The organism is Pseudomonas sp. NPDC086566, assembly GCF_050280885.1.
GTDB classification, from domain to species: domain Bacteria; phylum Pseudomonadota; class Gammaproteobacteria; order Pseudomonadales; family Pseudomonadaceae; genus Aquipseudomonas; species Aquipseudomonas vlassakiae.
Genome location: NZ_JBNNWD010000001.1, coordinates 1 through 227,194 on the forward strand (window position 1 = coordinate 1; position 227,194 = coordinate 227,194).

The 227,194-nt window shown below is 63.2% G+C and carries 198 protein-coding genes, 6 tRNA genes and 4 pseudogenes; 97 read left to right on the forward strand and 111 right to left on the reverse strand.

All coding sequences use genetic code 11. The annotated features are described in order from the left end of the window. Positions 1–86: 86 nt before the first annotated feature. From ACQKPS_RS00005 to ACQKPS_RS00025, 5 genes are all read right to left on the reverse strand, one after another. Positions 87–1,370 carry an arsenic transporter gene (locus tag ACQKPS_RS00005; RefSeq protein ID WP_254480696.1) on the reverse strand — a complete coding sequence of 428 codons (1,284 nt, stop codon included), beginning with the start codon at positions 1,368–1,370 and terminating at the stop codon, positions 87–89. A gap of 11 nt (positions 1,371–1,381) precedes the next feature. Further along, on the reverse strand, positions 1,382–1,876 hold the full coding sequence (locus tag ACQKPS_RS00010; protein ID WP_427602026.1) for an RES family NAD+ phosphorylase: 495 nt from the start codon (positions 1,874–1,876) through the stop codon (positions 1,382–1,384). Beyond that, positions 1,858–2,334 carry a type II RES/Xre toxin-antitoxin system antitoxin gene (parS, locus tag ACQKPS_RS00015; protein ID WP_254480694.1) on the reverse strand — a complete coding sequence of 159 codons (477 nt, stop codon included), beginning with the start codon at positions 2,332–2,334 and terminating at the stop codon, positions 1,858–1,860. Before parS ends, ACQKPS_RS00010 begins: the two co-directional genes overlap by 19 nt. 76 nt (positions 2,335–2,410) lie before the next feature. Beyond that, positions 2,411–3,502: a pyridoxal phosphate-dependent aminotransferase gene (locus tag ACQKPS_RS00020; RefSeq protein WP_427602028.1), complete on the reverse strand. Its 1,092-nt coding sequence runs from the start codon at positions 3,500–3,502 to the stop codon at positions 2,411–2,413. A gap of 97 nt (positions 3,503–3,599) precedes the next feature. Further along, positions 3,600–4,175 carry a biliverdin-producing heme oxygenase gene (locus ACQKPS_RS00025; RefSeq protein ID WP_427602030.1) on the reverse strand — a complete coding sequence of 192 codons (576 nt, stop codon included), beginning with the start codon at positions 4,173–4,175 and terminating at the stop codon, positions 3,600–3,602. Between the two features lie 140 nt (positions 4,176–4,315). On the opposite strand from ACQKPS_RS00025, the gene ACQKPS_RS00030 reads away from it, so the two are divergent. Further along, positions 4,316–4,855 carry a histidine phosphatase family protein gene (locus tag ACQKPS_RS00030; protein WP_254480691.1) on the forward strand — a complete coding sequence of 180 codons (540 nt, stop codon included), beginning with the start codon at positions 4,316–4,318 and terminating at the stop codon, positions 4,853–4,855. A gap of 19 nt (positions 4,856–4,874) precedes the next feature. Here ACQKPS_RS00030 and ACQKPS_RS00035 read toward each other — a convergent pair whose 3' ends face one another. The 4 genes and pseudogenes from ACQKPS_RS00035 to ACQKPS_RS00050 form a co-directional block, all read right to left on the reverse strand. Continuing rightward, complete coding sequence (locus ACQKPS_RS00035; protein ID WP_176506190.1) at positions 4,875–5,660, reverse strand: sulfite exporter TauE/SafE family protein; 786 nt, start codon at positions 5,658–5,660, stop codon at positions 4,875–4,877. A gap of 238 nt (positions 5,661–5,898) precedes the next feature. Continuing rightward, positions 5,899–6,639 carry a methyl-accepting chemotaxis protein gene (locus ACQKPS_RS00040; protein ID WP_371263233.1) on the reverse strand — a complete coding sequence of 247 codons (741 nt, stop codon included), beginning with the start codon at positions 6,637–6,639 and terminating at the stop codon, positions 5,899–5,901. A gap of 117 nt (positions 6,640–6,756) precedes the next feature. Next, a pseudogene (gene mcpA / locus ACQKPS_RS00045) lies at positions 6,757–7,785 on the reverse strand (methyl-accepting chemotaxis protein McpA); the annotation flags it as partial. A gap of 144 nt (positions 7,786–7,929) precedes the next feature. After that, positions 7,930–8,808, reverse strand: a complete 879-nt coding sequence (locus tag ACQKPS_RS00050; RefSeq protein ID WP_427602033.1) for a LysR family transcriptional regulator — start codon at positions 8,806–8,808, stop codon at positions 7,930–7,932. 98 nt (positions 8,809–8,906) lie between these two features. Between ACQKPS_RS00050 and ACQKPS_RS00055 the strand changes: the two genes are divergently transcribed. After that, entirely contained in the window at positions 8,907–9,335 is a 429-nt protein-coding gene (locus tag ACQKPS_RS00055; protein WP_176507431.1) for a PACE efflux transporter, read from the forward strand. Between the two features lie 15 nt (positions 9,336–9,350). Here the strand turns inward: ACQKPS_RS00055 and ACQKPS_RS00060 are convergent, their stop codons facing one another. The 6 genes from ACQKPS_RS00060 to ACQKPS_RS00085 all read right to left on the reverse strand — a co-directional run bounded on the left by ACQKPS_RS00060 (position 9,351) and on the right by ACQKPS_RS00085 (position 15,213). Then, positions 9,351–10,415 (reverse strand): hypothetical protein, encoded by a 1,065-nt coding sequence (locus ACQKPS_RS00060; RefSeq protein ID WP_427602035.1) that lies wholly within the window; start codon positions 10,413–10,415, stop codon positions 9,351–9,353. Positions 10,416–10,501: 86 nt separating this feature from the next. After that, complete coding sequence (locus tag ACQKPS_RS00065; RefSeq protein ID WP_427602037.1) at positions 10,502–11,182, reverse strand: GntR family transcriptional regulator; 681 nt, start codon at positions 11,180–11,182, stop codon at positions 10,502–10,504. Between the two features lie 16 nt (positions 11,183–11,198). Beyond that, the gene (locus ACQKPS_RS00070) at positions 11,199–11,903 is read right to left on the reverse strand and encodes a FadR/GntR family transcriptional regulator (RefSeq protein WP_254480686.1); all 705 of its coding nucleotides are present in this window, start codon (positions 11,901–11,903) and stop codon (positions 11,199–11,201) included. Between the two features lie 44 nt (positions 11,904–11,947). Then, complete coding sequence (locus ACQKPS_RS00075) at positions 11,948–13,258, reverse strand: C4-dicarboxylate transporter DctA (RefSeq protein ID WP_283724003.1); 1,311 nt, start codon at positions 13,256–13,258, stop codon at positions 11,948–11,950. Positions 13,259–13,552: 294 nt separating this feature from the next. Further along, a complete protein-coding gene (locus tag ACQKPS_RS00080) occupies positions 13,553–14,044 on the reverse strand; it encodes an Lrp/AsnC family transcriptional regulator (RefSeq protein WP_427602040.1) in 492 nt (163 codons plus the stop codon). Positions 14,045–14,148: 104 nt separating this feature from the next. After that, on the reverse strand, positions 14,149–15,213 hold the full coding sequence (locus ACQKPS_RS00085) for an ornithine cyclodeaminase (protein WP_427602042.1): 1,065 nt from the start codon (positions 15,211–15,213) through the stop codon (positions 14,149–14,151). Positions 15,214–15,955: 742 nt separating this feature from the next. On the opposite strand from ACQKPS_RS00085, the gene ACQKPS_RS00090 reads away from it, so the two are divergent. Next, on the forward strand, positions 15,956–18,076 hold the full coding sequence (locus ACQKPS_RS00090) for a phosphatidylinositol-specific phospholipase C domain-containing protein (protein ID WP_427602044.1): 2,121 nt from the start codon (positions 15,956–15,958) through the stop codon (positions 18,074–18,076). A 128-nt stretch (positions 18,077–18,204) separates the two neighbouring features. Here the strand turns inward: ACQKPS_RS00090 and folD are convergent, their stop codons facing one another. Beyond that, positions 18,205–19,059 carry a bifunctional methylenetetrahydrofolate dehydrogenase/methenyltetrahydrofolate cyclohydrolase FolD gene (folD, locus tag ACQKPS_RS00095; protein WP_427602046.1) on the reverse strand — a complete coding sequence of 285 codons (855 nt, stop codon included), beginning with the start codon at positions 19,057–19,059 and terminating at the stop codon, positions 18,205–18,207. Between the two features lie 270 nt (positions 19,060–19,329). Between folD and ACQKPS_RS00100 the strand changes: the two genes are divergently transcribed. From ACQKPS_RS00100 to ACQKPS_RS00150, 11 genes are all read left to right on the forward strand, one after another. Beyond that, positions 19,330–19,406 (forward strand) — tRNA-Arg (locus tag ACQKPS_RS00100). 43 nt (positions 19,407–19,449) lie between these two features. Beyond that, a tRNA-His gene (locus tag ACQKPS_RS00105) sits at positions 19,450–19,525 on the forward strand. Positions 19,526–19,582: 57 nt separating this feature from the next. Beyond that, a tRNA-Leu gene (locus ACQKPS_RS00110) sits at positions 19,583–19,667 on the forward strand. 36 nt (positions 19,668–19,703) lie between these two features. Further along, positions 19,704–19,779 (forward strand) — tRNA-His (locus tag ACQKPS_RS00115). Between the two features lie 261 nt (positions 19,780–20,040). Then, positions 20,041–20,340, forward strand: a complete 300-nt coding sequence (locus tag ACQKPS_RS00120) for a DUF6388 family protein (protein ID WP_060507988.1) — start codon at positions 20,041–20,043, stop codon at positions 20,338–20,340. A gap of 248 nt (positions 20,341–20,588) precedes the next feature. Beyond that, positions 20,589–21,902 carry a trigger factor gene (gene tig / locus ACQKPS_RS00125; RefSeq protein WP_254480680.1) on the forward strand — a complete coding sequence of 438 codons (1,314 nt, stop codon included), beginning with the start codon at positions 20,589–20,591 and terminating at the stop codon, positions 21,900–21,902. 91 nt (positions 21,903–21,993) lie between these two features. Continuing rightward, the gene (clpP, locus tag ACQKPS_RS00130; RefSeq protein WP_003259400.1) at positions 21,994–22,635 is read left to right on the forward strand and encodes an ATP-dependent Clp endopeptidase proteolytic subunit ClpP; all 642 of its coding nucleotides are present in this window, start codon (positions 21,994–21,996) and stop codon (positions 22,633–22,635) included. A gap of 108 nt (positions 22,636–22,743) precedes the next feature. After that, positions 22,744–24,027, forward strand: a complete 1,284-nt coding sequence (gene clpX / locus ACQKPS_RS00135; protein WP_054883550.1) for an ATP-dependent Clp protease ATP-binding subunit ClpX — start codon at positions 22,744–22,746, stop codon at positions 24,025–24,027. Positions 24,028–24,192: 165 nt separating this feature from the next. Further along, complete coding sequence (gene lon, locus ACQKPS_RS00140) at positions 24,193–26,589, forward strand: endopeptidase La (protein ID WP_427602049.1); 2,397 nt, start codon at positions 24,193–24,195, stop codon at positions 26,587–26,589. 151 nt (positions 26,590–26,740) lie between these two features. Then, positions 26,741–27,013, forward strand: a complete 273-nt coding sequence (gene hupB, locus ACQKPS_RS00145; protein WP_003250246.1) for a nucleoid-associated protein HU-beta — start codon at positions 26,741–26,743, stop codon at positions 27,011–27,013. Between the two features lie 181 nt (positions 27,014–27,194). After that, a complete protein-coding gene (locus tag ACQKPS_RS00150; protein WP_427602051.1) occupies positions 27,195–29,066 on the forward strand; it encodes a SurA N-terminal domain-containing protein in 1,872 nt (623 codons plus the stop codon). An 89-nt stretch (positions 29,067–29,155) separates the two neighbouring features. On the opposite strand, the gene ACQKPS_RS00155 is transcribed toward ACQKPS_RS00150, so the two are convergent. Beyond that, positions 29,156–30,196: a patatin-like phospholipase family protein gene (locus ACQKPS_RS00155; RefSeq protein ID WP_254480677.1), complete on the reverse strand. Its 1,041-nt coding sequence runs from the start codon at positions 30,194–30,196 to the stop codon at positions 29,156–29,158. A gap of 165 nt (positions 30,197–30,361) precedes the next feature. Here ACQKPS_RS00155 and ACQKPS_RS00160 point away from each other — a divergent pair, with 165 nt between their 5' ends. From ACQKPS_RS00160 to ACQKPS_RS00170, 3 genes are all read left to right on the forward strand, one after another. Next, a complete protein-coding gene (locus ACQKPS_RS00160; RefSeq protein ID WP_054883555.1) occupies positions 30,362–30,640 on the forward strand; it encodes a hypothetical protein in 279 nt (92 codons plus the stop codon). A gap of 14 nt (positions 30,641–30,654) precedes the next feature. Further along, positions 30,655–31,422 (forward strand): CHAD domain-containing protein, encoded by a 768-nt coding sequence (locus ACQKPS_RS00165; protein ID WP_254480676.1) that lies wholly within the window; start codon positions 30,655–30,657, stop codon positions 31,420–31,422. A gap of 87 nt (positions 31,423–31,509) precedes the next feature. Beyond that, positions 31,510–32,307, forward strand: coding sequence for an acyl-CoA thioesterase (locus ACQKPS_RS00170; protein ID WP_254480675.1), 798 nt, complete (start codon positions 31,510–31,512; stop codon positions 32,305–32,307). Positions 32,308–32,310: 3 nt separating this feature from the next. On the opposite strand, the gene ACQKPS_RS00175 is transcribed toward ACQKPS_RS00170, so the two are convergent. From ACQKPS_RS00175 to ACQKPS_RS00185, 3 genes are all read right to left on the reverse strand, one after another. Next, positions 32,311–32,679, reverse strand: coding sequence for an Mpo1-like protein (locus ACQKPS_RS00175; protein ID WP_254480674.1), 369 nt, complete (start codon positions 32,677–32,679; stop codon positions 32,311–32,313). A gap of 87 nt (positions 32,680–32,766) precedes the next feature. Beyond that, on the reverse strand, positions 32,767–34,245 hold the full coding sequence (locus ACQKPS_RS00180; RefSeq protein ID WP_254480673.1) for a methyl-accepting chemotaxis protein: 1,479 nt from the start codon (positions 34,243–34,245) through the stop codon (positions 32,767–32,769). An 88-nt stretch (positions 34,246–34,333) separates the two neighbouring features. Beyond that, positions 34,334–35,131, reverse strand: coding sequence for a TatD family hydrolase (locus tag ACQKPS_RS00185; protein WP_254480672.1), 798 nt, complete (start codon positions 35,129–35,131; stop codon positions 34,334–34,336). Positions 35,132–35,289: 158 nt separating this feature from the next. Here ACQKPS_RS00185 and ACQKPS_RS00190 point away from each other — a divergent pair, with 158 nt between their 5' ends. From ACQKPS_RS00190 to greB, 3 genes are all read left to right on the forward strand, one after another. Further along, positions 35,290–36,696, forward strand: a complete 1,407-nt coding sequence (locus ACQKPS_RS00190; RefSeq protein ID WP_254480671.1) for a transglycosylase SLT domain-containing protein — start codon at positions 35,290–35,292, stop codon at positions 36,694–36,696. Positions 36,697–36,901: 205 nt separating this feature from the next. Further along, positions 36,902–37,210: a hypothetical protein gene (locus ACQKPS_RS00195; protein WP_054883562.1), complete on the forward strand. Its 309-nt coding sequence runs from the start codon at positions 36,902–36,904 to the stop codon at positions 37,208–37,210. An 11-nt stretch (positions 37,211–37,221) separates the two neighbouring features. Further along, positions 37,222–37,695: a transcription elongation factor GreB gene (gene greB, locus ACQKPS_RS00200; protein ID WP_254480670.1), complete on the forward strand. Its 474-nt coding sequence runs from the start codon at positions 37,222–37,224 to the stop codon at positions 37,693–37,695. 62 nt (positions 37,696–37,757) lie between these two features. Here greB and ACQKPS_RS00205 read toward each other — a convergent pair whose 3' ends face one another. Both ACQKPS_RS00205 and ACQKPS_RS00210 read right to left on the reverse strand, forming a co-directional pair. Next, on the reverse strand, positions 37,758–40,265 hold the full coding sequence (locus ACQKPS_RS00205) for an ABC transporter permease (protein ID WP_254480669.1): 2,508 nt from the start codon (positions 40,263–40,265) through the stop codon (positions 37,758–37,760). After that, complete coding sequence (locus tag ACQKPS_RS00210; RefSeq protein WP_254480668.1) at positions 40,265–40,948, reverse strand: ABC transporter ATP-binding protein; 684 nt, start codon at positions 40,946–40,948, stop codon at positions 40,265–40,267. Before ACQKPS_RS00210 ends, ACQKPS_RS00205 begins: the two co-directional genes overlap by 1 nt. 10 nt (positions 40,949–40,958) lie before the next feature. Here ACQKPS_RS00210 and ACQKPS_RS00215 point away from each other — a divergent pair, with 10 nt between their 5' ends. From ACQKPS_RS00215 to ACQKPS_RS00225, 3 genes are all read left to right on the forward strand, one after another. Further along, positions 40,959–41,564 (forward strand): arylesterase, encoded by a 606-nt coding sequence (locus ACQKPS_RS00215; RefSeq protein WP_254480667.1) that lies wholly within the window; start codon positions 40,959–40,961, stop codon positions 41,562–41,564. Between the two features lie 58 nt (positions 41,565–41,622). After that, entirely contained in the window at positions 41,623–41,913 is a 291-nt protein-coding gene (locus tag ACQKPS_RS00220) for a hypothetical protein (protein ID WP_254480666.1), read from the forward strand. 122 nt (positions 41,914–42,035) lie between these two features. After that, positions 42,036–43,013: a L,D-transpeptidase family protein gene (locus ACQKPS_RS00225; protein ID WP_254480665.1), complete on the forward strand. Its 978-nt coding sequence runs from the start codon at positions 42,036–42,038 to the stop codon at positions 43,011–43,013. A 138-nt stretch (positions 43,014–43,151) separates the two neighbouring features. Here ACQKPS_RS00225 and oprI read toward each other — a convergent pair whose 3' ends face one another. Continuing rightward, on the reverse strand, positions 43,152–43,403 hold the full coding sequence (gene oprI, locus ACQKPS_RS00230; protein ID WP_003259780.1) for an outer membrane lipoprotei OprI: 252 nt from the start codon (positions 43,401–43,403) through the stop codon (positions 43,152–43,154). A 520-nt stretch (positions 43,404–43,923) separates the two neighbouring features. Here oprI and ACQKPS_RS00235 point away from each other — a divergent pair. Next, the gene (locus ACQKPS_RS00235) at positions 43,924–44,205 is read left to right on the forward strand and encodes a GNAT family N-acetyltransferase (protein ID WP_008095521.1); all 282 of its coding nucleotides are present in this window, start codon (positions 43,924–43,926) and stop codon (positions 44,203–44,205) included. Positions 44,206–44,269: 64 nt separating this feature from the next. On the opposite strand, the gene ACQKPS_RS00240 is transcribed toward ACQKPS_RS00235, so the two are convergent. Next, on the reverse strand, positions 44,270–45,346 hold the full coding sequence (locus tag ACQKPS_RS00240; RefSeq protein ID WP_254480664.1) for a 3-deoxy-7-phosphoheptulonate synthase: 1,077 nt from the start codon (positions 45,344–45,346) through the stop codon (positions 44,270–44,272). A gap of 202 nt (positions 45,347–45,548) precedes the next feature. Between ACQKPS_RS00240 and ACQKPS_RS00245 the strand changes: the two genes are divergently transcribed. The 3 genes from ACQKPS_RS00245 to cysB all read left to right on the forward strand — a co-directional run bounded on the left by ACQKPS_RS00245 (position 45,549) and on the right by cysB (position 48,201). Further along, on the forward strand, positions 45,549–46,496 hold the full coding sequence (locus tag ACQKPS_RS00245) for a putative 2-dehydropantoate 2-reductase (protein ID WP_254480663.1): 948 nt from the start codon (positions 45,549–45,551) through the stop codon (positions 46,494–46,496). 103 nt (positions 46,497–46,599) lie between these two features. After that, the gene (locus ACQKPS_RS00250) at positions 46,600–47,097 is read left to right on the forward strand and encodes a universal stress protein (RefSeq protein WP_054883571.1); all 498 of its coding nucleotides are present in this window, start codon (positions 46,600–46,602) and stop codon (positions 47,095–47,097) included. Between the two features lie 129 nt (positions 47,098–47,226). Further along, a complete protein-coding gene (gene cysB, locus ACQKPS_RS00255; RefSeq protein ID WP_027593928.1) occupies positions 47,227–48,201 on the forward strand; it encodes an HTH-type transcriptional regulator CysB in 975 nt (324 codons plus the stop codon). Between the two features lie 54 nt (positions 48,202–48,255). Here cysB and ACQKPS_RS00260 read toward each other — a convergent pair whose 3' ends face one another. From ACQKPS_RS00260 to ACQKPS_RS00280, 5 genes are all read right to left on the reverse strand, one after another. Further along, the gene (locus ACQKPS_RS00260; RefSeq protein ID WP_254480662.1) at positions 48,256–48,990 is read right to left on the reverse strand and encodes a phosphoadenylyl-sulfate reductase; all 735 of its coding nucleotides are present in this window, start codon (positions 48,988–48,990) and stop codon (positions 48,256–48,258) included. Between the two features lie 90 nt (positions 48,991–49,080). Further along, a complete protein-coding gene (pabB, locus tag ACQKPS_RS00265) occupies positions 49,081–50,424 on the reverse strand; it encodes an aminodeoxychorismate synthase component I (RefSeq protein WP_254480661.1) in 1,344 nt (447 codons plus the stop codon). Positions 50,425–50,581: 157 nt separating this feature from the next. Next, positions 50,582–51,562 (reverse strand): alpha-L-glutamate ligase-like protein, encoded by a 981-nt coding sequence (locus ACQKPS_RS00270; RefSeq protein WP_254480660.1) that lies wholly within the window; start codon positions 51,560–51,562, stop codon positions 50,582–50,584. Continuing rightward, positions 51,562–53,097, reverse strand: coding sequence for an inactive transglutaminase family protein (locus ACQKPS_RS00275; protein ID WP_186600904.1), 1,536 nt, complete (start codon positions 53,095–53,097; stop codon positions 51,562–51,564). Before ACQKPS_RS00275 ends, ACQKPS_RS00270 begins: the two co-directional genes overlap by 1 nt. Positions 53,098–53,102: 5 nt before the next feature. Next, positions 53,103–53,639, reverse strand: a complete 537-nt coding sequence (locus ACQKPS_RS00280; RefSeq protein ID WP_054883576.1) for an ATP-dependent zinc protease family protein — start codon at positions 53,637–53,639, stop codon at positions 53,103–53,105. Positions 53,640–53,938: 299 nt separating this feature from the next. Between ACQKPS_RS00280 and ACQKPS_RS00285 the strand changes: the two genes are divergently transcribed. The 6 genes from ACQKPS_RS00285 to prpD all read left to right on the forward strand — a co-directional run bounded on the left by ACQKPS_RS00285 (position 53,939) and on the right by prpD (position 62,258). Beyond that, entirely contained in the window at positions 53,939–54,655 is a 717-nt protein-coding gene (locus ACQKPS_RS00285; RefSeq protein ID WP_254480659.1) for a GntR family transcriptional regulator, read from the forward strand. Next, complete coding sequence (gene prpB, locus ACQKPS_RS00290; RefSeq protein WP_254480658.1) at positions 54,652–55,542, forward strand: methylisocitrate lyase; 891 nt, start codon at positions 54,652–54,654, stop codon at positions 55,540–55,542. Before ACQKPS_RS00285 ends, prpB begins: the two co-directional genes overlap by 4 nt. Before the next feature lie 62 nt (positions 55,543–55,604). Then, positions 55,605–56,732 carry a bifunctional 2-methylcitrate synthase/citrate synthase gene (gene prpC / locus ACQKPS_RS00295; protein WP_283724025.1) on the forward strand — a complete coding sequence of 376 codons (1,128 nt, stop codon included), beginning with the start codon at positions 55,605–55,607 and terminating at the stop codon, positions 56,730–56,732. Between the two features lie 80 nt (positions 56,733–56,812). Then, positions 56,813–59,401 (forward strand): Fe/S-dependent 2-methylisocitrate dehydratase AcnD, encoded by a 2,589-nt coding sequence (gene acnD / locus ACQKPS_RS00300; RefSeq protein WP_427602063.1) that lies wholly within the window; start codon positions 56,813–56,815, stop codon positions 59,399–59,401. Positions 59,402–59,414: 13 nt separating this feature from the next. Continuing rightward, a complete protein-coding gene (prpF, locus tag ACQKPS_RS00305) occupies positions 59,415–60,605 on the forward strand; it encodes a 2-methylaconitate cis-trans isomerase PrpF (RefSeq protein WP_254480655.1) in 1,191 nt (396 codons plus the stop codon). A 168-nt stretch (positions 60,606–60,773) separates the two neighbouring features. Continuing rightward, positions 60,774–62,258 (forward strand): 2-methylcitrate dehydratase, encoded by a 1,485-nt coding sequence (prpD, locus tag ACQKPS_RS00310; RefSeq protein WP_427602066.1) that lies wholly within the window; start codon positions 60,774–60,776, stop codon positions 62,256–62,258. A 113-nt stretch (positions 62,259–62,371) separates the two neighbouring features. Here prpD and acnB read toward each other — a convergent pair whose 3' ends face one another. Beyond that, positions 62,372–64,981, reverse strand: coding sequence for a bifunctional aconitate hydratase 2/2-methylisocitrate dehydratase (acnB, locus tag ACQKPS_RS00315; RefSeq protein WP_254485596.1), 2,610 nt, complete (start codon positions 64,979–64,981; stop codon positions 62,372–62,374). 405 nt (positions 64,982–65,386) lie between these two features. On the opposite strand from acnB, the gene ACQKPS_RS00320 reads away from it, so the two are divergent. After that, positions 65,387–65,854 (forward strand): DUF1289 domain-containing protein, encoded by a 468-nt coding sequence (locus ACQKPS_RS00320; RefSeq protein WP_254480653.1) that lies wholly within the window; start codon positions 65,387–65,389, stop codon positions 65,852–65,854. A 73-nt stretch (positions 65,855–65,927) separates the two neighbouring features. Next, a complete protein-coding gene (locus ACQKPS_RS00325; protein ID WP_427602068.1) occupies positions 65,928–66,578 on the forward strand; it encodes a hypothetical protein in 651 nt (216 codons plus the stop codon). Positions 66,579–66,613: 35 nt separating this feature from the next. Here the strand turns inward: ACQKPS_RS00325 and queD are convergent, their stop codons facing one another. Further along, entirely contained in the window at positions 66,614–66,970 is a 357-nt protein-coding gene (gene queD, locus ACQKPS_RS00330) for a 6-carboxytetrahydropterin synthase QueD (RefSeq protein WP_003250327.1), read from the reverse strand. A 53-nt stretch (positions 66,971–67,023) separates the two neighbouring features. Then, positions 67,024–68,103 (reverse strand): patatin-like phospholipase family protein, encoded by a 1,080-nt coding sequence (locus ACQKPS_RS00335; protein WP_313203145.1) that lies wholly within the window; start codon positions 68,101–68,103, stop codon positions 67,024–67,026. A 152-nt stretch (positions 68,104–68,255) separates the two neighbouring features. Between ACQKPS_RS00335 and ACQKPS_RS00340 the strand changes: the two genes are divergently transcribed. From ACQKPS_RS00340 to ACQKPS_RS00360, 5 genes are all read left to right on the forward strand, one after another. Further along, positions 68,256–68,564: a PepSY domain-containing protein gene (locus tag ACQKPS_RS00340; RefSeq protein WP_254480650.1), complete on the forward strand. Its 309-nt coding sequence runs from the start codon at positions 68,256–68,258 to the stop codon at positions 68,562–68,564. Then, complete coding sequence (locus tag ACQKPS_RS00345) at positions 68,564–68,878, forward strand: PepSY domain-containing protein (protein WP_313203146.1); 315 nt, start codon at positions 68,564–68,566, stop codon at positions 68,876–68,878. Before ACQKPS_RS00340 ends, ACQKPS_RS00345 begins: the two co-directional genes overlap by 1 nt. A gap of 1 nt (position 68,879) precedes the next feature. Further along, entirely contained in the window at positions 68,880–69,548 is a 669-nt protein-coding gene (locus tag ACQKPS_RS00350; RefSeq protein ID WP_254480648.1) for a response regulator transcription factor, read from the forward strand. Further along, complete coding sequence (locus tag ACQKPS_RS00355; RefSeq protein WP_427602072.1) at positions 69,545–70,864, forward strand: sensor histidine kinase; 1,320 nt, start codon at positions 69,545–69,547, stop codon at positions 70,862–70,864. Before ACQKPS_RS00350 ends, ACQKPS_RS00355 begins: the two co-directional genes overlap by 4 nt. A gap of 131 nt (positions 70,865–70,995) precedes the next feature. After that, entirely contained in the window at positions 70,996–72,153 is a 1,158-nt protein-coding gene (locus ACQKPS_RS00360) for an HPP family protein (RefSeq protein WP_427602074.1), read from the forward strand. Here the strand turns inward: ACQKPS_RS00360 and ACQKPS_RS00365 are convergent. Further along, entirely contained in the window at positions 72,127–72,993 is an 867-nt protein-coding gene (locus tag ACQKPS_RS00365) for a LysR family transcriptional regulator (RefSeq protein WP_254480645.1), read from the reverse strand. The genes ACQKPS_RS00360 and ACQKPS_RS00365 overlap by 27 nt on opposite strands. Positions 72,994–73,173: 180 nt before the next feature. On the opposite strand from ACQKPS_RS00365, the gene ACQKPS_RS00370 reads away from it, so the two are divergent. Continuing rightward, entirely contained in the window at positions 73,174–75,063 is a 1,890-nt protein-coding gene (locus ACQKPS_RS00370) for a propionyl-CoA synthetase (protein WP_427602872.1), read from the forward strand. A 93-nt stretch (positions 75,064–75,156) separates the two neighbouring features. On the opposite strand, the gene zapE is transcribed toward ACQKPS_RS00370, so the two are convergent. Next, positions 75,157–76,245, reverse strand: a complete 1,089-nt coding sequence (gene zapE, locus ACQKPS_RS00375) for a cell division protein ZapE (RefSeq protein WP_427602076.1) — start codon at positions 76,243–76,245, stop codon at positions 75,157–75,159. A gap of 106 nt (positions 76,246–76,351) precedes the next feature. Next, positions 76,352–76,594: a hypothetical protein gene (locus tag ACQKPS_RS00380; RefSeq protein ID WP_427602078.1), complete on the reverse strand. Its 243-nt coding sequence runs from the start codon at positions 76,592–76,594 to the stop codon at positions 76,352–76,354. 269 nt (positions 76,595–76,863) lie between these two features. Between ACQKPS_RS00380 and ACQKPS_RS00385 the strand changes: the two genes are divergently transcribed. After that, positions 76,864–76,938 (forward strand) — tRNA-Gln (locus tag ACQKPS_RS00385). A 172-nt stretch (positions 76,939–77,110) separates the two neighbouring features. Here the strand turns inward: ACQKPS_RS00385 and ACQKPS_RS00390 are convergent. Genes ACQKPS_RS00390 through ACQKPS_RS00400 form a run of 3 tightly spaced genes read right to left on the reverse strand, consistent with a single transcriptional unit; the run spans position 77,111 to position 82,238 of the window. Further along, positions 77,111–79,498, reverse strand: coding sequence for a response regulator (locus ACQKPS_RS00390; RefSeq protein ID WP_427602080.1), 2,388 nt, complete (start codon positions 79,496–79,498; stop codon positions 77,111–77,113). Positions 79,499–79,511: 13 nt separating this feature from the next. Beyond that, the gene (locus ACQKPS_RS00395) at positions 79,512–79,973 is read right to left on the reverse strand and encodes a response regulator (RefSeq protein ID WP_427602082.1); all 462 of its coding nucleotides are present in this window, start codon (positions 79,971–79,973) and stop codon (positions 79,512–79,514) included. Positions 79,974–79,988: 15 nt separating this feature from the next. Next, complete coding sequence (locus ACQKPS_RS00400; protein WP_427602084.1) at positions 79,989–82,238, reverse strand: ATP-binding protein; 2,250 nt, start codon at positions 82,236–82,238, stop codon at positions 79,989–79,991. Positions 82,239–82,508: 270 nt separating this feature from the next. On the opposite strand from ACQKPS_RS00400, the gene ACQKPS_RS00405 reads away from it, so the two are divergent. From ACQKPS_RS00405 to ACQKPS_RS00435, 7 genes are all read left to right on the forward strand, one after another. Then, entirely contained in the window at positions 82,509–83,036 is a 528-nt protein-coding gene (locus ACQKPS_RS00405) for a Csu type fimbrial protein (RefSeq protein ID WP_054886266.1), read from the forward strand. An 18-nt stretch (positions 83,037–83,054) separates the two neighbouring features. Further along, positions 83,055–83,591 carry a Csu type fimbrial protein gene (locus ACQKPS_RS00410; RefSeq protein WP_254485594.1) on the forward strand — a complete coding sequence of 179 codons (537 nt, stop codon included), beginning with the start codon at positions 83,055–83,057 and terminating at the stop codon, positions 83,589–83,591. A gap of 19 nt (positions 83,592–83,610) precedes the next feature. Continuing rightward, positions 83,611–84,144, forward strand: coding sequence for a Csu type fimbrial protein (locus tag ACQKPS_RS00415; RefSeq protein ID WP_054886267.1), 534 nt, complete (start codon positions 83,611–83,613; stop codon positions 84,142–84,144). Positions 84,145–84,159: 15 nt separating this feature from the next. Beyond that, positions 84,160–84,663, forward strand: a complete 504-nt coding sequence (locus ACQKPS_RS00420) for a Csu type fimbrial protein (RefSeq protein ID WP_313203173.1) — start codon at positions 84,160–84,162, stop codon at positions 84,661–84,663. A 39-nt stretch (positions 84,664–84,702) separates the two neighbouring features. Further along, positions 84,703–85,479 carry a fimbrial biogenesis chaperone gene (locus tag ACQKPS_RS00425; RefSeq protein ID WP_254480639.1) on the forward strand — a complete coding sequence of 259 codons (777 nt, stop codon included), beginning with the start codon at positions 84,703–84,705 and terminating at the stop codon, positions 85,477–85,479. Between the two features lie 165 nt (positions 85,480–85,644). After that, positions 85,645–87,885, forward strand: coding sequence for a fimbria/pilus outer membrane usher protein (locus ACQKPS_RS00430; RefSeq protein ID WP_254485592.1), 2,241 nt, complete (start codon positions 85,645–85,647; stop codon positions 87,883–87,885). Continuing rightward, positions 87,882–88,841: a Csu type fimbrial protein gene (locus ACQKPS_RS00435; RefSeq protein WP_254480638.1), complete on the forward strand. Its 960-nt coding sequence runs from the start codon at positions 87,882–87,884 to the stop codon at positions 88,839–88,841. Before ACQKPS_RS00430 ends, ACQKPS_RS00435 begins: the two co-directional genes overlap by 4 nt. 119 nt (positions 88,842–88,960) lie before the next feature. Here ACQKPS_RS00435 and ACQKPS_RS00440 read toward each other — a convergent pair whose 3' ends face one another. Further along, positions 88,961–90,109 (reverse strand): M14 family metallopeptidase, encoded by a 1,149-nt coding sequence (locus ACQKPS_RS00440; RefSeq protein WP_427602088.1) that lies wholly within the window; start codon positions 90,107–90,109, stop codon positions 88,961–88,963. Between the two features lie 254 nt (positions 90,110–90,363). Here ACQKPS_RS00440 and ACQKPS_RS00445 point away from each other — a divergent pair, with 254 nt between their 5' ends. Continuing rightward, positions 90,364–91,614: a Bcr/CflA family efflux MFS transporter gene (locus tag ACQKPS_RS00445; protein ID WP_254480636.1), complete on the forward strand. Its 1,251-nt coding sequence runs from the start codon at positions 90,364–90,366 to the stop codon at positions 91,612–91,614. Here ACQKPS_RS00445 and ACQKPS_RS00450 read toward each other — a convergent pair. After that, the gene (locus ACQKPS_RS00450; protein ID WP_254480635.1) at positions 91,558–92,073 is read right to left on the reverse strand and encodes a DUF4880 domain-containing protein; all 516 of its coding nucleotides are present in this window, start codon (positions 92,071–92,073) and stop codon (positions 91,558–91,560) included. The two genes, ACQKPS_RS00445 and ACQKPS_RS00450, sit on opposite strands and share 57 nt — an antisense overlap. A gap of 430 nt (positions 92,074–92,503) precedes the next feature. Continuing rightward, positions 92,504–92,815: a DUF6124 family protein gene (locus tag ACQKPS_RS00455; RefSeq protein WP_254480634.1), complete on the reverse strand. Its 312-nt coding sequence runs from the start codon at positions 92,813–92,815 to the stop codon at positions 92,504–92,506. An 87-nt stretch (positions 92,816–92,902) separates the two neighbouring features. Between ACQKPS_RS00455 and ACQKPS_RS00460 the strand changes: the two genes are divergently transcribed. After that, the gene (locus ACQKPS_RS00460; protein ID WP_254480633.1) at positions 92,903–93,610 is read left to right on the forward strand and encodes a LexA family transcriptional regulator; all 708 of its coding nucleotides are present in this window, start codon (positions 92,903–92,905) and stop codon (positions 93,608–93,610) included. A 33-nt stretch (positions 93,611–93,643) separates the two neighbouring features. Here the strand turns inward: ACQKPS_RS00460 and ACQKPS_RS00465 are convergent, their stop codons facing one another. Genes ACQKPS_RS00465 through ACQKPS_RS00480 form a run of 4 tightly spaced genes read right to left on the reverse strand, consistent with a single transcriptional unit; the run spans position 93,644 to position 99,202 of the window. Then, positions 93,644–95,596, reverse strand: a complete 1,953-nt coding sequence (locus tag ACQKPS_RS00465; RefSeq protein WP_427602091.1) for an acetyl/propionyl/methylcrotonyl-CoA carboxylase subunit alpha — start codon at positions 95,594–95,596, stop codon at positions 93,644–93,646. Continuing rightward, complete coding sequence (locus ACQKPS_RS00470; RefSeq protein WP_283724042.1) at positions 95,593–96,408, reverse strand: gamma-carboxygeranoyl-CoA hydratase; 816 nt, start codon at positions 96,406–96,408, stop codon at positions 95,593–95,595. The genes ACQKPS_RS00465 and ACQKPS_RS00470 overlap by 4 nt, the downstream gene beginning before the upstream one ends. Before the next feature lie 3 nt (positions 96,409–96,411). Next, on the reverse strand, positions 96,412–98,019 hold the full coding sequence (locus ACQKPS_RS00475) for a carboxyl transferase domain-containing protein (protein ID WP_054886279.1): 1,608 nt from the start codon (positions 98,017–98,019) through the stop codon (positions 96,412–96,414). 19 nt (positions 98,020–98,038) lie between these two features. Next, the gene (locus ACQKPS_RS00480; RefSeq protein ID WP_254480629.1) at positions 98,039–99,202 is read right to left on the reverse strand and encodes an isovaleryl-CoA dehydrogenase; all 1,164 of its coding nucleotides are present in this window, start codon (positions 99,200–99,202) and stop codon (positions 98,039–98,041) included. Between the two features lie 237 nt (positions 99,203–99,439). Here ACQKPS_RS00480 and ACQKPS_RS00485 point away from each other — a divergent pair, with 237 nt between their 5' ends. Beyond that, positions 99,440–101,122, forward strand: coding sequence for an AMP-binding protein (locus tag ACQKPS_RS00485; protein WP_254480628.1), 1,683 nt, complete (start codon positions 99,440–99,442; stop codon positions 101,120–101,122). Between the two features lie 54 nt (positions 101,123–101,176). Here ACQKPS_RS00485 and ACQKPS_RS00490 read toward each other — a convergent pair whose 3' ends face one another. Beyond that, on the reverse strand, positions 101,177–101,413 hold the full coding sequence (locus ACQKPS_RS00490) for a hypothetical protein (protein ID WP_254480627.1): 237 nt from the start codon (positions 101,411–101,413) through the stop codon (positions 101,177–101,179). A 96-nt stretch (positions 101,414–101,509) separates the two neighbouring features. Next, positions 101,510–101,671, reverse strand: coding sequence for a hypothetical protein (locus ACQKPS_RS00495; RefSeq protein WP_254480626.1), 162 nt, complete (start codon positions 101,669–101,671; stop codon positions 101,510–101,512). A 152-nt stretch (positions 101,672–101,823) separates the two neighbouring features. Between ACQKPS_RS00495 and ACQKPS_RS00500 the strand changes: the two genes are divergently transcribed. From ACQKPS_RS00500 to glgB, 3 genes are read left to right on the forward strand one after another with little or no spacing between them, the layout of a single operon-like run. After that, entirely contained in the window at positions 101,824–103,842 is a 2,019-nt protein-coding gene (locus tag ACQKPS_RS00500; protein ID WP_427602095.1) for an alpha-1,4-glucan--maltose-1-phosphate maltosyltransferase, read from the forward strand. Between the two features lie 15 nt (positions 103,843–103,857). Then, complete coding sequence (gene treS, locus ACQKPS_RS00505; RefSeq protein WP_254480624.1) at positions 103,858–107,175, forward strand: maltose alpha-D-glucosyltransferase; 3,318 nt, start codon at positions 103,858–103,860, stop codon at positions 107,173–107,175. Next, entirely contained in the window at positions 107,176–109,386 is a 2,211-nt protein-coding gene (gene glgB / locus ACQKPS_RS00510) for a 1,4-alpha-glucan branching protein GlgB (RefSeq protein ID WP_254480623.1), read from the forward strand. It abuts the gene before it with no gap. Positions 109,387–109,441: 55 nt separating this feature from the next. Here the strand turns inward: glgB and ACQKPS_RS00515 are convergent, their stop codons facing one another. From ACQKPS_RS00515 to ACQKPS_RS00555, 9 genes are all read right to left on the reverse strand, one after another. After that, the gene (locus tag ACQKPS_RS00515; RefSeq protein WP_427602098.1) at positions 109,442–110,521 is read right to left on the reverse strand and encodes an autotransporter outer membrane beta-barrel domain-containing protein; all 1,080 of its coding nucleotides are present in this window, start codon (positions 110,519–110,521) and stop codon (positions 109,442–109,444) included. Positions 110,522–110,839: 318 nt separating this feature from the next. After that, the gene (locus tag ACQKPS_RS00520; protein ID WP_427602100.1) at positions 110,840–111,634 is read right to left on the reverse strand and encodes an endonuclease/exonuclease/phosphatase family protein; all 795 of its coding nucleotides are present in this window, start codon (positions 111,632–111,634) and stop codon (positions 110,840–110,842) included. A gap of 53 nt (positions 111,635–111,687) precedes the next feature. Beyond that, positions 111,688–113,841 (reverse strand): glycogen debranching protein GlgX, encoded by a 2,154-nt coding sequence (glgX, locus tag ACQKPS_RS00525; RefSeq protein WP_254480620.1) that lies wholly within the window; start codon positions 113,839–113,841, stop codon positions 111,688–111,690. A 150-nt stretch (positions 113,842–113,991) separates the two neighbouring features. Next, the gene (locus tag ACQKPS_RS00530; RefSeq protein WP_254480619.1) at positions 113,992–114,261 is read right to left on the reverse strand and encodes a DUF2934 domain-containing protein; all 270 of its coding nucleotides are present in this window, start codon (positions 114,259–114,261) and stop codon (positions 113,992–113,994) included. 14 nt (positions 114,262–114,275) lie between these two features. Continuing rightward, entirely contained in the window at positions 114,276–117,050 is a 2,775-nt protein-coding gene (locus ACQKPS_RS00535) for a malto-oligosyltrehalose synthase (RefSeq protein WP_427602102.1), read from the reverse strand. Beyond that, positions 117,047–119,116 (reverse strand): 4-alpha-glucanotransferase, encoded by a 2,070-nt coding sequence (malQ, locus tag ACQKPS_RS00540; RefSeq protein WP_427602104.1) that lies wholly within the window; start codon positions 119,114–119,116, stop codon positions 117,047–117,049. Before malQ ends, ACQKPS_RS00535 begins: the two co-directional genes overlap by 4 nt. Next, positions 119,113–120,855 (reverse strand): malto-oligosyltrehalose trehalohydrolase, encoded by a 1,743-nt coding sequence (gene treZ, locus ACQKPS_RS00545; protein ID WP_254480616.1) that lies wholly within the window; start codon positions 120,853–120,855, stop codon positions 119,113–119,115. The genes malQ and treZ overlap by 4 nt, the downstream gene beginning before the upstream one ends. Positions 120,856–120,868: 13 nt before the next feature. Continuing rightward, complete coding sequence (gene glgA, locus ACQKPS_RS00550; protein WP_313316713.1) at positions 120,869–122,428, reverse strand: glycogen synthase GlgA; 1,560 nt, start codon at positions 122,426–122,428, stop codon at positions 120,869–120,871. A 520-nt stretch (positions 122,429–122,948) separates the two neighbouring features. Next, the gene (locus ACQKPS_RS00555; protein ID WP_254480614.1) at positions 122,949–123,119 is read right to left on the reverse strand and encodes a DUF6026 family protein; all 171 of its coding nucleotides are present in this window, start codon (positions 123,117–123,119) and stop codon (positions 122,949–122,951) included. Between the two features lie 203 nt (positions 123,120–123,322). Between ACQKPS_RS00555 and gnd the strand changes: the two genes are divergently transcribed. From gnd to ACQKPS_RS00575, 4 genes are all read left to right on the forward strand, one after another. Continuing rightward, positions 123,323–124,303, forward strand: a complete 981-nt coding sequence (gnd, locus tag ACQKPS_RS00560) for a phosphogluconate dehydrogenase (NAD(+)-dependent, decarboxylating) (protein WP_254480613.1) — start codon at positions 123,323–123,325, stop codon at positions 124,301–124,303. Further along, on the forward strand, positions 124,303–125,808 hold the full coding sequence (gene zwf / locus ACQKPS_RS00565) for a glucose-6-phosphate dehydrogenase (RefSeq protein WP_254480612.1): 1,506 nt from the start codon (positions 124,303–124,305) through the stop codon (positions 125,806–125,808). Before gnd ends, zwf begins: the two co-directional genes overlap by 1 nt. A gap of 81 nt (positions 125,809–125,889) precedes the next feature. Further along, positions 125,890–127,686, forward strand: coding sequence for a glycoside hydrolase family 15 protein (locus ACQKPS_RS00570; RefSeq protein ID WP_254480611.1), 1,797 nt, complete (start codon positions 125,890–125,892; stop codon positions 127,684–127,686). Positions 127,687–127,780: 94 nt separating this feature from the next. Further along, positions 127,781–128,401 carry a TetR/AcrR family transcriptional regulator gene (locus ACQKPS_RS00575; protein WP_254480610.1) on the forward strand — a complete coding sequence of 207 codons (621 nt, stop codon included), beginning with the start codon at positions 127,781–127,783 and terminating at the stop codon, positions 128,399–128,401. A gap of 129 nt (positions 128,402–128,530) precedes the next feature. Here ACQKPS_RS00575 and preA read toward each other — a convergent pair whose 3' ends face one another. From preA to hydA, 3 genes are all read right to left on the reverse strand, one after another. Further along, the gene (gene preA, locus ACQKPS_RS00580; RefSeq protein WP_254480609.1) at positions 128,531–129,805 is read right to left on the reverse strand and encodes an NAD-dependent dihydropyrimidine dehydrogenase subunit PreA; all 1,275 of its coding nucleotides are present in this window, start codon (positions 129,803–129,805) and stop codon (positions 128,531–128,533) included. Further along, complete coding sequence (locus ACQKPS_RS00585; RefSeq protein ID WP_254480608.1) at positions 129,806–131,173, reverse strand: NAD(P)-dependent oxidoreductase; 1,368 nt, start codon at positions 131,171–131,173, stop codon at positions 129,806–129,808. It abuts the gene before it with no gap. Between the two features lie 94 nt (positions 131,174–131,267). Beyond that, complete coding sequence (gene hydA, locus ACQKPS_RS00590) at positions 131,268–132,707, reverse strand: dihydropyrimidinase (protein ID WP_254480607.1); 1,440 nt, start codon at positions 132,705–132,707, stop codon at positions 131,268–131,270. A 618-nt stretch (positions 132,708–133,325) separates the two neighbouring features. Between hydA and ACQKPS_RS00595 the strand changes: the two genes are divergently transcribed. Both ACQKPS_RS00595 and ACQKPS_RS00600 read left to right on the forward strand, forming a co-directional pair. After that, on the forward strand, positions 133,326–134,825 hold the full coding sequence (locus tag ACQKPS_RS00595) for an NCS1 family nucleobase:cation symporter-1 (RefSeq protein WP_254480606.1): 1,500 nt from the start codon (positions 133,326–133,328) through the stop codon (positions 134,823–134,825). 11 nt (positions 134,826–134,836) lie between these two features. Further along, a complete protein-coding gene (locus tag ACQKPS_RS00600; RefSeq protein ID WP_283724060.1) occupies positions 134,837–136,120 on the forward strand; it encodes a Zn-dependent hydrolase in 1,284 nt (427 codons plus the stop codon). Positions 136,121–136,159: 39 nt separating this feature from the next. Here the strand turns inward: ACQKPS_RS00600 and ACQKPS_RS00605 are convergent, their stop codons facing one another. From ACQKPS_RS00605 to ACQKPS_RS00615, 3 genes are all read right to left on the reverse strand, one after another. Continuing rightward, entirely contained in the window at positions 136,160–137,122 is a 963-nt protein-coding gene (locus ACQKPS_RS00605; RefSeq protein WP_427602110.1) for a ribonuclease Z, read from the reverse strand. 60 nt (positions 137,123–137,182) lie between these two features. Next, complete coding sequence (locus ACQKPS_RS00610; protein ID WP_254480603.1) at positions 137,183–137,746, reverse strand: lipocalin family protein; 564 nt, start codon at positions 137,744–137,746, stop codon at positions 137,183–137,185. Between the two features lie 391 nt (positions 137,747–138,137). Then, entirely contained in the window at positions 138,138–138,773 is a 636-nt protein-coding gene (locus ACQKPS_RS00615; RefSeq protein WP_254480602.1) for a dihydrofolate reductase family protein, read from the reverse strand. Between the two features lie 161 nt (positions 138,774–138,934). Between ACQKPS_RS00615 and ACQKPS_RS00620 the strand changes: the two genes are divergently transcribed. Beyond that, positions 138,935–139,747 carry a crotonase/enoyl-CoA hydratase family protein gene (locus ACQKPS_RS00620; RefSeq protein ID WP_427602113.1) on the forward strand — a complete coding sequence of 271 codons (813 nt, stop codon included), beginning with the start codon at positions 138,935–138,937 and terminating at the stop codon, positions 139,745–139,747. Between the two features lie 36 nt (positions 139,748–139,783). After that, complete coding sequence (gene nudC / locus ACQKPS_RS00625; protein WP_254480600.1) at positions 139,784–140,614, forward strand: NAD(+) diphosphatase; 831 nt, start codon at positions 139,784–139,786, stop codon at positions 140,612–140,614. On the opposite strand, the gene ACQKPS_RS00630 is transcribed toward nudC, so the two are convergent. From ACQKPS_RS00630 to ACQKPS_RS00650, 5 genes are all read right to left on the reverse strand, one after another. Next, positions 140,582–141,361 (reverse strand): TSUP family transporter, encoded by a 780-nt coding sequence (locus ACQKPS_RS00630; RefSeq protein WP_254480599.1) that lies wholly within the window; start codon positions 141,359–141,361, stop codon positions 140,582–140,584. The genes nudC and ACQKPS_RS00630 overlap by 33 nt on opposite strands. 155 nt (positions 141,362–141,516) lie before the next feature. Continuing rightward, positions 141,517–142,347, reverse strand: a complete 831-nt coding sequence (locus ACQKPS_RS00635) for an alpha/beta fold hydrolase (RefSeq protein WP_254480598.1) — start codon at positions 142,345–142,347, stop codon at positions 141,517–141,519. Positions 142,348–142,477: 130 nt separating this feature from the next. After that, entirely contained in the window at positions 142,478–143,830 is a 1,353-nt protein-coding gene (locus tag ACQKPS_RS00640) for a glutamine synthetase family protein (RefSeq protein ID WP_427602116.1), read from the reverse strand. A gap of 9 nt (positions 143,831–143,839) precedes the next feature. Further along, positions 143,840–144,391 (reverse strand): helix-turn-helix domain-containing protein, encoded by a 552-nt coding sequence (locus ACQKPS_RS00645; RefSeq protein WP_254480595.1) that lies wholly within the window; start codon positions 144,389–144,391, stop codon positions 143,840–143,842. Continuing rightward, complete coding sequence (locus ACQKPS_RS00650) at positions 144,384–145,673, reverse strand: NAD(P)/FAD-dependent oxidoreductase (protein ID WP_427602118.1); 1,290 nt, start codon at positions 145,671–145,673, stop codon at positions 144,384–144,386. Before ACQKPS_RS00650 ends, ACQKPS_RS00645 begins: the two co-directional genes overlap by 8 nt. Before the next feature lie 132 nt (positions 145,674–145,805). Here ACQKPS_RS00650 and ACQKPS_RS00655 point away from each other — a divergent pair, with 132 nt between their 5' ends. The 3 genes from ACQKPS_RS00655 to ACQKPS_RS00665 all read left to right on the forward strand — a co-directional run bounded on the left by ACQKPS_RS00655 (position 145,806) and on the right by ACQKPS_RS00665 (position 148,993). After that, positions 145,806–146,693, forward strand: coding sequence for a LysR substrate-binding domain-containing protein (locus ACQKPS_RS00655; RefSeq protein WP_427602120.1), 888 nt, complete (start codon positions 145,806–145,808; stop codon positions 146,691–146,693). A gap of 93 nt (positions 146,694–146,786) precedes the next feature. Next, positions 146,787–147,896 carry an agmatine deiminase gene (gene aguA / locus ACQKPS_RS00660; RefSeq protein WP_427602122.1) on the forward strand — a complete coding sequence of 370 codons (1,110 nt, stop codon included), beginning with the start codon at positions 146,787–146,789 and terminating at the stop codon, positions 147,894–147,896. Beyond that, positions 147,896–148,993 carry an extracellular solute-binding protein gene (locus ACQKPS_RS00665; protein ID WP_427602124.1) on the forward strand — a complete coding sequence of 366 codons (1,098 nt, stop codon included), beginning with the start codon at positions 147,896–147,898 and terminating at the stop codon, positions 148,991–148,993. Before aguA ends, ACQKPS_RS00665 begins: the two co-directional genes overlap by 1 nt. Before the next feature lie 128 nt (positions 148,994–149,121). On the opposite strand, the gene ACQKPS_RS00670 is transcribed toward ACQKPS_RS00665, so the two are convergent. From ACQKPS_RS00670 to ACQKPS_RS00705, 8 genes are all read right to left on the reverse strand, one after another. Beyond that, positions 149,122–151,080: a DNA topoisomerase III gene (locus ACQKPS_RS00670; protein ID WP_427602125.1), complete on the reverse strand. Its 1,959-nt coding sequence runs from the start codon at positions 151,078–151,080 to the stop codon at positions 149,122–149,124. A gap of 168 nt (positions 151,081–151,248) precedes the next feature. Continuing rightward, complete coding sequence (locus tag ACQKPS_RS00675; RefSeq protein WP_054886827.1) at positions 151,249–151,677, reverse strand: GNAT family N-acetyltransferase; 429 nt, start codon at positions 151,675–151,677, stop codon at positions 151,249–151,251. Then, positions 151,670–152,836, reverse strand: a complete 1,167-nt coding sequence (locus tag ACQKPS_RS00680; RefSeq protein ID WP_054886826.1) for a cupin domain-containing protein — start codon at positions 152,834–152,836, stop codon at positions 151,670–151,672. Before ACQKPS_RS00680 ends, ACQKPS_RS00675 begins: the two co-directional genes overlap by 8 nt. 81 nt (positions 152,837–152,917) lie before the next feature. After that, positions 152,918–154,288 carry an adenylosuccinate lyase gene (gene purB / locus ACQKPS_RS00685; protein ID WP_254480586.1) on the reverse strand — a complete coding sequence of 457 codons (1,371 nt, stop codon included), beginning with the start codon at positions 154,286–154,288 and terminating at the stop codon, positions 152,918–152,920. A 217-nt stretch (positions 154,289–154,505) separates the two neighbouring features. After that, a complete protein-coding gene (gene hflD / locus ACQKPS_RS00690) occupies positions 154,506–155,132 on the reverse strand; it encodes a high frequency lysogenization protein HflD (protein ID WP_027919723.1) in 627 nt (208 codons plus the stop codon). After that, a complete protein-coding gene (mnmA, locus tag ACQKPS_RS00695) occupies positions 155,129–156,253 on the reverse strand; it encodes a tRNA 2-thiouridine(34) synthase MnmA (protein WP_427602129.1) in 1,125 nt (374 codons plus the stop codon). The genes hflD and mnmA overlap by 4 nt, the downstream gene beginning before the upstream one ends. Positions 156,254–156,312: 59 nt before the next feature. After that, entirely contained in the window at positions 156,313–156,753 is a 441-nt protein-coding gene (locus ACQKPS_RS00700; protein ID WP_254480582.1) for an NUDIX hydrolase, read from the reverse strand. 120 nt (positions 156,754–156,873) lie between these two features. After that, positions 156,874–159,099 carry an NADP-dependent isocitrate dehydrogenase gene (locus ACQKPS_RS00705; protein WP_427602131.1) on the reverse strand — a complete coding sequence of 742 codons (2,226 nt, stop codon included), beginning with the start codon at positions 159,097–159,099 and terminating at the stop codon, positions 156,874–156,876. A gap of 466 nt (positions 159,100–159,565) precedes the next feature. Here ACQKPS_RS00705 and icd point away from each other — a divergent pair, with 466 nt between their 5' ends. Next, on the forward strand, positions 159,566–160,822 hold the full coding sequence (icd, locus tag ACQKPS_RS00710) for an NADP-dependent isocitrate dehydrogenase (protein WP_254480580.1): 1,257 nt from the start codon (positions 159,566–159,568) through the stop codon (positions 160,820–160,822). Positions 160,823–160,889: 67 nt separating this feature from the next. Here the strand turns inward: icd and cspD are convergent, their stop codons facing one another. Further along, a complete protein-coding gene (gene cspD, locus ACQKPS_RS00715; protein ID WP_427602133.1) occupies positions 160,890–161,141 on the reverse strand; it encodes a cold shock domain-containing protein CspD in 252 nt (83 codons plus the stop codon). Between the two features lie 229 nt (positions 161,142–161,370). On the opposite strand from cspD, the gene clpS reads away from it, so the two are divergent. Together clpS and clpA are read left to right on the forward strand one after the other, a co-directional pair. Next, positions 161,371–161,733 carry an ATP-dependent Clp protease adapter ClpS gene (clpS, locus tag ACQKPS_RS00720; protein WP_016488124.1) on the forward strand — a complete coding sequence of 121 codons (363 nt, stop codon included), beginning with the start codon at positions 161,371–161,373 and terminating at the stop codon, positions 161,731–161,733. 30 nt (positions 161,734–161,763) lie between these two features. Next, complete coding sequence (clpA, locus tag ACQKPS_RS00725) at positions 161,764–164,034, forward strand: ATP-dependent Clp protease ATP-binding subunit ClpA (RefSeq protein WP_427602136.1); 2,271 nt, start codon at positions 161,764–161,766, stop codon at positions 164,032–164,034. Between the two features lie 86 nt (positions 164,035–164,120). Here clpA and infA read toward each other — a convergent pair whose 3' ends face one another. The 3 genes from infA to aat form a co-directional block, all read right to left on the reverse strand. Next, positions 164,121–164,339 carry a translation initiation factor IF-1 gene (infA, locus tag ACQKPS_RS00730; RefSeq protein ID WP_002553999.1) on the reverse strand — a complete coding sequence of 73 codons (219 nt, stop codon included), beginning with the start codon at positions 164,337–164,339 and terminating at the stop codon, positions 164,121–164,123. 100 nt (positions 164,340–164,439) lie between these two features. After that, positions 164,440–165,147, reverse strand: a complete 708-nt coding sequence (locus ACQKPS_RS00735; protein WP_254480576.1) for an arginyltransferase — start codon at positions 165,145–165,147, stop codon at positions 164,440–164,442. 56 nt (positions 165,148–165,203) lie between these two features. Then, positions 165,204–165,884: a leucyl/phenylalanyl-tRNA--protein transferase gene (gene aat, locus ACQKPS_RS00740; protein ID WP_254480574.1), complete on the reverse strand. Its 681-nt coding sequence runs from the start codon at positions 165,882–165,884 to the stop codon at positions 165,204–165,206. Between the two features lie 302 nt (positions 165,885–166,186). Between aat and ACQKPS_RS00745 the strand changes: the two genes are divergently transcribed. The 6 genes from ACQKPS_RS00745 (at position 166,187) to cysG (ending at position 173,870) form a co-directional block, all read left to right on the forward strand. Next, a complete protein-coding gene (locus tag ACQKPS_RS00745) occupies positions 166,187–168,772 on the forward strand; it encodes a DNA translocase FtsK 4TM domain-containing protein (RefSeq protein ID WP_427602875.1) in 2,586 nt (861 codons plus the stop codon). 62 nt (positions 168,773–168,834) lie between these two features. Next, entirely contained in the window at positions 168,835–169,458 is a 624-nt protein-coding gene (lolA, locus tag ACQKPS_RS00750) for an outer membrane lipoprotein chaperone LolA (RefSeq protein WP_254480571.1), read from the forward strand. A gap of 12 nt (positions 169,459–169,470) precedes the next feature. Further along, entirely contained in the window at positions 169,471–170,796 is a 1,326-nt protein-coding gene (locus tag ACQKPS_RS00755) for a replication-associated recombination protein A (RefSeq protein WP_254480569.1), read from the forward strand. After that, positions 170,793–171,167: a fluoride efflux transporter CrcB gene (gene crcB, locus ACQKPS_RS00760; protein WP_176508846.1), complete on the forward strand. Its 375-nt coding sequence runs from the start codon at positions 170,793–170,795 to the stop codon at positions 171,165–171,167. The genes ACQKPS_RS00755 and crcB overlap by 4 nt, the downstream gene beginning before the upstream one ends. Before the next feature lie 30 nt (positions 171,168–171,197). Continuing rightward, on the forward strand, positions 171,198–172,478 hold the full coding sequence (gene serS, locus ACQKPS_RS00765; protein ID WP_254480568.1) for a serine--tRNA ligase: 1,281 nt from the start codon (positions 171,198–171,200) through the stop codon (positions 172,476–172,478). After that, positions 172,479–173,870 carry a siroheme synthase CysG gene (cysG, locus tag ACQKPS_RS00770; protein WP_254480566.1) on the forward strand — a complete coding sequence of 464 codons (1,392 nt, stop codon included), beginning with the start codon at positions 172,479–172,481 and terminating at the stop codon, positions 173,868–173,870. A gap of 33 nt (positions 173,871–173,903) precedes the next feature. Here cysG and ACQKPS_RS00775 read toward each other — a convergent pair whose 3' ends face one another. The 8 genes from ACQKPS_RS00775 to ACQKPS_RS00810 form a co-directional block, all read right to left on the reverse strand. Next, the gene (locus tag ACQKPS_RS00775; RefSeq protein ID WP_254480564.1) at positions 173,904–174,863 is read right to left on the reverse strand and encodes a glutathione S-transferase family protein; all 960 of its coding nucleotides are present in this window, start codon (positions 174,861–174,863) and stop codon (positions 173,904–173,906) included. A gap of 93 nt (positions 174,864–174,956) precedes the next feature. Further along, complete coding sequence (locus ACQKPS_RS00780) at positions 174,957–175,943, reverse strand: glycosyl transferase family protein (RefSeq protein WP_427602877.1); 987 nt, start codon at positions 175,941–175,943, stop codon at positions 174,957–174,959. A gap of 14 nt (positions 175,944–175,957) precedes the next feature. Continuing rightward, entirely contained in the window at positions 175,958–176,293 is a 336-nt protein-coding gene (locus ACQKPS_RS00785) for a TusE/DsrC/DsvC family sulfur relay protein (RefSeq protein ID WP_254480562.1), read from the reverse strand. Then, entirely contained in the window at positions 176,290–176,586 is a 297-nt protein-coding gene (tusB, locus tag ACQKPS_RS00790; protein ID WP_254480560.1) for a sulfurtransferase complex subunit TusB, read from the reverse strand. Before tusB ends, ACQKPS_RS00785 begins: the two co-directional genes overlap by 4 nt. Then, a complete protein-coding gene (gene tusC / locus ACQKPS_RS00795) occupies positions 176,586–176,945 on the reverse strand; it encodes a sulfurtransferase complex subunit TusC (protein WP_054886805.1) in 360 nt (119 codons plus the stop codon). The genes tusB and tusC overlap by 1 nt, the downstream gene beginning before the upstream one ends. 1 nt (position 176,946) lies before the next feature. Then, positions 176,947–177,339: a sulfurtransferase complex subunit TusD gene (gene tusD, locus ACQKPS_RS00800; protein WP_254480558.1), complete on the reverse strand. Its 393-nt coding sequence runs from the start codon at positions 177,337–177,339 to the stop codon at positions 176,947–176,949. Positions 177,340–177,426: 87 nt separating this feature from the next. Then, complete coding sequence (locus ACQKPS_RS00805) at positions 177,427–178,806, reverse strand: nucleobase:cation symporter-2 family protein (RefSeq protein ID WP_054886803.1); 1,380 nt, start codon at positions 178,804–178,806, stop codon at positions 177,427–177,429. A gap of 196 nt (positions 178,807–179,002) precedes the next feature. Then, positions 179,003–179,674, reverse strand: coding sequence for a Bax inhibitor-1/YccA family protein (locus ACQKPS_RS00810; protein ID WP_027919754.1), 672 nt, complete (start codon positions 179,672–179,674; stop codon positions 179,003–179,005). Between the two features lie 132 nt (positions 179,675–179,806). Here ACQKPS_RS00810 and ACQKPS_RS00815 point away from each other — a divergent pair. Then, positions 179,807–179,894 (forward strand) — tRNA-Ser (locus tag ACQKPS_RS00815). 111 nt (positions 179,895–180,005) lie between these two features. Here the strand turns inward: ACQKPS_RS00815 and ACQKPS_RS00820 are convergent. After that, a complete protein-coding gene (locus ACQKPS_RS00820; protein ID WP_427602142.1) occupies positions 180,006–180,203 on the reverse strand; it encodes a hypothetical protein in 198 nt (65 codons plus the stop codon). A gap of 146 nt (positions 180,204–180,349) precedes the next feature. Here ACQKPS_RS00820 and ACQKPS_RS00825 point away from each other — a divergent pair. Further along, positions 180,350–180,433: pseudogene (locus ACQKPS_RS00825) on the forward strand (DUF4113 domain-containing protein); the annotation flags it as partial. 330 nt (positions 180,434–180,763) lie between these two features. Here the strand turns inward: ACQKPS_RS00825 and ACQKPS_RS00830 are convergent. Both ACQKPS_RS00830 and ACQKPS_RS00835 read right to left on the reverse strand, forming a co-directional pair. Further along, complete coding sequence (locus ACQKPS_RS00830) at positions 180,764–181,489, reverse strand: TorF family putative porin (protein WP_283724083.1); 726 nt, start codon at positions 181,487–181,489, stop codon at positions 180,764–180,766. Between the two features lie 118 nt (positions 181,490–181,607). Next, on the reverse strand, positions 181,608–183,329 hold the full coding sequence (locus ACQKPS_RS00835) for an amidohydrolase (RefSeq protein WP_427602144.1): 1,722 nt from the start codon (positions 183,327–183,329) through the stop codon (positions 181,608–181,610). A 243-nt stretch (positions 183,330–183,572) separates the two neighbouring features. Here ACQKPS_RS00835 and ACQKPS_RS00840 point away from each other — a divergent pair, with 243 nt between their 5' ends. The 4 genes from ACQKPS_RS00840 to ACQKPS_RS00855 all read left to right on the forward strand — a co-directional run bounded on the left by ACQKPS_RS00840 (position 183,573) and on the right by ACQKPS_RS00855 (position 188,296). Beyond that, complete coding sequence (locus ACQKPS_RS00840; protein WP_254480552.1) at positions 183,573–184,484, forward strand: LysR family transcriptional regulator; 912 nt, start codon at positions 183,573–183,575, stop codon at positions 184,482–184,484. A 239-nt stretch (positions 184,485–184,723) separates the two neighbouring features. Continuing rightward, positions 184,724–185,794 carry a C45 family autoproteolytic acyltransferase/hydolase gene (locus ACQKPS_RS00845; RefSeq protein ID WP_427602147.1) on the forward strand — a complete coding sequence of 357 codons (1,071 nt, stop codon included), beginning with the start codon at positions 184,724–184,726 and terminating at the stop codon, positions 185,792–185,794. Between the two features lie 122 nt (positions 185,795–185,916). Beyond that, positions 185,917–187,209, forward strand: coding sequence for an MFS transporter (locus tag ACQKPS_RS00850; RefSeq protein ID WP_427602148.1), 1,293 nt, complete (start codon positions 185,917–185,919; stop codon positions 187,207–187,209). An 862-nt stretch (positions 187,210–188,071) separates the two neighbouring features. Beyond that, entirely contained in the window at positions 188,072–188,296 is a 225-nt protein-coding gene (locus ACQKPS_RS00855; RefSeq protein ID WP_254480548.1) for a DUF2188 domain-containing protein, read from the forward strand. A 121-nt stretch (positions 188,297–188,417) separates the two neighbouring features. Here ACQKPS_RS00855 and ACQKPS_RS00860 read toward each other — a convergent pair whose 3' ends face one another. Then, complete coding sequence (locus ACQKPS_RS00860; RefSeq protein WP_427602150.1) at positions 188,418–189,110, reverse strand: DUF421 domain-containing protein; 693 nt, start codon at positions 189,108–189,110, stop codon at positions 188,418–188,420. A 469-nt stretch (positions 189,111–189,579) separates the two neighbouring features. Here ACQKPS_RS00860 and ACQKPS_RS00865 point away from each other — a divergent pair. From ACQKPS_RS00865 to ACQKPS_RS00895, 7 genes and pseudogenes are all read left to right on the forward strand, one after another. Further along, positions 189,580–189,770: pseudogene (locus tag ACQKPS_RS00865) on the forward strand (hypothetical protein); the annotation flags it as partial. Positions 189,771–189,912: 142 nt separating this feature from the next. Continuing rightward, a complete protein-coding gene (locus tag ACQKPS_RS00870; RefSeq protein ID WP_427602152.1) occupies positions 189,913–192,957 on the forward strand; it encodes a beta strand repeat-containing protein in 3,045 nt (1,014 codons plus the stop codon). 647 nt (positions 192,958–193,604) lie between these two features. After that, positions 193,605–194,198 (forward strand): hypothetical protein, encoded by a 594-nt coding sequence (locus ACQKPS_RS00875; RefSeq protein WP_427602154.1) that lies wholly within the window; start codon positions 193,605–193,607, stop codon positions 194,196–194,198. Next, positions 194,198–194,623, forward strand: a complete 426-nt coding sequence (locus tag ACQKPS_RS00880) for a phage holin family protein (RefSeq protein ID WP_427602156.1) — start codon at positions 194,198–194,200, stop codon at positions 194,621–194,623. Before ACQKPS_RS00875 ends, ACQKPS_RS00880 begins: the two co-directional genes overlap by 1 nt. Next, entirely contained in the window at positions 194,620–195,426 is an 807-nt protein-coding gene (locus ACQKPS_RS00885; RefSeq protein WP_427602158.1) for a DUF3618 domain-containing protein, read from the forward strand. The genes ACQKPS_RS00880 and ACQKPS_RS00885 overlap by 4 nt, the downstream gene beginning before the upstream one ends. Before the next feature lie 94 nt (positions 195,427–195,520). Continuing rightward, the gene (locus ACQKPS_RS00890; protein ID WP_427602160.1) at positions 195,521–196,246 is read left to right on the forward strand and encodes a DUF72 domain-containing protein; all 726 of its coding nucleotides are present in this window, start codon (positions 195,521–195,523) and stop codon (positions 196,244–196,246) included. 67 nt (positions 196,247–196,313) lie between these two features. Continuing rightward, positions 196,314–196,823, forward strand: coding sequence for a hypothetical protein (locus tag ACQKPS_RS00895; RefSeq protein WP_427602162.1), 510 nt, complete (start codon positions 196,314–196,316; stop codon positions 196,821–196,823). 22 nt (positions 196,824–196,845) lie between these two features. Here ACQKPS_RS00895 and ACQKPS_RS00900 read toward each other — a convergent pair whose 3' ends face one another. The 7 genes from ACQKPS_RS00900 to ACQKPS_RS00930 all read right to left on the reverse strand — a co-directional run bounded on the left by ACQKPS_RS00900 (position 196,846) and on the right by ACQKPS_RS00930 (position 203,575). Continuing rightward, on the reverse strand, positions 196,846–198,063 hold the full coding sequence (locus ACQKPS_RS00900; protein ID WP_427602163.1) for an amidohydrolase family protein: 1,218 nt from the start codon (positions 198,061–198,063) through the stop codon (positions 196,846–196,848). 126 nt (positions 198,064–198,189) lie between these two features. Continuing rightward, positions 198,190–198,375, reverse strand: coding sequence for a hypothetical protein (locus tag ACQKPS_RS00905; protein WP_313201238.1), 186 nt, complete (start codon positions 198,373–198,375; stop codon positions 198,190–198,192). 318 nt (positions 198,376–198,693) lie between these two features. Further along, the gene (locus tag ACQKPS_RS00910; protein WP_254480533.1) at positions 198,694–199,467 is read right to left on the reverse strand and encodes an AraC family transcriptional regulator; all 774 of its coding nucleotides are present in this window, start codon (positions 199,465–199,467) and stop codon (positions 198,694–198,696) included. A gap of 31 nt (positions 199,468–199,498) precedes the next feature. Continuing rightward, a complete protein-coding gene (locus tag ACQKPS_RS00915) occupies positions 199,499–200,731 on the reverse strand; it encodes an MFS transporter (RefSeq protein ID WP_427602166.1) in 1,233 nt (410 codons plus the stop codon). 190 nt (positions 200,732–200,921) lie between these two features. Beyond that, on the reverse strand, positions 200,922–201,653 hold the full coding sequence (locus tag ACQKPS_RS00920; protein WP_427602168.1) for a zeta toxin family protein: 732 nt from the start codon (positions 201,651–201,653) through the stop codon (positions 200,922–200,924). Further along, positions 201,650–201,919, reverse strand: coding sequence for a hypothetical protein (locus ACQKPS_RS00925; protein ID WP_427602170.1), 270 nt, complete (start codon positions 201,917–201,919; stop codon positions 201,650–201,652). Before ACQKPS_RS00925 ends, ACQKPS_RS00920 begins: the two co-directional genes overlap by 4 nt. 204 nt (positions 201,920–202,123) lie before the next feature. Next, complete coding sequence (locus ACQKPS_RS00930; protein WP_313201242.1) at positions 202,124–203,575, reverse strand: alpha/beta hydrolase; 1,452 nt, start codon at positions 203,573–203,575, stop codon at positions 202,124–202,126. An 80-nt stretch (positions 203,576–203,655) separates the two neighbouring features. Between ACQKPS_RS00930 and ACQKPS_RS00935 the strand changes: the two genes are divergently transcribed. After that, on the forward strand, positions 203,656–204,129 hold the full coding sequence (locus ACQKPS_RS00935) for a sn-glycerol-3-phosphate transporter (protein WP_313201243.1): 474 nt from the start codon (positions 203,656–203,658) through the stop codon (positions 204,127–204,129). A 41-nt stretch (positions 204,130–204,170) separates the two neighbouring features. On the opposite strand, the gene ACQKPS_RS00940 is transcribed toward ACQKPS_RS00935, so the two are convergent. The 4 genes from ACQKPS_RS00940 to ACQKPS_RS00955 all read right to left on the reverse strand — a co-directional run bounded on the left by ACQKPS_RS00940 (position 204,171) and on the right by ACQKPS_RS00955 (position 208,571). Continuing rightward, positions 204,171–205,340, reverse strand: coding sequence for an MFS transporter (locus ACQKPS_RS00940; protein WP_313201244.1), 1,170 nt, complete (start codon positions 205,338–205,340; stop codon positions 204,171–204,173). A gap of 63 nt (positions 205,341–205,403) precedes the next feature. Next, on the reverse strand, positions 205,404–206,207 hold the full coding sequence (gene dkgB, locus ACQKPS_RS00945) for a 2,5-didehydrogluconate reductase DkgB (RefSeq protein WP_427602173.1): 804 nt from the start codon (positions 206,205–206,207) through the stop codon (positions 205,404–205,406). Between the two features lie 233 nt (positions 206,208–206,440). Continuing rightward, positions 206,441–206,935 carry a DUF934 domain-containing protein gene (locus ACQKPS_RS00950; RefSeq protein ID WP_254480521.1) on the reverse strand — a complete coding sequence of 165 codons (495 nt, stop codon included), beginning with the start codon at positions 206,933–206,935 and terminating at the stop codon, positions 206,441–206,443. Beyond that, positions 206,919–208,571, reverse strand: coding sequence for a nitrite/sulfite reductase (locus tag ACQKPS_RS00955; RefSeq protein ID WP_254480519.1), 1,653 nt, complete (start codon positions 208,569–208,571; stop codon positions 206,919–206,921). The genes ACQKPS_RS00950 and ACQKPS_RS00955 overlap by 17 nt, the downstream gene beginning before the upstream one ends. Before the next feature lie 214 nt (positions 208,572–208,785). Here ACQKPS_RS00955 and ACQKPS_RS00960 point away from each other — a divergent pair, with 214 nt between their 5' ends. Beyond that, a complete protein-coding gene (locus tag ACQKPS_RS00960) occupies positions 208,786–209,862 on the forward strand; it encodes an ABC transporter substrate-binding protein (RefSeq protein ID WP_254480518.1) in 1,077 nt (358 codons plus the stop codon). A gap of 278 nt (positions 209,863–210,140) precedes the next feature. Here the strand turns inward: ACQKPS_RS00960 and ACQKPS_RS00965 are convergent, their stop codons facing one another. Then, positions 210,141–210,359 (reverse strand): DUF2970 domain-containing protein, encoded by a 219-nt coding sequence (locus tag ACQKPS_RS00965; RefSeq protein ID WP_254480517.1) that lies wholly within the window; start codon positions 210,357–210,359, stop codon positions 210,141–210,143. A gap of 179 nt (positions 210,360–210,538) precedes the next feature. On the opposite strand from ACQKPS_RS00965, the gene pssA reads away from it, so the two are divergent. From pssA to ACQKPS_RS00980, 3 genes are all read left to right on the forward strand, one after another. Next, positions 210,539–211,867 carry a CDP-diacylglycerol--serine O-phosphatidyltransferase gene (gene pssA, locus ACQKPS_RS00970; protein WP_427602176.1) on the forward strand — a complete coding sequence of 443 codons (1,329 nt, stop codon included), beginning with the start codon at positions 210,539–210,541 and terminating at the stop codon, positions 211,865–211,867. 79 nt (positions 211,868–211,946) lie between these two features. Then, positions 211,947–214,493 carry a bifunctional diguanylate cyclase/phosphodiesterase gene (locus ACQKPS_RS00975; RefSeq protein ID WP_427602179.1) on the forward strand — a complete coding sequence of 849 codons (2,547 nt, stop codon included), beginning with the start codon at positions 211,947–211,949 and terminating at the stop codon, positions 214,491–214,493. 107 nt (positions 214,494–214,600) lie between these two features. Next, positions 214,601–215,767: a GGDEF domain-containing protein gene (locus tag ACQKPS_RS00980; RefSeq protein ID WP_427602181.1), complete on the forward strand. Its 1,167-nt coding sequence runs from the start codon at positions 214,601–214,603 to the stop codon at positions 215,765–215,767. A gap of 28 nt (positions 215,768–215,795) precedes the next feature. Here the strand turns inward: ACQKPS_RS00980 and ppnN are convergent, their stop codons facing one another. Beyond that, entirely contained in the window at positions 215,796–217,169 is a 1,374-nt protein-coding gene (gene ppnN / locus ACQKPS_RS00985) for a nucleotide 5'-monophosphate nucleosidase PpnN (RefSeq protein WP_254480513.1), read from the reverse strand. A 63-nt stretch (positions 217,170–217,232) separates the two neighbouring features. Beyond that, entirely contained in the window at positions 217,233–218,294 is a 1,062-nt protein-coding gene (locus ACQKPS_RS00990) for a YeiH family protein (protein WP_254480511.1), read from the reverse strand. Between the two features lie 110 nt (positions 218,295–218,404). On the opposite strand from ACQKPS_RS00990, the gene ACQKPS_RS00995 reads away from it, so the two are divergent. Continuing rightward, a complete protein-coding gene (locus tag ACQKPS_RS00995; RefSeq protein ID WP_254480510.1) occupies positions 218,405–219,298 on the forward strand; it encodes a LysR family transcriptional regulator in 894 nt (297 codons plus the stop codon). An 8-nt stretch (positions 219,299–219,306) separates the two neighbouring features. Here the strand turns inward: ACQKPS_RS00995 and ACQKPS_RS01000 are convergent. Further along, positions 219,307–219,675, reverse strand: a pseudogene (locus ACQKPS_RS01000) (helix-turn-helix transcriptional regulator); the annotation flags it as partial. A 74-nt stretch (positions 219,676–219,749) separates the two neighbouring features. Next, positions 219,750–220,436, reverse strand: coding sequence for a hydrolase (locus ACQKPS_RS01005; protein ID WP_254480509.1), 687 nt, complete (start codon positions 220,434–220,436; stop codon positions 219,750–219,752). A gap of 206 nt (positions 220,437–220,642) precedes the next feature. Here ACQKPS_RS01005 and ACQKPS_RS01010 point away from each other — a divergent pair, with 206 nt between their 5' ends. Further along, entirely contained in the window at positions 220,643–221,104 is a 462-nt protein-coding gene (locus ACQKPS_RS01010; protein WP_254480508.1) for a RidA family protein, read from the forward strand. A gap of 24 nt (positions 221,105–221,128) precedes the next feature. On the opposite strand, the gene ACQKPS_RS01015 is transcribed toward ACQKPS_RS01010, so the two are convergent. The 3 genes from ACQKPS_RS01015 to ACQKPS_RS01025 all read right to left on the reverse strand — a co-directional run bounded on the left by ACQKPS_RS01015 (position 221,129) and on the right by ACQKPS_RS01025 (position 224,034). Beyond that, positions 221,129–222,112: a LysR family transcriptional regulator gene (locus ACQKPS_RS01015; RefSeq protein WP_427602185.1), complete on the reverse strand. Its 984-nt coding sequence runs from the start codon at positions 222,110–222,112 to the stop codon at positions 221,129–221,131. Positions 222,113–222,187: 75 nt separating this feature from the next. Next, complete coding sequence (pncB, locus tag ACQKPS_RS01020; protein WP_427602187.1) at positions 222,188–223,387, reverse strand: nicotinate phosphoribosyltransferase; 1,200 nt, start codon at positions 223,385–223,387, stop codon at positions 222,188–222,190. After that, entirely contained in the window at positions 223,384–224,034 is a 651-nt protein-coding gene (locus ACQKPS_RS01025; protein WP_427602189.1) for a nicotinamidase, read from the reverse strand. The genes pncB and ACQKPS_RS01025 overlap by 4 nt, the downstream gene beginning before the upstream one ends. Before the next feature lie 137 nt (positions 224,035–224,171). Between ACQKPS_RS01025 and ACQKPS_RS01030 the strand changes: the two genes are divergently transcribed. Next, positions 224,172–224,873, forward strand: coding sequence for an NrtR DNA-binding winged helix domain-containing protein (locus ACQKPS_RS01030; protein ID WP_283723067.1), 702 nt, complete (start codon positions 224,172–224,174; stop codon positions 224,871–224,873). A gap of 21 nt (positions 224,874–224,894) precedes the next feature. On the opposite strand, the gene ACQKPS_RS01035 is transcribed toward ACQKPS_RS01030, so the two are convergent. Then, positions 224,895–225,488 carry a helix-turn-helix domain-containing protein gene (locus tag ACQKPS_RS01035; protein ID WP_176509009.1) on the reverse strand — a complete coding sequence of 198 codons (594 nt, stop codon included), beginning with the start codon at positions 225,486–225,488 and terminating at the stop codon, positions 224,895–224,897. Positions 225,489–225,833: 345 nt separating this feature from the next. Between ACQKPS_RS01035 and glnT the strand changes: the two genes are divergently transcribed. Then, complete coding sequence (gene glnT, locus ACQKPS_RS01040; protein ID WP_254480502.1) at positions 225,834–227,168, forward strand: type III glutamate--ammonia ligase; 1,335 nt, start codon at positions 225,834–225,836, stop codon at positions 227,166–227,168. The last annotated feature ends 26 nt before the right edge of the window (positions 227,169–227,194 follow it).

Sequence of the window (227,194 nt, forward strand, 5' to 3'; positions counted from 1 at the left end):
AAGTTGGGGGTTTTTTTATCGCGGGGTTGCAATGTGGTTGTTTTGGTCCTTTCGCGCGGGGGGCTCCACCCCCCCCCCCGGCGATATCAAATGCTCAACCGCACTGCCAGCGCCGCCAAGGTCACCAGCAGCACCGGCACCGTCAGCAACACGCCGACCTTGAAGTAGTACCCCCAGCCAATCGTCACCCCCTTGCGCGCCAGCACATGCAGCCAGAGCAAGGTCGCCAGGCTGCCGATCGGGGTAATCTTCGGCCCCAGGTCGCAGCCGATCACGTTGGCGTAGATCATCGCCTCGCGGACCACGCCGTGCGCCTCGCTGGCGTGGATCGACAGTGCGCCGATCAGCACGCTGGGCAGGTTGTTCATCACCGAGGACAGCAGCGCGGCAATCAGCCCGGTTCCCAGTGACGCCGCCCACAGGCCATGCCCGGCCAGGCCATTGAGCACGTGGGTCAGCGAGTCGGTCAGGCCGGCATTGCGCAACCCGTAGACCACCAGGTACATGCCCAGCGAGAACACCACGATGTGCCACGGCGCCTCGCGCAGCACGCGGCGGGTCATGATGACGTGGCCGCGCGCGGCTACCGCGAACAGCACCAGCGCCCCGGCAGCGGACACGGCGCTGACCGGAATGCCGAGCGGCTCCAGCACGAACAACCCGGCCAGCAGGCCTACAAGTACTACCCAGCCGACGCGAAAGGTAGCGCGATCGCGGATGGCCAGGGCTGGTAGCTTGAGGTCTTCGGCAGTGTATCGGGCCGGTATGTCGCGGCGAAAATACAACCAAAGCACCACCAGCGTGGCCGCTACCGCCACCAGGTTCACCGGCACCATCACCGAAGCGTAGGCATTGAAACCGAGGCCGAAGTAGTCCGCTGAAACAATGTTCACCAGGTTAGATACGACCAACGGCAGGCTGGCGGTATCGGCAATGAAACCGGCGCCCATGACGAAGGCGAGGGTCGCTGCGGGGGAAAAACGCAGGGCCAGCAGCATCGACATGACGATCGGGGTGAGGATCAGCGCAGCCCCGTCATTGGCGAACAATGCTGACACCGCAGCCCCCAGCAGCACCATGAAGGCGAACAGCCGACGCCCGTCACCACGCGCCCAGCGCGCCACGTGGAGTGCAGCCCACTCGAAGAACCCCGCTTCGTCCAGCAGCAAGCTGATGACGATCAGGGCAATGAAGGTGGCGGTGGCATTCCAGATGATCGCCCACACGATGGGGATGTCGTGCAGCGAGACTACCCCGAACAGCAGCGCCAGCACGGCGCCGAGGCTGGCGCTCCAGCCGACGCCGAGGCCCTTGGGCTGCCAGATGACGAGGGTCAGGGTGAACAGGAAGATCAGTGCGGCTGGGAGCATGAGTAGGGGATTCAATGATTGGGTGAGCCGACCTGGAACATCCGCGGGTCGTACATGAAATCGTACATTTCAACGACCTGGATCTGACTCACCGCTGGGTGGCTGGGGTTGATCACGATATTGCGCTCCAACGGCAGGATGGCAGACGGGATGATCAGCCCAAGGTGGCTGTTCGACTTCAACCAGGCTGTGCCGAATGCCATGCTTGGGCGGTCGGCAGGCAGGCTGGCCCAGCCCTCGGGGAGGCCCGTTGCATCGACCTGGAGGTACAGCGAGGTATCTGCAGGGAGCTCGAAGCAGGTGATCTTCAAGGGGACGGTGGGTTCGCCCGCCGCATGGACAAAGGTTTCCAGGCAACAGATTGCCGGCGTCATGCCCATGTACACGGCGGGCACGTCCTGATCGTTCCAGCGCCCGCCTTCGATGGCCGCGCCCTTGCCACTCAAGTCAGTGGCGCGTTTTGCCTTTGCGATTCGCCACCCCCGCATCAGGCAACCCCACCCCATTCCAGGGCCTGCAGTACCCGGCGCACCTGCTTGGCTCCGATTTCGGTTTCGCAGAGCAGGATCGGAGCGACATCACCCAGGGCTTTGTTCGGCTTCGATAGCCACTGTGCTGCAGCGTCGCGGCTCTCGAAAACCTCCTCGGCCTGATGGGACACCGAGGCGATGCGGTCCAGGCGTTCGGAGGCGACGGTATCGAGCACCTCGTGCTCCCGAACACGCCGCTCCAGCGTGGAGATCGAGGCATTGAGCAGCAATGCCAGACTGGGTTCTTCGAGGTTGAAGGTGTAGCGCACGGCACGGAAGAGGTGGGCAGAAAAGCCGCGCTTGATCTGCACCAGTCGCTCCGATTCCCTGAGGGCATAGCGGCTGGCGCTGAATGCCCAGAATTCGTCGATGCCAGAACTGCGCACATCTTCCTTGGCTTTTTCGTGGCGCCGTTGGGCGATTGAAATGCTCATCACGCCTCCGTCAATTGACTGGTTTTTTTCGTCAAATGAAGTATAGGCCCGTCGGGCACTCCATTGCATCTACCTTTCAGCCGGTGGTTACCCTGGCAAAGGCGTGCCGAAAGTGCAGCATGTCCTGCTCGTCGCCGACACTGACCCGCACCCAGTTCGGCCAGCTCGGCCACACCCGGCCCACCAGCACGCCGTGCTTGGCCAACCGATCCACCACCGGCTGTGCCGGCCCGCGCATGTCGATCATGAAGCAGTTGGTCTGCGACGCCGTGCAGCGCCAGCCGCGCTCGCCCAGCCAGGCAATGGTGTGGTCGCGCAGGCGGGCGTTCTCGGCCTTGCGCTGGGGCACCAGCTGCGGGTCGTTGAGGCTCGCCAACCCGGCCAGCAAGGTCGATGCAGCGGCCACGTTGTCGCCGTCATACACCTCCAGGCGCTTCAGCAAGGGCGCCTGGCCGATGGCCAGACCCAGGCGCGCCCCGGCCATGCCGTAGAGCTTGGAGAAGGTCTGCAATACCAGCAGCTGCGGGTGCTCCTTGACCAGGCTGATGCAGCTCTGGGCATCGCTGAAATGGATGTAGGCCTCGTCCACCAACACCACGCTCTCGGCCGGGGTGTGCTTGAGCAGGCGTTCGATATCGCGCCGCGGGGTGAGCGTGCCGGTGGGGTTGTTGGGGTTGCACAGGTAGATCAGCCCGGGGGCGCTGTCGGCCGCCAGCATGGCGTCGATATCATGGGCATGGCGCGCATCCAGGGCCACTGCGTGCACGGCGCTGCCATGGCCTTTAGCGGCCTCGGCGGCCGCTTCGTAGGAAGGTTCGGCGAGCACCAGGCTGCGCGGGCCGGTGAAGGCCATCACGGCGTGCTGCAGGGCCAGCTTCGAACCACAGAACACCTGGACTTGTGACGAGGCCAGGCCATGCTCGGCAGCGAAGGTGTCGATCAGGCGGTACTGCGCCTTGTACGGGTAACGCCCGCATTGCTCGATGCCATCACGCATGGCCTGGCGGGCAGCGGGGCTCGGGCCCCACGGGCTTTCGTTGTAGTTGATGCGTACCGGGTCTTGATTGGTGCCCGGCGCAGCGGGGGCTTCGCCAGCCCAGCCCAGTTGGCCGAGCAACGGCAGGGCCATCCCCAGGCCCACCAACGAGCGACGTGTCATATCGGTCATGTAGCGACTTCCTTGTTGTCATTGGATACAGCAAGGAACGAGAACCGACGCTGCAAATTAACGGTGGCAAAACGCCGAATAGCGCCAATGGCAGGCTCTAATTCAAGACATCGCAGTCGCCGAGCCACGCTTCGAAGCGGGTAAAGGTATCGATGGCGGCCTGGACCGTGATGGCCTGTTCTGCAGCCGGTGCCCGGTCAAGCCGCTCCAGAAAGCTTCGCCAGTAGCTGCCGGTCCGTTCGCCGTACACGTCGAGAAAGGCTGCACCGCTGTCGTGGCCGATGCCCAGGCGCTCGGCCATTGCCCGCTTGAGCACCTGGCCACCCAGAGTCGAGCCCTCCAGCACGTACATCACGCCCAGCGCGCTGGCCTCGTCGTGGATGGTCGGCAATGCCTGGCACAGCGGCAGGGCGCCGATATCGGCTTCACTCAGGCCCAGCGCCAGCAAGTCGCGGGTCAAGGTTGCGGCCTTGTGGCGTTCCGGGCCCTGATACTCGCTCAGGTGCTGTTCCAGGGGGGCATGAAAACCGTAATAGGCCTGCAGCAGGCGCCGATAGTCAGTGATATCGAAGCAGGGGCTGAAGAATGGCAGGCGCGCCTCCAGCGTCTTGTGGCAGTCACGGGTACCTTCGCGCAGGGCGAGCAGCAAAGGGCTGGGTGTAGTGGTGGGCATCGATCTGGCTCTGGTGGCATTTCGCCTAGGTAGGAGTGGCGATGCTAACTCGACGTTCCGCCCTGGCGTGACTTTGTTGCGGTAAAAAAGTGGCGGGCATGTTAAACCAGTCGGCCTGACTTTTAGCGAAGAACGCCTTGGTGAAAGCCGTACGCCTGTCCTTGATCTGCCACGCCCTGACCCCGGCCCAGAAAAGCGGGCGCCTGGCGCTGCCCGACGACGGCATTTTGCCTTTGGCCCTCGAGTCCTTGACGACTACCCCCGGCATGCAGCTGCTGGCTGCGCCTGAGCGGCGCACGCAGGAAACGGCGCTGTGCCTCTCATCGCAGGTGCAGAGCGAACCGGCATTGGCCGATTGCGCCCTTGGCCACTGGCAGGGTCTGCCTCTCAAACAGTTGCAGGCCGAGCACCCTCAGGCATTGGCGCTGTGGCTCGACGACCCGCTCAGCGCGCCCCATGGCGGAGAGTCGTTTGCGCAGGTATGCGAGCGTGTAAAGGCATGGTTGATGGCCTTCGACAGGCCGGGTGAGTGGCTGGCGGTGACTCACCCCTGGGTGATCCGCGCTGCACTGGTAGCGGTGCTGGAATGCCCGCTGGCTGCTGCGCAGCGGATCGATGTGCTGCCGTTGGCGAGGGTCGAGTTGAGCTTTACCGGGCAATGGCGCTTGCGTCTGGATTGAGCAAGCGCCGGTTGCCAGGTCAGAACACCAGCTTGTAGCCGATCAGCAGCAACATCGTCGCCAGGCAAGGACGCAGCACGCGATCAGAGATGCGCCCGGTGAGGTGGCTGCCAAGGTAGATGCCTGGTAGCGAGCCCAGCAGCAGGTAACCCAGCAGCGACCAGTCCATGTTGCCCATGCCGGCGTGGCCGATACCGGCAACCAAGGTCAGGGGGACGGCATGGGCGATTTCGGTGCCAACCAGGCGACGGGTGGCCAGGAACGGGTAGAGCAGGAACAGCGCCACGGTACCCAGGGCGCCGGCACCGATCGAGGTCAGGGTCACCATGACGCCCAGCAGTACGCCGGTCAGCACAGTGAGAACGTTCAGGCTGCGGTCGCTGAGGTGATAGTGGTCACCCGCGTGACGGCTGGCGAACGCTTGCAGGCGCGACTTGAACAGGATTGCCAGGGCGGTGAGGATCAGGACCACCGCCAGGCCCTGCTTGATGATGGCGTTCAGCGCCGTGGTGTCGGTGTGCAGGGTGCTGAGGAACCACAGGGTCAGCGCTGCCGCCGGTACGCTACCGAGGCTGAGCAGGCCGGTGATCTTCCAGTCGATGTTCTTTTGCCGGGCATGCACCCAGACGCCACTGCCCTTGGTGATCGCCGCATACAGCAGGTCGGTGCCCACGGCAGTCGCCGGGTTGATGCCGAACCACAGCAGGATCGGGGTCATCAGTGAACCACCGCCGACGCCGGTCATGCCGACGATGAAACCCACAACCAGTCCGGCAATGGTGAAACCGAAAGAACCTACATCCATACGCTACTCGACTGCCCAGCTTTGCCCGTTATCGGATGGGTGCCAGCATATAGGGAGTTTTTATAGCCAAATAGACTTGTTCGTTATTAGGTTATAACCACGTGTTTTTATCACTGCGCGCATCTTTGTGGGAGCGGGCCTGTCGGGGCGCCGAACCGCCGCGAAGCAGGCGACCCGTCGGATGGAACCGGCTTCGCCGGTGTTCGCGCGCCCGCCCGCTCCCACAGGGGTAAGGGCATCAGATGCGGAAGCTGCCCACCAGCTGCTTCAGGCGCCCGGCCTGCTGAGCGAGCGCATCGCAATGCTGCAGGGTCTGGTTGAGGTTTTGCACCCCTTGCTGGTTCAGCGCGTTGATCTGCGTGATGTCCAGGTTCAGGCTCTCGACCACCGCAGTCTGCTCCTCGGTAGCGGTGGCCACCGATTGGTTCATGCCGTCGATTTCACCGATGCGCTCGGTGACGCTGGCCAGGCGTTCACCGGCCTGGTTGGCCACCTGCACGGTCTGTTCGCTCGATACCTGGCTGGTATTCATGGTGTGCACCGCCTCACGCGAGCCCACCTGCAGGCTGGTGATCATGCGGTGGATTTCCTCGGCCGATTCCTGGGTGCGGTGTGCCAGGTTGCGTACCTCGTCGGCGACCACGGCAAAGCCGCGGCCGGCCTCACCAGCGCGGGCGGCTTCGATGGCGGCGTTGAGCGCCAGCAGGTTGGTCTGCTGGGAAATGCCCTTGATCACGTCGAGAATCTTGCCGATCTCATCGGTGCTGGCATTGAGGGTTTCGATCTGCTGGCACGATTCACTGATGCGCTGGGAAAGCGCAGTCATGGCGCTGATCGCCTGCTCGACCACTTCACGGCCGCCGTGGGCCTGCTCGCTGGCACCGCTGGCGTGTTGCGAGGCGTCGGCCGCATTGCGGGCGATTTCCTGGGTGGCGGCGCCCAGCTGGTTGATGGCCGCGGCCACGCTGTTGGTGCGCATGCTCTGTTCTTCTGAGCCGATGATCGAGGCGTTGGAGGCGTCGACGACTTTCTCCGACAGGTCGTGCACCAGGCGGGTGGCCGAAGAGACCTCGCTGATCGAGGTGTGGATACGCTCGACGAAGCGGTTGAACGAGCTGGCCAGTTCACCGAATTCGTCCTTGTGCTGGACCTCGAGACGCCGGGTCAGGTCGCCTTCACCTTCGGCGATGTCCCGCATGGCGCGGCCCATGGTGGTCAGCGGGCGCATCAGTACCGGGATCAGCAGGCCCAGCAGCACGGCGATGGCGACCACGGCGATGAGCATGGCGATGATCGCTGACGTTCGGAACTGGCTGAGCGCTGCGTAGGCTTTGTCCTTGTCGATCGACAGGCCGATGTACCACTGCGCCGATGGCAGGCCGGCCACCGGGGCGAACGAGATCAGCCGTTCCTCACCGTTGAGGGTGACGTCCTGCATGCCAGCGGCCACCCGCAGGCCGCTGCCGGGGTAGATGTCCTTGAGGTTCTTCATCAGCTGGTCTTTGTCCGGGCTGACGATCACCTGGCCACTGCTGTCGGCGAGGAAGGCGTGGCCGATGCCACCGAAGTCGACCGAGTTGATGATCTCGACCAGGGTGTCGAGGGTCAGGTCACCGCCGACCACCCCGATCAGTTCGCCGTTACGCTTGCTTTTTACCGGTACCGCGATGGTTACCATGAGGCCACCGACTGCGCCCTGGTAGGGGGCGGTGAGTACGGTCTGGCCGGCGCTGGCCGCGCTGCTGTACCACGGCCGCTGGCGGGGGTCGTAGCCGGCCGGCATCTGTGTGTCAGGGCGCTGGGTGAATGCGCCGTTGGCCTGGCCCAGATAGGTGAAAAGGAAATTTCGCGTATAGGAAGGCTGCTCGATCAGCCCGCCGAGGGTCGCTCCTGCCCCTTGTTCGGCGATGTCCTGCGCCAGGTTTTCCAGCACCAGGATACGCCCGCTCATCCAGTTCTGCACGCTGCTGGCGGTCAGCGCGCCAGACTGTTGCACGGACGATTCGATGTTCTGGCGAAGGGTGTTGCGTTGCAGGTAATCGTTGTAGAGCGTGAACAGTGCAAAGGCCAGCACCACGACACCGCAGGCGCTGAGAAGGATCTTGTGGCGAAATTTCAGGTTCATGTTTCGAGACCTTGAGCCAAGGATGGGAAGGGCGCCGCGTGCTTGTGGCGAAAAGGCGAGTCCTGTCCTACGTGTTATCGGCGCGCTTGGTAAAAGGTTGAAACAATTAGCTATTTGCCTGGCACGCCGACGACGGACGGTGGGCTAGCCAACGGTCAGCAGCTCGATCAGCAGGCGAGCGCCCTGGCGCAATGGGTGCTGCTTGCGCCAGAAAACATGTATCGGCAGCTGCAGTTCGTTGCGGGTATTGCCAAATTGCAGGCGCACCAGGCGCCCGGCCGCGACCAGCGGCGCGACCCGGGCCAGTGGCAGGTCGCCCCAGCCAAGGCCGGCTTCGACCATCTGCAGGGCCAGGTCGAAACTGTCGGTGGACCAGTGCGTGGCGCCGATCAACGGGCGTGGGTCAAGCAGTGGCAGGTCGCGGCTGCGGACCAGGATCTGGCGCACATTGACCAGGTCTTCGAGGTTGTGGATACGGCCTTCGATCAGGGCCGGGTGGGTGGGCGACAAGGTGGCCACCAGCGTTTCCATGCCGATGTGCTGGAAACTGCGCCGGGCATCGACCTGCAGGCCGGCAAAGGCCAGGCACAGGTCGACGCGCCCGCTGTCGAGCAACTGCAGGGCTTCTTCCTGGGGAGCGCTGAGCAACTGGATATCGAGCAACGGGTAGCGGGCGCCGAGGCTGGCCACGGCGGCCAGCAACGGACGGTGGTCGATATCCGGTACCACGGCGAGGGTGAGGCTGCTTTCCAGGCCCTGGGACAGTTCCAGCGCGTGCACCTGCAGCAAGCCCAGTTGCTCGGCGATCAGCCGTGCATGGGGCTCGAGTGCCAACGCCTGGGCGGTGGCGCGGACCTCGCGTGAGCCGCGCTCGAACAGGGTGTAGCCCAGTTCGGCTTCGAGGTTGCCAATGGCCATGCTCACCGCCGAGGGCACCCGGTGCAGGGCGCGGGCAGCGGCGGAAAACGATCCGCGGTCGAGCACGGCGAGAAACAGCTGGATGTTGTCGCTGGAAAAGTTCATGGCAGCCTCCTGTCAGTCAATCTGAAGGCTGCTGACTTTTCCTGTCAAGCCAGGTGAATCATCCTTGCGCTCTCGCAATTCGACACATGAGGTAACCCGTGCAGGGCGTCAAACGCAAACTGGTCTACGTGACCGCCTATGAACTCATCGGCCTGTGCATGTCGACGCTGGGGCTGGCCTACCTGTCGGACACCCAGGCTTCGCACACCGGGCCGCTGGCGGTGATGATCACCACCATCGCCATGCTCTGGAACCTGATCTACAACAGCCTGTTCGAGTACTGGGAGAGCCGCCAGGCCACCCGTGGGCGCAGCGTGGCGCGGCGGGTGGCGCATGCCATCGGTTTTCAGCTGACCTTGGTGGTGTACCTGATTCCGCTGATTGCCTGGTGGCTGGACATGAGCCTGGTGGAGGCGTTGCTGGTGGACCTGGCGTTCATCATTCTGATCCCTTGCTACACCTTCGCCTACAACTGGGCGTTCGACCGGATCTTTGGTTTGCCGACTTCGGCCATGGCCGCCGCCTGAGGCCGGCGCAGGAGACTAAGGCAGGCGTATCAGCAAGGGTTCCTGTGGTGCCGGCGCTTGTCGCTGTTCCGACTGCTGCTGCATCGACGGCTGTGGCATGGTGGCCAGCAGGCTGTCCTCGACCTGCCCCGACAGGTAGTACACCCCCGCCAGGGCGCCGCTCTGGCGGTTCTCCATCAGCTCCTGCCATTCCTGGTTGAGCGCGACATTGAGGATGACCCGCAGTTGCTCGACCATCTGCGGCTGGTCACGGGTGTGGGACATGATGCCGTAGCCGGTCGCCGCGATCGAGATCATCGCGCCGGCCACCTTGCCCACGGCACTGGCGACGGCACTGGCGATGCCGCGAGGGGCCAGGGTGGCGCCGAGCTTCTCACTGGCATTGGTCGCCACGGAGGACAAGCTCACATCGGTTTTCCCCGGGCCTTTGGCGGCCTGCTTGTGCAAGTGCTCGCGCAACGCCAGCCAGGCCGGTTGCTGCTCGAGCGGCTTGGCCCGCAGCAATTGATAGAGCGAGGCATTGCGCGCGGGTGGCGGCCCCAGGTTGATCGCCGGAATGCGGTTCAGGCGCTGACTGAACTGCTCGGGCGGCGCATGGTAGCGCTGGATGATCGCTGGCAGTTGCTGGCCGAACAGTTGCAAGTACAGCTCGCAGGCACGATCGCGGATGCCCTCTGGGTTGATTTGTTCGGCCACGGGTTCGATCACCCGCTCGTGGTACTGCTCCTGCAGGTACAACGCCAGGCGCTTCTCTGCAGGCTCGCTGCCTTCGCCGCTGTCGAGCTTGTACCAGGCCACCTTCATGGTCAGCCATTGCTGGGTCCAGTAACCGGTGAACCAAGGGATGAAGTCGTTTTCGGTACGTTGCTGAACCTGTTCCTTCCATACCCGCATCGAGCGTCGTGCATAGTCATTGGCCGAGCCGGCCGCGCCGACCGAGGCCTCGATCAGCTCCTGGTCGATGCGCTGCCAGCTGGCGGGGTCGAGTACCGCTGGCGGGGGCGGGGCCGGCGGGTGTTTGCCTGCGCAGCCGGCGATAGCCAGCAAGAGGCACAGCAGTACCAGCAATCGTCGGCTCACTCGGCTGCCTCCCGGGGTAGAGGCGGGGTGGTCATCCGAGTATAGGGCGCTGCTCAGGGGGCTGCCGTGCAGCCTATCGGCCGTGGTCAGCCGAGGTCGAGCTTGTCTTCCAGACGGTCGAGATGATCATGCATCAACGCCAGCGCCGCCTGCGCATCACCGGCTTCCACGGCATCGATGATCGCGGCATGTTCCTCCCAGGCGCAGTGGTCGCAGCAAGGCGATTCATAGCGGGCGATGATCAGCGAAGTCATGGGTACCAGGCCGTTGAGGAAGCGCGCCAGCGGCGCATTGTCCGCCACCTGGGCGAGCTTGAGGTGAAACTCGCCACCCAGGCGGATGGCGGCGCAGCGCTCACCGCTTTCGTGGTGCTGGCGCTCGCGCTCGACCAGTTGGCGCAGCTGGCGAACCTGCCCTGGCCGTGCGCGTTGCGCGGCCAGGCTGATCAGGGTGGTTTCGGCCAGGCGCCGGGCACTGAGCACCTGGCGCGCCTGCTCCGGGTCTGGCGCTGCCAAGTGGGCAGTGTGGCTGGGGCGCTGCACCACCACTTGCTGGTCCGACAGGCGCCCGAGCACCCGGCGGATAACCGTGCGGCTGACGCCAAAGGCATTCCCCAGGGCCTGTTCGGGCAACAGGCTGCCAGGCGGCAGGCGCTGTTCGAGGATCGCGTCGAACAGGCGCGGGTAGATCTGCTCGGCCGACAGGCGAGTTTCGCCAGCGGCGAGCAGGGCAGGCAGGCGGGGGGCGGCGTGGGCGCAGGCGGTCATGGTCGCTCTCCAAGGGTCATTGGCCGGGCTGGTCGTCCGGGATATTGAGTTGAATGCCCATGCGCAGGCCTTCGGCGAGTATGTGCTGGCGCATCTGGGCGCTGGCCTGGGCACTGTTGCGTTCGCGGATGGCGCGTACCACGGCTTCGTTTTCCTTGAGCCGCGCGGCCAGGTGCTCGGGCGAATTGCGCAGCATGCTGGCGCTCTGCTTGAGGGCGTTGCCGGTCTGCTGCACCACGCTCTGGAAGATCGGGTTGGTGGTCAGGGCGAACAGCGCCTCATGGAACGCGATGTAAGCCTTGGCCCCGGCCTCGCTGTCATCGGCTTCCAGGGCTTCGCGCATGTCCATCAGGGTCAGGCGCAGTTGGCCGATGTCCTGGCTGTTGGCCGATTGCGCGACCAGCCCGACGATGAACGGTTCGAGGGTGTAGCGCAGCTCCAGCACATCGGCAAGGCTCGCCGCTGCGGCGCTTTCGCTGGTCGGGTCGTGGGGCGCTGCCTCGGCATCCAGCACCAGCACGCCCTTGCCTGGCAGTGCCCGCACCAGGCCCAGGGTCTCCAGCACAGTCACCGCTTCGCGCAGGCTGGGGCGGCTGATGCCCAGTTGCTCGGCCAGTTCGCGCTGGCCGGGCAGCATGTCGCCGGAGCGCCACTGGCCACGGGCCAGGGCCTGGCGCAGTTTTTCCACCACTGAGTTGACGACGGTCGATGAGCTGATCACGGTTCGCTCCTGGAAGGGCCGGCAACAGCGCCGGCCACGTTCGCTCAGAATTCCTGTTGATGGGGGTTGGCTGGCTTGCGTGGCGCAGGGGCGAAGCCGGGTTTGCCATCGAGCACGTTATGCGCACGTTCCAGGTCGATGTCCTTTTCCCAGCGGGCAATGGCGACGGTGGCCACGCAGTTGCCGATCAGGTTGGTCAGCGCCCGGCCAATACCCATGAACCAGTCCACCGCCAGTACCAGCACCAGGCCCACCACCGGGATCGCCGGCACGGCGGTCAGGGTGGCGGCGAGGATTACCAGCGCCGAGCCTGGGATGCCGTGAGCGCCCTTGGAGGTCACCAGCGACACCAGCAAAATGGTCAGCAGGTCGGTCATCTCCAGCGGTGTACCGGTGGCGTTGGCAATGAACACGATGGCCAGGGTCAGGTAGATGGAAAAACCGTCGAGGTTGAACGAGTAGCCGGTGGGGATGACCAGGCCGACGGTGGAACTGCCGATGCCCAGGTGTTCCAGCTTGCGCATGATCTGCGGCAGCACGGCGTCGGACGAAGCGGTGCCGAGGACGATGGTCAGCTCTTCACGCAGGTACTTGATGAACGGCAACAGCTTAAGGCCCGACACGCGCATCACCGTACCCAGCACAATCAGCACGAAGCCGGCGCAGGTCAGGTAGAACAATGCCACCAGGCCGCCCAGGTGCTGCAGTGATTCCAGGCCGTACTTGCTGGTGGTGAAGGCGATGGCGCCGAACACGCCGATCGGCGCCAGGCGCACGATCATGCCCATGATGCGGAAGATGACGTGGCTCAGTTCGTTGATCAGCCGCGAGATGCCGGCGGCCGAGTCGCCCACCAGGTTCAGGGCACTGCCGAACAGCACCGAGAACAGCAATACCTGGAGGATGTTGTTGTCGGCGAAGGCACCCACCACCGAAGTCGGGATCAGGTCCATGAAGAACGCCGTGGCGCCATGGATGTGCTGGCCGCGCTCGGCCAGGCTGCTGGCGTCGGCGCTGGACAGCTGGTCGAGGTGGATGTTGGCGCCGCTACCGATGCCGCTGGTGAAGGCGAACACCAGGCCAATGACCAGGGCGATGGTGGTCAGCACTTCGAAGTAGATCACCGATTTCAGGCCGATGCGGCCGACCTTCTTCAGGTCACCGGCGCCGGAAATGCCGCTGACCACCACGCAGAACACGATCAGGCCGATGAGCATCTTGATCAGCTTGATGAAGCCGTCGCCGAGGGGTTTGAGCTGCAGGGAAAGGTCGGGGAAGCTGAGGCCGCAGGCAATGCCGAGAGCAAGGCCGAGCACTACTTGCAGGAAGATCGAACGCGAGCACCATTTGAGCATGGGAGGGATCTCAGATCGGTGTCCTTGCTTCGGTGCCGCACGGGGCGAAAGAGCGCAGGACTTAATTATTGTGGTCTTACCGGTATGTTCAGCGCGGGGTCATAAAAGCGCGAAAAATCCGAGTTTGCAAGCGATTTTGGCCTTACCGGTCTGACCAGTTGTGGGGCATTTGCGCTGGCCGGGCTCTAGTTCGGTGCATCGGGGGTTACAGCAGCCGCTTCGAGGAGGCTGAAACAGGGCGCTGGCCAGCGCGAGGGGGATGATTGCAATCTGCTTGCCAGCCATTGCGGCCGGTTACAGGGGCAGTGGCGGGGCCATGTACTTGACGGCCGCCAGCTCCGGGTGCGCCACCAGCTTGTCGATGTGCAGTGCATCGTCGTTCATCCAGCTTTCGCTGAGCACCCGATAGTGCTCCATGTCGCGGCAGCGCAGGCGCAGGCTGTAGTCGAAATGACCGCTGATCAGTTGGCATTCATAAACCTGCGGGCAGGCCAGCATGGTGGCTTCGAAGGCTTTTTGCGCGGCGCGCCCGCTCTGGTTGGACAGCGCTACCAGCACCAGCAGCGACAGGCCAGGGGCGAGCTTCTGCAGGTCGATGATGGCGCCATAGCCGCGGATCACGCCGCGTCGCTCCAGTTTGCGCACCCGCTCCAGGCACGGTCGCGGGGTGAGGTGGACCAGGTTCGAGAGCTTTTCGAAGGTGATGCGGCCGTCGTGTCGCAGCACATCGATGATGGCTTCGTCGATGCGGTCCAGTGGTTGGGCATTGGCGTCCTTGGTGTCCATGCGCAGGGCTTCTTTCGGAAGAGGGCACGAACAGGGTAGGCGTAAACCGGGCCCGCTGCGCGGCGCTTTGGCGACATAGGGCGGCGCAGCAGCCTCAGGGGGGATCAGGCGCAGGCAGTGTCGGACTTGTGCGTCGGGCGTGCGCCAACCACGCGCGGTTGCAACAGTGAGTAGAGGTCCTTCGCGTTGTCCAGTTGCGGGACCAGCGCGATGTCCTGGCCAATACCCAGCATGCGCGCAGTGTCCAGCACATAACGCAGGGCCGAGTAGTCTTCCAGGGCAAATCCGACCGAGTCAAAGAGCGTGACCTGTTCGCCATGTTCGCGACCTTGAGCGCGCCCGGCGAGCACCTGCCAGAACTCGACCACAGGCGAATCCTCGGGCATCTGCTGAATCTCGCCTTCAACACGGCTCTGCGGTTCGTATTCGACGATCACTCGTGCCTGTTCGACGATGTCACGGTGCAACTCGGTCTTGCCAGGGCAGTCGCCGCCCACGGCGTTCAGGTGCATGCCCGGCTCGATCATCTTCGGGGTAAGGATGGTCGCATAGGCCTTGTCTGCCGTGACCGTGGTGACGATATCGGCGCCACGTACCGCTTCGGCGACGGAGTGGGCGATGCTCAGCTTCAGGCCGGGGCGGCAGGCCAGGTTGGCGACCAGCTTGGCCGAGGCCGCCGGGTCGATGTCATACAGGCGGATCTCGTCGATGCCCAGCAGGGTATTGAAGGCGATGGCCTGGAACTCGCTTTGCGAGCCGTTGCCGATCAGGGCCATGCAGCGGCTGTCCTCCCGCGCCAGGTAGCGAGCTGCCAGTGCCGAGGTGGCGGCAGTACGGATCGCCGTGGTCAGGGTCATCTCGCTGAGCAGCAAGGGGGTACCGGTGGCGACATCGGCCAGGGTGCCGAAAGCCATCACCGTGGGCAGGCCCTGGTGCGTGTTCTTCGGGTGGCCGTTGACGTACTTGAAGGCGTACAGGTTGGCATCGGACACCGGCATCAGCTCGATGACCCCGTCGGGCGAATGGTTGGCCACCCGGGCGCACTTCTCGAAGGCCTGCCAGCGCAGGTAGTCCTGGCGAATGTATTCGGCCATCTCTACCAGGCAAGTGGCCAGGCCTTTGCGGTTGACCAGGCGGGCGAGGTCTTGGACATCGATATAGCGGGTCATGACGGGTCTCCTTGCGGCGACGCTTCCAGAGTGGGGGCTGGATTCATTGTGCGGCGAGCAGGGCGGGAAAGCTGGCTGTCCTGGGGCATGGTGACAGCGACTCTGGCTGATTTCGAGGCAGCGGCAGCCGAATCGGCTGTGGGGGCCTGTACCGGCGTTGTCGCCGGCAAGCCAGTACCCACAAGTACGGCAACTCCTTTGTCCAAGGGAGTTGCAGGACCGAGACTGAGTGATGGGTGCAAGCGCAACATCATTGTGTGCATGTATGGCGCTCACGGCTTTGTTTGATGCGGCGTTTGCGGCATCTGTTTTTGTAAAGTACCTGATATTTTTGCTAGTTGTGCTGAGTCTGTGGACTTGGCAGATTGAAAGTGCCCGATGCTCAAGCGGTGGTTGTCCGAATCGGGAAATGCCCACGTTCGCTGAATACGTCCGTCTTCACGTCGCGATTCTTTCTTGCTGTGCCTTTGTTCTCTGCGGCGCTTCAGGGTGGTCAGGTAGACAAGAACAGATCAAAAGGAGCTCTAGGGTGAACGCGATGAATATATATAGACTTGTAATCGGTCGGTGCGAATGGGTCCGGCACCGCTTGCAGAAGCTCATTATGAAGGCAAGCGCTACCCGATATCTGGCGCCAGGGTGGATGGTGCTGGTAATGCTGTGTTCGAGCTGTGCCATGGCGACGCCGCCCAGTAGCAATGAGGTCCAGTCCGGTATCAATGGTGCACAGCCAGGTACGGTAGTGGATAAGTCACGCCCGTTCAGTCAATACCAATGGCTGACTTCGCACAACGCCTTTGTTACCCGTACCTGGACCGGTGCCCCGAGTCAGGATCTTTCAATTGCACAGCAGTTGGCGCGAGGCGTCAGAGGGCTCATGCTGGATACCTATAACGATCCGGTTAAGTTATGCCATCCCGCCAATGACTGTAGGTCAGATTTGAGCGATGTGCTGAGTACCATAACGTCGTTCCTTGACGCGAACCCGGAGGCCGTCATAACCGTTTTCTTTGAAGATTACGCAACGCGGGAGGCTATGCAGAAAGCGTTCAATAGGGTTCCGGCCATGAAAAAATACGTTTTCAATCCCAAGGCACGTTGGTCTGGTCGATCTGAGTGGCCGTCCTTACAAGAGATGATTAGCAGCAATCAGAGGCTCATTCTCATCACGCAAGAGGAAAAGAACGCCGGCGTGTATGCAGATAATGTGTACATGTTCAAGGACTCCTCTGTCACCGTCGAAAACACTTGGTCCCTAGGTAAAACGATTTTTGATCACGACCTAAGTTGCAAGAGTCGTTATGATTACCAGCCATTGAGTATGACAAAGTCCCAAAATGTCGACATCAGGGGTTGGTCGCTGCTTTTCGTGATGAATCACTATCATGATTCGACCTTAAGCACCCACAGTGCTGATGACAATGAAATGGGCGGCAGGGTAGGTCTGGCAGACAGGGTTAATAAGCAATGCAAACCGGCAGCCGGGCGGGATCCCAATTATATTGCGCTCGACTTTGTCGAGCAGGGCGATGCTCTGGAGTATGTCGAGGCGCAAAACAATGGGCGCCTTATTGCCTATGAGGGTAATAATCAGAGTCAGTCAATTGTTTGTACCTTTTCAACCGCATTTGATCGCACGATTAATCTGCAATCAAGTGATGAGGCCCGGCTCGGATGTGAAAATGATGAGATGCGATCCATTTCACTGTCAGGGGTAAAAAAAGGAACTCGTCTCACATTCTATGATAGCCCCAGTGGTGACTTGCAGGATGACTACACGATTATTGATATCAAGCGAGATATTGGTCGCACCAAGGTTATCAACATCAATTCCTTCGAGCAGTTGTTTGAGGAAAATGATGATTATCGGATTGTCTGGGTAAAAAATAACGGCCTGGATGGTTGGGTGAGTCGGATCAAGGTGGAAAACAAGGTTTCGCCCAGTAACCCGGATGCAGCACTTGTCTTATATGAAGCGTCCAATGGTGGTCAGAACAATCTCTGTACCATCAAGCTGGACCGCAGTTACCATTTCAATTTCCCTGGTGATCAAAAGTGTGATAACGACGAAGCGATCTCGGGGCGCTTGCTCAAGGCGAAGAAAGGTACGGTCATCCAGCTCTATGGCAACTGGCATGCAGTCAAGTGTGACCAGGGTTGTTCCACGATATCGGTGCTGCAGGATGTTGATACGCCTATCACGATCCCCAACTTTGAATACAGTTGGACCAGCCCGGACCGCAAGGTGCAGGTCGTGCGTTCGGGCGGATCGCAGCAACTCAATGGCAAGATATCTTCGGCTCGCGTAACCCTTAATGCCTTTGCCGGCCAGAATCTTGTACCCGAAATCCCGACCGCGGCTGCAGACGGGTATTGGGGGACCTGGGGGTCGACTGGCACCTGTCCCGCAGGAAAATCCGTCTGGGGGTTCAAACTGAAAAGTGAGCCCAGTAGAGGTACTGGAGATGACACGGCCTTGAATGCCGTCGAGATGTATTGCTCCAGGGATAGTTCGACGCCCATCAGAAGTAAAGAAGGGCCTTGGGGTAGCGAGGTTAAAGGCCCTGTCTATTGCGGGGTCAGTGACGGGCCTGTGACTGGATTCCAGATTCGCATCGAAGCGCCACTTAGTGGTGGTAATGCTGATGATACTGCAGCCGGTAATGTCCGTCTGATCTGCAAGAACGGCAAGGTACTGAAGCTGGAGCCCTCGGCTCAATGGGGGACATGGAGCCCGATCTACTCTTGCCCGCCTGGTCAGGCTGCGAACGGCTTCAAGACCCGTGTCGAGGATCCTCTCAATGGGGATGACACGGCCCTCAATGGTATGCGCCTGCAGTGCGGGGAGGATAAGACCCAGTAGATGAAGCGGCATGAACGCGTGCCTGTCGGCAGGCCTGCGCGCGTTACCCTTGCGAAGGGGGGGCGGCGGCGCGCAAGTCAAATGAAAACGGCACCTCTTCAGAGGTGCCGTTTTCATGTCACGCGGTATTACTTGTGCAGCTCTTCCGCCGCATACAGCGTGTTTTCCAGCAGGCAGGCGCGGGTCATCGGCCCGACACCACCCGGCACCGGCGTGATCCAGCCGGCGCGGGGCAGGGCGGTCTCGTAGACCACGTCGCCGACCAGCTTGCCATCTTCCTGGCGGTTGATGCCGACGTCGATGACGATCGCGCCTTCCTTGATCCATTCCCCCTTGACCAGGCCTGGCTTGCCTGCGGCCACGACCACCAGGTCGGCACGCCCGACGTGGCCGGCCAGGTCCTTGGTGAAGCGGTGGCAGACGGTCACGGTGCAACCACCCAGCAGCAGCTCCATGGCCATCGGGCGGCCAACGATGTTGGAAGCACCGACGATGACCGCGTTCATGCCGTACAGGTCCTGCCCGGTGCTTTCCAGCAGGGTCATGATGCCTTTTGGCGTGCACGGGCGCAGCAGCGGGATACGCTGGGCCAGGCGGCCGATGTTGTAAGGGTGGAAGCCGTCGACGTCTTTGTCGGGGCGGATGCGCTCGAGCAGCAGCGAGGCGTCCAGGTGGGCCGGCAGCGGCAGCTGCAGCAGGATACCGTCGACGGCCGGGTCGTCGTTGAGGCGGTCGATCAGCTCGGTCAGCGCTTCTTGCGTGGTTTCGCTGGGCAGGTCGAATGCCTGGGAAATGAAGCCGACCTCTTCGCAGTCCTTGCGCTTGTGCGAGACGTAGACTTGGGAGGCGGGGTCGGTGCCGACCAGGATCACTGCCAGGCCCGGCGTGCGCAGGCCTTGCTGGCGACGCTCCTCGACACGTTGAGCGATCTGCTTGCGCAGGTTGGCGGCGATCGCCTTGCCATCGATTAGGTGTGCAGTCATAGACGCGTGATTAACCATCGAGAAAGGAACAATAAAGAGGGCGCATTCTCGCACGAGTCCGCCCAAGGGCAAAGGCGGGTGGTCGGGCAAATCCCCTAACCCCTTAAATAATTTAAATTTTTCCGAGAAAGGTGTTGACGATGCATAAGCTCGCCTATAAGATTCGCCGCACTTGTCGGGCACAGCCTAGCACTGGTTGGCGAGGTCGGGCAGAATGAGTGGTTTGGCAGTTATCTGTTAACGGCTTGTTCGGTTAGGCTTCACGCTTAAGCGCCCGTAGCTCAGCTGGATAGAGCATCCGCCTTCTAAGCGGATGGTCGCAGGTTCGAGTCCTGCCGGGTGCGCCATTTAGGCAGCTTGGGCAAGCAAGTAAAGCTGTAGTGCAATATGGTGGGCGTAGCTCAGTTGGTAGAGCGCCGGATTGTGATTCCGGTTGTCGTGGGTTCGATTCCCATCGTCCACCCCATATTCGACGAAGGCGCCGTTGATTGAATGATCTGGCGCCTTTGTTTTTAAGCGTTACGCGGACGTGGTGAAATTGGTAGACACACTGGATTTAGGTTCCAGCGGCGCAAGCTGTAAGAGTTCGAGTCTCTTCGTCCGCACCATGCTTCTGTAAGGTTGTATCGCAACACCGCAATATGGTGGGCGTAGCTCAGTTGGTAGAGCGCCGGATTGTGATTCCGGTTGTCGTGGGTTCGATTCCCATCGTCCACCCCATATTTTTCGAAGGCGCCTTGATCGTGAGATCAGGCGCCTTTGTTGTTTCTGGGGTTATGCCTTGTGGGATTTGGCGCCTGTCAGGCCGAGCGCCGCCCGCGCGGCGCTCGGCCTGACAGGCACTGCAAGGGTTAAGCCAGGAACTTCGCAGCCATAACTCAATCTCCCCCTTGCAATCCTCTGGTGGCACCCCAATAAAAGCTGTTAGATTTCAGCCGGTTGAAACACCGGCCCGTTTTGGCCGGCAGAGGAATACCCCTGATGATTGCAAAAGAAGCCCGCCAGGCCCTGGCGCTGCAGCGCTTCGCTGAAGCCAATCCGCAATTGCTCGAGGAAATCCGCGAGCTGGATGCGCGTGAGCAGGCTCAGCAGATCGAGTGGGCATTCGAGGATGCTGCCGATGAGCAGGGGCTTCAGCCCTGGGAGCTGGCGTTGCAGCTGATTGCCGAAAGTCCTGAGCAACTGCAGGCCATGCGCCTGGAGACCCATCGCGAAGTGGCCGAGGCGTTGGGCATGGAGTGGGAGGAGTACTGCCAGTTCAACGAGATCGATCCTGAATAAGCAGGTCGCTTTCAAGCTGGCGGTTGTTTGACAAGGTATTTCGGTTGTGTGCGACCCATTGGGTGGTATGCGGCCCTCTATATAAGAGGCTCGGCACTTCACTGTGCGGGCCATGCAAGTTAATCGACCGGCGTGGTTTCCCGTCGTCCCGGGTGGGGTGACTTCTGGTGCGTGACTCACTAGAATGTTGGCCCTTGATTCTGGAGTCGGGCTATCGCCGGCTAACGTCTGTGCAACGAGGAATATCCATGCAAGTTTCTGTTGAAAACACTTCCGCTCTCGAGCGCCGCATGACCATCGCCGTTCCGGCCGAGCGCGTCGAGAACGAAGTCAACAAGCGTCTGCAACAGACTGCCAAGCGCGCCAAGGTCGCGGGCTTCCGCCCAGGCAAAGTGCCGATGAGCGTGATCCGTCAGCGTTTCGAAGCCGATGCCCGTCAAGAGGCCTTCGGTGACCTGGTCCAGGCTTCCTTCTACGAAGCCATCGTCGAGCAGAAGCTGAACCCTGCTGGCGCTCCGGCCGTCGAGCCGAAGTCCTTCGAGAAGGGCAAAGACCTGGAATTCGTTGCCGTCTTCGAAGTGTTCCCGGAGTTCACCGTTGCCGGCTTCGAGTCGATCAACGTCGAGCGCCTGAGCGCCGAGGTGGCTGACGCCGACCTGGACAACATGCTGGAAGTCCTGCGCAAGCAGAACACCCGTTTCGAGGCTGTCGAGCGCGCTGCGCAGAACGACGACCAGGTCAACATCGATTTCGTCGGCAAGGTCGACGGTGAAGCGTTCGCTGGCGGTTCCGCCAAAGGCACTCAGCTGGTACTGGGTTCCGGCCGCATGATCCCTGGCTTCGAAGATGGCCTGGTTGGCGCCAAAGCGGGTGAAGAGCGTGTTGTCAACGTGACCTTCCCTGAGGACTATCAGAACCTGGACCTGGCTGGCAAGGCCGCCGAGTTCACCATCACCGTCAACAGCGTATCGGCCCCTGTGCTGCCAGAGCTGAACGAAGAGTTCTTCGCCCAGTTCGGCATCAAAGAATCGACCCTGGAAGGCTTCCGCAGCGAAGTTCGCAAGAACATGGAACGTGAACTGCGTCAGGCGATCAAGACCAAGGTCAAGAACCAGGTCATGGACGGTCTGCTGGCCGCCAACCCGATCGAAGTGCCGAAGGCCCTGCTGGAAAATGAAGTCAACCGTCTGCGCGTGCAGGCTGTTCAGCAGTTCGGTGGCAACATCAAGCCTGAGCAACTGCCGGCCGAGCTGTTCGAAGAGCAAGCCAAGCGCCGCGTGGTGCTGGGCCTGATCGTCGCTGAAGTGGTCAAGCAGTTCGAGCTGAAGCCGGACGAAGGCAAGGTTCGCGAAATGATCGAAGAAATGGCCTCGGCTTACCAGGAGCCTGAGCAAGTCATTTCCTGGTACTACAAGAACGACCAGCAACTGAACGAAGTCCGTTCGGTTGTGCTGGAAGAACAAGTTGTAGATACTGTTCTGCAGAAAGCGACTGTGACCGACAAGTCGGTCTCGTACGAAGATGCCGTTAAGCCAGCACAGGCTCCTGCCGCCGCTGAGTAACAGGCTTCTCTCGTAGGAAACCCCCACAAGCCAGCCTTCGAGCTGGCTTGTGCGTTATCAAGCCATGACTATTTGGGAGTGAGCGCAGGACATGTCCCGCAATTCTTATATTCAGCAGAGCTCTGACATCCAGGCCGCAGGCGGCCTGGTCCCGATGGTTATCGAGCAGTCCGCCCGTGGCGAACGTGCCTACGACATCTACTCGCGCCTGTTGAAGGAGCGAGTAATCTTCCTGGTTGGCCCGGTAGAGGATTACATGGCCAACCTGGTTGTGGCGCAGCTGCTGTTCCTTGAGGCGGAAAACCCGGACAAGGATATCCATCTGTACATCAACTCCCCTGGTGGTTCGGTGACTGCTGGCATGTCGATCTACGACACCATGCAGTTCATCAAGCCGGACGTCTCGACCATCTGCATCGGCCAGGCCTGCAGCATGGGTGCGTTCCTGCTGGCCGCAGGTGCCAAGGGCAAGCGTCACTGCCTGCCGAACTCGCGCGTGATGATTCACCAGCCACTGGGCGGTTTCCAGGGGCAGGCCACCGATATCGAGATTCACGCCCAGGAAATCCTCAATATCAAGGCGCGCCTGAACGAGCTGCTGGCCTACCACACCGGCCAGGACCTCGAGACCATCAAGCGTGACACCGAACGTGACAATTTCATGAGCGCCTCGCGCGCGGCCGAGTACGGCCTGATCGACTCGGTATACGACAAGCGGCAACTGGCCTCCTGAACCCAGGTGCCAGAGCAGGTAGGTGCGCAAAGCACCTACCTGCGGACTTGAAAAAGCCCGCAATTGCCTTCATCTTGTGTTGCAAGCCTACCGGATTGGATCGATCGAATGACTGACACCCGTAACGGCGAGGACAGCGGCAAATTGCTTTATTGCTCCTTCTGCGGCAAAAGCCAGCACGAAGTGCGCAAACTGATTGCCGGGCCCTCGGTATTTATCTGCGACGAGTGCGTCGACCTGTGCAACGACATCATCCGTGAGGAGGTGCAGGAAGCCCAGGCCGAGAGCAGCGCGCACAAATTACCTTCGCCGAAAGAAATCAGCGGCATCCTGGACCAGTACGTCATCGGTCAGGAGCGCGCGAAGAAGGTGCTCTCGGTAGCGGTGTACAACCACTACAAGCGCCTGAACCAGCGTGACAAGAAGGGCGACGAAGTCGAACTCGGCAAAAGCAACATCCTGCTCATCGGGCCTACCGGCTCGGGCAAGACCCTGCTCGCCGAAACCCTTGCGCGACTGTTGAACGTTCCGTTCACCATCGCTGACGCCACCACCCTGACCGAAGCCGGTTATGTGGGTGAGGACGTCGAGAACATCATTCAGAAACTGCTGCAGAAGTGCGACTACGACGTGGAAAAGGCCCAGATGGGCATCGTCTACATCGACGAGATCGACAAGATCTCGCGCAAGTCGGACAACCCGTCCATTACCCGTGACGTTTCGGGTGAAGGCGTGCAGCAGGCGCTGCTGAAGCTGATCGAGGGCACCGTTGCTTCGGTTCCGCCGCAGGGCGGCCGCAAGCACCCGCAACAGGAATTCCTGCAGGTTGATACCCGCAACATCCTGTTCATCTGCGGTGGCGCCTTCTCCGGCCTGGAAAAGGTCATCCAGAACCGCTCCACCAAGGGTGGCATCGGTTTTGGCGCCGAAGTACGCAGCAAGGAAGAGGGCAAGAAGGTCGGCGAATCGCTGCGCGAAGTCGAGCCGGACGATCTGGTCAAGTTTGGCCTGATCCCCGAGTTCGTGGGGCGCCTGCCGGTTCTGGCGACCCTCGACGAGCTGGACGAGGCTGCACTGATGCAGATCCTCACCGAGCCGAAGAATGCCCTGACCAAGCAGTACGCCAAGCTGTTCGAGATGGAAAGCGTGGACCTCGAGTTCCGCACCGACGCCCTCAAGGCCGTAGCACGCAAGGCCCTGGAGCGTAAGACTGGCGCCCGTGGCCTGCGTTCGATCCTCGAAGGCGTGCTGCTCGACACCATGTACGAGATTCCTTCGCAGAAGGATGTCAGCAAGGTGGTGATCGACGAGAGCGTCATCGAAGGCACCTCGCAGCCGCTGATGATCTACGAAAACAGCGAGCCGCAAGCCAAGGCCGCACCCGACGCCTGATTTCAGGCGAACACCGGGTGATGACCGCAAAGCAAGAAGGGGCCTACGGGCCCCTTTCTGCTTTTCCTATGCAAGCGCTTGTAATTTCCCAAGCGTGCCCCCACATTAGGTCCAAGCATCATTTCCACCGGTTTCCGGCCATAAGGCCGCTGTAGAGGCGAAATCATGAAGACCACCCTCGACTTGCCTCTTTTGCCATTGCGCGATGTCGTCGTCTATCCGCACATGGTCATCCCACTGTTCGTGGGGCGTGAGAAGTCTATCGAAGCCCTTGAGGCCGCGATGACGGGCGAGAAGCAGATCCTGCTGCTGGCCCAGAAAAACCCTGCCGATGACGATCCAGGCGAAGACGCCCTGTATCGGGTCGGTACCGTCGCGACCGTATTGCAACTGCTGAAGCTGCCCGATGGCACTGTCAAGGTGTTGGTTGAGGGCGAGCAGCGCGGTGCGGTCGAGCGCTTCACCGAAGTGGAAGGGCACATCCGTGCCGAAGTTTCCCTGATCGATGAAACCGACGCCGCCGAGCGCGAGTCGGAAGTCTTCGTGCGCACGCTGCTCTCGCAATTCGAGCAGTATGTGCAATTGGGCAAGAAAGTCCCCGCCGAAGTGCTGTCGTCGCTGAACAGCATCGAAGAGCCTGGTCGCCTGGTCGATACCATGGCCGCGCACATGGCGCTGAAGATCGAGCAAAAGCAGGAGATCCTCGAGATTGTCGACCTGGCGGCCCGGGTCGAGCACGTGTTGGCCCTGCTGGATGCCGAAATCGACCTGCTGCAGGTCGAGAAGCGTATCCGCGGCCGGGTCAAGAAACAGATGGAGCGCAGCCAGCGCGAGTACTACCTGAATGAGCAGATGAAGGCCATTCAGAAGGAACTTGGCGACGGTGACGAAGGCCACAACGAAGTCGAAGAGCTGAAAAAGCGCATCGAAGGCGCTGGCCTGCCAAAAGACGCCCTGACCAAGGCCCAGGCCGAGCTGAACAAGCTCAAGCAGATGTCGCCGATGTCCGCCGAGGCCACCGTGGTGCGCTCGTACCTCGACTGGCTCGTGCAGGTGCCTTGGAAGGCCCAGAGCAAGGTGCGCCTGGACCTGGCCAAGGCCGAAGAGATCCTCGACGCCGACCACTATGGCCTGGAAGAGGTCAAAGAGCGGATTCTCGAGTACCTCGCCGTGCAGAAGCGGGTGAAGAAGATCCGCGGCCCGGTGCTGTGCCTGGTCGGCCCGCCTGGCGTGGGCAAGACCTCGCTGGCCGAGTCGATCGCTGCCGCGACCAACCGCAAGTTCGTGCGCATGGCCCTGGGTGGCGTGCGTGACGAGGCCGAGATTCGTGGTCACCGCCGTACCTACATCGGTTCGATGCCTGGCCGCCTGATCCAGAAGATGACCAAGGTAGGGGTGCGCAACCCGCTGTTCCTGCTCGACGAGATCGACAAGATGGGCAGCGACATGCGTGGCGACCCGGCCTCGGCGCTGCTGGAAGTGCTCGACCCCGAGCAGAATCACAATTTCAACGACCACTACCTGGAAGTCGATTACGACCTCTCGGACGTGATGTTCCTGTGCACCTCGAACTCGATGAACATTCCGCCGGCGCTGCTGGACCGGATGGAAGTCATCCGCCTGCCGGGCTACACCGAGGACGAGAAGATCAACATCGCGGTCAAGTACCTGACGCCCAAGCAGGTCAAGGCCAACGGCTTGAAGGTCGAAGAGCTGGAGATCGACGTCTCGGCGATCCGCGACATCATCCGCTACTACACCCGCGAAGCAGGTGTGCGTGGCCTCGAGCGCCAGATCGCCAAGGTCTGCCGCAAGGTGGTCAAGGAACATACCGGGCAGAAGCAGGTCAAGGTCAAGGTCACCAGTGAACAGCTCGAGCACCTGCTCGGCGTACGCAAGTTCCGCTACGGCCTGGCCGAGCAGCAGGACCAGATCGGCCAGGTCACCGGCCTTGCCTGGACCCAGGTGGGCGGCGAATTGCTGACCATCGAGTCGGTGGTGATCCCTGGCAAGGGCCAGCTGATCAAGACCGGCTCGCTGGGCGATGTCATGGTCGAGTCGATCACTGCCGCGCAGACCGTGGTCCGCAGCCGTGCCCGCAGCCTGGGGATTGCCGCCGACTTCCACGAGAAGCACGACGTGCATATCCACATGCCCGAGGGCGCCACGCCGAAGGACGGCCCGAGCGCGGGTATCGGCATGTGTACCGCGCTGGTATCGGCGTTGACGCAGATTCCGGTGCGCGCAGACGTAGCCATGACCGGCGAAATCACCCTGCGTGGCCAGGTCCTGGCCATTGGCGGGTTGAAGGAAAAACTGCTGGCAGCACACCGGGGCGGGATCAAGACGGTGATCATTCCCGAGGAGAATGTTCGCGATTTGAAGGAAATTCCGGAAAATATCAAACAGGATCTGCAGATCAAACCGGTCAAATGGATTGACGAAGTCCTGCAAATTGCGCTGCAATACGCCCCGGAGCCCTTGCCAGATGTGGCTCCGGAGATTGTCGCGAAAGATGACAAACGCGACGGCGATGCTAAGGAAAGAATCAGCACGCATTAGTAGTTTTTGGCTGGGGGGCTTTCCTTGACAGTTTTTTCGACGCCTTGCTATAAAGCGGCACGCTATTGTCAAACGGCCTCCTGGTTCAGGTTTCATCAGCTTTCATTACATACTTAGAAACAAACTCAATAGAGAAATAAGGGGACTTAGAGTGAACAAGTCGGAACTGATTGACGCTATCGCCGCATCTGCAGACATCCCGAAAGCTGTAGCCGGCCGTGCGCTGGATGCAGTCATCGAATCCGTCACCGGCGCCCTGAAGCAAGGTGACGATGTGGTACTGGTTGGCTTCGGTACCTTCTCGGTCAAGGAGCGCGCCGAGCGCACCGGCCGTAACCCTCAGACCGGTAAGGCGATCAAGATCGAAGCCGCCAAGGTTCCAGGCTTCAAGGCTGGCAAAGGCCTGAAAGACGCCGTCAACTAAGTCGTCTTTCAATCGGACCAGGCCTGGCCAGGTCCGAGCGCGCTGATGGCGGGCCGCAAACGTTCCCGCCTGACACGTTTGCTAAGAAAAGGCGCATCCTCGGATGCGCCTTTCTTTTATCAGGATTCTACCCACGCTCCGCGGTTGTCGACGCAGTGGTACAGCCGTTTCTGGGGGACGCATGCTGCAAAATATCAGGGACAATTCACAAGGTTGGATTGCCAAGACCATCATCGGCCTCATCGTCGTGTTGATGGCGTTGACCGGTTTCGAAGCCATTTTCAAGGCCGCCACCCACAGCCAGGACGCGGCCAAGGTAAACGGCCACACCATCAGCCAGAACGAGCTGAGCCAGGCCGCCGACATGCAGCGCCGTCAGTTGATGCAACAGCTGGGCAAGGATTTCGACCCCGCGCTGCTGGATGACAAATTGCTGCGCGAGTCTGCGCTCAAAGGCCTGATCGATCGCAAACTGCTGCTGCAGGGGGCCGAAGACGCCAAGTTCGCCTTCTCCGAAGCCGCGCTGGATCAAGTGATCCTGCAGACGCCGGAATTCCAGGTCGATGGCAAGTTCAGCGCCGATCGTTTCGACCAGGTCATCCGCCAGATGGGCTATGGCCGCATGCAGTTTCGCGACATGCTCGCGGAAGAGATGCTGATCGGCCAGCTGCGTACCGGTATTGCCGGCAGCAGCTTCGTCACCGACCAGCAGGTCGACGCCTTTGCCCGCCTGGAAAACCAGACTCGCGATTTCGCTTCTCTGACCTTCAAGGCCGACCCGGCCGCGGTCAAGGTCAGCGATGACGAGGTCAAGGCGCATTACGACCAGCACGCCAAAGAGTTCATGACCCCGGACCAGGTGGTCATCGACTACATCGAGCTGAAGAAGTCGGCGTTCTTCGACCAGGTCAAGGTCACCGACGACGAACTCAAGGCCCAGTACGAGAAGGAAGTCGCCAACCTCGCCGAGCAGCGCCATGCCGCGCATATCCTCATCGAGGTCAACGACAAGGTCACCGACGCCCAGGCCAAGGCCAAGGCCGAAGAGATCGAGCAGCGCCTGGCCAAGGGCGAAGATTTCGCCAAGCTGGCCAAGGAGTTCTCCCAGGACCCAGGTTCTGCCAGCAATGGCGGTGATCTGGGCTTCGCAGGCCCTGGCGTGTATGACCCGGCCTTCGAAGATGCGCTGTACAAGCTCAACGACGGTCAGGTATCGGCCCCGGTACGTACCGAGTTCGGCTACCACCTGATCAAGCTGCTGGGCAAGCAGGCGCCGGAAGTACCGAGCTTCGCCAGCCTGAAGGACAAGCTGACCCGCGATCTGAAGACCCCTCTGGTCGAGCAGCGTTACGTCGACGCCAGCAAGCAGCTGCAGGATGCTGCCTACGAGGCTTCCGACCTGGCCCAGCCGGCTCAGGACCTGAACCTCAAGGTGCAGACGTCCGCGCCGTTCGGCCGCGAAGGCGGCGAGGGCATCACCGCCAACCGTGGCGTGATTCAGGCTGCGTTCTCCGAAGAGGTGATGGATGAAGGTGCCAACAGCACCGCCATCGAACTCGACCCGGAAACCACCGTTGTGCTGCGCGTCAAGGAACACCGCAAGCCAGAGCAGCTGCCTCTGGAAGCCGTGGCGAAGAACATCCGCGAACACCTGGCCAAGGAGAAGGCGACTGCCGAACTCAAGGCCAAGGCTGACAAGCTGATTGCCGGCCTGCGGGACGGTTCCATCGCTGCCGCTGGTGCTCACGAAGGTCAGCAGTGGAAGGCTCACGAAGCCGTGACCCGTGGTCAGGACGGTATCGATCCGGCAGAGCTGCAGGCGCTGTTCCGCCTGGCCAAGCCGCAAGCCAAGGACAAGCCGGTGTACGGCAGCGTAGTCCTGGCCGACGGCAGCCTGGTCGTGCTGCAGCTCAAGGGCGTCAACGAAGGCGCCGCCGCCAGCGACGACGAGAAGCAGCAGATCCGCCGCTACCTCGCATCGCGTGCCGGGCAGCAGGACTTTGCAGCCTACCGCAAGCAACTGGAAGGCACTGCCGACATCACCCGCTACTGAGTGATGCTCGCATGATGAAACAGGCCGCTTTGTGCGGCCTGTTTCATTTCTGTCGTCCTGTGCGGGCCCTTTCGCGGGCAACACAAGGCCTAGCGCTTGACGCCTTCATAGTTGTCCAACGTATCCCGCGCAATCTCCCGCCCCAGCGCAATGAGTTCCGGCGCCTTGTAGAACTCGAAGAAGCGGCACACCCGCTTTGGCACGTTGATCAGCACATCCGGTGGATACCCGGCGATCTTGTACTGCGCCAGTGACGTCTGCATCACCTCGAAACTCTGGTTGATCAGGTCGAGCAGCGAGGCCGGCCCGACGTTGTCAATGATGAACGAGCCGGTCGCTGACTTGGGTGCGCCTTCACCCTCCGGCGCTGCGGCGGGCTGCTGGGCCTCGGGGTCGGCCGTGTCGGCCAGCCACGGGTTGGGCGGTGCCAGCCCTTCGGCGACGATCTCCTGCTCGATGCGAATCAGCTCTTCGGCAGGCTTGCGCCGAAACGGCAGGCGCGAGCCCAGTGAGCTGAGCAGGGCATCGAAGCGCATCTTGAAAGCGGCGGGCCGCTCGATCACCGGCAGCTGGTACTGCTTCTGGTTGGTCGCGTTGAGGTTGACCGCGATGATCAGGTCACAGTGGCTGGACACCACCGGTACGATCGGCAGAGGGTTGAGGATGCCACCGTCGACCAGCATGCGATTGCCCTGCATCACTGGCGTGAAAAGGCTCGGTATCGCCGCCGAGGCCCGCATGGCCTGATGCAGGCAGCCTTCCTGGAACCAGATTTCCTGCTGGTTGGTCAGGTCGGCCGCCACGGCCGTGTAGGGGATGCGCAGCTGCTCGATGTTGATGTCGCCGACGATCTTGCGAATCTGGCCGAACACCTTGTCGCCGCGGATCGCGCCAAGGCGGAAACTGACATCGACCAAGCGCAGTACGTCGAGGTAGTCCAGGCTTTCGATCCAGTTGCGGTATTCCTCCAGTTTGCCGGCCGCGTAGATACCGCCAATCACTGCGCCCATGGAGCAGCCAGCAATGCAGGCGATGTCGTAGCCGCGCCGTTCAATTTCCTCGATCACGCCGATATGGGCATACCCACGAGCGCCTCCCGATCCCAACACCAATGCCACGCGTTTGCTCATGAGTGATCCCCGGCTTGTGCCACCATGGTCCTACAATGCACTCAACGCTGCCTGTGCTTCAATCCAGACGGCGCTGAACTACGCTAAGCAAAGCATCGAGCCGGGCACTTTTCAGTTGCACAGGCGTCGAACAGCCACTCTTTTCTGACCTTTGAGGTACTACCGATGAAAGCCTGGATCTGCCTGCCACTGATTGCCCTGGCCCTCGCAGGCTGCGCGGGCAAGACGGCCTACCGTGAAAGCTGCGCGACTCAGCTCGATGCCGCCTGGAAGGAGCTGGACCTGGCCAAGGCCGAGGGCTTCGCAGGTACGGTCAGCTATTCCAAGGCGCTGTCGTTGCTGACGGGTGCCAAGACGCAGCAGCAGTTCGAGGGGTACGAAGGGTGCACCCACAAGTCCGAGAAGGCCCGCTTCTACATTCGTGAGTCGCGCGCAGGGCGCTGACAGAGGAGCGTCACATGTCCGCCATGCTCGATCATGTCGTTGCCCAGTTGCTGACCTTGCAGGTGCGCCTGCTGGCCTGCCGTGAGCGCCTGGCTGCCAATACCGACAGCGAGGCGCTGCACGACTTGCGGACCAGCCTGCGGCGCCTGCGCAGCCTGTTGCGGCCGCTGCGGGGGCTGCCAGGGGTGGAGCAACTGGAGGAGGCGGCGCGGTCGTTGGGGACCCTGACCACGCCCCTGCGGGATCGTGAGGTGCTGGCTGCAGAGCTCATCGGGCACGGCTATGCCGAAGCCGGGGAGCGGCGCCTGGCAAGGTGGGACAATACATTCGCCAGTGTTGCCGCCAGCCCGCAGCTGACCCGGCTGCTGGCGATAGTCGATGTGTTCCCGCTGTTTCTGCGAGCAGCGGAGCGCGAGGGGTTGGCCAAGTCGCTGGTCAAGCGGGTCGACAAGCGCCTGGTCAAGCAATGGCACAAGCTGCACGAAGCCCTGCAGGACCCAGGCCATGATCGCCATCGTTTGCGCCTGCTGATCAAACGGGTGCGCTATGGCGACGAGGCTTATCCGCAGCTCGACCATGCCGGCAAGCAGCTGCAACGTCTGTTGAAGAAGGCCCAGGGCGATCTGGGTGATTGGCATGACCGCCTGCAGTGGTTGCTCCAGGCCCAGGATCACCCAGACCTGGCGCCTTGCAAGGAGGGCTGGGAGCGACAACTGCAAGAGGCAGAGCGCAACGCCGACCTCACCCTCGATGCGCTGCAGGCCTCGCTCAAGCGACGTTAGCCCGGCAAATGACCGATATGCGGGCTGATCGGTCGGCGTTTGCTGGCTAGTATTGGCAAACCTTTCGCCGTAGGCAGGAGCCGGCCGATGAATTTCAACCAATTGCTCGACGCGGTGCGGGATAACCCCGATGCGCTCAGCATTCCGCCCAGCTGGGCCCAGGGGCGCGCCGTGTTCGGCGGCCTGATGGCGGCCTTGGTTTATGAACGCATGCGCTTGAAGCTCGCCGATGATCGCCCGGTGCGCTCGCTGGCCATCAGCTTCGTCAGCCCGGCGGCAGCGGATGTACCCATTTGTTTCGAGGTCGAGGTGCTGCGTGAGGGCAAGGCAGTCAGCACCTTGCTGGGCCGGGCCATTCAGAATGGCCAGGTGGTGACGCTGGTGCAGGGTAATTTTGGTGCGGGCCGACCATCGGTGGTCGATGTTGCCGCTGCGCCCCCCGTGGCGATGACACCGCTTGAGCAAGCGGCCCCGGAGTTACCGTACATCAAGGGCGTCACCCCAGAGTTCATGCGCCATGTTGCGTTGCGCTGGACGGTCGGAGGCCTGCCGTTCAGTGGCGACCCGTCGCGCCACATGGGCGGTTGGGTGCGCCTGCGCGATGTGGCCGAAGAGCCCCTCAATGAGGCGCACCTGCTGGCGCTGGTGGATGCTTGGCCACCAAGCCTGATGCCGTTTCTCAAGCAGCCTGCCGCGGGCAGTACGCTGACGTGGACCATCGAATTCATCCAGCCGATGACGAAACTGTCGACGCTGGACTGGTGCCATTACCGTGTCGAGACCGAGCATGCGCGCGATGGCTACGGTCACGCGGCGGCAGCGTTGTGGAGTGCCGAAGGTGAGTTGCTGGCGCTGAGTCGGCAGACGGTCACGGTGTTCGCCTGATTATCAGTGCCGGTGCTTGTGCCGCTCGCGCCAGGCTCTCCACCAGGCGCCGCTGAGCACGAAGCGTGGAAAGGTGACGAACTGTTCGGTCAGCAGCCGCTGCACGGCGTCCTTGCGGTTGGCGAACGGTTCAGGCTGTTCGGCTTCCAGACGATGCCCGTGGCGCTGCAGGCCCAGGCCGGCAATCACGGCTATGACGCCGACGGCGATCTGGCCCGGGTCCAGGCCGAACAGGCCTGACAACACCAGCAGCGCACCGAGGATGAACAGCGGCACGGCAATCAGGTGCAACACCAGATTGGTCGGGTGCCGGTGATTGTGGTGGTAGCCACGCCATTGCCAGGCGTGCAGGTTGGGCAGTCGTTTGCTCATGGGCAGCTCCTCGCGCTTTTTCTTGCAGGCATGCCCAAAGCTTAGTGTGGCCCCGGTTACGGGGCCAATCGAGGCTGGCTATGGCGACTATAGCTTGAGCTGGCCAATGGCCTTGCTCAGCTCACCGGCCAGGGTCGCCAGGTGGCTGCTGGTGGTGGCCGAGTCGATGGTCTGCTGCACGGTCTCTTCGGTGACATCGCGGATGCTCACCACCGCGCGGTTCATCTCTTCGGCCACTTGGCTTTGCTGCTCCGCGGCGACGGCAATCTGGGTATTGCTCTCGCGCATCTGGGCAACCGCGCCGGTAATCTCGGCCAACGCCGCGCCAGCCTCCTGCGCCTGGCGGACGCAGTCGTCGGCCTTGTACGAACTCTCCTGCATGAACTCCACGGCGTCACGGGTGCCAGCCTGCAGGTCGGCGACCATGCGGGTGATTTCGTCAGTGGAGGTCTGCACGCGCTTGGCCAGGTTGCGCACCTCGTCGGCAACCACGGCAAAGCCACGGCCCAGGTCGCCAGCGCGGGCGGCCTCGATGGCGGCGTTGAGTGCCAGCAGGTTGGTCTGCTCGGCGATACTGTGAATGACCCCGACAACGCTGTTGATCTTCTGGCTGTCGTCGGCGAGCTGACGAATCATCTCGGCGGTTTGCTGAACGCCACTGGAAAGCCCGGAGATCGAGCCCTGCACACGGCTGACCACGTCCTTGCCACTGCCGGCGAGGGTGTCGGCGGTCTGCGACAAGTCACGGGTGGCGCCTGCATGCTGGGCAATGTGGTGCACAGTGGCCGACATTTCATTGATTGCCGTGGCCGCCTGGTCGGTCTCGCTCTGTTGGCCGAGCATGCCATGGCGCACTTCGCTCATGCTTGCGGCCAGGCGCGCGGCACCGGAATCCAGCTGCGCCGCAGTCTGGGCGACGGTGCTGACCACACGGTGGTAGGTGGCCTGCATCGCATTGAAGGCACCGGCCATCTGGCCGACCTCGTCGCCACAGGCCAGGGGGACCCGTGCCGACAGGTCACCGGTCTTTTCCACGTGCAGCATCACGTCCTTGAGGGTGTTGAGCTGGCTGAGCAGGAAGCGGATCAGCAGCTGCGATGCGCCGAGCATCGCGAGCATCAGGATCAGCACGCAGAGGGCGTAGTTGCTGAAGCGGTCGAAGAACACCTGGCGCAGGCTTGGCGCTACGGCCAGTACGGCCAGTTGCTGCGAACCATGGCGCAGCACCTGAGCGCCGCGCAGCGGGTTGTCACCGAGGACCCAGGCTGCCGGCAAGGCTACCCAGCCTTGTGCGGTGGTCAAGGCTTCGAGGCTTTCACCCGCATAAGACGGGGTCTGGCCGGGCTGCCAGGTAATCAGGTTGGCCTGGCGCGGCAGGGCCTGACCGCTGGGCCAGGCCGCCAGCAGTTCGGCCTGGGCTTGCGCCTGGGCCTGCGCGGCCTCGGCACGGGCGCGTTGCTCAAGGTGCACCGCATAGAGCACCAGCAGCAACGTCGTGACGAAGGCCACCGCGTTGACGGCCCAGAATTTGTACTTCAGGGAAATATTGCTAAGCCAGGCACCCATGTGTAGGTCTTCTCTGAGTTGAGCGGAAACATTATTGGCAAGGTGCCATCATTGTGCCCGCACACTCGAGAAACGTTCATGACATGCGTCAAGGAAGCTGGAAGAAGGCTTTGGCCGTGGCAGTGGTGTGTCGGGCGCAGTGCTCGATGCGCTCGTTGCGATGCAGCGCCACTTCACGCAACACCTCGGTCAGGAATGCCGGCTCGTTGCGGCCGTTTTTCGGCTTCGGCCGCAGGCTGCGTGGCAGCAGGTAGGGCGCGTCGCTCTCCAGCATCAGCCGGCCTTCGGCGATGTTGCCCACCAGCGGATGCAGGTGAGTGCCGCGACGCTCGTCGCAGATCCAGCCGGTGATGCCGATGTGCAGGTCCATGTCCAGGTAGGCGAACAACGCTTCGCGCGCGCCGGTAAAGCAATGCACCACGGCAGCCGGCAGGTGGTCGCGGTAATCCTTGAGGATGGCCAGCAGGCGCTCGCTCGCATCGCGCTCATGCAGGAACACCGGCAGGCGCAGTTCCGCTGCCAGGGCCAGCTGGGCTTCCAGGGCCTTTTCCTGGAGTGGGCGAGGGGAGAAGTCACGGTTGAAATCCAGCCCGCATTCACCCACGGCACGCACCCGGGATTCAGCCAGCAGCTGGCGCAGCTTCCGCTCGCTGTCGCCATCCCATGACTTGGCGTCGTGTGGGTGCACGCCAGCCGTGGCGAACAGGTGCTGGCCGTCGCCATCTAGCTGCTGACACAGCTCCAATGCCTGCTCGCTGACCTCCAGGCTGGTGCCGGTCAGGACCATCTGTAGCACACCGGCTTCGATGGCGCGCTCGACGATGGCGGCCTGCTGGTCGTGGAAACTGCTGTTGGTCAGGTTGACGCCGATATCGATCAGTTGCATGGTGCTACCTCGTGCCGCGGGGCGGCCAGCATAGCAAAAAGCGTCATATTCGGAAAAAACCAAGAACTTCAGGCAGTTGTCGTGGTCTTCTAGCGTCATTTCTTACGACCGCACGTTCCGCCATGGCTGCTGCCCACCGACCACGGACACGATTTCGCATGCTGCGATACCTGCTGACCCTGATGCTGATGCTCGGGCTGACCGCGGTCGGTCCGGCCTACGCACGGCTGCCAGGGCCACAGCAGCACGTGCCGGTGAACAGTGCCCGAGACTTGCAGCAGATCCGCAGTACCAAGGTGCTGCGGGTGCTGGTCAACCAGAGCCGCAACAGCTCCGGTGAGATCAAGGGCGAACCGGTGGGTATCGAGTATTACCGCCTGCGTGGCCTCGAGCATTACCTCAATGCCCGGGCCGGTGATGGCCAGCAGATCAGCCTGAAGATCATTCCACGGGCCAAGGAGCAGCTGCTGGGTGCCCTGCAACGCGGTGAAGGTGACCTGGCCGCACCAGGCGAGCTGCTTGACCCGGCCTTGACAGGCGGGGTCAACAGCACTGCGCCGGTGCTGGACCAGGTGCCGCTGCTGCTGGTGGGGCGCAAGGGCGAGCGCAGCTATACCCGCGCCGAACAGCTATCCGGGCGTACCGTGGCATTGACCAGCGCCAGCGCGGCAGGGGCGGTGATACAGCAGCTCAACCAGCAGCTGGCGCTGCGTAAACGGGCGCCGATCAAGGTCGAATGGGTCGATGCGACGTTGGCGGTGGAAGACGTGCTGGAGATGGTCCAGGCCGGCATCTATCCGTTGACCATGGTGGAGCGCCCTATCGCCCAGCGCTGGGCCAGGGTCATGCCGAACCTGCGCCTGGACACCCGCGTGCAACTGGGGCAGCCGCAGGCCATGCGTTGGTATGTGCGGCGTGATGCGACGATGCTGCTGGCCACGGTTGATCGTTTTCTCCAGGGCTATCATGCGCCGGAAAACCAGGATGCGGCCTTCGAACGCATCTACCGACGCCAGTACCGGGTACATAACCCGTTGGCGCGCAAGGACCGCCAGCGCCTGAACTCACTGCGCCCGGTATTGCAGAAGCATGCCGAGGCGCAGCAGATCGACTGGCTGAACCTGGCGGCCCTGGCCTTCAAGGAATCCACCCTGAACCCTGCGGCACGCGGCAGCGGAGGGGCGCACGGCCTGATGCAGATCACCCCGTCGGCTGCGCAACGGGTGGGGGTCAGCGACACTGGCTCGGTCGATGGCAATGTCCAGGCCAGTGCGCGCTATCTGGCGCTGATCCGCCGCAAGTTCTTCGCCAGCCCGCAGATCAACGAGCGCGAGCGCATGGCGTTTGTGCTGGCGGCCTACAACCTTGGCCCGGAGCGGGTCCAGGCCATGCGTGCCGAGGCCCGCAAGCGCGGCCTCAACGGTAACCAATGGTTCTTCCAGACCGAGCGTATCGCCATGGAGCAGGTCGGCATGGGACCGGTCAATTTCGTCAACAGCGTCAACAAGTACTTCCTGGCGTTCAACCGCGAACGCACGGCGCTGGAGCGCGTGGTCAGTCGCTGACGAACCGCCAGCCGAACGCATTTCAGCCAGGGGCTTGCAGCTTGCGGCTGGTCGCTCTAGCATACCGCCTGCGCCGATTTAAACAGCTACTTGCGGGGCGCGGGACTGGCACGCTCTGCGGGTCGTCCGAAATACCGCTAAAGCGCTGGTTCGGTGACGCCTCCCACCGCTGCCCAGCGGGATTCGCGAGGCGGAGAGAAACTCCATGAGTTGTCCACGTACCAGTGTCTGTTTGAGCCCGTTGCCTGCCGGCCAGGCTTCCCGCACACCGCGCATTCTGCTCGGTGGCCAGCATCAACCAACGCTCTTGCGCCAACTTGAAGGCTTGTCGCGCCGCAAGGGGCAGGCCCGTGCTTTTCTCATCCAGTTCGCCGAAGACGCATGCCGCCTGGAGCAGTTCGGCAACGATCGCTTCGACCTGGCGGTGATCCAGGCGCCAACCCGCGAGGACGCAGCCGAAGTAATTGGCCAGCTGACCCGCATCGCGCGCCAGGGCCTGATTACCCGACGCTGAGGAGCGCGCCGTTGAGCACCAACATCATCACCACGGAAGGTCACGAGGCCCTCAAGCAGGAGCTGGATCATCTGTGGCGGGTGTACCGCCCGGAAATCACCCAGAAAGTGGCCTGGGCCGCTTCGCTGGGCGATCGCAGCGAGAACGCCGACTACCAGTACAACAAGAAGCTGCTGCGCGAAATCGACCGCCGGGTCCGCTATCTGCGCAAGCGCCTCGAGGATGTGAAGGTGGTCGCCTACTCGCCGCAGCAGGAAGGCAAGGTATTCTTCGGTGCCTGGGTCGAAATCGAGAACGATGACGGCGAGACCAAGAAGTTTCGCATTGTCGGGTATGACGAGATCTATGGGCGCAACGACTATATATCGATCGACTCGCCAATGGCCCGGGCCCTGCTCAAGAAGGAGGAGGGTGACGAAGTGCTGGTGAATACACCCACCGGTCAAGCGACCTGGTACGTGAACAGCATCCATTACGGGCATTGAATCAACATTCCTGTGCCGGCCTCTTCGCGGGTAAACCCGCGAAGAGGCCGGCACAGGCGATATCAACTTTCCCGCAGCACCGTTAAAGGGCTGGCATTCAGTGCTCGCCGAGTCCCGAGTATCCCGGCCCCGCCCACCAGCATTGCCCCGATGAGCGGCAACAGCAGTAGCCACGGGTGCGGGCCCCATTGCAAGTCGAACGCATAGCGATACAGCACCAGGGTAATCAGCTCGCACCCCAGCGCCGCCAAGGCACCACTCGCCGCCCCCAGCAAACCGAACTCGATGCGCCGCGCCTTGACCAACAAGGGGCGCGCGGCGCCCAGTGCCCGCAGCAAGGCGCCTTGGCGGATCCGTTCGTCCAGCGTTGCCTGCAACCCGGCGAACAATACGGCAAGCCCTGCCGCCAGCACGAACAGCAACACATACTCGACCGCCAGGGTGACCTGGGCGAGTATGCTGCGCAGCTGCTCAAGCAAGGCATCGACCTGCAGGATGGTCACTGCCGGGAACGCGCGCGACAGTGCCACCACGTCCAGATCATGGCCTGGGGCGAGGTAGAAGCTGGTCAGGTACGTGGTTGGCAGCCCCTGCAGGGTGCCCGGCTGGAAGATCATGTAGAAGTTCGGCTGAAAGCTGTCCCAGTGCACGCTGCGCAGGCTGCTGACCCGCGCCTGGCGCTGCTCGCCACCAATGTCGAACGTCAGCAGGTCGCCCAGTTGCAGCTTCAGGCTGGCAGCCAGTTCGGCCTCGACCGACACGCCAGGGGTTTCGTCGCTGGCAGGCAAGGCTTGCCACCAGTTGCCTGCGCTCAGCACATTGCCCTCGGGCAGGTCGGCAGCCCAGGTCAGGCTGAGGTCGCGTTGTACGGCCCGTTCTCCGGCGGAATCCTTGCTGACGACCTGCTGCACCGGTTGATCGTTGATCTGGATCAGCCGGCCCGGTGTCACCGGATACAGCGGTGCCGAGCTGGCGTTCACCTCGTACAGGCGCTGGGCGAACGGTTCGCGGTCGGTGGGCAGGATGTTCAGGGCAAAGTGGTTGGGTGCGTCCTTGGGCAGTTGTGCCTGCCAGTTGTCGAGCAGTTCTGCGCGCAACAGCGCCACCACCGCCATTGCCAGGAGGATCAGGCCAAATGCCAGGGCTTGCCCGGCCGCGGCCATGGGGTGGCGCAGCAACTGGCCAAGGCCCAGGCGCCAGGCCAGTGGCGCGCCGGCGAGTGCCTTGCGCAGGCTCTGCAAGCCGAGTAACAGCAGCCCACCCAGCAGCAGTGCGGCGACCAGGCCACCGCCCAGCAGGGCGAAGGTCAGCAGCAGGTCGAGGCTCAGGCGCCACATGATCAGGCCCAGCGCGAGCAGGGCGGCGCCATACACCAGCCAGCTGCTCGGTGGCACGGGCAGCAGATCACGGCGCAGCACGCGCAGCGGTGGCACCTGGCCGAGCGCGGCCAGCGGCGGCAAGGCAAAACCGGCCAGGGCGACCAGGCCGGTGGCGATACCGGCCAAAGCCGGAAGCATGCCCCCGGCCGGCACTTCGCTGGGCAGCAGGCCATGCAGCAGGCGGAACAGGCCCAGTTGCGCCAGCCAGCCGAGCAGGGCGCCAGCCAGTGCAGCGACCAGGCCGAGCATCGCCAGCTGCAGGCAATACAACCCCAATGCCTGGTGCCGCGACAGACCCAGGCAGCGCAGCAAGGCGCTGGCATCCAGGCGGCGCGCAGCGTAGCGGCTGGCGGATAGCGCCACGGCGACGCCTGCCAGCAGCACGGCCACGAGGCTTGCCATGTTCAGGTAGCGTTCGGCTTTGCCCAGGGCGCCGCCGATCTGCCGGTTGCCATCGCGGGTGTCGAGCAGGCGCTGGTTGGCAGCAAGGTGTTTTTCCACGCCCTTGTGGTACTGCGCGAGCGCTTCGGCATCGCCGCGCCAGAGATCGCGGTAGCTCACTCGGCTGCCGGGCTGGATGACCCCTGTGGCCTGCAGGTCGGCCAGGTTGATCATCACCCGGGGCGTCAGGCTATAGAAGTTGTTGGCGCGGTCCGGCTCGTACGTCAGCACGCGGCTCATGCGCAAGGTCTTCATGCCGACGTCGATGCTGTCGCCGACGTTGAGCCCCAGCGCTGCGAGCAGGCGAGGTTCGACCCAGGCTTCTCCAGGGGCCGGGCCGCCTCCAGGGGTTTCCTCGCCATACGGGGCCGCCGCACTGCGTACCTGACCGCGCAACGGGTAGGCGCCATCGACCGCCTTGATGCTGGAAAGCTGGATGCCGGCATCGCCGCCCACCACGCTGGTGAATTCGACCACCTGAGCATGCCGCAGGCCCAGTGCCTGGCCCGCGCTGAGCTGTTCTTCACGGGCAGGTGCGCTGCCTTGCAATACCAGGTCGGCGCCAAGGAACTCGCTGGCGCGCAACTGCATCGCGCCATTCAGGCGGGCGCCGAAATAACCGATGGCGGTACTGGCGGCGACGGCTACCAGCAGGGCAAAGAACAGCACCCGCACTTCGCTGGCGCGGATGTCGCGCAGCAGCTGGCGCAGGGCCAGGCCGCACAGGCGAGACAGTGGCATGTGCTTCATCAGGCCTCCACCGGCATCACCAGGCGGCCTGCGTCCAGGCGGATCTGGCGGCGGCAACGCCGGGCCAGGCGCTCTTCATGGGTGACCAGCACCAGGGTGGTGCCGCGCTCCTTGTTCAGCTCGAACAGCAGGTCGCTGATGCGCTCGCCGGTGTGGCTGTCGAGGTTGCCGGTGGGTTCGTCGGCGAACAGCACTGCCGGTTGTGCGGCGAAGGCGCGAGCGATGGCGACGCGCTGCTGCTCGCCACCGGAAAGCTGGCGTGGGGTGTGGGCCAGGCGCTTGCCCAGGCCGACCCGCTCCAGCAGGGTACGGGCATGCTCGCGGGCGTCGCGCCGACCGTCCAGCTCCAGCGGCAACATCACGTTCTCCAGGGCGTTGAGGCTGTCGAGCAGCTGGAACGACTGAAAGACGAAACCGACATGCTCGGCGCGTACCCTGGCGCGTTGGTCCTCGTCCAGCGGGCCGAGGTCGTGCCCGGCGAGGATGACCTGGCCGGCGCTGGGGCGATCGAGGCCGGCGAGCAGCCCGAGCAGGGTCGACTTGCCCGAGCCGGAGGCACCGACGATGGCCAGGCTGTCGCCTTGGGCAAGGTCGAGGGAAAGGGCATGGAGGATGGTCAGGTCACCTTCCGCGCTGGGGACCACTTTGCTAAGGTTCTGCGCAACGAGAATGCTGGGGCTCATGGAGAATCCGATGCGAATGTGGTGGTTGAGTGCCGGTCTGGCCCTGTATTGCCTGGCTCAGAGCGCGGCGGCGGGAACCTTGCTGGTTGTCGGCGATAGTATCAGCGCCGGTTTTGGCCTGGATAGCCGCCAGGGCTGGGTCTCTTTGTTGCAGACCCGGCTCAAGGACGAAGGTTTCGACGATCAGGTGGTCAATGCGTCGATCAGTGGCGACACCAGTGCAGGTGGCCAGGCCCGGCTGCCGGCGCTGCTTGCAGCGCACAAGCCGAGCCTGGTGGTGCTGGAACTGGGGGGTAACGATGGCCTGCGCGGTCAGCCTCCGCAGCAATTGCAACAAAATCTTGCCTCGATGATCGAGAGTGCCCGCCAGGCGGGGGCAAAGGTGCTGCTGCTGGGCATGCGCCTGCCACCCAATTATGGCGTGCGCTATACCACGGCCTTCGCCAACGTCTATGAACAGCTGGCGACGGAAAAGCAGGTGGCGCTGGTGCCATTCTTCCTCGAAGGGGTTGGCGGTGTGCCGGGGATGATGCAGGCCGATGGCATCCATCCGGCACAGGGTGCCCAGCAGCGGTTGCTGGAAAATGCCTGGCCGGCGATAAAACCCTTGCTGTGACGCTTTAAACGGGGCCGGCTTTCGGCTAATGTTGCGCCCCCCGTTTCGAGAGCCCCCGATGCCGCGCCCTGCCTGGTCCTTGTTTGCCTATCAACTGATCGAGCCCGATGAGCAGCTCGACCTGTTCGCTTGCCAGGAAATCCGCGTCCACCTCGTGGCCCGTCAGCTCGAACTCGGCGTGCCGGTCGACCGCACCTTGTGCGGTGGCCTGCTGCCGGCGCAACCGCGTTGGTCCGGTGTGTCGCGCAGCATCTATCGTGACGGGCGCCTGTGCGACCTGTGTCGGGCCATCCTCGATGCCCAGCGCCGCGGCATGCGGCCGGTCTGGCCTGAGCTCCGAGTTGAATGACAGGGGCGTGACCGCGCGCACCTTTCATCATCTGAAACGCATGTAAGACGCCAATGCCTCCCGCTTGCAGTGAGGCGGGTGTACAATCGTGGTTCTTGACTACCTTTCGAAGGATTTACCGGATGTTGCCGCGCTTTCCCGCCGTCACCCGTTGCCTGTCCCTGGCCGCCCTGCTGGTAGCGGGCCCCGCTGCTGCGCTGGAACTGCCACTGCCACCACCCGGTGAAGACGTCGTTGGCCAGGTCCAGACGATCAAGGCCAAGTACGAAGACACCTTTGCCGACATCGGCACTGCCAACGACCTCGGCTACCTGGAAATGATCGCTGCCAACCCGGGTGTCGACCCTTGGCTGCCAGGCGCAGGCACCGAAATCATCCTGCCGACCCGCTATATCCTGCCGCCGGGGCCGCGTGAAGGCATCGTCATCAACCTGGCCGAGTACCGTATGTACTACTACCCGAAAGGGCAGAACGTGGTGCATACCTTCCCGCTGGGCATCGGGCGCGAAGGCTGGGGTTCCCCGGTGGCCATGACCAAGATCACCGCGAAGACGCCGAACCCGACCTGGACCCCTCCCGCCTCGATCCGTGCCGAGCACGCCGCAGACGGTGACATCCTGCCGACCGTGGTGCCGGCCGGCCCGGACAACCCGCTGGGGCCGTTCAAGTTCACCCTGGGTGTTCCGGGCTACCTCATTCATGGTTCGAACAAGAAGTTCGGTATCGGCATGCGCACCAGCCATGGCTGCTTCCGCATGCTCAACAACAACGTGCTGGCATTGTCGAAGATGGTCCCGGTTGGCACGCCGGTGCGCATCATCAACGAGCCTTACAAGTTTGGCATCAGTGGCGGCAAGGTTTATCTCGAGGCCCATACCCCGCTGGACGATCGTGGCAACCCGTCCGTGGTCGACAAGCACACGGCAGTTATCAATGCCTTGCTCAAGCGTGAAGACCTGGCCAACAACCTGCGCATGAACTGGGACATGGTACGTGACGTGGTGGCCGCAGAAGACGGCATGCCGGTGGAAATTGCCGTACCTGTCAATAACCAGGGCGCTGCACCCATGGTGTCGAGCATCCCGCCCGAACTGCAGTAAGGCTTTTGTAACACCTTCAGGCCCGCTCAGGTTAACAGCCTGATGCGGGCCTTTTGGTTTCCGGTGGAGGCCTTTCGTTCAGGCAATAAAAAAGCCGACCCACAAGTGGGTCGGCTCCATAACAATCCGTGAGGATTATTACTTGCGGCTGGCTTTGTCCAGCATACGCAGAGCGCGCTCGTTGGCTTCGTCAGCGGTCTGCTGAGCCTTCTGAGCGGCTGCCAGTGCGTCGTCAGCCTTACGGTAGGCTTCGTCAGCACGGGCTTGAGCGCGAGCTGCTGCGTCTTCAGTCGCAGTCAGACGAGCTTCGGTTTCTTTGGATACGCTGCTGCAACCGGTAGCCAGAACTGCGGCCAGAGCCAGAGCAGAGAATTTCAGAACGTTGTTCATCGTGTTCCCCTTCAAGGACTTTCTATTAAATAGCCATCTCTCGGAAAAGAGAAACTGGCCGGCGTACATAGTACCCATTACTTGTAGTAAGTAAACTGACAGAGCGCAAGAACTGCAAAAAAAATGTTGCTGCGGGTCACGCGGACAAGGGTTGCCGGGGTTTTGTGAAAAAACCGTACAGCCGCTGCAAGCGATTGTGCTGCAGGAACTTTTTTCCTGAACTAGTGGTGACTTTAACTGTCTCTCAGCGTCTTAAGCACAACAACATCCGGTTGCTGTTCAGGGCGTGATTGCTGTTGCAGGGTGTGCGAGCTCCAGGCGTGGCCTGCTGCTACTTTTTAACGCTGACCACCTTGAGCAATCCCGCTTGCGGCGCCTACTATTTGTGAGTGCTCAACCCGGTCGAACAATTGCTGTCGGCGGATGGTCGAAGGGGCATGAGGTGGCGTTGAGGTTCCTCCGCCGGATAAACCACACGGTTAAGGTAAGGGTCTGCCAGAAAGGCCTGCGAGGAGTAGTGATGAGTGAAGCGCTGACCATCCACCATGACCAGGCCGGTCATCAGTTCGAAACCAACGTGGACGGTCATCGTGCCTACCTGACCTACATGGACTTAGGCAAGCAGACACTGGACATCTATCGCACTTTCGTGCCCAACGCCCTGCGTGGCCGCGGGATCGCAGCAGCGCTGACCGAGAAAGCCCTCGAGTATGCAGACCAGATGGGCTACACGGTGATCCCTTCCTGCTCGTACGTGGAGCGCTACATGGAGCGCCAGCAGCGCCATTCGAGCAAGGCCTGAACGGGCAAGCGACCCCTGTTACAAAAACGCCGGGCAATGCCCGGCGTTTTTCATCGCGCCTGACTCAGCTGCGCTTGCGCTGTGGCAGCACGTCCTTGAGCTTGGCGCGCATGCTGCGCAGGGTTTTTTCGGTGGCCGACCAGTCGATGCACGCATCGGTGATCGACACCCCGTACTGCAGTTCGTCGAGGTTTTTCGGGATCGACTGGCAGCCCCAGTTCAGGTGGCTCTCGACCATCAGGCCGATGATCGACTGGTTGCCTTCGAGGATCTGGTTGGCGACGTTCTCCATGACCAGCGGCTGCAGGGCCGGGTCCTTGTTGGAGTTGGCGTGGCTGCAGTCGACCATGATGTTGGCCTTGATCTTTGCCTTGGCCAGGTCCTGTTCGCACAGCGCGACACTGACCGAATCGTAGTTCGGCTTGCCATTGCCGCCACGCAGCACCACGTGGCCATACGGGTTACCCTTGGTGGTGACGATCGATACGCCACCTTCCTGATTGATACCGAGGAAGCGGTGCGGTTTGGACACCGACTGCAGGGCGTTGATGGCCACGGTCAAGCCGCCATCGGTGCCGTTCTTGAAGCCGACCGCCGATGACAGGCCCGAGGCCATCTCGCGGTGGGTTTGCGATTCGGTGGTGCGGGCGCCGATGGCCGACCAGCTGATCAGGTCCTGCAGGTACTGCGGGGAAATCGGGTCGAGTGCTTCGGTAGCGGTCGGCAGGCCCATTTCGGCCAGGTCCAGCAGCAGCTGGCGGCCGATGTGCAGGCCGTCCTGGATCTTGAACGAGTCATCCAGGTACGGGTCGTTGATCAGGCCTTTCCAGCCGACGGTAGTGCGTGGCTTTTCAAAGTACACGCGCATGACCAGGTACAGCGTGTCGGACACTTCCTCGGCCAGCACCTTCAGGCGCTCGGCATATTCGTGGGCGGCCTTGATGTCATGGATGGAGCAGGGGCCGACTACCACGAACAGGCGATGATCCTTGCCGTCGAGGATATTGCGCACCACTTCGCGGCCGGCAGTCACAGTCTGCAGGGCCTTGGCGCTGAGGGGGATCTCCTTTTTGAGCTGATCGGGGGTGATCAAGGTCTCGTTGGAGGCAACGTTAAGGTCGTCGATCGGTAAATCAGCCATCGTGTTACTCGTCAGGTCACGGGTGCCGGCCGCCAGCAATCCCCGTGCGGCCCAGCAGCAATAATGTTCGCAGCGGGGAGCCGAACCTTAGCGCGTTACCGGGGGCGCGACAATGGGATTTGGTACGTGTTGACACACTTGTGTGCCCTCGAAAGGCCCGGATGGGTGTAAAAAAGCGAACCAACCTACTCAGGAGATTTCCATGGCTTCTCGCAAACCACGCATCGGCATCATTGGCAGCGGTGCTATCGGTGGCTTCTATGGGCTGATGCTGGCGCGCGCTGGTTTCGATGTGCATTTTCTGCTGCGCAGCGAATATGACGTGGTCCGCGAACAGGGCTTGACGCTGGAGCATGCCGTGCATGGCGTGTTGCAGATACCGGTCAGTGCCTACGCCAGCGCGGCCGACATGCCGCCCTGCGACTGGCTGCTGGTGGGGGCCAAGTCAACCAGCAATATCGAGCTCGCACCGCTGATCGTCCAGGCCGCCACTGCCGATGCCAAGGTGGTGCTGTTGCAGAATGGCCTTGGCGTGGAAGAGCAGTTGAGGGTAGCTTTGCCGGCCAACCTGCACCTGCTCGGCGGCTTGTGTTTCATCTGCGTCAACCGCCAGGCCCCGGGGGTGATTCGCCACCAGGCGCTGGGTGCGGTCAACATTGGTTATCACAGTGGGCCGGCCGAAGATGGCGGTGCTGCGCTCGTGGAGGCGGGCGCCGGGCTGTTCCGCGCAGCGGGCATCGACTCCCAGCCCATGGCCAACCTGGCTCAGGCGCGCTGGCAAAAACTGGTATGGAACGTGCCGTACAATGGCCTCTCGGTATTGTTGCGGGCCAGTACCGCGCCGCTGATGGCCGCTGCCGACAGTCGCGACCTGATCCAGGCGCTGATGGCTGAAGTGGTGCAAGGCGCTGCCGCGTGCGGGTATGAACTGCCAGCGGGCTATGCTGAGCAACTGTTCCGCATGACCGAGCAGATGCCTGATTACTGGCCGAGCATGTACCACGACCATGCCCGGCAACGCCCGCTGGAACTGCAGGCGATCTATGCCGAGCCGATTGCCCGTGCAGAGGCGGCCGGCTGCAGTCTGCCGCGGATGCAGATGTTGTATCAGGCCCTGGCCTTCATCGACCGCGCCAACCGGGCTGGCTGATGCCCTGCAGGCCGCATCGGCAGTGCGCCGGACGGCAGAGCGTGGCTCCGGTGCGCTGCTAAGCTGAAGCTTGCTCTGTCGCCACGGCAGTCGAGGAGGTCGAATGATCCGCTCCATGCTGTACGCCACCGACCTCGGTGTCTACGCACCTTTTGTCATGCAGCACGCCCTGACCCTGGCTCGGGCCTTCAACGCAGAACTCTATGTGATTCACGCGGTGGAGCCCATGGGCCAGTTCGCCGAGTCCCTGCTGCAGAGTTACCTCGATGAGCAGACGCTGGATGCATTGCACAGCGAAGGCGTCAACACGGTGATGGCCAATATCGAACAGCGGGTGTTGGAGAATTTTCGTGACGAATTGGGCGAGGACGCTGACCTGGCGCTGATCAGGGCGGTGCGGGTGCGTCAGGGTGACCCGGCACAGGTCATCCTCGATCAGGCGCAGCGGCTTAGCGTCGACCTGCTGATCTTCGGCAGCCACAGTGCCGGTGCCGGGGTCGATGTGCCGATTGGGCGCACGGCGGTGCGTCTGCTGCAACTGTCGCCAGTGCCGGTGTACATGGTGCCGCTCTCGCAGCACTTAGGACGTAGGAAATCGTGAAGCTGGTCGTAGTCCGTTTCGGAGGCGCGTGTAACAAAATAGTTCTAGTTTTATTTCGAGAACCACTAATATAGTTATATCTCGTCGCTGCCTGCTGCCGCTGACTTACCGCCGATTCGAGGGAAACCTATGAAGCTTCAACAACTGCGCTACATCTGGGAAGTGGCGCACCACGACCTCAACGTCTCCGCGACGGCGCAGAGCCTGTATACCTCGCAGCCGGGCATCAGCAAGCAGATCCGCCTGCTCGAGGACGAACTGGGTGTTGAAGTCTTTGCCCGCAGCGGCAAGCACCTGACCCGGGTGACCCCGGCTGGTGAGCGCATCATCAACACCGCTGGCGAGATCTTGCGCAAGGTCGAAAGCATCAAGCAGATTGCCCAGGAATTCTCCAACGAGAAGAAGGGCACGCTGTCCATCGCGACCACCCACACCCAGGCCCGCTATGCGTTGCCGCCGGTGATCAGCAGCTTCATCAAGCAGTACCCGGAAGTGGCCCTGCACATGCACCAGGGGTCACCGATGCAGATCGCGGAAATGGCCGCCGACGGCACCGTCGATTTCGCCATTGCCACCGAGGCGCTGGAGTTGTTCGGCGACCTGATCATGATGCCGTGCTACAAGTGGAACCGTTGCGTGGTCGTACCCCAAGGTCACCCGCTGACCAAGCTGCCGAAGCTGACCCTGGAAGCGGTTGCCGAATACCCGATCGTCACCTATGTGTTCGGTTTCACCGGCCGCTCGAAGCTGGACGAAGCCTTCAATCACCGTGGCCTGACACCGAAGGTGGTGTTCACCGCCGCTGACGCCGACGTGATCAAGACTTATGTACGTCTTGGGCTGGGCGTGGGCATCGTGGCCAAAATGGCGGTCGACACCAAGCTCGATAGCGACCTGGTGGCCTTGGATGCCAGCGAGCTGTTCGAGGCCAGCATCACCAAGATCGGTTTCCGTCGTGGCACCTTCCTGCGCGGCTTCATGTGCGACTTCATTGAGAAGTTCGCGCCGCACCTGACCCGTGAAGTGATGGCCAAGGCCATCCAGTGCCACAACAAACAGGAACTCGAAGAGCTGTTCGAAGGCGTCGAACTGCCAGTGCACTGAGTGCACCAGGCATGAAAAAACCGGCCCAATGGCCGGTTTTTATTTACCTGCGTATCAGGCCTTGCTGATCAGGTTGCCGGCGTGCAGCCCGCATTCCTTCTGGGTCGACTCTTCCCACCACCAGCGGCCTTCGCGCTCGTGCTGGTTTGGCAGCACCGGGCGCGTGCAAGGCTCGCAACCGATGCTGATGAAGCCGCGCTCGTGCAGGCTGTTGTACGGCAATTCGAGCATGCGGATGTAACCCCACACTTCTTCGCTGGTCATCTGCGCCAGCGGGTTGAACTTGTAGAGGGTGCGTTCAGGCGTGGAGAAGGCGCTGTCGATTTCCAGTGCTGCCACCTGGCTGCGGGTACCCGGGCTCTGGTCGCGGCGCTGACCGGTGGCCCAGGCGCTGACGGTGGCAAGCTTGCGCCGCAGTGGTTCGATCTTGCGGATGCCACAGCATTCGCCGTGGCCATCCTTGTAGAAGCTGAACAGGCCTTTTTCCTTGACGAACGGGTCGAGCCTGGCGCGATCCGGGCTGAGGATTTCGATCGGCAGGTTGTAATGCTCGCGCACCTGGTCGATGAACCGGTAGGTCTCCGGGTGCAGGCGGCCCGTGTCGAGGCTGAATACCTTGACCTGTTTGTTCAGCTTCCAGGCCATGTCGACCAGCACCACATCCTCGGCGCCGCTGAAGGAGATCCACAGGTTATCGCCAAAGTGCTCGAAGGCGAGCTTGAGGATGTCCTGCGGGGACTTGTTGGCATAGGTCGCGGCCAGGGCGGCGACGTCGAAGGGTTGGCTCATCAGGCGGTTTCCATCTTGGCTGTGGCGCTGTGCGCTCGTAATGGAGTGATGGTAACAAAAAATGGCCGGGCAGACGCCTGGCGATGAGCCTCAAAGGCTCTGCAGCGTTTCCATCAGTACGCGCACCTTGGCAATCGACTCTTCGTATTCGGCCTGCCAGTTCGAGTCGGCCACCACTGCGCCGCCGCCCCAGCAACAGACCTGGCCATCCTTGATCAGCAAGCTGCGTATGGCGATGGAGCTGTCCATCTCGCCGCGCACGTCAACGTACAGCAGCGAGCCGCAGTACAGTGCGCGGCGTGTCGGTTCCAGCTCATCGATGATCTGCATGGCGCGGATTTTCGGTGCGCCGGTGATCGAGCCGCCCGGGAAGCTGTCGCCGATCAGGTCCAGGGCGTCCTTGTCGCTGGCCAGCCGGCCGGTGACGCTACTGACCAGGTGATGAACGTTGGGGTAGCTTTCCAGGCTGAACAGCTCCGGCACCTTCACTGAGCCGATTTCGCACGTGCGCCCCAGGTCGTTGCGCAGCAGGTCGACGATCATCAGGTTTTCCGAGCGGTCCTTGGCGCTGTGGCGCAGCTCCTCGGCATTGCGGGCGTCCTCGGCGGGGTCGGCCGAGCGCGGGCGGGTACCCTTGATCGGGCGGGTTTCCACCTGGCCCTGGCTGACACGGATGAAGCGCTCCGGGGAGAAGCTCAGCAGTGCGCTGCCGTCAGCCAGTTGCTGGTAACCGGAAAATGGCGTCGGGCAGGCTTTGCGCAAGGCCTGGTAGGCCTGCCACGGGTCACCCTGGCAAGGGGCGCGGAAGCGCTGGGTGAGGTTGATCTGGTAGCAGTCGCCAGCCTGGATGTAGCGCTGCACCTGGTCGAAGGCGGCCTTGTACTGTTCCGGCTGCAGGTCACCCCGCATGGGCGCGAGCAGCTGGAAATCACTGCACACCGAAGTGTCGACAGTCTCGAACAGTGCCGCTAGGCGAGCCCGCTCTTCTGGCGCCAGGCTTGGGTGGAACACCAGCTGGCTGGTGCCAAGCTGGTGGTCGGTCAGCAGTGCCCAGGCGTACAGGCCCAGCTGTGCATCGGCCAAGCCCAGGTCGTCGGTCGACAGTTGCGGCAGCTGTTCCAGGCGGCGGCCGAAGTCGTAGCTCAGGTAGCCGATCAGGCCGCCGACGAAGGGTAGCTCGCTGCCGTCGGGCAGCTGTGCTTCACCCAGTTGTGCCAGGCTGGCGCGCAGGCGTTCAAGGAAGGCGCGGCCATCCTCGTCGGGCTGGGCCTGCAGGTGCTGCACGGGCCAGGCGCTGATCAGGTCGAAGCGGCCGCGTTCGGCGCCGGGGCGAGCGCTGTCGAGCAGGATCGCGCCGGGGGCCTGGCGCAGGCGGGCAAAATAGGCAGCGGGGTCGGGTTGGTAGGGCAGCGGGTGGAGCGTACAGGTCGGCATCAGTGTGGACGGCGATGTAAAAGCGAGGAGGGCGATTGTAGACCTGTGTAGGAAATGCGCCTAGGTTTGATACGACATTCCAACATCCTGTTTGGCCCTTCGCGACGGTTCGGCGTCCCGACACGTCGCGAAGGTCTGCAAAGCAACCCCGGCAATGTCAGCGCGGATGCACGTGCCCGAACAGGTTCTGGGTCACGCGCACACGCTGTTCGGCGTCTTCAGTGATCCCGTCCTTGGCCAGCGCTTCGATGTGCGCTTCGATGGCATGGGTGCGCTGAGTCAGCCCGGTATCGTTGGCGATCTGGATGTTCAGGCCAGGGCGGGCGTTGAGTTCGAGAATCAGCGGCCCCTTGTCCTGGTCCAGCACCATGTCCACGCCGATATAGCCCAGCCCGCACAGCTCATAGCAGCCAGCGGCCAGTTTCATGAAGCCGTCCCAGTTCGGCAGCTGTACGCCGTCCACCGCGTTGGTGGTGTCGGGGTGCTTGCTGATGATGTTGTTCAGCCAGGTGCCGCGCAGGGTCACGCCGGTAGCCAGGTCGACGCCCACACCGATGGCGCCCTGGTGCAGGTTGGCCTTGCCGCCGGACTGGCGGGTCGGCAGGCGCAGCATGGCCATCACCGGGTAGCCCATCAGCACAATGATGCGGATGTCCGGCACACCCTCGTAGCTGATGCTTTTGAAGATCTGGTCGGGGGTCACCCGATACTCGATCAGCGCCCGGTCACGGTGGCCGCCAAGCGAGTACAGCCCGGTGAGGATGCTCGACACCTGGTGCTCGATTTCCTCGTGGCTGATGATCTTGCCCGACACCGTGCGGTAGCGGTCCTCGAAGCGGTCGGCGATCACCAGGATGCCGTCACCACCAGCGCCCTGCGCTGGCTTGATGACGAAGTCGTTGCGCCCGCCGATGATCTCGTGAAGCTTATCGATCTGCTTCTCGGTCTCGATGATGCCGTACATTTCCGGCACATGGATGCCGGCTGCGAGGGCACGCTCCTTGGTGATGATCTTGTCGTCGACGATCGGGTACAAGTGCCGCTTGTTGTACTTCAGCACGTAGTCCGCGTTGCGCCGGTTGATCCCCATGATGCCCCTGGCCTCCAGGGCTTTCCAGGTCTTGATCAGGCCAAACATCAGGCGTCAGCCTTCTTCAGGAATGCCTTGAAACGCACCAGCTCGGTCAGGCGGTAGCCGCGGTAGCGACCCATCGCCAGCATGAAGCCCACCAGGATCAACAGCACGGCCGGGAAGGTGAAGACGAAGTACACCAGCTCCGGCACCATCATCAGCAAGTGCGCCAGGGAGGCGGCGAACAGGGTGCCGATCGCCACTTTCATGGCATGGCCACCGCCGCGTTCTTCCCAGGTGATCGACAGGCGCTCGATGGTCATGGTCAGGATCACCATCGGGAACAGCGCCACCGACAGGCCGCGCTCCAGGCCCAGCTTGTGGCTGAACAGGCTGATGGCGGCGATCAATACCACGACGAAGGTCAGCACCACCGACAGGCGCGGCAGCATCTGCAGCTTCAGGTGTTCCAGGTACGAACGTAGCGACAGGCCCAGGGCGGTGATCACCGTGAACAGCATGATGCCGAAGCCCAGCTGGGTCTCGCGGAAGGCCAGGGCTATCAGCACCGGGGTGAAGGTACCGAGCGTCTGGATGCCGATCAGGTTGCGCAGGATCAGGATCACCAGCACGCCGATCGGGATCATGACCATGATCATGAAGGTCTGCTGGGTTTGCAGCGGCAAGCCGTACAGCGAGTACTCGAGGAAGTCGGCGTCGGTGTTCTCGTCAGTCAGCTTGGCCAGGCGGATGGCGTTCATCTCGCTGTTGTTCATGCTGAAGGTGACGTTGGCTTTCTTGCCGCCATCGACGGTGATCAGGTTGTCATCGCCGGTCCACCACAGCAGGCGGTCGGCCGGCAGGCCCTGTTCGCCGGTGTCCGGGTTGAAGTACAGCCAGTCGTTGCCGTTGAAGCTGCGCAGCCACAGCTCCGGAGTCTGGGGCGTATCGGCAACCAGGCGGATGGTGTGGACCTTTTCCATCGGCACATGGGCGATCGACAGCAGCAGGTCGATGACCTGGGCCTTCTTCATTGGCGAGGTGTCACCGGCCAGCAGCAGCTTGACGTTGTCATCGTTGAGGTTGTTGACCCGCTTGATGGTCTCGCTGACAAAGGTCTCGACGTCGGCCGAGTGCTGGCGGATGGGAGCCATCAGGGCTTCGGCGGCGATTTTTTCCGGGCCTTCGATGGCCAGACTGTCACGGAAGGTCGGGCCTTTGATGGCGGACTTTTCGTTGCTGTAGCGCTTGGTCAGCACCAGCCGGTAGTACAGGGTCTGGTTGCCGCTGACACGGCGCGCAGACCAGGTCACCTTGCGGTTGCCGTCGGCGCGGTTGACGCTCACCCCATAGTTGTTGGAGATGAAGCTCTCGTTGAGGCTGACGTAGTCGCGGTTCAGCGGCGGCACGAACATCTGGATCTTGACCGGGTCCTTGGAGCTGGCGACGAACTCGACCTTGGCGTCGATGTTCCACAGGTCGTCGGTCTCGTCTTCGGTCACCGGGATGCCGAGCACGAAGATCTGATAGGCCGTGACCGCTACGCCGAGCAACACCAGCACGGTGATCAGGACTTTCAGATGGAGGGTAAGAGAGCGCATCGGGATTACTCTGCTTTGGTAGCGTCGGTGGCACAGGCAGGTTTGCCGGCCGCATATTTAAGGCTTGGGTCGACCAGCGCGTCGAAGTGCTTGAGCGCCTCGGAGCCGATCAGCAACGGGAACTGGAAGGCGCTGCGGTCGGTGAGGTTGACTTCGATGGTGCGCCGGGCCTGGCCCATGCAGATTTCCAGTTCGATGACCGGGCGGGCGGTATAGGCCTTGCCGGATTCCGCATCATAGTCGCCGGCGCGGCGCTTGATCTTGCTCACGCGGGCCAGAGGGCGCTCGATGGGGTGCGAATGGGCGGCGTCAATGGCCAGGTAGAAGCGCACCCAGCTTTCGCCGTTGCGCTTGAAGCGTTTGATGTCGCGGGCACTGAGCGACGCGGTCTTGGCCCCGGTGTCGAGCTTGGCGGCCACTTCCAGGTCGAGGTCGCCAAGCCGGGCGTATTCGTTCAGACCGTACACGGTCTTGCCCGCCGCCTGGCCAAGGGCCGGCAGCAGGGTGAGGCATAACAGCAATAATACGGGTGTAAGTCTCATAGTCCTGGCGCGGTGCTGAGCTGTGCAGGGTTCGGGGCATAGGTGACTGGCAACGGCTGCACAAGCTTCCTCGTTCATCTGTCAACAACATGATTTGATGACAAATACACTATCGATACCCCCTCGGAGGCGCGGCATTCTATCACGCCGACGTCTTGACGCCAGCGTGAAGCGATCTGACAACGCCATCACTGGGTAAGTTCGTTCTTAGACGATTGTCGACAATGTTGATTTTGTCTTTGACTGTGAGCCTCTGATTCGCTAGTTTCTGCTCAAGCGATTAGCAAGGTGTCGACAATATGCTGGACATCACCACCCCAAGCCCTGCCGAGTCAGACGAAACGGAAACCTTGTCCGAGAATGTCTTCCGGCGTATCCAGGCGGCGATCGTCAAGGGCGACATTGCCCCAGGCAGCAAGATCTCCGAGCCGGAGCTGGCGCGTACCTATGGCATCAGCCGCGGCCCGCTGCGCGAGGCCATCCACCGGCTGGAGGGGCAGCGCCTGCTGGTGCGGGTACCGCATGTCGGCGCGCGGGTGGTTTCGCTCAACCACGCCGAACTGATCGAGCTGTACGAAATCCGCGAGTCGCTGGAAGGCATGGCCTGCCGCCTGGCAGCCGAGCGCATGAGCCAGGCCGACATCGATGAGCTGCGCCGGGTGCTCGATACCCATGAGCGCGATGCCGCGTTCCAGGCCGGGCTTGGCTACTACCAGCAGGAAGGCGACTACGACTTCCACTACCGCATCATCCAGGGCAGCGGCAACCAGACCCTGGTCAAGATGCTGTGCGGCGAGCTGTATCAACTGGTGCGCATGTACCGCATCCAGTTTTCCGCCACGCCCAACCGGCCGCGCCAGGCCTTTGCCGAACACCACCGCATTCTCGATGCCATTGCCGACCGTGACGGCGAACTGGCCGAACTCCTGATGCGCCGCCACATCGGCGCGTCCAAGCGCAACATCGAGCGTCACTATCTGGACGCCAACAACAACAGCCCACGAGGTGAGAAATGACTGTGAACAGCACCCCCGGTCAGCGTTTCCGCGACGCCGTTGCCGCCGAACACCCGCTGCAAGTGGTCGGCGCGATCAACGCCAACCACGCACTGCTGGCCAAGCGTGCCGGTTTCAAAGCCATCTACCTGTCCGGTGGCGGTGTTGCTGCCGGCTCCCTGGGCCTGCCTGACCTGGGCATCAGTGGCCTGGATGATGTGCTGACCGATGTGCGCCGCATCACCGATGTCTGCGACCTGCCCTTGCTGGTGGATGTCGACACCGGTTTCGGCGCTTCGGCTTTCAACGTCGCCCGCACCGTGCGTTCGATGTGCAAGTTCGGTGCTGCGGCCATCCACATCGAGGACCAGGTTGGCGCCAAACGCTGCGGCCACCGCCCGAACAAGGAAATCGTCAGCCAGCAGGAGATGGTCGACCGCATCAAGGCGGCAGTGGATGCCCGCACCGATGACAGCTTCGTGATCATGGCGCGCACCGACGCCCTGGCGGTGGAAGGTCTCAACGCTGCCCTGGACCGGGCCGCCGCCTGCGTCGAGGCCGGCGCCGATATGATCTTCCCCGAAGCCATCACCGAACTGTCGATGTACAAGACCTTCGCTGATCGGGTGAAAGCACCGATCCTGGCCAACATCACCGAATTCGGCGCCACGCCGCTGTTTACCACCGAAGAGCTGGCCTCGGTCGATGTTTCGCTGGTGCTGTACCCGCTGTCGGCATTCCGCGCCATGAACAAGGCGGCGGAGAACGTGTATGCCGCATTGCGCCGCGACGGCACGCAGAAGAACGTAATCGACACCATGCAGACCCGCATGGAGCTCTACGATGCCATTGGCTACCACGCCTTCGAGCAGAGCCTCGACGCGCTGTTTGCCCAGAAGAAGGGTTGAGCGCAGCGTTCCTGAATCCGCCAGATCGCTTCCTATAACAAGTTCAAGAAAGGAGAAACACCATGGCCGAAGCAAAAGTACTCAGTGGCGCTGGCCTGCGCGGCCAGGTGGCCGGCCAGACTGCGCTGTCGACCGTGGGCCAGGCCGGGGCCGGCCTGACCTACCGTGGCTACGACGTCCGTGACCTGGCCGCCGGTGCCGAATTCGAAGAAGTCGCCTATCTGCTGTTGTACGGCGAGCTGCCGAGCAAGGCGGAGCTGGCCGACTACAAACACAAGCTCAAGGGCCTGCGTGACCTGCCGCAGGCGCTCAAAGAAGTGCTGGAACGCATCCCCCGCGACGCCCATCCGATGGATGTGATGCGCACCGGTTGCTCGGTGCTCGGCACCCTGGAGCCCGAGCTGACCTTTGACGCCCAGCGCGAGAAGACCGACCGCCTGCTGGCGCTGTTCCCTGCGGTGATGTGCTACTGGTACCGCTTCACCCACCATGGCGTGCGCATCGACTGCACCAGCGACGAAGACACCCTCGGCGGCCACTTCCTGCACCTGCTGCACGGCAAGAAGCCGAGCGAGCTGCACGTCAAGGTGATGAACGTGTCGCTGATCCTCTACGCCGAGCATGAGTTCAACGCCTCGACTTTCACTGCGCGGGTTTGCGCATCGACCCTGTCCGACCTGTACTCCTGCGTCACCGCCGCCATCGGCTCGCTGCGCGGCCCGCTGCACGGCGGTGCCAACGAAGCGGCGATGGAGCTGATCGAGCGCTTCCAGAGCCCGCAGGAGGCCACCGCCGAGCTGCTGCGCATGCTCGAGCGCAAGGACAAGATCATGGGCTTCGGCCACGCGATCTACAAAGAGTCCGACCCGCGCAACGAGGTGATCAAAGGCTGGTCGAAGAAGCTTGCCGACCAGGTCGGTGACACGGTCCTGTACCCTGTCTCCGAAGCCATCGACAAGACCATGTGGGAGCAGAAACGCCTGTTCCCCAACGCCGACTTCTACCATGCCTCAGCGTATCACTTCATGGGCATCCCGACCAAGCTGTTCACCCCGATCTTCGTCTGCTCGCGCCTGACCGGCTGGGCCGCGCACGTGTTCGAACAGCGCGCCAACAACCGCATCATCCGTCCGAGCGCCGAGTATGTCGGCGTCGAACAGCGCCAGTTCGTACCGATCGAGCAGCGCTGAATAGATAAAGAGAGGCAACCCGCTTCCCCTGTGGAAGCGGGGGCAACCTTCCGAATCCTGTGACCGAGCCTGATCCCAAGATGAATATTGCATTCCGCAAGAACCTGCCAGGCACAGCCCTGGACTACTTCGATGCCCGCGCCGCCGTCGAGGCCATCAAGCCCGGTGCCTATGACAGCCTGCCCTACACCTCCCGGGTGCTGGCCGAGAACCTGGTGCGCCGCTGCGACCCGGCCACCCTCGACGCCTCGCTGGGCCAGCTGATCGAGCGCAAGCGCGACCTCGACTTCCCTTGGTTCCCGGCGCGCGTGGTGTGCCATGACATCCTTGGCCAGACCGCCCTGGTCGACCTCGCCGGCCTGCGTGATGCCATCGCCGACAAAGGCGGCGACCCGGCTCAGGTCAATCCGGTGGTGCCGGTGCAGTTGATCGTCGACCACTCCCTGGCCGTGGAGTGCGGTGGCTTCGACCCGCAGGCGTTCGAGAAGAACCGCGCCATCGAAGACCGCCGTAACGAAGACCGTTTCCATTTCATCAACTGGACCAAGAAGGCGTTCAAGAACGTCGACGTGATCCAGCCTGGCAACGGCATCATGCACCAGATCAACCTGGAGAAGATGTCGCCGGTGATCCATAACGACCGTGGCGTGGCCTACCCGGACACCTGCGTCGGCACCGACAGCCATACCCCGCATGTCGATGCCTTGGGCGTGATCGCCATCGGTGTCGGTGGCCTTGAAGCCGAAAACGTCATGCTTGGCCGTGCCTCGTGGATGCGCCTGCCGGAAATCATCGGCGTCGAGCTGACCGGCAAGCTGGCGCCGAATATCACCGCCACCGACCTGGTATTGGCCCTTACCGAGTTCCTGCGCAAGCAGAAAGTCGTTGGCGCCTACCTCGAGTTCCATGGCGAAGGCGCACGCGCCCTGACCCTGGGTGACCGTGCGACCATTTCCAACATGGCCCCGGAATACGGTGCCACCGCTGCGATGTTCGCCATCGACCAGCAGACCATCGACTACCTCAAGCTGACTGGCCGTGATGACCAGCAGGTGCAGTTGGTGGAGACCTATGCCAAGGTCGCCGGCCTGTGGGCCGACAGCCTGGCCAGGGCCGAATACGAACGCACCCTGAGCTTCGACCTGTCGAGCGTGGTGCGCAACATGGCCGGCCCGTCCAACCCGCATGCCCGCGTCGCGACCAGCGACCTGGCGGCCAAGGGCATCGCTGGCGCCTGGCAAGAAGTGCCGGGGCAGATGCCTGACGGTGCGGTGATCATCGCCGCCATCACCAGCTGCACCAATACCAGCAACCCGCGCAACGTGATTGCCGCAGGCTTGCTGGCGCGCAACGCGAACAAACTTGGCCTCAACCGCAAGCCGTGGGTCAAGTCGTCGCTGGCACCCGGCTCCAAGGCCGTACAGCTGTACCTGGAAGAAGCGGGGCTGGAAAAGGAACTGGAGCAACTGGGCTTTGGCATCGTCGCCTTCGCCTGCACCACCTGCAACGGCATGTCCGGTGCACTGGACCCGGTGATCCAGCAGGAAATCATCGACCGGGACCTGTACGCCACCGCCGTCCTGTCGGGCAACCGCAACTTCGATGGGCGTATCCATCCGTATGCCAAGCAGGCGTTCCTTGCTTCGCCGCCGCTGGTGGTGGCCTACGCGATTGCCGGCACCATCCGTTTCGACATCGAGAAGGACGTGCTGGGCGTGGTCGACGGCAAGGAAGTCCGACTCAAGGACATCTGGCCGAGCGACGAGGAAATCGACGCGGTGGTGCGTGCGGCGGTCAAGCCGGAGCAGTTCCGCAAGGTCTATATCCCGATGTTCGCCATCGAAGAAGACCGCGGGCCTAAAGTCGCGCCGCTCTACGACTGGCGCCCGATGAGCACCTATATCCGCCGCCCGCCATACTGGGAAGGCGCCCTGGCTGGCGAACGCACCCTGCGCGGCATGCGCCCGCTGGCGGTACTGCCGGACAACATCACCACCGACCACCTGTCGCCGTCCAACGCCATCCTGCGCGACAGTGCCGCCGGTGAGTACCTGGCGAAGATGGGCTTGCCGGAAGAGGACTTCAACTCCTACGCCACCCACCGCGGCGACCACCTGACCGCCCAGCGCGCCACCTTCGCCAACCCCAAGCTGTTCAACGAAATGGTGCGCAACGAAGACGGCAGCGTGAAGCAGGGCTCGCTGGCGCGCATCGAGCCGGAAGGCAAGGTGACCCGCATGTGGGAAGCCATCGAGACCTACATGGCGCGCAAGCAGCCGCTGATCATCGTAGCCGGAGGCGACTATGGCCAGGGCTCGTCCCGCGACTGGGCGGCCAAGGGCGTGCGCCTGGCCGGTGTCGAGGCGATCGTCGCCGAGGGCTTCGAGCGCATTCACCGCACCAACCTGGTGGGCATGGGGGTTTTGCCGCTGGAGTTCAAGCCGGGCACCGACCGCAAGACCCTGGGCCTGGATGGCAGCGAGACCTATGACGTGCTTGGCGAGCGCACGCCACGGGCGACGCTGACCCTGGTCGTGACGCGACGCAATGGCGAGCGTGTCGAAGTGCCGGTGACCTGCCGCCTGGACACTGCCGAGGAAGTGTCGATCTATGAGGCGGGCGGGGTGCTGCAGCGCTTTGCCCAGGACTTCCTCGAAGCCACCGTTTGAACAGGACATGAACATGGCACATGTACCACAAGTGAAAATCCCCGCCACCTACATCCGTGGCGGCACCAGCAAGGGCGTGTTCTTCCGCCTGCAGGACCTGCCTGAGCCGGCTCAGGTCCCAGGCCCGGCGCGCGACGCCTTGCTGTTGCGGGTAATCGGCAGTCCCGACCCTTACGCCAAGCAGATCGACGGCATGGGCGGCGCCACTTCGAGCACCAGCAAGACGGTGATCCTGTCGAAGAGCATCAAGCCCGGGCACGATGTCGACTACCTGTTCGGCCAGGTCGCCATCGACAAGGCTTTCGTCGACTGGAGCGGCAATTGCGGCAACCTGTCTGCGGCGGTCGGCTCGTTCGCCATCAGCAATGGCCTGGTCGACCCGGCGCGCATTCCGCGCAATGGCATTGCCACTGTACGTATCTGGCAGGCCAACATCGGCAAGACCATCATCGCCCATGTGCCGATCACCGAAGGTGAAGTGCAGGAAACCGGCGACTTCGAGCTCGACGGCGTGACCTTCCCGGCCGCCGAAGTGCAGTTGGAGTTCCTCGATCCCGCCGCCGACGAGGATGGCGACGGTGGGGCAATGTTCCCCACGGGCAACCTGGTGGACGACCTGGAAGTGCCGGGTGTCGGCACCTTCAAGGCGACTTTGATCAACGCTGGCATCCCGACCGTGTTCGTCAATGCCGCCGACATCGGTTACACCGGTACCGAGTTGCAGGATGCGATCAACGGCGACCCGCAGGCGCTGCAGCGCTTCGAGACCATTCGTGCCTACGGCGCCGTGCGCATGGGCCTGATCGAGCATGTCGACCAAGCTGCCGGGCGTCAGCATACGCCGAAGGTGGCTTTCGTTGCGCCGCCGAGCACCTACACTGCGTCCAGTGGCAAGGCGGTTGCGGCCGGTGACATCGACCTGCTGGTGCGTGCGCTGTCGATGGGCAAGCTGCACCACGCGATGATGGGGACTGCAGCCGTGGCCATCGGCACCGCTGCGGCCATTCCGGGCACGCTGGTCAACCTCGCTGCGGGCGGGGGCGAGCGCAGTGCCGTGCGGTTCGGCCATCCGTCCGGCACCTTGCGGGTTGGAGCCGAGGCGCGCAAGGTGGATGGCGAGTGGACCGTGACCAAGGCAATCATGAGCCGCAGTGCTCGCGTGCTGATGGAGGGCTGGGTTCGCGTGCCTGGCGACAGCTTCTAACGCACCACTGGCGCTCGGCTTTCGTTGATGGGGCCGCTTTGCGGCCCTTCGCGGGGCAAGCCCGCTCCCACAGGATCACCACAGTTCTTGAGTGCTGTGGAGTACCTGTGGGAGCGGGCTTGCCCCGCGAAGGGCTGCAAAGCAGCCCCGACTTCACAGGAGCTGGCTATGAGCGCCAACGTGGACCTGAATGACCGCCCAGACTACGACCGGGTGCTGCAAACCCTCGCCGACTACGCCCTCGGCTACCGAGTCGAATCCCCTGAAGCCCTGGACACCGCACGCAACTGCCTGATGGATACCCTCGGCTGCGGCCTGCTGGCCCTGCGCTTCCCCGAGTGCACCAAGCTGCTCGGCCCGCTGGTAGAAGGCACCGTGGTGCCCAATGGCGCCCGCGTCCCCGGCACCGCCTACCGCCTCGACCCGGTCAAGGCGGCCTGGGACATCGGCTGCACCGTGCGCTGGCTGGACTACAACGACACCTGGCTGGCTGCCGAGTGGGCGCATCCTTCGGACAACCTTGGCGGCATCCTGGCCGTTGCCGATCACCTGTCACAGAAGCGCGTGGCTGCTGGTGAGGCGCCGCTGCTGATGCGTGAGGTGCTGCAAGCGATGGTCATGGCCCACGAGATCCAGGGCGTGCTGGCGCTGGAGAACTCATTCAACCGCGTCGGCCTGGATCACGTGATTCTGGTCAAGGTAGCCTCCACTGCCGTGTGTGCCCGGCTGATGGGCGCCAACCGCGAGCAGATGCTATCGGCCTTGTCCCATGCCTTCGTCGATGGCCAGGCGCTGCGCACCTATCGCCATGCGCCCAATGCCGGCTCGCGCAAGTCCTGGGCGGCCGGGGACGCTTCCAGCCGCGGCGTGCGCCTGGCCGATATCGCGCTGCGCGGCGAGATGGGCGTGCCGGGCGTGCTGACTGCGCCGCAATGGGGGTTCCATGACGTCTCGTTCAGCCACACCAACAAGGACCTGGCGGTGAAGCCTTCTGGCCAGTACGAGCTGCGCCTGCCGCAACCGCTGGCCAGTTACGTGATGGAAAACGTACTGTTCAAAGTCAGCTTTCCCGCAGAGTTCCATGCCCAGACCGCCTGCGAAGCGGCCGTTACCCTGCACCCTCTGGTGCGTAACCGCCTGCATGAAATCGACCGCATCGTCATCACCACCCAGGAATCGGCGATCCGTATCATTTCCAAAAGCGGCCCGTTGGCCAATGCCGCTGACCGTGACCATTGCCTGCAATACATGGTGGCGGTGCCGCTGATCTTCGGTCACCTGGTGGCCGAGCATTATGAAGATGCCTTTCATGCCAACCACCCGAGCATCGATCGCCTGCGCGAAAAGATGGAAGTGGTTGAGGACCCGCGCTTCAGTCGCGAGTACCTGGAGGCGGACAAGCGCTCGATCGCCAATGCCGTGCAGGTGTTTTTCAAAGATGGCAGCAGTACCGAGCAGGTGCTGGTGGAGTACCCGATCGGGCATCGGCGGCGGCGTGAGGAGGGGATACCGTTGCTGGAGGCCAAGTTCAGGAGCAACCTGGCAACGCGCTTTGTGCGGCAGCGGTGCGAAGCGATTTTTCAACTGTGCAAGGGCCAGCAACAGCTGGAGCAGATGGCGGTGCACAGGTTTGTGGATCTGTTCGTGATCTGAAGGTTGCCTGTACCGGCCTCTTCGCGGCTTTAGCCGCGAAGAGGCCGGTACAGGAGGCACAAAAAAGCCCCGGCATCGCTGCCGGGGCTTTCTTTTACTGCTTACAACTCAGCTTACGCCTGAACAACCGGGATCTTGGCGTTGGCAGCCGCTTCACGGAACTCGGCGATCTGGTCGAAGCTCAGGTAGCGGTAGACGTCGGCAGCCATGCTGTCGATGTCTTTGGCGTACTGCATGTACTCTTCGACGGTCGGCAGCTTGCCGAGGATCGACGCGACTGCAGCCAGCTCGGCAGAGGCCAGGTACACGTTGGTGGCGTCGCCCAGACGGTTCGGGAAGTTACGGGTCGAGGTGGAAACCACGGTCGAGCCGGTCTGCACACGTGCCTGGTTACCCATGCACAGCGAGCAGCCTGGCATTTCCATGCGTGCGCCGGCCTTGCCGTAGATGCCGTAGTAGCCTTCCTCGGTCAGCTGGTGGGCGTCCATCTTGGTTGGCGGGGCCAGCCACAGACGGGTCGGGATGCCGCCCTTGACCTTGTCCAGCAGCTTGCCGGCAGCGCGGAAGTGACCGATGTTGGTCATGCACGAACCGATGAACACTTCGTCGATCTTCTCGCCCTGTACCGAGGACAGCAGGCGGGCATCGTCCGGGTCGTTCGGCGCGCAGAGCACAGGCTCCTTGACGTCGGCCAGGTCGATTTCGATGATTTCGGCGTATTCGGCATCGGCATCGGCCGACAGCAGTTCGGGCTTGGCCAGCCAGGCTTCCATGGCCTGGGCGCGACGCTCCAGGGTGCGGGCATCGCCGTAGCCTTCGCCGATCATCCAGCGCAGCAGGGTGATGTTGGACTGCAGGTACTCGGCGATGGCCTTTTCCGGCAGCTTGATGGTGCAGCCCGCAGCGGAACGCTCGGCCGAGGCGTCGGACAGCTCGAAGGCTTGCTCGACCGTCAGGTCGTCCAGGCCTTCGATTTCCAGGATGCGGCCGGAGAAGGCGTTCTTCTTGCCTTTCTTCTCGACGGTCAGCAGGCCCTTCTGGATCGCGTAGTAAGGGATGGCATGAACCAGGTCACGCAGGGTGATGCCAGGTTGCAGTTTGCCCTTGAAGCGCACCAGGATCGATTCCGGCATGTCCAGCGGCATGACGCCGGTGGCGGCGGCGAAGGCCACCAGGCCGGAACCGGCCGGGAACGAAATGCCGATCGGGAAGCGGGTGTGCGAGTCACCACCGGTACCGACGGTGTCAGGCATCAGCATGCGGTTCAGCCAGCTGTGGATGATACCGTCGCCTGGGCGCAGCGACACGCCGCCACGGGTGCGGATGAAGTCTGGCAGGGTGTGGTGGGTGTTGACGTCGATCGGCTTCGGATAGGCTGCGGTGTGGCAGAACGACTGCATCACCAGGTCAGCGGAGAAGCCCAGGCACGCCAGGTCTTTCAGTTCGTCGCGAGTCATCGGGCCAGTGGTGTCCTGGGAGCCGACGGTGGTCATCTTCGGCTCGCAGTAGGCACCTGGGCGCACGCCCTGGCCTTCTGGCAGGCCACAGGCGCGGCCAACCATCTTCTGCGCCAGGGTGAAGCCTTTGCCGGTATCGGCAGGCTGCTCTGGCTTCTTGAACAGGTCGGAAGCCCCCAGGCCCAGTTCGGCACGGGCTTTTTCGGTCAGGCCACGGCCAACGATCAGCGGGATACGGCCGCCAGCACGGACTTCGTCCAGCAGGACTTCGGTCTTCAGTGCGAAGGTAGTGACCAGCTCGTCGCTGCCGTGACGGCGCACTTCACCCTTGAACGGGTAGACGTCGATGACGTCGCCCATGGCCAGGTTGGTGCAGTCGAATTCGATCGGCAGGGCGCCGGCGTCTTCCATGGTGTTGTAGAAGATCGGGGCGATCTTGGTGCCGAAGCAGAAGCCACCGGCGCGCTTGTTCGGCACGTACGGGATGTCGTCGCCGAAGAACCACAGCACCGAGTTGGTGGCGGATTTACGCGAAGAACCGGTACCGACCACGTCACCGACGTAGGCCACCGGGAAGCCCTTGGCCTTGACCGCTTCGATCTGAGCCAGCGGGCCGACCGAACCAGGCTGCTGCGGTTCGATGCCATCACGGGCCATTTTCAGCATGGCCAGGGCGTGCAGCGGGATGTCGGGGCGCGACCAGGCGTCCGGGGCAGGGGACAGGTCGTCGGTGTTGGTTTCGCCAGGCACCTTGAACACGGTCAGGGTGTACTTGTCGGCGATGGCCGGGCGCGAGGTGAACCACTCGCCGGCAGCCCAGGATTCCAGCACGGCCTTGGCGTGAACGTTGCCGGCCTTGGCTTTTTCGGCCACGTCGTGGAAGGCGTCGAACATCAGCAGGGTGTGCTTGAGCTGTTCGGCCGCGACGGCGCCCAGTTCGGCGTCGTCGAGCAGCGCGACCAGCGTCTCGATGTTGTAGCCGCCCTGCATGGTGCCCAGCAGTTCAGCAGCGTGCTTGCGGTCGATCAGAGGCGACTTGGCTTCGCCCTTGGCCACGGCGGAGAGGAAAGCGGCCTTGACGTAGGCAGCTTCGTCGACCCCTGGCGGAACGCGGTTGGTGATCAGGTCTACGAGGAAGGCTTCTTCGCCGGCCGGCGGGTTTTTCAGCAGCTCGACCAGGCCTGCAGTTTGTTCGGCGTTCAGCGGCTGGGGCACGATACCCAGGGCGGCACGCTCTTCGATGTGTTTGCGGTAGGCTTCAAGCACAGTTATTACCCTCATCAGTGGTCCCTAAAGGGAGTCCGGGACGCTCATCCAGCATTCAATGCACCCATGCGCTGCCACGGCTTTGTGGGCCGCCCAGCCAGAGTCGCAGAGAATCCTTACAGAAGCTGCTTTCAAAGTTTTACGCCTGCAGAACGGGAGCTGATGAGGGCTGGCGCGGGCATGCGAGGGGTGCATGGCCCGGGCCAACGCCGTTCTACCGGATGAACTGTGCTCGTGACGCTTTGAAAACAGCTTCCAACGGACATTGTTGCCTTGAAAAGGCGGGGTGATTCTACGGCAAAAAAAGCCCGAAGGTAAGGCAGCGATCATGACTTTAACGGGTGACCCTGGTTAGACAAAGGGCTAACATGGCCCCGTATTCCACCGCCAAGCTGTTGTTTCCCAATGTCCAACCAGTCCATCAAGACCCCTTGCGTCGGCCTCTGTTCCACCGTTTACGGGGACACCGTGTGCCGTGGCTGCAAGCGTTTCCATCATGAAGTGATCCATTGGAACGGTTACGACGACGAGCAGAAGCGCGCCGTCTGGTTGCGCCTGGAACAGCTGCTGGTACAGGTGATGATGGCCAAGCTCGAAGTGTTCGACAAAGGCCTGCTGCGCCAGCAACTGCAGCAACGCTCGATCCGCTTCGTCGAGCAACAGTCGGAGTATTGCTGGGCGTACCAGCTGATCGCCCGTGGCGCCCGCATGATCCGCGATCTGGAAGCCTACGGCATGGTGTTGTTGCCGGAGTTTCGCGACTGGGAGCTGCCGCAACTGCGCGACGCCATCGATCGCGAGTTTTTCCTGTTGTCAGAAGCGCATTACCAGCGTTACATCGCGCCGGCTTTTCTCAGGCAAAGCCTGGAGTGAGGCGCTTCCTCCTGCGCTATGAAGGCAGATTTGCCTAGCCTGCGAGCTCAATGATCTGACGAGGAGAGTCAGCATGAGCACGTACATCTACAGCTCTCGAGAAACGTTTCTGGCCCGCTGCTGGTGGCAAAGCATCGGCGACGATACCACCCCGGTGGTTGAGGGCAATGCCGTGGCAAAAGAGCGTTTGGCGGCCATCTGGCTGGAGACGGGTGCCCGCAATCACCGAGACCACTGGAACCGCTACCTGCAATCGACGAAGGACGGCGAGCTGAAAAAGCGCCTGGCGCCCTCGGACTACGTGACACCGGAGCACCAGTACTACGAGCTGTTCTGGTTCGGCGCCTACACCCAGGGCAGCCCCAGGGCGGACTCGCAGCGCTTCTATGAAATCAGGCCGGCGGACAGGGTATGGACCGTGTTCCCATGGGTGCTGGACTACAGCATGCCGCGGTTCTCGGGCTACGTGGGCATCTGGCCCGCCGCGCAGCCACAAGGCGCCTTGCGCAAGGAGTCTGGCGCCGGGCTGTGGACCGTGGAGGGCCTGCCCGCCGAGCCGGCGCGGGGCGAACGCTTCTACAACCTGCGCCTGATCGCCCCTGGCGGAGAGCGGGTCAAACGTTACCCGAGCGAGGGGAGCTGGTTCTTCAATTCACGCAAGGGTGAGGCGGGTTTCATCGCGATGGAAATCCTCAGCATCCCTCACCAGTTCGGCGAGATCTGACCGCTGCGGCCAGGCTGCAACCGGGCTGGTCGAAGTCAGTCGCCGGTGTATTCGCAACCACTGGTGCAGGTTTCGTGGATGCGCACCTTCGACAGTTCCGGCATCAGCGGCTTGACCTGGTCCCAGATCCACTTGGCGATCACTTCGCTGGTGGGGTTTTCAAGGCCCGGGATGTCATTCAGGTAGTTGTGGTCGAGCTGGTCATAGATCGGCTTGAAGATTGCCTTGACCTCGGCGAAGTCGCGGATCCAGCCGGTGTGCGGGTCGAGCGGGCCGGTCAGGTGCAGGCCGACCTTGAACGAGTGGCCGTGCAGGCGGCCGCATTTGTGGCCTTCCGGGACGTGGGGCAGGCGGTGGGCCGATTCGAATGTGAATTCCTTGAAGATTTCCACGCTGTCATAACTCTGTGTGAATCAATGATGCGCGCAGTCTACCAGCATGGCCGCTACAAGGCTTGCAGGCGTTCGTGCAACCGCCCGGTGGCGATCAGTTCGAGCAACTCGTCGCCCAGACGCTGGCTTTCGGCGATCGCCTTGTACCAGTAACGCTTGCGGCTCGGCGCATCGCCCATGAAACGCTTGAAGTCGTTGCGGTCCGGCAGTTTGCCGAAAGGCAGGGCAGCCAGGTATTGCGGCGAAGGCGTCATCAGCAGCACGTTCTGCAGCCGCCTGGCGTCGCCCCGGCGCCAGGGCAGCGCCTTGTCGAACCAGCCGGGCACTACCTTGTCGGTGAAGTGCGGGTACAGCACCAGGTCGTCACCGCGGTAGGGCAGGTCGAGGTGATAGTCGAGCAGGCCGCCGTCGCGGTAGGTGCCAGCACCAGCACCGGGGATGTCGCGTACACCTTCCATCACCATCGGGATCGAACCTGAAGCGAGCAGGGCCTGGCGCAGGTTGGAAAGGTCCAGCGGCAGGCAGCGCGAGGGGAAGTCGGTGAGCGCATCGAGCGGCGGCGCGCTGCGCTGGTCATGCAGGATGACCCGTTCAAAGTGCCGGCCCAGGCGCGAGCGCCCCAGCAGGTTGCTGGCGACCACCGAGCCCAGGCCCATGCCCAGGCGGCCTCGATGGTCGTGGGCGAGTTGGCCGTGGCTCTTCACTACCAGAATGTTGAGCCGATAGTGCGGGTTGGCGAGGATCTGCCCGTCGCAGCCCTGCAGCAGGTCGTCGAGCATGCGCTGGCAACTGCGGCTGATGTCGGCGGGGGTAACGCCTTTGGCGAAGTCCTGTTCGGTGTACAGCTCGCCCAGGCGGCGGATGCCGGCGACCGGGTCGTCAAGGCAGGCGCTGGCGAAGCGCCAGGAGCCGATCGAGGCGCCGATCAGCGCGCGCTGGCGGGGTGCCGATGGCAGCCATTCACCGAACAGGGCAAGGTCCAGGCCCTGGATGCCCAGGGGCTTGGGGCCACCTGCCGCACCTGGCAGCACGCCGACATCGCCTGCCTGCAGTCCCCTTTCACGAATCTGGCGTATTGCGCGCTGGCCAGCCTTGAAGGTAAGGGCCGGGAATTTGATGTGAATGGCGCTCATGACGGATCTCGACGGTAACCAGCCGGTCATTATAGGGGCTTGATGGCGCTACAGCTGCGCTATCATGGCGCCAGCTGTTTTCAGGTTGAATTAAGGACCGCTGGTTAGTCTTAACCCCGTAGACAACTTGAACGTCGCTCAGGAGAGCCATCATGAAAACCTTGACTGCCCTGTTCACCGCCGCCGCCCTTGCCCTGGGCGCCAATGCCGCTTTCGCCAAGGACGTCCAGCCTGACGAAGTGGTCAAGCTGGTCAATGCCAAGACCATCAAGTCGCTGGACGAGCTGAAGGCCGCAGCCGTGGCCAAGCACCCCGGCGCCACCGTCACCGACTCGGAGCTGGAGGACGAATACGGCCGTTACGTGTACAAGGTCGAACTGCGCGACTCGCAGAACGTCGAGTGGGATGTCGACCTGGATGCCAAGACCGGTGAAGTGCTGAAGGACGAGCGGGACAACTGATGATCCGCTTACCCCGGCCGGCGCGATACCTGGCGTTGTCGTTGCTGGCCGTGTGCTCCTTGGCCGTTGCCCGCGACCTGGACCAGGACGAAGCCCTGAAGCTACGGCAGAAGGGCATCATCCTGCCGCTCGAGCAATTGCTGGATACCGCCCTGGGGCGTTACCCCGGGGCGCGCCTGCTGGAGGCAGAGCTGGAAGAGGACGACGGCCGCTACGAATATGAAGTCGAGCTGCTGACCAAGGACGGCGTGGTGCGCGAGGTCAAGCTCGATGCCAGCAGCGGCGCCCTGCTCAAAGACGAGGAAGACGACTGACATGCGCTTGCTGCTTGTCGAAGACAATGTGCCCCTGGCCGACGAACTGACCACCAGCCTGCAACGCCAGGGCTACGCCGTGGACTGGCTGGCCGATGGCCGCGATGCGGTGTACCAGGGCCAGAGCGAACCCTATGACCTGATCATCCTCGACCTCGGCTTGCCGGGCTTGCCGGGCCTGGAGGTGCTTGCGCAATGGCGTGCCGGCGGCCTGGCCACGCCGGTGCTGATCCTCACGGCGCGCGGGTCGTGGGCGGAACGTATCGAAGGCTTGAAGACCGGGGCGGACGACTACCTGAGCAAGCCCTTCCACCCCGAGGAGTTGCAGCTGCGCATCCAGGCCCTGCTGCGCCGCGCTCGCGGCCTGGCCAACCAGCCAACGCTGGAAGCTGCAGGCCTGCAACTGGATGAAAGCCGCCAGTGCGTGAGCCGCGATGGCGTCGACATCCAGCTCACCGCTGCGGAGTTTCGCCTGTTGCGCTACTTCATGCTGCACCCCCAGCAGATCCTGTCCAAGAGCCACCTGGCCGAGCACCTTTACGACGGCGAGACCGAGCGCGATTCCAATGTGCTGGAAGTGCACGTCAACCACCTGCGGCGCAAGCTGGGTCGCAGCGTCATCGAGACCCGTCGCGGGCAAGGCTATATCTATGCCGGGAGCGCCGGGTGAAGTCCATCCAGGCGCGCCTGAGCCTGGGCCTGGTCGCCGTGCTGGTGGTGGTCGGGGTGGTACTGGCGCAATTGACCCTGTGGCTGTTCGAGGCAGGCCTGCAGCGCTACCTGGAAAACGGCCTGCGCAAGGAAAGCGAGAACCTGCTGGTGGCACTGGTGCGCGGGCCGAATGGCCTGCAACTGGATGAGCGGCGCATTTCCGCTGCCTATCAGCGGCCTTTTTCGGGTTATTACTTCCGCATCGATCTGGACCAGGGCACCTGGCGTTCGCGCTCGCTGTGGGACCTGGACATGCCCAAGCCGGCCACGCCGGGGTTGTCCGATAGTCACGAGCTGGGCCCGGAAGGGCAGCAGCTTTTGGCCTTGCGCGCCGATTACCGGCGCCTGGGCCAGGACATCTCGATCAGCGTGGCACAGGACTATTCGCCGGTTCGCGACGGTTTCCGTCGCTTGCAGCAGATCGGCCTGGGGATGGGGCTGGTGGCATTGCTGATCGTACTGGTGCTGCAGCGCATCACCGTCACCCGCTCGTTGCGCCCGCTGGAGCGTGCGCGCCAGCAGATTGCCCAGCTGCAGCAAGGCCAACGCTCGCAGCTCGATGCCGAGGTGCCCAGCGAGCTGGCGCCGCTGGTGGACCAGATCAACCACTTGCTCAACCACACCGAAGACAGCCTGCGCCGCTCGCGCAATGCCCTGGGCAACCTCGGCCATGCACTGAAGACGCCGCTGGCGGTGCTGCTCAGTCTGGCGTCCAGTGAGCGCTTGCAGGGCCTGCCCGAGGTGCAGGCGCAGTTGCGTGAGCAGCTGGAGCAGATCCAGCAGCGCCTGGCCCGGGAGCTGAACCGGGCACGCCTGGCCGGCGATGCCTTGCCTGGGGCGCAGTTCGACTGTGATGCCGAACTGCCTGGCTTGCTCGCGACCTTGGGCATGATCCATGGCGAGGGCTTGCGGCTCGGGCACGATGTCCCACCGGGCCTGCTGCTGCCGTGGGATCGCGAAGATGTGCTGGAGCTCCTCGGCAATCTGCTGGACAACGCCTGCAAATGGGCCGACAGCGAAGTGCGGCTGGGGATTGCGCCGACAGCCGGGGGCTATCGGTTACGGGTCGATGATGATGGTCCCGGGATTCCGCAAAACCGGCGCCTGCAGGTGCTGGAGCGCGGCTCGCGGCTGGATGAACAGGTCGACGGGCACGGGCTGGGGCTCGGCATCGTGCGCGACATCGTCGAGGCGTGGGGCGGGCACCTGGCGTTGCAGGATAGCCCCTTGGGCGGGCTGCGAGTGAGCATCGAGCTGCCACGCAAGGCGCGGTAGTGCCAGGGCACGGTTCAGCAGTGCAAAAAAATTGCAGTACAGCCGCATTTTTTTGAATTAGCCCTGTCTGCCTCCAGCCGGCACAATCCCCTTGTTTTCAATCAGAAAAACTACAGATCCCGATTGCTTGAATGTCTGCCATGCGTTCTGAAAGTCGTCTTCAGCGGCTGTTGCCCGCCCCCCTGAACATCTCTCCCAGACAAGGCTTGCGTGCCGCTATCGGCGCGTTGCTCGGCCTGTTCCTCGCTGGCTGGCTGACCAGCCTGGCCTATGGGCCGGGCATTGCCCTGCACCTGCTCGGCCCGTTGGCGGCCTCGGCAGTGCTGGTGTTCGCCGTGCATTCCGGGCCCTTGGCGCAGCCGTGGCCAGTGCTCGGCAGCTATGCCTTGGCCGGTGCGGTCGGCCTGGCCATGCGCCAGGGGTTTGGCCCGGAACTGTGGGTGGCGGCCGTTGCCTTGGGGCTTTCGATCCTGGTGATGTGCCTGCTGCGTTGCCTGCACCCGCCGGGTGGCGGGGTGGCGGTGAGCGCGGTACTGGCCGACCCGGGTTTGACGGCCATGGGCGATCACCTGCTCGAGCCGGTACTGCTCAACGCGCTGATCCTGGTGGCCGTGGCCGTGATCTACAACCGGCTCACCGGCGTGCAGTACCCGAAAGGCGCGGCGCCGCGCAAGGACGTGCACCATACCCACGACCCGCTGCCCAGCGAGCGCGTGGGCATCAGTGGCGCTGACCTCGACCTGGCCCTGGAAGAGTTGGGTGAGTTTGTCGATGTCACCCGCGACGAACTGGAGCGCATCATTGTTGCCACCGAACAACACGCGCTGCAGCGTAGCCTGGGCGGCATCACTGCCGGCGCAGTCATGTCCCGCGACGTACAGTTCGCTACGCCGGACACCCCCTTGGAGCAGGCCTGGAAAATGCTCGCTGACCACCACCTGAAAACCTTGCCGGTGCTGCAGCAGGGCAAGCTGGTGGGTATCGTCAGCCTCACTGACCTGGCGGGCGCGGCCATGCAGCGTGGCCGATTCAGCTGGCGGAGCCTGTTCGGTCGCAAGGCCGTGCGCATGGAGCAGGTGATGAGCCGGCGGGTGGTCAGCGTCAGCAGCCAGCACCCGCTGGAGCGCCTGTTGCCGCTGCTGTGCGAGCAGGGTTTGCACTGCCTGCCGGTGCTCGACGACGAGCAGTTGGTCGGGGTAGTCACCCAGACCGACCTGATCGCCGGCCTCAAGCGCCAGTTGCTCAGTGCGGCCGGCGATACCTCAGATAGCCGGGTCCCAGCGTTGTGACCAATCGCTGGCGCCGGCTGCCACCTGCCGGCGCAGCACCGCGAAGGCCTGCTGCAGGGCCTCGCTGTCGCGCTTGCGCGAGTAGACCAGGTAGGTCGGGTAGGTAAATTCCGGCGCCTGCGGCACCCGCTCGAACACGCCACTTTCCAGGTAGGCCTGTACCACGCGGGTACGGAAGTAACCGCTGCCACCGTGCTCGAGGATGAACTGCAGCGCCAACGGCCCGAGGTTGAAACTCAGCGCCGGGCGTGCGCAATCGGGCAGGGCGGCGTCATGTTGGCGACGGAAGGCTTCGCCCCAGTCAATATAGATATAGGGTTCGGGTTGCTCGACCCGGCGCACGCGGATCAGCTTTTCTTCCATCAGTTGTTCCACCTGCAGCCCCGGGCCGTAACTCGGCTGGTAGACCAGTGCGGCGTCGAGCAGGCCCATCTCTGCCTTGTGCAGCAATGACTCGCCATCGCTCACCTCGCTGCGGATGGCATGGCTTGGCAGCTCCCGGTACAGGGCACCGACCCAGTCGAGCAGCATCGGATTGCCCAGGCTCACTTCCGCGCCCACATGCAGCACCTGCCGGCAGCCTTCGGGCAGCGGCAGGTCGCGGCGTGCCGCTTCCCAGGTCTGCACCAGCTGGTTGGCATAGCTGACGAAGGCTTCGCCGTCACTGGTCAGGCTGGCGCCGTTGCGGCTGCGCACGAAGAGCTGGCAGCCCAGTTGCTGCTCCAGGCGCTGCACCCGGGCGGTGATCGCGGTCTGCGAAACGAAGAGGCGTTCGGCAGCTGCGACCAGGCTGCCGCAACGCACGATTTCCAGGAAGGTCCGGGCCTGATCGATGTCCATGAGCTGCTCTGTGGCGGGGAGGGCGGCCTATTCTAGAGGGTTGGCACCGTTGTGGGGCATTTCTGTCGGGTCTGCAAATTTGCAGGTCCGTTGTGACTTTAGTCCCATGGCGGCCCCGGTGTGGCAGGCCATACTCACTATCCGCCCTTCAATAACAACAAGTACCGGGTTTTCATCGACATGACCTACCAGCACAGCTACGCCCAATCCATTGCCGACCCTGCGGCCTTCTGGGCCGAGCAGGCCAAAGCCCTGGCCTGGTATCGCCAACCCGCGCTGACCCTGCAGAACAACCCCGACGGTACCCACCGCTGGTTCGCCGACGGTCGCCTGAACAGCAGTTACCTGGCCCTGGACCGGCAGATCGAGCTGGGCCGGGGTGAGCAGCTGGCGTTGATCTACGACTCCCCCGTGACCGGTGTGCAACAGACCTTCACCTACCACCAGTTGCGCGACGAAGTGGCGCGCCTGGCCGGCCTGCTGCGGCAGTTGGGCGTGGGCCAGGGCGACGGGGTGATCATCTACATGCCGATGGTGCCGCAGGCCGCCATGGCCATGCTCGCCTGCGCGCGCATCGGCGCGGTGCATTCGGTGGTGTTCGGAGGCTTTGCCGCCAACGAGCTGGCGCTGCGCATCGATGATGCCCGGCCCACGCTGGTGCTCACCGCGTCCTGTGGCCTGGAGTTCGACCGGGTAATCGAATACAAGCCGCTGGTCGACCGCGCCCTGCAGCTGGCTTGCCATCAGCCGCGTAATGTCCTGGTGCTGCAGCGGCCCCAGGCCCGTGCGCAGTTGCAGGCAGGCCGTGACCTGGACTGGCAGCAGGCGTTGGCCAGTGCCGAGCCGGTGGCGCCCGTCGAGCTGGAGTCCGGCGCCCCGCTCTACATCATGTACACCTCCGGCACCACCGGCAAACCCAAGGGCATCGTCCGCGAAAATGGTGGCAACGCGGTCGCGCTTTGCTACGCGATGCGTCATATCTACGGCATGCAGGCCGGGGATGTATGGTGGGGCATTTCCGATGTCGGCTGGGTGGTCGGCCATTCGCTGATCGTCTACGGACCACTGATGAGCGGCTGCACCACGGTGTTCTACGAGGGCAAGCCGATCCGCACGCCGGACGCTTCGGCGTATTGGCGGGTGGTCGAGCAGTACCAGGTCAATGCCTTGTTCTGCGCGCCGACAGCCATGCGGGCGATCCGCAAGGAAGACCCGCAAGGCGAGCTGATCCGCAAGCATGACCTGAGCTCGCTGCGCCAGCTGTTCCTGGCCGGGGAAAAGCTCGATTCCAGTACCCATCAGTGGCTGGAGCAGGTCACCGGCAAACCGGTGCACGACCACTGGTGGCAAACCGAGACTGGCTGGCCGGTCACCGCGCCTTGCGTGGGGCTGGAAGGCAGTGCGGCGCGGCCGGGTTCGAGCAACCGTGCGGTGCCCGGCTATCACGTGCGCGTGCTGGATGACGACGGGCACCTGCTGGGGCCCGACCAACAGGGCTCCATCGTCATTGCCCTGCCACTGCCGCCCGGGTGCAGCCAGACCTTGTGGGGCGACCATGAACGTTACCTGCAAGCCTACCTGCAGACCTACCCTGGCTATTACCACACGGGTGACGGCGGTTACCTCGACGAAGAGGGCTTCGTCTACATCATGGGCCGCACCGACGACGTGATAAACGTCTCCGGGCATCGGCTGTCCACGGGGGAGATGGAAGACCTGGTCGCCCGTCACCCGGCGGTGGCCGAGTGTGCGGTGATCGGTGTGCATGACGAGATCAAGGGCCAGGTGCCGCTGGCGCTGGTGGTGCTCAAGGATGGCGAGGGCATAGCCGAGGCGCAGTTGCTGTTGGAGCTGGTGGGCAGTGTGCGTGAAGAGATTGGTGCGCTGGCGTGTTTCAACCGGGTGCGCCTGGTGAAGCGTTTGCCCAAGACCCGTTCGGGGAAAATCCTCCGGGCGGTACTGCGCAAGATTGCCGATGGGCAGGCTTATGTACCGCCTTCGACCCTGGATGACCCGGCGGTGCTGGGGGAGATCGAGGCGGTGCTGGCGGATCTGCCCAGGGCTGGCTGATGCGGTGACACCTCAGGCCCTTTCGCGGCTAAAGCCGCTCCTACAGGGGCGGCGGGCTTCTGTAGGAGCGGCTTTAGCCGCGAAGAGGCCAGATCAGGACATAGAGCTTTCGGGCCCGATCTGGCGCAACTGCCCCAACCGGCTGCGGGTACGCATCAGGTCGGCCAGCGGCCCGCCGAGGCTTTGTTCCAGTGGCCGGCGCCCGATCACGGTCACCTGCCGATCCTGGTCATAAAGCACGTCCACCAGGTTGACGAAGCGCTGCTGCGCCGCCAGCGAGCACTCCGACAGATCATCCAGCCCATCGATGATCCACTCGTCGTACTGCCCGGCCAGCACCAGGTAGTCGATCACCGCTGTGGCCTTCTCGCACAAGTCCTCGAAGGCCAGCACCACGCGTCGGCCATCGATGGCCAAGGCGCGCAGCGGGCGGTTGTTCACTTGCAGAACCACGGGTTGCTCATCGGGTACGTCAAGCGCCTGGCGCTGCGCCGCGTCCCCCGGCCACACATAGTGCCCTTGGGTGAAGCGTTGCTGCTCGCGGTTGGCTGGCAGGCTGCGAAAGTCCGTGTCGCCGCCCACTTCGAGCACCTCCATCGAACCGTTGATCAGGCGGATCACCGGCAGGAAGCGTTCGTGGTACAGCGGGTTGGGCAGCAGCCCTTCAGGCGCGTAGTTGGAGGTCACCAACAGGAAGATACCGCGGGCGAACAGGGCGTTGAACAGCCGTGTGAGCAGCATGGCATCGCCGATGTCATGCACGTGAAACTCATCGAAGCACAGCACCTGGCAGCCGCCCAGCAGCTCGTCCAGGGTGGCGCCCAACGCATCGTCCAGCAGGCGGTGCTGGTGCATGCCTTGGTGCAGGCGGGCAAAAAAGTCGTGGAAGTGCAGGCGCCGCTTGGCCGCTACCGGTACCGCCTGGAAGAAGCCATCGAGCAGCCAGCTCTTGCCACGGCCGACCGAGCCGTACAGATAGAGGCTGCGAGGCTGGCCTCCGTCCAGCAGACGCGCAATCTGCGTGGCCATACTGTCGATGACCCGGCGCTGACCATCGCTGAGCTGATAGCCGCGGCTGGCGGCCTTGTCTTCGAACCAGCTGAGCAATTCGCTCTGTTGAGGCGCGGCAGTGCGCAGGCGATGGCTGAACTGGCGCAGCGGTGCAGGGATCCAGGCGGGCAAGGTGAGGCCTCCTTGGGCAAATGCGGGGCTGCGCGCAGCTTGCCCGAGGCGAGCGGTTTTGACCAATACAAAAAGTGCCAGGCATTTATCGCCTGGCACGATGGGTTCAGGCCTTGCGCTCCAGCTGGCGCTCGATCATGTACTTCACGGTCAACCGGCGCTCCTTCAGATGTCGCAAGTCTTCGTCGACGAAATTGCCGGCCGAGATCGATTCGGCAGCCAGTACCTGGTTGTCGATATCCACATACTCGTCGAGCAGACGGTCCAGGGTCTTGTCCTGCTGGCGCCGCTGCTGGACGATTTCGCGGGGGTAGTGCAGGTCCTGGTAAAGGTCGTGGGAAACGGGCATGGGGTCCTCCTTGGTCAATACAATTCGCTTATCTGATTGGAAGGGAGGAATGCGATTGCGTTGAAGCGCAGCGGTATAAATACGACGAATGGTTGTCCGGCCGGCCCGCAGAATCGGCTCGTGGACACTAACTTGCTGTTTTAAAGCATTTTTTTTGCGATGGGGGGTTTACAGGCTGAATCTATGTGTTAAAGTGCCGCGCATTCCAAGACAACAACCGGTTGTCACTCAGTTGGAATTGTCAGGTCAGCGTCAGCTGCATCCGATACAGGGGCGTCGCCAAGCGGTAAGGCAGCAGGTTTTGATCCTGCCATGCGTTGGTTCGAATCCAGCCGCCCCTGCCATTTTTCTCTTCAGTCTGAAAATTTCTCAATCAGTGCAGACGATCGTCAGCGCTGGTTTTGTCGTTTCTGTTCCTGTACCGGCCTATTCGCGGGCACGCCCGCTCCCACAGGGCGGTGATATCCCTGTGGGAGCGGGCGTGCCCGCGAATAGGCCGGTGCAGGCAAAGCGAATCTAACCGGTTGCACGCAGCAGTTCATTCAGCATCCTGGCCAGTTCATCGGCCTGCACCGGCTTCTGCATCACCAGGCTCCCCGGCAATTCCAGCCCTTGCAGTTCCGCATACCCGGTCAGGAACACCACCGGCAATTGCGGATAGCGGTCGCGCGCCGCCATGGCCAGTTGCCCGCCGTTGAATTCGGGCATGGCAAAGTCGGTCAGCAGCAGGTCGATGTCATCGTCGAGCAAGGCCAGCGCCTGCTCCCCGCTGTGCGCCTGGCGCACCTGGTAGCCGTACTGGCGCAGCACGTCACCGAGCAGGTCGCGCACCAGGTGATCGTCATCCACCAGCAGCACCGTGCGGTCCCTGCCACTGTCATCGAGGGTCAGTGCGGCGATCGGCGCGACGGGATCGATGGCCACCTCCTGCTTCACTGCCGGCAAGTACACCGCCACCTGGGTGCCATGCCCGGGCTCGGTATCGATGCGCACACCGCCACCGGACTGCTTGGCAAAGCCGAACACCTGGGCCAGGCCCAGGCCAGAGCCCTTGCCAATGTCCTTGGTGGTGAAGAACGGCTCGAACACCTTGGCCAGCACCTCTTCACTCATGCCGCAGCCGGTGTCGCGAATACTCAGCATCACGTACTCGCCGGGCTCCGGGTCTTCCGGGCGCTGCGGCCGGGCATTGATGCGCGTGTTGCGGGTCGACAGGGTCAACTGGCCGCCTTCAGGCATGGCGTCGCGGGCGTTGATCGCCAGGTTGAGGATGATCATCTCGGTCTGGGTCGGGTCGGTCAGCGCCTGCCACAGGCTATGGTCCAGGTCCAGGCGCACGCGGATATTGCCGCCGAGGGTGCGGCGCAGCAGTTCTTCCAGGCCAGTGAGGGTGCGGTTCAGGTTCAGCGGCACCGGCTCCAGGCGCTGGCGACGGGAGAACGCAAGCAGTTGCGAGGTCAGCTTGGCGCCACGGTCACCGGCTTCGCGGATATGCGTGAGGCGGCTGCGGGCCTTGGCCACGTCACCCTTGGCCAGGTCGCGCTCCAGGAAGCTGGCGCCGGTGAGGATGACCGTGAGCAGGTTGTTGAAGTCGTGGGCGACCCCGGCGGTGAGCTGGCCGACGGCCTCCAGCCGCTGCATCTGCTGCAGCGCCGCCTCGATGCGTTCGCGCTCGGCGATCTGTTCGCGCAGGCGGTTGTTGGCTTCGGCCAGGCCCAGGGCGGTTTCCCGCTCGCTGGTGATGTCCCGCGCCACCACGTAGAGCAGGGTATCTTCCGGTACCACGACCCAGGACAGCCAGCGCAACTGGCCGCCTGCGTGCTGGATGCGGCCGACGAAGCGCGCACTGGTGCGGCCATGGGCGAGGGCGGCCAGTTCGGTCAGCAGCGCTTCCTGATCCGCCTCAGGCAGCAGCTGCAGCAGCGAAGCCTGGCTCAGACGCTCGCGGGAAAAGCCCAGGCTGGCCTCCCAGGCCGGATTGAGGGCCACCGGGGTCAGGTCCTTGTTTAGCACCGCGAGCAAGTCCTGGGACAGCTCCCAGGCGCGGTCGCGTTCACGGGTACGGCGCTCTACCCGTTCGCCGAGCATCTCGTTGAGCTGCTTGAGCGCCAGGGTCGCCTGGCGTTGGGTATGGATGTCCTGCAGTACGCCGGTAAACCGCGTGCACTGGCCATCGACGAACTGGGATTGGCCGCTGCTGAGCAGCCAGCGCGGTTCCAGGCCGTTGGGTTGGGCAATGCGGAACTCGACCCGGTACAGGCCGTCGCTGTCCGGGCGCATGGCCTGCTCGACGGCCTCGCGCACCTTGGCGCAGTCGTCGGGGTAGATGCCGGCGTAGAACACCTCAAGGCTCATCTCGGTCTCGGCCGGCAGGCCGAAGAGGGTCTTGCAGCGCACGTCCCAGACCAGTTGGCCCTGTTGCGGCCGGAAGTCCCAGGTGCCCATGCCGGCGGCATCGATGGCAATGCGCGCGCGAGCCTCGACATCAGCCAGGGCTTCTTCGGCACGGCGCCGGCGCTGGCGTTCCTGCACTTCGGACAAGGCCCGGCGCACGGCCTTGGGCAACAACGGCAGGTTCTTCTTCAGCACATAATCGGTGGCGCCCAGGCGAATCATCTCGACCGCATGCTCTTCGCCATAGATGCCCGAGAGGAAGATGAACGGCGTGTCTGGGGCCAGGCGCTGGGCGATGGCCAGCACTTCGGTACCGGACGATCCCGGCAGCACGCAGTCGCACAGGATCAGGTCGAAACTGCCTTGAAGCAGGGCGTGCTCGACCCCGACATGGTCGAAAACCAGCTGCGAATGCACCTGTAATCCGCTGCGCTCCAGGCGCATCAGGGTCAGCTCGGCGTCCAACGAGCTGTCTTCGACCATCAGCAACTTGAGTGGTGTGGGCAACATCTCTGCGGGGGCCTCAGTGGCTGCCACGGCGGTTCAGGCGCAGCGAACCGGGTGGCGGTTCGTTGAGCACCGCCCAGAACACGCCAAGGTCGGAAATCGCCGCGACGAACTCCTTGAACTCTACGGGTTTGACCACATAGGCGTTGACCCCAAGCTCGTAGGCGCGCAGCAGGTCGGGCTCTTCCCGCGAGGAGGTCAGCATCACCGTGGGTATGCTGCGCAGCTCGGGCGTGGCACGCACCACCTTGAGCACTTCCAGGCCGTCGACTTTCGGCAGCTTGAGGTCCAGCAGCAGGACGGCCGGGTTGCCATCGGCACGGTCATAGTACGTGTTGCGGCGCAACAGGTAGTCGAGGGCATCGGCACCGTCGCGTAGAACGATCACTTCGTTGGCCAGCTGGCTGCGTTCCAGGGCCAGGAGCGTCAGCTCCAGGTCCCGGGGGTTGTCTTCGACCAGCAAGATTGGTTTGAGCATGGTGATACGGGTACCTCAGGTGGTTGCGGGGTGACGGGGCAGGGTGAAGTAGAAGCAGGCACCCTGGTCTACGCGGCCTTCGGCCCAGACTCGCCCGTCATGACGCTCGATGATCCGCCGCACGCTGGCGAGGCCGATCCCGGTGCCTTCGAAGTCTTCCATGCGGTGCAGGCGCTGGAACACACCGAACAGCTTGTTGGCGTAGGCCATGTCGAAGCCTACACCATTGTCGCGGATGTATATCTGTGTCTCGTCGTGGTTTTGCTCGGACCCGATGGTGATGCGGGCCGGTTCACGGCCACGGGTGTACTTGATGGCGTTGGCGATCAGGTTGTGCAAGGCCAGGTTGATGAACGCCGGGTCGGCGATGACCTTGGGCAGCGGCGCGACGTCCCAGACGATTTCGCGGCCGGCATAATCCGGGGCCAGGTCCTGGCGGATCGCGTCGACCAGCGCATTGAGGTCGACATCCGACAGGCGCAGGGCCGAGCGGCCCATCTGCGAGAAGTTGAGCAGGTTGTCGACCAGGCTGCCGGCAAAGCGCGCGGCTTCCTCGATGTGCTGCAGGAAGCGTCTGCCGCGTTCGCTCAGGCCCTGGCCCTCGATCTCGCCAAGCAGCTCGGTGTAGCCGGCGATGTGGCGCAACGGGGCGCGAAGGTCATGTGACACACTGTAGGAGAAGGCTTCGAGCTCCTTGTTCGAGCGGCGCAACTCGTTGGTCAGTTGCGCCAGCTCCTCGGCTTTGCGCAGCACGATACCCAGCACTGCGGTGCGCAATTCGAGCACGCCTTCGATGACCAGCGGGTCCCAGGGGGCGCTGTAGTCGCTGATCTGTTCCCGCCAGCGGTCGAAGCTGTGCCGCGGGTTGAGCATCCCCTGGTCGCCAATCTGCTTCTCGGGGCGCCCGGCCCAGTCGACAGTGCGCACCTGCTCGGGGCGGAACCATAGCAGGTAGTGCGAGTGAATCTGCGAGATGGCCACGGCCAGCACGCCGCCGGCATAGGCGGCCAGTTCTGGCAGCTCATCGATGTCACGGCGCAGGTTGTCGCTGTGGAATACCGTTTCGTCGCCGCGTTGCTCCAGCCAGTGCACCAAAGCCGTGACCTGCGCCGCGGGCGGGGTCTGGCCGATCAGCTCGCAGCGTTCGGCGGAGATGATCGCCGCGCCGCTGGCGCCAGCGAACGCCAGCAGCACCTCGGGCAAATCGCACAGGCCATCGCTGACGCTGTCGTGGTCGGCCATCGACGAGATCATCCGCACGATGTGCTGGCGCAGCTCGAGCAACTGGCGGGTCTTGGCGTGCGATTCGCGGCTCTCGATCTGCAGAGACAGCACGCTGGCCAGCAGTTCGCAGGCCGTGCGGGTACGGAACTCGACCGCGCGCGGCTGGGCGTGGTGGCAGGAGATCAGGCCCCAGAGCTGGCCATCGACCACGATCGACAATGACATCGAAGCCAGGGTGCCCATGTTGCGCATGTATTGCAGGTGCACCGGCGACACGCTGCGCAGGGCGGCGAAGCTCATGTCCAGAGGCTTGCCAGTGCGCGGGTTGTTCGCCGGCAGCAGGGGGGCGGCGTGGTAGTTGGCATCTTCGATCACGCGGATGCGGTTGACCCGGTACAGTTCGCGGGCCTGGCGCGGAATGTCGGTCGCGGGAAAGCGCAGGCCAAGGTAACTCGGGTAACCGGCGTCGGCCAGCTCGGCGAGCACCTGGCCATTGCCGTCGGCGTCGAAGCGGTAGGCCAGGACCCGGCCGAAGCCGGTGATGCGCTTGACTTGCACCACGCACTGCTGGAGCAGCTCTTCGAGGCTGTCGGCGTTGTGCAGGCTGCTGACGAACCCGCGCACCAGTGGGTAGTAGTCGCCCTGGTCGGTCACGTCCGCAGGCAGGCGGAAGGGTTCGAACTCGGCGATCAGTACCTGGTCGTGGCGGTGGGCCAGCAGGCGCAGTGTGTCGCTGCACGGTGCGCCCTGGCGCAAGCGCACATCGCCGATGTGGAACGGGAACGCTTCGTCGTCAGGCAGGCGTTCGAGATGAGCGCGAAGGTCGAAGTGCTCGCTGACCAGGTCGGCGAAGGTACAGCCGATCAGCTCCCTGGCCGGCACACCCAACCAGCGTTCGATGTTCTCGCTGGCCTGGAGGATACGCAGGTCGTGTTCATCCAGCACCAGCAAAAAGCCGTGCGGCTGGATACTGCCAGGCACTTGGATCGGCTCTTCGGCGCAGCGCTCCACGGCGGCGTCGAGCGCTTTGTCTGCAGTCATTGGTGGAAACGCTCCTGTGAAGTTCTTCCATGCATGCCGCCGGCAACGGACGCTGGCGGTTGGCTACCGGCCACCCTAGCAGAATGCCGATCGCTTTGTCGGCCCATGGCCATTGGAGGCACGGGATGGCCCGGGGTTCGCCGGGATTGGGAAATTTCTTGCTGGCCTGCTACCGCTTTGGCGTTAGCACAAAAGAATGGCACCCGGCCATCACGGTTTTGTCACCTGCTGCTACGCTCAGAATCACACGAGAGAAACAAGGAACATCCAGTGACGGAACGCTTTCTGGCCGCGCTGTTTGGCCTGTTGTTGAGCGGCAGTGCCGTAGCGGCGGACTTTCTGGTCGAGGTGCGGGTACTGGTGCAGCGTGGCTGCATGCTGATTACCCAGCAGCGTGACGCGGGCGCCCAGGCCCTGGGTCGGATCGACCTGGGTGCTGCAGCACGCCTGGACGGCCCGGATGCGCCATTGAGCGGGGTATTGCTCAGCCAGCGCCCGCCACGGCTCGAATGCAACCCTGACACAGCTTACCAAGTGCGCGTCGACGGTGGCCAGCACGGCGGCGTCGGCGAGCTGCGCTTTCTCGCCAGCGACGACACCAAGGCCAGGCCGATCCCCTATCGGCTGTTCCGTGATGCCGCCTGGCGCGAGCCGGTGGTTGTCGGTGAAGCACATGCCGCGCGTGTGCCGGATACCGGGTCGGTAGAGCTGCCGCTCTATGCCCGCATCGACAAGCTGGCCTGGGTCCCGCGCGCCGGCCAGTACGCCGACCGGCTCAAAGTCACGGTCACCTGGTAGTGAGGCGCCCTGCACATGTTGAACCGTACTTCGATCCTGCTGCTCAGCCTTGGCCCGTTGCTGTTGCCCGGTGGCGCGGCGCATGGCACCACCACGGGGTTCATCCAGGCGCGGTTGGTGATCAGCGCTGCCTGCCAGATCAACAGCGGTGACCAGCCGCCAGCCACGCTGGGCAATCCAGGCCTGATGGATTTCGGCGAGCGCGGCCCGAACTGGGACACGCCGCTGCGCAGTCGGGTCGACGAGGCGGGTGGGGAGGGCAGTTTGCGCATCAGTTGCACGCCAGAGGTGCGGGCGTTCAATGTGCGCATCAATGGCGGCCTGAATGGCGACGATGGCGTCCGCCGTCTCAGCAATGGCCGAGAAATGATCCCCTATCAACTGGCAGTCGACCCGGGTGGCAACAGCCGCTACGGCATCGGCCAGGCCCGTGCCTTTACCGTCAGCAGTGCCGAGCAGATCCCTATTCCCATCTACGGTGTGGTAGTGGCGCAGCCGCGCGCGCTGCCGGCTGGGCTGTACCGCGACACCCTGAGAGTGACCCTGGACTGGTAAACGACGCAAGGAGACTCCGATGCGCACGACATTTTCCCGTTGCATGCTCGCCGGCCTCGGCCTGGCGATGGCAGCTCACACCCAGGCCGCTACGGTGACCGGGACCATCTCCTCGACCCTGACCCTGACCTCGGCGTGCCAGGTCAACGGCGCCGGCGGTACCTCGGGGCTGAACTTCGGTACCCTGAACTTCGGCACCCAGGAAGCCCTGTTCACCACCGCCAATGCCCAGGTGCTGGGCGGTGGCGGTGGTGCCATGAGCATCCTTTGCTCGGCCGGCACGGTGCCGGCGATCCGGGTGCGCGCCGGGTCACATGATGGCCAGTCGACCGGCGGCACGCGTGCGCTGGCTGACGGCGCCGGCAATTTCGTGCCCTACGACTTCTACACCGATGCCGGGCGCACCACGCTGTTGGCCATCGACGGCACCATCACCCTGCCGACCAGCACTGGCGTGGCGCAGACCGTCAACCTGTATGGCCAGGCGCGGGGCAAGGCGGGCCTTCCGGCCGGGACGTACACCGACACCGTGGCCGTCGAGTTGTCGTTCTGAACCATGCTCAGCGCCCTGCGTTGCTGGCTCACGTGTTGCCTGATGGGGCTCGGCTTGTGGCTGCCCGTGCCCCTCGATGCCGCGACCAGCAGTACCTTCCAGGTCTCCGCGCAGGTCGTTGCCGGCTGCTTGGTGGTGGGCGGGGTGACCAATTACGGCGCGCTCGATTACGGCACCCAGTCGGCACTGTCCACCGGCCTTCTCAGCACCTCGCTGGGCGGCGCCACGGTGACCTTCCAGTGCACCCCGGGGGTGACCATGAGCATGAGCCTGGACGGCGGCCAGAACAGCGCCAGTGGTACGCGCAACCTCAAGCGTTCGGGCGGCACCCAGGTGCTGGCCTACCAGTTGTACCGGGACGCGGCCTATAGCCAGGTCCTGGGCATCGGCCAGAGCGTGACGGTGAGTTACACCGACGCCACGGCCATCAAGTTGCCGGTGTATGGCCGTACCCAGTTGCCCGGCACTTTGCCGGCCGGGACCTACACCGATGTGGTGCAAGTATCGGTGACCTGGTGAACACACCAGCACCCAAGAATAAAGACCAAGGAGAGTGGCATGGGGGGAGGCGCGAAGTGGGCGCAAGGTGTGGTCGGTCTGTTGCTGTTGGCGAGCCTGCCGGCAGCGGCGGCCACCTCGGTGCTGATCTGGCCGATCGACCCGGTGCTGGAGGCTGACCAGAAGGCCGGCGCCCTGTGGCTGGAAAATCGCGGCACGGCGCCGGCCAGCCTGCAGGTACGGGTGTTCGCCTGGCGCCAGGGTGACTATCAGGAGCAGTTCCAGGCCCAGCGCGAGATCATCGGCAGCCCGCCGGTGGCCACTATCCCGCCCGGGCAAAAGCAGCTGATCCGCCTGACCCGCACGGGCAGTTCGCCGGCCGGGCAGGAGCAGGCCTATCGCATCATCATCGACGAGATCCCCTCGCCGATGCCCACCGAGACGGCCAGCCAGGGCACCACCGCAGCGATCCGCCTGCAGATGCGCTATTCGGTGCCGTTGTTCGTCTATGGCGAAGGCTTGTGGGGCAAGCCCGACCCGCAAGGCAAGCGCAACGCCGACAGCGTCGGCAAGCCGCAGCTCAGCTGGCGCGCGGTGACGGTGCAGGGCAAACCCTATGTGGAAATGCGCAATACCGGCCCGGTGCATGCGCGCCTGACCGATGTAGTGGTGCAGCAGGGTGGCCAGGGCAAACCCTTGGCCGAGGGCCTGCTTGGCTATGTACTGCCCGGTGCCAGCATGCGCTGGCCGGCGCCGGTGGTGCCGAACGCAGGCAGTGTGATCAAGGGCAGGGTGAACGGCCAGGAAGTGGCCGAAGCGATCCGGCAAGGGCAATGAGCCCGCGGCTGGATGAAAGGCATGGCCCATGGAGCATCTGGCAATGGTCGGAATCCGTGTGTGAGGCGGCTGTCGCGGGCTTCGCGCCGCTGGTGCCTGGGGCTGACCTTGTTCGGCCCCTGGCTGGCGCTGGCCGACGACCTGCCACCCCCGCCCAGCGAAACCATGGCCGTTGCCGACGCTACGCTGTACCTCGACTTGCTGGTGAACCAGATGCCCAGGGCTGAGCTGGTGGCGGTGCAGCAACGTGCCGGGCGCCTGTACCTGGACAGCGATGTGCTGCGCAACCTGGGCATCCAGCTGCCGGGCGACCCGCAGGGTGAAATTTCGTTGGACGATGTGCCGGGCCTGCACAGCGATTACGACAGCCAGAACCAGCGCCTGCTGCTGCAGGTGCCGCCGGCCTGGCTGCCGGACCAGCAGGTCGGTGATCGCGGGCTGTACCCGGCCACCGAGGCGCGCAGCAGCTTCGGCGCCTTGTTCAACTACGACCTGTACCTCAATGACACCGACGATGGTGGTTCCTACCTGGCAGCCTGGAACGAGCTGCGCGTGTTCGACAGCTGGGGCACGTTCTCGACCACCGGCCAGTGGCGCCAGTCGTTCAATGGTGCGCAGAGCGATGCCAATCGCCAGGGCTTTCTGCGTTATGACACCACCTGGCGGTTCACCGATGAACAGCGCCTGCTCACGTACGAAGCCGGTGACTTCGTGACTGGGGCCTTGCCCTGGACCAGTTCGGTGCGGGTGGGTGGCGTGCAGCTGTCGCGTGACTTTGGCGCCCGCCCGGATCTGGTGACCTATCCGTTGCCGGCCTTTGCTGGTGAAGCCGCGGTGCCGACCTCGCTGGACCTTTTCATCAATGGCTACAAGTCCAGCACCACCGAATTGCAGCCAGGCCCCTACACCCTGACCAACGTGCCGTTCATCAACGGTGCCGGCGAGGCCGTGGTGGTGACCACCGATGCCTTGGGCCGGCAGGTGTCCACGACCTTGCCGTTCTACGTCACCAGCAGCCTGCTGCAGAAAGGCCTGTCGGACTTCTCCGTGGCCGCCGGCAGCCTGCGCCGCGACTACGCCGTTGAAGATTTCAGCTACGGCACCGGCGTTGCCTCGGCCAGCCTGCGCCATGGCCTCAGCGACAGCTTCACCCTGGAAACCCATGTTGAAACCGCGCAATCCCTGCTGCTCGGCGGCCTGGGTGGCAACATGCGCCTGGGGACCTTCGGTGTGCTCAATGCGGCCCTGGCGCAGAGCCAGTTCGAAGGCGAAAAGGGCCATCAGGTCGCCCTTGGCTACCAGTACAACAGCCAGCGCTTTGGCTTCAACTACCAGCGCCTGCAGCGCCATGGCGAGTATTCGGACCTGACCCGGGTCGACATCCCGGACATGCAACTGAGCCAGCGCAGCGAACAGGTGACCCTGAGCGTCAATCTCGACCAGTACGGCAGCCTCGGCGCCGGTTATTTCGATGTACGCGCCGGCGACGACACGCGCACCCGGCTGATCAACCTGAGCTGGAGCAAGCCGCTGTGGGGCAACAGCAGCCTGTACCTGTCGGCCAACCGCGAGGTCGGCGACAGCAACTGGGCGGTGCAGGCGCAGGTGGTGATGCCGTTCGACTTCGCCGGCACCCTGGCGGTGAGTACTGAACGCAGCAAGGATGGCGAGCACCTGCAACGGGTCAATTACAGCCGCGCCGTGCCGGTGGGCGGCGGCGTCGGCTACAACCTCGGCTATGCCAGCGGCAGCGACCGCGATGCCTATCGCCAGGCTGACGTCACCTGGCGCCTGCAATCGGTGCAATTGCAGGCCGGCTTGTACGGCAGCAGCGGCGAGATGACCCGCTGGGCCGACGCCAGTGGTTCGCTGGTATGGATGGATTCCGGCATATACGCCGCCAACCGCATCGACGATGCCTTCGTGGTGGTCAGCACTGCTGGCTACGCCGATGTGCCGGTGCGTTACGAGAACCAGGAAATCGGCCGCACCGACCGTAGCGGCCACCTGCTGGTGCCGTACAGCAGCGGCTACTACCGCGGCAAGTACGAAATCGACCCGATGAACCTGCCGCCCGACGTGCTGGCCGCCGAGGTGGAGCAGCGGGTGGCGGTGCGCCGTGGCAGCGGCTACCTGCTGGAATTTGCGCTCAAGCGTGTGCTGGCGGCGAGCATCGAGCTGGTCGACGCCGATCGGCAACCGCTGAAGCTCGGCAGCAAGGTCAGCCACCAGGAAAGCGGCAGCCAGGCTGTGGTGGGCTGGGACGGGCTGGTGTACCTGGAGAACCTGGCGCCGCACAACCGCCTACAGGTGACAGTGGAAGGAGGAGGGCAGTGCCAGGTGGAATTCGATTTGCCCGAATCGCCAGGCAGCGTTCCGCTGATCGGCCCACTGGTGTGCCGATGAAGCGGCTGTTGTGTGCCTTGATGCTGTTGCCGGCAGGATCGGCCTGGGCGCTGTGCTCGTCGGTGGCCACCACGCCGGCGGCGTTCGGCACGATCAACTCGACCCTGGTACGTACCACGATACAGAGCGCATCGAGCACCAACTCCGGGCTGCAATGCACCGGCTCGCTGTTGAGCCTGCTCAGTGCCAGCGACCATTTCTACGCGACCATCACATCGGCCACCAGCGGGCTGGTCGGCCCAACGGGGGACGTCATTGCGTACACCCTGTACGCAGACAACAGCACCAGCTATCCGATCACCCGCGGTGTTGCCTTTGATTTCGCCCGTAATGGCATCCTCGATCTACTGGGGTTGTTGAATGGCACCACGCCCAAGGCGGTGCCGCTGTACATGAGGACCGTGGTCGGCAGCAATGTCGCGGCGGGTTTGTACCAGGAAACCCTGACCATCGCCTGGAGCTGGAACTATTGCTCCGGGATCGGTGCCGGCAGCATCTGCCTGGGCCGGGATATCGGCTCCGGCAGCCAGACGATGACCGTCAGCCTGACGGTGAGCAACGACTGCCAGATCACCACCCCCAACATCAGCTTCGGCAGCGCGCCGGTGGTGGCGGGGTTTGGCACGGTGAGCCAGAGCGTGAGCCTGTCGTGCACCAAGGGCAGTGCCTATACGGTGGGCTTGAATGACGGGGAGAATGTGTCGGGCGGGCGGCGGCGGATGAAGTCCTCGGCGGGCAACTACCTGGCTTATGACATCTTCAAGAGTGCCGGTAGCGTGCGCTGGGGTTCGCTGACCACCGCCCGGCGGGCGAGCAGCGATGCCGATGTGAACCCCGGAAACGGAACCGGGACGGGCAGCCAGGTGTTCAACTACAACGCCAAGGTCTACACCGACCAGGCCACACCGCCAGCGGCCAGTTACATCGACAATGTGATTCTGGATGTGCAGTTCTGACAGGGTAAGCCTGGGCCGGCCTCTTCGCGGGTGAACCCGCTCCCACAAGTACTATGCGTGCCTCAAGGCCTGCGCCTGACCTGTGGGAGCGGGTTTACCCGCGAAGAGGCCGGTCCTGCTCAGCGCAAGTCGTCGATCATCGTCAGCAACGTCTCCAGCACCGCCCCGGCCAACGCCTTGGACCGCGCCCCCGACCACTCGGCCAGCGGCTCCGGCGCATCGTCATGGTCCTTGAACGGCATCTCCAGCGTCAGAGACAGGCAGTCATACGCCATGCCCACTGCATTGCATGCCAGCGTGGTATTCGCCTGCCCCGGCTCGTCCCGCGTGTAGCCATGCACCGTCTGGAAGTCCCTGGTCACGCTGCACAAGGTCGTGCGGAACTGCTCCTCCAGCTTGGCCAGCCGTGGCGTATACCCCGGGTTGCCCTCGCAGGCCGCGGTGAATACATGGGGGATTTCCTCGTCACCGTGCACATCGATGAACGCATCCACCCCGTACTGCTTCATCTGCGCCTGGGCAAAGAACACCTCCGGGCTGAGCTCGACACTGGCATCCTGCCAGGCGCGGTTCAGGTCCTTGCCCTTGAAGTTGGTCCGCAAGTGGCCGAGGAACGCACCGTCCGGGTTCATGTTCGGGATCAGGTACAGGTCGGCCTTTGCCAGCAGTTTCTGAACGGTCGGGTCATTGGCTTGCAGCCGGTCGATCACCCCCTCCATGAACCACTCGGCCATGTGCTCGCCCGGGTGTTGCTGGGCAATCATCCAGAGCTTGCGCTTGCCTGCCGCGCCGTCACCTGCACGCAGCAGCGGAATATCCCGCCCTTGCACGCTACGGCCGTGGGCCAGCAGCTCGACGCCAGGGATCTGCTGGGCACGTTCGATCAGCTGGTTGTGGCGGGCACGGGGGTAGGGCTCGAAATAGGCGAACCAGACCTGCGCCTGTTCGGCCTTGAGCTCGAACGACAGCGCCTTGCCATCGAACTGGCTCGGCACGCGGAACCAGCGCTGCTGGTCGTAGGAGGCCACGGCGTTGTAGCCGCTCCAGGCGTTCTTGTAGGAAGACTCGCCAGCGTTGTCCAGGCTGAAGCGGTGGATCTGGCCCACGGAGAGGCCGCTGACCTTGAAGTGAAACCACTGGAAGTGGCCGCTGTTCGTGTCCGGGCGGATGGCCAGGTGCACCTGGGCCGGGTTGCTGGCATCCAGGACCTGGATGTTGCCGGAGTCGAAATCGCAGTCGATTTGCAGGGGGGACAGCGTCACGGTCATGGGCGGGCTCCTTGGGATTTGTTGTGGGGGTACTGTACACCGCTTGAGGGTGGGCGTGTGGGTGGACTATCGGGTACGCGAGTTTGAGGTGCAGGAAGTTTCCTACAAGCTCTATTGGCTTTTCCTTCAAAGTTGCATCTTGTGCATCTTGCTTTAACCGCTAATTATCGGGCGTTGCAATGACTCGCTGCTCAAAGAAGTAGTCGATTTAGATCGCATCCTATTTAAATATGTTGAGAAACAAGGTTGGTTCGATGAATAGACGATACGCTTCGCGGTCCACCCGTTGTTATGTTTTATTGCTCCTCCTCATCAGCCTCCTCGGGGTGTTTCCGCTCGATGTGATTTTGCCCTCTGTGCCGTTGCTGGCCCGGGACTTTGATGTTGATGCGCACTACATTGCGTATTCGATCAGCCTGTTCGCTATCGGCGTAGCCATATCGCAATCCATCATCGGCCCGCTCTCAGATCGGATGGGGCGAAAACGATTGCTGATTGCTGGCCTGATCGTTTCCGTTGCAGGTGCGGTGGGGTGCATCCTCGCAACGAGTTACAAAAGCTTTATGGTTTTTCGTGAAATACAGGCGGTGGGATGCGGGTGCTTCGTGCTTAGCCAAGCGCTGGTGCAGGACAAATTCAGCGGCCATGAGCGCAATGCGATGCGTATTCTCATGACCAGTGCCAGCGGCTTGTTTATTTCTTTGTCGCCGCTTGCCGGCAGCGTGCTTCAGCAGTATTTCGGGTGGGCAGGCAGCTTTCAGGTCTTTGTGCTGCTAGCCGTTGTTGTATTGCTGCTTTCCTTGAAGTTGCTGCAAGAGCAACCGACAGCAACTCGCACTGCAGGTGTATTAAGTAGCTATCCGGTTTTGCTCAAGGATCGCGCTTTTCTCGTCAGCTCGCTATGTTCATGCTTGGCGTTCGCCTGCCATTTTTCATTTGTGGTTGTATCTCCCTTGTTGCTCATCGAACAGCTGGGCCTTACGGAGTTTGGCTTCTCTATGGTCTTTCTCGGCTACGGGCTGGCATACATGATCGGTGGATTCATTGCCAGCTGGCTGAATGGCCGCGTGGGTATGCAGGCGCAGGTGGGTTGGGGATTCGCGCTCATCGGTCTGGCTGGGGTTACTCTATGCCTGGTTGTAATCGTGCATGAGCTTGGAGTTTTCAGCCTTCTGTTTCCATTGGTGCTCTGTACCATCGGTACAACCATCGTTCGGCCAGCTGCAACAACCCATGCGCTGGGCCGACACCCTGAGCGGGCAGGTGCAGCGGCTTCGCTCAACAATACGATGCTGTTTGCATTCGGTGGGTGCGCCAGCATGCTGGTGGCTTCGATCAGCGGCAGCTTGCCGATGAGCCTGGCGCTGGGTTTTGTCGCCTGCAGCCTTACGGGCTGGTACTTGCTTATCTATCTGAAAGGTTTGGAGCGGCGCCAGTTGGTTTGTGACTCAGGCCCAGTAGCCAAACAACAACAGCGCCGCCACACCCAAGCCAACCGCCACTGAACATCCACCCACCGAAATGGCCGCACGGCCTTGCCGATACCAGCCATCCTGCCCCAGCTCCCGCGCCGGGGCGAGCAGGCTGCGCCAGCGCAGCTCAGTATCGTGAAACGCCTGCAGGTGGGCGGGTGCCGCATCCAGCCAACGGCGAAAGTCGATGCGCTCGCACGACGTCACGTCAGGGCTCTGCAACCGCACGTACCATTGGCCGGCCACACTGGCCAACCCATCTGCGCGCGGTTGCGCCACCTGCAGCGCCTGGTTCATGTTGCGTTCGATGCTGAGCAGCGGGAGGTCGAGGCGCTTGGCGATGCTGGCGAAGTCCAGTTGATCGAGGCGGTTGAGCAGGAACACTTGCTGCACGCGCCGGGGCAGGCGCTTGAGTGCGAACAGCAGCTCATGTTCGGCAGCATGGTCGCTGGAGGGCGTAGGGTGCTCGAGGGGCAGCAGCAGACGGCTCATGGACAGCTCCTTGCTCGGGGTAGGGTGGGGGCATCGTCCTTGATGCAGAACCAGCCTAGTTAAAACGAGATTGATTCTCAAGTGCTGATTCCGCAAAGATTTGTAATGAGCGTTCACGCTCTGAAACACTTTTGCTATCATGCGCGCCATCAACGATCTTCATTAGCCTGAAGAGCCAAAAAAAATGACCCGGCAAAAAGCCGGGTCAAAAACCGTGATTAGCCTGATGAGGAGATAATCTGGAGCGACCTAAGCTCCGGGTTATCCAGCAGATCTTGCGATCAGCTGAGTGCAATAATAATCGTTATCATTTGCCAGTCAAATGAATTTTCAGTTATCCGGTAAAAAATTTTACCGGCGCGCTTCCTGATCCCGGCAAATGGGGCCTTTTACCGGTACCCGGCCATCACCTTTCTCCCTTCTTTTTTGCCTATAAGCCGTTCTGCAGTGCGCGTCTGTGCTCCAGCAGGGCTCTGGCCATGTCGATCATGTGCATCAGTGCGAACGTCAACTCGCGGGTACTGCCTTCCTGATGGGTGGCGGTTTCGTGGGCTGTGGCGGCGGCGCAGCGCAGGAGCTCGATGGCGTGATCCTGGGCCTGCTCGGCGGTAACGCCTTCGTGCAGGGTCCAGATCCGGTTGTGCGCGCTAGGGCGCGTGGGGTTCGGATTGAGGTAGTAATCGAGCGCACGGCGGGCCGCTTCGCTGTCGAGATCTGTTACGTCGTCTTTCGGTGGTTTCATCCTGATACCTGCGCAGGCCAATGGGAAAGGGTTCTGCCTCAGTTTAATACCTCGGGTATTTATGTGCTTTTCTAGAAATAATACTGAATGTTTATTGAGCGCCAGAAGGCAGTCCGTATCGTGCCAGCGATGAATATGGATAAATGGATTGCCCTCGTCCGTGACCGGATGGAGGAGCTGAAGCTCACTCAGGAGCAGCTTGCCGAGCGCGTTGGCGTGTCTCAAGGCAGCGTGGGGCATTGGGTGAACAAGCGGCGCCAGCCGAAGATCGAGTCGATGAACCGCACGTTCGTCGAGATTGGCATGCCTCACTACAGCGTCAGCCTGCAGTTGCGCATTCAGGGGCAAGTGGGTGAGGAGCGCGGCATCTACGAGGTGGATGACGACGATGACGAACTTGACCTCATGCAATACATCGTGTGCTTTCGCTACCCGGTGCTGGCTTGGGATGAGCTTGGAACTGCAGAGATGGCCGAGCCCGGCGTGTTCGAGCAGACGGATTACCTGGCACAGGGCAAGGCGTTCTGGTTGACCGTTGAAAACGACACGATGAGTTCAGCCAGTGGCCGCAGCGTGCCCCAGGGCATGCGGATACTGGTGGATCCGGGGCTGGAGGTGGAGCCGGGGCGGTTGGTCATTGCCCGGCAGCCCGGTAAGACGGCGATTCTGCGTGAGCTGACAGAGGAAGGTGGGCAGCGGTATCTGAAGGCGCTGAACCGCAGTTACCCGACGCTGGTGTGTGAAGAGGGCTGCGAGTTTCTCGGCGTGGTCGTGCGGGTCCACGGCGTCTTCTAGCGTGTTGGGGCTGCCCAGCAGCCCCTGTATGCGTCACTCAGCCAGTTCGACCAGCACCGTCCCTTCGCTGACCATATCCCCTTCCTGGCAGAACAGCGCCTTCACCGTCCCGCCATGGGGCGCACGAATGCTGTGCTCCATCTTCATGGCTTCGAGCACCACCAGCGCAGTCCCAGCCTCGACCACCTGCCCAGGCTGCACCAGGACCCGCACGATGCTGCCGTTCATGGGCGCCCCGAGCCCGCCCTGATGGCTGTGGCTGGCCGCGGCCTCGGCGACCGGGTCGAAGGCTTCGACGGCATGCATCTCGCCCTCCCAGCGCAGGAACAGCATGCCACCGCGACGTACCGCCAGATAGCGACGACGGATGCCGTCTGCGTCATGGCCCAGCTGTTCGCCCTCCAGCTGCCAGGTCGACGCGGCACTGCACTCCAGGGCAACCGCCTGGTTTTCACCGCCACTGACCAGATGCAGGCTGCTGCGCGCCGGCAGCCCCAGGCGCAGGCCATTGCGTTCGGCCCACGGAGAACGCGCATCGTCGGCCCGCTGATGCGGTGGCTGGCCTTGCAGCCAGGCTTGTGCCGCGGCCTCCCAGAAGCCCGCAGGCAGTGCCTGTGGTGCCGGCAACAGAGCCTCCTGATGGCGTGGAATGAACCCCGTATCCAGTTCTGCTGCAGCAAACGCCGGGTGAGCAAGGATGCGGCGCAGGAAGGAGATATTGGTCTTCAGCCCGCCGATGGCGAACTCGTCAAGCATGGCCAGCAAGCGCAGGCGCGCCTGCTCGCGGTCCTGGCCCCAGGCGATCAGCTTGCCCAGCATCGGGTCGTAGAAAGGTGACACCACGTCGCCTTCGCTGACCCCGCTGTCCACCCGGCGGCCTTCGCCCGGTGCCGATTCGCGGTACAGCGTGAGCGTGCCGGTGGCTGGCAAAAATTCATTGGCCGGGTCCTCGGCATATAACCGCACCTCGATGGCATGGCCAATCAGCGGCACCTGTGCCTGGGTGATCGGCAGCGGCTCGCCGCAGGCCACGCGAATCTGCCAGGCCACCAGGTCGAGGCCAGTGATGGCTTCGGTGACCGGGTGCTCGACCTGCAGTCGGGTGTTCATCTCCATGAAGAAGAACTCGCCACGTGCGTCCAGCAGAAATTCGACGGTGCCAGCACCGACATAACCGATGGCCTGCGCCGCGCGTACCGCCGCTTCACCCATGGCCTGGCGCAGTTCGGCGGACAGGCCCGGCGCCGGGGCTTCCTCAACCACCTTTTGATGCCGACGCTGGATCGAGCAGTCACGCTCGTTGAGGTACAGGCAGTTGCCGTGCTGGTCGGCGAACACCTGGATTTCCACATGGCGTGGCTTGAGCACGTACTTCTCCACCAGCATGCGCGCATCGCCAAAGGACGACTGTGCCTCGCGCTGGGCCGAGGCCAGGGCGTCGGCCAGCTGGCTTTCGTCCTCGACCACTTTCATGCCCTTGCCACCACCACCGGCACTGGCCTTGAGCAGCACCGGGTAGCCAATGCGCTCGGCGGCGGCGCGGAAGGTGTCCAGGTCCTGGGCTTCGCCGTGGTAACCGGGCACCAGTGGCACCCCGGCCTCTTCCATCAAGGCCTTGGCCGCCGACTTGCTGCCCATGGCATCGATGGCGCTGGCCGGTGGCCCGAGGAAGATCAGCCCGGCCTGTTCGATGGCGCGGGCAAAGCCGGCATTTTCGGACAGGAAGCCATAGCCCGGGTGGATGGCCTGGGCGCCGCTGGCCTTTGCCGCAGCGAGAATCTTGTCGATCACCAGGTAGCTGTCGGCGGCCTTGCTGCCGCCCAGGTCGACGCGAATATCCGCTTCGCGGCTGTGGCGGGCGTCACGGTCGGTGGCGCTGTGCACGGCGACCGTGGTCAGGCCCATGGCCTTGGCGGTGCGCATGACCCGGCAGGCGATCTCGCCACGGTTGGCGACCAGCAGGGTGGTCAAAGCGGGGCGGCTCATGGGCGCGGCTCCTTCTTGTCGTCGGTTTGCCAGGCGGGGCGGCGTTTTTCCAGGAAGGCGCGCAGGCCCTCCTGGCCTTCGGCGCTGACGCGGATGCGGGCGATGGTGTTTTCGCAGTAGCGGCGCAGGGCCGGGCTGAGTTCGCCGTCGTCCACCTCGCGCAGCAGGTCCTTGGTGGCGCGCAGCGCTTGCGGGCTGTTCTGCAGCATATTGTTCACCCAGGCTTCGACCTGGGCGTCCAGCTCACTGGCCGGGTACACCTCGGCCAGCAGGCCCAGCTCGCGGGCGCGCACGCCGCTGAAACGCTCGGCGGTGAGGGCATAGCGGCGTGCGGCGCGTTCGCCGATGGCCTTGACCACGAACGGGCTGATCACCGCCGGGGCCAGGCCGATGCGCACTTCCGACAGGCACAGCTGGGCATCTTCGGCGCCAATGGCCATGTCGCAGCAGCTGATCAGGCCCAGCGCGCCGCCGAAGGCCGCGCCTTGCACCACGGCCAGGGTCGGTGCCTTGAGGCGGTGCAGGGCGTACATCAGCTCACCGAGCTCGCGGGCGTCATCGAGGTTGGTGTTGAAGTCCAGCTGCGCCGATTGCTGCATCCAGGCCAGGTCGGCGCCGGCGCTGAAGTGCCGGCCGCGGCCGCGCAGCAGCAGGAAGCGCAGGCTGGCGTCCTCGGCCAGCTGGTCGAGGGCCACGATCAGCTCGCGGATCATCAGCGCGTTGAAGGCGTTGTTCTTGTCCTCGCGGCTCAGCCACAGGGTGGCGAAGCCGCGAGGGTCGCGGATCACTTCGAGGGTGCTGAAATCGCTCATGGGTCACATCCGGAAAATGCCGAAGCGGCTCTGTTCGATCGGGGCGTTCAGCGCGGCTGACAACGCCAGGCCCAGCACGTCGCGGGTTTGCGCGGGGTCGATGACACCGTCGTCCCACAGGCGGGCGCTGGAGTAGTAGGGATGACCCTGATGCTCGTACTGGTCGAGGATCGGCTGCTTGAGCCTGGCCTCGTCCTCGGCGCTGAAGGCCTGGCCGCTGCGTTCGCTCTGCTCGCGCTTGACCTGGGCCAATACCCCTGCAGCCTGCTCGGCACCCATCACGCCGATGCGCGCGTTGGGCCACATCCACAGGAAGCGCGGGTCGTAGGCGCGGCCGCACATGCCGTAGTTGCCAGCACCGAAGCTGCCGCCGATGATCACCGTGAACTTCGGCACCTGGGCGCAGGCCACGGCGGTGACTAGCTTGGCGCCGTGCTTGGCGATGCCACCTTCCTCGTATTTCTTGCCGACCATGAAGCCGGTGATGTTCTGCAGGAACAGTAGCGGGATGCCGCGCTGGCAGGCCAGTTCGATGAAGTGCGCGCCTTTTTGCGCGGCTTCGGCGAAGAGAATGCCGTTGTTGGCCAGGATCGCCACAGGGTAGCCATGCAGGTGGGCGAAACCGCACACCAGGGTGGTGCCGAACAGGGCCTTGAACTCATCGAACACCGAACCATCGACCAGCCGTGCGATCACTTCGCGCACGTCGAACGGCTGCTTGGCATCGGCCGGGACCACCCCATACAGCTCGTCGGCGGCATACAGGGGGGCCACCGGCGCTTGGCATTGCAGCTTGCCGAGCTTGTGCCAGTTGAGGTTGGCCACGCTGCGCCGGGCGATGGCCAGGGCGTGTTCGTCGTTGTCGGCGTAGTGGTCGGCAACGCCGCTGGTGCGGCAATGCACATCGGCGCCACCGAGGTCTTCGGCGCTGACCACTTCACCGGTGGCGGCTTTCACCAAGGGCGGCCCGGCGAGGAAAATGGTCGCCTGCTGGCGCACCATGATCGCTTCGTCGGCCATGGCCGGCACATAGGCGCCGCCTGCCGTGCACGAGCCCATCACCACGGCGATCTGTGGGATGCCCAAGGCGCTCATGTTGGCCTGGTTGAAGAAGATCCGCCCGAAATGTTCACGGTCGGGGAACACCTCGTCCTGGCGCGGCAGGTTGGCGCCACCGGAGTCCACCAGGTAGATGCACGGCAGGCGGTTCTGCAGGGCAATGGTCTGCGCGCGCAAATGCTTCTTCACCGTCAGCGGGTAGTAGGAACCGCCTTTGACTGTGGCGTCATTGGCCACGATCATGCATTCCACGCCTTCGACGCGGCCGATGCCGGCGATCACGCCTGCGGCCGGCACGTCTTCGCCGTATACCTCATGGGCTGCCAGCTGGCCGATCTCGAGAAACGGCGAGCCCGGGTCGAGCAGCCGGTCGATGCGCTCGCGCGGCAGCAGCTTGCCGCGCGAGGTATGCCGCTCCTGGGCCTTGGGCCCGCCGCCCTGTGCCACCTGGGCGAGCAGGCCGCGCAGGGCCTGGACCTGTTCGAGCATGGCCGCGCGATTGCCGGCGAACTCCGCCGAACGCGGGTTGATCTGGGTGTGCAAGGTAGCCATGTGCGCCCGTCCCTTGTGCTCAGCGGGTTTCGTTGAACAGTTCGCGGCCGATCAGCATCCGGCGGATTTCGCTGGTGCCGGCACCGATTTCGTACAGCTTGGCGTCGCGCAGCAGGCGGCCAGCCGGGAATTCGTTGATGTAGCCGTTGCCGCCGAGAATCTGGATCGCTTCCAGGGCCATCTGCGTGGCGCGTTCGGCGGTGTAGAGGATCACCCCGGCGGCGTCCTTGCGGGTGGTCTCGCCACGGTCGCAGGCTTGGGCAACGGCATACAGGTAGGCGCGGCTGGCGTTTAGCTGGGTGTACATGTCGGCGATCTTGCCCTGGATCAGCTGGAACTCGCCGATGCTCTGGCCGAACTGCTTGCGGTCGTGGATGTACGGTACCACCAGGTCCATGCAGCTTTGCATGATGCCGGTCGGGCCACCGGACAGCACCACGCGCTCGTAGTCCAGGCCGCTCATCAGCACGCGCACGCCGCCGTTGAGCTGGCCGAGGATGTTTTCTTCCGGCACTTCGACGCCGTCGAAGAACAGCTCGCAGGTGTTGGAACCACGCATGCCCAGCTTGTCGAACTTGTTGCTGCGGCTGAAGCCTTTCCAGTCACGTTCGACGATGAACGCGGTGATGCCGTGGGGGCCCTTGTCCAGGTCGGTCTTGGCATAGATCACGTAGGTGTTGGCGTCAGGGCCGTTGGTGATCCAGGTCTTGCTGCCGTTGAGCACATAGTGGTCGCCGCGCTTTTCGGCGCGCAGTTTCATCGATACCACGTCGGAACCGGCGTTGGGTTCGCTCATGGCCAGGGCGCCGATGTGCTCGCCGCTGATCAGCTTGGGCAGGTATTTGAGCTTCTGCTCGTGGGTGCCGTTGCGGTTGATCTGGTTGACGCAGAGGTTGGAGTGGGCACCGTAGGAAAGGGCGACCGAAGCCGAACCGCGGCTGATCTCTTCCATCGACACCACGTGGGCCAGGTAGCCCAGGCCGGCGCCGCCGTATTCTTCCGGCACGGTGATGCCCAGCAGGCCCATGTCGCCGAACTTGCGCCACATGTCGGCAGGGAACAGGTTGTCGTGGTCTATCTGCGCAGCGCGCGGGGCCAGTTCGGCGGCAACGAAGGTGCGCACCTGGTCGCGGAGCATGTCGATGGTTTCGCCCAGGGCGAAGTTCAGGGAGGGGTAATGCATGCTGGGGCACCTTGTTGTTCTTGAAATTGGGTTACACCGTAGCCGAGGATCTGGCGCCGCTCCCACAGGGTTCGGTGTCAAGCCGGGGCAGGTGTCGTTCATCACCTTTACGTTAACGTAAACCTCCCATTCGGTCACTGTCAATCCGCTCGTCACCTTTACGTAAACGTAAATCTGCGCCAGAGTATGCCCAGCTCGTTTCAGTCGTGCCCAGAACAACCACAAGAAGGGACACCCATGAGTCAACCAAGCTACACCCGCGGCCGCCAGGACCAGCCCCTGCTGACCCTGACCATCGGCCAGGCGTTCGATGCCACCGTGGCCCGTTGCGCCGACAGCGAAGCGCTGGTGGTGCGCCACCAGGGCCTGCGCTACAGCTGGCGGCAGCTGGCCGAACAGGTCGACACCCATGCCCGCGCGCTGATGGCCCTGGGCTTGAACACTGGCGACCGGGTCGGCATCTGGTCGCCCAACTGCGCCCAGTGGTGCATCTTGCAACTGGCCAGCGCCAAGGTCGGCGCGATTCTGGTCAACATCAACCCGGCCTATCGCGTGGGGGAACTGGAGTACGTCCTACGCCAGTCTGGCTGCCGTTGGCTGGTGTGTGCCGATGCGTTCAAGACGTCTGATTACCATGCCATGGTCGAAGAACTGGTACCGGAGCTGGCGACCGCGCGCCTTGGCGAACTGGCCAGTGAACGCTTGCCCGAACTGCGCGGGGTGATCAGCCTGGCGGCCAACCCGCCCAGCGGCTTCCTGCCCTGGCAAGCGCTGGCCGAGCGGGCAGCGCAAACGCTGGTGGAAGCCTACGTGGCTCGCCAGCACAGCCTGCAGTTCGACCAGCCAGTGAATATCCAGTACACCTCCGGCACCACCGGTGCGCCCAAAGGTGCCACGCTCAGCCACTACAACATCCTCAACAACGGCTTCATGGTCGGTGAAAGCCTCGGCCTGACCGAGCGTGACCGCATGGTGATCCCGGTGCCGCTGTACCACTGCTTCGGCATGGTCATGGCCAACCTCGGCTGCATCACCCACGGCAGTACCATGGTCTACCCCAACGACGCCTTCGACGCCGAACTTACCTTGCGCGCCGTCGCCGAAGAACGTGCCAGCATCCTGTATGGCGTGCCAACCATGTTCATCGCCATGCTCGATCACCCGCTGCGCACGCAACTGGACCTGTCGACCCTGCGCAGCGGCATCATGGCCGGCGCCACCTGCCCGATCGAGGTGATGCGCCGGGTCATCGAGCATCTGCACATGGCCGAAGTGCAGATCGCCTACGGCATGACCGAAACCAGCCCGGTGTCCTTGCAAACCGGCCCGGACGATGAGCTGGAACTGCGCGTGACCACGGTTGGCCGCACGCAGCCGCAGCTGGAGACCAAGCTGGTGGACGCCGATGGCTGCATCGTCGCCCGGGGTGAGATCGGTGAGCTTTGCACCCGCGGCTACAGTGTGATGCTTGGCTACTGGGGCAACCCCGAGGCCACGACGGAGGCCATCGACCCTGCTGGCTGGATGCATTCGGGTGACCTGGCGGTGATGGATGAGCACGGGTATGTGCGCATTGTCGGGCGCAACAAGGACATGATCATTCGCGGTGGCGAGAACATCTACCCGCGCGAGCTGGAGGAGTTTTTCTACACCCACCCGGCAGTGGCCGACGCGCAGGTGGTGGGCATTCCGTGCAACCGCTATGGCGAAGAGATCGTGGCCTGGATCAAGCTGCATCCAGGGCACAGCGCCACGGCCGAGGAACTGCAGGACTGGTGCAAGGCACGCATTGCGCACTTCAAGGTGCCACGGTATTTCCGCTTCGTTGACGAGTTTCCGATGACGGTGACGGGGAAGGTGCAGAAATTCCGCATGCGGGAAATCAGCATGGCGGAAATTGCAGCTGTATCTGCAGGCTGATGTATTGACTCAACTGGCCCTTTCGCGGGCTTGCCCGGGAAAGGGCCGGAAGAGTCAGCTCAGATCCATTGCCTTGCATAGCCCGGCAGCAAGCTCGGCAACGGTCCGGTAATCACGGCGCAGGTGCACGCCGTAACGTGCCTCCAGCCCCATCAGCGCGAACTCGCATTTATCGCTGTCCTGATGCGCGAGCCAAGTCCCCAGCCACGGGTCGACCACCCCGGCATCCTGCAAGTAGTCGATCACTTGCCGCTCGAATTCCATACGCAGCCAACGGGTCGCGATATGCACGATAGGGGGCTCCTTGGCATGAACAGGGAGCCCTAATTTGCGCCACCGCCGGTAAACCGCGCTACTGGCAAAAATATCAGTGCCTGTCGTCTACCCTTAAGCCTTCACCGGTGGTTCATCGCTCGGCGGGTCTCCCACCGTCGGCGGCATGGTCGGCTTGATCGGCAGCTCGTCCGGGTCTTTCTCCGGCACGGGCGGCGGCAGGCTCGGGTCGTCGATATTGGGGTCGGGTGTTTCCGGTGGAATGGGGATGTTCATGGCCTGGCTCGTGTAGATGCGCGTGGGTGGAATTGAAGTGGTCCTGCAGGCTCTGACCGCTGGCAGCTGCCATTCGCTCCAATTTTTTTGAACCCCAGGACGTGCGCCCGGCTCTGAACCCTTACCGCCACCAGCCTGAGGGAGCAAGGTCGATGTCACGCAACGAGCCCTTTGAAAGTGCGCCCACGGCGAATGATCACCCGGACCAGGCCATCAGCCTGTCCCAGGCGCTACTGGCGCCACGCATCGTCATCGAAGACACCCAGCCTGTGCTCGACGCCGGCAGCTTCGCGGCCAAGGCTATCAGCGGCCAGCCCGTGGCGGTCAGCAGCAAGGTCTATACCGATGGCCATGACCGCATGGCTGTGGTGCTGACCTGGCGCCAGGTGCAGAGCCGTCGGGTGCACTGCGTGCCGATGCAGTCGCCGGGCAACGACCTGTGGCTGGCCGAGTTCACGCCCACGGAGATCGGCCCGCACGTGTTCAGCATCGAGGCCTGGATCGACCCGTTCGCCACCTATTGCCATGATCTGGAGAAGAAGTACCACGCCGGCGTCGACGTCAAGCTGGAGCTCGAAGAAGGCCGGCTGATGCTTGGCAAAGGCATCGAACTCAGTGAAGGCGTGCTTCGCGACGAACTGCAACGCTTGCAGCGGCAATTGGCCGAGCTGCACACCGATGATCAGGTCGCACTGCTGCTGGGCGCCGAAGCGTCGCGGCTGATGGCCGAAGCCGAGCACCGTAGCTACCTGACCCGCAGCATCGAATACCCACTGGACGTCGACCGGCCTGCGGCGCAGTTCGCCAGTTGGTACGAACTGTTCCCGCGTTCGATCACCGACAGCCCGGAGCGCCACGGTACCTTCAACGACGTGCACCAGCGCCTGCCGATGATTCGCGACATGGGCTTTGATGTGCTGTATTTTCCACCGATCCACCCCATCGGCAGCAAGCACCGCAAAGGCCGCAACAATGCCCTGCAGGCCGAGCCCGGTGACCCGGGCAGCCCCTATGCCATCGGCAGCCCGGACGGCGGCCACGACGCGATCCATCCGCAGCTGGGCAGCCGTGACGACTTCCGCCGCCTGGTGTCTGCCGCCGCCCAGCATGGCCTGGAGATCGCCCTCGACTTTGCCATCCAGTGCTCCCAGGACCACCCGTGGCTCACCGAGCACCCAGGCTGGTTCAGCTGGCGGCCGGACGGCACCATTCGCTACGCGGAAAACCCGCCAAAGAAATACCAGGACATCGTCAACGTCGATTTCTATGCGCCCGACGCGGTACCCAGCTTGTGGCTGGCCCTGCGTGACGTGATCATTGGCTGGGTCGAGGAGGGGGTGAAGACCTTCCGTGTCGATAACCCGCACACCAAACCGTTGCCCTTCTGGCAATGGCTGATCGCCAATGTGCGTGCTCAGTACCCCGACGTGATCTTCCTCGCCGAAGCCTTTACCAAGCCCGCGATGATGGCGCGCCTGGGCAAGGTCGGGTACGCCCAGAGCTATACCTACTTCACCTGGCGCAACACCAAGCAAGAGTTGCGCGAGTATTTCGAACAGCTTAACCAGCCGCCGTGGAGCCAATGCTACCGGCCGAATTTCTTCGTCAACACGCCGGACATAAACCCGTACTTCCTGCAGCATAACGGCCGCGCCGGTTTCCTCATCCGGGCGGCGCTGGCGACCATGGGCTCGGGGCTGTGGGGCATGTACAGCGGCTTCGAGCTGTGCGAAAGCGCGGCGCTGCCGGGCAAGGAGGAATACCTGGATTCGGAGAAATACGAAATCCGCCCCCGGGACTTCACCCAGCCTGGCAACATCATTGCCGAGATCGCCCAGCTCAATCGCATCCGTCGCCAGAACCCTGCACTGCAGACACACCTTGGGGTGGCGTTCTTCAACTGCTGGAACGACAACATCCTGTACTTCGCCAAACGCACGCCAGCGCGCGACAACTTCATCCTGGTCGCGGTGAGCCTCGATCCGCACAACGCCCAGGAGGCACATTTCGAATTGCCGCTGTGGGAACTGGGCCTGGATGACAATGCCGAAACCCATGGCGAAGACCTGATGACCGGCCATCGCTGGTCCTGGTACGGCAAGACCCAGTGGATGCGCATCGAACCCTGGAACCTGCCGTTCGGCATCTGGCGCATCAGCAAGGCCCGATAGGGCAAGGAGTCGCACATGGCCAAGCGGTCCCGCCCGGCAGCCTTCATCGATGACCCGCTGTGGTACAAGGATGCCGTGATCTACCAGCTGCACATCAAGTCGTTCTTCGATTCGAACAACGATGGCATAGGCGATTTCGCTGGCCTGATCAGCAAGCTCGACTACATTGCCGAGCTCGGCGTCAACACCCTCTGGCTGCTGCCGTTCTACCCCTCGCCGCGGCGCGACGACGGTTACGACATTGCCGAATACAAGGCGGTGCACCCTGACTACGGCAGCATGGCCGACGCCCGCCGCTTCATCGCCGAGGCGCACAAGCGCGGCCTGCGGGTGATCACCGAACTGGTCATCAACCACACCAGTGACCAGCACCCGTGGTTCCAGCGCGCCCGCCATGCCAAGCGCGGCAGCAAGGCGCGGGACTTCTACGTGTGGTCGGACGACGACCAGAAGTACGACGGCACGCGGATCATCTTCCTCGACACCGAAAAGTCCAACTGGACCTGGGACCCGGTCGCCGGGCAGTACTTCTGGCACCGCTTCTATTCGCACCAGCCGGACCTCAATTTCGATAATCCGCAGGTACTCAAGTCGGTGATCGGGGTGATGCGCTTCTGGCTCGATCTGGGCGTCGATGGCCTGCGCCTGGACGCCATTCCGTACCTGATCGAGCGCGACGGCACCAACAACGAGAACCTCGCCGAGACCCACACGGTGCTCAAGGCGATCCGCGCCGAGATCGACGCCAACTACCCTGACCGCATGCTGCTGGCCGAGGCCAACCAGTGGCCCGAAGACACTCGCCCGTATTTCGGCGAGGGGGATGGCGACGAATGCCACATGGCCTTTCACTTCCCGCTGATGCCGCGCATGTACATGGCGCTGGCCATGGAAGACCGCTTCCCGATAACCGATATCCTGCGCCAGACCCCGGACATCCCGGCCAACTGCCAGTGGGCGATCTTCCTGCGCAACCACGATGAGCTGACCTTGGAAATGGTCACCGACCGCGAGCGCGATTACCTGTGGAACTACTACGCCGAGGACCGTCGCGCCCGCATCAACCTCGGTATACGTCGGCGCCTGGCGCCGTTGTTGCAACGTGACCGGCGGCGCATCGAGCTGCTGACCAGCCTGTTGCTGTCGATGCCAGGCACGCCAACGCTGTACTACGGCGATGAACTGGGCATGGGCGACAATATCTACCTCGGCGACCGCGACGGCGTGCGTACGCCGATGCAATGGTCACCGGACCGCAACGGCGGCTTTTCCAGAGCCGACCCGCAACGCCTGGTATTGCCGCCGATCATGGACCCGTTGTACGGCTACCAGACCGTCAACGTCGAAGCCCAGGCCCACGACCCGCACTCGCTGTTGAACTGGAACCGCCGGCTGCTGGCAGTGCGCAAGCAGCAGAAGGCCTTTGGCCGCGGCAGCCTGCGTACGCTGACGCCGAGCAACCGGCGCATCCTGGCCTACATTCGCGAGTACACCGACGCTGACGGCAACACCGAAGTGATCCTCTGCGTCGCCAACGTGTCCCGCGCCGCCCAGGCGGCGGAGCTCGAACTGTCGCAGTACGCGGGCAAGGTGCCGGTGGAGATGCTCGGTGGCAGCGCCTTCCCGCCGATTGGCCAGCTGCCGTTCCTGCTGACGTTGCCGCCATACGCCTTCTACTGGTTCCTGCTGGCTGCCCATGACCGCATGCCCAGCTGGCACATCCAAGCCACCGAGGGGTTGCCGGAATTGACCACTTTAGTACTGCGCAAACGCATGGAAGAACTGCTGGAATCGCCCTCCAGCGACACCCTCAACGACACCATCCTGCCGCAATACCTGCCCAAGCGCCGCTGGTTTGCCGGCAAGGAAGGCCCGATCGACCAGGTGCGCCTGCGCTACGGCGTGCGTTTCGGCACCGCGACTACCCCGGTGCTGCTCAGCGAGATCGAGGTGCTCAGTGATGGCGTAGCCACCCGCTACCAGCTGCCGTTCGGCCTGCTTCCGGAAGAGCAGATCAACTCGGCGCTGCCACAGCAGTTGGCGCTGTCGCGGGTGCGCCGTGGCCGCCAGGTCGGCCTGATTACCGATGCCTTCGTCCTCGAACCGTTCATCCGCGCGGTGCTGCGGGCCTGCCAGGACGGCACGCAGCTGCCCTGCGGCAATGGCCAAGGCGAGTTGCGCTTCGCCTGCACCGCTCAGCTGGCCGGGCTTGAACTGAACGAGGAAAGCCAGGTGCGCTACCTCAGCGCCGAGCAGTCCAACAGCTCGGTGGTGGTTGGCGACCGCGTGGTGCTCAAGCTGATTCGCCGGGTCAACCCAGGCATTCACCCCGAGCTGGAAATGAGCGCTTATCTCACCGCCGCCGGCTTCGCCAACATCTCGCCGCTGCTGGCCTGGGTCAGCCGCGTCGATGAGCAGGGCGAGCCGCACCTGTTGATGATCGCCCAAGGCTACCTCAGCAACCAGGGCGACGCCTGGGCCTGGACCCAGAACACCCTGGAGCGGGCCATCCGCGACGAGATGGAGCCCGGCACTGCCGACCCGGAAGTGCATACCGACGCGTTGGCCGAACTCACCGGCTTCGCCGCCTTGCTCGGCCAGCGCCTGGGCGAGATGCACCAACTGCTGGCGGCGCCGGGCAACGACGAGGCTTTCCAGCCACGCGCCAGCGACGCCGATGACAGCCAACGCTGGAGCGCGCAGATCAGCGCCGAGCTGGACCACGCCCTCGACCTGCTGGCGCAGCACCGCGACCACCTCGACAGCGACAGCCAGGCCCTGGTCGACGACCTCCAACAGCAGCGTGACGGCCTCGCCCAGCACATCGCCAGGCTCGCCGAACAGGCCCAGGGTGGCCTGCTGATGCGCGTGCACGGCGACCTGCACCTGGGCCAGGTGCTGGTGGTGCAGGGCGATGCCTACCTGATCGATTTCGAGGGCGAACCTGCCCGTCCGCTGGACGAACGCCGGGCCAAACACAGCCCGTACAAGGATGTCAGCGGCGTGTTGCGATCCTTCGACTATGCTGCTGCGATGATCTTGCGCAGCGCGTCTGCCGTAGACCTTTCCGACCCGGCCCGGCAAGCCCGGCACCGGGTTGCCCGGCAGTACCTGCACCAGTCGCGGCATGCCTTTGTCGAAGCCTACGGCCTGGCCACCGCCGCCATGCCCCACGCCTGGCAACATGCCGAGGGCGAGCGCGCCGCACTGGAGTTGTTCTGCCTGGAAAAAGCCGCCTACGAAATCACATACGAAGCCGAAAACCGTCCAAGTTGGCTGGCCGTGCCTTTGCATGGCCTGCATGGACTGATCAGTACCTGGGGAGAGTCATAGATGAACGCAACCACGCGTGAAAACGGCGGCCTTCGGCAACGGGACCTGGATGCCCTGGCCCGCGCCGAGCACGCCGATCCATTTGCAGTGCTGGGCCCCCACGGCGACGGGCAGGGCGGCGTGACCGTCCGCGCCTTCCTGCCCAATGCCCTGAGCGCGCGGGTGCTGGCGCGCCATGACGGGCGCATCCTTGCCGACATGGTGCAGGGCAGCCTGCCTGGCCTGTTCACTGCGCACCTCGATGAGGCACACCCGTATCTGCTGCAAATCGGCTGGGCCGGTGGCGAGCAGGTGACCGAAGACCCCTACAGCTTCGGCCCGCAACTTGGCGACATGGACCTGTACCTGTTTGCCGAAGGCAACCACCGCGACCTGTCCGGGCGCTTTGGCGCTCAGCCGACTCAGGTGGAGGGTGTCGATGGCGTGTGCTTCTCGGTGTGGGCACCGAATGCGCGGCGAGTGTCGGTGGTCGGCGACTTCAACAACTGGGACGGCCGCCGCCACCCCATGCGCCTGCGCCACAGTGCTGGCGTGTGGGAGCTGTTCGTGCCGCGCCTGGGTGTGGGCGAAACCTACAAGTTCGAAGTGCTCGGCAAGGACGGCATACTGCCGCTGAAAGCTGACCCGCTGGCCCGCGCCACCGAGCTGCCGCCGAGCACCGCGTCCAAGGTCGCCGCCGAGCTGAGCCACACCTGGCATGACCACGACTGGATGCAGCACCGCGCCCAGCGCCACGCCTACAGCGCCCCGTTGTCGATCTACGAGCTGCACCCCGGCTCCTGGCAATGCGAGCTTGACGAGCTGGGTGAGGTGTCGCGCTACTACAACTGGCGTGAGCTGGCCGAACGCCTGGTGCCTTACGTGCAGCAACTGGGGTTCACTCATATCGAGCTGTTGCCGATCATGGAGCACCCGTTCGGGGGGTCGTGGGGTTACCAGCCGCTGTCGATGTTTGCGCCGACCTCGCGCTACGGCAGCCCTGAGGACTTCGCGGCCTTCATCGATGCCTGCCATCAGGGTGGCATTGGCGTGATCCTCGACTGGGTACCGGCGCATTTTCCCACCGACGAACACGGCCTGGCCCGCTTCGACGGCACGGCACTGTACGAGTACGACAACCCGCTCGAAGGCTACCACCAGGACTGGAACACGTTGATCTACAACCTCGGCCGCAACGAGGTGCGTGGTTTCATGATGGCGTCGGCCCTGCACTGGCTCAAACACTTCCACATCGACGGTTTGCGCGTCGATGCGGTGGCCTCGATGCTCTACCGCGACTACTCGCGCAAGCCCGGCGAATGGGTGCCCAACCGTCACGGTGGGCGCGAAAACCTCGAAGCCATCGATTTCATCCGCCACCTCAACGGTATTGCCGCCCACGAGGCACCGGGCGCACTGATCATCGCCGAGGAGTCCACCGCCTGGCCGGGCGTGAGCCAACCGACCGAACAGGGCGGCCTGGGCTTCGCCTACAAGTGGAACATGGGCTGGATGCACGACACCCTGCACTACATCCAGAACGATCCGGTGCACCGCACCTATCACCACAATGAGATGAGCTTCGGTCTGATCTATGCCTATTCCGAGCACTTCATCCTGCCGATCTCGCACGACGAGGTAGTGCATGGCAAGCACTCGTTGATCGACAAGATGCCCGGCGACCGCTGGCAGAAGTTCGCCAACCTGCGCGCCTACCTGACCTTCATGTGGACCCACCCGGGCAAGAAGCTGCTGTTCATGGGCTGCGAGTTTGGCCAGTGGCGCGAGTGGAACCATGACCACCAGCTGGACTGGTACCTGCTGCAGTATCCCGAGCACCAGGGCGTACAGCGCCTGGTGGGCGACCTCAACCGCCTGTATCGCGAGCTGCCGGCGCTGCACGAACAGGACTGCCAGCCCCAGGGGTTCCAATGGCTGATCGGCGATGACGCGCACAACAGCGTGTACGCCTGGCTGCGCTGGAGCAGCCAGGGAGAGCCATTGCTGGTGGTGGCCAACTTCACCCCGGTGCCGCGCGAGGGCTACCGGATCGGTGTGCCGTTTGGCGAGCGTTGGCAGGAGTTGCTGAACAGCGATGCCGAGCTGTATGCCGGGTCGAACGTGGGCAACCTGGGGGCGGTGGCGAGTGATCAGGTGGCCAGCCATGGGCAGCCATTGTCATTGGCGCTGAACCTGCCGCCGCTTGGCGTTCTGGTGATGAAACCGGCCTGATTTATTGCCTATGCTGGCCTCTTCGCGGGTTCACCCGCGAAGAGGCCAGACCTGCCTACCACCGCATCCGCACCCCAAGGCTGCCTATCAGCCCATTGAGGTCGTTGCCATCCACATCACTGCTGTAGTCGGCACTGACGAACAGCGCTACCTTGGGTGTCACCCGTGCCACCAGGCCCAAGCCCAGTTCCACCGTCGTCGAGTATCGCGAGCTGGAGATCTTGTCGACCTGGTCGAGCTTCACCTCGCTGGCGTCGTTGAAGTCGTACCAGACGTTGGTCCGCACATAGGGCTCGATCGGCATGCCTTTCACTTCGTAGCGCCCGGACAGCTTGGCACCGACCCGGCCACTCCAGCTCGGCTGGCTATCGAAGGCCTGCAAGGTCTCCGCCTGCACCTGGTTACCCGGGAAGAACTGCTGGTTGATCAATTGCGCCTGGGGCTCGATCACCCAGCCGCCACCCAGGCCGATCGGGTAACCGCCTTCGACCGAAAACGTCATTGCATGGCCGCTGTCATTCAGGCGTTGGCCACTGTCGCCGCGGCCCATCACCTCGATGCGCGAGCCCATGGCCACGGCATCCAGGTGCCAGCCTCGCTCATGGGTCATGCTCCAGAACACCCCCAGGCTTTCGCCACTGAGGTTGACGGCGTTGCGCTGTTTGTCGCCCAGCAGCGGCCGTACGCCGTTGAAGCTGCTTTGCAGGTTGTTATGGCCGACGAAAATCCCCGCACGGTGGACATTGCCATCGGCGGTTTCACGCACGAACAGGTCCGGGCCGATCATCAGTTGCTGGCTGGGCGCTTCCAGCTGCTCTGGCGCCCGCGCCCCAGGCTGGGGCATGGTGCCAGGGAAGAACTGTGCCCATTGGCCGCCTGCCCGTTCGGGGGCAGGCAGATTGTGGCGTTCGCTCATTTTCTCGCTGAAGGCGTTCAGCGTCCCCATGTTAAGGCCGCTGGCAGTGACCGGGTCTAGCGACAACGTCGGCACTGTCGCGTGCTGCAGGTAGCTGGGCGAGATTGGATCTTCCTGCAGTTCGAACGCGAAAGTTTCCACTGGGGTTGCCAGAAGCATCGACGTGGAAACCGCATAGAAAATAGGTTCGAAGCGCAAGGGGTTCGAGGTTCTTTTCATGGCGGATCTCCTCTGTTTTTTTGGTTAAAGCCCAAGGACCTGGCCTGTTGTCACGAGCTGTACGACAAAAACAGAGGGCGACCCAAACCAGCACGCCAGCGTTCACGAGCGCGCACAAAGGCGCGAGCTAGAAGCCCGGCGCGAGTTCTTACATCTAGTGATAGTGTTCAGCTAAGGAGAGACAGGCGCTTGCGTCAAGAAAGCGTGAAAGGTCTGTCGAAGTCCTGTAATCGTGAGTAACTCATTGATTCTTATGATGAAATTACCTTGTATAGCGATGATCGCTATTTCTGCGGCATTGGCTATGCCGAATCATTGTTACAGCCTGACCTCCACGGCCAGTGGCAGATGATCGGAAAGGTGCGTCCAAGGTTTGTGCCCCAGTATCTGCGGCGCATGGCTGTCGGCGTTGCGCAGGTAGATGCGGTCCAGGCGCAGCAGGGGCAGGCGCGCCGGGTAGGTGCGGGCGAGGTGGCCATGATGGCGTTCGAAGGCCTCGTGCAGATCGCGCTGCAGGCCAAGGGTGCGGTTGCCATGGGACTTCCAGTCGTTGAAATCGCCGGCAATGATCACCGGCTCCTCGGCAGGCAAGGAATCAAGCAACTGACGCAGCAGCTTGAGCTGCTTCTGTCGATGGTTTTCCAGCAATGACAGGTGCACGCAAATGGCGTGCACGTTGTGCTGGCCGGGGACGTCGAGGATGCAGTGCAGCAGGCCGCGCCGTTCGGGGCCGGTGATCGACACGTCGAGGTTGCGGTGTTCGATGATCGGGTACTTGGACAGCAGCGCATTGCCATGGTGGCCATCGGGGTAGACCGCGTTGCGGCCGTAAGCGAAGTCGCTCCACATACTGTCGGCAAGGAATTCGTACTGCGAGGTCTGCGGCCAGCCAGGGTAGCGCGCGGCATGGCGGTCGTGGCTGCCGAGTACCTCCTGGAGGAACACGATGTCGGCCTGAGTGCTGCGCACCGCCTCGCGCAGCTCAGGCAGGATGAAACGCCGGTTGAAGGCGGTGAAGCCCTTGTGGGTGTTCACCGTCAGCACCCGCAGGCGATGCACGGCGGGGGCCTGACGGGTGCTGGCGAAACCTGGGCTGCCGGCTTCGAGGTTCACGGTGGCTCCTCAATGCTACAGATACAGATAAAACAGGGTGAGCCTCTTGCGGCTCACTCTTCCTCGCGCTGCAATGCCAACAGCAACAACGACCGCCCCTTGACCTCAAAGGTACTGTCGAACTGCAGATGCTGCGGCTTGCGCATCTCCGGCCGGTCGGTATCGATCAGGCAGCTCCAGTAATCACCTTCCGGCACGCTTGGCAGCTGGAACGGCACCACGTCATGGTGTGCGTTGAAGATCAGCAGCATGGTCGCCTCCGACCCCGGCCGGGCGATACCACTGACCTGGGCGCGGCCATCGATCAGCATGCCCAGGCAACGCCCGTGCGGGTCTTCCCACTGCTCCACGCTCATCTCGTTGCCGTCGGGCGCCAGCCAGGTCACGTCCTTGACCCCGATCGCCTCGTTGTAATCACCGACCAGGAAGCGCGAGCGGCGCAGCACCGGGTAGGCCAGGCGCAGGCGGGTCAGGCGCTTGACGAAGGCCAGCAGTTCCTTGCCTTCGTCATCCAGGTCCCAGTTGACCCAGCCGATCTCGCTGTCCTGGCAATAGGCGTTGTTGTTGCCATGCTGGGTGCGGCTGAATTCATCGCCGGCGACGATCATCGGCGTACCCTGTGCCAGCAGCAGCGTGGCAAAGAAGTTGCGCATCTGGCGCATGCGCAGGGCGTTGATTCCAGGGTCGTCGGTCGGGCCTTCGGCACCACAGTTCCACGACAGGTTGTTGTCGGTGCCGTCCTGGTTGTTCTCGTCGTTGTCTTCGTTGTGTTTGCCGTTGTACGACACCAGGTCGCGCAGGGTGAAGCCATCGTGGGCGGTGATGAAGTTGACCGAGGAATATGGCCGGCGCCCGCGGTTGTTGAACAGGTCCCCCGAAGCGGTGATACGTGCGGCGAAATCGGCCAGCTGGCCTTCGTCGCCCTTCCAGAAGGCCCGTGCCGTGTCACGGAAGCGGTCGTTCCACTCGGCCCAGCCCGGCGCGAAATTGCCGACCTGATAGCCACCTGGGCCGCAGTCCCAGGGTTCGGCGATCAGCTTGACCTGGCTGAGCATCGGGTCCTGGCGGCAGGCGACCAGGAAGCCGTGGCGCTCGCTGTAGCCGTCGTGATAACGGCCCAGGATGGTCGCCAGGTCGAAGCGGAAGCCGTCGACATGCATTTCGCCCGCCCAGTAGCGCAGCGAGTCGGTGACCAGCTGCAGTACGCACGGGTGGCTGAGGTCGAGGGTGTTGCCGGTACCGGAATCGTTGATGTAGTAGCGCTTGTCGTCGGGCATCAGGCGGTAGTAAGAGGCGTTGTCGATGCCACGCATCGACAGGGTCGGGCCGCGTTCGTTGCCCTCGGCGGTGTGGTTGTAGACCACGTCGAGGATCACCTCCAGGCCTGCGTCATGCAGGTGCGCGACCATCTCCTTGAATTCGGCAATCTTGCCGCTGGCCAGGTAGCGCGGGTGGGGTGCGAAGAAGGCGATGCTGTTGTAGCCCCAATAGTTGTTCAGCCCCTTGTCGAGCAGATGCTGGTCGTTGACGAAGGCATGGATCGGCAGCAGCTCGATGCTCGACACGCCCAGGTCCTTGATGTGCTTGAGCAGTTCGTCGTTGGCAAGGCCGGCGAAGGTGCCACGCAGTTCTTCCGGCACGGCAGGGTGACGCATGCTGATGCCGCGGGTGTGGGCTTCATAGATGATCGTGCGCTCCCAAGGGACCTGCACACGCTGGTCGCGGCCCCAGGTGAAGGCCGGGTCGATGACTTTGCACTTGGGCACGAACGGCGCGCTGTCGCGTTCGTCGAACGACAGGTCGCCATCAGGGTGGCCAATGGTGTAGCCGAACAGCGCCTCGGACCATTTCAGGCTGCCGACCAATTGCTTGGCATAGGGGTCGATCAACAATTTGTTCGGGTTGAAGCGGTGGCCGTTTTCCGGCTCGTAGGGGCCGTAAACGCGATAACCGTAGACCAGTCCGGGATGCGCATCAGGCAAGTAGCCATGGTAGATCTCGTCGGTGTACTCGGGCAGCTCGATGCGCTCGAGTTCCTGCTCGCCGGTGGAGTCGAACAGGCACAGCTCGACCTTGGTGGCATTGGCCGAAAACAGGGCGAAATTGACCCCCAGGCCGTCCCAGGTCGCGCCGAGGGGGAAAGGCTGGCCTTCGCGGATGCGGGTTGGGGCGACGGAGCGGGTTTTCTTTGGGGTGCGCGGGCTCATGGCAATCCTCGATTGGCCGTAATGGAGGGAGTAATGCGGGGATCAGCGGCCTCTTCGCGGCTAAAGCCGCTCCCACAGCAATTGCATTGCCCTCAAAGGCAGTGGAGAACCTGTGGGAGCGGCTTTAGCCGCGAAAGGGCCGGCACAGGCTTAACCAGCAGTCGGCTTTTTCGCCGCCCGAGGCTTCTTGGCAGCCACCGGTTTGCTGGCCCCAGGCAACGCCGCCGCCTTCGGCTCAGCCGCTAACTTGGGCTTGGCCGGCGCCCGCTTGCGCGGTGCCGCCTTGGGGGCCAGCGCTTCGGCCTCGGCAAGCTTGCGTGCCATGTCCCAGTGGCGTTCCTCCTGACCCTCCGGCTTACCCTCCGATTCCCAGATCTGGTAAGCGAATTCGCGTACTCGTTTTTCTTCGACACTCATCACGACACTCCTGAATGCTATGCATGTTCAATCAACAGGTTGACTGGGAATTCCGCCAAGACCGCGCTCAACATCAGCTCCCTTGTAGGGCTGACAGCGGCGCCGCCGAAAAGTCCAGTCCAAGTGGCAGGCGACAAGGCAAACGGCAGGATCACCCGGGTATCGTCCCAGTTCTGTGCCGGGATCAACGGTGTAGCGGCGCCACCGAGCAGGCCACAGGCCAGGCGCGGGGCGACGACGATGGCGCGTTGGCCTTCACCCAGGCGGGCAAAGGCAATGACCTGATCGGCATGCCGGCCCTGCACCTGCAGCGGCAGGTAGGCCCCGCGTCGGAACAGCTCGGCGTGGGCCTGGCGGCAGTCCAGCACGCGGGCGATCAGGGCCTGCTTGATGCGGCCGTCACGCCAGTGCGCCAGCAGCTCACCGGGCCCGCTGTCATCGTCCAGGGTGCGACGCCTGCAAGCGTAGTCCACGGCGCGGCGGTTATCCGGGTCGACTAGGCTGAAATCCCAGTATTCATTGCCCTGGTACAAGTCGGGCACGCCCGGCACGGTCATGCGCAGCAGGCTCTGCACCAGACTGTTGAGCGCGCCGGGGCAGGCGATCAGGTGTGCGGCATCGGCCAGCGACTGGCGCAACTGCTGGTTTTCCCGACCCAGCAGCAAGCCGTCGACATAAGCGGCGCAGGCCGCCTCATAGGCCTCGTTGGGCGCGCTCCAGCTGCTGCGCAGCTTGGCTTCGCGCAGGGCCTTCTGCTGCCATTGGCGGATACGTTCGGCGTACTGGCGCAGTGCGTTGTCGTCGTGCAGGTCGAGCGCGAGTGGCCAACTGCCCAGCAGCGTCTGCCACAGCAACAGCTCGTCGCCGGGGCTGGGGGCCACGCCGTCATCCAGTTGCTCACGCAGCGGCGCGGCCAGCTCGCGCCAGTGTTCCACGCGGCTGGCGAACCAGGGCCCACGCTCGCTCAGCACGGCCAGGCGAGCACGGCTGTCCTCGCCGCGCTTGTGGTCGTGGGTGGCGGTGGCCAGCAAGTTGTCGGGGAAGTCACGCAGGCGCCGCTGAGCCTCGTTGTGGAAATGCTCGGCGACCGCGCTAAAGCGCTCGGCCTCGAAGCCGACATCGTTGCGCGACAGCAGCCGTGCCGAGCGGTAGAAGGCGGTGTCTTCCACAGCCTTGGCGGCACTGGGTGCGGTGAGCTGCTGGAAGCGCACGCAGGCATGGCGCAGGTGCTTGCGTGGCCGGCCCGGTGGCAGCTGGCGCCAGGGCTGGCCACCGAGCCACTGCTCGAGCTGGTCGAGCAACGGCCAGTCGGCCTCGCCAAGGTCCTGGCGGGCATTGGCCAGGGCCTGCTGGAAGAAGCGTTCATCCTCGGCCGGGCGCCCGCAGGCATTGAAGTAGGTGCGATACACCGGGTAATGCGCAACCAGCGCTTGCAGTGCGCGGCGAATCGCGCCAAGGGTCAGGTCGCGGGTCATCAGGTCGTCACGGGCGACCTGCAACAACGCCTGGGCGACGGATTCGCAATCGCCGGCGAGGCTGGCATTGAGCACCAGATGACGCGCCAGGCGTACCTCCTCGGGGAACGCGGGGCGCTCGCTGACCGCCGCCCACAATTCGGTCAGCGGCGCTTCACCGGCCGGGTCGTGTTGCAACAGCGAGACCTGGTTCATGAACTCGTAGCCGGTGGTGCCGTCGGTCAGCCAGTCGCGGTGCAGGTGTTCGTCGGTGCCGAGAATCTTTTCCACGTAGATCGGGAAGTGCTCCAGCGCAGCCTGCAGGGGGCGCCTGGCGAGCAGGCTGTCGACCCGACGGCGCAGCTTGCGGCAATAGCCGCGCGGGTCGGCCAGGCCGTCGATATGGTCGATGCGCAGGCCGTCCACCAAGCCGCGCTCGATCAGTTCGAACAGCTTGGCGTGGGTGGCTTCGAACACCGCGCTACGCTCCACCCGCAGGCCGCCCAGTTCGTTGATGTCGAAGAAGCGCCGCCAGTTGATGTCATCGGCGGCGGTGCGCCAGCTGGCGAGGCGGTAGGTCTGGCGTTCGAGCAGCAGGTGCAGGCGCTTGAAGCCGCTTTCGCTGCGGCTGTCGAAGGCAATCAATGCCGACTCCAGGTCCGCGCCTTCACCCACCAGGCGCGCCAGTTCGGCGTGCAGTGGCAATGCGTTCGCCAGTGGATCGGGGGATTCGCGCAAGGCCGTGAAATGCTCCGCCAGGGCCTTGAGTGCCGGCTCGGGGCTCTGTGCGAGGATCCAGCCATAGTCCAGCGGGCAGATCGGGAAGCGATGCTGATAGTGGGCGATCTGCAGTACGCCCGATTGCTCGTCGAATTGCAGCGGGATGTCGCCGTTCTTCAGCGCCACGCCGTAGTCGCTGCCGAGGAACGGCAGCAGCAGCTGCCCGGCCAGCAGCGGGTCGCTGGAGTGCCACTGGATGTCGAAGAACTCCGCGTAGGGGCTGCGCCGGCCCCAGGCCAGCAGGCTCTGCCACCACGGGTTGTCGGCGCCGCCCACGGCCATGTGGTTGGACACGGTATCGAGGATCAGCCCCATGCCATGCTGGCGCAGCGCAGCCACCAGCCGTTGCAACGCAGCCTCGCCGCCCAGCTCGGGGTTGACGCAGGTCGGGTCGACCACGTCGTAACCGTGGCGCGAGCCAGCGCGGGCTTTGAGGATCGGCGAGGCGTACAGGTGGCTGATGCCCAGCCGGGCGAAGTACGGCACCAGTGGCACCGCGTCATCGAGGCTGAAGTCGCTGTGAAATTGCAGGCGTAGCGTCGCGGTCAGTGGTTTCATCGGTCACGCTCCCAGGCTTGTTCGCGGGCCTGGGCCAGCAGTTCAAGGCGCCGTGCGGCGTCTTCGTCATCGAGTAGTTCGTGCACCGGTGCGGCGAAGCGCCGGCGCCAGTTGGGGTGGCCGCTGGTGGTGCCAGGCAGGTTGGGCTGCTCGTCGCTGCCCAGCAGGTCTTCCAGTGGGACCAGCACCAACGGGGCGCGGGTGTGGCCGACGTAGCGGATGGCGGCATCGATCAGCGCGTCGTTGTCCGCTAGCGGGCCGTAGTTGGCTTCCAGCGTGCGGCGCAGGCCTTCGCGTTCCTTTTGCCGATCGTGGCGCCAGTGCAGCTCGGTAGCGGCGTCGATCAGGTCCAGGCGCTGGCTCCAGTCGATGTCGCGGCTTTGCAGCCAGCCGGCCAATGGCGCCAGGTCATGGGTGCCGGTGGTGGCCAGGGCATCGTCCGGCCAGTCGAGGATCGGTTTGAATTGGCCGGGCTGGGTCTGTTCGAACGGCAGCACGCGCATGCCCAGTATGGCCTTGGCCGCCAGCTGCTCGCGCAGGCCCTCGGGCACGGTGCCGAGGTCTTCACCCAGGATGATCGCCTGGTGGCGTACCGACTCCAGAGCCAGCAGGCGCAGCAGGTCCTGCACCGGGTAGTCGAGGTAGGCGCCCTGGTCGGGCTTGCAGCCACGCGGGATCAGCCACAGCCGGCGCAGCCCCATCACATGGTCGATGCGCAGGCCGCCGGCATGGGCCAGGTTGGCGCGCAGCATCTCGATGAAGGCACGGTAGCCATTACGCTTGAGGCCTTCGGGAGAAAAGGCGCAAATGCCCCAGTCCTGGCCCGAGCGGTTGAGAATATCGGGCGGCGCGCCGACCTTGAGGTTGGCCAGCAGCTCGTCCTGGCGGCTCCAGGCCTGGCTGCCGGCGCCATCGGCACCGACGGCCAGGTCGGCGATCAGGCCGATGGCCATGCCATTGCTGCGTGCGGCGTGCTGGGCGCGTTGCAGGCTGCGTTCGGTCAACCACTGACAGAACGCGTGGAATTCGATCCTGGCCGGATACGCGTTGGCAAAGGCTTCGACTTCCGGGTGGTACGGGTCGTGCCAGGCGCTGGGCCAGTTGCGCCAGTCGGCGCCCAGGCCATGCTCGACGGCATGCGCCTGCAGCACTTCGAAGCGGCAGTGGTGCTCCAGGGCCTGACCACGGGCCTCACGGAAGCTGTCGAAGTCTTTGCGCAGCGGGTGGTCGGCCTGGCTGAAATCCAGGTAAAGCGCTTCGAGTAGCCGCAGGCGGGCGTCGGCGGCGCGGGGCCAGTCCACCAGCGGGCGTTGTTCCAGGTCTTCGAGCACCTGTTCCAGGCCGCAGGCTTCGATCGCCATGCGCACGGCGCGTTCGCCCAGCAGCGCGGCGGGGCTGGCGTACAAGGTATTGAGCAGCAGGCGGCTGGACGGCGAGTAGGGGCTGTAGTGTTGCTGGTCGATGGCTGACAGGGCATGGATGGGGCTGATCGCCAGGGCGTCGGCGCCGCGTTCGGCGGCACTGCGTGCCAGCTGCTCCAGGGCCAGGCAATCGCCATATCCGCCGTCGCCTGGGCGGCGCAGGCTGTAAAGCTGCACGGCCAGGCCCCAGCAGCGCGGCGGTGGTTCGTCGACGGCGTCAACCAGGCTCCAGCAACGCGGCGGTGCCACGGCAATGGTGAAGCTGCGGTCGTTGATCTGCAGCAGGTGATAACCGACTGGCAGGCCGCCGGGCAGGTTGCCCTGGGCATCGAGGGTCAGGTACTGCAGGCGGTTGCTTTCCAGAGTACAGCGCACGGCGCTGCCTGGCGGGAAGTAGCGCCCCAGTGGCAGCGGTTGGTCAAGCTCGGCGGTGATCAGGGGGGGCAAGTGCTCGGCATCTTCGGCGGCTTCCACGGCGCGCAGGCTGGCCTGGATGGCAGCCTCATCGCCAGCGGGGTGGCCCAGGCCGTCGAGGACCTTGCGCAGGACCTCGTCGCTGACCTGTTGTGGCCGGTTGTTGGCGTCGATCCAGTCGCGGGCCAGCCCTACGCGGGCGGCCAGTCGGTGCAGGGCGGTTTCGCTCATGGGTGCTCCTGGCCAGGTGGAAGCAGGCTGACCACGCAGCTGTAGGCGGAAAGCGCGGTATCGGGGTGGCGGGTGTCGCTGCTGTCGAACAGGCGCCATTGTGCGGTAGGCAGTTCAACGACCTGCGGCGTCGCGGCCAGGTTCAGGTCGATGCGCAGGATACGGCCATCGCCCAGGCGCCAGCGTGCGGTCAGGGCCTGGTCGCCCAGCACCACGGCGCCCAGTGCACGGGTGCCGGGCAGGTGCGGGATGACATGGCGCTGGCGCACATCGAGCAGTTGCTGATACAGGCCGTGCCAGCCAGCGATCACCTGCTTGTTTTGCGGCCGCGATGCCTCGAAGGTCTGCTCGGCGTTGGGGTCGGGTATGTGTTCGCGTTGCTCGGGGTCGGCGAACGCCTTGAAGTGGGCGAACTCGCCGCGCCGGCCCTCGCGCACGGCATCGGCCAGTTCGTCGTGGAAGTCGGTAAAGAACAGGAACGGTCGGCAGCTGCCCTCTTCATCGCCCATGAACAGCAGCGGGATCATCGGCGCCAGCAGCAGCAGGCCAGTGGCCGCACGCAACGCCGCTGGCGAGCACAGGCGAGTCAGGCGTTCGCCAAGGGCGCGATTGCCGATCTGATCGTGGTTTTGCAGGAACAACACGAACGAAGTGGGTTCAAGGTGCCCGCTGGGTTCGCCGCGGGGCGTGCCGTGGCGGTTGGCCTGGCCCTGGAACACGAAGCCTTCGGACAGGCAGCGGGCCAGTTTTTCGATGGGTTTTTCCTGGTAATCGGCGTAGTAGCCTTCGGTTTCCCCGGTCAACAGGACGTGCAAGGCATTATGGCCATCGTCGTTCCACTGGGCATCGAAACCCTGTTGCAGCAGCGAGGCCTGGTTGTGCTCGTTCTCCAGCACCAGCCACACATGCCGGCCCGGTTCCACCGCCGCGCGCACCCGTTGCGCCAGTTCGACCAGGAAGTCGGGCTGGTCGATGGCGTGCACCGCATCCAGGCGCAGGCCATCGCAGCGGTAGTCGCACAGCCACATCAGGGCGTTCTGGATGAAGTACTCGCGCACCTCTGGGCGGCGGAAATCGATGGCGGCGCCCCAGGGTGTCTGGCGGTCTTCCCTGAAGAACGGGCTGGCGTACTGGTGCAGGTAGTTGCCGTCCGGGCCGAAGTGGTTGTAGACCACGTCGATCATCACCATCAGCCCGTGGCCATGGGCCTGATCTACCAGCGCGCACAGTTGTTCCGGGCTGCCATAGCTGTGCTGCGGTGCATAGGGCAGTACACCGTCGTAGCCCCAGTTACGTTCACCGGGGAACTGGCCCAGCGGCATCAGCTCGATGGCGCTGATGCCCAGCTCGGCCAGCCTCGGCAGCTGCCGGGCGACCCCCTGGTAGCCCTCGAGCACGCCGACGTGCAGTTCCTGGATCACCGCCTCGTGCCAGGGCCGGCCCTGCCACGGGTGCTGCCAGTCGAAGGCGCCGACATCCACGACCTGGCTCGGCCCGTGCACCCCTTCGGGTTGGTAGCGCGACGCCGGGTCAGGCACTTGCAGTTCGCCGTCGATGCGATAGTGATAACGGTCACCGGCCCGGCACGGGGCGACCCCGGTGTACCAGCCGCCGTCTTCGGGCAGCAGCTCGATCGCGGGCTGCTGTTCCAGTTCCAAGCTCACGTTGCGCGCATCGGGCGCCCACAGGGCGAAGCGCGCCGACGTGGCGTCCATGAGGTGTGCGCCATGCCTGTGCATCTTCTAACCCCGCTCAGTAGTGGCTCAGGTGGGCCTGCTTGACCAGGTCCTCATAGAGGCGCGCGTAGGGTTCCACCGCCTGGCACCAGTTGAACGGCTGGGTCATCGACAGGCAGCGCATGGCATTGAGCAGGTCCTTCTTGCCGTAGGTGTAGAAGGCACGGCTCAGCGCTTCGCGGTAGCTCTCGACGGTCGATTCATCGAACAGGAAGCCGGTAACGCCGTTCTCGATGGTGTCGGCCAGGCCGCCGGTGTTGCGTGCCACCGGCAGCGAACCGAAGCGCTGGGCGTACATCTGGCTCAGGCCGCAAGGCTCGTATCGCGAAGGCATCAGCAGGAAGTCGCTGCCGGCGAACATACGCCGGGCGTCGGTTTCGTTGAAACCGATGCGTACCCCGATACGGCCAGGGTGACGCAGGGCCAGCTCGCGCATGGCCTGTTCCTCTTCCGGCTCACCGCGGCCGATGATCGCGATCTGCCCGCCTTGCTCGACGATGTAGTCCGCAACGCCCAAGGTCAGGTCCAGGCCTTTCTGGTAGACCAGCCGCGAAACCACGGCAAACAGCGGCCCTTCGGATGGTTGCAGCCCGAACAGCTTGCGCACGGCGTCGGCGTTACGTGCCTTGCCTTCCCAGTCGTTGATGCTGAAGTTGTGCTCCAGATGCTTGTCGGTAGCCGAATCCCAGCTTTCGTCGATGCCATTGGGGATGCCGCCGAGCAGGCCTTGCTGGGCCTTGCTGGCCAGGAAGCCATCGAGCCCACAGCCGAATTCCGGGGTGGTGATCTCTTGGGCGTAGGTAGCGCTGACCGTGGTGATGTGGCTGGAGTAGGCAAGGCCGGCCTTGAGGAACGACAGCTTGCCGTAAAACTCCATGCCTTCCTGCTGCATGGCATGGTCGGGTATCGCCAGCTCCGGGCTGCAGCCGCGGCTGTAGACACCCTGGTAGGCCAGGTTGTGAATGGTGAACAGGGTCGGTGTGCTCAGCCCGCGCCAGTGCATGTAGGCCGGCGCCAGGCCAGCGGGCCAGTCATGGGCATGCACCACTTCGGGCTTCCAGTGAATCATGCCTTCGCCGGCGGCGATCTCCGCTGCGGCCAGGCCCAGACGGGCGAAACGGATGTGGTTGTCCGGCCAGTCGCGACCATTGTTGGCGCCGTAAGGGGTGCCGTCGCGCTGGTACAGCTCGGGGCAGATCAGCACATAGATGACCAAGCCGTCGGCCATGTCCATGCGGCCGATCTTGCAAGGGGGCAGGGCAGCGTGGCCGCCGAGCTCACCGACGATGTGGATCGGATTGTCGCTTTCCACCACCTGCGGGTAACCCGGGATCAACACCCGGACATCATGCAGGTGCGCCAGGGCGCGTGGCAGTGCCGCAGAAACGTCGCCGAGGCCGCCGGTCTTGACCAGGTCGGCGATTTCCGAGGTGACGAACAGGATCTTGCGCTTGTTGGGGTTGTGCTGGCGCTGGGCGCCGGGTGCCGTGCCTGTCTTGGCGAAATCCGGGGTAAGCGGCTCGCGGTTGTCCGGTTTGAATGACTCTACGTGAGGCTCGACAGCGGCACTGATCATACTTCTCTCCGTCCCTAAGTGTTGGCAGGGTGCTGGCACCCTTGGTGTTATCTCGTGCGGGTTCTCTCTGATTCGGCAATTGCGTGATGCTATCCATGCCCCGAAGTCGTGCGTGCAGGCACAACGCGATCAGCATTCCGGCCGAAAGCGCTTGGACTGGTTGGGGTAGGCGGGCCGTGCGAAGGAAGTCCTTTGCGTCTGGCCTACTTAGTTGCTGACCCGCCACCATTTCCAAAAGTTCGACTTTTTTACGTCGCTCTTCCTCTGAGCAAATGGCGGGCCGAAACCTGAGTGTAGGAGAGCGGGAGATAAAAAGGTGACCCACTGGTCACTTCCGTTATGAGCGCAATAGACGCAAACGTTGGCGTGTGTGACCGGATATGGACAGGGCTGTTCGAGGGTGGGGCAGGGCTGACTCACGCGTGCGCCATCAGGTGACTGATCGACGTGTCGTGCACCAGAATGGGGCGGGGCTACAGCACTGTGGGAGCGCGAAGCTCCCACCAGGGGAGGGGATGAGTCAGAAGCCGACGGTTTTGCTGTCGTCGCTACGCGCCTGTTCCAGCAGCATGTGCAATTGAGCGACCTGCTGGCGCAGCTGGTCACGTTCGTCCTTCAACTTGCGCAGCTCATCGCGGCGCATGGAGACATAGAGGGTCTGGGTTGGAGTAGCAGGCATCAAGGTACCCATGGCACACCTCGCGGTTTTGGCTGGTGACAGTTAAAGCGTAGTCGCTTCACGCGGCGCGCATTCTGAATTCTTTCTCTGCCTAAGGGAACTTTTTTGTTTAACGTTGTCACGCCGTTCGTCGCTGAACCCTCAGGCGCCGTGCTGGACTAATCTGAAAAGTTGAACTGTGGTTGTCATTTATTTCGTAAGGGGAGCATCGGCTCATGCAATTGGGAATCGTCGGGCTGGGCCGCATGGGCGGCAATATCGCAAGGCGGCTGATGCGCGCCGGCCACCGCACCGTGGTGCATGACCGTAACCGTGAAGCCGTGGTCGGGCTGGAAGGCGAAGGCGCCCAAGGTGCCCACGACCTTGGCGCCCTGGTGCAGAAGCTCAAGGCGCCACGGGCGGTATGGGTGATGCTGCCAGCCGGCGAACCTACCGAGCAGACCATCGCCCAGCTGGCCGAGCTGCTGGAACCGGGCGATGCCATCATCGACGGTGGCAACACGTTCTATAAGGACGACATGCGCCGAGCGGCCGAACTGGGCAAGCGCGGGCTGCATTACCTGGATGTCGGCACCTCCGGCGGCGTGTGGGGCCTGGACCGCGGTTACTGCATGATGATCGGTGGCGAGAAGGCGGTGTTCGAGCGCCTTGAACCGCTGTTCAAGGCACTGGCACCGGGCGTCGGCGACATTCCACGTACTCACGGCCGCAGCGGTGAGCACCAACGTGCCGAGCACGGCTATATCCATGCCGGCCCGCCTGGCGCAGGGCACTATGTGAAGATGGTGCACAACGGTATCGAGTACGGCCTGATGCAGGCCTATGCCGAAGGCTTCGACCTGTTGCGCAGCAAAGGCGGCACCGAGCTGCCGGAAGACCAGCGCTTTGACCTGAACGTGGCCGAGATCGCCGAAGTCTGGCGCCGTGGCAGCGTGGTCACCTCCTGGTTGCTCGACCTCACTGCCGATGCGCTGGTGGCCGACCCGCAGCTGGCGCAGTTCAGTGGCTCGGTGTCCGACAGTGGCGAAGGCCGCTGGACCATCGACGCCGCCGTCGAACAGGCGGTGCCGGTGCCGGTGCTGTCCAGTGCGCTGTTCGCCCGCTTCCGCTCGCGCCAGCAGCAGGGCACCTATGGCGACAAGATCCTGTCGGCCATGCGCCTGGGCTTCGGTGGCCACGTCGAGAAAAAAGACTGATGACTCAACAGACCATTCCTGCTGCTCCGCCCTGCACGCTGTTTTTGTTTGGCGCCAACGGTGACCTGGTCAAGCGCCTGCTGATGCCGGCGCTTTACAACCTCAGCCGTGACGGGTTGCTGGACCGCAACCTGCGCATCGTCGGCGTCGACCACAACCCGGCCACGGCCGCTGAATTCGCCGAGCGCCTGCATGGCTTCATGCAGGCCCGCGACAAAGGCGGCGAGGGGGCTGCCAAGTGCCTCGACGAAAAACTTTGGGCGCGGCTGGCCAAGCGCCTGGACTACCAGACCGGCGATTTCCTTGACCCGGCGACCTATGCGGCGCTGGCCAGGCGCATCGAAAAAACCAGCCATGGCAATGCCATTTTCTATCTGGCCACTTCGCCACGTTTCTTCCCCGAGGTGGCTCAGCGCCTGGGCGAAGCCGGGCTGCTCGACGAGTCGGCCGGTGGTTTTCGGCGCGTGGTGGTGGAGAAGCCTTTCGGCACCGACCTGGCCAGTGCCGAGGCGCTCAATGCCTGCCTGTTGAACGTGATGAGCGAGCGGCAGATCTACCGTATCGACCATTATCTGGGCAAGGAAACGGTGCAGAACATTCTGGTCAGCCGCTTCTCCAATGGCCTGTTCGAGTCGTTCTGGAACAACCACTACATCGACCATGTGCAGATCACTGCCGCCGAGACAGTCGGAGTGGAGACCCGCGGTGCGTTCTATGACAACACCGGCGCGCTGCGCGACATGGTGCCCAACCACCTGTTCCAGCTGCTGGCGATGGTGGCCATGGAGCCACCGGCGGCGTTTGCCGCCGATGCCGTGCGGGGCGAGAAGGCCAAGGTGATCGGCGCCATCCGCCCGTGGTCGGCAAAAATGGCCCTGAAGAACTCGGTGCGTGGCCAGTACACGGCGGGCAAGCAGGGCCGCAAGCAGCTGCCGGGCTATCGGCAGGAAAACAACGTCGCCGCCGACAGTCAGACCGAAACCTACGTGGCGCTCAAGGTGATGATCGACAACTGGCGCTGGGCCGGGGTGCCGTTCTACCTGCGCACTGGCAAGCGCATGAGCGTGCGCGACACCGAGATCGCCATCTGTTTCAAGCCGGCGCCTTACGCGCAGTTTCGCGAGTCGGAGCTGGAACGGCCCAAGCCCAACTACCTGAAAATCCAGATCCAGCCCAACGAAGGCATGTGGTTCGACCTGCAGGCCAAGCGGCCGGGGCCGGAACTGGTGATGGAGAACATCGAGCTGGGCTTTGCCTACAAAGACTTCTTCAAGATGACCCCGGCCACCGGCTATGAAACGCTGATCTACGACTGCCTGACCGGCGACCAGACCTTGTTCCAGCGGGCCGACAACATCGAGAACGGCTGGCGCGCGGTGCAGCCATTCCTCGATGCCTGGGCCCAGGGCGGCGAGGTGCATGAGTACCCGGCGGGTGAGGATGGCCCCGAGGCAGGCACCGAGTTGCTGGCGCGCGACAAGCGGGAGTGGCACAAGCTGGGATGATCGCTGTGTGCTGCCTGTGCCGGCCTCTTCGCGAGTTTACCCGCGAAGAGGCCGGCACAGGCAACCCATAAAGGAGGTGCAATGCCCGCCCTTATCGAAGATTACGCGCTGCTCGGCAACTGTCGCAGCGCCGCCCTGGTCAGCCGCGACGGCTCGATCGACTGGTTATGCCTGCCGCGCTTCGACGCCCCTGCGGTGTTCGCTGCATTGCTGGGCAACGAAGAGAATGGCCGCTGGCGCCTGGCCCCCAGTGACCCCGTCGAACACAGCAGTCGCCGGTACCTGGGCGACACCCTGGTACTGGAAACCACCTGGGTCACTGCCAGCGGCCGCGCGCGAGTGCTCGACTTCATGCCGCTGGGCGAAGTCGATTCGGTGGTGCGCATCGTCGAGGGCCTGTCCGGCGAAACCCACTTCGAAATGGACCTGGTGCTGCGCTTCGACTACGGCCGCAGTGTGCCTTGGGTAGAGAAACTCGACCCGCTGACCCTCAGTGCGGTGGCCGGCCCCGACCGCGTGATCCTGAGCAGCAGCGTGGAGCCCCATGGCCTTGATCATCACACCGCCGCCCGTTTTCGCGTGGGTGCCGGCGAGCGGCAGGTCTTCAGCCTGCGTCACCAGTCCTCGCATTTGCCGGTGCAGCCGGACTGCGACATCGACCAGGCGCTGCAATACGCCCTCTCGCACTGGCAGGCCTTCGCTGACCGTTGCCCTGAGGTCGGCCCCTACACCGGCCTGGTGCGGCGCTCGCTGCTCACCCTCAAGGCCATGACCTACGCGCCCACCGGCGGTATCGTCGCAGCGGTCACCACGTCGCTGCCCGAACGCATCGGCCACGAACGCAACTGGGACTACCGCTTCTGCTGGCTGCGCGACGCCACCATGACTTTGCTGGCGTTCATGAACCTTGGCTACTTCGATGAAGCCCAGGCCTGGCGTGAATGGTTGCTGCGTTCGGTGGCTGGCAACCCCGAACAGATGCAGATCATGTACGGCCTTGCTGGCGAGCGTGACCTGCAGGAATACACCTTGCCCTGGCTGGCCGGCTACGAGCACTCGCAGCCGGTCAGGGTTGGCAATGCGGCTGCTGAGCAGAGGCAGTTGGACATCTATGGCGAACTGGCCGATGCCATGGCCCAGGCGATCAAGGGCGGCTTGCCGCGTCACCCGCGCAGCGCAGCGATCTCCCGGCTGATCCTGCCCTATGTCGAGCGTATCTGGCGTGACCCGGACGAAGGCATCTGGGAAGTGCGCGGTGGCCGCCAGCATTTCGTCCATTCCAAGGTCATGGCCTGGGTTGCCTTCGACCGTGCCGCGGGGCTGGCCGACACCACCGAAGAAGGCCGCGAGCAGGGCCGTCACTATCGGCAAGTGGCTGATCAGATTCATCAGGAGGTCTGCGCCCGTGGGCTCGATGCCAGCGGCCAGCACTTCGTCCAGGCCTATGGCTCGGCCGAGATCGATGCCAGCCTGTTGCAGATCGCCCTGACCGGCTTCCTGCCGGCCGAGGATCCGCGCTTTCAGCGGACCCTGGTGCAGATCGAGCAACGCCTGCTGAAGAACGGCCTGCTGATGCGCTACGACAGCGACAGCTGCAGCGACGGGCTGACGCCAGGGGAGGGCACGTTCCTGGTGTGCTCGTTCTGGCTGGCCGATGTGTACGTGCTGCTGGGGCGCAAGGCCGAGGCCCAGGCACTGTACGAAACGCTCACCGGGTTGTGCAACGACGTCGGCCTGCTGGCCGAGCAGTACGACCCTGCCGGCAAGCGCATGCTCGGCAACTTCCCCCAGGCGTTCAGCCACATCGGCATCATCAACACCGCGCTGAACCTGCACCGGGCACAAAGCCCGGCGCGGGATCGGGCACGATGTGACTAGGGGCGTCGTCAAGTCCCGGAGTAGACTAGGGCAAACCCATTCGGCAAGGAGTATGCATGAACGTTAGCGGCCATGATCGGGAGGCCCAAGCCTGATGGCCAACCACAAGATCGAAATCCGCCGTCGCAATATCGAGAAGATCCTCGTCGCCGCAGAAAAGGTGTTCGCCGAAAAGGGTTATGGCGCCACCTCGATGGGTGACATCGCCGAGCAGGCCGAGCTGCCGCGTTCCAACCTGCATTATTACTTCAGCACCAAGGATGAGTTGTTCCGCGCAGTGCTGCAGGACCTGCTGGATGTGTGGAAGCAGGACGCGCTGTGCTTCGAGAACTTCGACGACCCGCGGGTGGTGCTGACCAGCTACATCCGCGCCAAGATGGGCCATTCGCGTTCACGGCCGCTGGGTTCGAAGATCTGGGCTGAGGAGATGCTGCATGGGGCGCCGGTGCTGGGGGTGAACCTGGCGGAAAGCCTGGTGCCGTGGGCAAAGCTCAAGGAAGACAAGATCCGCCGCTGGGTGGCGGAGGGGCGCATCCTGCCGGTGGAGCCTTCGGCGCTGCTCTACATGATCTGGGCGTCGACGCAGCACTATGCCGACTTCGGCTACCAGGTGGCGTTGCTGAACGAAGGTGAGCCGTTGTCCGATGGGGCGTTCGAACGTGCGGTGCAGACGGTGACTTGTGTGATCTTGCGCGGGATAGGTCTGGAACCTTGAACAACGGGGCCGCCGTGCGGCCCATCGCGGATGAATCCGCTCCTACAGGTAACGCGCAGCCGTGAATGCGGCGCGGTACCTGTAGGAGCGGATTCATCCGCGATGGGCCACGCAGTGGCCCCGATGGCTTCAACTGGCCTCGCGGTAGGGGTTGCGCGGGTCCTGGGTCCAGTTGAGGTAAGGCTTGCCGGTGTCCTGCGCGACCATTTCGATGCAGTCCTCCACCGGGCAGGTGATCTGGCACAGGTTGCAGCCCACGCATTCGTCCTCGATCACGCTGTAGGCATGGGTCCCGTCAGCTTTCAGGGTGCTGGCAATCGCCTGGTGCGATGTGTCCTCGCAAGCGATGTGGCAGCGGCCACAGCCAATGCAGGCATCCTGGTCGATATGCGCCACCGACTTGTAGTTGATGTCCAGGTACTTCCAGTCGGTGGTATGCCCCACGGCCTGCCCGCGGAAAGCTTGCAGGTTGCGGTGGCCGTGCTGGTCCATCCAGCGCGCAAGGCCATCTTTCATGTCTTCGACAATGCGGAAGCCATGCAGCATCGCCGCCGTGCACACTTGCACCGCACCGCTGCCCAGGGCGATGAACTCGGCGGCATCGCGCCAGTTGCCGATCCCGCCAATGCCGCAGATCGGCAAGCCATGGGTTTGCGGGTCGCGGGCGATCTCGGCGACCATGTTCAGGGCGATCGGCTTGACCGCCGAGCCGCAGTAACCACCGTGGGTGCTCTGATCGCCGACGATGGGGTGGGCGACCATGCGGTCCAGGTCGACGCTGGTGATCGAGTTGATGGTGTTGATCAGCGACACGGCATCGGCGCCGCCGCGGTGGGCGGCCCTGGCCGACTGGCGGATGTCGGTGATGTTCGGCGTGAGCTTGACGATCACCGGCAGCGAGCAGTGCATCTTGCACCAGCGGGTGACCATCTCCACATATTCCGGCACCTGGCCGACCGCCGCGCCCATGCCGCGCTCAGGCATGCCGTGCGGGCAGCCGAAGTTCAGCTCGATGCCATCGGCGCCGGTGGCTTCCACCAGCGGCAGGATGAATTTCCACGACTCTTCCACGCACGGCACCATCAGCGACACGATCAGTGCGCGGTCGGGCCAGTCCTTCTTCACCTGGGTGATTTCCCGCAGGTTGATCTCCAGCGATCGGTCGGTGATCAGTTCGATGTTGTTGATGCCCTGCACCTGGCGGTTGGGGCCGTAGTGCGCAGAATAACGTGACGACACGTTGACCGCCGCCGGGTCCTCGCCCAGGGTCTTCCAGACCACGCCGCCCCAGCCGGCCTCGAAAGCGCGGACCACGTTGTAGGCCTTGTCGGTCGGTGGCGCGGAAGCCAGCCAGAAGGGGTTGGGCGCCTTGATGCCGGCGAATTCGATGGACAGGTCGGCCATTTACGCTGCCTCCACGTTGAGCATGAGTTGGGCATGGATGGCTTCGGCGGCCAGCTTGCCGTGTTGCACGGCCTGGACGGTGAGGTCCTGGCCCAGGGCGGTACAGTCGCCACCGGCGTACACGCCCGGGAGGCTGGTGCGCAGGTTGTCGTCGACGCGGATGCGTTCGCCGTCTCGCGCCAGTTGCGCGGCAACCGGGTCGCCGAGGCTGGCGTCGTCGAAGCGCTGGCCGATGGCTTTGAAAATGGCGTCGGCAGCCAGTTCATAGGTCTCGCCGGTGTCGCGCAGGCGGCCGTCGGCCTGTTCGGTGCGCATGAAGCGCATGCCACGCACGCGGCCGTGGTCATCGAGCAGTACGGCGTCGGGGCGAGCCCAGGTGTGCAGGCGCACCTGGTTGGCCTTGGCGATGTCCTGCTCATGGCCGGTAGCGCCCATGTCAGGGTAACCGCGGCGGTACACCAGGTTGACATCGCGCGCACCCAGCCGGCTCATCTGCACGGCCATGTCGATGGCGGTATTGCCGGCACCGATCACCAGGCAGCGGTCGGCCAGTGGCAGTTGCGACAGGTCGTCGGCCTGGCGCAGTTCGCGGATGTAGGCCGTGGCGGCGAGCAGGCCGGGGGCGTGTTCGTCGTCCAGGCCAAGCTCGCGCACGGCGTTCAGGCCCAGGCCGAGGAACACCGCGTCGAACTGTTCGCGCAACTCGCCCAGGCCAAGGTTGGCGCCCAGGCGCTGGCCGTGGCGGATCTCGATACCACCGATGCCGAGCAAAAATTCCACTTCGCGCTGGGCATAGTCGTCCACCAGTTTGTAGCGGGCGATGCCGTATTCATTGAGGCCACCGGCCTTTTCGCTGGCTTCGAACACCACCACCTCATGGCCGTGCATGGCCAGGCGGTGGGCGCACGACAGCCCGGCAGGGCCGGCACCCACCACGGCAATGCGCTTGCCGGTAGCCGGCGAACGTTGGAACGGGTGCTCGCTGAAATGGGCATTGTCCACGGCGTAGCGCTGCAACTGGCCGATCAGCACCGGGGCGCATTCTTGGGCATTGTTGCGCACGCAGGCTTGTTGGCAGAGGATCTCGGTGGGGCACACGCGGGCGCAGCTGCCGCCGAGGATATTGGCCGACAGGATGCGCTCGGCGGCGCCCTGCAGGTTCTCGTCGCTGATGCGGTGGATGAACGACGGGATGTCGATTTCGCTCGGGCACGCGTTCACGCAGGGGGCGTCGTAGCAGTACAGGCAGCGGGCGCTCTCGACGGCAGCCTGGCGGGCGGTGAGCGGCGGGGCCAGGTCGGTGAAACGCTCGGCCAGTTGGTCGCTGCCGGCACGCGGGCGCGGCAAGTGGTTCAGGGCATCGATCACGGTTGTAGCCTCTCTTTTCTTTTTTGGTCGTGGCAGTCAACGGCAATACGGCGCCGCCCGGCCTCTGAGGGCCGGTACGGCAATGCGGCTCAGGTCAGCGCTGAACGGGGGTCGGGCGCTGTTGCTCGGCGCGTCGGCCCAGCACCTCGTATACCGAGGGATAGGCCGGACGCTCCACGTAACGCCCGGCGCCAGGCTCGGCGCGCAGGTCGCCATCGGCCCAGAGCACCTTGCCCTGGCTGATGGTGTGGCTGGGGATGCCGCGCACGGTGCGGCCTTCGAAGATGTTGAAGTCGACCCGCTGGTGGTGGGTCTGGGCGGAAATGGTGCGCGTGCCCTGCGGGTCCCATAGCACCAGGTCGGCGTCGGCGCCGACGCGGATGGCCCCCTTGCGCGGGAACAGGTTGAAGATCTTCGCGGTGTTGGTCGAAGTCAGGGCGACGAACTCGTGCATCGACAGGCGCCCGCTGTTGACCCCGGCATCCCACAGCACTGCCATGCGGTCCTCGATGCCGGCCGTGCCGTTGGGGATGCGGCTGAAGTCGTTGCGGCCCATGGCCTTCTGCTCGGCGCAGAAGCAGCAGTGGTCGGTGGCGGTGGTGTGCAGGTTGCCCGATTGCAGGCCGCGCCACAGCGCCTCCTGATGCTCGCGCGGGCGGAACGGCGGGCTCATCACGTAACCGGCGGCGGTGGCCCAGTCCGGGTTGCGGTAGACGCTGTCGTCGATCAGCAGGTGCCCCGGCAGCACCTCGCCGTACACCGGCTGGCCCTTGGCCCGGGCGTAGGTGATTTCATCCAGCGCCTCACGGCTGGAGATATGCACCACGTACAACGGTGTGCCGATGGTCTCGGCAATGCGGATGGCGCGGCTGGCGGCTTCGCCTTCGACTTGCGAAGGGCGCGACAGCGGGTGCGCTTCCGGCCCGGTCAGGCCCTGGGCCAGCAGTTTTTGTTGCAGGTGGTAGACCAGCTCGCCGTTCTCGGCATGCACCGTGGGCACGGCGCCCAGTTGCAGGCAGCGCTCGAAGCTGGCCACCAGGGTGTCGTCGGCCGCCATGATGGCGTTCTTGTAGGCCATGAAGTGCTTGAAGCTGTTGACCCCATGTTTGCTCACCAGCTCGCCCATTTCTTCGGCGACCTGTTCGCTCCACCAGGTGATGGCAACGTGGAAACCGTAGTCGGACGCACTCTTCTGCGCCCAGCCGCGCCAGGTGTGGAAGGCCTCGAGCAGTGACTGCTGCGGGTTGGGGATGACGAAATCGATGATCGAGGTGGTGCCACCGGCCAGCCCTGCGGCGGTGCCGCTGAAGAAGTCCTCGCTGGCGACCGTGCCCATGAAGGGCAGCTGCATGTGAGTGTGCGGGTCGATGCCGCCGGGCATCAGGTACTGGCCGCTGCCGTCGAGGATCTCGCAGTCGGTAGGGGCTTCGAGGCCTTTGCCGATGGCGCGGATCTGGCCGTCGACACACAGGACATCGGCGGGATAGCTCTCTTCATGGGTAACCACGGTGGCGCCACGGATCAACAGGGACATGCCGTCTTCCTCGCAGGCTGACCGGTCTGAGCCGGCTTTTGGAATTGTTATGCGCCAGTGGCTGAAGGAGGGGGTTTAATCCTGTCAGGCCTGACAAGATTGGAATCTAGATGCAGTTTCAGGATTGTTCAAGAAAAAATTTTATATGCTTATATCTGTCATAACTTATTGATAATTAAGGATAAATTTATCAAATCCCCAAAATGGTGAGGCCTTTCACCATTTTGACGCACTTGACAAGAAGCCAAATTGGTCAAGATTTTCCATGCAAAATCAGCTGCTTGATTCCTGGCTTCGAGGCGCACGCCGCGCCGTTGCAAAAACAGGCTGCACCAGTTTGAAACCTGTTGCAGGGGCCAGGGCCGGCCCAGGGTGGCGCAAGCGGCAGGCGAGGGAACGACCGTGCCCCCGCCTGCCGCGCAACAATGCTTTGCAGATCAGTTGATTACCTCCGGTCGGCGGCGGCCGGCCGAGTAGGCGCAAGCCAACCCGGCACGCAATTTGAGTACGGCCACAACCGCCAGGCCGGACCGGAGGAGCAGTACTGGTGGTGTGTGTACTCCGGCCATCGCGTTAGCCCGATGAGCAAACAACTAGAAGAAATCTGGAGAAGGCCCCATGCAACAGAGCAGATCGGAAGTGATCGAGCAGGCAGGCCTGTTCGAGCTGTCCGCAGGCAGTGACGTCCTCGACAGCCCGCGCTATAACCACGACATCGCGCCGACCAAGGTGCACCAGCGCACCTGGAACAAATGGCACATCACCGCGCTGTGGGTGGGCATGTCCATCTGCGTGCCGACCTACACCCTCGGCGGCGTGCTCACGGCCTACTTCGGCCTGAGCGTGGGTGAGGCGCTGCTGGCGATTCTGCTGGCCAACCTCATCGTGCTGATCCCGCTGACCCTCAATGCCTTCCCCGGCACCAAGTACGGCATCCCGTTCCCGGTGCTGCTGCGCTCGTCGTTCGGCATCCTCGGCTCCAACGTACCGTGCCTGATCCGCGCGGTGGTGGCCTGTGGCTGGTTCGGCATCCAGACGATGTTCGGTGGTTTGGCCATCCACCTGTTCCTTGGCTCGATCTTCGACGGCTGGAAGGCGCTGGGCGGCACTGGCGAGGTCATCGGGTTCATGATCTTCTGGGCGCTGAACCTGTGGGTGGTGCTGCGCGGTGCCGAGTCGATCAAGTGGCTGGAAACACTGTCGGCACCGCTGTTGGTGGCGGTGGGTTTCGGCCTGCTGTTCTGGGCCTTGCCGCACATGTCGATGACTGAATTGCTGGCGCAGCCACCCAAGCGCCCGGAAGGGGCCAGCGTGGTCGGCTACTTCTGCGCCGGGCTTACCGCCATGGTCGGTTTCTGGGCCACGCTGTCACTGAACATTCCCGACTTCAGCCGCTACGCCAAGAGCCAGAAGGACCAGATCCTCGGGCAGATCTTCGGCCTGCCACTGACCATGTTCCTGTTCGCCTCGCTGGGGGTGGTCATGACGGCAGCATCCGCCTCGCTGGTGGGTGAGACGGTGTCCGACCCGGTCAGCCTGATCGGCAAGATCCAGAGCCCTGGCTGGGTAGCGCTGGCCATGGCGTTGATCGTGATCGCCACGCTGTCGACCAACACCGCCGCCAACATTGTCTCGCCGACCAACGACTTCCAGAACATCGCGCCGCGCCTGATCGGGCGTAGCCGCGCGGTGTGGCTGACAGGCTTCATCGGCCTGGCGCTGATGGGCCACGAGTTGCTGAAGAAGCTCGGCTGGATCGTTTCCGACCTGAGCCTGGAGAGCGTGTATTCCAACTGGTTGCTGGGCTACTCCAGCCTGCTCGGGCCGATCGCCGGGATCATGGTGGTGGACTACTTCCTGATCCGCCGCCAGCACCTGGACCTGGCCGGGCTGTACCGCGACGACGTGTACCCGGCGTGGAACCGGGCGGGCTTCGCCGCCTTCGCCTTGCCGGTGGCGCTGACCGTGCTGGCCATCGGCAACAGCCGTTTCAGCTGGTTCTACGACTATGGCTGGTTCACCGGGTCGCTGCTGGGTGGGGCACTGTACTACGCCCTGGGCGGCGTGGCGGTGCGCGGGCCGGCGATCACACCCGTGCAAACCAATAAAAATGCCTGAGGAGAAACACCATGAGCCAATCCCAGCATGTTCTCAAATCCACCGAGCGCCACGTCAACAGCGCACGGCTGTGGCAATCGCTGATGGACCTCGCCCGCCTGGGCGCCACGGCCAAGGGCGGCGTGTGCCGGCTGGCACTCACCGACCTCGACCGCCAGGCTCGCGACCTGTTCGTACAATGGACCGAGGCTGCCGGTTGCAGCGTCAGTGTCGATGCGGTGGGCAACATCTTCGCCCGCCGCCCCGGGCGTAACCCCAAGCTGCCGCCGGTGATGACCGGCAGCCACATCGACACCCAGCCAACCGGCGGCAAGTTCGATGGCTGTTTCGGTGTGATGGCCGGGCTGGAGGTGCTGCGCACCCTCAACGACCTGGGCATCGAGACCGAGGCACCGCTGGAAGTGGTGGTGTGGACCAACGAAGAAGGCTCGCGCTTCGCGCCCTGCATGATGGGCTCGGGTGTGTTCGCCGGCAAATTCACCTTGGAAGAAACCCTGGCCAAGCGCGACGCCCAAGGCGTTTCCGTCGGCGAGGCGCTGGACGCCATCGGCTACGCCGGCCAGCGTGCAGTGCTTGGCCACCCGGTGGGTGCCTACTTCGAAGCCCATATCGAACAGGGGCCGATCCTCGAGGACCAGGCCAAGACCATCGGTGTGGTGCTCGGCGCCCTGGGCCAGAAGTGGTTCGACCTGACCCTGCGCGGTGTCGAAGCCCATGCCGGGCCGACGCCGATGCACCTGCGCAAGGACGCGCTGGTGGGCGCCGCGGCCGTGGTCGAAGCGGTCAACCGCACCGCCCACGCACATCAGCCCCACGCCTGCGGCACGGTCGGTTGCCTGCAGGCCTACCCCGGTTCGCGCAACGTGATCCCCGGTGAGGTACGCATGACCCTGGACTTCCGTCACCTGGAGGGCGACCAGCTGGAGGCAATGATCGCCGATGTGCGCACGGTGATCGAGGCGACCTGTGCCAAGCATGGCTTGAGCCATGAACTGGTCCCCACGGCGGACTTCCCTGCGCTGTACTTCGACCGCGGTTGCGTCGATGCCGTACGCCAGTCGGCGCAGGCCCTGGGGTTGCCGCACATGGACATCGTCAGCGGGGCAGGGCATGACGCGATCTTCCTGGCCGAGCTGGGGCCGGCGGGGATGATCTTCGTGCCTTGCGAGAATGGCATCAGCCACAACGAGATCGAGAACGCCACGCCAGAGGACCTGGCGGCGGGATGTGCCGTGCTGCTGCGGGCCATGCTGGCGGCCTCGGAGGCGATCGCCAGCGGGCGGCTGGCGGCATAACGACGCGCTGAGCGGGGCTGCAAGGCAGCCCCGGCTATCTCAAGCCGAGACGGCGACCAGCAGTCCATCTCGCCCGATATGGTAACGCTGCAGGTCCCGCGCCAGGGTCAGGTGCCCGGTGTAATGAGCCAACGCCTCTTCACGCACATCATCAATGCACGGGCTGCGTTGCGGATCCCCCTGATACCGTGCACTGAAATGCGTCAACACCAGATTTTTTACCCCCGCCGCTTCAGCGAACTGTGCCACCGCCGCCGCCGTACTATGACCGAAGGTATTGCCACTGCGCTCGACGATTGGCCGGGTATAGGTCGCCTCATGCACCAGCACATCCACGTCCCTGGCGACTTCGGCGAGCAATGCCGGGTTATCGTTGTCACCACAGACGATCACCCGCCGAGGCGGCCGCGAGGCTTTCAGGTAGTCCTGCGGTTCAAGCCGCTTGCCGTCCAGTTCGGTCACCCGCCCCTTGGCCAAGTCTCCCCACAGTGGCCCACGGGGGATCCCTTCGGCCTCCAACCGCTGAATATCCAGGCGTGGTTCAGGGTTCAGTTCGGTAAACACGAAGCCAACGCTCGGCACGCGGTGCGACAGCTGCACGGTACTGACCTGGATGTGCTCGCTTTGCCACTGCCCCAGGTGCTCGATCGGCAACAGGCGCAGTTCGAACGGCAGGTGGGTTTCGCTGGCCGCCAGGCTCAGGCGTACCCAGTCCTGCAGGGCGGCGGGCAGGATCAGGTCGAGGGGTTCGCTGCGCCCGTTCATCCCCGCACTGGCCAGCAGCCCCGGCAGGCCGAAACAATGGTCGCCATGCACATGGGTGATGAAGATGCCGCGCAGGTCACGTACCGAGAGCGAACTGTGCAGCAGCTGGTGCTGCGTGCCTTCGCCGCAATCGACCAGGTACCAGTGTCTGCCGCTGGCTTCGATGACGGCGGTGGCGCTGACGTTGCGGGCTTTGGTGGGCACCCCGGAGGAGGTGCCCAGAAACTGCAGGTCCAATGCTTTGCTCCATGCGTGGGGGAGCCACACCTTAGACGGATTGCTGCAGGGCGTCGATGCTCAAGGCTCGGCGGGGGTATCCTGCCGCCAGATCAGCTTGCTGGTGTCGTAACCCTGCTTTTGGGCAAGCGCCAACAGCTGGTCACGCGTCTGGTCGGTGATGGCCGGCGTGCGCGACAGCAGCCAGAGGTATTCGCGGTTGGGGTGGCCGACCAGCGCCACGCGGTAGTCCTTGTCGTGGTACAGCACCCAGTACTCGCCCTTGGTCAGCCCCGGCGCCAGCCGGCTGAACCAGTTGTCGAAGCGCACCCAGAGCTTGTCGGTCCGGCCCGGCACCTGGGCTTCGGCAATACCACGGGCTTCGTTCAAGGTGCCGTCCTTCTCCTTGCAGCGGTTGGTCACGTCGATGCGGCCGTCTTCGCGCAAGCCGTAATGGGCTTCGGACTGCACGCAGTTGCGCTGGAAGAACATCGGCAGGCGTGCAAGCTCGTACCAGGTGCCCTGGTAGCGTTGCAGGTCGACCTGTTCGGTGGACGGCGGGGTGTGGTGATCGTCGTTGGAACCGACGCAGCCCATCAGGGCCACGGTCATGCAGGAAAGCATCAGGGCCGTGCGCATCGCCATGGCGAACCTCCTGTCAGCGGGTGTGGGTCATGCTTATGGTTGGATGCGGGCGAGGTGTAAAAGTTGTATCGGTTCGCCTTGGCATTTTTAGCGCCTGTGAAATCGAGCGCCGCCCGCGCGGCGCATCGCGGATGAATCCGCTCCTACATTTGTTGCAACGTGGCCATGCCTGCGGGGCCATGGTTGTCAGCCCTGTTGGCATGACGGGATTTTGGAGTGGGCGTTGATGCCGCCTCACATGACTTGAGACATGCGCCAAGGCGGGCAACCATGGCCTGTCAGGTTCGGCACGTTGCAACAAATGTAGGAGCGGATTCATCCGCGATGCGCCGCGCGGGCGGCGCTCGATCTCATAGGCGCTGCAAATCTGTCGGCAGGTACTTGTCAGCCCTCACCCATCCTCCGGCGGCAAATCAAACGATCCCGTCTCGACTCCGCCCTTACGCACATAACGGACGATGATCACGCCCTTCGGCGTCACCTGCGAATGCTTCAGGGTAAACGCCCCAGGCGCGGTATCGTCACCGAACAAGCGTTTGCCATGCCCCAGCAACACGGGGTGAACAAGCAACTGAAGCTCATCGACCAGCCCGGCGGCAAGCAGTTGTTGCACCAGATCGGCACTGCCCTGGGTCAGCAGATTAGCGCCGTCCTGCTGCTTCAGGGCTCGCACCGCCGAAACAACATCCGCGCCCAGCGCATGGCTGTTATGCCAATCGAGACTGTCGGGATCATGGGTAGCGACATGCTTGGCCACGCTGTTGAACAGCTTGGCGATGGAAAAATCCTCGGTATCGTCTCTCACCTTCGGCCAGTAGCCGGCAAAGATGTCGTAGGTGCGCCGGCCCAGCAGCAATTCGAACGGCTGGCTGAACAACGCCTGCATGGCCTGGCCGAACACTTCTTCGGCGTGGGGCACGAGCCAGCCGCCAAAGGCGAAACCGCCGCTGGTGTCTTCCTGTGGCCCGCCGGGGGCCTGCATGACGCCGTCGAGGCTGACGAAGGCGGCTACGATGAGTTTGCGCATGGGGCTCTCCTGAAAGGCCTGCCGGGGAAGATGATTCACCTATGGTCGAACGGCGCGCGGCGATTTCGACAGGGCATGCAGTCCCGTTTTTGGCACAAGTACGGTCACCTGCCTGGGTTACCATCCACGCCGTGAACCCTATCCCCACAGGAGTGCCGCCCGTGACCGAGTACACCGCGCTCAAGGTCGAACTGACCGACAACATCGCCCATGTGCAGATCAACCGCCCGGAAAAGATCAACGCCATGAACGCGGCCTTCTGGACGGAAATCGTCGAGGCCTTCCAGTGGATCGACGACACCGAGGCCGTGCGCGCAGTGGTGATCAGCGGTGCCGGCAAGCATTTTTCCGCCGGTATCGACCTGATGATGCTGGCGTCGCTGGCCGGGCAGATGGGCAAGGATGTGGGCCGCAATGCCCGCTTCCTGCGCAAGACCATCCAGCGCCTGCAAGGGTCGTTCAATGCCGTGGACAACTGCCGCAAGCCGGTGCTGGCGGCGGTGCAGGGGTATTGCATTGGCGGCGCCATCGACCTGATCTCGGCCTGCGACATGCGCTATTGCAGCCGCGATGCGCAATTCTCGATCAAGGAAATCGACATGGGCATGGCCGCCGATGTCGGCACCTTGCAACGTTTGCCACGTATCATCGGCGACGGCATCATGCGTGAGCTGGCTTTCACCGGCCGCAATGTGGAGGCCGAGGAGGCGCTGCGCATCGGCCTGGTCAACCGGGTCTATGATGATCAGGCCGCATTGCTCGACGGGGTTTTTGCCATTGCCCGCGAGATTGCTGCAAAATCGCCGATCGCCGTGGCCGGCACCAAGGAGATGCTCAGCTACATGCGTGACCATCGCATCGACGATGGCCTGGATTACATCGCCACCTGGAACGCCGCGATGCTGCAGTCCGAAGACCTGCGCGTGGCCGTGGCGGCGCACATGAGCAAACAGAAACCGACGTTCGCCGACTGACCGGGCCGGGGGACGCGCAGTAAAGGAACCCCCGACATGTCAGCTCGCTGGACTACCGCAGTACTCGACCCACAGCTCACCGGGGGGCTGGCCGTGGCCCGCAGCCCGGAAGGGTTCCTGGTGGACGGCAACGGCGCGCTGTTCCCCCGCGAATGGCTCAAGCGTCAGGACCTGGACGTGCTGTGCGAGCACGGTATCGGCCATTTCGATGGCGAGCCGGTATTCCTGCTGGAGCTGCGCAGCGCAACCGAGGTGCCGGGTTGCAGTTGGCGTGGCCTGCGGGCGTTCATGCTGGAGGGCGACTTCGACACCTATAAAGTGCTCGGCTATGCCGCGCAGATCGGCACATGGGCGCGCGAACACCGCTTCTGCGGCAGCTGTGGCCAGGCGATGACGCAGATCCGCTGGGAGCGGGCGATGTATTGCCAGCCCTGCGACCTGCGCAGCTACCCGCGCATTTCGCCGAGCATGATCGTGCTGGTGACCCGTGGCGACGAGATCCTGCTGGCCCGCTCGCCGCGCTTCGTCACGGGCGTTTACAGCACCCTGGCGGGCTTTGCCGAACCGGGCGAGTCCGCCGAGGACTGCCTGGTGCGCGAAGTGCGTGAAGAGGTGGCGGTGGAGGTGCGGAACATCCAGTACGTCGGCAGCCAGTGCTGGCCGTTCCCGCACTCGATGATGCTGGGCTTCCATGCCGAATACGCCGGTGGCGAGATTGTCATGCAGCCGGACGAGATCGAGGACGCCAAGTGGTTCAGCGTCCATGACCTGCCGCCATTACCGGCCGGGCGGTCCATCGCTCGGTATTTGATCGACCTGTATGTTGCCAGGCGCTTAGGCTTGCCCGAACCAGTGCTGCCACGCTAGGCGCACGGTCAACGCCAGCACCACGGTGATGAACACGGGGCGGATGAACTTGCTGCCGCCGCTGATCGCCGTGCGTGCGCCGAAGAAGGCGCCGACCATCACCGACAGGCCCATGCACAGGCCGACGATGTAATCCACCTGCCCGGAAATGATGAACACCGTCAGCGCCGCGATGTTGCTGACGAAGTTCATGCTGCGCGCCACGCCGCTGGCGCGCACCAGGTCGATGGGGTAGAGCAGCAGCGTGCTCACGGTCCAGAACGCACCGGTACCGGGGCCGGCCACGCCATCGTAGAAGCCCAGGGTGAAGCCTTGGGGAAACTGCCATTTCTTCCTGATTGGCGCATCGACATCCAGCGGTGCCTTGGGCGTGCCGCCGAACAGCAGGTAGACACCGCAGGCGAAGACGATCACCGGCAGCATCTTGTTCAGCCACTCGGCCGGCATGTAGTGGGCCACCACTGCACCGATCGAGGCGCCGACCAGGGTCGCCAGCAGGGCGGGGCGCCATTGCGCCGGGTGGAACAGCTTGCGCCTGTAGTAGGTGAAGCCGGCGGTGGCCGAGCCGAACGTCGAGCTGAGCTTGTTGGTGCCCAGTACCAGGTGCGGGGGCATGCCGGCGGTGAGCAGCGCTGGGGTGGTCAGCAGGCCGCCGCCGCCAGCGATGGCATCGATGAAGCCCGCGACGAAGGCGACCAGGGCGAGGATCAGCAGGGTGAGCGGTTCTACGGTGAGTTCGAAAGGCATGGGTGTCTGGCAGGCAGGGGGCAGGGCATGCGGCAAAAGGCCGCGCTAGAAGGGGGACATGGTAGTCCCGGGCGCAAACGGTTGCCAGTGCCGGCCTCTTCGCGGGCTTGTCGAGGCGTCGAACCGCCGCGAAGAGGCCGGTACGGCAAACCCCATCAGCCTTGGATGAACGCCAGCAGATCCGCGTTGATCACATCGGCATGGGTGGTCGGCATGCCATGCGGGTATCCCTTGTAGGTCTTCAAGGTGCCATTGGGCAGCAACTTGGCCGACAGCAGGCCGGCGTTTTCATAAGGCACGATCTGGTCATCATCGCCATGCATGACCAGCACCGGCTGTTTGATGCCATTCAGATCCTCGGTGAAATCGGTCTGCGAGAACGCCACGATGCCGTCGTAATGCGCCTTGGCACTGCCGATCATGCCCTGGCGCCACCAGTTGCCGATGACGCCTTCCGACGCTTGCACCCCCGGTCGGTTGTAGCCATAGAACGGACCCGTCGGAACATCCCGGTAGAACTGTGCACGGTTGCTGGCGACCTGGGCCTGGAAGTTGTCGAACACCGACTTGGGCAGGCCGCCAGGATTGGCCGGCGTCTGCACCATCAACGGTGGCACGGCGGCGATCAGCACGGCCTTGGCCACCGGGTCACCAGGATACCGGGCCATGTAGCGCACCACTTCGCCACCACCGGTGGAATGGCCCACATGCACTGCGCCCTGGATGCCCAGGTGGTCGACCACGGCTGCGACATCGTCGGCATAGTGGTCCATGTCGTGGCCGTCCCACACCTGGCTGGAGCGCCCATGGCCGCGGCGGTCATGGGCGACCACGCGAAAGCCCTTGGCGAGGAAGAACAGCATCTGCGCGTCCCAGTCGTCGGCGCTGAGCGGCCAGCCGTGGTGGAAGTGGATGACCTGGGCATCGCGTGGCCCCCAGTCCTTGTAGAAGATCTGAACGCCATCCTTCGTGGTTACGTAGCTCATGGTCGTGTCTCCTCAGTGCACGAACCGAAGTGAGCTATTGAGAATAGGAGGGATTGCGCACGGCGTCGGATTTTGTAGTGGCAGTACCGGCATCTTCGCGGGTAAACCCGCGAAGAAGCCAAAATCTATGTCACAGGAACCAGCGGTATTCCCGCGCACTGACTTCCTGCATGAACGCCAGGTGGTCCTGGCGCTTGTTCTCGCAGTACACCATCACGAACTCTTCCCCCAGCCCTTCGTTCACTGCCGGGTGGCTGCGCATGGCTGCGACTGCGCCGAGCATGTCCTTGGGGAAATCGATGCCGCTGCTGCGATCTTCGTTCAGCGGCGCAATCGGCTCCTGCGCGGCATCCAGCCCATGCTCCATGCCACACAGGATCGCCGCCAGCACCAGGTACGGGTTGGCATCCGCCCCCGCCAGCCGGTGCTCGATACGCAGATTGCGCGCATCCGATTCGGGAATGCGAATGCACGCATCGCGGTCCTCGAAGCCCCAGCTCGCACGGCTGGCGGCATTGACCATGGCGCCATAGCGGCGAAAGGCATTGTGGTTGGCAGCGAAGACCGGCATGCAATGCGGCAGCAACGCCAGGCAGCCGGCCACCGCGTGGCGCAGCGGGCGCTGCTGGTCGGCGGCCAGCAGGTTGTTGCCAGCTTGGTCGTACAGGCTCACATGCACGTGCATGCCGCTGCCAGGCGCCTGCAGGTAGGGTTTGCTCATGAACGAGGCGCGCAGCCCGTGCTTGAGCGCGACACCCCGGGTGCTGCGGCAGAACAGGGCGGCCCAGTCGGCCGCCTGCAGGCCGTCGTCGCAGTGGCCGAAGTTGATCTCGAACTGGCCGGGGCCCAGTTCGGCGGTGATCACGTTGGCGTCCACGCCTTGCGCCTTGGCAGTGTCGACCATGTCATGCAGCACGTCGCTGAAGCGCGACAGCCGTTCGATGTGCATGTTGGGTTGGTCGTCCGGGTCATCGCTGAGCGGGTCGCGGGGGAACTGCGGCAGCCCTTGCTTGAGCGCCCGGTCGAACAGGTAGAACTCCAGTTCGAATGCCACCACCGGGCGGATGCCACGTCGCTCGAGGCGCTGCAGCACGCGGGCGAGGACCTCGCGGGGTTCGAACTCGATGGGCGCGGCAGTGCCGTCGGAACTGATCAGCATCTGCCCCAGTGGCTCGCGCTCCCAGATCACCGGCTTGAGCGTGCCGGGGATCAGGCGGCGGATGGCATCCGGGTCGCCGTCGTTGAAGCAGTAGTCGCCGATCGGGAACAGCCCGCCTTGTACGCCCAGCAGCACGCAATTCTGTGGCAGTTTCAGCGGGCTGCCGGCGGCAACCTTTTCCAGCATGTCGATCGGATAGCGCTTGCCGTAGAAGTGCCCAGGGATGTCCAGGCTGAGCAGGTCGACATGGCTGACGTCGGGGTGGCGGGCACGGAACGCGCGGACTTCACTGAGCAGATCGGGAAAGCCTGTTGTTAGGGGCATGCTGTGCTCTCATCGGAATACCCAGAGGACGCGGGTCGTCTGGTCGGTCAGGTTGGCGTAGCGGAAGTGGCGGTTGGGCGGCAGCTGGAAGCTGTCGTTGGGCGCGAGGGTCACGGCCTGTTGGTCATCGGCTAGCCAGAGGGTCAGTTCGCCTTCGAGGACGAAACCCCCTTGCTCGGAGCTGTCGTCCAGGTGCCCCTCGCCACTGCTGGCGCCGGGCGCCAGGTGGCTTTCGAGCATGGCGAAACGGCCGTTGAGGGTCGGTGAGACCAGCACGTCGCTGATGCCTTCGGCGTAGTAGATGGTGCGCCGCTCGCCGGGGCGGGTGACCCAGTCCAGCGCGGGTGGCTGGCTGGCCTGGTAGAAGTAGGTGGTCGGCACCTGCAGGGCTTCGCTGATCGCCGTGAGGTCGGCCACGGTCGGCTGCGACAGGCCGCGTTCGACCTGGGACAAGAAACCCAGTGAGCGTTTGACCTTGCCCGCCAGCTCATCGAGGGTCAGCCCGCGGTGCTTGCGTAGGTCGCGGATCAGCAGGGCCAGGCCCTGGGCGTCTTCAGACATGATCACGCATCCTGTACCAGGCCTTGGCCGCTGCCTCCAGGGGTGCGGCCAGCAGGTCACCGCCCGGGAAGCGGCCGTTGTCGATGCCCTGGTACAACGCCAGCAGGTCGTCGTCGCCGAGGATGGCATCGCTGACCGCCCGCGCGGCGGCCAGGGTCGGCAGCACGCCGTGGCCGGAGAAACCTTGCAGCCAATAGCGCTGGCCCTCGCGGCCGACGTCCGGGGTGCGCTGGATGCTGCAGTCGATGTGGCCGCCCCAGGCATAGTCGATGGCCACCCCGGCCAGTTGCGGGAACACCCGTTCCAGGTAGGGGCGCGTGGCGCTGGCGACGTCCTTTGGAATGCCGCCCAGGTAGGTGCAGCCACCGCCGAACAGCAGGCGGTGATCGGGGGTGAGGCGGAAGTAGTCGGGCACGAACTGGTTGTCGATCACGCAGCTGTTGCGCGGCAGCAGCGAGCGGGCGAACTCGGCATCCAGCGGTGCGGTGGCCACCTGGTAAGACCCGACCGGCAGCAGCCGGCGCGACAGGCTGCGGTCGAGGCGGTCGATGTAGGCATTGCAAGCCAGTACCAGCACCCCACAGCGTACCTCGCCATGTTCGGTGCGGGCCACGTAGCCGTTGGCGCCGGGCTGATAGCCAAGCACCTGGCTCTGCTCGAAGATGCGCCCGCCATGGGCTTCGATCGTGGCGGCCAGGCCCTGGGCCAGTTTCAGTGGGTTGAGGTGCGCACCCTTGGCGTCATACAGTGCGGCCTGGTAACGCGGGCTGTCGATCCATTGCGCCAGTTCGTCGCGGCCGATCAGGCGCAGGGCGTCGTAGCCCCATTTGTGCTCGGCGTCGTGCAGGGCTTCTTCGAGCAACTTTATCCGCCGGGGCAACACGGCGGTCCACAGGCTGCCGAGCCGGTAATCGATGTCGAAGCCATGGCGCTGGGGCAGTTCGCGCATCTCGTCGGCGGCCCAGCACATGCTGTCCCACAGGCGCCGGGTGCGTTCCACGCCCAGCGCTTTCTCCAAGGGCGGCATATCGCACGACCAGCCCAGCAGCGCCTGGCCACCGTTGCGACCGGAAGCGGCCCAGGCCACCCGGCTGGCTTCCAGCATGATCACGCGCTTGCCGGCCAGGGTCAGGCGCAGCGCGGTGTGCAGGCCGCTGAAACCGGCGCCGATGATCAGCACATCGGTGTCGTGCGAGCCTTGCAGGGTAGGGCGTAAGGGAATGCTGGCAGGGTAGGTCCGGGCGTAGTAACTGGCGACGTGTTGGGCGGATTGCTTGAACATGCCTTGGCCTCGTGAAATTTCTTGTGATTATTTTCATGAAAATCTAGCAGCGAATTTTCATGGCGCCAGGGCCGTTCGTCTTTTTTCAGGGGTTGTATATGATCCGCAGGCCACCCCTGACAGGAAACCGCGATGCGCCGCCTGCCTTCCCTGACCGCCCTGCGCACCTTCGAATGCGCTGCACGCCATGGCCATTTCGGCCGCGCCGCTGCCGAGCTGTGCGTGACCGACAGCGCCGTCAGCCATCAGATTCGTCAGCTCGATGAGCAGCTTGGCGTGGCCCTGTTCGAGCGCGTCGGCCGCCAGGTGCGCCCCAGCGCCGAAGCCGAACGCTTGCTGCATCACCTGCAACAGGCCTTCGAACTGATCGGCAAGGCCTGTGACGAACTGCGCGACCCGGCATCGCAAGCGGTACTGAGGGTGGCGGTCACAGCGGAGCTGGCGCAGAAATGGCTGGTCGCGCGCCTGGCCGATTTCAGCGGTCGCTACCCTCACATCACCCTGCACCTGCACGATCAACCGATCGATGCCGGTGCCCCGGCGCTGGACGTCGACCTGGCCATCACCTACGGCACCGGTGCGCTGGACGCCAGCACCCATTTCGTCCGGCCCCTGCCGCTGCTGCAGTTTTTCCCGGTATGCAGCCCCGGCCTGTTCAACCAGGGCGGGCTCAAGCGTCCGCGCGACCTGGTGCGCCATTGCCTGCTGCATGATGACCAGGACGGCCGCACCTGGACCACCTGGCTGGCCACTCACGCCGAGGACGCCTTGCCCACCCGTCAGCTGTATTTTCCCCATGCCGCGCTGGCGCTGGAGGCTGCGCTGCTGGGGCAGGGCGTGGCGATGGGCGACAACCTGACGTGCCAGGCCGACCTGCAGAGCGGCCGGCTGGTGCGCCCGTTCAATGCCAGCGTGACGGCGCAGGGGCAATATGCGCTGGTGAGCGAACGGCTGCGCCTCGAACGGGCACCGGTGGCCGACTTCATCGAATGGTTCATCGAACAGCTGAGCGATAGCTGAATTGAATTCAGCTATCGCTGAGTTTTCATCGTTGGATGCCGCAAGCGCGGCGGCGTAGCGTGCAGCCATCACTCACCGATACGAGGTTGACCCATGGCACGTTCGCTCACCACCACCCCCAAGGCCGATGGTTTCCGCCTGCCCGGCGAATTCGAGCGCAAGGCGGGCTGCTGGCTCGGCTGGCCAGAGCGCCCGGATGTCTGGCGCAACGGCGCCAAGCCTGCGCAGAAGGTCTGGGTCGAGATCGTCACGGCAATCGCCTCCAGCGAGCCGGTCACGGTCTGCGCCTCCGCTGGCCAGTACGCCAACGCCCGGCGCCTGCTGCCAGCGCAGGTCCGGGTAGTGGAAATGACCTGCAACGACACCTGGTTCCGTGACAGCGGTGCCTGCTTCGTGGTCAATGACGACAGTGGTGAAGTGCGTGGCGTCGATTTCGAGTTCAATGCCTACGGTGGGCTCGACGGTGGCCTCTACTACCCCTGGGACAAGGACGACCAGATCGCTCAGAAAATCCTCGAGATCGAAGGCCTGGACCGCTACCGCGCGCCGCTGATCGCCGAGCTTGGCGGCATCCAGAGTGACGGCCAGGGCAGCCTGCTGACCACCGAGCAATGCCTGCTCAACCGCAACCGCAACGCCCACCTGGGCAAGGCCGAGGTGACCCGTCGCCTTGAAGATTACCTCGGTGCGGACCAGGTGATCTGGCTGCCGCGTGGCTGCAAGTTCGACGAGACCGATGGTCACGTCGATGACCTGGCCTGCTTCGTGCGCCCCGGCGAAGTGGTGCTGCAATGGACCGACAACCGTGACGACCCGCAGTGGGAAATCTACCAGGAGGCCTACGACATCCTGCGCAGCAGCCGCGATGCCCGTGGCCGCGAACTCAAGGTGCACAAGCTGCCGCAACCCGACGTGCTGCAATGGACGGCGGAAGAGGCGGCCGGGCTGGATCAGGTCGAAGGCACTCACCTGCGCGAGGCCGGTACCCGCATCTGTGCCTCGTACATCAACTACTACGCAGGCAATTCGGCCATCGTCGTGCCGCTGTTTGGCGACCGCAATGATGCCATTGCCCAGGCAACCCTGGCCGAGCTGTTCCCCGATCACCGCATCATCGGTATCGAAAATTCCCGCGAGATCCTGCTGGGTGGCGGTAATGTCGCCTGCATCACCATGCCGCAATATGCTGGAGGCCGCCGCTGATGAAGCCGAGCGCACTCACCCTTGCGCTCGCCCTGGGCTGCGCCGCCTCGGTGGCCCAGGCTGCCGACGCACAACAGCCAACCGTCAACCTGTACATCTGGGGCGAGTACCTTGCCCCCGATACCTTGACCCGGTTCGAAAAGGAAACCGGCATTCGTGTGGTGGCCGATCACTTCGACTCGCTGGAAACCGCCGAGACCAAGCTGCTGACCGGTGGCAGTGGCTACGACGTGGTGCTCACCGCTGGCCAGCACCTGAGCCGGGCCATTGCCAGTGGCGCCCTGCAGCCGCTGGACAAGTCCCAGCTGCCGCACCTGGCCGGGGTGGGTGAAGAGTTCCGCGAGCACATGGCCATGTTCGACCCAGGCAACCGCTATGCCGGGACCTATGCCTGGGGCACCACAGGGGTGGGTTACCAGCAGCAGGCGGTGACTGCGCGCATGGGCGATGCGCCGCTGGACAGCTGGGCGATGCTGTTCGACCCGCAGGTGGTGGCGAAATTTGCCGATTGCGGGGTGAGCCTGCTCAACGACCCCAATGAAGTGTTCGCCGCCGTGATGCGCTATATGGGCCTGGATATCAACCAGCAGCGTCTTGAGGACCTGAAGGCGGCGGAGGTGCAACTGCGCAAGGTGCGCCCGTACATTCGCTACTTCGACAACGACCGCAACATCAACGACCTGGCCAATGGCGAGACCTGCGTGGCGATGTCGTGGAACGGCAACGTGGCCATCGCCCAAGGGCAGGCGCAGCAGGCGGGCAAGGCGTTTGAGCTGGACTACAGCATCCCGAAGGAGGGCACGTTGATCTGGCTGGATGCGCTGGTGGTGCCCAAGGATGCGCCACACCCGGACGCTGCTTGGAAACTGGTGGATTACCTGATGCGGCCGGATGTGATCGCGCCGATTACCGATACCATCCACTACGCCAATGCGATCACGGCGGCCGATCATCTAGTGGCTGCGCAGATCCGCAATGCGCCGGGGACGTACCCGCCAGCTGAGGTGAGGGCGCGGTTGTATGGCAAGAATGACAATGGCAAGGCATTCAACCGCGAGCTGACCCGGGCGTTCAGCCGGTTGAAAAGTGGGACCTAGGTTTTGTGGTGGCTGTGCTGGCCTCTTCGCGGCTAAAGCCGCTCCCACAGGGATAGCGCTGCATTCGGCATCTGTGCAGTACCTGTAGGAGCGGCTTTAGCCGCGAAGAGGCCGGCACAAGCGCTGCATCAGCCAGAGGTCTTGCGCCGTGGTTGCTTCGGCTTGCTGGCAAATGTTTTACCTTCGCTAGCTTTGCCTTTCCCACTAGTGCGGCGCTTCTTCTTCCAAGGCGCCGCCTTGCCCACCGCTGGCCCGGTAATGGTCATGCGCATCCCGCGGCAACGCTCCACCAGCTTGCCCATCCACGCCGACTGCCGGGTGACGAACTCTTCCAGGCTCATCTCGCCGCTCTGCACCATGTCCAGCGCCTGTTCCCAGATGGCCGTGGTACCTGGGTCGGCAATGGCGCGGGGCACGGCGTCGATCAGGCTGAACGCGGCCGGGGTGGCGGACAGGGCCTTGCCGTTCTTCACCAGGTAACCGCGGTCGAGCAAGCCCTGGATGATGCTGGCGCGGGTGGCTTCGGTGCCGATGCCGGTGGTTTCCTTGAGCTTCTGTTTCAGCCGTGGGTCGTCCACCAGCTTGGCGACGTTCTTCATCGCCTTGATCAGGTCGCCTTCGGTAAATGGTTTCGGTGGCTGGGTCCACAGGTCCTTCAGTTGCACATCGTGCGCGTCGCAGTCCTGGCCTTCGCGCAGGGCCGGCAGCACCTGGGCTGGCTGGGCCTCGCGGCCCTTGGCCGGGGTCAGCGCTTCGGGCAGGGCGCGGCGCCAGCCGGGTTCGACGATCTGCTTGCCGACGGCGCGCAGGGCATGGCCTGCGCAGTCCAACTCGGCCTGGGTGCGATCGTACTCGTGGTTGGGCAGGAATTGCGCCAGGTAGCGCGCACGGATCAGGGTGTAGACCGCCTTGTGCCTGGCCGGCAGGCGGGCCGGGTCGCTGGCGGCTGCCGTGGGGATGATGCCGTGGTGGGCGCTGACCTTGGCGTCGTTCCAGGCGCGTGAGCGGCGCTGTGGCTCAAGGTGGGCTTGCAACGGCGCCAGGCTGGCGTCTGCCCGCTGCAGCGCCGCGAGGATGGCGGGCGCCTCGCTGTGCTGGCTGACGGGCAGGTAGCCGCAGTCGCTGCGTGGGTAGGTGATCAGCTTGTGGGTTTCGTACAGCGCCTGGGCGATGTCGAGGGTTTCCTGGGCGCCGAGGCCGAACTTTTTCGAGCACAGCTCCTGCAGGGTGCCCAGGTCGAAGGGTAGCGGTGCGGCCTCGCGCACGCGCTCGGTGGCGACTTTGAGTACCCGCGCCGTACCGGCATTGTTCATGTCGGCAGCGGCCTGCTGGGCCAGCGCCTGATTGAGGCAGCGGCCCTGGTCGTCGCAGGTGTCTTCCGGTGCGCGCCACTGGGCGTTGAAAGACTGGCCAGCACTTTCCAGCTGGACATCGATGGCCCAGAACGGCACGGGCACGAAATCAGCGATGCTGCGGTCGCGGTCGACCACCAGGCGCAGGGTAGGGGTTTGCACCCGCCCCACTGGCAGCACGCCCTGGTAGCCGGATTGGCGGCCAAGCAGGGTGAACAGCCGGCTCATGTTCATGCCGATCAGCCAGTCGGCGCGGGAGCGGCCCAGGGCCGAGTGGTACAGGTTGAAGGTTTGCTGGCCGGGCAGCAGGCGCGCCAAAGCCTTGCGGATCGAGGCGTCGTCCAGGGCCGACAGCCACAGGCGCTGGACCGGGCCGCGGTAGCGGCAATGCTCGACCAGCTCGCGGGCAATCATCTCGCCCTCGCGATCGGCGTCGGTGGCGATTACCAGCTCGCGGGCTTCGCCAAGCAGGCGTTTGACCGCCTTGTACTGGCTGGCGGTCTTGGGCTTGACCTGCATCTTCCACTTTGCCGGGATGATCGGCAGGTCATCGAGGTTCCAGCGCTTGTAGCGGTCGTCGTAGCTGTCGGGCGGGGCGGTCTCCAGCAGGTGGCCGATGCACCAGGTCACGCAGACGTCGGTACCCTGCCAGCAGCCGTCGGCCTTGCGGTTGGCGCCGAGCACCTTGGCGATGTCTTTCGCCTGTGAGGGTTTTTCGCAGAGGAACAGGCGCATGGCCGGGAACGCTTCATCGGGGAATGATGGGCACTAGGATGCGCAAGCGGGGGCGCGGAGGCAAGTTTTATCTGGATGGATGTACAGGTTTTTGTGAGGGAGAGTGTCTTGAACCTGTGCCGACCCCTTCGCGGGCATGCCCGCGAAGAGGCCAGTGGAGGTTGAGGATCAGGCGCGCGAGTCGCGCACCATGTCCACGTGTGGAATGCCGGCCTCGAGGAACTCCTCGCTGACTACGCGAAAGCCCAGGCGCTCGTAGAACGGCGTGGCATGCACCTGTGCACTGAGCATCTGCTGCTTCAGGTCACGGTTCTGCGCTTCGACGATCACCGCATTCATCAGTGCATCGCCGACCTTCAGCCCACGCCAGTCCTTGAGCACCGAGACCCGGCCAATGGTGCCGTCAGGCAGCAGGCGAGCCGTGCCGATCGGATAGTCGCCTTCCAGCGCCAGGAAGTGTGCGGCGCCCGGATCGTCCGAATCCCACTCCAGCTCTGGCGGTACATGCTGCTCGGCAATGAACACGGCTTCGCGGATACGGCGGATATCAGCGTTGTCCTTGTGCCAGTCGGCAAGGCGCACACGAATCTTATTCATTGGCGAATCCCAGGCTTCCTTGTTTGATCAGCTGCTGGACCAGCATAAGGCCATCTTCATCCTGCAACCACTGCTCAAGGTTGTCGATGTGTAAGGCATCGGCCGAGCACACCAGCTTCAGCAGTTCGCGCAGCTTGGCCGGCAGTGGGCAGCTACGGCCGCTGGCGAACAGCATCAGATCGTCGCCGAGTTCGGACCAGGCCAGCCGCGCGCTCGGGTTGCGGATCAGGATGGCGCCGTCTTCCAGGGCTTCGATCAGCTCGTCCTCGTCCATTTCTTCACCGACTACCTGCTCCGGATAACGCGGCTCGGTCATGAACTGGCCGAACCAGGTCAGCAGCAGGTCCTTGTCGTTGGTGTGCTTGTCGATCAGCGCCTTGAGGCGGTCGAGGGCATCGTGCTGGATCTGGTGCGGGTCGCTGGCAGGCTGGGCATCGGCGTCGCTGTAGCGCTCTTCGTCCGGCAGGAACTGGCCGAGGAAATCGGTGAAATGGGTCAGCACTTCGGCGGCGCTTGGGGCGCGGAAGCCGACCGAGTAGGTCAGGCAGTTGTCCACGGCGACGCCGTAGTGGGCCAGGCGCGGCGGCAGGTAGAGCATGTCGCCCGGCTCCAGGGTCCATTCGCCGCTCTGTTCGAATTCGGCCAGGATGCGCAGGTCGGCGTGCTCCAGCAGCGGGCTGTCGCTGTTGCACATCTGGCCGATTTTCCAGTTGCGCTCGCCATGGCCCTGGAGCAGGAACACGTCGTAATTGTCGAAGTGCGGGCCGACGCTGCCACCTGGGGTGGCGAAGCTGATCATGACGTCATCGATACGCCAGCTCGGCAGGAAGCGGAAGTGCTCCAGCAGTTCGGCGACTTCCGGGACGAACTGGTCGACGGCCTGCACCAGCAAGGTCCAGTCCTTCTCCGGCAGCTCGGCGAAGGTGTCTTCGCTGAACGGGCCGCGGCGCAGCTCCCACGGGTGGGCGCCGTGTTCGAGGACGATGCGCGATTCGACTTCCTCTTCCAGGGCCAGGCCGGCCAGCTCGTCGGGGTCGATCGGGCTTTCGAAGTCCGGGAAGGCCTGGCGCACCAGCAGCGGCTTCTTCTGCCAGTAGTCGCGCATGAATTCGCGGGCCGAGATGCCGCCGAGCAGCTGCAGTGGAGTATCAGGATTCATGTTCAACCTATTGATAAAACGTAATTTTCGTCCGCGAATAAAAACGCCCGGCCAGGCCGGGCGTTGAACGCGACGGTCAGCTTAGATGCGTTTGGCCTGGGCTGCCGCGTTACCGATGTAGGTAGCGGGGGTCAGCAGCTTCAGTTCGGCCTTGGCGTCGGCCGGCATGTCGAGGCCGTCGATGAAGGTCAGCAGCGCGTCTGGCGTGATGCCCTTGCCACGGGTCAGCTCCTTGAGCTTCTCGTAGGGGTTCTCGATGTTGAAGCGGCGCATCACGGTCTGGATCGGCTCGGCGAGCACTTCCCAGCAGGCGTCCAGGTCGGCGGCGATGCGGGCTTCGTTGACTTCCAGCTTGCCGATGCCTTTCAGGCTGGCTTCGTAGGCGATGACGCTGTGGGCGAAGCCCACGCCCAGGTTGCGCAGCACGGTGGAGTCGGTCAGGTCACGCTGCCAGCGCGAGATCGGCAGCTTGCTGGCCAGGTGCTGGAACAGCGCGTTGGCGATGCCCAGGTTACCCTCGGAGTTTTCGAAGTCGATCGGGTTGACCTTGTGCGGCATGGTCGACGAGCCGATTTCGCCGGCAACGGTCTTCTGCTTGAAGTAGCCCAGCGAGATGTACCCCCAGACGTCGCGGTCGAAGTCGATGAGGATGGTGTTGAAACGGGCGATCGCGTCGAACAGCTCGGCGATGTAGTCGTGCGGCTCGATCTGGGTGGTGTACGGGTTGAACTGCAGGCCCAGCTCATCTTCGATGAAGGCGCGGGCGTTCTGTTCCCAGTCGATTTGCGAGTAAGCCGACAGGTGGGCGTTGTAGTTGCCCACGGCGCCGTTGATCTTGCCCAGCAGCGGCACGGCGGCAACCTGGGCGATCTGGCGCTCCAGGCGGTACACGACGTTTGCCAGCTCTTTGCCCAGGGTGGTCGGCGAAGCCGGCTGGCCGTGGGTGCGCGAGAGCATCGGCACATCGGCATGGGCGTGGGCCAGGGCGCGGATGGCGTCGGCGATCTGGCGCATCAGCGGCAGCAGCACATCGTCACGGCCGGCGCGCAGCATCAGGGCGTGGGACAGGTTGTTGATGTCCTCGCTGGTGCAGGCGAAGTGGATGAACTCGCTGACCTTGGCCAGCTCAGGCAGCTGGGCGGCCTGCTCCTTGAGGAGGTACTCGATCGCCTTGACGTCGTGGTTGGTGGTGCGCTCGATTTCCTTGACGCGTTCGGCGTGCTCGAGCTTGAAGTCGGTGGCCAGGCTGTCCAGCAGGGCATTGGCTTCGGCGGAGAACGCCGGCACTTCGCCGATCTGCGGGTGGGCGGCCAGGCGCTGCAGCCAGCGCACTTCGACCAGGGCGCGGAAACGGATCAGGCCGAATTCGCTGAAAATGGGGCGCAAGGCCTGGGTTTTGCCGGCGTAACGGCCGTCTACAGGGGAAACCGCAGTGAGCGAAGAAAGCTGCATGGGGTGTTCTCGGACAGTCAGGCTTTTGGAGGGGCGCATATCATACATGAAAATTGCGCCCGAGTCGGGTGGCTGACCAAAGGTCGGCCTACAAAAGTGTTTGATGCGATCCCTGTGGGAGCGGGTTTACCCGCGAATGCGTCAGTGAGGCCAACATTGCATTCGCGGCGGTTCGACGCTTCGATGAACCCGCTCCCACAGGGTTTGGTGCTGTCTCTCAGGACGGCGAACGCATCATGTCGTACAGTTCGTTGAGCAGCTTGCGCCGGCTGAACACCAACTGCCAGCGATGCCCGCCCAGCTGCCGCCACAGGCGTGCCGCACGGATGCCGGCGAGCAGCAGGGCGCGGATCTTCGAGGCATTGCTGGCCTGCTGCAGGAAGCGCATGTCGCCGTGCACCTGGATGCGCTGGCGCAAGGTGCTCAGGGTGTCCTGGTACAACGCGCCGCTGGAGGCGATGACATTCTCATGCACCAGGCCGAAATGGTCGGCCTGGGACTGGATTTGCGGCAGGCGGTTGCCGATGGTGTCGAGCAGGTCGCCGCGCTTGTTCAGCTGACGCTCAAGACCCAGCATCGACAGTGCGTAGCGCAGCGGTTCGCGTTGCAGGCTGCTGGGGTCGCGCTCGAGGGCGCCGACCAGGGCGCGGTAACCGTCGCGAAGGTTGAGGTCGTCGCCGCCGAACACTTCCAGGGTGTCCTTGGGGTCGCGCACCAGCAGGCTGCCCAGCATGCAGCCAATGTTGGCTTCGCTGGCCTGGCCGGTGCGGGCGATGCGGTCGACCAGCACGGCGGCCTGGAACACGCCGCCCAGGGCAATCAGCTGCTCCTGCAGATTGCTCATGCGCGCGGGCTCCACGGCTCGGCGGTCTCGATCACGCCGCCGCCCAGGCACACATCGCCGTCATAGAACACCACCGACTGACCCGGGGTCACGGCGCGCTGCGGCTCGTCGAACACGGCGCGGTAGCCGGTTTCGGTCAGCTCCAAGGTGCATTGCTGATCGCTCTGGCGGTAGCGCACCTTGGCGGTCAGCCGGCGCGGGCTGCTCAGGTCGACCGGGTTGACCCAGAAAATTTCCGAGGCGAGCAGGGCGCGGGAGAACAGCCATGGGTGTTCGTTGCCCTGGCCGACCACCAGCACGTTGCGGGCCAGGTCCTTGTGCAACACGTACCACGGCTCGTCACCGGCGTCCTTCAGGCCACCGATCCCTAAGCCCTGGCGCTGGCCGATGGTGTGGTACATCAGGCCGTGGTGGCGGCCGATCACCTCACCTTCGGTGGTTTCGATGTTGCCGGGCTGGGCGGGCAGGTACTGCTTGAGGAAGTCGCTGAAGCGGCGCTCGCCGATGAAGCAGATACCGGTGGAATCCTTCTTCTTGGCGGTGGCCAGGCCGTGTTTTTCGGCGATGGCGCGCACCTCGGGCTTTTCCAGCTCGCCGACCGGGAACAGGGTACGGGCGATTTCCTTGCCGCCGACGGCATGCAGGAAGTAGCTCTGGTCCTTGTTCGGGTCCAGGCCCTTGAGCAGCTCGGTCAGACCACCTGTGTCCCGGCGGCGCACGTAGTGGCCGGTGGCGATCAGGTCGGCACCCAGCGACAGGGCGTAGTCGAGGAACGCCTTGAACTTGATTTCGCGGTTGCAGAGGATGTCCGGGTTCGGCGTGCGGCCAGCCTTGTATTCCTCGAGGAAGTGCTCGAACACGTTGTCCCAGTACTCGGCGGCGAAGTTGGCCGTGTGCAGCTTGATGCCGATGCGGTCGCACACGGCCTGGGCGTCGGCCAGGTCTTCACGGGCGGTGCAGTATTCGGTGCCGTCGTCTTCTTCCCAGTTCTTCATGAACAGCCCTTCCACCTGGTAGCCCTGCTCCAGGAGCAGAAGGGCGGAGACGGAAGAGTCCACGCCGCCGGACATGCCGACGATGACGCGGGTCTTGGCGGGGTCTTTGAGTGCTGGGCTGGTCATGGGTACCGGTGTGTATCAAGGGGGAAAAACGCCGATTCTAGCAAAACCGGCGCGGCGCGTCAGTCACGCAGCAAGTCGAGGCTGTGCAGCGGGCCTTTCAGGTAGTCATCGAGGCAGCGCGGCACCAGCTCGCTGCGCCAGCGGCTGGGGTCGGCCAGCAGTTCGTCGCGGGTCAGCCACACGGCGCGGACGATGTCGCTGTCCAGGGCCAGGTCGGCATGGTGGCGCACCGGGCGGGCCGCGAAGCAGATGCGCTGGTAGGTCACGCCATTGCTCGGGGCGGTGTAGAGGTAGATGCCGACCACGCCGGTGAGCTCGACTTCCCAGGCGGTTTCTTCCAGGGTTTCGCGCAGGGCGGCCTGGGGCAGGGTCTCGTTGGGCTCGAGGTGGCCGGCGGGTTGGTTGAAGACGTGCTGGCCTGCCTTGAATTCTTCGACGAAGAGGAACTTGCCTTCTCGTTCGACGATGGTGGCGACGGTGATGTGGGGTTGCCAGGTCATGAACAGCTCCTTAGAGGCCTGCACAGCCCTTGTGGGAGCGCTGGTGGCCAGAAATGGTTTACCCAGAAAGCACAAACCCCGGTGCGTGGCCGGGGTTTGTGCTGTTACTTCAAGCGAACCTTACAGGGCAGCAATGGCGCTGTTCAGGGTCTGGCTTGGGCGCATCACCTTGGCGGTCAGCTCGGCATCCGGGGCGTAGTAGCCACCGATGTCGGCCGGCTTGCCCTGAACGGCGTTGAGCTCGGCGACGATGGTCTCCTCGTTCTCGGTCAGGGTCTTGGCCAGTGGGGCGAAGCGCGCCTGCAGGGCGGCGTCATCGTTCTGTGCAGCCAGCGCCTGGGCCCAGTACAGGGTCAGGTAGAAGTGGCTGCCGCGGTTGTCGATACCACCGACTTTGCGCGAAGGCGACTTGTTGGTGTCGAGGAACTTGCCGGTTGCCTGGTCCAGGGTGTTGGCCAGGACCTTGGCGCGCGGGTTGTCGTAGGTGTTGCCCAGGTGCTCCAGGGAAGCGGCCAGGGCCAGGAATTCACCCAGCGAGTCCCAACGCAGGAAGTTCTCTTCCACCAGCTGCTGCACGTGCTTCGGAGCCGAACCGCCGGCGCCGGTTTCGAACAGGCCACCGCCGTTCATCAGCGGCACGATCGACAGCATCTTGGCGCTGGTGCCCAGTTCCATGATCGGGAACAGGTCGGTCAGGTAGTCGCGCAGCACGTTGCCGGTCACCGAGATGGTGTCCTTGCCTTCGCGGATGCGGGCCAGGGAGAACTTGATCGCATCGACCGGCGCCAGGACACGGATGTCCAGGCCAGTGGTGTCGTGGTCCTTCAGGTACTTCTGCACCTTCTCGATCATCACGCCGTCGTGGGCGCGGGCCGGGTCCAGCCAGAACACCGCCGGGGTATTGCTCAGGCGGGCACGGTTGACGGCCAGCTTGACCCAGTCCTGGATCGGCGCGTCTTTGGTCTGGCACATGCGGAAGATGTCACCGGCTTCGACGTTCTGCTCCAGAACGACGTTGCCTTTGCCATCGACCACGCGGACTACGCCATCGGCCTGGATCTGGAAGGTCTTGTCGTGGGAGCCGTACTCTTCGGCCTTCTGCGCCATCAGGCCGACGTTCGGCACGCTGCCCATGGTGGTAGGGTCGAAGGCGCCATTGGCCTTGCAGTCTTCGATGGTGGCCTGGTAGATGCCGGCGTAGCAACGATCCGGGATGATCGCCTTGGCATCCTGCAGTTCACCGGCGCTGTTCCACATCTTGCCCGAGTCGCGGATCATCGCTGGCATCGAGGCGTCGACGATGACGTCGCTCGGCACGTGCAGGTTGGTGATGCCCTTGTCGGAGTTGACCATGGCCAGGGCTGGACGCTCGGCGTACAGGGCCTGGATGTCGGCTTCGATCTCGGCCTGCTTGTCAGCTGGCAGGTCCTTGATGCGGGCGTACAGGTCGCCGATGCCGTTGTTGGCGTTGAAGCCTACTTCAGCCAGGGCTGCTGCGTGCTTGGCCAGAACCTCGCCGTAGAACGCTTCGACGATGACGCCGAACATGATCGGGTCGGAGACCTTCATCATGGTGGCTTTCAGGTGCACCGACAGCAGTACGCCGGAGGCCTTGGCATCGGCGATCTGTTCGGTGATGAAGGCTTTCAGGGCCTTGCGGCTCATGGTGGCGCAGTCGACGATTTCGCCGGCTTTGACGGCAGTCTTGGCTTTCAGCACGGTGGTGCTGCCATCTTTGCCGGCCAGCTCGATGCGCAGGCTGTCGTCAGCCTCGATCAGTGCGGCTTTTTCGCTGCCGTAGAAGTCGCCGTTGTTCATGTGGGCAACGTGCGACTTGGAGTCGGCGGCCCAGGCGCCCATCTTGTGTGGATGCTTGCGGGCGTAGTTCTTGACCGAAAGCGGGGCGCGGCGGTCGGAGTTGCCTTCGCGCAGCACCGGGTTCACGGCCGAACCCTTGATGCGGTCGTAGCGGGCGCGGGATTCTTTCTCGGCCTCGGTGGACGGCTCGTCGGCGTAGTCAGGGATGTTGAAGCCCTTGCCCTGCAGTTCCTTGATCGCGGCCTTGAGCTGCGGTACCGAGGCGCTGATGTTCGGCAGCTTGATGATGTTGGCTTCAGGGGTGGTAGCCAGCTGGCCCAGTTCCGCCAGGTGATCGCCTACTTGCTTCTCTGCGCCCAGTTGCTCCGGGAAGGCGGCAAGGATACGGCCGGCCAGGGAGATGTCGCGAGTTTCGACGGCGATGTCAGCGGAAGCGGTGAAGGCTTCGACGATCGGCAGCAGCGAGTAGGTGGCGAGGGCGGGGGCTTCGTCGGTGAAGGTATAGATGATCTTGGAACGGGTGGGCATGCGGGTTAACTCTCTGTGTGCTGAGCGTGCTCGAGTCTCGTGGTGCGCAGGGTAGGCGCATCGCCCTGGCTACGCCATGAGCGGAAAGTCGAGAGGCTGCGAGCGGTGATGGTGGATGCATCAGTCGAGCGTCAATGCTGAGCTGCGGTAACAGTCCAGACTTTTCTGGCCAGGCTTGGTGGCCATTCCTGGCCAAGGGCGGTCCGCATTTTCCTGGGATTCGCCCCGATGACCCTTCGGTCGCGGCGGAGTATACCAAACCATTCGGGCTAATCAGCAAGGCGAAGTGACATCGGCGCCATTTATAAGACCAAAGACGTAGGGGCAATGTGGCGTAATGACGCACCATCTGCGTGGCATTCTTCGCGGGCATGCCTGCTCCCACAGCTTGCAGGTCGACGGATGTGGTTTAGGCTCATTGGATCGCATGATGTCCAATCACACCCGACAGCGGAGTAGTGCAAGCATGGGATACCAGAAAATCAAGGTTCCGACCGACGGCGCCAAGATCACCGTCAATGCCGACCATTCGCTCAACGTGCCCGACAACCCGATCATTCCTTATATTGAAGGTGACGGGATTGGCGTCGACGTCTCGCCAGTGATGATCAAGGTGGTCGATGCCGCCGTGCAGAAGGCTTACGGCGGCAAGCGCAAGATCGCCTGGATGGAGGTATATGCCGGCGAGAAGGCCACCCAGGTTTATGACCAGGACACCTGGCTGCCCCAGGAAACCCTGGATGCGGTGAAAGACTACGTCGTCTCGATCAAGGGGCCGCTGACTACGCCGGTCGGCGGCGGTATCCGGTCGCTCAATGTGGCTTTGCGCCAGCAGCTCGACCTTTACGTTTGCCTGCGCCCGGTGCTGTGGTTCCAGGGCGTGCCGAGCCCGGTGAAAAAGCCCGGCGATGTCGACATGGTGATCTTCCGCGAGAACTCCGAGGACATCTATGCCGGCATCGAGTGGAAGGCCGGCTCGCCTGAAGCGAACAAGGTAATCAAGTTCCTCAAGGAAGAAATGGGTGTCACCAAGATCCGTTTCGACCAGGATTGCGGCATCGGCGTCAAGCCGGTCTCGCGCGAGGGCACCAAGCGCCTGGTGCGCAAGGCCCTGCAATATGTGGTGGACAATGATCGCAAATCGCTGACCCTGGTGCACAAGGGCAACATCATGAAGTTCACCGAGGGGGCCTTCAAGGATTGGGGCTACGAAGTGGCCCGCGACGAGTTTGGTGCCGAACTGCTCGACGGCGGCCCATGGATGAAGTTCAAGAACCCCAAGAGCGGCCGTGAAGTGATCGTCAAGGACGCCATCGCCGACGCCATGCTCCAGCAGATCCTGCTGCGCCCTGCCGAGTACGACGTGATTGCTACCCTCAACCTGAACGGTGACTACCTGTCCGATGCCCTGGCAGCGGAAGTGGGTGGCATCGGCATCGCGCCGGGCGCCAACTTGTCCGACACCGTGGCCATGTTCGAGGCTACCCATGGTACCGCACCGAAATATGCCGGGCAGGACAAGGTCAATCCGGGCTCGGTCATCCTGTCGGCGGAGATGATGCTGCGGCACATGGGCTGGACTGAAGCGGCTGACCTGATCATCAAGGGCACCAACGGTGCGATTGCCGCCAAGACCGTGACCTACGACTTCGAGCGGTTGATGGAAGGTGCCACGCTGGTAGGTAGCTCAGGTTTTGGCGATGAAATGATCAAGCATATGTGAGGCAATAAAAACCGGCCGCTCTTGAAGGGGCGGCCGGTTCCTTCGTTTACCGGCAGAGCGGGATGGCTCAGGCGTTGGCGACGACGATCTCCGGAACGGGCTCTGGGCTGATGCTGGCGTTGCCCGAAATGTTCACCGCGTGCTTGCCCTTGGGGCCCTGCACGATATCGAACACCACGACCTGTCCGGCCTTCAGCGTCTTGTAGCCGTCCATCTGGATGGCGGAGTAATGGGCGAAAAGGTCTTCGCTATCGCCGTCAGCATTGATGAATCCGTAGCCCTTGGCATTGTTGAACCACTTGACTTTACCGCTTGCCATCCCTATGTCCCTCTGCAAAGGACTCCATCACTGGAGTATCATCCACTTCATCCGCATACGAACCTGCGAAAAATCTGGTTGACTGCGCGGATCTTTATCGACCACGGTGGGTTCTTATTGGTTGTAACACCGTTTTGCCGTTAGTCAAGGTCAGGTGGCGCGTGCGCCAGCGGCCGCCAATGCAGTCAACCCACAACCTTAACCTGACGCTCATGATGAAATTCTTTCCATGCATGCACCCAGTGAGATTCGACTAACATTCAATCAGGATCGCCCGCAAACGAATGAGGACGACGGCTCAGGGCTTGCGGTACAGGAAGCCAAGCCGATCCTGCAGGCGCCACCTATGTACAAGGTGGTTTTGTTCAACGATGACTACACGCCGATGGATTTCGTCGTCGAAGTGCTCGAAACGTTCTTCAGTCTGAACCGCGAGCTGGCGACCAAGATCATGCTGACCGTCCACACCGAAGGGCGGGCAGTGTGCGGATTGTTTACCCGTGACATCGCCGAAACTAAGGCCATGCAGGTCAACCAATACGCCAGGGAAAGCCAGCATCCGCTACTCTGTGAAATCGAGAAGGACGGTTAATCGCCGACCACTTGGGTATGAGGTGAAGCTATGTTAAACCGCGAGCTCGAAGTCACCCTCAATCTTGCCTTCAAGGAGGCTCGTTCGAAGCGTCATGAGTTCATGACCGTCGAACATCTGCTGCTGGCACTCCTTGACAATGAGGCTGCCGCGACCGTTCTGCGCGCCTGTGGCGCGAATCTCGACAAACTCAAGCACGACCTGCAAGAGTTCATCGACTCCACTACCCCCTTGATCCCGGTCAACGACGAAGACCGCGAAACCCAGCCGACCCTGGGCTTCCAGCGTGTGCTGCAGCGTGCCGTGTTCCACGTGCAGAGCTCCGGCAAGCGCGAAGTGACCGGCGCCAATGTGCTGGTGGCGATCTTCAGCGAACAGGAAAGCCAGGCCGTGTTCCTGCTGAAACAGCAGAGCGTGGCCCGTATCGATGTGGTCAACTACATCGCCCATGGCATCTCCAAAGTGCCGGGCCATGGTTCGCATTCCGAAAGCGACCAGGACATGCAGGACGAAGAGGGCGGCGAAACCTCCTCTTCGAGCAACCCGCTGGACGCCTACGCCAGCAACTTGAACGAACTCGCCCGTGCTGGCCGTATCGACCCGCTGGTGGGTCGCGAGCAGGAAGTCGAGCGTGTGGCGCAGATTCTGGCCCGTCGTCGCAAGAACAACCCGCTGCTGGTCGGTGAGGCCGGCGTCGGCAAGACCGCCATCGCCGAAGGCCTGGCCAAGCGGATCGTCGACGGCCAGGTGCCGGACCTGCTGGCGCAGAGCGTGGTGTACTCGCTGGACCTCGGTGCGCTGCTGGCCGGTACCAAATACCGCGGCGATTTCGAAAAGCGCTTCAAGGCGCTGCTCGGTGAGCTGAAGAAGCGCCCGCAAGCGATTCTGTTCATTGATGAAATCCACACCATCATCGGTGCCGGTGCGGCGTCGGGCGGGGTGATGGATGCCTCCAACCTGCTCAAGCCGCTGCTGTCGTCTGGTGAGATTCGTTGCATCGGTTCGACCACCTTCCAGGAATTTCGCGGCATCTTCGAGAAGGACCGTGCCCTGGCGCGGCGCTTCCAGAAGGTCGATGTCAGCGAGCCGTCGGTGGAAGACACCGTCGGCATCCTGCGTGGCCTGAAAGGCCGTTTCGAGAGCCACCACAACATCGAGTACAGCGACGAAGCCCTGCGCGCCGCCGCCGAGCTTGCCTCGCGCTATATCAACGATCGCCACATGCCGGACAAGGCCATCGACGTGATCGATGAAGCGGGCGCCTATCAGCGGCTGCAGCCTGAAGCCAGCCGGGTCAACCGCATCGATGTGCCGCAGGTCGAGGACATTGTTGCCAAGATCGCGCGGATTCCGCCGAAGCACGTCACCAGTTCCGACAAGGAGCTGCTGCGTAACCTCGAGCGCGACCTGAAGCTGACCGTGTTCGGTCAGGACCAGGCCATCGACTCGCTGGCCACCGCCATCAAGCTGTCCCGGGCCGGCCTCAAGTCGCCGGACAAGCCGGTCGGTTCGTTCCTGTTCGCCGGCCCGACCGGTGTGGGCAAGACCGAAGCGGCGCGGCAGCTGGCCAAGGCGCTGGGCGTCGAGCTGGTGCGCTTCGACATGTCCGAGTACATGGAGCGTCACACCGTGTCGCGGCTGATCGGTGCGCCGCCTGGCTACGTTGGTTTCGACCAGGGCGGCCTGCTGACCGAAGCGATCACCAAGCAACCGCACTGCGTGCTGCTGCTCGACGAGATCGAGAAGGCCCACCCGGAAGTCTTCAACCTGCTGCTGCAGGTGATGGACCACGGTACCCTGACCGACAACAACGGGCGCAAGGCCGACTTCCGCAATGTGATCCTGATCATGACCACCAACGCCGGCGCCGAAACTGCCGCGCGGGCCTCGATCGGTTTCACCCATCAGGACCACGCGTCCGATGCCATGGAAGTCATCCGCAAGAGCTTCACGCCGGAGTTCCGCAACCGCCTGGACACCATCATCCAGTTTGGCCGCCTCAGCACCGAGACGATCAAGAGCATCGTCGACAAGTTCCTCATCGAGTTGCAGGCGCAACTGGAAGACAAGCGTGTGTTGCTGGAGGTCAGCGATGCCGCGCGCGGCTGGCTGGCGGTTTCCGGCTACGACGTGCAGATGGGGGCACGGCCGATGGCGCGGCTCATCCAGGACAAGATCAAGCGGCCGCTGGCCGAGGAGATCCTGTTTGGCGAGCTGGCCGAGCACGGTGGTGTGGTGCACGTCGACCTGCGCGATGGCGAACTGGTGTTCGACTTCGAGACCACGGCTGAGGTTGCGTGACATATGGGGCCGCTTTGCGGCCCCAGGTTGTTCCAGGCAGGCACAAAAAAGCCCGGCACATGGCCGGGCTTTTTCATGGCTGGAGCTTAGCGCGCACGGTAGGTGATGCGGCCCTTGCTCAGGTCGTACGGCGTCAGTTCGACGCGGACCTTGTCGCCAGTGAGAATGCGGATGTAGTTCTTGCGCATCTTTCCGGAGATGTGCGCGGTTACGACGTGCCCGTTTTCCAACTCCACGCGGAACATGGTGTTGGGCAGGGTGTCGACGACAGTACCTTCCATTTCGAAGCTGTCTTCTTTCGACATGCAGTAGAGCCCTCGGATCCAGTGTTGGCCCGACGCATACCGCACCGGGCAAAAAAGTGGCGTGGATTATGCCCGAAAACTGTGTGTCAAGCCAATGCTTTCAGTTGAGGGTGACCCAGCGCTGGTTTATCAACAACTCGATAGGCCGATATTGCGTCTTATAGTTCATTTTCTTGCAGTTCTTGATCCAGTAACCCAGGTAAACCGCTTCCAGATCCTGACGCAAGGCTTCGGTGATCTGCCAGAGGATGGCAAAGCGCCCGAGGCTGCGGCGTTCTTCTTCCGGCTCATAGAAGGTGTATACCGCTGACAGGCCGTTGGGCAGCAGGTCGCAGACGGCCACTGCCAGCAGGCGGCTGTCCAGGCGGAACTCGTAGAACCAGCAGAACGGCAGGTCGCGGACCAGGAAGGTGGAAAACTGGTCGCGGCTCGGCGGGTACATGTCGCCATCGGCGTGACGGGTCTCGATGTAGCGCCGGTACAGGTCGAAATATTCTTCCTTGAACGCTGGGCGCGCCGCCGTCACGGTCAGGTCGGCATTGCGCTTGAGGATGCGCCGCTGCTGGCGGTTGGGGATGAAGCGCGCGGCAGGGATGCGCGCAGGCACGCAGGCATTGCAGTTCTGGCAATGCGGGCGGTACAGGTGGTCACCGCTGCGGCGAAAGCCCATTTCCGAGAGGTCGGCATACACGTGCACGTCCATCGGCTGGCTGGGGTCGAGGAACAGCGTGGTGGCCTGTTCGTCCGGCAGGTAGCTGCAGGAGTGGGGTTGAGTGGCATAGAACTTCAACCGCGCCAACTCTGTCATGATCAACCCCCTCGGTGAGACGTTGCTTTAAGTGTAAGCCAGCTGGCAAAACTCGCCTAGCAAACCCAGGTAGCGCTGTTGGGCTGGTCGAGGTGGCGCGCCAGGTAGTCGGCGAAGCGGCTGCGGCTGATGGCCCGGGCACCCAGGCTGTGCAGGTGGTTGGTGGGCATCTGGCAGTCGATCAGCACGAAGCCGGCCTGGCGCAGATGTTCGACCAGCGTCACGAAGCCGACCTTGGAGGCATTGTCGGCGCGGCTGAACATCGACTCGCCGAAGAACAGCTGGCCGATGGCCAGGCCATACAGGCCGCCGACCAGTGCGCCGTCTGCGCGCACTTCTACCGAGTGGGCGATACCGCGCCGGTGCAGTTCGCAGTAGGCATTGCGCATGGTGTCGGTGATCCAGGTGCCGTCGGCGTAGTCGCGCGGGGCAGCGCAGGCGGCGATCACTGCCGGGAAGTCGGTGTCGAAGCTGACCTGGTAGCGGCCCTGGCGCATCAGTTTGGCCAGCGAGCGCGAGACGTGCAGCTCGTCAGGGAACAGCACGGTGCGCGGGTCAGGTGACCACCAGAGAATCGGCTGGCCGTCCTGGTACCAAGGGAAGCAGCCATGCCGGTATGCCTGCTCCAAACGCTCGGGGCTCAGGTCGCCGCCAGCGGCGAGCAATCCGTTGGGGTCGTGCAGGGCCTTTTCCAGGGGCGGGAAGGTCAGCGAGTCGCGGGTTAGCCAGGTGAGCATGGTCTATCGTGCGGTGGGGGAGGGGAGAGGGCAGCATGGCTTGCAGGGCTTGCGGGGTCAATGCTGGCAGGCTCAAGAGTTAATGGCTGGCAGCAGAATAGGCAATTTCCTACGTATTCATGAACGCATAGGCACCATCCGCTACATTTGCTGTCACACCTGTGCAAAAACACAGCATAAGCCTTTGTCACAGAAGGCAATGCATGCTCAAATTGCACCTATACGAAAGTCGCCCCCACTCGAGCTCCATACGGCGCGCCGTCATGGCGGCTGGCGGGCAGTAATGTTAAAAGTAGTGGTTCATTGGCCAGACACCGGCCGATCACTACTGGACGCGCAGCACGCGCAGGAATAGACGCGTTTTGAAGAAATCCACCGCAACTCCAGCCCCCTTGCCTGTGCCCCTGTGGCGGCAGCAGCTGCATTACCGCCTCAAGGAAGGTGCGTTGATCGCTGTCGGCGCCCTGTGCCTGTACCTGTGGATGGCACTGCTGACCTACGATACATCGGACCCAGGCTTCAGCCACACCAGCAACGTCGATCAGGTGCAGAATGCGGCCGGGCGTGCCGGTGCGTACTTTGCCGACATCCTGTTCATGGTGCTCGGCTACTTCGCCTATATCTTCCCGCTGCTGCTGGCGATCAAGACCTGGCAGATCTTCCGCGAACGGCACCAGCCGTGGCAGTGGAGCGGCTGGTTGTTCTCCTGGCGGCTGATCGGCCTGGTGTTCCTGGTGCTGTCGGGCGCGGCGCTGGCGCATATCCATTTCCACCCGCCGGCGAGCCTGCCGTTTTCCGCGGGCGGTGCGCTGGGCGAAAGCCTTGGCGACCTGGCGCGCAACCTGCTGAACGTGCAGGGCAGCACCCTGATGTTCATCGCCCTGTTCCTGTTCGGCCTGACTGTGTTCACCGACCTGTCATGGTTCAAGGTGATGGACATGACCGGCAAGATCACCCTCGACCTGTTCGAACTGGTACAGGGCGCGGCCAGCCGCTGGTGGGAGGCACGCAACGAGCGCAAGCGCCTGGAGGCGCAACTGCGTGAAGTTGACGACCCGGTGTTCGATCTGGGGCCAAAGGCCAGCGACAAGCGTGAGCCAGCCAAACCGGCGCTGCGCGAGCGCATCTTCAAGCGGGAGGACGCACCGGCCCAGCCCGTTGAACCGCGTGAACCGACCCTTTCCCGTGAGCCGACACTCGCCCGCGAGCCTGTAGTGCCTCGCGAACCAACCCTCGCCCGCGAACCTGTCGTGCCGCGTGAGCCCGTGGTCTCCCGCGAGCAGCCAGCAGCTCCGACCATCGTACCCCCGGCTGTGGCCAGGGCGCCGGAACTGAGCAAGCGGGTCATGAAGGAAAAACAGGCGCCGCTGTTCGTCGACAGCGCCGTAGAGGGCACCTTGCCGTCGATTTCCATCCTCGACCCGGCCGAACAGAAGAAGATCGAGTACTCGCCAGAGTCCCTGGCCGGTGTCGGCCAGTTGCTGGAAATCAAACTCAAGGAGTTCGGCGTGGAGGTCTCGGTGGACTCCATCCACCCGGGCCCGGTGATTACCCGTTACGAAATCCAGCCGGCCGCTGGCGTGAAAGTCAGCCGCATTGCCAACCTGGCCAAGGACCTGGCGCGTTCCCTGGCGGTGACCAGCGTGCGGGTGGTCGAGGTCATCCCCGGCAAGACCACCGTGGGTATCGAGATCCCCAACGAAAACCGGCAGATGGTGCGCTTCTCGGAAGTGCTCGCGACGCCGCAGTACGAAGAGCAGAAATCGCCGGTCACCCTGGCCCTGGGCCACGACATCGGCGGCAAGCCGGTGATCACCGACCTGGCCAAGATGCCCCACCTGCTGGTGGCCGGTACTACCGGTTCCGGTAAGTCGGTGGGTGTCAACGCGATGATCCTGTCGATCCTGTTCAAGTCCAGCCCGGAAGACGCGCGGCTGATCATGATCGACCCGAAAATGCTCGAACTGTCGATCTACGAGGGCATCCCGCACCTGCTGTGCCCGGTGGTCACCGACATGAAGGACGCCGCCAACGCCCTGCGCTGGAGCGTGGCCGAGATGGAGCGGCGCTACAAGCTGATGGCGGCCATGGGCGTGCGTAACCTGGCCGGCTTCAACCGCAAGATCAAGGACGCCCAGGAGGCCGGCGAGATCATCCACGACCCGCTGTACCGCCGCGAGAGCATGGACGACGAGCCGCCCGCGCTGAAGACCCTGCCGACCATCGTCGTGGTGGTCGACGAATTCGCCGACATGATGATGATCGTCGGCAAGAAGGTCGAAGAGCTGATCGCCCGTATCGCCCAGAAGGCACGGGCCGCCGGTATCCACCTGATCCTCGCCACCCAGCGTCCGTCGGTGGACGTGATCACCGGCCTGATCAAGGCCAACATCCCGACCCGCATGGCGTTCCAGGTGTCGAGCAAGATCGACTCGCGGACCATCATCGACCAGGGCGGCGCCGAACAGTTGCTCGGCCACGGTGACATGCTGTACATGCCGCCGGGCACCAGCCTGCCAATCCGTGTGCACGGTGCGTTCGTCTCCGACGATGAAGTGCACCGCACGGTCGAGGCGTGGAAGCTGCGTGGCGCGCCGGACTACAACGATGACATCCTCAATGGCGTCGAAGAGGCCGGCAGCGGCTTCGATGGCGGCGGCGGCGGTGGTGATGGTGACGATGCCGAAACCGATGCCCTGTATGATGAGGCCGTGCAGTTCGTGCTGGAAAGCCGCCGCGCTTCCATCTCGGCCGTACAGCGCAAGCTCAAGATCGGCTACAACCGCGCCGCGCGGATGATCGAGTCGATGGAAATGGCCGGCGTGGTCACCCCGATGAACAGCAACGGCTCGCGGGAAGTGATTGCCCCGGGCGGCCCGCGCGACTGATGAACACCTTGCCGTGCGCCAACGGTGGCGCCCGGCCTTTTCAATGCTCAATGAGGATTCCCATGCGCGCGATTCGCATGCTGTTGGTTTCTGCCCTGACCCTGGGCTCGGTTACTGCTTATGCCGGTGAGCAAGATGTACAACGCCTGACCCAGTTGCTGGAAAAATCCCAGACCATCGAGGCCAACTTCTCCCAGCTGACCCTGGATGCAGGCGGTACCAGCCTGCAGGAGACGTCCGGCAAGATGACCGTGAAGCGCCCGGGCCTGTTCTACTGGCACACCAATGCGCCGCAGGAGCAGGTAGTGGTGTCCGACGGCAAGAACGTCACCCTGTGGGATCCGGACCTGGAACAGGCGACCATCAAGAAGCTCGACCAGCGCCTGAATCAGACGCCGGCATTGCTGCTGTCCGGTGACGTGTCGAAGATCAGCCAGAGTTTCGACATCACCTCCAGGCAGCAGGGCGATGTGATGGACTTCACCCTCAAGCCAAAGACCAAGGACACCCTGTTCGACTCGCTGCGCGTGTCGTTCCGCAAAGGCTTGATCAATGACATGCAGCTGATCGACAGCGTCGGCCAGCGTACCAACATCCTGTTCAATGGCGTCAAGGCCAACCAGGCGGTGCCGGACAACCAGTTCAAGTTCGACATCCCCAAAGGCGCCGACGTCATCAAGGAGTAAGCAGAGCTCGCCATGGACCTGTTTCGAAGCGAACCCGTCGCCCAGCCTCTGGCGGCCCGCCTGCGCCCGTCCAACCTGGACGAATACGTCGGCCAGGAGCACCTGCTGGCGCGCGGCAAACCGTTGCGCGAGGCGCTGGAGCAGGGTGCGCTGCACTCGATGATCTTCTGGGGGCCGCCGGGCGTGGGCAAGACCACCCTGGCGCGGCTGCTGGCGCACTTCTGCGATGCGCACTTCGAGACGGTCTCGGCGGTATTGGCGGGGGTCAAGGAGATCCGCCAGGCCGTCGAAGTGGCCAAGCAGCAGGCCGGCCAGTATGGCCGACGCACCATTCTGTTCGTCGACGAAGTGCACCGTTTCAACAAGTCCCAGCAGGACGCCTTTCTGCCCTATGTCGAAGACGGCACGCTGCTGTTCATCGGTGCCACCACCGAGAACCCGTCGTTCGAACTGAACAACGCCTTGCTGTCGCGGGCGCGGGTCTATGTGCTCAAGAGCCTGGACGAAGCGGCGCTGCGCAAACTGGTCAACCGTGCGCTGACGGAAGAGCGCGGGCTGGGCAAGCGCAACCTGCGCGTCGGTGACGACGCCTTCAAGATGCTCATGGCGGCCGCCGATGGCGATGGCCGGCGCATGCTCAACTTCCTCGAGAATGCCTCTGACCTTGCCGAAGATGGCAGCGAGATCGACGTCGAGATGCTGCAGAGCCTGCTCGGCGACAGCAGGCGGCGTTTCGACAAGGGCGGCGAGGCGTTCTACGACCAGATTTCCGCGCTGCACAAGTCGGTGCGCGGCTCCAACCCCGATGGCGCCCTGTACTGGTTCGCACGCATGCTCGACGGCGGCTGCGACCCGCTGTACATCGCCCGTCGCGTGGTGCGCATGGCCAGCGAGGACATCGGCAACGCCGACCCGCGGGCCCTGAGCCTGTGCCTGGCCGCCTGGGACGTGCAGGAACGCCTGGGCAGCCCCGAAGGCGAGCTGGCAGTGGCCCAGGCCATCACCTACATCGCCTGCGCACCGAAGAGCAATGCGGTGTACGTGGGCTTCAAGACCGCGCTGCGCGAGGCGGCCGAACATGGCTCGCTGGAAGTGCCGCTGCACCTGCGCAACGCACCGACCAAGCTGATGAAGCAACTGGGCTACGGCGAAGAATACCGCTACGCCCACGACGAGCCCGATGCCTATGCCGCCGGTGAGGATTACTTCCCTGAAGAGCTTGAGCCGCGCCAGTATTACCAGCCCGTGCCGCGAGGCCTGGAGTTGAAGATCGGCGAGAAACTGCGCCACCTGGCCGAGCTCGACCGCAACAGCCCCCGCCAGCGGAGAAAACCATGATTGCCCTGATCGCAGCAGTCAGCGCCGGTGGTATTGCCGGGACTCTGCTACGCTTTGCCACCGCCAATTGGGTCGCGGCCAACTGGCCACGGCACTTCTATCTCGGTACGCTGGCGGTCAACCTGGTGGGTTGCCTGCTGATCGGCCTGCTTTACGGCCTGTTCCTGCACAAGCCGCTGGCGCCGGTCGAACTGCGCGCTGGCCTGATCGTCGGCTTCCTCGGTGGCCTGACGACCTTTTCCTCCTTCTCGCTCGATACCGTACGCCTGATCGAAAGTGGGCAAGTGCCCCTCGCCTTGGGCTATACCAGTATCAGCGTGGTGGGCGGGCTCCTGGCCACCTGGGCCGGCCTGTCCCTGACCCGATTCTGAACCAACACTTATCCATAACGAGAGAACGATATGCTCGATTCCAAACTGTTACGCGGCCAACTTCAGGAAGTGGCGGATCGCCTGGCCTCCCGTGGCTTCAGCCTGGATGTCGCGCGCATCGAATCACTGGAAGAGCGCCGCAAGGCGGTGCAGACCCGCACCGAGCAGCTGCAAGCCGAGCGTAACGCCCGTTCCAAGTCGATCGGCCAGGCCAAGGCCAAGGGCGAGGACATTGCCCCGCTGATGGCGGACGTCGAGCGCATGGCCAATGAACTGGCCGCTGGCAAGGTTGAACTGGATGCTATCCAGGCCGAACTGGACAGCATTTTGCTGACCATCCCCAACCTGCCGGACGCCAGCGTACCGGTCGGTGCCAGCGAAGACGACAACGTCGAAGTTCGCCGCTGGGGCACGCCAACCGCCTTCGATTTCGAGATCAAGGACCACGTCGCCCTAGGCGAAATCAGCGGTGGCCTGGACTTCGAAGCCGCGGCCAAGCTGTCTGGCGCACGCTTTGCCGTGCTGCGCGGGCCGATTGCCCGCCTGCACCGCGCCCTGGCGCAGTTCATGATCAACCTGCACACCGGCGAGCACGGCTACGAGGAGCACTACACCCCGTACCTGGTGCAGGCGCCGGCCCTGCAGGGCACTGGCCAGCTGCCGAAGTTCGAGGAAGACCTGTTCAAGATCACCCGCGAAGGCGAAGCTGACTTCTACCTGATCCCGACAGCCGAAGTGTCGCTGACCAACCTGGTTGCCGGCCAGATCCTCGACGCCAAGCAGCTGCCGTTGAAACTGGTTGCCCACACCCCGTGCTTCCGCAGTGAAGCCGGTGCTTCGGGCCGTGACACCCGTGGCATGATCCGCCAACACCAGTTCGACAAGGTCGAGATGGTTCAGGTAGTCGAGCCGTCCAGGTCGATGGAAGCCCTGGAAAGCCTGACCGCCAACGCCGAGCGCGTCCTGCAGCTGCTGCAGCTGCCCTACCGCGTCCTGGCCCTGTGCACCGGCGACATGGGCTTCGGCGCTGTGAAGACCTACGACCTCGAAGTGTGGGTGCCGAGCCAGGACAAGTACCGCGAAATCAGCTCCTGCTCCAACTGCGGTGACTTCCAGGCACGCCGCATGCAGGCCCGCTGGCGCAACCCGGAAACCGGCAAGCCAGAGCTGGTGCACACCCTCAACGGTTCCGGCCTGGCCGTAGGCCGTACCCTGGTCGCGGTGCTGGAAAACTACCAGCAGGCCGACGGTTCGATTCGCGTACCGGACGTGCTGAAGCCGTACATGGGCGGCGTCGAGGTCATCCGCTAAATGGATTACCTGCCGCTGTTCCACAAGCTGCAGGGCGCCCGGGTGCTGGTCGTCGGCGGCGGTGAGATCGCGTTGCGCAAAGCGCGCCTGCTGGCTGATGCCGGCGCCGCGCTGCGCGTGGTGGCCCCGGACATCGACGGTCAGCTGGCCGCGCTGGCCCGGGAAGGTGGCGGTGAGGTGCTGGTGCGTGGCTATCAGGCAGCCGACCTGGTCGGTTGCCGACTGGTGATCGCGGCCACCGACGACCCTGGGCTCAACGCCCAGGTGTCGGCGGACGCACAGGCGCTGAGCCTGCCGGTCAACGTGGTGGATGCGCCGGCCTTGTGCACGGTGATCTTCCCGGCCATCGTCGACCGTTCCCCGTTGGTGATCGCGGTGTCCAGTGGCGGTGACGCCCCGGTGTTGGCGCGGTTGATTCGCGCCAAGCTGGAGGCCTGGATTCCGTCGGCTTATGGTGAGCTGGCCGGGCTGGCAGCGCGGTTCCGGCACAAGGTCAAATCCCTGTACCCGGATGTCAATCAGCGCCGAGGCTTCTGGGAAACCGTGTTCCAGGGGCCGATTGCCGAACGCCAGCTGGCCGGGCAGGGCGCCGAGGCCGAGCGCCTGTTGCAGGCGATGGTCGAAGGTGCCCCGGTGCAGCAAGGGGGGGAGGTGTATCTGGTAGGGGCGGGCCCGGGTGATCCGGACTTGCTGACTTTCCGTGCCTTGCGTCTGATGCAGCAGGCCGACGTGGTGCTGTACGACCGCCTGGTGGCGCCGGCCATCATCGAGATGTGCCGACGTGATGCGGAGCGCATCTATGTTGGCAAGCGTCGCGCCGACCACTCCGTGCCCCAGGATCAGATCAACCGCCTGTTGGTCGATCTCGCCCAGCAGGGCAAGCGTGTGTTGCGCCTCAAAGGCGGCGACCCGTTCATCTTCGGCCGGGGTGGCGAAGAGATCGAGGAGCTGGCCGAGCACGGTATCCCGTTCCAGGTGGTACCGGGGATTACCGCAGCGAGCGGTTGTTCGGCGTATGGCGGCATTCCGCTGACTCACCGTGACTATGCCCAATCGGTGCGCTTCGTCACCGGTCATCTCAAGGATGGCACCAGCAACCTGCCTTGGCACGATCTGGTGGCGCCGGCCCAGACGCTGGTGTTCTACATGGGGCTGGTGGGGTTGCCAACCATCTGTGCCGAGCTGATTCGCCATGGTCGGGCGGCCAGTACGCCGGCAGCCCTGGTGCAGCAGGGCACTACGCGCAATCAGCGCGTGTTTACCGGCACCCTGGCAGATTTGCCGGAGCTGGTGGCACGGCATGAAGTGCATGCGCCGACCTTGGTGATTGTCGGGGAAGTGGTGCAACTGCGCGACAAGCTAGCCTGGTTCGAAGGCTCGCAAAACCGCTGAAATCGCTGGGGCTGCAAAGCAGCCCCGGCTATCTCAAGCCTGGTAGATCCCTTTGCCCGGCAACCGCTCCCGATCATGGGGCTGGTTGAAATCCTGCAGCGGCCCCTTGGGCACGATGCCGTTCGGGTTGATGGTCTTGTGGCTCATGTAGTAGTGCTTCTGGATATGCTCCATATCCACAGTGCTTGCGACGCCCGGCCACTGGTACAACTCGCGCAGCCAGTTGGACAGGTTGTGATAGTCGCTCAGGCGGCGCAGGTTGCACTTGAAGTGCCCGTGGTACACCGCATCGAAGCGCACCAAGGTCGTGAACAGGCGTACATCGGCCTCGGTCAGGTACTCGCCGGCCAGGTAGCGATTACGGCCCAGCAGCTGTTCCAGATGGTCCAGCTCGTTGAATACGTCATCGAAGGCAGCCTCGTAGGCATCCTGGGTCGTGGCGAAGCCTGCGCGGTACACGCCGTTGTTCACTGCCGGGTAGATGCGCTCGTTCAGCGCTTCGATGGTCGGGCGCAGCGGCTCGGGGTACAGGTCCAAGGTGTTGCCGGTCAGCTCGTTGAACGCGCTGTTGAAGATGCGGATGATCTCCGACGACTCGTTGTTGACGATGCGCTTTTCTTTCTTGTCCCACAGCACGGGCACGGTTACGCGGCCAGTGTAGTGCGGGTCGTCCTGGGTGTAGCGCTGGTGCAGGTACTGCAGGGCGTCGAGGTGGTCGCCAGTGGAGCCTTGCTGCTGGTCGAAGGTCCAGCCGTGATCCTGCATCAGCCAGCTCACTACCGACACGTCGATCAGTGGCTCCAGGCCCTTGAGGGCGCGGACTATCAGGGTGCGGTGGGCCCATGGGCAGGCCAGCGAAACGTACAGGTGGTAGCGGCCGGCTTCCGGGGCGGGCAGCTGATTGCGGCGCTGGGCGTTTTCGCGTTTGAAGGTGCCGTCCTTGCCGTTTTCATACCACTGGTCGTGCCAGCGGCCGTCGATCAAAAGGCCCATGGTGAGCTCCTCGGAAACAAAGTTGTTAAGCGTTGGAGCCCAGTCTAGGGGAAATCGTTCGAATAACTAGCGCAAAGACCGCACCTTCATTATCTAGTTATTCGATGGGTTGCGCGCGGCCCAGTAACCCTGTGCCGTTGCGAAGGCCTCATCACGATTCTGGCCCAGACCACGTAGCGCCAGGGCCATGGTTGCCACTATGGCCATTTCGCCGTAGCTGTCCTCGGCCTTTCCATGCCATACCGCCAGTAGCTGCTCGGGTTGCAAGCTTGGTGGTTTCACATGGCGGCGTTCGCTCAGCGCCGGCCATTCCTCGTCCCAGGCTTCGCCTGCACTGGTGCCGTACAGGTGGTTGATGACATCCGGGTTGACCTCGATCTCGCCGCCATCACCCTTGATCACTACGGCATGGTCACCAAGCAGGCGGCTGGCTTCACGGTGCACCGCCTGGTAGCCAGGGTGGAAGATGCTCTGCAGGCCGCAACGCGCACCCAGTGGATTCAGCACCCGCGCCAGAGAATGGATGGGCGAGCGCAGGCCCAGCGTGTTGCGCAGGTCGATCATCCGCTGCAGCTGTGGTGCCCAGTCATGCAGGGGGGCGAAGGCCAGGCGATGCTGGTCGAGGGCCTGGCTGACCGTTGCCCAGTCGCGGCACAGCGGGATGTCCAGCAGCGCCAGCAGCTGTTCGGTGTACAGGCGCCCGGCGGTATGGGCGCCGCCGCCGTGCATGAGGATACGCACGCCGTTGGCGGCCAGGCACTTGGCGCTCAGCAGGTACCAGGGCAGGTGGCGCTTCTTGCCGGCGTAGGTCGGCCAGTCGATATCCACGGCGATACTCGGCACCTGCAGGTGCGCGCGCAGGGCTTCGGTGAAGCCGGCGAGTTCTTCTGCGCTCTCTTCCTTGTGCCGCAGCAACATCAGGAAGGCACCGAGCTGCGTGTCTTCGACCTTGCCTTCGAGCAGCAGGGTCATGGCGGCGCGGGCTTCTTCGCGGGTAAGGCCGCGGGCGCCGCGTTTGCCTTTGCCAAGGATGCGCACGAATTCGGCGAACGGGTGTTCGGCCGGTGTTTCCAGGGTCAGCGGGCGGGCGTCGGTCATATGCAATTGGTCGGCTTGGGCAGGCCCGCCAGCTTGGCGGCGAGTTTGGCGGGGGTGCCATTGAACAGGCGGTTGAGGTGCGGGCTGTTGCCTTTTTCCGTACCCAGCTTGAGCGCGGCGTACTTGATCAGCGGGCGGGTGGCCGGCGATAGCTGGTATTCGTCGTAGAACTGGCGCAGCAGTTCGAGGATTTCCCAGTGGTCGGCGGTCAGGGCGATGCTTTCGCGCTCGGCCAGGGCTTCGGCGACGGGGCGCGACCAGTCTAGCAGGTCGATCAGGAAGCCGTCCTTGTCCAGGGCGATGGCGCGATCGCCAACATTCAGCGTACTCATAGCCAGCTGTTGACCTTGTCGTAGTGCAGTGACAGCTCGACGAAGGCCTGGTAGTTCACGGCCGTGGCCAGCGTGCTGCTGATGCCACGGGCCAGCAGGTCTTCGTCGAGGGCGAACAGGCGCTGTGCCAGGTTGGCAGCCTGCAGCTGGCGCTGGCTGTCACTGCCGTCGCGCAGGGCATAGACCGCATCGCCGCACAGCAGCACGCCATCGTCAGCGCCCAGCAGGCGCAGGCAGCTGTCCAGGCGCTCGTCGCCGAACGGGGAGTGGGATAACACGTGCAGGGTAGGCATCAGAGCGTCACCACTTGGTCGAAACGGGCAATGAGGGCTTGCAGAGCTGCGTTGTCCAGCACCTCCACCGGCAGCTCCAGGCCGTCGGCGGCCAGGCCACGGCGCGCCAGGCTGTGCTGGCAGGCAAACAGCTCTTCGACGCCAAACATCGGCAGCGCCTGCAGGTTGGCGGCGAGGTTCTTCTGCTCCACGGCGGCAGGTTGCTGACCGGGGGCCAACTGGAACACGCCGTCATCGAGGAACAGCATGGCCAGCGGCAGATCGAAGGCGCCGCCGGCCAGGGCGATGTCCAGTGCTTCGCGAGCAGCCGGGCCGTTCCAGGGCGCCTGGCGGCTGATGATCAACATGGATTTGGCCATTTCAGTCGCCTCCGAAACAGACCAGGCGGTCGGCAGTTTGTGCGGCTTCGTGCAGCTGGCCGAGGCCAGACAACTCCCACGGTTTGGGCAGGTTCACCGCCGGGCGTTGGTAGCGGCTGGCTTCGGCTTCATCGAGCACGCCACGGCGCAGCGCGGCGGCGATGCACACCACGGCGTCGAGGCGTTTTACTTCGATGAAGGTCCGCCATTGGGCGGCGACGTCCTGTTCATCCTGGGGCGCGACCACGTTGGCCGAGGCACTGTGCACCCCGTCCTGATAGAAGAACAGCCGGGCAATCTCATGCCCGCCAGCCAGCACTGCCTCGGCGAAGCGCAAGGCGCGGCGCGAGGAGGGCGCATGGGCCGGGGAAAAAACCGCGATAGCGAATTTCATGGATAACTCGTGCAAAGGAATGCCGCCATGATAAAGCAAAAAGCCCGCGCAGGTGGGCGCGGGCTTTGTCGTAGGGGCAGGCGCGGATCAGGCGTTTTCTTTGCTTTCCGGCAGGAACCAGTTGAGCACCAGTGCGCAGATGCCCCCGGTGGCCACGCCCGACTCCAGCACATTGCGAATCGCTGCCGGCATGTGCGCGAGGAACTCCGGCACCTGCGCCACGCCCAGGCCCAGTGCCAGCGACACGGCGATAATCAGCAAGGCGCGGCGGTCCAGGCGAGTACTGGCCAGAATATTGATACCCGACGCGGCAACCGCGCCGAACATGACCATCGCCGCGCCACCCAGCACCGGCTCAGGCACCGCCTGGATCACGCCGGCCACGCTCGGGAACAGCCCCAGCAGTACCAGCATCACGGCAATCCAGATACCGATATGGCGGCTGGCAATACCGGTCAGCTGAATCACGCCGTTGTTCTGGGCAAAGATCGAGCTGGGAAAGGTGTTGAACAGGCCAGCCAGCAGCGAGTTGGCGCCGTTGACCAGCACCCCGCCCTTTATGCGCGACATCCACAGCGGGCCTTCGACCGGTTGGCGCGAAACCTTGCTGGTGGCGGTGACATCGCCGATGGCTTCCAGCGAAGTCACCAGGTAGATCACCAGCATCGGGATGAACAGCGCCCAGGAGAAGCCCAGGCCGAAATGCAGCGGCATCGGCACCTGGAACAGCGCGGCTTCGTGCATGCCGGTGAAGTCCAGGCGGCCGAGGTAACCGGCCAGGGCATAGCCGACTGCCAGGGCAATGACGATCGCGCAGCTGCGCATCCATACCACCGGGATGCGGTTGAGGATCACGATCACCGCCAGCACAGCACCAGACAGCATCAGGTTTTCGCCGTTGGCGAAGGTGCCATTGGCCATGGCGCCGAAACCGCCGCCCATGCTGATCAGGCCGACCTTGATCAGGGTCAGGCCGATCATCAGCACCACGATGCCGGTCACCAGTGGGGTGATCAGGCGTTTGACGAACGGCAGGATCCGCGACACGCCCATTTCGACGAACGAGCCGGCAATCACTACGCCGAAGATCGCCGCCATCACGCTTTCCACCGGCGTACCTTGCTTGACCATCAACGCGCCGCCGGCAATCAGTGGACCAACGAAGTTGAAGCTGGTGCCCTGCACGATCAGCAGCCCGGCACCGAACGGGCCGAAGCGCTTGCACTGAACGAAGGTGGCAATACCGGAGATCACCAGCGACATGGAGACGATGAGGTTGGTATCGCGAGCCGAAACGCCCAGCGCCTGGCAGATCAGCAGGCCAGGGGTAACGATCGGGACGATGATTGCCAGCAGATGCTGCAGGGCTGCCAGCAGGCCGATCAACAGCCGTGGCTTGTCCTCAAGGCCAAGTACCAGTTCGTTGGCAGGCGCCGCCGCGCCTGGGCTGTGTTCGTGTGAGCTCATCGGTGAAGCTGCCCCGGGAGAAAAAGGAGCGCATTCTACGGGCAGAAGTGCGATTGCGGTAGGGGAATGCACGATGGCAGCATGATCGGCGACCATTTGCCCTGTTTCTTGACTTTTAAGTCAGCGGGCAAGCCCACGGCATTTCCAGCGCGCAAAGAAAAGCCCGCCGAAGCGGGCTTTCCCAAGCAGCAAGCAATCAGTCATCACGACCCATGATGCCAAACAGCTGCAGCAAGCTGATGAACAGGTTGTAGATCGACACGTACAGGCTGATGGTCGCCATGATGTAGTTGCGCTCACCGCCATGAATGATCGCGCTGGTCTGGAACAGAATGCAGACCGACGAGAACAGTACGAAGCCGGCGCTGATCGCAAGTTGCAGGCCGCTGATCTGGAAGAAAAAGCTCGCGACCACGGCACCCAGCAGCACAAAGAAACCAGCGGTGATGAAACCGCTGAGGAAGCTCATGTCCTTGCGGGTGATCAGCACGTAGGCCGACAGGCCACCAAACACCAGCGCAGTCATCGCAAACGCCGAGCTGACCACTTCAGCGCCACCGGCCATGCCCAGGTAACGGTTGAGGATCGGGCCGAGAATGAAGCCCATGAAGCCGGTGAGGGCGAAGGTGGAAACCAGGCCCCAGACCGAATCACGCAGTTTGGCAGTGAGGAAGAACAGCCCGTAGAAGCCGATCAGCACGACGAACACATTCGGGTAACCGACGCGCATCTGCTGGGCAACAAAGGCCATGACACCGCTGAAGGCGAGGGTGAGTGCCAGCAGGCTGTACGTGTTGCGCAGGACCTTGCTGACCTCCTGCTGCTCGGCTTGCTGGCCGTGGTGTACGGCATAATCCTGTTCGCGCATGGCGACACTCCTTATGAATCCATGGTTTTGGACGTTCAGATGCAAGCAGTCTAACAGACGCTCCGCAACCCGCGACACAGAGAGTTTGACAGCTTGTTTCATTACGGTATTATGGCGGCCGCAAAACAAGCTGGAAGCGTGGCCGAGTGGTTTAAGGCAACGGTCTTGAAAACCGTCGATGGGCAACTATCCTAGAGTTCGAATCTCTACGCTTCCGCCATATTCAAAGCCCTGATTATTCAGGGCTTTTTGCGTTTTTGGGGCATAGAAAAGCGACCCGTGGGAACACCCTTGGGAATGGTTTATTTTGCCAGCGCTGACAATACTTTCCTCATTGAGTGGGTTTCGCCAAGGCTCCAACTCGACGATAAACCCGCTCGGTAATGTACCCCTTGGTATGGCCGAGTAGCAGGCCCGCGTGGTCGACATCGGTGATTTCCGAGGCCGCTTTAGGTCGAATGTCGCGGAACTGGAATTGACTGATGCGGCCGGCCAGGACTTGGTCACCGGCTGCAACTGCTTCCTTCACTGCGTCCTCCCTGGCATCGTCCCAGCGATGGCGGAGCATTGCGGCCGTAACGCGTTGGCCTGTATCAGTCAGGTTGAGGTATGGGGAGCTGTGACCAGAGTTGCGCTCCAGAATCTTCCTGATCAGCTTGCCCAGCCCGCTCAGTGTGTAAACGGCTGATGCAGGTGATGGATGGCATCAACGAGCGCTGGGGGAGGGGGACAATGCGAGCCGCCAGCGTGCCTGCGTCGGTGATGAGGATCGTGTTGAGATGCTCGAATTCGCTGAGGCCGCCAGATTGTGGGCGTTGACCGAGGCAGAGTTCGCCTAATCCCGGTCGATAACGATCACTCGCGAACGGCTGCTTCGACCCATAGCTGCCGCTTGACCCTGTAGGAACGCGCTTGCCCCGCGAATTGGCCAGTCCATGAAAAGGCGTCGTCTGGCACGGGCTACGCCCGTGTTCGCGGGACAAGCCCGTTCCTGCATAGAGGGCGCAAGACTCACTGGCAGCTAAGAGTCGAGAGCAGCCACCCGGCTTCCTTCGACCCATCACAGCCAGCTTTTAGCAACTCGCAGCTTTAGAACGTCTTGCTGGCCGAGACCACCACTGTGGCCGAGCAGATATCCTTGAAGCCGAGGTAGCTGGCGCATTCGCTCTTGGAGAGGTCAGTGTCGATGTAACTGACCGACCATTCGAGCGACAGCATCGTGCGGGTTAGCTTCACTTCCCATTCGTGGTAGTCGTCGCGGCTGGCGCCATCATTGGCGAACCAGCTCGGGTCCTTATAGTCGTTGCGCCCGGAGCGCACCAGCAGGTTGGTGTCGTACGGCAGCAGCGTGGTGTAGCCCACGTAGCTATAGAACATCGATTGGTCGCCGTTGAAGTTGTCCGAATAGTTGCCACCCAGCAGCACGCCCCAGGCGCGCAGTTCGGCATGATACTCGCCGTAATTGAAGTCGCCCTGGCGCGGGTACGCGTACTTGATGTACGAGGTGTCGAGGGTGACGTCGTCGTTGATCTGCCAGAAGTAGCCGGCGTAGTAGTCCAGCTCCTGGCGCGTACTGCTGCCGAAGCCGAAGTCGACGTTCGAGCTCCATACGCCTGCGTATAGGCCGCTGGCGTGAGCCAGGGTCAACGAGCCCTGTAGGGCGGGATCGTTCTGGGTCTGGGAGATGCCGCGGGTGCGGTAGTCGCTGAAAACGCCAGCCTTAGCCTCAAGGCCGAAATCGTCGTTGAGGTCGATGGCATGGGCCAGCGGGGCGCAGGCTAGCAGGCCACCTGCGATTAGGTTGCGTACGGTCATTCGGTGCTTTCCATTTATTGTTGTTGTGCACGGTGCAACGGGGGGACGTTTAGCGGCTGCAACTGCTCCCACAGGGACTCGTGTCGAGTCCGTGGAAGCAGGTTTCTCTGCGATGCGATCAGCGCTGGTAGATCTGCTTGCCGGCGAACCAGGTCTGCAGCACCTGGGTGTCACGCAGCGTTTCGGGATCGACGTTGAGCACGTCTCGATCAAGGACGATCATGTCGGCCTGCTTGCCCACCTTCAGTGAGCCGACCTGCTGCTCCAGGCGCATGGCGCGGGCGGCATTGAGGGTGTAGGCCTGGAACATGGTTTCGCGGTGGATGGCTTCGTCGGCATTGAGCACGCCTTTGGCGCCCTTGCGGCTGACGGCTTGGTAGATCGCCTTCCACGGCTCCGGGGTCGTGATCGGCCAGTCGCTTGCGCCGGCGATGGTCGCACCGGCCTTGTAAAGCGAGTGGGCCGGGTAGCTGTGGGCGAAGGCATGTTCATCGACATACGGCTTGACTAGGTCGATGTTAGTTTCGTCGGCACTGGCCCAGTACAATTGCATGGAAGCAATCACATCGAGCTGTTTGAAGCGCGGATAGTCCTGGGCACTGACCATCTGTAAGTGTGTGATCGAGTGCGGGACACCACTGTGTCGCGCGCGTCGGGCCTGTTCCACGCCGTTGAGTGCCTCGCGCACGGCGCGATCGCCGATGGCATGCACATGAACCAGCAAGCCACGGGCATCGGCGGCATCGACCAGTTCACCGAAGTGCTTCGGGTCCAGCAGCAGTTCACCGCGTTGGCCGGAGTTTTTGTAGGGCTCAAGCATCGCCGCGCTTTGCGCTGGCATTTCGGCAACGCCGTCGGCGAACACTTTGATTCCGGGCAGGGTGAGATTGCGTACACCAAAGAACTGCTGGCGTACCTTGTCCAGCTCATCCAGGTCGGCTGGGCGGGCCTTGGAGTCGGCCATCAGCAGTGCGGCGATGTGCGCTGTCAGTTCACCTCGTTCGGAGAGTTCCTTGTAGACCGGCAGCACGCCCAGCGAGTCGTTCTTCACATCCGCGCCGGGCAGCTCGTTGGCCAGCGGGTCCATCCAGCCGGTGATGCCCAGTTGCTTGGAGTAGTCCAGGGCCATGCGCCCGGCGGTCATCAGGGTGTCGTGGGACAGCGGCGGCAGGAGGTCGGTCACCGGGTAGTAGCTGGCGTCGGCCAGAAACCCGTTGGGCGTGCCGTCCTGATGCTGGCCAATGGTGCTACGTGCTTCGGCGGGCAACGCCGCGATGGTCTTGGCGTCGATCTTGGCGCGCTTGAGCAGGGCCTGGTTGGCCCAGCCGGTGTGCATGTCGTTGGCGGCCAGCAGGATCGGCTGGTCAGCCCATTCGCCATGGTTGAAACGCTGCTCCAGGGCCGGGATGTCATCCCAGTAGGTGCCCGGTACGCCACCGACGGCCAGGAACTCGCCACGCACGGCCTTGCCATCTTTGTGCCACTCGCGCAGGCGTTGCTCCAGTTCCTCTAGGGGGATCTGCTCGCCCATTAGGTTGGCCAGCTCCAGTTGCAGGCCACCTTTGATGGCATGGGAGTGGGAGTCGAGCATGCCTGGCATCAGCACCTTGCCGCCCAGGTCGATGACCTGAGTGCCCTTGGCCTTCAGGCCCAGCACGGCCTGGTCGGATCCCACGGCAACGATCTTCTCGCCCGCGACCGCCACCGCTTGCTGCAGCGGTTGGCCTGGCTCGGCGGTGTAGACCTTGGCGTTGTGAAAGATCACGTCCACTGCCGCGAAGCTGTGCAGGGAGATGCAGGCCAGGCCCGCGCTGATCGTCATCTTCAGGAGGTGCTTCATTCGGTGCCTCGTTCTTGTTGTGATTGCGCCGCAGCCTAGCCAACGCGCAAGGCCGGTTAAATGTGGCGACAGGCACAACTTTTTTCGCGATCGGGAAACAATCCCGTGCCTGTGATTGCCATGGTGCAAGTCACACGCCGCTCGACGCCTATTTAAATCCGCGCTGTTTGCGAGCCTGATGGAAAGGCGTGGATACTTGCGCGCTCTCTCCATTGCCTCGCTTGTGCCGAACAGGAAGAAACCATGGACAAAATGACGGCCCTGACCGTCTTCGTCGCCGCCGCCGAACACGGCAGCTTCAGTCGTGCGGCCGAGCAGTTGGGCAAGACGCCTTCGGCCATCACCAAGGCCGTCGCCCACCTGGAGGCAGAGCTTGGGGTGCGCCTGTTCGAGCGCACCACCCGGCGCATGGCGCTCACCGAGGCCGGCAGCCTGTACCTGGAAGGAGCGCGCCAGGCTTTGATGCACCTGCAACTGGTGACTGAGGAAGTGGAGCAGTTGCAGCACGAACTACGTGGCACCTTGCGCATCACCGCGCCGCCGTCGTTCGGCCCGGCGTTTCTCAACCAGGTGTGCTTTCGCTTCATGCGCGAACACCCGCAGGTGCGCCTGGAGGTGAACCTCAACGACGCCAACGAAGACCTGATCGACGGCGGTTACGACCTGTCGCTGCGCGACGGCCCCACAGACCAGCCCGAGCTGATCGCCCAGCCGCTGATCGAGAACCGCGTGATCCTCTGCGCCAGCCCCGACTACCTGGCCCGGCGTGGCGAGGCCATCACCTTGGAGAATTACGCTCAGCACGACTGGTTGCTGCTGCGCCATCCTCTGCTCAATCGCAGCTTCTGGTGGGTCGAGCACGAGGGCCAGACCTTGCGCGTGCGTCAGCCCACGCCTCGACTGGTGAGCGACAACTTCGACTTCCTGCTTGCCTGCCTGCTCGATGGTCATGGCCTGCAGTTCGTGCCCACCTGGTGCGCCGCGCCCTATTTGGCCAACGGGCAACTTGTGGAAGTGCTGCCCGACTACTGGCGGGCGTTGAGTGCTTTCGGGCCTTGGGTGCACGTGCTGTACCTGCCCCATCGGCGCAACACGCGTAAGGTACAGGCCTTCATCGCCTTGCTGCACGAACAACTGCGCAGCCAAGGGCTGTAACCAGGCTGCGGGGTTCAATTGTTCCAGACAGGCACAAAAGTTGTGCGGGTTGTGGCGATGATCGGCCGGCAGTGGCTCGCTAGGCTAGCGGTGGTTGCTTGAATACAGCTGCCACTTCGTGCCCGGTCCATTGCCCTGTCACTCTCACGGCAGGTGCATGCACCAGGGGGGCGAGGCGGCCTCACTCTTTCCAGAACAGCAACGATGCCTCGAGCCTGCTGTACCAGGAGTTCCCCGCAGTGAAGATCCACACCCTAGTCACCGATATCCGCACGCCCGCTGAACGTGGTCGTCAGATCGGCGAGCGCTTCGCCGAGCAGATCCGCCATACCACACAGCTGTACCTGGACTTCTTCCCGCGGGTGGGCGTGTCCCTGCGTGAGGCGCAGCGCATCGGTGAAAACAGCCTGGCCGCCCTGGAAGCCTGGAGCCCGAACCTGGCGGCCGAGGTGATCGGTATGGCCAGCGGCGCCGACCTGCCATTGTGGCAGCTGGCAAGCCTGAACGCCCGTACCGAGGTGCTGGCGGCGCGCACCCGTCACAGCGAATGTTCCACCACTGTGCATGCGCCGCGCGGGCCGCGTGCGCCGCAGACCTTGCAGACCTGGGACTGGCACGACAGCCTCTGCCCCCACGGCCTGATGCTGGCGCTGCACACCGAGCGTGGCATGACCGTCAAGCTGTTCTGCGAATTCGGCATGCTCGCCAAGCTGGGGGTGAATAGTGCAGGTCTGGGCCTGCATTTCAACATTCTCCATCACACCAGCGACAGTGACAGCGGGGGTGTGCCAGTGCACGCGATTGCCCGCCGTCTGCTCGAAGACGCCAGCAGTGTCGAGGAAGCCATCGAACTGGCCCGTTCGGCGCGGGTCAGCGCCTCCACCGTGCTCACCGTGTTCTCCCGCGAGGACAGCAGCCCGCGCGCCGTCAGCATCGAGCTAAGCCCTGAGAACACGGCGCTGGTACTGCCGCGTGAAGACGGCTGGTTGCTGCACACCAACCACTTCCTCGACCCGCAGCTGAGCCTGGGCGAACAGGTTGCCGACCGCGCCGACACCCAGTGTCGTCTGGGGCACCTGGAGCAGGTGATCGGCCAGATGGGCAGCGCCAATCTGCGCGCCCGTGCCGAAGCCATGTGCGGCGCGCAAGGCGACAGCGCACCGATCTGCTTCCACCCGGACATGGCCATGCCCGATACCGAGCGTTGGGAAACCCTGCTGAGCGTGGGGATCGATACCGAGCGCTGCGCGCTGGAATACGTAGCGGGCACGCCGCTGCAACTGGCCAAGGCTGGCTTCGAACGTTTCTGAGCCCACCCGGTGCTGCTTGAACAGGGCGGCACCCGCTGACAACGAGAACAACAACAATGCATGCGGAACATTCTAACCCTTCGTCGTCCCGATCTGCGCTGCGGACCTTCTGCGTCTCCGGCATGGGCACTGCGCTGGAGTTCTATGACTTCATCATCTACGGCACCGCAGCTGCGCTGGTGTTTCCCCAAGTGTTCTTCCCGCAAATGGACCACCTGACCGCGACCTTGGTGGCCTTCAGCGCCTTTGGCGCCGGCTTCTTCGCCCGTCCGCTGGGCGGTTTGGTGTTCGGCCACTACGGTGACCGCATCGGTCGCCAAAAGGTGCTGGTCGCGACCTTGCTGCTCATGGGCCTGAGCACCTTCCTCATCGGTTGCTTGCCTAGCCATGCCAGTGTCGGCGTCGCTGCCCCGATCCTTCTTGTGCTGTTGCGCCTGATCCAAGGCTTTGCCGCCGGTGGTGAATGGGGCGGTTCCGCGCTGTTCGGCATCGAGTCGGCGCCGCCAGGCAAGCGAGGGTTGTGGGGCAGCTTCACGAGCATGGGCATCGGCGTCGGTGGCATCCTCGGCGCTGCGGTGTTCGCCATCGTCAGTGCCGCCTTCAACGACAACCTGGTGGACTTTGCCTGGCGCATCCCGTTCTGGCTCGGTGGCACGCTGGTGCTGATCGGCCTGTATGCGCGCCTGAAAGCTGCGGTACCGGTGGCCGCCCCCACGCTGAAGGCGGTCCGCGCACCGTTGGCCGATGCCTTGCGGCAGCGTCCACGCCAGCTGCTGCTGTGCACTGGGATCGCCTTCGGCTACTGCACCATCGCCTATATCGGCAGCACCTTCTTCCTGACCTACGCTACCCAGGTGGGCTTCGGCAGCACCCAGGCGTTGATGTTCGACCTTACCTTGTCGATCGCAATCGTGTTCTCCGCGCCGCTGTTCGGCTACCTGTCTGATCGTCTGGGCCGGCGCACGGTGATGGTGTTCGGTGCTGTGGTTATGGCGCTCGGGCTGTTCATCTTCTTCGAACTGGTAGGCATGATGAGCTTCGGTATTGCCCTGTTCGCCTACAGCTTGACCGGTCTGCTGATGGGCGCAACCCAAGGTCCCATACCATCGTTTCTGGGGGAGCAGTTCCCGCGCAATATGCGGTACTCCGGAATCTCGGCCAGCTATCAGATCGGTGCAGCACTGGGCGGCGGCACGGCATCTAGCATAGCCACTGCAATCCTTATCTTTACTGACCACAATCCGCTAGGCGTGGCGTTATATGGAGCTGGCGCGCTGGCATTAGTCGCGTTGTGCTCGTTGTTATTGCCCGAAACATCGCGACTGAGCATGGCGGAAATCGACGATGAACCTGATAGTGTTGCAAGGGAGGCGAGCTGGTGCGGAACCAGTATGCGTTGGCGAAAAAATAGTTGAATGTGTATTTCTGGATAGGAGGCGTCCGAGTTGAAGTTGATCGTGAGCTACAGAAGCTGCCTCCCATTGGGCTGGCCTGCTCGACATCGGCGATCGGATGGGAGCCATTATGCCAGGACCGCATTCATGCTGCTCTGCATTGCACTGCAGGTCATTGATCAGCTGGATTCTGCGCAGGATGATGCGCTCTTATATCCGCAAGTGAAGTGAGCAGCGAAATGGCTCGCAAAGACTCGGGCCGTCGCGGGTGACTTGGGCGGTGCCGGCGGTGGGGTATTAGCCCGAGCCGCCGGCAAAATATATCTGCTACTCGACGATGCAGATCCACCGATGGTTGTCCCGATATGGCGCTCTGGTAAATGCAACGTCTGCTACGAGTTTCATGCCGCGCTCTTGAAGAGCTTTGGTCAGTTGAGCGAGTGTCTCTGCCTGGATAGTCATTGCTGTTACCTCGTCAGATTTACCGCGTTCATAATTCCTGACCGAGCAGGCAACTAGCTGATTCAATTTATTTCACTGCTTTGAAGATGCATCGGGGTGTGGTCTGGTACCAAGTGCCCCGTTTCTGCGTTTCGGCGCATCCAGTATCGGCAAGATCTTCACCGATTTACGAAACGCTATAGGCCTACGGAGGTCAATGTTCATGCAGCCAGCGCCCGGGAGGATCTATCCGTATCGGTATCAATTTGCCGGAAGGAGATCATTGAGCTCAAGTCCGCAGCCATGTGGAGCATCATCAATCCCCAGGAACGCCTGGATGAGTTTGCCGGTGATGATCCATAGGCTGGCATGGCGAGCACTGGGCAGCTGATCACGTCAGAGATGAGACAGCGAATCGGCATGAAACCGAAGGAGTAGAGCGATGGACAACTACCACGTCAGCCCCACTGCAGATGGCTGGGAGCTAAAAAAGGCCGGTGCTGAGCGGGCGTCGAAACGCAGCAGCACGAAGCAGGAGCTGGTAGGTTCCCTTTCCGAGTTCTTCGAAGGCAAGACGGCCTCGGTGAAAATCCATAAGGCAGATGGCAGCATTGAAGAAGAACGCACGTATCCTCGCGCCGCTGATCCGAGGCGAACCAAGGGGTGACTTCCGTCACGCCTGAGGGCCTGGGCATTGACTTGCAGGAAGCTCAGAACTGGGGACTGTACGAGTGGTTGCTCGTCAGTGATCACCGCAATCCCCAATGCTTTGATTGGATGATGGGAAATCAACGGTTTCGTAGGGTATCTAGAGCGGGAGACCAGATGGAATGGCCACATCGGCTGCAAGAGACTGAGTCCTGCGCCTCGTGGTAAGTGGGGAATCCGCAGTTCACGCAGCAGTAGATGCCCGCAGCCGGTGGTGACGCAAACTCTGACCTGTGTTCTTCAGGGAGCACCGATAGGCCAGGACGAGTGTCTTCAGCACCGTAAAAATAAAGGCTGAGATCCCCATCGGTTTCCAACAAACCAAGACGTACCTGGCCCAAGTGCTCCACACCTTGCTGACGAAGCTCCATGAACAGTTCATTCGAGGAAATGTTCAGGTTCCGCAAAGAATGGATTTCGTACATCCCATCCTTCACCACCGTGATGGGCAAGCCATCGATCCAGGCCTCACAGGTTTTGCTGCGCCGCATGAGGTAGAGGGTGCTGCGATAGAGCAGCAATAGCGTGAGGAAAACGAGCGCGACCGGAAGCAGGGGCACATCTTCGTAAAAGGTCACATCGCCTGCTGCAGAACCAAGGGTAAGGATGACTACCAGTTCGAAGCGGGAGAGCTGTCTGATCCCACGTCGGCCACTGAACTTCAAGAAGAAGAACACGGCCAGAAATGCTACAGAAACCCGCAAGGCAACCTCGAGAAGGAAGGTTATCGGAAACTCGCCTATCAGCATCCGTTGCAGATCGAATGTGACCATTCTCTATTCCATTTTTCTTGTGGTTAACGCAGAGCGGGCAGGCCGCTTCTCTAGCGTTTGCTAGTCGTTATAGAGAGTCTTGCGACCAAGGAAGAATTCAATTCCGGTCGCGCTCGGCCACGAAGCCTTCGCAGTTGAGCAGCTCTGGATGGGGCGGTTTGAGGGGATAGGTGCACTAACTCATTAACTTCGAATCAACGACACTCGACGATCTCAAGCGAAAGGCTGGGCGCCGTGGGATCCGAATGCGGCTCCATGACCTTTGCGGCAGTGGCTGCCGTGGGAGTGATTCACGGCCTGAGGCGCCTCATCTAGCTCGAAACTGAGTGCTGGTCACTGACGCTTCCGTGCAAATGAAGCCAGCGAACCGCTCCCGAGGAGTTGGTCGACCGCTTGTAAGATGGCCTCTATAACGACCGGGTCGATAGCTGCCGGTCGCGACTGACCGCAATCGACCCATAGCGGTTAGTACCTGCCCAAGGGCACGGGCTTGTCTGGCCACAGCCAGGAGCAACTGGATGCTCTCGCCTACGAATTGAACATCCGTCCGCGGCAGCGTTTCAATTAAAAGTTTCAATCGAAATGATGACGGCGATGATGGCCAAGCATCATAAGAGTCCTTCTTTAACTCAAAAAGCGGGTGTTGCACTCAGCCTTTAAAACCGCCCACTTTGTGAAGAGCTCAAGCGCAGAGCGTTTCTGTCGATATCAACACATTCGTTGTTCCCAAAAAGTGCGCCGCAGTGAACCCTGATCGACACTCTGGCCTGTACCAGTTCACACACAAGGCAAGGAAGATGTAATGGCAGTTATAAATGGGACAAGCGGGACGGATACGCTGATCGGTACGAGCTCGGATGATGAGATCAATGCCCTGGGTGGCAATGATGTGATCAAGGGCAGTGGTGGGGCGGACAAGATCGATGGCGGCACCGGCCTCGATACCGTTGATTACTCGTCTTCTGCAGAAGCGATCAACGTCGACATCCGCACCGGCACAGGCAAGGCCGGTATCGGTGGCGATGCGCAAGGTGACACCCTGACGAACATCGAAAAGGTGATCGGCACGGCATTCAACGATACGTTCAACAGCACCATCGGTGGCAATCTGGGTATCACCTTTGAAGGTGGCGCTGGTGACGACGTTTACACCGTCGCGACCACCGGGGTGAAGATCATCGAAGAAGACAACGGCGGTTATGACGAGCTGCGCAGCAGCGCCCCGACGGCCACCCTCGATCCATTCATCGAGAAACTGACCTACATCGGCACCGGCAGCTTCACCGGCACCGGCAACGCTCAGGACAACACGATAGTGGGCGGTGCGGGCAACGACACTCTGATCGGTGGTGGCGGTGCGGATCAACTGATTGGCGGCGCCGGTCTGGACACGGCCAGTTATCGCGACAGCACGGTCGGAATCACGATTAACCTGAAAAGCGGCGTCAACAGCGGGATCGCTGCAGGCGATACCTATACGGAAATCGAAGTGATCGCCGGGTCGGGTTACAACGACACCTTCGTTGCGGACGGCCGGGCGATCGGTTTCGACGGCGGCAATGGTTTTGATACCGTGGATTACTCGTCTTCTGCAGAAGCGATCAACGTCGATATCCGCACCGGCACAGGCAAGGCCGGTATCGGTGGCGATGCGCAAGGTGACACCCTGACGAACATCGAAAAGGTGATCGGCACGGCATTCAACGATACGTTCAACAGCACCATCGGTGGCAATCTGGGTATCACCTTTGAAGGTGGCGCCGGTGACGACGTTTACACCGTCGCGACCACCGGGGTGAAGATCATCGAAGAAGACAACGGCGGTTATGACGAGCTGCGCAGCAGCGCCCTGACGGCCACCCTCGATCCATTCATCGAGAAACTGACCTACATCGGCACCGGCAGCTTCACCGGCACCGGCAACGCTCAGGACAACACGATAGTGGGCGGTGCGGGCAATGACACTCTGATCGGTGGTGGCGGTGCGGATCAACTGATTGGCGGCGCCGGTCTGGACACGGCCAGTTATCGCGACAGCACGGTCGGAATCACGATTAACCTGAAAAGCGGCGTCAACAGCGGGATAGCTGCAGGCGATACCTATACGGAAATCGAAGTGATCGCCGGGTCGGGTTACAACGACACCTTCGTTGCGGACGGCCGGGCGATCGGTTTCGACGGCGGCAATGGTTTTGATACCGTGGATTACTCGTCTTCTGCAGAAGCGATCAACGTCGACATCCGCACCGGCACAGGCAAGGCCGGTATCGGTGGCGATGCGCAAGGTGACACCCTGACGAACATCGAAAAGGTGATCGGCACGGCATACAACGATACGTTCAACAGCACCATCGGTGGCAATCTGGGTATCACCTTTGAAGGTGGCGCCGGTGACGACGTCTACACCGTCGCGACCACCGGGGTGAAGATCATCGAAGAAGATAACGGCGGTTATGACGAGCTGCGCAGCAGCGCCCCGACGGCCACGCTCGATCCATTCATCGAGAAACTGACCTACATCGGCACCGGCAGCTTTACCGGCTACGGCAACGCTCAGGACAACGTCATCATCGGCGGTGCCGGCAACGATATTTTGAATGGCGGTGCCGGCGCGGATCAGTTCTTTGGTGGTGCGGGGAACGACATTGTCAGCTACGAGATCGATAGTCCGGTTGCCGTCACTATCAATCTGGTGACAGGTGTTCACTCAGGAATAGCGGCAGGTGACACCTATGTCGATATCGAAACCATCCGCGGCAGCAATCTGGGCGACATCTTTTATGCAGGCGCCTCTGCCATGAGGCTGGATGGTGCCGGCGGGCAGGATCTGGTGAGTTATGAGCTGGCCGGTGGTGCAGTCACCCTCGACTTGACCACCAATGCCAACTCGGGGGATGCCGCAGGCGATACCTTCATCAACATGGAGATTTACCAGGGCAGCAACTTCAATGACACGTTGTCGGGATCGCGATTGGCTGATGTCTTCATTGGCGGTGCTGGCGCGGATGTCATCGACGGACGCGAAGGTCAGGACAGTGCCTGGTACATCACCAGTGCGACGGGCGTCACGATCAATTTGCAAACCGGCGTCAATCAGGGGGGCGATGCCGAGGGCGACGTACTGAGCAACATCGAGCGCGTGGTAGGCAGTCATTTCGATGACAGCCTGACGGGCGACGCCGGAGTCAACTACATCGAAGGCGCATTGGGCAATGATGTCATCTACGGTGGCGATGGCAACGATTACCTCTACGGCGGACTTGTTTCGCAAATCGGGCCTTTCAGCCTCAATGGGTTGAGCGGCGGCGCGCAGGCTGACACCTTGTATGGCGGCAATGGCAACGACACGATCATCACCGCGGCCAACGATGAAGGCAGTCGAGCCTATGGCGAGGCCGGTGGCGACGTCATCACAGTTGTGCATGGCATGGCCGATGGTGGCGAAGACAACGACCTGCTGACCGGTACCGGCTCAGGCTTCTCGCTGTTCGGCGCCGCGGGAGACGACCGGATGGTGCTGCAGGGCGCAGGTTCTGCATTCGGTGGTGAAGGTGCCGACACCTATACCGTCAACACTCGGTCACTGGTGACGATTCTTGATGATGGTGCAAGTGGTGGCGACAAACTGATTCTGGCGAACATCAGCGCCTCGGAACTGCTGGTCGATCGTGTCGGCGATGATCTCTACCTGCACCGGTCGGATTTCGTCGCCGGCCAGACTCCGGAGGAGGGTGTACGCCTGAAGGACTGGTACGCCGGCTTCAATACCATCGAACAGATCCAGACGGCGGATAACCAGATCATCATTCTGCCAGCCAACAGCGATGAGTTTGTCATGTTTGGCTGATCGTTGAATCAGACACCTTCGCGCCCGCCACGGGAGTGAAGGTTCCACTTGAAGCCTGGGGGCTGACCTGGTTTGCATGAACCGGATCAGCCCCTTTCTTTTCCAAGCTGGCTACTTCTCACCTCAAACACAGCTTGGGTATTTTTTCGAACGGCAGCTATGGGTCGATAGCAGTCGTTCGCGATTGGCCGCTTTCTAAGGCGAAGAGTACGATCAGTTCACCCCGTTGCACGTAAGGCATCAGTACGTCCTCGACGCACAGCGTGATGCCGAAATCCGCTAATGCAGCGTTCACTTTGGCCAGGGTGTTATTGACGTTCAATCGACTCGCAATGGGGATCGCGAACGTCTGCCTGTTTTTGCTGAAACGCGTCCCGGCCAGCCTGGCTTCGGATGTCTTCGCAGAGATCCAGACGTTGGTAGATGGCCAAGCGGACGGCGAGGTGGGCGTTTCATGCTAGCGGAAACGCCGTTGAAGCATGCGCGGCGGTTATCAGGGGGCTGGTTGATGGCACGATAACCTTTGGATTCTCAAGCAAATGTCACAGGTCATACGCGCTGAACTCCCAGCGATTGGAATGCGTCCCTCGCAAGAATGCCGCTCAAAAACGGGCATTCATCCCCAATCAGCTTCGAGGGTTACAACGATGGAAAAGACCGACCAAAGCTCGACATCCCCGCCCGGCAACCTCCAGGACCATGTGCAAGCCATCAATCAAGAGGCCGGAGCGTTGCTGGGTGAAGCCAAGCATCAGGGCAGCGAACAATTTGAGCATTATCGCGATACTGCAGCCGACCAGCTCGATTCGCTGAAGGAGGGCGCGCGATCGGCGGCGTCGGCGCTGGAAGGCAGCGACAGCCTGGGACTTTCGCAGTATTTGAGCCAGGCGGCTGAATGTGTGGGCGAGTTTGCCGAACAGGTTCGTCATGAAAGCGCCGAGAGCCTGCTACACCGCGGCGCACAACTTGCCCGCAGCAACCCGGCACTGTTTCTGGCCGGTAGCGTTGCGGTCGGCTTTGCCGTGTCACGTTTCCTCCGCGCCAGTGCTACTCATGAATCAAGCCGTGCTGCGAGCGATGCTCTCCGCCCGTCGCATCCTGCCCAGCCAGAAACACCCGACAGAGGCAGCGACGTATCCACCAGCGCACTCTACACCCCGACCGATCCCATCGGGGCAGGTGCCGGCACGCCGGTCAGCGGCAGCCCGTTCGAGCGCGACCCGCTCAAAGGAGGTGAATGATGAACAACGACCCTTTGCATAACACAGGCTTGCACACCTCGGAAAACGATGCGGTCGGCGTGGGTGGGCTGCTGCGCCAATTGATGCGGGAAGTGCCCGAGCTGTTCACCAAGGAACTGGCGCTGGCCAAGGCTGAATTGCAGCATAACCTGGCCACCCTGAAGACGGGTACGGCGGCGGTGGCAGCCGGGGCGATCGTGGTGCTGGCGGGTTTCGTCATCCTCCTGATGGCCGCGGTCTATGCGTTGGCGCTGGTGGTCGCGCCGTGGTTGGCAGCGTTGATCGTCGGCGCAGTCACGGTAGTGATTGGCTTCATCATGCTGCAGTCTGGCAAGAAGCAATTCGAGCCCGGCCAGTTGGCACCTGATCGCACCTTGCATGCCATGCAACAGGACAAGGACACGCTGAAGAGGAAATTGCCATGACCACGCCTTTCGAGACTGATGCGCAAAAAGACCCGCAGCTGCTGGAACAGGAAATCAACGCCAAGCGCGAGCATATCAGCGACCTGGTGGATGCCCTCGAACAGCGCCTGAGCCCGGGCCAGATGCTTGACCGGGTGTTGGCCTATTCCAAAGGCCATGGCGGCGAGTTTTTCCAGAACCTCGGCACCACGCTTAAAAACAACCCAGTACCCGCTACCTTGACGGTGCTGGGCCTGGCTTGGCTGGGCCTGAACCAGAACCGCCCGTTCAACCCTGGGCCGGCGCACGACGGTCCCGGATTGGGCGATAAACTCGGCGATGCCGTAGACACGGTAAAAGATGCCTTCGCCCATGCCGGCGAAGCGATGCACGACGCAAGCCAGAAAGCACGCATGAAGGCCCACGACATGCGTGATCGGGCCAGTGAGCTGGGCAGCGGTGCGCGCGATTCCGTTGGGGCGTCAGCGGATAACCTGCGCAGTACCGCACACAGGGTTGCGGGCCAGACCACGGCATTGAAGGGGCAATTCGAACATCTGCTGCAGGAACAGCCGCTGGTACTGGCGGCCTTGGGCATAGCCCTGGGTGCGGCATTGGGGGCGGCGTTACCGGGCACGCACAAAGAAGACCAGCTGATGGGCGCCAGCAGTGACCGGTTGACCGACACCCTCAAGGCCAAGGGCAGCGAGGTGAAGACGTCGGTCGAGCAGTCCATGCAGCAGGCGGGTGATGCCGGCTCATCACAGGCGGGCCGCAAAGCTGAAGGTTCTGACCTTTCTGCCGGGCTGGGTTTCACCCCATGATGGCAAGCCCATGTCTCGCCAGCCCTTTCAATACGCAAAGGGCTGGTGTTCATCCCGCTCCATTATCAGTAACGGGTAAGCAGGGAGGACCAGCATGATCCACCTGGGGTGTGCGGGTTGGAGCCTGCCAAGTCGCTATGCCGAGCACTTTCCACAGTCGGGGTCCCACCTGCAACGCTACGCTGCCCGGCTGAACGCAGTGGAAATCAACAGTTCGTTCTACCGGCCCCATCGGCCAGAAACCTACGCGCGCTGGGCTTCGTCTGTGTCTGAAGGTTTTCTCTTCGCCGTGAAGGTACCCAAAAGGATCACCCATGAGCTGCGCTTGCAGGGCTGCGAGAGCCCGCTTGCCGAATTCCTCGCCCAATGTGGGCAACTGGGTAGCCGCCTGGGGTGCCTGTTGATACAGCTACCACCTTCGCTGACCTATGATCACGCCGTTGCGCGGCGCTTTTTCGAAAAAGTCCGTGAACACTATGAAGGCCCGCTGGCTTTGGAGCCGAGGCACAGCAGCTGGCATGACGCACAAGCGTTATTGATTGATCAGCAGGTAGCTCAGGTTGCGGCCAACCCGGCGCGATTCGGCACCGACGCGTCGCCGGCTGGATGGCCAGGCCTGAACTATTGGCGCTTGCACGGCGAACCACGGATCTATCACAGCGAGTATTCGGGTGAGTACCTGAATGGTTTGGCTGAACAGTTGCAACGCAGTTGCGCAGCCGGACAGCGTACCTGGTGTATCTTCGACAATACTGCATCGGGTGCAGCGACCGCCAATGCGCTGGAGTTGCAGCGTCGTTTGTCGATGCCGGCAGGTTGAGCGTGTTCAAACGGGACAACCGCAGCCAGACGCTGCTGATCGGATACTGAAAAGCCCCAGGAATGTAATGAGAAAGTACCTCACCGTAGCAATCGCACTGCTGGCCTCGCTGATGCTCAGCGCCTGCTCCACACCCGGCACAGCAAACCCACCCAGTACACCGGCAAGCACTGCGCCCAGGTACCTGAATAGCGACCTGTATGGCGTCTGGTACTCCAACGCCGATAATGGCACGTCCCAGGTGCTGTCGTTGTTGCTGCTCAGGGCAGACGGTTCGGCCACCGACTTCCTGATCCTCAGCGAAAAGAACTCAATGCAGAAGATCGTGCAGCAGTCGTCCTGGACGTTTGATGCCGAACACAACAGGTTCGAGCAGACCGTCAGCGAAGTTTCCATCCAGAACGGCAAGGCGCCTGCACAGGTTACTCATCCCCACGAAGTCATCCGGGCATCGGTCGAGCTGGTCAAGCTGGACAACAAGGTGATGGGCATCAAATTCAAACGGGAAGACGGCGAGGTCACCGGTTACCTCAAGGGCAGCGCCGCCATGCTCGAGAAACTCAAGCACATCCAGTAAGCGCGCCTCGCCAGGGGCCCCGCTAGCGACGCAGTTCGGTGGCGAACTGCGCAGCCTTCAGCTGCAACTGCGCAGGCCCACCCCAGAACCTGCCGTGGCGCACGATCACCCGTTCATGAACGGCGGCCGCCACCGCCGCTGCTGCATTCGGCGCCTTGAACAGAATGAAGCTGGCTTCATTGCCCACCTTCAACCCGTAATCCTGCTTGCCCATCACCCCGGCGCTGGCCACGGTCGCCATTTCCAACGCGATGCGCAGTTCCTCGTCGGTATTGAAACCGGAGCGGTAACTGACCAGCATCGCCCGCTGCAGCATGTCGCCGTTGCCATAGGGCCACCAGGCGTCCTGGATATTGTCGTTGCCAGTGAACACCCGCACGCCACCGGCGCGCAGGCGCAGTACAGGCGGGAAGGCGTGGTCACCGGGGGCATTGGTCATGATCGAAACGCCGGCAAGGGCCAGCACGTCGGCAGTGCGGTCAACCTCGGCGTCACTGACATCACCCAGGCCATAGGCATGGCTGACCGCCACCAGGCCTTGCATGCCCAGTGCCTGGGTATGGGCGGCGATACGCTCGAGCTGGGCGATGCAGCTGTCGCCCGGCTCGTGCAGGTGAATGTCCACCTTCACGCCATGGCGGTCGGCAATACCGAAAACGATATCAAGCTGGGCTTCGGCGTCGCCGTCCAGGGTGGTCGGGTCGATGCCTCCGACCACCTGCATACCTTCACGCACGGCGGCTTCCATCACCTCGGCGGTGCCAGGGCAGGTCACTACACCGGCTTGCGGGAAAGCCACCAGCTCGATGTCGATCAGGTCTTTCCACTTGTCGCGGGCCTCAAGAACGGCGCGCAAGTTGGCCAGGCCAGTAGTGGCGTCGACGTCGACATGGCAGCGCATGGCCAGGGTGCCGAACGAGGTGGCCTGGCGGATCAGCGCGTCGGCGCGTTCGATGATCGGTGGAGCGCTGGCGAGTTCGCGTTTTTCCACGGCCAGGCGTTCGCGCAGGCTGGCGACCGGCTGGTGCGGGCGCCAGCGGTCACCGACGAAACTTTTGTCCAGATGAATGTGGCCGTCAACGAAGCCGGGCAGCACCAGCAGGCCTTCCAGGTCGATGGTCTCAATGGCGGCGGTGTGGGCGCGCTGCGGGCCGAGGTGGCTGATGCGTCCGCCGCGCACGGCGATGTTCAGGGGTAGCCCATCGGCGTCGATGGCATTGATGAACTCACGGTCGTTCATGAGGGGGCCTTTGTTTCCCAGGCTTGAGTAGCGTCATACGGTAGGGATGATCCAGCCCCCTCACAAATTAATTATCAGGATCGACCGCAGTGCATTTCTTGATACAGCCAAGGGCCGTTTGCGTTTCTACTGCAACGTCGGCGGTTTCGCCTCCGCAGGCAATGCAGCCACCACGGCTTCGATGCGCGAAATTTCCTGCGCCAGTCGTTCAGCGTCCTGATGCTTGCCTGCGGCCCTCAAGCGATCCCGTTCACGACGCAGATTGAGCAGGTTTTTCTGCAAGGCCAGTCCAGATTTGTTGTATTGATCCATGTTTCTCTCGCGGCATTGGCGTCCGTGCCGTTGTAGGAAAAATGGACCGTAACAGTGACAAAATCTTGCGGAAACTGGGGTTTCATACAGGAAAGAGCCGATGCGGGGATTCTGCCTACAGCGACTGGAAGAAACGTCCTACAAATCCGCCTGCGGGCTGTTTCAATTCATGTGCATTGGATGTCTGCCAAATGCCCGTGTTTGCTGAGTTTCTCGGCAGGCGGCCGTCGCCATGAGCGTGGCCAGCGCAGCCAAGGCGTTTTCGCTTCGGCTGCAACTTCATGTAGCAATTGCCAGGTGGCATGCAGTTGGCGGCGGTCACTTGAAGAACTGACTGGGCGTGATGCCGAACTGGCGCTTGAACATGCTGGCGAACGCACTGGGGCTGTCATAGCCCAGCGTGGCGGCGACATCGACGATGCGTTCGCCCAACGCGATGCGCTCCAGCGCCTGCATCAGGCGCGCCTGTTGGCGCCACTGGCCGAATGTCATGCCGGTTTCCTTGCGGAACAGGCGCTGGATGGTCTTCTCGTCAACGCCCAGGTGCACGCCCCAGTCGGCGAGGGTCGACGTGTCGTGGGGGCGTGCCTGCAAGGCTGAGCAGAGCGTGCGCAGGCGTTTGTCGCTGGGCTGCAACAGCTTCAGCGGCAAGGTCGGCAGCACGCAGATTTCGTCGAGGATCAGGCGCATGATCCGCGCTTCGCGTGAGTCCTCGACAAAAGGGCCGGCAAAGTCGACCGACGCCTTGATCAGCTCGCTGAGCAGCGGCGAGATGCTGATGGCCTTGCTTTGCAGCGGCAGTTCGAGCGCTGTATCAGGGCGCACGAACACGCTGCGCATCTTCACGTCACCGACGCAGCGGATGGCGTGCACCTGGCCGCTGGGCATCCAGATGCCGCGGCTGGGTGGCACAGTCCAGCGCTCGGCCTCGGACTCGACCAGCATCAGCCCCTTGATGGCGTAGATCAGTTGGTGCTTGGCGTGCGAATGAGGGGCGATGTACCAGTCTGGCGGGTAGTCGGTTGCCCGGCTGCCCACCTCCCAGGTCCATTCATCGACCTCCATCAGCAGTTCGTGCTGGGGTTTGACCATGATCGTGTCCAGTCCAACAGGCGCGGCCATCTTAGCAGCAGCGGGCAGGCCGTGCTTTAGAGCGGGTGGCCGGCAGCAGCGCGGTGGCCAAGCCCAGCAGCGGCAGGAACGAGATCACCTGGTAGACCCACTCGATGCCATGCAGATCGGCCAGTTCGCCGAGGCCTGCAGCGCCGATGCCGCTGATGCCGAACATCAGGCCGAACATCACACCCGAGACCATGCCGACGCGGCCAGGCACTGCCTCCTGCGCGTACACCACCAGTGCGGCGAAGGCCGATGACATCACCAGGCCGATGGCAACCGCCAGCACGGCAGTCCAGGCCAGGTTGGCATAGGGCAGGGCGAGGGCGAACGGGGCTACACCGAGGAACGAGATCCATATCACCGCCTTGCGCCCGATACGGTCGCCCACCGGCCCGCCGGCAAAGGTGCCCAGGGCCACGGCAGCAAGGAACACGAACAGGTACAACTGGCTTTGCTGCACGCTCAGGCCGAAGTGTTCGATCAGGTAGAAGGTGAAGTAGTTGGTGAACGACGCGATGTAGACGAACTTGGCGAACATCAGCACGGCGATCACGCCCACTGCGCGCCACATGGCGCCCGTGGACAACCCCGGTGCCTGTTGCCCGGCCAGGCCCTTGAGCTGGGACTGGCCGTGGCGGATGGTCCAGCCAGTGACGCGCAGCAGCACGAAGATCGCCAGGGCGGCCGCCAGCATGAACCAGGCGATGGCAGGCTGACCGTGGGGGATGACGATGGCGGCGGTCAACAGCGGGCCAATGGCGGAACCGGTGTTGCCGCCGACCTGGAAGGTGGACTGTGCGGTGCCGAAGCGCCCGCCGGAGGCCATGCGCGCCACCCGTGAGGCTTCGGGATGGAAGGTCGCCGAGCCGATACCCACCACGGCAGCGGCGAACAGCAACATCGCGTAGCTGTCGGCGAAGGCGAGCAGCGCGATACCCACCAGGGTGAACAGCATGCCGGTGGGCAGCAGGTAAGGCATGGGGCGCTTGTCGGTGTACAGGCCGACCCACGGCTGCAGCAGCGAGGCGGTGACCTGGTAGATCAGGGCGATCCAGCCGATCTGGGCGAAGCTCAGCGAGAAGTCGCTCTTGAGCATCGGGTAGATCGACGGCAGCACGGCTTGGATCAGGTCGTTGAGCAGGTGGGCGAAGGCGGCGGCACCGACGATGCGGACCAGAAAGCCCTGGGGTTGGTCGGCGGCGCTGGGTGGGGCCAAGGTGGCGGCAGGAGTCGTCATGGGCGAGGCTCTTTTTCGAATGATGGCAAGGCATTGCCCGACGAAGGTTATCCAGCCGGGCAATGCCTGTCTCACGCCGAACAGGCACTCACTGTCGCGATTCGGACATCCGCCTCTATCAGCACCGGCTGCTCGGCCCCGCCCTGCACGCGGCGGAACGGTGACACGCCTTCCTCGCCTTTGCCAGTTTTCAGGGCTCGACTTCGTCGACGTACGCATCGAAGAACCAGTCAGGAATCTGTTCAGCCCGGTACTCAAGCTCGGTGCCTTCAGTAATCTCCGCCAGCCATACAGCACACTCACCTGAGTTGTCGAACACGTAGGCGCGATTGCTGACTGCGATAGCGTCCGGCAGCAAGTCCAATGCCCGTGCGTAGCGTTCTCTGACCAGATCTGGTCTGACTGGATGCCCACCTTCCTGCACTCGAATATGTACCCGGTCGATATTGATTTCAGGGTTTTCAGTCGAGACGAAGTAAAGGTAAGTACGGTAGCCCCGCGCTTGGGCACTGCGCATGAACTCGACCTTGCTGGGGTGCGACATGACAGTTTCGAAACTGAAGCTGACACCCTCATCGAGCAAGCGGTGCCGAATGAAGTCAGACAAAACGGAGGCGAAATAGGAATTCACCTTGATCTGCCGATAGTCGACGCTCGAGCCGTGCAGCCCCAGCATTCTGGCTTCATCAGTCAGTTGCTTCTGCCGTATCAGGTAGTGATCGGTGTGAAATAGAACCAGCTCAGCCAGGCTGGCTTCGATTTCAAAGGCTGCCAGGTCGATAAAGCCAGTGGCCTTGGCTTCTCTCTCCAATTCATCGGCATTCACGAAAATTCGCGTGAGGGCTGCCGGCAAGTCAGCCTTTATCGTACTTTTGCCAGATCCATTGGGGCCGGCGAATACCCGAAGCCTGCGAGCCTTCACTGGGTCGGATTCTCGCTGACCTTCCTTACGCTGATCTTCTCGCCAATATTGACTTTGCGCCGGGGTTTGGCCTTGGCCACGACCGTTCTGGAGCCGTCAGCAGCAACCCGCACGAGGTGGCCATCATCCGTGCGCAGTACGCCGTGCCGGCTCACTTGCAACGCCCGCAGATAAGCGGAATGCGTCGCTTCAGCGGCGCAGTCGGGAATCAACTGCTCCAGTGCGTCGAGCTCGGTTTCAGTGGCTTGCTTGGCTTTTGCAGCCATGGGTAGATACCTCCAGACAACCTGAAACAGATTGTGTGCATAGGGGGCATCATAGCGCTGGCACGGTAAAAAGGCATCAAAGGATGGCATCTTGGCGGTCCTGATAAAAGGTCGTGCCTGAGTGTGGCACGAAGGCGCTTAGCTGATTTCGCCATGACGTGTAGTCCAATTCTGATTCATTGCCCAATTCGGCCGCTGGCCGCTTCAGCGCAACTGCAATCTTTCATCTATCCCCTCCAGCATCACCCTGAAGAACGGATTCGAAGTGGCCCGCGAAAAGCTTCCCGCATCCACGATCAACGCCCCGCGTTCCCCGCGCATGTTCAAACTGCCCAGGTTCACCCCGTAATTTTCCTGGCCACCAGGCTGCTGCCCATACAGCGGATCGTCGATGGGGAAGGGCAGTGCCACATGGGACAGCGAGATCAGGCTGGGCGGATACTGCGCATCCAGCATGTGTTCGCTAGCCGTGGTTGCCTGGGCCGCGAAGCGTGTCGACTTGAGCTGCGCATTGCCCGGCCCTCGGGTTGCTATCAAGGTGCGTGCATAGGGGCGGGCCCGAGGGGCGAACATCCTGTCACGCAGGGCCGCCACCGACGGCCTGAGCATCTCGTCGATACCCAGCGAAGCATTGGTATCGAACACCACCAGCTCACTGCCATTGGCGGGCAGGCGGTCGTACAGGTCGGTCTGGATGGCTTCAGTGCTGACCGTGCCATCGACCAGTGATTGATAGGTGAGAACCGCTGGCAGCGTGGCCAGGCGTTGCGGTTTGCGGGCTTCAGCGGCCAGCTGCTGGCGCACGGCTTCGGTCAGCTCGTAGGACTGGCGCGCGGCATTGACCGGGAACGAGTTGTACTTGAACGGGTTGAATTCGGGCAGCACGCTCAGCCAGGCGGCCTTGGCGAACGCCGGGAACAGTGCGGGCAGACCAGCGATGCCGGCAAAGCGGGCAAAGCGGCTGACGCCAATCATGGGTGAGATCAGCACCAGGTGGGCAGGCCTGGCCAGATGCGCGTCCTGCAGGGTGTCGAGGCTGTATTTGACGGCCAGTGCGCCGCCATTGGAGAACCCGACGATGTACAGCGGGGTGCCTGCGGGCGCGCGGCGGGTAGCTTCGCGAACGGCCAGGCGGGTAGTGGCCATCCAGTCTTCCCAGTGGGCTGCAGTGAGGCCGGCCGGGACCGTGCCATGCCCAGGCAAGCGCGGGGCGACCACCACATAGCCCAGCGCCTGAAAGTGCCGGGCGAAGTGGCGCAGGCTGTAAGGCGAGTCGGTCAAGCCGTGCAGCAGCACCACCGCGCCCTTGGCGGTCTGCCTGGGTTCGGCGATGTAGGAACGGTTCCAGTCATGGCTGAGATTACCCGGGAACACCCGGCTGCTGGCCATGTAGCGGTTGTAGGCGGATGGCTGCTCGCTGGCCAGTTGCTCGCGCATCTCCCGGTTGACCTGGTTGAATACACGTTGTTCGGCAGCGAGATAATCGCCCCAGCTGGCGTGGTCGATGTCGCTGGCTGGCATCTCATCCGGCACGTAGGTGTGCCACGGCTCCAGCTGGAAATCGGCAATCACGGTGATCCGCAGGGCGAACAGCGCAGCGGCCAGCAGGGCCACTACCACGAGTACCACAGCCACCAGCAAACGGCGTATCGGCATCATTCCTCCCTGGACTTTTCGTATGGCGCGTTCGGGCCGGCCCGGCTAGTGTCACTGGATTGTCCAGCGAGGCATCGAGCATGAACAGGACGTCAATTGCAGCGGTCGGGCTGCTGGCAGTGAGTCTGGCCGCAATTGCCGAAGAAGGCGAGCGCGAGGGGGATTATTGGTATGTGCAGACCAGCGCCTATACCAGGCACTGGACCCACGACCCGGAACACAACAACCACCAGGAATTGATCGGCATCGAGCGTATCTACACCGACGGCCTGCTATGGGGCGCGGCGACCTTCAAGAACTCGTTCTACCAGCGCTCTTACTACGCCTACCTGGGCAAGGTCTGGGAGCACGAGCGCTATCCCGTGTATGCCAAGCTGAGCGCCGGCCTGATCGAGGGCTACAAGGGCGAATATGACGACAAGATCCCGTTGAACCACTTCGGCGTTGCGCCGGTGATCATTCCGTCGTTCGGCGTGCATTGGGGGCCGGTGGGGGCCGAGTTCGTGGTGCTGGGAGGGGCTGCGGGGATGATCAACGTGGGGTTGAGATTCTGACAGGTAGCGCCGCTCTCTCAGGTGCGGCGCTATCCATGAGGTCAGGCGGTGCCCAGGGTTTTATCCGCAGCCTTGCTGCGCCCACCGAGCCATACCAGCAGCAACCCGGCAGCCGCCAGCACGCCACCCGCCATCGGCACTGCGGCATAGCCGAGGTTCAGGCTGATTACCGCGCCGCCCAAGGCTGCGCCAAGCGCGTTACCCAGATTGAACGCACCGACGTTGATCGACGACGCCAGCCCAGGTGCCTCGATGGCGGCGATCATCACCCGCATCTGCAGTGGCGGCACCACGGCAAAGGTGAACATGCCCCACACCAGCAAAGCGATGGCGGCACCGATATGGCTGCCCAGAACCAGCGGCATCGACAGCATGATCACCGCCAGCACGCCGAGGAAGATTCGCGCCGAGCCGTCCAGCGACCAGTCGGCCAGGCGCCCACCCAGGCTGTTGCCCAAGGTGAAGCCAACGCCGATCAGCACCAGGCCAAGGGTGACGAAGCTGTCCGAGGCGCCGGTCAGTTCCGCCAGCACCGGTGCCACGTAGGTATACAAGGTGAACATGGCGCCAGCCCCCAGCACCGTGGTGGCCATTGCCAGCAGCACGCTGGGGCGGGCAATCACTGCCAGTTCCTTGCGCACATGCGGCACGCTGCCACGCTCACCCTTGGGCAGGGCATACCACAGGGCCGCCATGGCCAGCAGGCCAAGCACCGCAGTGCCAGCGAAGGCCATGCGCCAGCCGACCTGTTGGCCAACCCAGGTGGCCGCCGGCACACCGCCGATGTTGGCGATGGTCAGGCCCATGAACATGGTTGCCACGGCGCTGGCCTGTTTTTCCTTAGGCACGACACTGGCGGCCACCACGGCGCCCAGGCCGAAGAAAGCGCCATGGTTGAGGCTGGTGACCAGGCGTGAGGCGAGCAGGGTGTAATAGTCTGGCGACAGCGCCGAGAGCAGGTTGCCCAGGGTGAAAATCGCCATCAATGCCATCAGCGCCGCGCGTTTGCCGAAGCGGCTGAACAGCAATGTCATGATCGGCGCACCGACCATGACGCCGATGGCATAGGCGGTAATCAGCATGCCAGCGCTGGGGATGCTGACGTCCACGCCCTGGGCGATCACCGGTAGCAGGCCCATTGGCGTGAATTCGGTGGTGCCGATGCCAAAGGCACCGATGGCCAGGGCGAACAGGACACGTCCGGCTTTCATAGTGCAGGCTCCTGCGCGGTTTGATGAACGTGCTGCAATCGGTATTCGGCAACAGTCATGGCATCAGTCCCAGATCGGCGCCAGGCCTTCAGGGCTGACTTCGCGGGCATTGCGCTCGAGCTTGGCGATACGGGTCATGTCCTCGTCATCCAGGTGCAGGTCGCGGGCGAGCAGGTTGCTGGCCAGGTTTTCGCGCTTGGTCGAAGACGGGATGACCGCGTAACCGAGCTGCAGGGCCCAGGCCAGCGCAACCTGGGCGACGGTGGCCTTGTGCTTGTCGGCGATCTCGGCCAGTACCGGGTCTTTCAGCACCTTGCCGTAGGCCAGGGTCATGTACGAAGTGACGGTGATGCCTTGTTCCTTGAGGAACGCGGTCAGCTTGCTGTTTTGCAGGTACGGGCTGAGCTCGATCTGGTTGGTGGCGATTTCGCCTTTGCCGACCACGGCGATGGCCTGGCGGGTCAGCTCGATGTTGAAGTTGGACACGCCGATCTGACGGGTCAGGCCCAACGTCTTGGCTTCGGCCAAGGCTTCCATGTATTCGGCCAGTTCAACGCCGTTGCCTGGGGCCGGCCAGTGGATCAGCAACAGGTCGACATAGTTGGTGCGCAGTTTCTCCAGGCTGTCGCGCAGGCTGGGGATCAGCTTGTCGGCGGCGTAGTTTTCAACCCAGATCTTGGTGGTGATGAACAACTCGCTGCGTGGTACGCCGCTTTCGGCGATGGCCTGGCCGACGTCAGCTTCGTTCTTGTAGATCTGCGCCGTGTCGATGACCCGGTAGCCCAGTTCCAGGGCCGACTTGACCGAATCGATGACGGCTTGGCCGGTGAGGCGGAAAGTGCCGAGGCCGAAGGATGGAATGCTCATGAATCTGCTCCAGGTGAGTAGAAAGTTGACCGCGCCGAGCCTGGTTGCTCGGCTTCGGTCGATCTCGAATGGGTAGCAGTGTGCGGGTTTGCGGGCGATTGATTAAGGCTGGGCAAGGCCAAGGTCATTTGACTGGTAGTCACGAATAGGCAGCATGCTTGTGATCTTGGCAAAGGCAATTGCGCAAATGAAACGGCCCGCCAAGGCGGGCCGTAGGGCACTGCGGCTGACGATCAGCGGCGGCGGAACAGCGGCAGCGGCTCGTCGGTGGCGCCCTGGTAGGTCACCGAGAAATCCTTCAGGCTTTGCAGGGCGTCTTCCGGGTCCTTGTCGGCACGCAGGGCAAATGCGTCGAAGCCGCAGCGGGCCATGAAGAACAGTTGGTCGCGCAGCACGTCGCCGATGGCGCGCAGCTCGCCCTTGAAACCATAGCGGTCACGCAGCAGGCGCGCGTTGGAATAGCTGCGCCCGTCGGTGAAGGCCGGGAAGTTCAGGGCGATGACCTGGAAGTGCTGCACGTCCTCGCCGATTTCTTCCGCTTCTTGGTCGCTGTCCAGCCACACGCCCAGGCCGCCGTCGCGGGCCTTGAGCACGTGGGCGTGGTCGCGCCACAACTGCAGCGGGACGATGTAGTCGTCGCAGTTGGTCAGCTCGTCGAGCGAGGTGTCCTTGGGCAGCAGGTGCCAGGTTTCGTCGACGATCTGGTTGTTCTTAATGATTCGCTGCATAGACGCGTTCCTTGAAGGGGTCGATGCCGATACGCTGGTAGGTGTCGATGAAACGCTCTTCCTCGGTACGTTGCTCGACGTACACGGCGATCAGCTTCTCGATCACATCGGCCATGTCTTCCTGGGCGAAGGATGGGCCGAGGATCTTGCCAAGGCTCGCGTCGCGCGCGGCGTTGCCGCCCAGCGATACCTGGTAGAACTCCTCGCCCTTCTTGTCCACCCCGAGGATGCCGATGTGGCCGACGTGGTGGTGGCCGCAGGCGTTCATGCAGCCAGAGATGTTCAGGTCGATCTCGCCGATGTCGAACAGGTAGTCCAGGTCGTCGAAACGGCGCTGGATCGATTCGGCGATCGGGATCGACTTGGCGTTGGCCAGCGAGCAGTAGTCCCCGCCCGGGCAGCAGATGATGTCGGTCAGCAGGCCGATGTTCGGTGTGGCGAAGCCGTTTTCGCGCAGCTCCATCCACAGCGCGTGCAGTTGGCGCTGCTCGACGTCGGCGAGGATGATGTTCTGCTCGTGGGAGGTGCGCAGGAAGCCGAAGCTGTAGCGCTCGGCGAGGTCGGCCACGGCGTCCAGCTGCTTGTCGGTCAGGTCGCCCGGGGCAACGCCGGTCGGCTTCAGCGACAGGGTCACGGCCACGTAGCCAGGGCGCTTGTGGGCGCGGGTGTTACGCGAGCGCCAGCGGGCGAAGCCCGGGAACTCGGCATCCTGGGCGCTGTAGTCGACGTTGTCGAGGGGCAGGTAATCCGGGTCGACGAAGTGGCGCGAGACGCGCTGGACTTCTTCCTCGGTCAGGGTAGTGCTGCCGCCACGCAGGTAGGCCATTTCGGCCTCGACCTTCTCGGCGAACACTTCCGGGGTCAGCGCCTTGACCAGGATCTTGATCCGCGCCTTGTACTTGTTGTCACGACGACCGTAACGGTTGTACACGCGCAGGATGGCATCGAGGTAGCTGATCAGGTCCTGCCACGGCAGGAACTCGTTGATGAACGAACCGACCACCGGGGTACGGCCCAGGCCACCACCGACCAGCACGCGGAAGCCCAGCTCGCCCGCGGCGTTGCGCACCGGCTCCAGGCCGATGTCGTGCACTTCGATGGCGGCGCGGTCTTCTTTCGAGCCGTTGATGGCAATCTTGAACTTGCGCGGCAGGTAAGCGAATTCCGGGTGGAAGGTGGTCCACTGGCGGACGATTTCGCACCAGGGGCGCGGGTCGACGATTTCATCCGCAGCAACACCGGCGAACTGGTCGGTGGTGGTGTTGCGCAGGCAGTTGCCGCTGGTCTGGATCGCGTGCATCTGCACGGTGGCCAGTTCGGCGAGAATATCCGGGATGTCTTCCAGCGCTGGCCAGTTGAACTGCACGTTCTGGCGGGTGGAAATGTGGGCGTAGCCCTTGTCGTAGTCGCGGGCGATCTTGGCCAGGGTGCGAACCTGCTTGGCGTTCAGCTGGCCGTACGGCACGGCGACGCGCAGCATCGGCGCGAAACGTTGGATGTAGAGGCCGTTCTGCAGGCGCAGAGGGCGGAATTCTTCTTCGCTCAGCTCACCGGCCAGGTAGCGGCGGGTCTGATCACGGAACTGCTTGACGCGGTCCTCGATGATCCGCTGATCGTACTCGTCGTATACGTACATAAAAGTCCTGTCTCAGGCTGCATGCAGCTATTCGCGCGCACGGCCGCGCACTCCGGTTCGGAGCCGGGGAACGATAGCAGGTTGGGTTTATGCGCTAAAGTGATGTTTTTGCATATGAAAAGAACCAAACGAACTAAGTGAGACTGACTGGCATTTGTTACCCCATCGGACGACGGGTTTATACTCAATGGTTTGTTTCAAAGGGTGTATCCGCATGCTCAAGGCGCTTTGCCAAAGCTTGTGCCTGAGCCTGCCTTTGGCAGCTTCCGCTCAGGCCGCTTCGGTGGTCTTTCTGAATCCTGGCCACTCCGACGAGACGTTCTGGGTCAATTACTCGCGTTTCATGCAGGCCGCCGCCGATGAGCTGGGCATGACCCTGCGGGTCGAGTACAGCGAGCGCGATGCCGCGCTGGCGATGAGCCAGGCCCGGGCGACGCTCGATGGCCCGCAGCGGCCGGACTACCTGGTGCTGGTCAACGAACAGTACCTGGCGCCTGAGATCATTCGCCTGTCACGTGGCACCGGGGTCAAGCTGTTCCTGGTCAACAACGGCCTCACCGCCACCCAGGCACGGAGCATCCAGGCGCAGCCCGACAGATATGGGCAGGTGCTCGGTACCTTGACCGCCAACGATCAGCAGGCAGGCTTTCGCATGCTGCACGAGATGGTCGCGTTGTTGCCCCGAGACAATGAGCCGATCGACCTGGTGGCCTTTGCCGGGGTCAAGACCACCCCGGCTTCGCAATTGCGCGAAGAAGGCATGCGTCAGGCGTTGGCCGACTTTCCCCAGGTGCGCCTGCGCCAGGTGGTGTATGGCGGCTGGAACCGCGAGCGCGCCTACGAGCAAGCCAAACAGTTATTGCAGCGATATCCGCAGACCCGGCTGGTGTGGGCAGCCAACGACCAGATGGCCTTCGGTGCCATGCAGGCGTTCGAGGAAGCCGGGCGCAAGCCTGGACGCGACGTGGTGTTTGCCGCCGTCAACAGTTCACCGCAAGCCTTGCGCGCCCGTATCGATGGGCGCCTGGGCGTGCTGATGGGTGGGCACACCACGCTGGGGGGCTGGGCCATGGTGCTGCTGCACGACGATGCCCAGGGCCTGCAGGTCAACCGCGACGGTAAGCAGGAGCACGTGCTGCCCGTGCTGCAGTCGATCGACCAGGCCAAGGCACGGCGTTGGCTGAAGCTGTTGGAACGCGACGACTACGGTGTCGATTTCCAGCATTACAGCGCCCAAGGGCAGCCGCCGAGTTACCAGTACCCGTTTCTCACGTCACCCGTCGACTATTGAAAGACCTTGCTTGAGTGAAGGGCATAGCTCGTCTTAACTGCTGGTGGTGAAGTGCATTCCCATAACCACTACAAGAGGCAATGCAATGGGAAATTCTACCAAGGTCCGCAAAGCTGACAGCAGCGTCGATGCCTGGGCGATCCTCTGCCTGATCGTCCTGGTGGTGGTCACTGCCGTGTATTGGGTCAGCCACCAGTGACTTGAACTCAAGACCGTGTTGCAACCCGAGCGCCTGCAGGAGGAAATCCCGCAGGCGTTTGCGTTTTGTTCCAGCGTGCTCAGCGCGCAGTGAGGTGCAGCGCCAGTTGCACCAGGCCAATCAGCACGGCGATGAACACCAGGGTGAACAGCGTGCCCAGCACGATGAAGTGGCTGGCCTTGCCGTGGGTGAAGTCGCGGGCGCGGTTCTTGCCGCTCTGCACGCCGAAGGCGGCGGCGAGAACGCTTTGCAGCATCTGCCAGAAGGTTGGGGGCTTGCCCTGGCTGGAATCGTCCATGGTGGCTCCTGAAGAATCAGCGGCAATCAGCAACATTGTAGGCAACGCACATGTGCTTGGCTGGCTGCATTGCCATGGGCGGTTCCTCACGTTAAGGTTTTCGGCGTGACGCGGCGGTGCGCTGAACAATAAACGTGTCCGGCAGCACGGACCTGATTGCAGACCAAAGGTGACTCCATTTGAACCCTGACTCCATGCTGGCGGCGTTGCCAGGCTTCGCCATCGCCCCCGAGGCGATCCAGGTGTTGCCGGATGCCGCGGCCTACCGCACCTGCCTGCTTGAACGCATCGCCACGGCAACCCGGCGAATCGTGATCGTTGCCTTGTACCTGCAGGAGGACGAGGCCGGCCAGGAGGTGCTCGATGCCCTGTACCAGGCCAAGGCCCAGCGGCCGGGCCTGGAGATCGTCATCGTGGTCGACTGGTTCCGTGCCCGCCGTGGCCTGCTGGGGGCCGGGCGCCAGCCGGGCAATGCTGCCTGGTATCAGGCCCAGCGCCAGTTGCGCGGTCTGGATGTGGTGATTCACGGTGTGCCGGTGCAGACCCGCGAGCTGTTCGGCGTGCTGCACCTGAAGGGCAGCGTGATCGACGATTGCGTGATCTACACCGGCGCCAGCCTCAATAACGTCTATCTCCACCGGTTCGACCGCTACCGGCTCGACCGTTACCACCTGTTCCAGTCGCCGGCCCTGGCCGATGCCATGGTCGGCCTGGTTCGACGCTTGTTGCACCACACCGCGACGCCGCGTCTGGACCTGCCTGCTGCCCCTGCAACCCGCAGCCTGCGCGGCGATATCCGGCGCCTGCGTGCGCGCTTGCGGCGTATGGCCTATGACGCACCGCCCGCCACGGCGGGGCAGGGGCTGCGGGTCATCCCGCTGCTGGGCGTCGGCCGTGGCAACCCGCTCAACCGCACGCTGTGCATGCTACTGGCGGCGGCACGTGCGCAGATCATCATCAGCACGCCGTATTTCAACCCGCCACGGGTGGTGATGCGCGAGATCGACCATGCACTGGGCAGGGGCGTGCGCATCGAGCTGATCGTTGGCCACCGCACCGCCAATGACTTCTATATCGCCCCGGGCGAGCCGTTCAGTGCCAGTGGCGCCTTGCCGTACCTGTACGAAGACAACCTGCGTGCCTTTGCCCGGCGCCGTCAGGCCGCGATTGCCAGCGGCCAGTTGCTGATACGGATCTGGAACGACCCGGGCCACACCTTCCATGCCAAGGGGGTGTGGGTCGACCAGCGCTATTCGCTGCTGACCGGCAACAACCTCAACCCACGCGGGTTCAACCTGGACCTGGAGAACGGGCTGCTGATCGATGACCCGCACGGGCAGTGGCTGGTGCCGCGGGCGGTGGAGCTGGAGGGTATTCGCCGGCATGCGCCGCAGATCGGCACGGTGGATGAGTTGGGCGAGAAAGCCGAGCATCCCAAGGAAGTGCGCAAATTCCTCCGCCGCCTGCGCTATAGCCGGCTGGAGCCGTTGATCAAAAGGGTGTTGTAGGCCGCCAGTCGTCAGCTGGATCGATCCATGCCAATCGGTCGGGGTCCACTTTGACGAACCCTGGTAAAAGGCACTGCGAATGGAATCACTTGTTGGCAATGGCTCGCCGCGCAGTCTCGTGGTCCGACAGCTGGTCCTGGCCTTCTCGGCGCTGTTGCTGGTGGCGTTGGTGCTGGGCATGGTCTCGCTGTACCGGATCGCCCAGTCACTCGATGAGCGCGAACGTAGCCAAAGCAGTTTTCACACGCAGTCTTCCCTTGAGCAACTACAGAAAAACGAGCGTGCCTACCTGCTCAGCTACGCCTTCTGGCAGGCCGCTTACGATCACCTGGCAGGGCCCGTGGACAGCCATTGGGCGTATGACGAGGATAATGTCGGCCAGACCCTTTATAGCGACAATGGCTACGAGGGCGTGTTTGTACTCGACGATGACGGTACCCACTATGCGGTGATCAAAGGCCAACTCAGCACCCGCACGTTTGACGATTTCAGTGCCAGCGGCAGCAGGGTCGTGCAATTGGCGCGTGCCGCGGTCAAGCAGGATCAGGCCGCGTCCGGGTTTATCATGTTCGCCGGCCAACCTGCATTGTTTTCTGCTGCCGTCATTCGCTCCCCCTCGACACCGCACCACGTTCCGGCGCCGAGCGCGGTGCTGGTGTTCGTACGTGCACTGGACGCGGTCATGCTCGCAGAACTGGCCAAGACGGTCGGTTTGAGTGGTTTCGCCACCACCGCAAGCGAAGTCCCGCAAACGGGCCAGGGGTACTTGCCGCTGGAAGGCAGCGGGCAGGCCCTGACATGGGAAATCGAGCGCCCCGGCACCACGTTGTTGCGCACGGTGGTCGCACCCTTGAGCCTGGTATTGTTGGTGTTTGGCCTGCTGACGGCATTGCTCACCCGCTATGCCATCCGCGCCAGCGCCCGTATCGACCGCAGCCACCGCCAGCTGGCGGCCTCCAAGAATGCCCTGGAAACCAGCGAGGCGCGTTTCAAGGCCGTCGCCGAGGCGGCCTCGGACTGGATCTGGGAAACCGATGCCCAGCAGCACCTGACCTACCTCTCCGCACGGTTCGCCGAGCTGACCGGCCACCCTGTCGAGCAATGGCTGCAGCGCCCCCTCACGCAACTGCTGGCCTGCGACACCAGCCCTGTCGAGACCTGGCTGCACAACCTGGCAGCCACCGAATCGACCGCCAGCCTGCGCTGCCAGTACCGCGACCGCCTGGGCCAGCAGCGCGAGTGCCGCATTGCGGCGCGGGCGATCATCGAGCAGGGCATCTGCAAAGGCTTCCGTGGTACCTGCAGCGATATTACCGACGAAGTGGCTGCTCACGCCCAGATCCAGCACCTTTCCTTGCACGATGCGCTTACCGGCCTGCCCAATCGCAACAAACTGTTCCGTTTTCTCGAGCAGGACCAGCCCGTGCCCGTGGCCGTGCTGATGCTCGACCTGGACAACTTCAAGCCGATCAATGACAGCCTCGGCCACCCGGCTGGCGATACGGTGCTGATCGAGGTAGCCCGGCGCCTCGGCGAGGTGACCCGTGACAGTGACCTGGTGGCGCGCCTGGGTGGGGACGAATTCATTGTCGTGCTGGTGCGGCCTGGTCAGCGAGAGGAAATGGACCGCTTCTGTGCGCGGCTGATCGACACCTTGCGTCGGCCGATCACGCTGGGGGGGCATGCGGTGCAGGTCGGGGCGAGCCTGGGCGTGGTGCTCTCGGCAGAGTACCCCGGCACCCCCGGCGACCTGATCCGCTATGCCGACGTCGCCCTCTATAGCGCCAAGCAGGCCGGCAAAAACACCTGGCGCTATTTCTCGACGCAGATGAACGCGGCGCTGCTGGAAAAACGCACGCTCGAAGGCGAACTGCGCGCGGGCATCCCGCGTGGCGAGTTGGTGTTGCATTATCAGCCACGCTTCAAGGTCGATGGCAACACGGTGGCGTCCGTCGAGGCGCTGGTGCGCTGGCACCACCCGCGCCTGGGGCTGCTCTACCCGGACCGTTTCATCCCGTTGGCCGAAGAGTCGGACCTGATCGTGCAACTGGGCAGCTGGGTGCTGCACGAGGCCTGCAGCCGTGCGCGCAGCTGGCCGCTTGAAGTGCTGGTCTCGGTGAACATGTCGCCGGCGCAGTTTCGCCGTAGCGATGTGGTACGTGACGTGGCGGAGGCGCTCAAGCACACCGGCCTGCCAGCGCACCGCCTGGAGCTGGAAATCACCGAAAACGTCATGCTCAACGACGTCGAGGGCGCACTACATACCATGAATGCGCTCAAGGAACTGGGCGTGCGCCTGAACATGGACGATTTCGGCACTGGCTATTCGTCGCTCGGCTACCTGCGTACCTACCCGTTCGACAGCATCAAGATCGACAAGCGTTTCGTGCAGTCGCTGGGCAAGAGCGACAGTGACCGCAGCGTGGTACAGGCCATCATCAACCTGGGCAATGCCATGGGCATGACCGTCACTGCCGAAGGTGTCGAGACCCCGCAACAGCTGGCGCTGCTCAGCGATGACCAATGCCACGAGGTGCAGGGTTTCCTGCTCAGCAAACCGGTGGAAAACCAGGCGTTGGTGCGTTTGATGGAGGCCGGGAAGGCCACCGGGCGTGTCGTACCTTGAACGGATACACTCATTTGCATGCAGCGTGACCGTTCGCCCCTCTGAAAAGTCATGCCAAGCGCATACAATCGGCCTTTTCCACGTTAACCAGACAGGCCAAACCGTATATGGCGCTTGATCCTCCCACGATGCTGACGATCACCATCGCCCTGGCCGCTGCGGCTGCGCTGTACCTGGCGATCGAGTGGCGCAGTGTCCGCGAATCGTCGTTGCTGTTCTGGAGTGCCGGTTTCGCCACGATCACCGTCGGTTCGACCCTGGCATTGTTGCGCGGGATCGGCCTTCTGCTGATCGGTATCTGGTTCGCCAATGGCTTGTTGGTGGTTGCCCACGCGTTCTTTCTGCTGGGTGTGGTGCGTTTCACCCAGGCCCGGCTGTCGCGGGGCTGGCTGCTGATCGTGCTGATCTGGTTCGGCTTGTTGCTCCTGCCCGTGGGGCCGCAGTGGTCGAAACTGATGCTGATGGTCAACTCGCTGCTGGTGGCGTTGCTTACGCTCAAGGCCAGCTACCTGCTGCGCCCGCATGGCAAGTCGCTGAGCGTGGGTGCGGTGCAGCTGCGTTACGTGCTGTTGATCCATGGCCTGTTCTATGTAGCCAAGGCGGCGGTGGCGGTGATACCGGGCACGTTGATCGACCTCGCAACCTTCGGTGGCCTGATCATCCAGGTTTCGCTGGTCGAAGGGGCGATGGCGATCATGCTGATCGCGCTGTCGATGACCGGCACCGAGCGCTATCGCCGTGAAGAACGCATCGCCCGGCTGGCTGCCCGCGATCCGCTGACGGCGTTGTACAACCGTCGGGCCCTGGAAGTGCGGGCGACGCAGCTGTTCAAGGCGGTCAGCCCGGCCCAGCCGGGGGCGTTGCTGCTGATCGACATCGACAACTTCAAGCTGGTCAATGACCTGCATGGCCATGCGGCGGGTGACCGCCTGCTGATTGCCTTGAGCGAGATGATTCGTGCGGTGTTGCCGGAGCGTTCATTGGCGGCAAGACTGGGCGGCGATGAGTTCGTCATCCTGCTCAATGCTGCCAGCAGCGAGAAGGTGGTGGCACTGGGCAGCCAGCTGCGCGACCAGTTCCAGCAGTTTGCCAGGGAGGCGATGCCGACCCCGCAGGCGGTGACCTTGAGCATCGGCGCCAACCTGTTCGACCAGCCGCCGGCCAGCCTGGCGGCGTTGATCGAGCAGGGGGATGTGGCGTTGTACCAGTCCAAGCGGGGCGGGCGTGACAGCATTCGCCTAGTGGATCGGACTCTGGTCGGTTCTGTGAAATAGCAGGGGCTGCAACGCAGCCCCGGCTATCTCAGGTCACGACCTGATAGCAAGGTACATAAGCAGCGCCACCTGGCAGCTTCATCCGGTGCTGGTCGACAAACGCCTGCAACAGGCGCCCCAACGGTTCCAGTACCGCCGCATCACCGCGGATCTGATACGGCCCGTGCTCCTCGATCAGTCGGATCCCTTTGTCTTTCACGTTGCCTGCGACGATCCCGGAAAACGCCCGGCGCAGATTGGCCGCCAGCTCGTGGGCTGGCAGGTCACGGCGCAGGGCCAGTTCGGCCATGTTGGCGTGGGTCGGGTCGAACGGGTGCTGGAAGCCACCGTCGATCCTCAGCAGCCAGTTGAAGTGGAAGGCGTCATTGCGCTCGCGGCGGAACTGCTTGACCTCCTTGAGCCCCTCGACCATGTGCCGGGCCACTTCGGCCGGGTCATCGATGATGATCTGGTAGTGGCGTTGCGCGGCCTCGCCAAGGGTGGCACCGACGAAGGCATGCAGCTGCTGCAGGAAGGGTTCGGCACTGCGCGGCCCGGTGAGCACCACCGGGAAGGGCAGGTCCTGGTTGTCGGGGTGCATGAGGATGCCGAGCAGGTAGAGGAATTCCTCGGCAGTGCCGGCGCCGCCGGGGAAGATGATGATGCCGTGGCCGACGCGGACGAACGCTTCCAGGCGCTTCTCGATGTCCGGCAGGATCACCAGCTCGTTGACGATCGGGTTCGGCGCCTCGGCGGCGATGATGCCCGGCTCGGTCAGGCCCAGGTAGCGGCTGCCGTGCATGCGTTGCTTGGCATGGGCAATGGTCGCGCCCTTCATCGGGCCCTTCATCACGCCCGGGCCGCAGCCGGTGCAGATGTCCAGTTTGCGCAGGCCCAGTTCGTGGCCGACCTTCTTGGTGTACTGGTACTCCTCGCTGCTGATCGAGTGGCCACCCCAGCACACCACCATCTTCGGCTCCACGCCAGGGCGCAGGGTGCGGGCGTTGCGCAGCAGGTGGAAGACATAGTCGGTAATGCCCTGGGAGCTTTCCAGGTCGATGCGCTGGCTGGCCAGCTCGCTTTCGGTGTAGACGATGTCCCGCAGGGCGCTGAACAGCATTTCGCGGGTGCTGGCGATCATTTCGCCATCGACGAAGGCGTCGGCTGGAGCGTTCAGCAGCTCCAGGCGCACGCCGCGGTCTTGCTGGTGGATGCGGACTTCGAAGTCCTTGTACGCCTCAAGAATGGTCTTGGCGTTGTCGACATGGGCGCCGGTGTTGAGAATGGCCAGGGCGCACTGGCGGAACAAAGTGTAGAGGCTGCCGGTACCGACTTCACTCAGTTGCTGGACTTCACGTTGCGACAGCGTCTCCAGGCTGCCTTTGGGGCTGACGGATGCATTGATGACATGGCGTTGAGGCATCTAAGTCGTTCCTGTGCAGGTAAAAACATCCTTGCAAGACAACACCATACCGATCAAGGCGCGTCAACCTAAAAGGCGTTGCACACCGAGGGTGATTGCCAGGCCGCCCGCCACCAGCCACAGGTTGAGGACTGCCCCGGTGATCAGCGCCTTGGGCCCGGCCTGGCGGATCTGGCTCCAGCGGGTTTCCATGCCCAGCGCGGTCATGGCCATGGTCAGGGCGAAGGTGTCCAGGCTGTTGACCGCCTGGGTCACGCTGCCCGGCAGCACCTGCAGCGAGTTCACCAGCACCAGGGCGAGGAAGCCGAAGGCGAACCAGGGCATGGCGATGCGGCCGTCGCCCTGTGCCTGGCCGGGCTGGCGCGAACGGCTGATCCACAGGCCCACCACCAGCAGCACCGGCACCAGCAGCATCACCCGGGTCATCTTGACGATGGTGGCGATGTGCGTGGCTTCGGGGCTGACATTACTGGCCGCGCCCACCACTTGCGCCACTTCGTGAATGGTCCCGCCGAGGAACAGCCCGGCGCCCAGGGTGTCCAGGTGCAGCCAGCCGGCGTTGATCGCCAGTGGATAGAGGAACATCGACAGGGTGCCGAACAACACCACGCTGCCGACTGCCATGGCGCTCTTGTGCGGGGCGCTGCGCAGCGCCGATTCGAATGCCAACACGGCGGCAGCACCACAGATCGCGCTACCCGCTGCGGTGAGCAGGGCGGTATCGCGGTCCAGCTTGAACAGCCTGGTGCCGCACCACAGGCCGATCAGCAAGGTGCTGGTCACCACCAGCAACGATACGGTCAAGCCGGACCAGCCGACTTCGGCGATCTCCTGCAGGCTCACGCGCAGGCCGAAGAAGGCCACGGCAATGCGCAGTAGCCCACGGGCCGAGAAGTTGATACCGGCTGCCCAGCTGGCCGGCACGCCATCGCGCAGGGCGTTGCCGTACAGGGCGCCGGCGACGATGCCGACGATCAGCGGGCTGATGCCCAGGCTGGCGATGGCCGGCAGGGCTGCCAGCTGGGTGACGGCAAGCGCGAACAACGCGACGAACAGGATGCCGTTGAGCCGCCCTCGGGTAGAGAGGGTGGGCGCCAACGCGGGGTTGGAAGTTGCCGTGGCCATGTGAGTCCTCCGGAAAGTGTTTCGACATGGCTAACGTTAATCTGGTTATAAGCTTATAAAAAATCGTAATTTGGAATGGCAAATATCCGTTCAGCTGATATTTTTATCAGATGACCCCAGAACAGCTGATAACCTTCGCCACCGTAGCCGAGCACGGCAACATCAGCCACGCGGCCCTGGCCCTGCATCTGTCGCAACCGGCGGTGTCCGGCCAGCTCAAGTTGCTGCAGGAAGACTTTGGCGAACCCCTGTACCAGCGCGCCGGGCGCGGCGTGCGCCTGACCGCTGCCGGCGAGCAGCTGCTGGCCCATGCCCAGCGCCTGCGCGACACCTTCCGCCAGGCCCAGGCCTTGTGCGAGGCCATACGCGGGCTGGAGCGCGGCAGCTTGCGCATCGGCGCCAGCACCACGCCGGCCAGCTACCTGTTGCCGTACCTGATTGCCGATTTCCACAAGCGCTATCCCGACGTGCTGGTCAGCACCTCCCACGGCAACACCGCGGAGATCGTCGCGGCAGTGGACAGTGTCGATATCGCCTTGATCGAGGGGCCGCCCGGGCAGGATCTGCCCTTGGGCACGCAAGTGACGGCGTGGCGCGAGGACGAAATCGTGGCCATCGTGCCGAGTGATCATCCGCTTGCCGAGGCCGAGGGTCATGCCTTGGCGTCACTCGGCGCCTACCCCCTGGTGCTGCGCGAAAGCGGCTCGGGGGTCAGGCAGATCGTCGAGCGGGCGTTTGCCCGCTACGGCGTGGCGATGCGCGTGGCGTTGGAGATTGCCGGGGTGGAGGGGGTGAAGGAGGCGGTGCGGGCCGGGATGGGCGTCGGGTTTGTCTCTGCCATGTCGATCCGCCATGAGGACGGGGCACTTCGGCAGGTGCGGATTGCGCCAGAACCACTGGTCAGGCGTTTTTCCATTCTGTTGCCCCATGCTGCCACGCCTTCGCGGGCGGCGGCGCGGTTCATGGAGTTGTGCGTCGGGCGGCTCGATGATGCCGCGCGATGATGGGTCAGCCTTTGCCAGGCCAAGGGTGTGAGTCCTTCAGCCCTCATGAAGGCCCGGCAAAAGTGCGCTTGATCGTAGAACCCACAGTCGAGCGCAATGTCTGCCAGCAGCATCGTCGCGTCGAGCAGCAGTTGCTTGCTTTTCCTGATCCGTTGCTCGCGCATCCATTGCTGTGGCGGCACCCGGGTGCTTTCCTTGAACATCCTGCTGAAGTGACTGCGCGACAGGGCACATGCCTCGGCGAGCTCGGTCACCGATATGCCTACGTCCAGATGCGCCAGCATCATCTGCTTGGCGGTTCGCAACTGCCAAGGTTTGAGCTGCCTGGTCGATTTCAAGGCGACAGTCGCCAGCACAGTGCAATCGCCATTGTTCATGAAGGTCCATTCCTGTTCACGAGAGGAGAACGCTCAGCGGGCAGCTGTGCCCGCTGAGGCAGGCCGATGCGGGATCAGCGAGGTGCCGCAACCGGCGCCAAGGTGGGGCCATGCTTAACGCGTTCAGGCGCCTTGTGGACCATGGTGTAGGCGTAGTCCACGCCCATGCCGTAGGCGCCGGAGTGCTCTTTGACCAGTTCCATCACGGCGTCGTAGGTCGCGCGGTTGTTCCAGTCGCGCTGCCACTCCAGGAGCACTTGCTGCCAGGTCACCGGCACGACGCCGGCCTGGATCATGCGCTGCATGGCGTAGTCGTGGGCCTCCTTGGTCGTGCCGCCGGAGGCATCGGCAACCATGTAGATCTCGTAGCCGGCATCGTGCATGGCGGACAGCGCGAATGTGGTGTTGCAGACCTCGGTCCACAGGCCGGAAACGATGATCTTGTTGCGGCCGTTGTTCTTCAGCGCATCGCGAACCTTCTGGTCGTCCCAGGAGTTCATGGAGGTGCGTTCCAGCAGCGGCGCATCCGGGAACACGGCCAGCAGCTCGGGGTAGGTGTGGCCGGAGAAACTCTCGGTTTCCACCGTGGTGATAGTGGTCGGCACGTTGAAGATCCGCGCTGCCTTGGCCAGGCCCACGGTGTTGTTCTTCAGCGTCTGACGATCGATGCTTTGCACGCCAAAGGCCATTTGCGGCTGTTGGTCGATGAAGATCAGCTGGCTGTTGAACGGGGTCAGGACTTCAGTGTTTGCAGTGCTCATGGTTGTTCCCTGTGCTGGATGGTGACGAACGTTTTTCAGCGGGTCGCCGCTGGGTGCCAGCAAAAGATAATCAAACATCGAGCGAAACGGTGGCGCATGTTTGCGCCACTGCAGGCGCAAAAATGCACCCTTGGTCAGGCCGCTCGCGGTGCTAGCATCCGGGCCATGCGGGTCATCCCGAACCGCCATCCATCAGGAAACATGCAATGGCCGCTGCACGACCTTTCAACGACGACACCGCCTACTGGGGCGTTCCATGGGAAGACAGCTACGGTTATCCGCAGGTGCGACGGGCGGGGAACGTACTTTTCGTGTCCGGCCAGTTCAGCCACGACGAGGACGGCAGCCTGGTGGCTCCGGCGCCGCTGGATGCCGATGGCAGGCCGAGTGATTTTTCCTCGATGGGCGAACAGATGCGCGTCTGCTACGCCAACATCGCCAAGCTGCTCGCCCTGTACGGCGCCGGCCTCGAGGACGTGGTGGAAGAAACTCTGTACGTGCTCGACATGGACGCAGCGTTCGCCGTGGTCGGCAAGGTGCGCAAGGCGGCCTATGGCTCGGATCGCCCGCAGGCGGCGAGCAACATCATCGGCGTGTCGCGGCTTGCCCAACGCCCGCAGCTGATCGAAATCGTCTGCCGGGCGGTGATCGGCGCCCCGGCGTCCTGAGCCTGAGCGCCAGGTTCGAGCCCTTCAGGTCGAGAGTGGCTGCTGCCCCTCGACCAGCGGTTTGAGGTCGGCAACGGCAGCCGCGCAGAAGGTCATGAAGGCCTTGACCCGCCAGGACTTGCGTATGTCTTGGTGGGTCAGCAGCCACAGTTCGTCCTGCAGCTCAGGCACTACAGGGCCGAGGCGAACCAGGCCTGGCGTGATGTCCCCCAGCATGCAGGGAAGAAACCCGTAACCCAGGCCCGCCGCAATGGCTGCACTGGCCGCAGCCACTGAATCGGTGCGGTAGGCAATGCACTCGGGCGCAACCCTGGATTCGACATAGCTTGTCGCTTCCAAGCCGCACAGCGCCGCGGAATAGGAAACCCATCCGTGGCCTTCGGCGAAGGGGTCGGCAGGTAGCGGTTGCCTGACACTGGCATAGGGCGCCCAGGCGATGTTTGCCAGCTTCCTGCCCACCAGGCTTTCTGCGGGTTTGCGCGTGGCACGCACCGCGATATCCGATTCATCCCGGGCCAGGCTCAGCGTTTCGTTGCCGACCAGCACTTCAATGCTGATGCCCTCGTTGAGCGCTTTGAAATCCGCAATGATCGGGGTGAGGAAGTACAGCAGCAATGAGTCGCTCGTGGTGATCCGCAGTTTTCCCAGGGGGCCTTGGCCTGTTCGGGAGACACGCCGCGTCACGCTCACGATGTCGAGTTCGACGCGCTCGGCCAGGGCGCGCAACTCCGCACCTTCGGCCGTCAGCAGGTACCCGGCTTTACGGTGATCGAACAGCGCCACCCCGAGGGCTTTTTCGACCTGGGAGACCCGGCGCGATACCGTGGAAACGTTGATGCCGAGTTTCTTGGCCGTGGCGGAGCGATTGCCGCAATCACTCAAGGTCTTGATGATGCGCAGGTCGTCCCAGGACAGCTGGTTGACCGCCTCACCTGCATCCCATTTGGGCCCGGTGGCGTTGGCAGGGGTCGGCAGGGCACTTCCAGGTGACGGCTTCACGGCTTTCATTCCAGGTAGGGTGTGCAGATGATACGAGAAGGGGCGGGGCCAACCAAGATGACCCACCCGCTCGTCCAGGCCCTGTCAATTCACCTTGAACACATGCTTCATGTAGGCGACGAAGTTCTCGTCGCGGCACTGGGTCTTGCCCGGGCTGTCGGAGATCTTCGCCACCGGTGCGCCATTGCAGTCGGTCATCTTGATCACGATGTTCATCGGCTCCACCCCCGGGATATCGCAGGTCAGCCGGGTACCAATGCCGAAGCTCACGTTGATCCGCGTGTGCAGCGCCCGGTACAGGCCCAGCGCCTTGGCGAAATCCAGGCCGTCGGAGAAGATCAGCGTCTTGCCCTTGGGGTCGATCCCCAGCCGCTCATAGTGGGCGATGGCTTTCTCCGCCCACACCAGCGGGTCCCCAGAGTCGTGGCGCAGGCCGTCGAACAGCTTGGCGAAGTACAGGTCGAAATCGTCCAGGAAGGCGTCCATGGTGATGCAGTCGGTCAAGGCGATGCCGAGCAAGCCACGGTACTCGCGCACCCAGGCTTCCAGCGCGGCGGCCTGGCTGTCGACCAGCCGTGGGCCGAGCTGCTGGTGGGCCATGAACCATTCGTGGGCCATGGTGCCGAGCGGCTTGAGCTCGAGTTCGCGAGCCAGGTGGACGTTGCTGGTGCCGACGAAGCGGCCGGGGAAGTCGTGCTTGAGCAGGTAGACCACCTCTTCCTGCACCCGGTATGAAAAGCGCCGCCGCGTCCCGAAGTCGGCGAGCTGGAAGCCGGCCAGCTCATCGGCACTGGCCTCGGCCTTGAGCCAGTCCATTTTCTGGTACAGGCGCTCGCCCACCTGTTCGAGCGTGACATCGCGGTAGCGGTAGCGATTGCGAACTTCGCTGATGATCGCCAGCAAGGGGATTTCGTAGAGGATCACGTGCAGCCATGGCCCGCGCACGCGAATCGCCAGCTGCCCGGCCGCGTCCAGGCCGACCTGCACGTAGCGCAGGTTGAAGCGGAACAGGCTGAGGAAGCGGATGAAGTCCGGCTTGAGGAACGGGATTTTTTCCAGATACGCCAGCTGGTCGTGGGTGACGGTGACTTCGCTCAGCAACTCTATCTGGTAGCGGATTTCTGCCAGGTAAGGGGAGAGGTCCTCGCCGTTGCGGCAACGGAACTCCCACTCCACCTCGGCGTTGGGGTAGTTGTGCAGTACCGCCTGCATCATGGTGATCTTGTAGAAGTCGGTGTCCAGCAGGTTCTGGATGATCCGTGGGCCGAAAACGCTTTCGCTCATGGGCGGTCTTCCTTGATCAGTGAGAGCTGGTAGTCGAGCGCGGCTTCATCGCCGCAGAGGATCACGCCCTCGGCGGCCAGCGCCCCACAGGCAGTGATGGCGCCTTCCTGGGTCAGGGCGCGACAGGCCGGCAGGTACAGCAGCACCTGGAAGCCAGCCTGGCGTAGTTGCCGGGCGGTGGTCTTGACGCAGTAGTCCAGGGCCAGGCCGCCGACAATCACCGCGCCGACCTGCTGCACCTTGAGGAATTCGATGACCCCGGTGGAGCGGCGCTCGGCGAGGTCGTGGTAGCAGGCGCCGTAGGGGTGCAGGTCGGGTTCGACGCCTTTCCAGACGAAGTAGTCGTAGTCGATCGGGGCGGGCAGGCCAGGCAGCAGTTCGAAGCCGGGCGTACCGGGGACGCAGTGGCTGACCCAGGTCAGGTCGGCATTGGCCAGAGCCAGCGGCTGCAGCATCTGGCCGGGTTCGGCCACCACCCAGGCGGCGTTGGCCGGGTGGGCGTCCTTGCTGCCCAGGCGCAGGTCGGCGCGCAGCGCCATGGCGTTGAGGTCCGGGGCGATCTCGTTGCCTTCCGGTACCGGCAGCTCTTGAGGGACATTTGTGGTGAAACCGTTCTGCGCGTCGACATCGAAACTGGCGATCTTCATGGCGGGTCTCCTCGCTGGAATGCCTATATAATTCACCTGGTGCAATAAGTGTGTCAAGTGACAATTTTTACGGGCTTACGGGTTGCCATACTTAGAGTCCCTGGTGGATTATTGTGCCGATGAATGAGGAGTCCCCGGTGAGTACAGTCGAAGTCCTGGCCAGTGTCGATATCGTTGCCCTGCGCCTGGCCCCTGATGCCCAGCTGCAGGTGTTGTTGCACCGTCGTGAGCGCGAGCCCCATGCCGGCCAATGGGCGTTGCCTGGCGTGATCGTCAATGGCCGCACCCCGGACACCAGCCTGCAGGGCGCTGCCGAACGCGCCCTGCGTGAGAAAGCCCTGGTGCTGCCGCGCCACCTTGAACAGGTGGGCACCGAAGGCAATGCCTTTCGCGACCCGCGGGGTTGGTCATTGAGTACCTATTACCTGGCCCTGCTCGACCCGCAACAGCAGGTTGAAGGCGAGCAGCTGGCGTTTTTCGACCTGGACAGCGTGATTGACCGCAAGGTGTTGCTGCCGTTCGACCACAACCTGCTGGTCGAGCGCGCGCGCGAGCGGTTGGCTTCGAAGACGGTATACAGCAGCCTGCCGCTGTACCTGCTGGCGCAGAAGTTCACCGTCCTCGATGCGCTGGGGGCGGTGCAGGCGTGCCTCGGGCAGGCGGTGAACAATACCTCGCTGCGCAAGCGCCTGGAGCGCCTGCGCGAGCTGGGTTGGGTACGCGATACCGGGGAGAAGAACCAGCCCAGGCTGGGCCGGCCGCAACAGTTGTATCAGTACACGCCGCAGGGCGATGGGGTGTTCATGTTCGATCGCAGCCTGTTGCCGGAAGGCGCCTGAGCGACGCGGGATGCGCTGTTCTCATTCTTCGCCGTAATTCATGATCGACAGCAGGCGAATCGGCACCTGTACCAGCTGCTCCGGGCCATGCGGGGTTTCGCCATCGAAGGTCAGGCTGTCGCCGGCCTGCATGCGGTAGAGCTGGTTGCCGTGGCGGTAGACCAGTTCCCCCTCCAGCAAATGCAGGAACTCGGTGCCGGGGTGGGCGAAGGTCGGGAATTCCTCGCTGGCGTCGTCCATGGTCACCATGTACGCCTCGAAGTGCTTTTTCGGCCCCCTGGCGTGATTGAGCAAATGGTAGGTATGGCCCTTTTCGGTGCCGCGGCGCACCACCTCCAGCCCTTCACCGGCCTTGACCAGCAAGGCATTGCCATCGGGCTGGTCATACTGGCTGAACAGCTTGGCCATCGGCATGCCCAGCACATCGCACAAGCGGCTCAGGGTATCGAGGCTGGTGGACACCTGGGCGTTCTCGATCTTGCTCAGCATGCCCTGGCTGATGCCGGCGATGCGCGCCACGTCGGCGAGCTTGAGTGACTGGGCCTGGCGCTGGCGCTTGATCTGCAGACCCAGGTACTGCTCCAGGCGAAGGCGGGGTTCGGTTTCGGTTGGCATCGAATGTCCTGCGCGTTTTCGGTTCAAGAATAAATATTTCGCACTGAGAAAGTGCGAAAGGTAGCTGCGTGGGCTGCATCTTTCCTCGGATGAAAACAAGTTTCCCATAAGTAGCGCATAAAAACCTGCAAGGTTTTGCGCTGTCTGGTCCGGTGTCATCGCGGCGAAAGCCGCTCCTGCAGGGCCTTGCACGGTCCCTGTAGGAGCGGCTTCAGCCGCGATGAGTCCCGCACAAGCCACACAAGACTCTCACCCTGAGCAGAGCTGGCAAGTACATTGCATTCCTGTAGAGAAAATAAGTTTCTCAAGCGGAATCAGTGCCCCTCACCCAGGAGTGATCAACCCATGTTGCCAGCAGAAACCCAGCGCACCCTCGACCAGTACGGCATCAAGTATGTGTTGGCGCAATTCGTCGATATCCACGGTGCGGCTAAGACCAAGTCGGTGCCGGTATCGGGCCTCAAGATGGTGGCTGAAGAGGGTGCCGGCTTTGCCGGGTTCGCCATCTGCGGCATGGGCATGGAGCCCCATGGCCCGGATTTCATGGCCCGTGGCGACTTGTCCACGCTGATTCCGGTGCCGTGGCAGCCGGGCTATGGGCGGGTGGTATGCGTGGGCCACGTCAACGGCCAGCCCTGGCCCTACGACAGCCGTCATGTATTACAGCAGCAGGTTCAGCGCCTGGCCGACAAGGGTTGGACCCTGAACACCGGCCTTGAACCCGAGTTCAGCCTGTTCCGCCGCGACGAAGGCGGCAAGCTGCAACTGGTGGACGCCTCCGACAACCTCGACAAGCCTTGCTACGACTACAAGGGCCTGTCGCGTTCGCGGCTGTTTCTCGAACGCCTCACCGAGGCCCTGCAGCCGGTCGGCTTCGACATCTACCAGATCGACCACGAAGACGCCAACGGCCAGTTCGAGATCAACTACACCTACAGCGACGCCATGGAATCGGCCGACCGCTTCACCTTCTTCCGCATGGCCGCCGGCGAGATCGCCAATGACCTGGGCATGATCTGCTCGTTCATGCCCAAGCCAGACCCCAAGCGCGCTGGCAATGGCATGCACTTCCACCTGTCGCTGGCCAGCAGCAGCAACAACAACCTGTTCCACGACCCGTCCGACAGCAGCGGCATGGGCCTGTCGAAGCTGGCCTACCACTTCGCCGCCGGCCTGTTGGCCCACGGCCCGGCGCTGTGCGCCTTCGCCGCACCCACGGTCAACTCGTACAAGCGTCTTGTCGTCGGCCGCTCGCTGTCCGGTGCCACCTGGGCCCCGGCCTTCGTTGCCTACGGCGCCAACAACCGTTCGGCGATGGTCCGCATCCCCTATGGCCGCCTGGAGTTCCGCCTGCCAGACGCCGGCTGCAACCCCTATCTGGTCACCGCGGCGATCATCGCCGCCGGCCTCGACGGCATCGACCGCCAGCTGGAGCCGGGCGAGATGTGCAACGAGAACCTCTACACCCTGAGCCTGGAAGAAATCGCCGCTCGCGGCATCAAGACCTTGCCGCAGTCGCTCAAGGAAGCCGCCGATGCGCTGGAGGCCGACCCGCTGTTTCGCGAGGTGCTCGGCGCCGAGATCGTCGACGAGTTCATCAGGCTCAAGCGCATGGAGTGGGTGGAGTACAGCCGCCACGTCTCCGACTGGGAAATCCAGCGTTACACCGAATTCTTCTGACCGCCAACCCTGTCCCTGGGTAGTGG

Excerpts from the sequence above, each read along its gene's own strand:
- ACQKPS_RS00005 (WP_254480696.1), bottom strand. The coding sequence starts at position 1,370 with ATGCTCCCAGCCGCACTGATCTTCCTGTTCACCCTGACCCTCGTCATC.
- ACQKPS_RS00010 (WP_427602026.1), bottom strand. The coding sequence starts at position 1,876 with ATGGGGTGGGGTTGCCTGATGCGGGGGTGGCGAATCGCAAAGGCAAAA.
- parS (WP_254480694.1), bottom strand. The coding sequence starts at position 2,334 with ATGAGCATTTCAATCGCCCAACGGCGCCACGAAAAAGCCAAGGAAGAT.
- ACQKPS_RS00020 (WP_427602028.1), bottom strand. The coding sequence starts at position 3,502 with ATGACCGATATGACACGTCGCTCGTTGGTGGGCCTGGGGATGGCCCTG.
- ACQKPS_RS00025 (WP_427602030.1), bottom strand. The coding sequence starts at position 4,175 with ATGCCCACCACTACACCCAGCCCTTTGCTGCTCGCCCTGCGCGAAGGT.
- ACQKPS_RS00035 (WP_176506190.1), bottom strand. The coding sequence starts at position 5,660 with ATGGATGTAGGTTCTTTCGGTTTCACCATTGCCGGACTGGTTGTGGGT.
- ACQKPS_RS00040 (WP_371263233.1), bottom strand. The coding sequence starts at position 6,639 with ATGCGCACCAACAGCGTGGCCGCGGCCATCAACCAGCTGGGCGCCGCC.
- ACQKPS_RS00050 (WP_427602033.1), bottom strand. The coding sequence starts at position 8,808 with ATGAACTTTTCCAGCGACAACATCCAGCTGTTTCTCGCCGTGCTCGAC.
- ACQKPS_RS00065 (WP_427602037.1), bottom strand. The coding sequence starts at position 11,182 with ATGACCGCCTGCGCCCACGCCGCCCCCCGCCTGCCTGCCCTGCTCGCC.
- ACQKPS_RS00075 (WP_283724003.1), bottom strand. The coding sequence starts at position 13,258 with ATGCTCAAATGGTGCTCGCGTTCGATCTTCCTGCAAGTAGTGCTCGGC.
- ACQKPS_RS00080 (WP_427602040.1), bottom strand. The coding sequence starts at position 14,044 with ATGGACACCAAGGACGCCAATGCCCAACCACTGGACCGCATCGACGAA.
- ACQKPS_RS00085 (WP_427602042.1), bottom strand. The coding sequence starts at position 15,213 with ATGACCCGCTATATCGATGTCCAAGACCTCGCCCGCCTGGTCAACCGC.
- folD (WP_427602046.1), bottom strand. The coding sequence starts at position 19,059 with ATGACTGCACACCTAATCGATGGCAAGGCGATCGCCGCCAACCTGCGC.
- ACQKPS_RS00120 (WP_060507988.1), top strand. The coding sequence starts at position 20,041 with ATGATTGCAAAAGAAGCCCGCCAGGCCCTGGCGCTGCAGCGCTTCGCT.
- tig (WP_254480680.1), top strand. The coding sequence starts at position 20,589 with ATGCAAGTTTCTGTTGAAAACACTTCCGCTCTCGAGCGCCGCATGACC.
- clpP (WP_003259400.1), top strand. The coding sequence starts at position 21,994 with ATGTCCCGCAATTCTTATATTCAGCAGAGCTCTGACATCCAGGCCGCA.
- clpX (WP_054883550.1), top strand. The coding sequence starts at position 22,744 with ATGACTGACACCCGTAACGGCGAGGACAGCGGCAAATTGCTTTATTGC.
- lon (WP_427602049.1), top strand. The coding sequence starts at position 24,193 with ATGAAGACCACCCTCGACTTGCCTCTTTTGCCATTGCGCGATGTCGTC.
- ACQKPS_RS00150 (WP_427602051.1), top strand. The coding sequence starts at position 27,195 with ATGCTGCAAAATATCAGGGACAATTCACAAGGTTGGATTGCCAAGACC.
- ACQKPS_RS00155 (WP_254480677.1), bottom strand. The coding sequence starts at position 30,196 with ATGAGCAAACGCGTGGCATTGGTGTTGGGATCGGGAGGCGCTCGTGGG.
- ACQKPS_RS00160 (WP_054883555.1), top strand. The coding sequence starts at position 30,362 with ATGAAAGCCTGGATCTGCCTGCCACTGATTGCCCTGGCCCTCGCAGGC.
- ACQKPS_RS00165 (WP_254480676.1), top strand. The coding sequence starts at position 30,655 with ATGTCCGCCATGCTCGATCATGTCGTTGCCCAGTTGCTGACCTTGCAG.
- ACQKPS_RS00170 (WP_254480675.1), top strand. The coding sequence starts at position 31,510 with ATGAATTTCAACCAATTGCTCGACGCGGTGCGGGATAACCCCGATGCG.
- ACQKPS_RS00175 (WP_254480674.1), bottom strand. The coding sequence starts at position 32,679 with ATGAGCAAACGACTGCCCAACCTGCACGCCTGGCAATGGCGTGGCTAC.
- ACQKPS_RS00180 (WP_254480673.1), bottom strand. The coding sequence starts at position 34,245 with ATGGGTGCCTGGCTTAGCAATATTTCCCTGAAGTACAAATTCTGGGCC.
- ACQKPS_RS00185 (WP_254480672.1), bottom strand. The coding sequence starts at position 35,131 with ATGCAACTGATCGATATCGGCGTCAACCTGACCAACAGCAGTTTCCAC.
- ACQKPS_RS00190 (WP_254480671.1), top strand. The coding sequence starts at position 35,290 with ATGCTGCGATACCTGCTGACCCTGATGCTGATGCTCGGGCTGACCGCG.
- ACQKPS_RS00195 (WP_054883562.1), top strand. The coding sequence starts at position 36,902 with ATGAGTTGTCCACGTACCAGTGTCTGTTTGAGCCCGTTGCCTGCCGGC.
- ACQKPS_RS00205 (WP_254480669.1), bottom strand. The coding sequence starts at position 40,265 with ATGAAGCACATGCCACTGTCTCGCCTGTGCGGCCTGGCCCTGCGCCAG.
- ACQKPS_RS00210 (WP_254480668.1), bottom strand. The coding sequence starts at position 40,948 with ATGAGCCCCAGCATTCTCGTTGCGCAGAACCTTAGCAAAGTGGTCCCC.
- ACQKPS_RS00215 (WP_254480667.1), top strand. The coding sequence starts at position 40,959 with ATGCGAATGTGGTGGTTGAGTGCCGGTCTGGCCCTGTATTGCCTGGCT.
- ACQKPS_RS00220 (WP_254480666.1), top strand. The coding sequence starts at position 41,623 with ATGCCGCGCCCTGCCTGGTCCTTGTTTGCCTATCAACTGATCGAGCCC.
- ACQKPS_RS00225 (WP_254480665.1), top strand. The coding sequence starts at position 42,036 with ATGTTGCCGCGCTTTCCCGCCGTCACCCGTTGCCTGTCCCTGGCCGCC.
- oprI (WP_003259780.1), bottom strand. The coding sequence starts at position 43,403 with ATGAACAACGTTCTGAAATTCTCTGCTCTGGCTCTGGCCGCAGTTCTG.
- ACQKPS_RS00235 (WP_008095521.1), top strand. The coding sequence starts at position 43,924 with ATGAGTGAAGCGCTGACCATCCACCATGACCAGGCCGGTCATCAGTTC.
- ACQKPS_RS00240 (WP_254480664.1), bottom strand. The coding sequence starts at position 45,346 with ATGGCTGATTTACCGATCGACGACCTTAACGTTGCCTCCAACGAGACC.
- ACQKPS_RS00245 (WP_254480663.1), top strand. The coding sequence starts at position 45,549 with ATGGCTTCTCGCAAACCACGCATCGGCATCATTGGCAGCGGTGCTATC.
- ACQKPS_RS00250 (WP_054883571.1), top strand. The coding sequence starts at position 46,600 with ATGATCCGCTCCATGCTGTACGCCACCGACCTCGGTGTCTACGCACCT.
- cysB (WP_027593928.1), top strand. The coding sequence starts at position 47,227 with ATGAAGCTTCAACAACTGCGCTACATCTGGGAAGTGGCGCACCACGAC.
- ACQKPS_RS00260 (WP_254480662.1), bottom strand. The coding sequence starts at position 48,990 with ATGAGCCAACCCTTCGACGTCGCCGCCCTGGCCGCGACCTATGCCAAC.
- pabB (WP_254480661.1), bottom strand. The coding sequence starts at position 50,424 with ATGCCGACCTGTACGCTCCACCCGCTGCCCTACCAACCCGACCCCGCT.
- ACQKPS_RS00270 (WP_254480660.1), bottom strand. The coding sequence starts at position 51,562 with ATGTTTGGCCTGATCAAGACCTGGAAAGCCCTGGAGGCCAGGGGCATC.
- ACQKPS_RS00275 (WP_186600904.1), bottom strand. The coding sequence starts at position 53,097 with ATGCGCTCTCTTACCCTCCATCTGAAAGTCCTGATCACCGTGCTGGTG.
- ACQKPS_RS00280 (WP_054883576.1), bottom strand. The coding sequence starts at position 53,639 with ATGAGACTTACACCCGTATTATTGCTGTTATGCCTCACCCTGCTGCCG.
- ACQKPS_RS00285 (WP_254480659.1), top strand. The coding sequence starts at position 53,939 with ATGCTGGACATCACCACCCCAAGCCCTGCCGAGTCAGACGAAACGGAA.
- prpB (WP_254480658.1), top strand. The coding sequence starts at position 54,652 with ATGACTGTGAACAGCACCCCCGGTCAGCGTTTCCGCGACGCCGTTGCC.
- prpC (WP_283724025.1), top strand. The coding sequence starts at position 55,605 with ATGGCCGAAGCAAAAGTACTCAGTGGCGCTGGCCTGCGCGGCCAGGTG.
- acnD (WP_427602063.1), top strand. The coding sequence starts at position 56,813 with ATGAATATTGCATTCCGCAAGAACCTGCCAGGCACAGCCCTGGACTAC.
- prpF (WP_254480655.1), top strand. The coding sequence starts at position 59,415 with ATGGCACATGTACCACAAGTGAAAATCCCCGCCACCTACATCCGTGGC.
- prpD (WP_427602066.1), top strand. The coding sequence starts at position 60,774 with ATGAGCGCCAACGTGGACCTGAATGACCGCCCAGACTACGACCGGGTG.
- ACQKPS_RS00320 (WP_254480653.1), top strand. The coding sequence starts at position 65,387 with ATGTCCAACCAGTCCATCAAGACCCCTTGCGTCGGCCTCTGTTCCACC.
- ACQKPS_RS00325 (WP_427602068.1), top strand. The coding sequence starts at position 65,928 with ATGAGCACGTACATCTACAGCTCTCGAGAAACGTTTCTGGCCCGCTGC.
- ACQKPS_RS00335 (WP_313203145.1), bottom strand. The coding sequence starts at position 68,103 with ATGAGCGCCATTCACATCAAATTCCCGGCCCTTACCTTCAAGGCTGGC.
- ACQKPS_RS00340 (WP_254480650.1), top strand. The coding sequence starts at position 68,256 with ATGAAAACCTTGACTGCCCTGTTCACCGCCGCCGCCCTTGCCCTGGGC.
- ACQKPS_RS00345 (WP_313203146.1), top strand. The coding sequence starts at position 68,564 with ATGATCCGCTTACCCCGGCCGGCGCGATACCTGGCGTTGTCGTTGCTG.
- ACQKPS_RS00350 (WP_254480648.1), top strand. The coding sequence starts at position 68,880 with ATGCGCTTGCTGCTTGTCGAAGACAATGTGCCCCTGGCCGACGAACTG.
- ACQKPS_RS00360 (WP_427602074.1), top strand. The coding sequence starts at position 70,996 with ATGTCTGCCATGCGTTCTGAAAGTCGTCTTCAGCGGCTGTTGCCCGCC.
- ACQKPS_RS00365 (WP_254480645.1), bottom strand. The coding sequence starts at position 72,993 with ATGGACATCGATCAGGCCCGGACCTTCCTGGAAATCGTGCGTTGCGGC.
- ACQKPS_RS00370 (WP_427602872.1), top strand. The coding sequence starts at position 73,174 with ATGACCTACCAGCACAGCTACGCCCAATCCATTGCCGACCCTGCGGCC.
- ACQKPS_RS00380 (WP_427602078.1), bottom strand. The coding sequence starts at position 76,594 with ATGCCCGTTTCCCACGACCTTTACCAGGACCTGCACTACCCCCGCGAA.
- ACQKPS_RS00390 (WP_427602080.1), bottom strand. The coding sequence starts at position 79,498 with ATGTTGCCCACACCACTCAAGTTGCTGATGGTCGAAGACAGCTCGTTG.
- ACQKPS_RS00395 (WP_427602082.1), bottom strand. The coding sequence starts at position 79,973 with ATGCTCAAACCAATCTTGCTGGTCGAAGACAACCCCCGGGACCTGGAG.
- ACQKPS_RS00400 (WP_427602084.1), bottom strand. The coding sequence starts at position 82,238 with ATGACTGCAGACAAAGCGCTCGACGCCGCCGTGGAGCGCTGCGCCGAA.
- ACQKPS_RS00415 (WP_054886267.1), top strand. The coding sequence starts at position 83,611 with ATGCGCACGACATTTTCCCGTTGCATGCTCGCCGGCCTCGGCCTGGCG.
- ACQKPS_RS00425 (WP_254480639.1), top strand. The coding sequence starts at position 84,703 with ATGGGGGGAGGCGCGAAGTGGGCGCAAGGTGTGGTCGGTCTGTTGCTG.
- ACQKPS_RS00430 (WP_254485592.1), top strand. The coding sequence starts at position 85,645 with ATGGCCGTTGCCGACGCTACGCTGTACCTCGACTTGCTGGTGAACCAG.
- ACQKPS_RS00435 (WP_254480638.1), top strand. The coding sequence starts at position 87,882 with ATGAAGCGGCTGTTGTGTGCCTTGATGCTGTTGCCGGCAGGATCGGCC.
- ACQKPS_RS00440 (WP_427602088.1), bottom strand. The coding sequence starts at position 90,109 with ATGACCGTGACGCTGTCCCCCCTGCAAATCGACTGCGATTTCGACTCC.
- ACQKPS_RS00445 (WP_254480636.1), top strand. The coding sequence starts at position 90,364 with ATGAATAGACGATACGCTTCGCGGTCCACCCGTTGTTATGTTTTATTG.
- ACQKPS_RS00450 (WP_254480635.1), bottom strand. The coding sequence starts at position 92,073 with ATGAGCCGTCTGCTGCTGCCCCTCGAGCACCCTACGCCCTCCAGCGAC.
- ACQKPS_RS00455 (WP_254480634.1), bottom strand. The coding sequence starts at position 92,815 with ATGAAACCACCGAAAGACGACGTAACAGATCTCGACAGCGAAGCGGCC.
- ACQKPS_RS00460 (WP_254480633.1), top strand. The coding sequence starts at position 92,903 with ATGTTTATTGAGCGCCAGAAGGCAGTCCGTATCGTGCCAGCGATGAAT.
- ACQKPS_RS00465 (WP_427602091.1), bottom strand. The coding sequence starts at position 95,596 with ATGAGCCGCCCCGCTTTGACCACCCTGCTGGTCGCCAACCGTGGCGAG.
- ACQKPS_RS00470 (WP_283724042.1), bottom strand. The coding sequence starts at position 96,408 with ATGAGCGATTTCAGCACCCTCGAAGTGATCCGCGACCCTCGCGGCTTC.
- ACQKPS_RS00475 (WP_054886279.1), bottom strand. The coding sequence starts at position 98,019 with ATGGCTACCTTGCACACCCAGATCAACCCGCGTTCGGCGGAGTTCGCC.
- ACQKPS_RS00480 (WP_254480629.1), bottom strand. The coding sequence starts at position 99,202 with ATGCATTACCCCTCCCTGAACTTCGCCCTGGGCGAAACCATCGACATG.
- ACQKPS_RS00485 (WP_254480628.1), top strand. The coding sequence starts at position 99,440 with ATGAGTCAACCAAGCTACACCCGCGGCCGCCAGGACCAGCCCCTGCTG.
- ACQKPS_RS00495 (WP_254480626.1), bottom strand. The coding sequence starts at position 101,671 with ATGAACATCCCCATTCCACCGGAAACACCCGACCCCAATATCGACGAC.
- ACQKPS_RS00500 (WP_427602095.1), top strand. The coding sequence starts at position 101,824 with ATGTCACGCAACGAGCCCTTTGAAAGTGCGCCCACGGCGAATGATCAC.
- treS (WP_254480624.1), top strand. The coding sequence starts at position 103,858 with ATGGCCAAGCGGTCCCGCCCGGCAGCCTTCATCGATGACCCGCTGTGG.
- glgB (WP_254480623.1), top strand. The coding sequence starts at position 107,176 with ATGAACGCAACCACGCGTGAAAACGGCGGCCTTCGGCAACGGGACCTG.
- ACQKPS_RS00515 (WP_427602098.1), bottom strand. The coding sequence starts at position 110,521 with ATGAAAAGAACCTCGAACCCCTTGCGCTTCGAACCTATTTTCTATGCG.
- glgX (WP_254480620.1), bottom strand. The coding sequence starts at position 113,841 with ATGAGCCCGCGCACCCCAAAGAAAACCCGCTCCGTCGCCCCAACCCGC.
- ACQKPS_RS00535 (WP_427602102.1), bottom strand. The coding sequence starts at position 117,050 with ATGAAACCACTGACCGCGACGCTACGCCTGCAATTTCACAGCGACTTC.
- malQ (WP_427602104.1), bottom strand. The coding sequence starts at position 119,116 with ATGAGCGAAACCGCCCTGCACCGACTGGCCGCCCGCGTAGGGCTGGCC.
- treZ (WP_254480616.1), bottom strand. The coding sequence starts at position 120,855 with ATGCACAGGCATGGCGCACACCTCATGGACGCCACGTCGGCGCGCTTC.
- glgA (WP_313316713.1), bottom strand. The coding sequence starts at position 122,428 with ATGATCAGTGCCGCTGTCGAGCCTCACGTAGAGTCATTCAAACCGGAC.
- ACQKPS_RS00555 (WP_254480614.1), bottom strand. The coding sequence starts at position 123,119 with ATGGGTACCTTGATGCCTGCTACTCCAACCCAGACCCTCTATGTCTCC.
- gnd (WP_254480613.1), top strand. The coding sequence starts at position 123,323 with ATGCAATTGGGAATCGTCGGGCTGGGCCGCATGGGCGGCAATATCGCA.
- zwf (WP_254480612.1), top strand. The coding sequence starts at position 124,303 with ATGACTCAACAGACCATTCCTGCTGCTCCGCCCTGCACGCTGTTTTTG.
- ACQKPS_RS00570 (WP_254480611.1), top strand. The coding sequence starts at position 125,890 with ATGCCCGCCCTTATCGAAGATTACGCGCTGCTCGGCAACTGTCGCAGC.
- ACQKPS_RS00575 (WP_254480610.1), top strand. The coding sequence starts at position 127,781 with ATGGCCAACCACAAGATCGAAATCCGCCGTCGCAATATCGAGAAGATC.
- preA (WP_254480609.1), bottom strand. The coding sequence starts at position 129,805 with ATGGCCGACCTGTCCATCGAATTCGCCGGCATCAAGGCGCCCAACCCC.
- hydA (WP_254480607.1), bottom strand. The coding sequence starts at position 132,707 with ATGTCCCTGTTGATCCGTGGCGCCACCGTGGTTACCCATGAAGAGAGC.
- ACQKPS_RS00595 (WP_254480606.1), top strand. The coding sequence starts at position 133,326 with ATGCAACAGAGCAGATCGGAAGTGATCGAGCAGGCAGGCCTGTTCGAG.
- ACQKPS_RS00600 (WP_283724060.1), top strand. The coding sequence starts at position 134,837 with ATGAGCCAATCCCAGCATGTTCTCAAATCCACCGAGCGCCACGTCAAC.
- ACQKPS_RS00610 (WP_254480603.1), bottom strand. The coding sequence starts at position 137,746 with ATGGCGATGCGCACGGCCCTGATGCTTTCCTGCATGACCGTGGCCCTG.
- ACQKPS_RS00615 (WP_254480602.1), bottom strand. The coding sequence starts at position 138,773 with ATGCGCAAACTCATCGTAGCCGCCTTCGTCAGCCTCGACGGCGTCATG.
- nudC (WP_254480600.1), top strand. The coding sequence starts at position 139,784 with ATGTCAGCTCGCTGGACTACCGCAGTACTCGACCCACAGCTCACCGGG.
- ACQKPS_RS00630 (WP_254480599.1), bottom strand. The coding sequence starts at position 141,361 with ATGCCTTTCGAACTCACCGTAGAACCGCTCACCCTGCTGATCCTCGCC.
- ACQKPS_RS00635 (WP_254480598.1), bottom strand. The coding sequence starts at position 142,347 with ATGAGCTACGTAACCACGAAGGATGGCGTTCAGATCTTCTACAAGGAC.
- ACQKPS_RS00640 (WP_427602116.1), bottom strand. The coding sequence starts at position 143,830 with ATGCCCCTAACAACAGGCTTTCCCGATCTGCTCAGTGAAGTCCGCGCG.
- ACQKPS_RS00645 (WP_254480595.1), bottom strand. The coding sequence starts at position 144,391 with ATGTCTGAAGACGCCCAGGGCCTGGCCCTGCTGATCCGCGACCTACGC.
- ACQKPS_RS00650 (WP_427602118.1), bottom strand. The coding sequence starts at position 145,673 with ATGTTCAAGCAATCCGCCCAACACGTCGCCAGTTACTACGCCCGGACC.
- ACQKPS_RS00655 (WP_427602120.1), top strand. The coding sequence starts at position 145,806 with ATGCGCCGCCTGCCTTCCCTGACCGCCCTGCGCACCTTCGAATGCGCT.
- aguA (WP_427602122.1), top strand. The coding sequence starts at position 146,787 with ATGGCACGTTCGCTCACCACCACCCCCAAGGCCGATGGTTTCCGCCTG.
- ACQKPS_RS00665 (WP_427602124.1), top strand. The coding sequence starts at position 147,896 with ATGAAGCCGAGCGCACTCACCCTTGCGCTCGCCCTGGGCTGCGCCGCC.
- ACQKPS_RS00670 (WP_427602125.1), bottom strand. The coding sequence starts at position 151,080 with ATGCGCCTGTTCCTCTGCGAAAAACCCTCACAGGCGAAAGACATCGCC.
- ACQKPS_RS00675 (WP_054886827.1), bottom strand. The coding sequence starts at position 151,677 with ATGAATAAGATTCGTGTGCGCCTTGCCGACTGGCACAAGGACAACGCT.
- ACQKPS_RS00680 (WP_054886826.1), bottom strand. The coding sequence starts at position 152,836 with ATGAATCCTGATACTCCACTGCAGCTGCTCGGCGGCATCTCGGCCCGC.
- purB (WP_254480586.1), bottom strand. The coding sequence starts at position 154,288 with ATGCAGCTTTCTTCGCTCACTGCGGTTTCCCCTGTAGACGGCCGTTAC.
- hflD (WP_027919723.1), bottom strand. The coding sequence starts at position 155,132 with ATGAGCAATCTGCAGGAGCAGCTGATTGCCCTGGGCGGCGTGTTCCAG.
- mnmA (WP_427602129.1), bottom strand. The coding sequence starts at position 156,253 with ATGACCAGCCCAGCACTCAAAGACCCCGCCAAGACCCGCGTCATCGTC.
- ACQKPS_RS00700 (WP_254480582.1), bottom strand. The coding sequence starts at position 156,753 with ATGACCTGGCAACCCCACATCACCGTCGCCACCATCGTCGAACGAGAA.
- ACQKPS_RS00705 (WP_427602131.1), bottom strand. The coding sequence starts at position 159,099 with ATGCCCACCCGTTCCAAGATCATCTATACCTTCACCGACGAAGCCCCC.
- icd (WP_254480580.1), top strand. The coding sequence starts at position 159,566 with ATGGGATACCAGAAAATCAAGGTTCCGACCGACGGCGCCAAGATCACC.
- cspD (WP_427602133.1), bottom strand. The coding sequence starts at position 161,141 with ATGGCAAGCGGTAAAGTCAAGTGGTTCAACAATGCCAAGGGCTACGGA.
- clpS (WP_016488124.1), top strand. The coding sequence starts at position 161,371 with ATGCATGCACCCAGTGAGATTCGACTAACATTCAATCAGGATCGCCCG.
- clpA (WP_427602136.1), top strand. The coding sequence starts at position 161,764 with ATGTTAAACCGCGAGCTCGAAGTCACCCTCAATCTTGCCTTCAAGGAG.
- infA (WP_002553999.1), bottom strand. The coding sequence starts at position 164,339 with ATGTCGAAAGAAGACAGCTTCGAAATGGAAGGTACTGTCGTCGACACC.
- ACQKPS_RS00735 (WP_254480576.1), bottom strand. The coding sequence starts at position 165,147 with ATGACAGAGTTGGCGCGGTTGAAGTTCTATGCCACTCAACCCCACTCC.
- aat (WP_254480574.1), bottom strand. The coding sequence starts at position 165,884 with ATGCTCACCTGGCTAACCCGCGACTCGCTGACCTTCCCGCCCCTGGAA.
- lolA (WP_254480571.1), top strand. The coding sequence starts at position 168,835 with ATGCGCGCGATTCGCATGCTGTTGGTTTCTGCCCTGACCCTGGGCTCG.
- ACQKPS_RS00755 (WP_254480569.1), top strand. The coding sequence starts at position 169,471 with ATGGACCTGTTTCGAAGCGAACCCGTCGCCCAGCCTCTGGCGGCCCGC.
- crcB (WP_176508846.1), top strand. The coding sequence starts at position 170,793 with ATGATTGCCCTGATCGCAGCAGTCAGCGCCGGTGGTATTGCCGGGACT.
- serS (WP_254480568.1), top strand. The coding sequence starts at position 171,198 with ATGCTCGATTCCAAACTGTTACGCGGCCAACTTCAGGAAGTGGCGGAT.
- cysG (WP_254480566.1), top strand. The coding sequence starts at position 172,479 with ATGGATTACCTGCCGCTGTTCCACAAGCTGCAGGGCGCCCGGGTGCTG.
- ACQKPS_RS00775 (WP_254480564.1), bottom strand. The coding sequence starts at position 174,863 with ATGGGCCTTTTGATCGACGGCCGCTGGCACGACCAGTGGTATGAAAAC.
- ACQKPS_RS00785 (WP_254480562.1), bottom strand. The coding sequence starts at position 176,293 with ATGAGTACGCTGAATGTTGGCGATCGCGCCATCGCCCTGGACAAGGAC.
- tusB (WP_254480560.1), bottom strand. The coding sequence starts at position 176,586 with ATGCCTACCCTGCACGTGTTATCCCACTCCCCGTTCGGCGACGAGCGC.
- tusC (WP_054886805.1), bottom strand. The coding sequence starts at position 176,945 with ATGGCCAAATCCATGTTGATCATCAGCCGCCAGGCGCCCTGGAACGGC.
- tusD (WP_254480558.1), bottom strand. The coding sequence starts at position 177,339 with ATGAAATTCGCTATCGCGGTTTTTTCCCCGGCCCATGCGCCCTCCTCG.
- ACQKPS_RS00805 (WP_054886803.1), bottom strand. The coding sequence starts at position 178,806 with ATGAGCTCACACGAACACAGCCCAGGCGCGGCGGCGCCTGCCAACGAA.
- ACQKPS_RS00810 (WP_027919754.1), bottom strand. The coding sequence starts at position 179,674 with ATGCGCGAACAGGATTATGCCGTACACCACGGCCAGCAAGCCGAGCAG.
- ACQKPS_RS00830 (WP_283724083.1), bottom strand. The coding sequence starts at position 181,489 with ATGACCGTACGCAACCTAATCGCAGGTGGCCTGCTAGCCTGCGCCCCG.
- ACQKPS_RS00835 (WP_427602144.1), bottom strand. The coding sequence starts at position 183,329 with ATGAAGCACCTCCTGAAGATGACGATCAGCGCGGGCCTGGCCTGCATC.
- ACQKPS_RS00840 (WP_254480552.1), top strand. The coding sequence starts at position 183,573 with ATGGACAAAATGACGGCCCTGACCGTCTTCGTCGCCGCCGCCGAACAC.
- ACQKPS_RS00850 (WP_427602148.1), top strand. The coding sequence starts at position 185,917 with ATGGGCACTGCGCTGGAGTTCTATGACTTCATCATCTACGGCACCGCA.
- ACQKPS_RS00855 (WP_254480548.1), top strand. The coding sequence starts at position 188,072 with ATGGACAACTACCACGTCAGCCCCACTGCAGATGGCTGGGAGCTAAAA.
- ACQKPS_RS00860 (WP_427602150.1), bottom strand. The coding sequence starts at position 189,110 with ATGGTCACATTCGATCTGCAACGGATGCTGATAGGCGAGTTTCCGATA.
- ACQKPS_RS00870 (WP_427602152.1), top strand. The coding sequence starts at position 189,913 with ATGGCAGTTATAAATGGGACAAGCGGGACGGATACGCTGATCGGTACG.
- ACQKPS_RS00875 (WP_427602154.1), top strand. The coding sequence starts at position 193,605 with ATGGAAAAGACCGACCAAAGCTCGACATCCCCGCCCGGCAACCTCCAG.
- ACQKPS_RS00880 (WP_427602156.1), top strand. The coding sequence starts at position 194,198 with ATGAACAACGACCCTTTGCATAACACAGGCTTGCACACCTCGGAAAAC.
- ACQKPS_RS00885 (WP_427602158.1), top strand. The coding sequence starts at position 194,620 with ATGACCACGCCTTTCGAGACTGATGCGCAAAAAGACCCGCAGCTGCTG.
- ACQKPS_RS00890 (WP_427602160.1), top strand. The coding sequence starts at position 195,521 with ATGATCCACCTGGGGTGTGCGGGTTGGAGCCTGCCAAGTCGCTATGCC.
- ACQKPS_RS00895 (WP_427602162.1), top strand. The coding sequence starts at position 196,314 with ATGAGAAAGTACCTCACCGTAGCAATCGCACTGCTGGCCTCGCTGATG.
- ACQKPS_RS00900 (WP_427602163.1), bottom strand. The coding sequence starts at position 198,063 with ATGAACGACCGTGAGTTCATCAATGCCATCGACGCCGATGGGCTACCC.
- ACQKPS_RS00905 (WP_313201238.1), bottom strand. The coding sequence starts at position 198,375 with ATGGATCAATACAACAAATCTGGACTGGCCTTGCAGAAAAACCTGCTC.
- ACQKPS_RS00910 (WP_254480533.1), bottom strand. The coding sequence starts at position 199,467 with ATGGTCAAACCCCAGCACGAACTGCTGATGGAGGTCGATGAATGGACC.
- ACQKPS_RS00915 (WP_427602166.1), bottom strand. The coding sequence starts at position 200,731 with ATGACGACTCCTGCCGCCACCTTGGCCCCACCCAGCGCCGCCGACCAA.
- ACQKPS_RS00925 (WP_427602170.1), bottom strand. The coding sequence starts at position 201,919 with ATGGCTGCAAAAGCCAAGCAAGCCACTGAAACCGAGCTCGACGCACTG.
- ACQKPS_RS00930 (WP_313201242.1), bottom strand. The coding sequence starts at position 203,575 with ATGCCGATACGCCGTTTGCTGGTGGCTGTGGTACTCGTGGTAGTGGCC.
- ACQKPS_RS00935 (WP_313201243.1), top strand. The coding sequence starts at position 203,656 with ATGAACAGGACGTCAATTGCAGCGGTCGGGCTGCTGGCAGTGAGTCTG.
- ACQKPS_RS00940 (WP_313201244.1), bottom strand. The coding sequence starts at position 205,340 with ATGAAAGCCGGACGTGTCCTGTTCGCCCTGGCCATCGGTGCCTTTGGC.
- dkgB (WP_427602173.1), bottom strand. The coding sequence starts at position 206,207 with ATGAGCATTCCATCCTTCGGCCTCGGCACTTTCCGCCTCACCGGCCAA.
- ACQKPS_RS00950 (WP_254480521.1), bottom strand. The coding sequence starts at position 206,935 with ATGCAGCGAATCATTAAGAACAACCAGATCGTCGACGAAACCTGGCAC.
- ACQKPS_RS00955 (WP_254480519.1), bottom strand. The coding sequence starts at position 208,571 with ATGTACGTATACGACGAGTACGATCAGCGGATCATCGAGGACCGCGTC.
- ACQKPS_RS00960 (WP_254480518.1), top strand. The coding sequence starts at position 208,786 with ATGCTCAAGGCGCTTTGCCAAAGCTTGTGCCTGAGCCTGCCTTTGGCA.
- ACQKPS_RS00965 (WP_254480517.1), bottom strand. The coding sequence starts at position 210,359 with ATGGACGATTCCAGCCAGGGCAAGCCCCCAACCTTCTGGCAGATGCTG.
- ACQKPS_RS00975 (WP_427602179.1), top strand. The coding sequence starts at position 211,947 with ATGGAATCACTTGTTGGCAATGGCTCGCCGCGCAGTCTCGTGGTCCGA.
- ACQKPS_RS00980 (WP_427602181.1), top strand. The coding sequence starts at position 214,601 with ATGGCGCTTGATCCTCCCACGATGCTGACGATCACCATCGCCCTGGCC.
- ppnN (WP_254480513.1), bottom strand. The coding sequence starts at position 217,169 with ATGCCTCAACGCCATGTCATCAATGCATCCGTCAGCCCCAAAGGCAGC.
- ACQKPS_RS00990 (WP_254480511.1), bottom strand. The coding sequence starts at position 218,294 with ATGGCCACGGCAACTTCCAACCCCGCGTTGGCGCCCACCCTCTCTACC.
- ACQKPS_RS00995 (WP_254480510.1), top strand. The coding sequence starts at position 218,405 with ATGACCCCAGAACAGCTGATAACCTTCGCCACCGTAGCCGAGCACGGC.
- ACQKPS_RS01005 (WP_254480509.1), bottom strand. The coding sequence starts at position 220,436 with ATGAGCACTGCAAACACTGAAGTCCTGACCCCGTTCAACAGCCAGCTG.
- ACQKPS_RS01010 (WP_254480508.1), top strand. The coding sequence starts at position 220,643 with ATGGCCGCTGCACGACCTTTCAACGACGACACCGCCTACTGGGGCGTT.
- ACQKPS_RS01015 (WP_427602185.1), bottom strand. The coding sequence starts at position 222,112 with ATGAAAGCCGTGAAGCCGTCACCTGGAAGTGCCCTGCCGACCCCTGCC.
- pncB (WP_427602187.1), bottom strand. The coding sequence starts at position 223,387 with ATGAGCGAAAGCGTTTTCGGCCCACGGATCATCCAGAACCTGCTGGAC.
- ACQKPS_RS01025 (WP_427602189.1), bottom strand. The coding sequence starts at position 224,034 with ATGAAGATCGCCAGTTTCGATGTCGACGCGCAGAACGGTTTCACCACA.
- ACQKPS_RS01035 (WP_176509009.1), bottom strand. The coding sequence starts at position 225,488 with ATGCCAACCGAAACCGAACCCCGCCTTCGCCTGGAGCAGTACCTGGGT.
- glnT (WP_254480502.1), top strand. The coding sequence starts at position 225,834 with ATGTTGCCAGCAGAAACCCAGCGCACCCTCGACCAGTACGGCATCAAG.